Annotated in this window: 221 protein-coding genes, 1 pseudogene and 1 riboswitch (2 of these 223 running past the window's edge); of the genes and pseudogenes, 102 read left to right on the forward strand and 120 right to left on the reverse strand. The window is 72.2% G+C overall.

Going from position 1 to position 224101, the window contains the following annotated elements; translation table 11 throughout:
- Together BA062_RS12810 and BA062_RS12815 are read right to left on the reverse strand one after the other, a co-directional pair.
- On the reverse strand, positions 1 to 389 hold the 5' end (the start) of the coding sequence (locus BA062_RS12810) for an aldehyde dehydrogenase family protein (protein ID WP_210406828.1). 1027 nt of this gene lie to the left of the window's left edge; 389 of the gene's 1416 nt are visible here — the first part of the coding sequence; it begins with the start codon at positions 387 to 389; its stop codon lies beyond the left edge, outside the window.
- 35 nt (positions 390 to 424) lie between these two features.
- Entirely contained in the window at positions 425 to 1996 is a 1572-nt protein-coding gene (locus BA062_RS12815) for a GMC family oxidoreductase (RefSeq protein WP_110336266.1), read from the reverse strand.
- A 121-nt stretch (positions 1997 to 2117) separates the two neighbouring features.
- Here BA062_RS12815 and BA062_RS12820 point away from each other — a divergent pair, with 121 nt between their 5' ends.
- Positions 2118 to 2588 carry a GbsR/MarR family transcriptional regulator gene (locus tag BA062_RS12820; protein ID WP_110336267.1) on the forward strand — a complete coding sequence of 157 codons (471 nt, stop codon included), beginning with the start codon at positions 2118 to 2120 and terminating at the stop codon, positions 2586 to 2588.
- 10 nt (positions 2589 to 2598) lie between these two features.
- Here BA062_RS12820 and BA062_RS12825 read toward each other — a convergent pair whose 3' ends face one another.
- From BA062_RS12825 to pdhA, 3 genes are read right to left on the reverse strand one after another with little or no spacing between them, the layout of a single operon-like run.
- Entirely contained in the window at positions 2599 to 3828 is a 1230-nt protein-coding gene (locus BA062_RS12825; RefSeq protein WP_110336268.1) for a dihydrolipoamide acetyltransferase family protein, read from the reverse strand.
- On the reverse strand, positions 3821 to 4822 hold the full coding sequence (locus BA062_RS12830; RefSeq protein ID WP_110337299.1) for an alpha-ketoacid dehydrogenase subunit beta: 1002 nt from the start codon (positions 4820 to 4822) through the stop codon (positions 3821 to 3823). The genes BA062_RS12825 and BA062_RS12830 overlap by 8 nt, the downstream gene beginning before the upstream one ends.
- A 16-nt stretch (positions 4823 to 4838) precedes the next feature.
- Positions 4839 to 5939, reverse strand: coding sequence for a pyruvate dehydrogenase (acetyl-transferring) E1 component subunit alpha (pdhA, locus tag BA062_RS12835; RefSeq protein ID WP_110336269.1), 1101 nt, complete (start codon positions 5937 to 5939; stop codon positions 4839 to 4841).
- 118 nt (positions 5940 to 6057) lie between these two features.
- Between pdhA and BA062_RS12840 the strand changes: the two genes are divergently transcribed.
- The gene (locus BA062_RS12840; RefSeq protein WP_110336270.1) at positions 6058 to 6555 is read left to right on the forward strand and encodes an Lrp/AsnC family transcriptional regulator; all 498 of its coding nucleotides are present in this window, start codon (positions 6058 to 6060) and stop codon (positions 6553 to 6555) included.
- On the opposite strand, the gene BA062_RS12845 is transcribed toward BA062_RS12840, so the two are convergent.
- Together BA062_RS12845 and BA062_RS12850 are read right to left on the reverse strand one after the other, a co-directional pair.
- Complete coding sequence (locus BA062_RS12845) at positions 6552 to 7094, reverse strand: MOSC domain-containing protein (RefSeq protein ID WP_110336271.1); 543 nt, start codon at positions 7092 to 7094, stop codon at positions 6552 to 6554. The genes BA062_RS12840 and BA062_RS12845 overlap by 4 nt on opposite strands.
- Positions 7095 to 7118: 24 nt before the next feature.
- Entirely contained in the window at positions 7119 to 7613 is a 495-nt protein-coding gene (locus tag BA062_RS12850) for a pyridoxamine 5'-phosphate oxidase family protein (protein ID WP_110336272.1), read from the reverse strand.
- A 209-nt stretch (positions 7614 to 7822) separates the two neighbouring features.
- Here BA062_RS12850 and bla point away from each other — a divergent pair, with 209 nt between their 5' ends.
- Entirely contained in the window at positions 7823 to 8746 is a 924-nt protein-coding gene (bla, locus tag BA062_RS12855) for a class A beta-lactamase (protein WP_110336273.1), read from the forward strand.
- Here the strand turns inward: bla and BA062_RS12860 are convergent.
- Positions 8743 to 9252 (reverse strand): nuclear transport factor 2 family protein, encoded by a 510-nt coding sequence (locus BA062_RS12860; protein ID WP_110336274.1) that lies wholly within the window; start codon positions 9250 to 9252, stop codon positions 8743 to 8745. The genes bla and BA062_RS12860 overlap by 4 nt on opposite strands.
- A 91-nt stretch (positions 9253 to 9343) precedes the next feature.
- On the opposite strand from BA062_RS12860, the gene BA062_RS12865 reads away from it, so the two are divergent.
- Positions 9344 to 10102, forward strand: a complete 759-nt coding sequence (locus tag BA062_RS12865; RefSeq protein ID WP_168213932.1) for an SDR family NAD(P)-dependent oxidoreductase — start codon at positions 9344 to 9346, stop codon at positions 10100 to 10102.
- Entirely contained in the window at positions 10099 to 10833 is a 735-nt protein-coding gene (locus BA062_RS12870) for an SDR family NAD(P)-dependent oxidoreductase (RefSeq protein WP_110336276.1), read from the forward strand. Before BA062_RS12865 ends, BA062_RS12870 begins: the two co-directional genes overlap by 4 nt.
- A 22-nt stretch (positions 10834 to 10855) precedes the next feature.
- On the opposite strand, the gene BA062_RS12875 is transcribed toward BA062_RS12870, so the two are convergent.
- Genes BA062_RS12875 through BA062_RS12890 form a run of 4 tightly spaced genes read right to left on the reverse strand, consistent with a single transcriptional unit; the run spans position 10856 to position 15321 of the window.
- Complete coding sequence (locus tag BA062_RS12875) at positions 10856 to 12874, reverse strand: acetate--CoA ligase family protein (protein WP_110336277.1); 2019 nt, start codon at positions 12872 to 12874, stop codon at positions 10856 to 10858.
- A 28-nt stretch (positions 12875 to 12902) separates the two neighbouring features.
- Positions 12903 to 13721 (reverse strand): enoyl-CoA hydratase/isomerase family protein, encoded by an 819-nt coding sequence (locus BA062_RS12880; protein ID WP_110336278.1) that lies wholly within the window; start codon positions 13719 to 13721, stop codon positions 12903 to 12905.
- Between the two features lie 11 nt (positions 13722 to 13732).
- On the reverse strand, positions 13733 to 14353 hold the full coding sequence (locus BA062_RS12885; protein WP_110336279.1) for a 3,4-dihydroxy-2-butanone-4-phosphate synthase: 621 nt from the start codon (positions 14351 to 14353) through the stop codon (positions 13733 to 13735).
- Complete coding sequence (locus BA062_RS12890; protein WP_110336280.1) at positions 14350 to 15321, reverse strand: phosphotriesterase family protein; 972 nt, start codon at positions 15319 to 15321, stop codon at positions 14350 to 14352. Before BA062_RS12890 ends, BA062_RS12885 begins: the two co-directional genes overlap by 4 nt.
- A 163-nt stretch (positions 15322 to 15484) precedes the next feature.
- On the opposite strand from BA062_RS12890, the gene BA062_RS12895 reads away from it, so the two are divergent.
- The 6 genes from BA062_RS12895 to BA062_RS12920 all read left to right on the forward strand — a co-directional run bounded on the left by BA062_RS12895 (position 15485) and on the right by BA062_RS12920 (position 21379).
- Positions 15485 to 16537 carry an LLM class flavin-dependent oxidoreductase gene (locus BA062_RS12895; protein WP_110336281.1) on the forward strand — a complete coding sequence of 351 codons (1053 nt, stop codon included), beginning with the start codon at positions 15485 to 15487 and terminating at the stop codon, positions 16535 to 16537.
- Positions 16538 to 16583: 46 nt separating this feature from the next.
- Positions 16584 to 17300: a TetR/AcrR family transcriptional regulator gene (locus tag BA062_RS12900; protein WP_245959847.1), complete on the forward strand. Its 717-nt coding sequence runs from the start codon at positions 16584 to 16586 to the stop codon at positions 17298 to 17300.
- A gap of 5 nt (positions 17301 to 17305) precedes the next feature.
- Entirely contained in the window at positions 17306 to 18538 is a 1233-nt protein-coding gene (locus tag BA062_RS12905) for an acyl-CoA dehydrogenase family protein (protein ID WP_110336283.1), read from the forward strand.
- 7 nt (positions 18539 to 18545) lie between these two features.
- A complete protein-coding gene (locus BA062_RS12910) occupies positions 18546 to 19478 on the forward strand; it encodes a cyclase family protein (protein WP_110337301.1) in 933 nt (310 codons plus the stop codon).
- Between the two features lie 14 nt (positions 19479 to 19492).
- A complete protein-coding gene (locus BA062_RS12915; protein ID WP_210406829.1) occupies positions 19493 to 19960 on the forward strand; it encodes a flavin reductase family protein in 468 nt (155 codons plus the stop codon).
- A gap of 108 nt (positions 19961 to 20068) precedes the next feature.
- A complete protein-coding gene (locus tag BA062_RS12920; RefSeq protein ID WP_110336285.1) occupies positions 20069 to 21379 on the forward strand; it encodes an MFS transporter in 1311 nt (436 codons plus the stop codon).
- A gap of 45 nt (positions 21380 to 21424) precedes the next feature.
- Here the strand turns inward: BA062_RS12920 and BA062_RS12925 are convergent, their stop codons facing one another.
- The gene (locus tag BA062_RS12925; RefSeq protein WP_110336286.1) at positions 21425 to 22969 is read right to left on the reverse strand and encodes a PucR family transcriptional regulator; all 1545 of its coding nucleotides are present in this window, start codon (positions 22967 to 22969) and stop codon (positions 21425 to 21427) included.
- A gap of 159 nt (positions 22970 to 23128) precedes the next feature.
- Here BA062_RS12925 and BA062_RS12930 point away from each other — a divergent pair, with 159 nt between their 5' ends.
- Both BA062_RS12930 and BA062_RS12935 read left to right on the forward strand, forming a co-directional pair.
- Positions 23129 to 24385 (forward strand): NAD(P)/FAD-dependent oxidoreductase, encoded by a 1257-nt coding sequence (locus BA062_RS12930; protein ID WP_110336287.1) that lies wholly within the window; start codon positions 23129 to 23131, stop codon positions 24383 to 24385.
- 17 nt (positions 24386 to 24402) lie between these two features.
- The gene (locus BA062_RS12935; protein WP_342768902.1) at positions 24403 to 24993 is read left to right on the forward strand and encodes a GreA/GreB family elongation factor; all 591 of its coding nucleotides are present in this window, start codon (positions 24403 to 24405) and stop codon (positions 24991 to 24993) included.
- A 42-nt stretch (positions 24994 to 25035) separates the two neighbouring features.
- Here BA062_RS12935 and aztD read toward each other — a convergent pair whose 3' ends face one another.
- From aztD to aztB, 4 genes are read right to left on the reverse strand one after another with little or no spacing between them, the layout of a single operon-like run.
- Entirely contained in the window at positions 25036 to 26238 is a 1203-nt protein-coding gene (gene aztD / locus BA062_RS12940) for a zinc metallochaperone AztD (RefSeq protein WP_110336288.1), read from the reverse strand.
- Positions 26239 to 26272: 34 nt separating this feature from the next.
- Positions 26273 to 27172, reverse strand: a complete 900-nt coding sequence (aztC, locus tag BA062_RS12945) for a zinc ABC transporter substrate-binding protein AztC (RefSeq protein ID WP_425452915.1) — start codon at positions 27170 to 27172, stop codon at positions 26273 to 26275.
- 8 nt (positions 27173 to 27180) lie between these two features.
- Positions 27181 to 28344, reverse strand: a complete 1164-nt coding sequence (locus BA062_RS12950) for a WD40 repeat domain-containing protein (protein WP_110336290.1) — start codon at positions 28342 to 28344, stop codon at positions 27181 to 27183.
- The gene (gene aztB, locus BA062_RS12955; protein ID WP_110336291.1) at positions 28341 to 29198 is read right to left on the reverse strand and encodes a zinc ABC transporter permease AztB; all 858 of its coding nucleotides are present in this window, start codon (positions 29196 to 29198) and stop codon (positions 28341 to 28343) included. Before aztB ends, BA062_RS12950 begins: the two co-directional genes overlap by 4 nt.
- Positions 29199 to 29247: 49 nt before the next feature.
- On the opposite strand from aztB, the gene aztA reads away from it, so the two are divergent.
- The 3 genes from aztA (at position 29248) to BA062_RS12970 (ending at position 33991) form a co-directional block, all read left to right on the forward strand.
- Positions 29248 to 29997: a zinc ABC transporter ATP-binding protein AztA gene (aztA, locus tag BA062_RS12960; RefSeq protein ID WP_110336292.1), complete on the forward strand. Its 750-nt coding sequence runs from the start codon at positions 29248 to 29250 to the stop codon at positions 29995 to 29997.
- 60 nt (positions 29998 to 30057) lie between these two features.
- Positions 30058 to 31476 carry a hypothetical protein gene (locus tag BA062_RS12965; RefSeq protein WP_210406830.1) on the forward strand — a complete coding sequence of 473 codons (1419 nt, stop codon included), beginning with the start codon at positions 30058 to 30060 and terminating at the stop codon, positions 31474 to 31476.
- Between the two features lie 292 nt (positions 31477 to 31768).
- Entirely contained in the window at positions 31769 to 33991 is a 2223-nt protein-coding gene (locus BA062_RS12970; RefSeq protein ID WP_110336294.1) for a hypothetical protein, read from the forward strand.
- Here the strand turns inward: BA062_RS12970 and BA062_RS12975 are convergent.
- The 4 genes from BA062_RS12975 to BA062_RS12990 all read right to left on the reverse strand — a co-directional run bounded on the left by BA062_RS12975 (position 33988) and on the right by BA062_RS12990 (position 36534).
- Positions 33988 to 34476, reverse strand: coding sequence for a hypothetical protein (locus tag BA062_RS12975; RefSeq protein ID WP_110336295.1), 489 nt, complete (start codon positions 34474 to 34476; stop codon positions 33988 to 33990). The two genes, BA062_RS12970 and BA062_RS12975, sit on opposite strands and share 4 nt — an antisense overlap.
- Positions 34477 to 34514: 38 nt before the next feature.
- On the reverse strand, positions 34515 to 35240 hold the full coding sequence (locus BA062_RS12980) for a sulfite exporter TauE/SafE family protein (protein ID WP_110336296.1): 726 nt from the start codon (positions 35238 to 35240) through the stop codon (positions 34515 to 34517).
- Between the two features lie 134 nt (positions 35241 to 35374).
- The gene (locus tag BA062_RS12985) at positions 35375 to 36022 is read right to left on the reverse strand and encodes an alpha/beta hydrolase (RefSeq protein WP_245959796.1); all 648 of its coding nucleotides are present in this window, start codon (positions 36020 to 36022) and stop codon (positions 35375 to 35377) included.
- The gene (locus tag BA062_RS12990; protein ID WP_110336298.1) at positions 36019 to 36534 is read right to left on the reverse strand and encodes a VOC family protein; all 516 of its coding nucleotides are present in this window, start codon (positions 36532 to 36534) and stop codon (positions 36019 to 36021) included. Before BA062_RS12990 ends, BA062_RS12985 begins: the two co-directional genes overlap by 4 nt.
- A 187-nt stretch (positions 36535 to 36721) precedes the next feature.
- On the opposite strand from BA062_RS12990, the gene BA062_RS12995 reads away from it, so the two are divergent.
- Together BA062_RS12995 and BA062_RS13000 are read left to right on the forward strand one after the other, a co-directional pair.
- Positions 36722 to 37141: a YciI family protein gene (locus tag BA062_RS12995; RefSeq protein WP_110336299.1), complete on the forward strand. Its 420-nt coding sequence runs from the start codon at positions 36722 to 36724 to the stop codon at positions 37139 to 37141.
- 1 nt (position 37142) lies between these two features.
- A complete protein-coding gene (locus tag BA062_RS13000; protein ID WP_110336300.1) occupies positions 37143 to 38408 on the forward strand; it encodes an RNA polymerase sigma factor in 1266 nt (421 codons plus the stop codon).
- Positions 38409 to 38446: 38 nt separating this feature from the next.
- Here the strand turns inward: BA062_RS13000 and BA062_RS13005 are convergent, their stop codons facing one another.
- The 3 genes from BA062_RS13005 to BA062_RS13015 all read right to left on the reverse strand — a co-directional run bounded on the left by BA062_RS13005 (position 38447) and on the right by BA062_RS13015 (position 40602).
- Positions 38447 to 39817 carry an FAD-binding oxidoreductase gene (locus BA062_RS13005; RefSeq protein WP_110336301.1) on the reverse strand — a complete coding sequence of 457 codons (1371 nt, stop codon included), beginning with the start codon at positions 39815 to 39817 and terminating at the stop codon, positions 38447 to 38449.
- Between the two features lie 123 nt (positions 39818 to 39940).
- Complete coding sequence (locus tag BA062_RS13010) at positions 39941 to 40276, reverse strand: cupin domain-containing protein (RefSeq protein ID WP_110336302.1); 336 nt, start codon at positions 40274 to 40276, stop codon at positions 39941 to 39943.
- Entirely contained in the window at positions 40273 to 40602 is a 330-nt protein-coding gene (locus tag BA062_RS13015) for a respiratory nitrate reductase subunit gamma (protein WP_168213993.1), read from the reverse strand. The genes BA062_RS13010 and BA062_RS13015 overlap by 4 nt, the downstream gene beginning before the upstream one ends.
- A 268-nt stretch (positions 40603 to 40870) precedes the next feature.
- Between BA062_RS13015 and BA062_RS13020 the strand changes: the two genes are divergently transcribed.
- Complete coding sequence (locus tag BA062_RS13020) at positions 40871 to 42313, forward strand: DHA2 family efflux MFS transporter permease subunit (protein WP_245959797.1); 1443 nt, start codon at positions 40871 to 40873, stop codon at positions 42311 to 42313.
- Positions 42314 to 42318: 5 nt separating this feature from the next.
- Here BA062_RS13020 and BA062_RS39800 read toward each other — a convergent pair whose 3' ends face one another.
- Genes BA062_RS39800 through BA062_RS13040 form a run of 5 tightly spaced genes read right to left on the reverse strand, consistent with a single transcriptional unit; the run spans position 42319 to position 47228 of the window.
- Positions 42319 to 42465 carry a hypothetical protein gene (locus tag BA062_RS39800; protein WP_168213933.1) on the reverse strand — a complete coding sequence of 49 codons (147 nt, stop codon included), beginning with the start codon at positions 42463 to 42465 and terminating at the stop codon, positions 42319 to 42321.
- 5 nt (positions 42466 to 42470) lie between these two features.
- The gene (locus BA062_RS13025) at positions 42471 to 43967 is read right to left on the reverse strand and encodes an FGGY-family carbohydrate kinase (RefSeq protein ID WP_110336304.1); all 1497 of its coding nucleotides are present in this window, start codon (positions 43965 to 43967) and stop codon (positions 42471 to 42473) included.
- On the reverse strand, positions 43964 to 45598 hold the full coding sequence (locus tag BA062_RS13030) for a fucose isomerase (RefSeq protein ID WP_110336305.1): 1635 nt from the start codon (positions 45596 to 45598) through the stop codon (positions 43964 to 43966). The genes BA062_RS13025 and BA062_RS13030 overlap by 4 nt, the downstream gene beginning before the upstream one ends.
- 23 nt (positions 45599 to 45621) lie before the next feature.
- Entirely contained in the window at positions 45622 to 46503 is an 882-nt protein-coding gene (locus BA062_RS13035) for a dihydrodipicolinate synthase family protein (RefSeq protein ID WP_110336306.1), read from the reverse strand.
- 50 nt (positions 46504 to 46553) lie between these two features.
- On the reverse strand, positions 46554 to 47228 hold the full coding sequence (locus BA062_RS13040) for a GntR family transcriptional regulator (RefSeq protein WP_110336307.1): 675 nt from the start codon (positions 47226 to 47228) through the stop codon (positions 46554 to 46556).
- Between the two features lie 199 nt (positions 47229 to 47427).
- Here BA062_RS13040 and BA062_RS13045 point away from each other — a divergent pair, with 199 nt between their 5' ends.
- Together BA062_RS13045 and BA062_RS13050 are read left to right on the forward strand one after the other, a co-directional pair.
- The gene (locus BA062_RS13045) at positions 47428 to 48909 is read left to right on the forward strand and encodes a peptide MFS transporter (protein ID WP_168213934.1); all 1482 of its coding nucleotides are present in this window, start codon (positions 47428 to 47430) and stop codon (positions 48907 to 48909) included.
- On the forward strand, positions 48906 to 51575 hold the full coding sequence (locus BA062_RS13050; RefSeq protein WP_110336309.1) for an alpha-L-rhamnosidase: 2670 nt from the start codon (positions 48906 to 48908) through the stop codon (positions 51573 to 51575). Before BA062_RS13045 ends, BA062_RS13050 begins: the two co-directional genes overlap by 4 nt.
- Positions 51576 to 51929: 354 nt before the next feature.
- On the opposite strand, the gene BA062_RS13055 is transcribed toward BA062_RS13050, so the two are convergent.
- The 3 genes from BA062_RS13055 to BA062_RS13065 all read right to left on the reverse strand — a co-directional run bounded on the left by BA062_RS13055 (position 51930) and on the right by BA062_RS13065 (position 54393).
- Positions 51930 to 52550: an antibiotic biosynthesis monooxygenase gene (locus tag BA062_RS13055; RefSeq protein WP_110336310.1), complete on the reverse strand. Its 621-nt coding sequence runs from the start codon at positions 52548 to 52550 to the stop codon at positions 51930 to 51932.
- 125 nt (positions 52551 to 52675) lie between these two features.
- Positions 52676 to 53431 (reverse strand): ABC transporter permease, encoded by a 756-nt coding sequence (locus BA062_RS13060; RefSeq protein ID WP_110336311.1) that lies wholly within the window; start codon positions 53429 to 53431, stop codon positions 52676 to 52678.
- The gene (locus BA062_RS13065; RefSeq protein ID WP_168213935.1) at positions 53428 to 54393 is read right to left on the reverse strand and encodes an ABC transporter ATP-binding protein; all 966 of its coding nucleotides are present in this window, start codon (positions 54391 to 54393) and stop codon (positions 53428 to 53430) included. The genes BA062_RS13060 and BA062_RS13065 overlap by 4 nt, the downstream gene beginning before the upstream one ends.
- 145 nt (positions 54394 to 54538) lie before the next feature.
- Here BA062_RS13065 and BA062_RS13070 point away from each other — a divergent pair, with 145 nt between their 5' ends.
- From BA062_RS13070 to BA062_RS13085, 4 genes are all read left to right on the forward strand, one after another.
- Positions 54539 to 55732 carry a sensor histidine kinase gene (locus tag BA062_RS13070; RefSeq protein ID WP_168213936.1) on the forward strand — a complete coding sequence of 398 codons (1194 nt, stop codon included), beginning with the start codon at positions 54539 to 54541 and terminating at the stop codon, positions 55730 to 55732.
- The gene (locus BA062_RS13075; protein ID WP_110336313.1) at positions 55729 to 56331 is read left to right on the forward strand and encodes a response regulator transcription factor; all 603 of its coding nucleotides are present in this window, start codon (positions 55729 to 55731) and stop codon (positions 56329 to 56331) included. Before BA062_RS13070 ends, BA062_RS13075 begins: the two co-directional genes overlap by 4 nt.
- Positions 56332 to 56411: 80 nt before the next feature.
- Positions 56412 to 56861 (forward strand): sugar 3,4-ketoisomerase, encoded by a 450-nt coding sequence (locus tag BA062_RS13080; RefSeq protein WP_110336314.1) that lies wholly within the window; start codon positions 56412 to 56414, stop codon positions 56859 to 56861.
- Positions 56858 to 57955: a DegT/DnrJ/EryC1/StrS family aminotransferase gene (locus BA062_RS13085; protein WP_110336315.1), complete on the forward strand. Its 1098-nt coding sequence runs from the start codon at positions 56858 to 56860 to the stop codon at positions 57953 to 57955. Before BA062_RS13080 ends, BA062_RS13085 begins: the two co-directional genes overlap by 4 nt.
- On the opposite strand, the gene BA062_RS13090 is transcribed toward BA062_RS13085, so the two are convergent.
- Genes BA062_RS13090 through BA062_RS13100 form a run of 3 tightly spaced genes read right to left on the reverse strand, consistent with a single transcriptional unit; the run spans position 57936 to position 60927 of the window.
- Positions 57936 to 58634 carry a class I SAM-dependent methyltransferase gene (locus BA062_RS13090; RefSeq protein WP_110336316.1) on the reverse strand — a complete coding sequence of 233 codons (699 nt, stop codon included), beginning with the start codon at positions 58632 to 58634 and terminating at the stop codon, positions 57936 to 57938. The two genes, BA062_RS13085 and BA062_RS13090, sit on opposite strands and share 20 nt — an antisense overlap.
- 2 nt (positions 58635 to 58636) lie before the next feature.
- The gene (locus tag BA062_RS13095) at positions 58637 to 59914 is read right to left on the reverse strand and encodes an activator-dependent family glycosyltransferase (protein ID WP_281271637.1); all 1278 of its coding nucleotides are present in this window, start codon (positions 59912 to 59914) and stop codon (positions 58637 to 58639) included.
- A complete protein-coding gene (locus tag BA062_RS13100) occupies positions 59911 to 60927 on the reverse strand; it encodes a cytochrome P450 family protein (protein ID WP_110336317.1) in 1017 nt (338 codons plus the stop codon). Before BA062_RS13100 ends, BA062_RS13095 begins: the two co-directional genes overlap by 4 nt.
- A gap of 151 nt (positions 60928 to 61078) precedes the next feature.
- Here BA062_RS13100 and BA062_RS13105 point away from each other — a divergent pair, with 151 nt between their 5' ends.
- On the forward strand, positions 61079 to 62236 hold the full coding sequence (locus BA062_RS13105) for a class I SAM-dependent methyltransferase (protein WP_110336318.1): 1158 nt from the start codon (positions 61079 to 61081) through the stop codon (positions 62234 to 62236).
- Here the strand turns inward: BA062_RS13105 and BA062_RS13110 are convergent.
- Genes BA062_RS13110 through BA062_RS13130 form a run of 5 tightly spaced genes read right to left on the reverse strand, consistent with a single transcriptional unit; the run spans position 62205 to position 66664 of the window.
- Positions 62205 to 63479, reverse strand: a complete 1275-nt coding sequence (locus BA062_RS13110; protein ID WP_110336319.1) for a glycosyltransferase — start codon at positions 63477 to 63479, stop codon at positions 62205 to 62207. The genes BA062_RS13105 and BA062_RS13110 overlap by 32 nt on opposite strands.
- Complete coding sequence (locus BA062_RS13115) at positions 63476 to 64222, reverse strand: class I SAM-dependent methyltransferase (protein WP_110336320.1); 747 nt, start codon at positions 64220 to 64222, stop codon at positions 63476 to 63478. Before BA062_RS13115 ends, BA062_RS13110 begins: the two co-directional genes overlap by 4 nt.
- Positions 64207 to 64809: a hypothetical protein gene (locus tag BA062_RS13120; RefSeq protein WP_110336321.1), complete on the reverse strand. Its 603-nt coding sequence runs from the start codon at positions 64807 to 64809 to the stop codon at positions 64207 to 64209. Before BA062_RS13120 ends, BA062_RS13115 begins: the two co-directional genes overlap by 16 nt.
- A complete protein-coding gene (locus tag BA062_RS13125) occupies positions 64809 to 65774 on the reverse strand; it encodes an alpha/beta hydrolase (RefSeq protein WP_110336322.1) in 966 nt (321 codons plus the stop codon). The genes BA062_RS13120 and BA062_RS13125 overlap by 1 nt, the downstream gene beginning before the upstream one ends.
- A complete protein-coding gene (locus tag BA062_RS13130) occupies positions 65771 to 66664 on the reverse strand; it encodes a hypothetical protein (RefSeq protein WP_110336323.1) in 894 nt (297 codons plus the stop codon). The genes BA062_RS13125 and BA062_RS13130 overlap by 4 nt, the downstream gene beginning before the upstream one ends.
- Before the next feature lie 457 nt (positions 66665 to 67121).
- Here BA062_RS13130 and BA062_RS13135 point away from each other — a divergent pair, with 457 nt between their 5' ends.
- Both BA062_RS13135 and BA062_RS13140 read left to right on the forward strand, forming a co-directional pair.
- Entirely contained in the window at positions 67122 to 67847 is a 726-nt protein-coding gene (locus tag BA062_RS13135) for a response regulator transcription factor (protein WP_110336324.1), read from the forward strand.
- Positions 67840 to 68214, forward strand: coding sequence for a thiol-disulfide oxidoreductase DCC family protein (locus tag BA062_RS13140; protein WP_110336325.1), 375 nt, complete (start codon positions 67840 to 67842; stop codon positions 68212 to 68214). Before BA062_RS13135 ends, BA062_RS13140 begins: the two co-directional genes overlap by 8 nt.
- A gap of 17 nt (positions 68215 to 68231) precedes the next feature.
- Here BA062_RS13140 and BA062_RS13145 read toward each other — a convergent pair whose 3' ends face one another.
- Entirely contained in the window at positions 68232 to 68900 is a 669-nt protein-coding gene (locus BA062_RS13145; RefSeq protein ID WP_110336326.1) for a GOLPH3/VPS74 family protein, read from the reverse strand.
- Between the two features lie 238 nt (positions 68901 to 69138).
- Here BA062_RS13145 and BA062_RS13150 point away from each other — a divergent pair, with 238 nt between their 5' ends.
- Positions 69139 to 69405 carry a hypothetical protein gene (locus tag BA062_RS13150; protein ID WP_110336327.1) on the forward strand — a complete coding sequence of 89 codons (267 nt, stop codon included), beginning with the start codon at positions 69139 to 69141 and terminating at the stop codon, positions 69403 to 69405.
- 47 nt (positions 69406 to 69452) lie between these two features.
- On the opposite strand, the gene BA062_RS13155 is transcribed toward BA062_RS13150, so the two are convergent.
- The 11 genes from BA062_RS13155 to BA062_RS13200 form a co-directional block, all read right to left on the reverse strand.
- Positions 69453 to 70589, reverse strand: coding sequence for an NAD(P)/FAD-dependent oxidoreductase (locus BA062_RS13155; RefSeq protein ID WP_110336328.1), 1137 nt, complete (start codon positions 70587 to 70589; stop codon positions 69453 to 69455).
- Positions 70586 to 71158, reverse strand: a complete 573-nt coding sequence (locus tag BA062_RS13160) for a hypothetical protein (RefSeq protein ID WP_245959798.1) — start codon at positions 71156 to 71158, stop codon at positions 70586 to 70588. The genes BA062_RS13155 and BA062_RS13160 overlap by 4 nt, the downstream gene beginning before the upstream one ends.
- Positions 71148 to 72041 carry an alpha/beta fold hydrolase gene (locus BA062_RS13165; protein WP_110336329.1) on the reverse strand — a complete coding sequence of 298 codons (894 nt, stop codon included), beginning with the start codon at positions 72039 to 72041 and terminating at the stop codon, positions 71148 to 71150. Before BA062_RS13165 ends, BA062_RS13160 begins: the two co-directional genes overlap by 11 nt.
- Before the next feature lies 1 nt (position 72042).
- Positions 72043 to 73884 (reverse strand): ABC transporter ATP-binding protein, encoded by a 1842-nt coding sequence (locus tag BA062_RS13170; protein WP_210406831.1) that lies wholly within the window; start codon positions 73882 to 73884, stop codon positions 72043 to 72045.
- Positions 73885 to 73886: 2 nt separating this feature from the next.
- On the reverse strand, positions 73887 to 74741 hold the full coding sequence (locus BA062_RS40195; protein WP_210406832.1) for a hypothetical protein: 855 nt from the start codon (positions 74739 to 74741) through the stop codon (positions 73887 to 73889).
- 83 nt (positions 74742 to 74824) lie between these two features.
- Positions 74825 to 75085, reverse strand: coding sequence for a hypothetical protein (locus tag BA062_RS13175; protein ID WP_110336331.1), 261 nt, complete (start codon positions 75083 to 75085; stop codon positions 74825 to 74827).
- A 102-nt stretch (positions 75086 to 75187) separates the two neighbouring features.
- Complete coding sequence (locus BA062_RS13180; RefSeq protein WP_110336332.1) at positions 75188 to 76189, reverse strand: acyl-CoA dehydrogenase family protein; 1002 nt, start codon at positions 76187 to 76189, stop codon at positions 75188 to 75190.
- The gene (locus BA062_RS13185; RefSeq protein WP_110336333.1) at positions 76186 to 77670 is read right to left on the reverse strand and encodes an acyl-CoA dehydrogenase family protein; all 1485 of its coding nucleotides are present in this window, start codon (positions 77668 to 77670) and stop codon (positions 76186 to 76188) included. Before BA062_RS13185 ends, BA062_RS13180 begins: the two co-directional genes overlap by 4 nt.
- A gap of 88 nt (positions 77671 to 77758) precedes the next feature.
- Positions 77759 to 79279, reverse strand: coding sequence for a tripartite tricarboxylate transporter permease (locus tag BA062_RS13190; RefSeq protein WP_110336334.1), 1521 nt, complete (start codon positions 79277 to 79279; stop codon positions 77759 to 77761).
- Between the two features lie 21 nt (positions 79280 to 79300).
- Positions 79301 to 79795 (reverse strand): tripartite tricarboxylate transporter TctB family protein, encoded by a 495-nt coding sequence (locus tag BA062_RS13195; protein WP_110336335.1) that lies wholly within the window; start codon positions 79793 to 79795, stop codon positions 79301 to 79303.
- Between the two features lies 1 nt (position 79796).
- Positions 79797 to 80765 carry a Bug family tripartite tricarboxylate transporter substrate binding protein gene (locus BA062_RS13200; protein WP_110336336.1) on the reverse strand — a complete coding sequence of 323 codons (969 nt, stop codon included), beginning with the start codon at positions 80763 to 80765 and terminating at the stop codon, positions 79797 to 79799.
- Between the two features lie 167 nt (positions 80766 to 80932).
- On the opposite strand from BA062_RS13200, the gene BA062_RS13205 reads away from it, so the two are divergent.
- From BA062_RS13205 to BA062_RS13215, 3 genes are all read left to right on the forward strand, one after another.
- Positions 80933 to 82495, forward strand: a complete 1563-nt coding sequence (locus BA062_RS13205; protein WP_110336337.1) for an AMP-binding protein — start codon at positions 80933 to 80935, stop codon at positions 82493 to 82495.
- Positions 82496 to 82505: 10 nt separating this feature from the next.
- Entirely contained in the window at positions 82506 to 83681 is a 1176-nt protein-coding gene (locus tag BA062_RS13210) for an acyl-CoA dehydrogenase family protein (RefSeq protein WP_245959799.1), read from the forward strand.
- 87 nt (positions 83682 to 83768) lie between these two features.
- Entirely contained in the window at positions 83769 to 84395 is a 627-nt protein-coding gene (locus BA062_RS13215) for a TetR/AcrR family transcriptional regulator (protein WP_110336339.1), read from the forward strand.
- Here BA062_RS13215 and BA062_RS13220 read toward each other — a convergent pair.
- Positions 84370 to 84849, reverse strand: a complete 480-nt coding sequence (locus tag BA062_RS13220) for a nitroreductase/quinone reductase family protein (protein ID WP_110336340.1) — start codon at positions 84847 to 84849, stop codon at positions 84370 to 84372. The genes BA062_RS13215 and BA062_RS13220 overlap by 26 nt on opposite strands.
- 70 nt (positions 84850 to 84919) lie before the next feature.
- Here BA062_RS13220 and BA062_RS13225 point away from each other — a divergent pair, with 70 nt between their 5' ends.
- Positions 84920 to 85600, forward strand: a complete 681-nt coding sequence (locus BA062_RS13225; RefSeq protein WP_110336341.1) for a TetR/AcrR family transcriptional regulator — start codon at positions 84920 to 84922, stop codon at positions 85598 to 85600.
- Between the two features lie 9 nt (positions 85601 to 85609).
- Here the strand turns inward: BA062_RS13225 and lnt are convergent, their stop codons facing one another.
- Complete coding sequence (lnt, locus tag BA062_RS13230) at positions 85610 to 87103, reverse strand: apolipoprotein N-acyltransferase (protein ID WP_110336342.1); 1494 nt, start codon at positions 87101 to 87103, stop codon at positions 85610 to 85612.
- Positions 87104 to 87171: 68 nt separating this feature from the next.
- On the opposite strand from lnt, the gene BA062_RS13235 reads away from it, so the two are divergent.
- On the forward strand, positions 87172 to 87516 hold the full coding sequence (locus BA062_RS13235) for a TfoX/Sxy family protein (RefSeq protein WP_110336343.1): 345 nt from the start codon (positions 87172 to 87174) through the stop codon (positions 87514 to 87516).
- Between the two features lie 13 nt (positions 87517 to 87529).
- Here the strand turns inward: BA062_RS13235 and BA062_RS13240 are convergent, their stop codons facing one another.
- Both BA062_RS13240 and BA062_RS13245 read right to left on the reverse strand, forming a co-directional pair.
- Entirely contained in the window at positions 87530 to 87883 is a 354-nt protein-coding gene (locus tag BA062_RS13240; RefSeq protein WP_245959800.1) for a VOC family protein, read from the reverse strand.
- Between the two features lie 71 nt (positions 87884 to 87954).
- Positions 87955 to 88461, reverse strand: a complete 507-nt coding sequence (locus tag BA062_RS13245; protein WP_110336345.1) for a hypothetical protein — start codon at positions 88459 to 88461, stop codon at positions 87955 to 87957.
- A gap of 201 nt (positions 88462 to 88662) precedes the next feature.
- On the opposite strand from BA062_RS13245, the gene BA062_RS13250 reads away from it, so the two are divergent.
- Positions 88663 to 88917: an LLM class flavin-dependent oxidoreductase gene (locus tag BA062_RS13250; RefSeq protein ID WP_110336346.1), complete on the forward strand. Its 255-nt coding sequence runs from the start codon at positions 88663 to 88665 to the stop codon at positions 88915 to 88917.
- A 116-nt stretch (positions 88918 to 89033) separates the two neighbouring features.
- Here BA062_RS13250 and BA062_RS13255 read toward each other — a convergent pair whose 3' ends face one another.
- From BA062_RS13255 to BA062_RS13265, 3 genes are all read right to left on the reverse strand, one after another.
- Positions 89034 to 89744, reverse strand: coding sequence for a GntR family transcriptional regulator (locus BA062_RS13255; protein ID WP_245959801.1), 711 nt, complete (start codon positions 89742 to 89744; stop codon positions 89034 to 89036).
- Between the two features lie 83 nt (positions 89745 to 89827).
- Entirely contained in the window at positions 89828 to 90604 is a 777-nt protein-coding gene (locus tag BA062_RS13260) for an SDR family NAD(P)-dependent oxidoreductase (RefSeq protein ID WP_110336348.1), read from the reverse strand.
- Between the two features lie 24 nt (positions 90605 to 90628).
- Positions 90629 to 91450, reverse strand: a complete 822-nt coding sequence (locus tag BA062_RS13265) for a sugar phosphate isomerase/epimerase family protein (protein ID WP_110336349.1) — start codon at positions 91448 to 91450, stop codon at positions 90629 to 90631.
- 192 nt (positions 91451 to 91642) lie between these two features.
- Between BA062_RS13265 and BA062_RS13270 the strand changes: the two genes are divergently transcribed.
- A complete protein-coding gene (locus BA062_RS13270; protein WP_110336350.1) occupies positions 91643 to 92989 on the forward strand; it encodes an MFS transporter in 1347 nt (448 codons plus the stop codon).
- Between the two features lie 47 nt (positions 92990 to 93036).
- Here BA062_RS13270 and BA062_RS13275 read toward each other — a convergent pair whose 3' ends face one another.
- Entirely contained in the window at positions 93037 to 93246 is a 210-nt protein-coding gene (locus tag BA062_RS13275; RefSeq protein ID WP_110336351.1) for a hypothetical protein, read from the reverse strand.
- Between the two features lie 116 nt (positions 93247 to 93362).
- Between BA062_RS13275 and BA062_RS13280 the strand changes: the two genes are divergently transcribed.
- The 10 genes from BA062_RS13280 to BA062_RS13325 all read left to right on the forward strand — a co-directional run bounded on the left by BA062_RS13280 (position 93363) and on the right by BA062_RS13325 (position 103520).
- Positions 93363 to 95741, forward strand: coding sequence for a helix-turn-helix domain-containing protein (locus BA062_RS13280; RefSeq protein ID WP_110336352.1), 2379 nt, complete (start codon positions 93363 to 93365; stop codon positions 95739 to 95741).
- Positions 95742 to 95867: 126 nt separating this feature from the next.
- Positions 95868 to 97127, forward strand: a complete 1260-nt coding sequence (locus BA062_RS13285; protein WP_168213937.1) for a hypothetical protein — start codon at positions 95868 to 95870, stop codon at positions 97125 to 97127.
- The gene (locus BA062_RS13290) at positions 97124 to 97483 is read left to right on the forward strand and encodes a hypothetical protein (protein WP_110336354.1); all 360 of its coding nucleotides are present in this window, start codon (positions 97124 to 97126) and stop codon (positions 97481 to 97483) included. The genes BA062_RS13285 and BA062_RS13290 overlap by 4 nt, the downstream gene beginning before the upstream one ends.
- Positions 97480 to 98304 carry an ESX secretion-associated protein EspG gene (locus BA062_RS13295; RefSeq protein WP_245959802.1) on the forward strand — a complete coding sequence of 275 codons (825 nt, stop codon included), beginning with the start codon at positions 97480 to 97482 and terminating at the stop codon, positions 98302 to 98304. The genes BA062_RS13290 and BA062_RS13295 overlap by 4 nt, the downstream gene beginning before the upstream one ends.
- Before the next feature lie 15 nt (positions 98305 to 98319).
- On the forward strand, positions 98320 to 98667 hold the full coding sequence (locus BA062_RS13300; RefSeq protein ID WP_110336355.1) for a YbaB/EbfC family nucleoid-associated protein: 348 nt from the start codon (positions 98320 to 98322) through the stop codon (positions 98665 to 98667).
- Positions 98664 to 98996, forward strand: a complete 333-nt coding sequence (locus BA062_RS13305) for a WXG100 family type VII secretion target (protein ID WP_110336356.1) — start codon at positions 98664 to 98666, stop codon at positions 98994 to 98996. The genes BA062_RS13300 and BA062_RS13305 overlap by 4 nt, the downstream gene beginning before the upstream one ends.
- Complete coding sequence (locus tag BA062_RS13310; RefSeq protein ID WP_245959803.1) at positions 98993 to 99961, forward strand: WXG100 family type VII secretion target; 969 nt, start codon at positions 98993 to 98995, stop codon at positions 99959 to 99961. Before BA062_RS13305 ends, BA062_RS13310 begins: the two co-directional genes overlap by 4 nt.
- 37 nt (positions 99962 to 99998) lie before the next feature.
- Complete coding sequence (locus tag BA062_RS13315; protein WP_110336357.1) at positions 99999 to 101126, forward strand: serine hydrolase domain-containing protein; 1128 nt, start codon at positions 99999 to 100001, stop codon at positions 101124 to 101126.
- A complete protein-coding gene (locus BA062_RS13320; protein WP_110336358.1) occupies positions 101123 to 102211 on the forward strand; it encodes an alpha/beta hydrolase in 1089 nt (362 codons plus the stop codon). Before BA062_RS13315 ends, BA062_RS13320 begins: the two co-directional genes overlap by 4 nt.
- Before the next feature lie 124 nt (positions 102212 to 102335).
- Complete coding sequence (locus BA062_RS13325) at positions 102336 to 103520, forward strand: 4-hydroxybenzoate 3-monooxygenase (protein WP_245959804.1); 1185 nt, start codon at positions 102336 to 102338, stop codon at positions 103518 to 103520.
- A gap of 83 nt (positions 103521 to 103603) precedes the next feature.
- On the opposite strand, the gene BA062_RS13330 is transcribed toward BA062_RS13325, so the two are convergent.
- From BA062_RS13330 to BA062_RS13340, 3 genes are all read right to left on the reverse strand, one after another.
- Positions 103604 to 104659 (reverse strand): ribonucleotide-diphosphate reductase subunit beta, encoded by a 1056-nt coding sequence (locus BA062_RS13330; RefSeq protein ID WP_110336360.1) that lies wholly within the window; start codon positions 104657 to 104659, stop codon positions 103604 to 103606.
- A 13-nt stretch (positions 104660 to 104672) separates the two neighbouring features.
- A complete protein-coding gene (locus tag BA062_RS13335; RefSeq protein ID WP_110337315.1) occupies positions 104673 to 107495 on the reverse strand; it encodes a ribonucleoside-diphosphate reductase subunit alpha in 2823 nt (940 codons plus the stop codon).
- A 135-nt stretch (positions 107496 to 107630) separates the two neighbouring features.
- A riboswitch (cobalamin riboswitch) is annotated at positions 107631 to 107875 on the reverse strand.
- A gap of 57 nt (positions 107876 to 107932) precedes the next feature.
- Positions 107933 to 108358 (reverse strand): pyridoxamine 5'-phosphate oxidase family protein, encoded by a 426-nt coding sequence (locus tag BA062_RS13340; RefSeq protein WP_168213938.1) that lies wholly within the window; start codon positions 108356 to 108358, stop codon positions 107933 to 107935.
- A 106-nt stretch (positions 108359 to 108464) separates the two neighbouring features.
- On the opposite strand from BA062_RS13340, the gene BA062_RS13345 reads away from it, so the two are divergent.
- Positions 108465 to 109097, forward strand: coding sequence for a class I SAM-dependent methyltransferase (locus tag BA062_RS13345; protein WP_110336361.1), 633 nt, complete (start codon positions 108465 to 108467; stop codon positions 109095 to 109097).
- A 47-nt stretch (positions 109098 to 109144) separates the two neighbouring features.
- On the opposite strand, the gene BA062_RS13350 is transcribed toward BA062_RS13345, so the two are convergent.
- From BA062_RS13350 to BA062_RS13365, 4 genes are all read right to left on the reverse strand, one after another.
- Positions 109145 to 109957, reverse strand: coding sequence for a class I SAM-dependent methyltransferase (locus BA062_RS13350; RefSeq protein ID WP_110336362.1), 813 nt, complete (start codon positions 109955 to 109957; stop codon positions 109145 to 109147).
- A 6-nt stretch (positions 109958 to 109963) separates the two neighbouring features.
- On the reverse strand, positions 109964 to 111880 hold the full coding sequence (locus tag BA062_RS13355; protein ID WP_110336363.1) for an FAD-dependent monooxygenase: 1917 nt from the start codon (positions 111878 to 111880) through the stop codon (positions 109964 to 109966).
- Positions 111877 to 113082 carry an MFS transporter gene (locus BA062_RS13360; RefSeq protein ID WP_168213939.1) on the reverse strand — a complete coding sequence of 402 codons (1206 nt, stop codon included), beginning with the start codon at positions 113080 to 113082 and terminating at the stop codon, positions 111877 to 111879. The genes BA062_RS13355 and BA062_RS13360 overlap by 4 nt, the downstream gene beginning before the upstream one ends.
- A 104-nt stretch (positions 113083 to 113186) precedes the next feature.
- Positions 113187 to 116630 (reverse strand): ATP-binding protein, encoded by a 3444-nt coding sequence (locus BA062_RS13365; protein ID WP_110336365.1) that lies wholly within the window; start codon positions 116628 to 116630, stop codon positions 113187 to 113189.
- A 159-nt stretch (positions 116631 to 116789) separates the two neighbouring features.
- On the opposite strand from BA062_RS13365, the gene BA062_RS13370 reads away from it, so the two are divergent.
- The 5 genes from BA062_RS13370 to BA062_RS13390 all read left to right on the forward strand — a co-directional run bounded on the left by BA062_RS13370 (position 116790) and on the right by BA062_RS13390 (position 119624).
- The gene (locus BA062_RS13370) at positions 116790 to 117305 is read left to right on the forward strand and encodes a hypothetical protein (RefSeq protein WP_110336366.1); all 516 of its coding nucleotides are present in this window, start codon (positions 116790 to 116792) and stop codon (positions 117303 to 117305) included.
- 106 nt (positions 117306 to 117411) lie between these two features.
- The gene (locus BA062_RS13375; protein ID WP_110336367.1) at positions 117412 to 117909 is read left to right on the forward strand and encodes a DUF2975 domain-containing protein; all 498 of its coding nucleotides are present in this window, start codon (positions 117412 to 117414) and stop codon (positions 117907 to 117909) included.
- Positions 117909 to 118160 carry a helix-turn-helix domain-containing protein gene (locus tag BA062_RS13380; protein ID WP_110336368.1) on the forward strand — a complete coding sequence of 84 codons (252 nt, stop codon included), beginning with the start codon at positions 117909 to 117911 and terminating at the stop codon, positions 118158 to 118160. The genes BA062_RS13375 and BA062_RS13380 overlap by 1 nt, the downstream gene beginning before the upstream one ends.
- Before the next feature lie 86 nt (positions 118161 to 118246).
- Positions 118247 to 118798 carry a hypothetical protein gene (locus tag BA062_RS13385; RefSeq protein WP_110336369.1) on the forward strand — a complete coding sequence of 184 codons (552 nt, stop codon included), beginning with the start codon at positions 118247 to 118249 and terminating at the stop codon, positions 118796 to 118798.
- A 55-nt stretch (positions 118799 to 118853) separates the two neighbouring features.
- On the forward strand, positions 118854 to 119624 hold the full coding sequence (locus tag BA062_RS13390; RefSeq protein WP_110336370.1) for an endonuclease I family protein: 771 nt from the start codon (positions 118854 to 118856) through the stop codon (positions 119622 to 119624).
- On the opposite strand, the gene BA062_RS13395 is transcribed toward BA062_RS13390, so the two are convergent.
- Positions 119587 to 120573 carry a DMT family transporter gene (locus BA062_RS13395; protein WP_110336371.1) on the reverse strand — a complete coding sequence of 329 codons (987 nt, stop codon included), beginning with the start codon at positions 120571 to 120573 and terminating at the stop codon, positions 119587 to 119589. The genes BA062_RS13390 and BA062_RS13395 overlap by 38 nt on opposite strands.
- Here BA062_RS13395 and BA062_RS13400 point away from each other — a divergent pair.
- On the forward strand, positions 120572 to 121990 hold the full coding sequence (locus BA062_RS13400; RefSeq protein ID WP_110336372.1) for an aminotransferase-like domain-containing protein: 1419 nt from the start codon (positions 120572 to 120574) through the stop codon (positions 121988 to 121990). The genes BA062_RS13395 and BA062_RS13400 overlap by 2 nt on opposite strands.
- Positions 121987 to 122385: an NUDIX hydrolase gene (locus BA062_RS13405; protein WP_110336373.1), complete on the forward strand. Its 399-nt coding sequence runs from the start codon at positions 121987 to 121989 to the stop codon at positions 122383 to 122385. The genes BA062_RS13400 and BA062_RS13405 overlap by 4 nt, the downstream gene beginning before the upstream one ends.
- A 10-nt stretch (positions 122386 to 122395) precedes the next feature.
- On the opposite strand, the gene BA062_RS13410 is transcribed toward BA062_RS13405, so the two are convergent.
- Positions 122396 to 123007, reverse strand: a complete 612-nt coding sequence (locus BA062_RS13410) for a TetR/AcrR family transcriptional regulator (RefSeq protein WP_168213940.1) — start codon at positions 123005 to 123007, stop codon at positions 122396 to 122398.
- A gap of 75 nt (positions 123008 to 123082) precedes the next feature.
- Between BA062_RS13410 and BA062_RS13415 the strand changes: the two genes are divergently transcribed.
- From BA062_RS13415 to BA062_RS13425, 3 genes are all read left to right on the forward strand, one after another.
- Entirely contained in the window at positions 123083 to 124684 is a 1602-nt protein-coding gene (locus BA062_RS13415) for an AMP-binding protein (protein WP_110336375.1), read from the forward strand.
- Positions 124681 to 127866, forward strand: a complete 3186-nt coding sequence (locus BA062_RS13420) for an acetyl-CoA carboxylase family protein (RefSeq protein WP_110336376.1) — start codon at positions 124681 to 124683, stop codon at positions 127864 to 127866. The genes BA062_RS13415 and BA062_RS13420 overlap by 4 nt, the downstream gene beginning before the upstream one ends.
- Before the next feature lie 188 nt (positions 127867 to 128054).
- Entirely contained in the window at positions 128055 to 128339 is a 285-nt protein-coding gene (locus tag BA062_RS13425; RefSeq protein WP_110336377.1) for a hypothetical protein, read from the forward strand.
- 44 nt (positions 128340 to 128383) lie between these two features.
- On the opposite strand, the gene BA062_RS13430 is transcribed toward BA062_RS13425, so the two are convergent.
- From BA062_RS13430 to BA062_RS13440, 3 genes are read right to left on the reverse strand one after another with little or no spacing between them, the layout of a single operon-like run.
- Positions 128384 to 129658 (reverse strand): MFS transporter, encoded by a 1275-nt coding sequence (locus tag BA062_RS13430; protein WP_110336378.1) that lies wholly within the window; start codon positions 129656 to 129658, stop codon positions 128384 to 128386.
- Positions 129659 to 129678: 20 nt separating this feature from the next.
- Positions 129679 to 130653 carry an alpha-ketoacid dehydrogenase subunit beta gene (locus tag BA062_RS13435; protein ID WP_110336379.1) on the reverse strand — a complete coding sequence of 325 codons (975 nt, stop codon included), beginning with the start codon at positions 130651 to 130653 and terminating at the stop codon, positions 129679 to 129681.
- Entirely contained in the window at positions 130646 to 131587 is a 942-nt protein-coding gene (locus BA062_RS13440; RefSeq protein ID WP_110337317.1) for a thiamine pyrophosphate-dependent dehydrogenase E1 component subunit alpha, read from the reverse strand. The genes BA062_RS13435 and BA062_RS13440 overlap by 8 nt, the downstream gene beginning before the upstream one ends.
- Positions 131588 to 131691: 104 nt before the next feature.
- On the opposite strand from BA062_RS13440, the gene BA062_RS13445 reads away from it, so the two are divergent.
- Genes BA062_RS13445 through BA062_RS13460 form a run of 4 tightly spaced genes read left to right on the forward strand, consistent with a single transcriptional unit; the run spans position 131692 to position 135392 of the window.
- The gene (locus BA062_RS13445; protein ID WP_110336380.1) at positions 131692 to 133020 is read left to right on the forward strand and encodes a lyase family protein; all 1329 of its coding nucleotides are present in this window, start codon (positions 131692 to 131694) and stop codon (positions 133018 to 133020) included.
- 12 nt (positions 133021 to 133032) lie between these two features.
- Positions 133033 to 133812 carry an SDR family NAD(P)-dependent oxidoreductase gene (locus BA062_RS13450; RefSeq protein ID WP_110336381.1) on the forward strand — a complete coding sequence of 260 codons (780 nt, stop codon included), beginning with the start codon at positions 133033 to 133035 and terminating at the stop codon, positions 133810 to 133812.
- Between the two features lie 8 nt (positions 133813 to 133820).
- Complete coding sequence (locus BA062_RS13455) at positions 133821 to 134306, forward strand: VOC family protein (RefSeq protein WP_110336382.1); 486 nt, start codon at positions 133821 to 133823, stop codon at positions 134304 to 134306.
- 51 nt (positions 134307 to 134357) lie between these two features.
- Positions 134358 to 135392, forward strand: a complete 1035-nt coding sequence (locus tag BA062_RS13460) for a LacI family DNA-binding transcriptional regulator (RefSeq protein WP_110336383.1) — start codon at positions 134358 to 134360, stop codon at positions 135390 to 135392.
- 69 nt (positions 135393 to 135461) lie between these two features.
- On the opposite strand, the gene BA062_RS13465 is transcribed toward BA062_RS13460, so the two are convergent.
- Together BA062_RS13465 and BA062_RS13470 are read right to left on the reverse strand one after the other, a co-directional pair.
- Entirely contained in the window at positions 135462 to 135869 is a 408-nt protein-coding gene (locus BA062_RS13465; protein WP_245959805.1) for a VOC family protein, read from the reverse strand.
- A gap of 9 nt (positions 135870 to 135878) precedes the next feature.
- Positions 135879 to 136247: a winged helix-turn-helix transcriptional regulator gene (locus BA062_RS13470; RefSeq protein WP_110336384.1), complete on the reverse strand. Its 369-nt coding sequence runs from the start codon at positions 136245 to 136247 to the stop codon at positions 135879 to 135881.
- 90 nt (positions 136248 to 136337) lie between these two features.
- On the opposite strand from BA062_RS13470, the gene BA062_RS13475 reads away from it, so the two are divergent.
- On the forward strand, positions 136338 to 136976 hold the full coding sequence (locus BA062_RS13475) for an NAD(P)-dependent oxidoreductase (RefSeq protein WP_110336385.1): 639 nt from the start codon (positions 136338 to 136340) through the stop codon (positions 136974 to 136976).
- 12 nt (positions 136977 to 136988) lie between these two features.
- On the opposite strand, the gene BA062_RS13480 is transcribed toward BA062_RS13475, so the two are convergent.
- Together BA062_RS13480 and BA062_RS13485 are read right to left on the reverse strand one after the other, a co-directional pair.
- A complete protein-coding gene (locus BA062_RS13480) occupies positions 136989 to 137960 on the reverse strand; it encodes an SMP-30/gluconolactonase/LRE family protein (protein ID WP_110336386.1) in 972 nt (323 codons plus the stop codon).
- A gap of 250 nt (positions 137961 to 138210) precedes the next feature.
- Positions 138211 to 139416, reverse strand: coding sequence for an MFS transporter (locus tag BA062_RS13485; protein WP_110336387.1), 1206 nt, complete (start codon positions 139414 to 139416; stop codon positions 138211 to 138213).
- A gap of 44 nt (positions 139417 to 139460) precedes the next feature.
- Between BA062_RS13485 and BA062_RS13490 the strand changes: the two genes are divergently transcribed.
- On the forward strand, positions 139461 to 140018 hold the full coding sequence (locus tag BA062_RS13490; RefSeq protein WP_110336388.1) for a TetR/AcrR family transcriptional regulator: 558 nt from the start codon (positions 139461 to 139463) through the stop codon (positions 140016 to 140018).
- A gap of 3 nt (positions 140019 to 140021) precedes the next feature.
- Here BA062_RS13490 and BA062_RS13495 read toward each other — a convergent pair whose 3' ends face one another.
- Positions 140022 to 141221: a bile acid:sodium symporter family protein gene (locus BA062_RS13495; protein WP_168213941.1), complete on the reverse strand. Its 1200-nt coding sequence runs from the start codon at positions 141219 to 141221 to the stop codon at positions 140022 to 140024.
- Positions 141222 to 141470: 249 nt separating this feature from the next.
- Here BA062_RS13495 and BA062_RS13500 point away from each other — a divergent pair, with 249 nt between their 5' ends.
- The gene (locus tag BA062_RS13500) at positions 141471 to 142649 is read left to right on the forward strand and encodes an FAD-dependent monooxygenase (RefSeq protein ID WP_168213942.1); all 1179 of its coding nucleotides are present in this window, start codon (positions 141471 to 141473) and stop codon (positions 142647 to 142649) included.
- Positions 142650 to 142680: 31 nt separating this feature from the next.
- Positions 142681 to 143478, forward strand: coding sequence for an IclR family transcriptional regulator domain-containing protein (locus BA062_RS13505; protein WP_245959806.1), 798 nt, complete (start codon positions 142681 to 142683; stop codon positions 143476 to 143478).
- Positions 143479 to 143575: 97 nt separating this feature from the next.
- Here the strand turns inward: BA062_RS13505 and BA062_RS13510 are convergent, their stop codons facing one another.
- The 4 genes from BA062_RS13510 to BA062_RS13525 form a co-directional block, all read right to left on the reverse strand.
- Positions 143576 to 143881 carry a hypothetical protein gene (locus BA062_RS13510; RefSeq protein WP_110336391.1) on the reverse strand — a complete coding sequence of 102 codons (306 nt, stop codon included), beginning with the start codon at positions 143879 to 143881 and terminating at the stop codon, positions 143576 to 143578.
- A 77-nt stretch (positions 143882 to 143958) separates the two neighbouring features.
- The gene (locus BA062_RS13515) at positions 143959 to 144537 is read right to left on the reverse strand and encodes a dihydrofolate reductase family protein (RefSeq protein WP_110336392.1); all 579 of its coding nucleotides are present in this window, start codon (positions 144535 to 144537) and stop codon (positions 143959 to 143961) included.
- Positions 144538 to 144658: 121 nt separating this feature from the next.
- Entirely contained in the window at positions 144659 to 145777 is a 1119-nt protein-coding gene (locus BA062_RS13520; RefSeq protein ID WP_110336393.1) for a serine hydrolase domain-containing protein, read from the reverse strand.
- A 133-nt stretch (positions 145778 to 145910) separates the two neighbouring features.
- Positions 145911 to 146564, reverse strand: coding sequence for a maleylpyruvate isomerase N-terminal domain-containing protein (locus tag BA062_RS13525; protein WP_110336394.1), 654 nt, complete (start codon positions 146562 to 146564; stop codon positions 145911 to 145913).
- Between the two features lie 175 nt (positions 146565 to 146739).
- Here BA062_RS13525 and BA062_RS13530 point away from each other — a divergent pair, with 175 nt between their 5' ends.
- Genes BA062_RS13530 through BA062_RS13540 form a run of 3 tightly spaced genes read left to right on the forward strand, consistent with a single transcriptional unit; the run spans position 146740 to position 149268 of the window.
- A complete protein-coding gene (locus BA062_RS13530; RefSeq protein WP_110336395.1) occupies positions 146740 to 147429 on the forward strand; it encodes a GntR family transcriptional regulator in 690 nt (229 codons plus the stop codon).
- Between the two features lie 37 nt (positions 147430 to 147466).
- Positions 147467 to 147748 carry a hypothetical protein gene (locus BA062_RS13535; RefSeq protein WP_110336396.1) on the forward strand — a complete coding sequence of 94 codons (282 nt, stop codon included), beginning with the start codon at positions 147467 to 147469 and terminating at the stop codon, positions 147746 to 147748.
- Entirely contained in the window at positions 147745 to 149268 is a 1524-nt protein-coding gene (locus BA062_RS13540; protein WP_110336397.1) for a sodium:solute symporter family protein, read from the forward strand. The genes BA062_RS13535 and BA062_RS13540 overlap by 4 nt, the downstream gene beginning before the upstream one ends.
- 124 nt (positions 149269 to 149392) lie before the next feature.
- On the opposite strand, the gene BA062_RS13545 is transcribed toward BA062_RS13540, so the two are convergent.
- The 3 genes from BA062_RS13545 to BA062_RS13555 are packed head-to-tail and all read right to left on the reverse strand — an operon-like array spanning position 149393 to position 153109.
- Positions 149393 to 151600 carry a xanthine dehydrogenase family protein molybdopterin-binding subunit gene (locus tag BA062_RS13545; protein ID WP_110336398.1) on the reverse strand — a complete coding sequence of 736 codons (2208 nt, stop codon included), beginning with the start codon at positions 151598 to 151600 and terminating at the stop codon, positions 149393 to 149395.
- On the reverse strand, positions 151597 to 152586 hold the full coding sequence (locus tag BA062_RS13550; RefSeq protein ID WP_110336399.1) for an FAD binding domain-containing protein: 990 nt from the start codon (positions 152584 to 152586) through the stop codon (positions 151597 to 151599). The genes BA062_RS13545 and BA062_RS13550 overlap by 4 nt, the downstream gene beginning before the upstream one ends.
- Positions 152573 to 153109 carry a (2Fe-2S)-binding protein gene (locus BA062_RS13555; RefSeq protein ID WP_110336400.1) on the reverse strand — a complete coding sequence of 179 codons (537 nt, stop codon included), beginning with the start codon at positions 153107 to 153109 and terminating at the stop codon, positions 152573 to 152575. The genes BA062_RS13550 and BA062_RS13555 overlap by 14 nt, the downstream gene beginning before the upstream one ends.
- A 147-nt stretch (positions 153110 to 153256) precedes the next feature.
- Here BA062_RS13555 and BA062_RS13560 point away from each other — a divergent pair, with 147 nt between their 5' ends.
- Both BA062_RS13560 and BA062_RS13565 read left to right on the forward strand, forming a co-directional pair.
- Positions 153257 to 154957: an NAD(P)/FAD-dependent oxidoreductase gene (locus tag BA062_RS13560; RefSeq protein WP_110336401.1), complete on the forward strand. Its 1701-nt coding sequence runs from the start codon at positions 153257 to 153259 to the stop codon at positions 154955 to 154957.
- Between the two features lie 76 nt (positions 154958 to 155033).
- On the forward strand, positions 155034 to 155762 hold the full coding sequence (locus tag BA062_RS13565) for a hypothetical protein (RefSeq protein WP_245959807.1): 729 nt from the start codon (positions 155034 to 155036) through the stop codon (positions 155760 to 155762).
- Here the strand turns inward: BA062_RS13565 and BA062_RS40980 are convergent.
- From BA062_RS40980 to BA062_RS13580, 3 genes are all read right to left on the reverse strand, one after another.
- A complete protein-coding gene (locus BA062_RS40980) occupies positions 155701 to 156072 on the reverse strand; it encodes a CoA transferase (RefSeq protein WP_281271638.1) in 372 nt (123 codons plus the stop codon). The genes BA062_RS13565 and BA062_RS40980 overlap by 62 nt on opposite strands.
- A 93-nt stretch (positions 156073 to 156165) precedes the next feature.
- Entirely contained in the window at positions 156166 to 157053 is an 888-nt protein-coding gene (locus BA062_RS13575) for a DUF2268 domain-containing putative Zn-dependent protease (protein WP_110336402.1), read from the reverse strand.
- Positions 157050 to 159314 carry an ATP-binding cassette domain-containing protein gene (locus BA062_RS13580; RefSeq protein ID WP_110336403.1) on the reverse strand — a complete coding sequence of 755 codons (2265 nt, stop codon included), beginning with the start codon at positions 159312 to 159314 and terminating at the stop codon, positions 157050 to 157052. The genes BA062_RS13575 and BA062_RS13580 overlap by 4 nt, the downstream gene beginning before the upstream one ends.
- Positions 159315 to 159376: 62 nt before the next feature.
- On the opposite strand from BA062_RS13580, the gene BA062_RS13585 reads away from it, so the two are divergent.
- Entirely contained in the window at positions 159377 to 160324 is a 948-nt protein-coding gene (locus tag BA062_RS13585) for a helix-turn-helix transcriptional regulator (protein ID WP_110336404.1), read from the forward strand.
- 72 nt (positions 160325 to 160396) lie between these two features.
- The gene (locus BA062_RS13590) at positions 160397 to 161359 is read left to right on the forward strand and encodes a zinc-binding dehydrogenase (RefSeq protein ID WP_110336405.1); all 963 of its coding nucleotides are present in this window, start codon (positions 160397 to 160399) and stop codon (positions 161357 to 161359) included.
- A gap of 14 nt (positions 161360 to 161373) precedes the next feature.
- Here BA062_RS13590 and BA062_RS13595 read toward each other — a convergent pair whose 3' ends face one another.
- Entirely contained in the window at positions 161374 to 161730 is a 357-nt protein-coding gene (locus BA062_RS13595; protein ID WP_110336406.1) for an ArsC/Spx/MgsR family protein, read from the reverse strand.
- Between the two features lie 163 nt (positions 161731 to 161893).
- On the opposite strand from BA062_RS13595, the gene BA062_RS13600 reads away from it, so the two are divergent.
- The 4 genes from BA062_RS13600 to BA062_RS13615 are packed head-to-tail and all read left to right on the forward strand — an operon-like array spanning position 161894 to position 166656.
- On the forward strand, positions 161894 to 163696 hold the full coding sequence (locus BA062_RS13600; protein ID WP_110336407.1) for an ABC transporter ATP-binding protein: 1803 nt from the start codon (positions 161894 to 161896) through the stop codon (positions 163694 to 163696).
- Positions 163693 to 163947 (forward strand): hypothetical protein, encoded by a 255-nt coding sequence (locus BA062_RS13605; RefSeq protein ID WP_110336408.1) that lies wholly within the window; start codon positions 163693 to 163695, stop codon positions 163945 to 163947. The genes BA062_RS13600 and BA062_RS13605 overlap by 4 nt, the downstream gene beginning before the upstream one ends.
- A complete protein-coding gene (locus tag BA062_RS13610) occupies positions 163944 to 165686 on the forward strand; it encodes an ABC transporter ATP-binding protein (protein WP_110336409.1) in 1743 nt (580 codons plus the stop codon). Before BA062_RS13605 ends, BA062_RS13610 begins: the two co-directional genes overlap by 4 nt.
- Position 165687: 1 nt before the next feature.
- On the forward strand, positions 165688 to 166656 hold the full coding sequence (locus BA062_RS13615) for an ABC transporter substrate-binding protein (RefSeq protein WP_110336410.1): 969 nt from the start codon (positions 165688 to 165690) through the stop codon (positions 166654 to 166656).
- On the opposite strand, the gene BA062_RS13620 is transcribed toward BA062_RS13615, so the two are convergent.
- Genes BA062_RS13620 through BA062_RS13630 form a run of 3 tightly spaced genes read right to left on the reverse strand, consistent with a single transcriptional unit; the run spans position 166657 to position 169383 of the window.
- Positions 166657 to 167943, reverse strand: a complete 1287-nt coding sequence (locus tag BA062_RS13620; protein ID WP_110336411.1) for an ArsB/NhaD family transporter — start codon at positions 167941 to 167943, stop codon at positions 166657 to 166659. It abuts the gene before it with no gap.
- Positions 167944 to 167983: 40 nt separating this feature from the next.
- Positions 167984 to 168442, reverse strand: coding sequence for a CBS domain-containing protein (locus BA062_RS13625; RefSeq protein ID WP_110336412.1), 459 nt, complete (start codon positions 168440 to 168442; stop codon positions 167984 to 167986).
- A gap of 44 nt (positions 168443 to 168486) precedes the next feature.
- Complete coding sequence (locus BA062_RS13630) at positions 168487 to 169383, reverse strand: SPFH domain-containing protein (protein WP_110336413.1); 897 nt, start codon at positions 169381 to 169383, stop codon at positions 168487 to 168489.
- 176 nt (positions 169384 to 169559) lie between these two features.
- On the opposite strand from BA062_RS13630, the gene BA062_RS13635 reads away from it, so the two are divergent.
- The 5 genes from BA062_RS13635 to BA062_RS39810 all read left to right on the forward strand — a co-directional run bounded on the left by BA062_RS13635 (position 169560) and on the right by BA062_RS39810 (position 173151).
- Complete coding sequence (locus BA062_RS13635) at positions 169560 to 170546, forward strand: sensor histidine kinase (protein ID WP_110336414.1); 987 nt, start codon at positions 169560 to 169562, stop codon at positions 170544 to 170546.
- Positions 170547 to 170551: 5 nt separating this feature from the next.
- On the forward strand, positions 170552 to 171202 hold the full coding sequence (locus tag BA062_RS13640) for a response regulator (protein ID WP_245959808.1): 651 nt from the start codon (positions 170552 to 170554) through the stop codon (positions 171200 to 171202).
- A gap of 17 nt (positions 171203 to 171219) precedes the next feature.
- Positions 171220 to 172224, forward strand: coding sequence for a zinc-dependent alcohol dehydrogenase (locus tag BA062_RS13645; protein WP_110336416.1), 1005 nt, complete (start codon positions 171220 to 171222; stop codon positions 172222 to 172224).
- A 205-nt stretch (positions 172225 to 172429) separates the two neighbouring features.
- The gene (locus BA062_RS39805; protein WP_168213943.1) at positions 172430 to 172597 is read left to right on the forward strand and encodes a hypothetical protein; all 168 of its coding nucleotides are present in this window, start codon (positions 172430 to 172432) and stop codon (positions 172595 to 172597) included.
- A 389-nt stretch (positions 172598 to 172986) separates the two neighbouring features.
- Positions 172987 to 173151, forward strand: a complete 165-nt coding sequence (locus BA062_RS39810; protein WP_168213944.1) for a hypothetical protein — start codon at positions 172987 to 172989, stop codon at positions 173149 to 173151.
- A gap of 12 nt (positions 173152 to 173163) precedes the next feature.
- Here BA062_RS39810 and BA062_RS13650 read toward each other — a convergent pair whose 3' ends face one another.
- Complete coding sequence (locus BA062_RS13650; protein ID WP_245959810.1) at positions 173164 to 173778, reverse strand: TetR/AcrR family transcriptional regulator; 615 nt, start codon at positions 173776 to 173778, stop codon at positions 173164 to 173166.
- Between the two features lie 29 nt (positions 173779 to 173807).
- Here BA062_RS13650 and BA062_RS13655 point away from each other — a divergent pair, with 29 nt between their 5' ends.
- A complete protein-coding gene (locus BA062_RS13655) occupies positions 173808 to 174710 on the forward strand; it encodes an alpha/beta hydrolase (protein WP_110336418.1) in 903 nt (300 codons plus the stop codon).
- 59 nt (positions 174711 to 174769) lie between these two features.
- On the forward strand, positions 174770 to 177499 hold the full coding sequence (locus BA062_RS13660) for an ATP-binding protein (protein WP_342768905.1): 2730 nt from the start codon (positions 174770 to 174772) through the stop codon (positions 177497 to 177499).
- On the opposite strand, the gene BA062_RS13665 is transcribed toward BA062_RS13660, so the two are convergent.
- Positions 177494 to 177973: a MarR family winged helix-turn-helix transcriptional regulator gene (locus BA062_RS13665; RefSeq protein ID WP_110336420.1), complete on the reverse strand. Its 480-nt coding sequence runs from the start codon at positions 177971 to 177973 to the stop codon at positions 177494 to 177496. The genes BA062_RS13660 and BA062_RS13665 overlap by 6 nt on opposite strands.
- Before the next feature lie 80 nt (positions 177974 to 178053).
- On the opposite strand from BA062_RS13665, the gene BA062_RS13670 reads away from it, so the two are divergent.
- From BA062_RS13670 to BA062_RS13685, 4 genes are read left to right on the forward strand one after another with little or no spacing between them, the layout of a single operon-like run.
- Positions 178054 to 180312 carry an LLM class flavin-dependent oxidoreductase gene (locus BA062_RS13670; protein ID WP_110336421.1) on the forward strand — a complete coding sequence of 753 codons (2259 nt, stop codon included), beginning with the start codon at positions 178054 to 178056 and terminating at the stop codon, positions 180310 to 180312.
- Positions 180305 to 181204, forward strand: a complete 900-nt coding sequence (locus tag BA062_RS13675; protein WP_110336422.1) for an LLM class flavin-dependent oxidoreductase — start codon at positions 180305 to 180307, stop codon at positions 181202 to 181204. The genes BA062_RS13670 and BA062_RS13675 overlap by 8 nt, the downstream gene beginning before the upstream one ends.
- Positions 181205 to 181240: 36 nt before the next feature.
- Positions 181241 to 182923 carry an FUSC family protein gene (locus BA062_RS13680; protein ID WP_210406833.1) on the forward strand — a complete coding sequence of 561 codons (1683 nt, stop codon included), beginning with the start codon at positions 181241 to 181243 and terminating at the stop codon, positions 182921 to 182923.
- The gene (locus tag BA062_RS13685; RefSeq protein WP_110336423.1) at positions 182920 to 183423 is read left to right on the forward strand and encodes a MarR family winged helix-turn-helix transcriptional regulator; all 504 of its coding nucleotides are present in this window, start codon (positions 182920 to 182922) and stop codon (positions 183421 to 183423) included. The genes BA062_RS13680 and BA062_RS13685 overlap by 4 nt, the downstream gene beginning before the upstream one ends.
- Here BA062_RS13685 and BA062_RS13690 read toward each other — a convergent pair.
- The 6 genes from BA062_RS13690 to BA062_RS13715 all read right to left on the reverse strand — a co-directional run bounded on the left by BA062_RS13690 (position 183406) and on the right by BA062_RS13715 (position 189152).
- A complete protein-coding gene (locus BA062_RS13690) occupies positions 183406 to 184023 on the reverse strand; it encodes an alpha/beta fold hydrolase (protein WP_168213945.1) in 618 nt (205 codons plus the stop codon). The two genes, BA062_RS13685 and BA062_RS13690, sit on opposite strands and share 18 nt — an antisense overlap.
- A complete protein-coding gene (biuH, locus tag BA062_RS13695; protein WP_110336424.1) occupies positions 184020 to 184724 on the reverse strand; it encodes a biuret amidohydrolase in 705 nt (234 codons plus the stop codon). The genes BA062_RS13690 and biuH overlap by 4 nt, the downstream gene beginning before the upstream one ends.
- Complete coding sequence (locus BA062_RS13700; RefSeq protein ID WP_110336425.1) at positions 184721 to 186025, reverse strand: purine-cytosine permease family protein; 1305 nt, start codon at positions 186023 to 186025, stop codon at positions 184721 to 184723. Before BA062_RS13700 ends, biuH begins: the two co-directional genes overlap by 4 nt.
- Entirely contained in the window at positions 186022 to 187077 is a 1056-nt protein-coding gene (gene atzD, locus BA062_RS13705) for a cyanuric acid amidohydrolase (protein ID WP_110336426.1), read from the reverse strand. The genes BA062_RS13700 and atzD overlap by 4 nt, the downstream gene beginning before the upstream one ends.
- Complete coding sequence (locus BA062_RS13710; protein ID WP_110336427.1) at positions 187074 to 188405, reverse strand: nucleobase:cation symporter-2 family protein; 1332 nt, start codon at positions 188403 to 188405, stop codon at positions 187074 to 187076. The genes atzD and BA062_RS13710 overlap by 4 nt, the downstream gene beginning before the upstream one ends.
- A gap of 93 nt (positions 188406 to 188498) precedes the next feature.
- Positions 188499 to 189152 (reverse strand): GntR family transcriptional regulator, encoded by a 654-nt coding sequence (locus BA062_RS13715; RefSeq protein WP_110336428.1) that lies wholly within the window; start codon positions 189150 to 189152, stop codon positions 188499 to 188501.
- Between the two features lie 47 nt (positions 189153 to 189199).
- Here BA062_RS13715 and atzF point away from each other — a divergent pair, with 47 nt between their 5' ends.
- The gene (atzF, locus tag BA062_RS13720; protein WP_110336429.1) at positions 189200 to 190885 is read left to right on the forward strand and encodes an allophanate hydrolase; all 1686 of its coding nucleotides are present in this window, start codon (positions 189200 to 189202) and stop codon (positions 190883 to 190885) included.
- Here the strand turns inward: atzF and BA062_RS13725 are convergent, their stop codons facing one another.
- Entirely contained in the window at positions 190886 to 191374 is a 489-nt protein-coding gene (locus BA062_RS13725; RefSeq protein WP_110336430.1) for a MarR family winged helix-turn-helix transcriptional regulator, read from the reverse strand.
- Between the two features lie 83 nt (positions 191375 to 191457).
- On the opposite strand from BA062_RS13725, the gene BA062_RS13730 reads away from it, so the two are divergent.
- Genes BA062_RS13730 through BA062_RS13740 form a run of 3 tightly spaced genes read left to right on the forward strand, consistent with a single transcriptional unit; the run spans position 191458 to position 193356 of the window.
- On the forward strand, positions 191458 to 192396 hold the full coding sequence (locus BA062_RS13730; protein WP_110336431.1) for an NADP-dependent oxidoreductase: 939 nt from the start codon (positions 191458 to 191460) through the stop codon (positions 192394 to 192396).
- 17 nt (positions 192397 to 192413) lie between these two features.
- Positions 192414 to 192836 (forward strand): nitroreductase family deazaflavin-dependent oxidoreductase, encoded by a 423-nt coding sequence (locus BA062_RS13735; RefSeq protein WP_110336432.1) that lies wholly within the window; start codon positions 192414 to 192416, stop codon positions 192834 to 192836.
- A 52-nt stretch (positions 192837 to 192888) separates the two neighbouring features.
- Positions 192889 to 193356 carry a nitroreductase family deazaflavin-dependent oxidoreductase gene (locus tag BA062_RS13740; RefSeq protein WP_110336433.1) on the forward strand — a complete coding sequence of 156 codons (468 nt, stop codon included), beginning with the start codon at positions 192889 to 192891 and terminating at the stop codon, positions 193354 to 193356.
- A 51-nt stretch (positions 193357 to 193407) separates the two neighbouring features.
- Here BA062_RS13740 and helR read toward each other — a convergent pair whose 3' ends face one another.
- From helR to BA062_RS13750, 3 genes are all read right to left on the reverse strand, one after another.
- On the reverse strand, positions 193408 to 195615 hold the full coding sequence (gene helR, locus BA062_RS13745) for an RNA polymerase recycling motor ATPase HelR (RefSeq protein WP_210406834.1): 2208 nt from the start codon (positions 195613 to 195615) through the stop codon (positions 193408 to 193410).
- 142 nt (positions 195616 to 195757) lie between these two features.
- A complete protein-coding gene (locus BA062_RS40200; RefSeq protein ID WP_210406835.1) occupies positions 195758 to 196018 on the reverse strand; it encodes an alpha/beta fold hydrolase family protein in 261 nt (86 codons plus the stop codon).
- Complete coding sequence (locus BA062_RS13750) at positions 195946 to 196710, reverse strand: alpha/beta fold hydrolase (RefSeq protein ID WP_210406836.1); 765 nt, start codon at positions 196708 to 196710, stop codon at positions 195946 to 195948. The genes BA062_RS40200 and BA062_RS13750 overlap by 73 nt, the downstream gene beginning before the upstream one ends.
- Before the next feature lie 778 nt (positions 196711 to 197488).
- Between BA062_RS13750 and BA062_RS13755 the strand changes: the two genes are divergently transcribed.
- Positions 197489 to 199057, forward strand: a complete 1569-nt coding sequence (locus tag BA062_RS13755) for an MFS transporter (protein ID WP_110336434.1) — start codon at positions 197489 to 197491, stop codon at positions 199055 to 199057.
- Complete coding sequence (locus BA062_RS13760) at positions 199032 to 199601, forward strand: TetR/AcrR family transcriptional regulator (RefSeq protein WP_110336435.1); 570 nt, start codon at positions 199032 to 199034, stop codon at positions 199599 to 199601. Before BA062_RS13755 ends, BA062_RS13760 begins: the two co-directional genes overlap by 26 nt.
- A 57-nt stretch (positions 199602 to 199658) precedes the next feature.
- On the opposite strand, the gene BA062_RS13765 is transcribed toward BA062_RS13760, so the two are convergent.
- From BA062_RS13765 to BA062_RS39815, 4 genes are all read right to left on the reverse strand, one after another.
- Entirely contained in the window at positions 199659 to 201986 is a 2328-nt protein-coding gene (locus BA062_RS13765) for an FtsX-like permease family protein (RefSeq protein WP_110336436.1), read from the reverse strand.
- Positions 201983 to 202663, reverse strand: coding sequence for an ABC transporter ATP-binding protein (locus BA062_RS13770; RefSeq protein WP_110336437.1), 681 nt, complete (start codon positions 202661 to 202663; stop codon positions 201983 to 201985). The genes BA062_RS13765 and BA062_RS13770 overlap by 4 nt, the downstream gene beginning before the upstream one ends.
- On the reverse strand, positions 202660 to 203184 hold the full coding sequence (locus BA062_RS13775) for a PadR family transcriptional regulator (protein ID WP_110336438.1): 525 nt from the start codon (positions 203182 to 203184) through the stop codon (positions 202660 to 202662). The genes BA062_RS13770 and BA062_RS13775 overlap by 4 nt, the downstream gene beginning before the upstream one ends.
- Before the next feature lie 170 nt (positions 203185 to 203354).
- Positions 203355 to 203522: a hypothetical protein gene (locus BA062_RS39815; protein WP_168213946.1), complete on the reverse strand. Its 168-nt coding sequence runs from the start codon at positions 203520 to 203522 to the stop codon at positions 203355 to 203357.
- 26 nt (positions 203523 to 203548) lie between these two features.
- Here BA062_RS39815 and BA062_RS13780 point away from each other — a divergent pair, with 26 nt between their 5' ends.
- Positions 203549 to 203773 (forward strand): hypothetical protein, encoded by a 225-nt coding sequence (locus BA062_RS13780; RefSeq protein ID WP_110336439.1) that lies wholly within the window; start codon positions 203549 to 203551, stop codon positions 203771 to 203773.
- A gap of 85 nt (positions 203774 to 203858) precedes the next feature.
- Here the strand turns inward: BA062_RS13780 and BA062_RS13785 are convergent, their stop codons facing one another.
- The 3 genes from BA062_RS13785 to BA062_RS13795 all read right to left on the reverse strand — a co-directional run bounded on the left by BA062_RS13785 (position 203859) and on the right by BA062_RS13795 (position 207037).
- Positions 203859 to 204887, reverse strand: coding sequence for a sodium:calcium antiporter (locus BA062_RS13785; RefSeq protein ID WP_110336440.1), 1029 nt, complete (start codon positions 204885 to 204887; stop codon positions 203859 to 203861).
- Positions 204888 to 204976: 89 nt separating this feature from the next.
- Entirely contained in the window at positions 204977 to 206350 is a 1374-nt protein-coding gene (locus tag BA062_RS13790) for an MFS transporter (RefSeq protein ID WP_245959811.1), read from the reverse strand.
- A 198-nt stretch (positions 206351 to 206548) separates the two neighbouring features.
- Positions 206549 to 207037 carry a GntR family transcriptional regulator gene (locus tag BA062_RS13795; RefSeq protein ID WP_245959812.1) on the reverse strand — a complete coding sequence of 163 codons (489 nt, stop codon included), beginning with the start codon at positions 207035 to 207037 and terminating at the stop codon, positions 206549 to 206551.
- Between the two features lie 333 nt (positions 207038 to 207370).
- Between BA062_RS13795 and BA062_RS13800 the strand changes: the two genes are divergently transcribed.
- Together BA062_RS13800 and BA062_RS13805 are read left to right on the forward strand one after the other, a co-directional pair.
- A complete protein-coding gene (locus tag BA062_RS13800; protein WP_110336441.1) occupies positions 207371 to 207628 on the forward strand; it encodes a hypothetical protein in 258 nt (85 codons plus the stop codon).
- 58 nt (positions 207629 to 207686) lie between these two features.
- Positions 207687 to 208286 carry a hypothetical protein gene (locus tag BA062_RS13805; RefSeq protein WP_110336442.1) on the forward strand — a complete coding sequence of 200 codons (600 nt, stop codon included), beginning with the start codon at positions 207687 to 207689 and terminating at the stop codon, positions 208284 to 208286.
- Between the two features lie 43 nt (positions 208287 to 208329).
- Here the strand turns inward: BA062_RS13805 and BA062_RS13810 are convergent.
- Positions 208330 to 209033: pseudogene (locus BA062_RS13810) on the reverse strand (haloacid dehalogenase type II).
- A 76-nt stretch (positions 209034 to 209109) separates the two neighbouring features.
- Between BA062_RS13810 and BA062_RS13815 the strand changes: the two are divergent.
- Positions 209110 to 209667: a CGNR zinc finger domain-containing protein gene (locus BA062_RS13815; RefSeq protein WP_110336443.1), complete on the forward strand. Its 558-nt coding sequence runs from the start codon at positions 209110 to 209112 to the stop codon at positions 209665 to 209667.
- On the opposite strand, the gene BA062_RS13820 is transcribed toward BA062_RS13815, so the two are convergent.
- Positions 209649 to 210575 (reverse strand): TauD/TfdA dioxygenase family protein, encoded by a 927-nt coding sequence (locus tag BA062_RS13820; RefSeq protein WP_110336444.1) that lies wholly within the window; start codon positions 210573 to 210575, stop codon positions 209649 to 209651. The two genes, BA062_RS13815 and BA062_RS13820, sit on opposite strands and share 19 nt — an antisense overlap.
- Positions 210576 to 210820: 245 nt before the next feature.
- Here BA062_RS13820 and BA062_RS13825 point away from each other — a divergent pair, with 245 nt between their 5' ends.
- Genes BA062_RS13825 through BA062_RS13845 form a run of 5 tightly spaced genes read left to right on the forward strand, consistent with a single transcriptional unit; the run spans position 210821 to position 214670 of the window.
- Entirely contained in the window at positions 210821 to 211843 is a 1023-nt protein-coding gene (locus BA062_RS13825; RefSeq protein WP_110336445.1) for an ABC transporter substrate-binding protein, read from the forward strand.
- Positions 211840 to 212646, forward strand: a complete 807-nt coding sequence (locus BA062_RS13830) for an ABC transporter ATP-binding protein (protein ID WP_110336446.1) — start codon at positions 211840 to 211842, stop codon at positions 212644 to 212646. Before BA062_RS13825 ends, BA062_RS13830 begins: the two co-directional genes overlap by 4 nt.
- Positions 212643 to 213473 (forward strand): ABC transporter permease, encoded by an 831-nt coding sequence (locus BA062_RS13835; RefSeq protein ID WP_110336447.1) that lies wholly within the window; start codon positions 212643 to 212645, stop codon positions 213471 to 213473. Before BA062_RS13830 ends, BA062_RS13835 begins: the two co-directional genes overlap by 4 nt.
- Before the next feature lie 43 nt (positions 213474 to 213516).
- Positions 213517 to 213912: a DoxX family protein gene (locus BA062_RS13840; RefSeq protein WP_110336448.1), complete on the forward strand. Its 396-nt coding sequence runs from the start codon at positions 213517 to 213519 to the stop codon at positions 213910 to 213912.
- An 11-nt stretch (positions 213913 to 213923) separates the two neighbouring features.
- Positions 213924 to 214670, forward strand: a complete 747-nt coding sequence (locus BA062_RS13845) for a haloacid dehalogenase type II (protein WP_110336449.1) — start codon at positions 213924 to 213926, stop codon at positions 214668 to 214670.
- A 161-nt stretch (positions 214671 to 214831) separates the two neighbouring features.
- On the opposite strand, the gene BA062_RS13850 is transcribed toward BA062_RS13845, so the two are convergent.
- The 8 genes from BA062_RS13850 to BA062_RS13885 form a co-directional block, all read right to left on the reverse strand.
- Positions 214832 to 216271, reverse strand: coding sequence for an NAD-dependent succinate-semialdehyde dehydrogenase (locus BA062_RS13850; RefSeq protein WP_110336450.1), 1440 nt, complete (start codon positions 216269 to 216271; stop codon positions 214832 to 214834).
- A gap of 90 nt (positions 216272 to 216361) precedes the next feature.
- A complete protein-coding gene (locus BA062_RS13855; RefSeq protein ID WP_110336451.1) occupies positions 216362 to 217777 on the reverse strand; it encodes an Nramp family divalent metal transporter in 1416 nt (471 codons plus the stop codon).
- Between the two features lie 47 nt (positions 217778 to 217824).
- Positions 217825 to 218442 (reverse strand): bifunctional 4-hydroxy-2-oxoglutarate aldolase/2-dehydro-3-deoxy-phosphogluconate aldolase, encoded by a 618-nt coding sequence (locus tag BA062_RS13860; protein WP_110336452.1) that lies wholly within the window; start codon positions 218440 to 218442, stop codon positions 217825 to 217827.
- Between the two features lie 20 nt (positions 218443 to 218462).
- A complete protein-coding gene (locus BA062_RS13865) occupies positions 218463 to 220196 on the reverse strand; it encodes an IlvD/Edd family dehydratase (protein ID WP_245959813.1) in 1734 nt (577 codons plus the stop codon).
- A gap of 110 nt (positions 220197 to 220306) precedes the next feature.
- Positions 220307 to 221449: a mandelate racemase/muconate lactonizing enzyme family protein gene (locus BA062_RS13870; RefSeq protein ID WP_110336453.1), complete on the reverse strand. Its 1143-nt coding sequence runs from the start codon at positions 221447 to 221449 to the stop codon at positions 220307 to 220309.
- Positions 221446 to 222114, reverse strand: a complete 669-nt coding sequence (locus BA062_RS13875; RefSeq protein WP_110336454.1) for a GntR family transcriptional regulator — start codon at positions 222112 to 222114, stop codon at positions 221446 to 221448. Before BA062_RS13875 ends, BA062_RS13870 begins: the two co-directional genes overlap by 4 nt.
- Before the next feature lie 30 nt (positions 222115 to 222144).
- Positions 222145 to 223671, reverse strand: coding sequence for an amidohydrolase family protein (locus BA062_RS13880; RefSeq protein WP_110336455.1), 1527 nt, complete (start codon positions 223669 to 223671; stop codon positions 222145 to 222147).
- 9 nt (positions 223672 to 223680) lie between these two features.
- A protein-coding gene (locus BA062_RS13885) for a cytosine permease (protein WP_210406837.1) crosses the window boundary here: on the reverse strand, positions 223681 to 224101 show its end. Its footprint extends 878 nt past the window's final position; 421 of the gene's 1299 nt are visible here — the last part of the coding sequence; its start codon lies beyond the right edge, outside the window; its stop codon occupies positions 223681 to 223683.

A 224101-nucleotide genomic window follows, 5' to 3' on the forward strand; every position in this document is an offset into this window, starting at 1 on the left:
CCGTCGTCGTGTTCGGTGGTGACGTCGAAGGAGTACGTCCGCGCCTCCGCGCAGGCGCCGCGGAGCGCGGCGACCCCGGACTCGATGAAGGTCCGGCCGAGGGCCACCGGCTTGCCCATCTCGCGGCACTGCAGCTCGGCGAGCTCCCCGGCGTGCTCGGCGATCGTGGCCGCCGCGCTTTCCAGGTGGCCGAGCCGCTCATCGAGCGTGAGGGCGGCCCAGGACCGCTGCGCGGCCGTGGCCGCCGCCACGGCGCGGTCGACATCGGCGGCGCAGCCTGCCGGCCAGTGCGCGATCACCTCGCCGGTCGCGGGGTTCACCAGCCCGCCGACCGTGTCGGTGGCGGAGGGCTCCCACCGGCCGCCGATGTGGTTGCGCAGGATCGTCACGGGCTTGTCTCCTTGGCAGCTGGGGGTTGTGGTGGTCATGCGCGCGCGATCCGGTCGGCCATCAGCTCGCCCGCCATGATCGCGGTGAGGTTGGTGTTGGCGCGGGGAACGGACGGGAGGATCGAGGCGTCGACCACCCGGAGCCCGTCCACACCGAGGACGCGGCACTCCGGATCCACCACGGTCCTGGCGTCGCCCGGGTCGCCCATGCGGCACGTGCTGGTGGCGTGCTGCGCGTCGGCGGCGGTGGCGAGCAGGTGATCGTCGAGCCGCGCGTCGTCGTCCAGCACCGACAGCAGCGTGGTGTTGACGCGGTCGACCGGCCCGTCCGCGATCGCGGCCACCGCGTCGCCGCGGGCCAGCTCCACCAGTGCCCGGATCCCGGCGCGCAGCCGGGCGAGGTCGCGTTCGTCGGAGAGCATCGCCTCGCGCACCTCGGGCTGGGCTGTGGGGTCCGGCGACGTCAGGCTCACCGTTCCGCGCGAGAACGCCTGGTTGACCCACACTCCGAACGCACCGGCCCCGAAGCGCAGGTCGGCGGTCTCCATGGACAGCACGTTCTGGTTGAGGGACACGAACATCATGTCCAGCGGTTGCGCGTCCGGACCGTCGCTCGTGTAGCGGACGCAGACGTTGGTGTGCCGGTCGTCCGGGGTGCGGATGGCCGCCTCCTCGTTGAGCGGGATCGCGACGCCCACCATGGGGTGGTCCTGCAGCCCCTGTCCCACGGGAAGGTCCGCGACCACGTCGATGCCCAGTGCGCGCAGCGGGCCCGCGGGACCGATCCCGGAGCGGAGCAGCACGGCCGGGGAGTGCACGGCGCCCGCGCTGAGCACCACGAGGTCCGCCCGTTCCTCCGCCGGGCCGTCCTCGGTCAGGTACCGCACTCCCACCACCCGGCCACCGCTGATCAGCACGCGGTCGACGAGGGCATCACCGCGGACGGTCAGGTTCGCCAGGTCGCGCGCGGGCTCGAGGTAGCCGTCGTTGACGGTGACCCGCCTGCCCTCTCGCGAGTTGATCGGGTACGGGGAGACACCGGTCGCGCCGGGCGCGTTGACGTCCTCCGCCCAGGCGTGACCGGCTCCGAGCGCGGCCGCGCGCAACGCGGTGTCGACGGAACCCCAGGCGTCCCTTGGCATCCGGTGGATCGGCGTCGGACCACCCCGGCCGTGGTAGGGGGCGTCGCCGAACTGCTCGTCGTCCTCTGAGCGGCTGAAGTACGGCAGCACGTCCTCCGGCGACCAGCCGTCACAACCCCAGGCGACCCAGTCGGCGAAGTCCTCCATCGGCGGGCGGATCGCGATCTGACCGTTGATCGACGAGCTGCCACCGGTCCCCCGGCCCCGCCAGTACAGAGCGGCGTCCTGCTTGTCGGTCCTGGTCGCCAGCAGGTCGGGCCACACCAGCTTCCCGGTCGCCGCGGGGTCGAGCAGCGCGCGCACAGGGTTCGGCGAGCGCCACACCTCGGGCAGTTCGGCCGAACGCCAGTCCGGCCCTGCCTCCAGCAACAGCACCCGCCGTCCGCTCGCCGCGAGCCTGCTGGCGAGCGGTGCTCCGGCGGAGCCCGCCCCCACCACGATCACGTCCCAGCCGTTCTTCGTCATGCCGGACCTCCGGGAATCCTCAGCGGCAGCCAGAATTCGGCCGCTGGTGTCCGGTACTATGACCCCGGCAACAACTCTCAGTCAATAGTGAATTCTCAATTTGGAGTGAAACGAGGCTCGCGTGTCCGACACCAGCACCCGCTCCGATGTCGCCGAGCTCCTGTCCGACGACTTCGCCACCGTCATCGGACAGACCATGGGCTGGCCTCCGATGGCTGGGAGGACGGCGGCCGTCCTGCTGCTCAGCGCGGAGCCGATGACCGTCCAGCAACTGCAGGACGAGCTCGGCGCCAGCGCGGGATCGGTGTCGGAGATGACCCGGCTGCTGATCACCAATGGGGTCGTCCGCCGGTTCAAGGCACCGGGAACGCGGCACTTCGTCCATGAATGGCGCCCGGACGCATGGGCGGGCTGCCTGCAGCACCAGCTCCGCCAGACCGAACAGCTGCGGGAGCTCGCCCACCGCACCGAGCGCCAGGGCCGGGCACTGGCCGAACAGCAACAACGCAGGCTGCGCGACATGGCCGCCTACTACGACTTCATGGTCGCGCGGCTCGGCGCACTACTCGAGGACTACCGCTCCGGGCTCTGAGCGCCGCTGCTCACAGCTCCCCGAGTGCGGTCAGGGGCGACTCGACACAGTCGGCGACGAACCGCAGGAACCCGCCCGCCGTGCCGCCGTCGCACACGCGGTGGTCGAAGGCCAGGGTCAGCTGGCACACCTTGCGCGGCACCACTTCGCCACCGACCACCCACGGGCGCTCGACGATCCGGCCCATGCCGAGTATCGCGGCCTCGGGGTGGTTGATGATCGCGGCCGAACCGTCCACACCGAACACCCCGTAGTTGTTCACGGTGAAGGTGCCGCCGGTCAGCTCCGCCGGGCTCAGCGTGCCCTCCCTGGCGGCCGCGGTGCGCGCGCCGATCGCCTCCGCGAGCTCGCGGGTGCTCAGGCGATGGGCGTCGGGCACGACGGGCACCACGAGACCGCGTTCTGTCTGTGCCGCCAGCCCCAGGTGCACCGCGCCGAGCACGACGATCTCCTCGCCCTCGACACGCGAGTTCAGTTCCGGGTAGCGGCGCAGGCCCGCGACCGTGAACCGGGCCAGCAGTGCCAGCACGCTCACCGGCCGCGCGGGGTCCTTCGCGTTGAGCGCCGCCCGCGCGGCGAGCAGCTCGGTCGCGTCGGCGTCCACCCACACCGTCGCCTCGGGAATCTCCCTGCGCGAGGTACTGAGCTTGTCGGCGACGGCCTTGCGCAGTCCCCGCAACGGGATCCGCCGCTCGTCACCGTTCTCGCGCGGCGCGAGCACCTCGGCCGTTCGCGCGGTGAGCACCGCCTCGACGTCGGTCCTGCGGATGACGCCCGCGGGTCCGGTGCCGGTCACGGAGGCCAGGTCGATCCCGTTCTCGCGCGCGAGCTTCCGCACGAGCGGGGAGATCACGGCGGGCCGCCGCGGGGCGGGGCGGTCCGGCACCGCCGCGCCCCGCCCGCTACGCCGCCGCCGGGGCGCGGCGCTGGGTGTGCCGTAGCCGATCAGCACGTTCCCGCTGCCCTGCTTCTCCGTCACCACGCCGGGTTCGGTGAGCCCACCGCCCTGTGGCTCGACGGTGATGAGCGGTGAGCCCACCGTCAGCGTCTGGCCTTCCTCGCCGTGCCGCGTCGTGACCACACCCGCGAACGGCGCCGGCACCTCCACGGCCGCCTTGGCGGTCTCCACCTCCACCACGGGCTGGTCGACGACGATCTCCTCGCCGACCTCCACGAGCCAGCGCACGATCTCCGCCTCGGTCAGGCCCTCGCCGAGGTCCGGCAACAGGAAGTCAGGCATCGCGCACGCTCCCCCCTGCCGCGAGCACGACCTCGTCGTCCCACTGCAGGCGGTCGATGGTGTCCAGGATCCGGTCCACGCTCGGCAACTGACCGGACTCGAGTTTCGGAGGCGGATAGGGGACGTCGAACCCGGTCACCCGCAGCACCGGCGCCGCCAGGTGGTGGAAGCACTGCTCGCTCACCCGCGCGGCGATCTCGGCGCCGTAGCCGCAGAACCCGGCCGCCTCGTGCACCACCACGGCGCGGCCGGTGCGGCGCACCGACTCGACGATCGTCTCGTCGTCCACAGGGGACAGTGTGCGGAGGTCCACCACCTCGATGTCCCTGCCCTCCTCCGCCGCGGCCTCGGCGGTCTCCAGCGCCGTGGCCACCATCGGGCCGTAGGCGATCAGCGTGACGTCCGTGCCGCGCCGCCGGATCGCCGCCCTGTCGAACGGGGTTCCGGTGCGGCCGAACGACACCGGTTCCCTGGCCCAGTACCGGCACTTCGGTTCGAGGAACACCACGGGATCCGGCGACTCGATCGCGTCGCGCAGCAGGTCGTAGGCGTCCTGGGGCGTACCCGGCGTCACGACCTTCAGGCCGGGCGTGTGGGTGTAGTAGACCTCACTGGAGTCGCAGTGGTGCTCCACCCCGCCGATCCCGCCCGCGTAGGGAATGCGGATCACCAAAGGCAGCTCGACCCGGCCACGGGTACGGTTGCGCAGCTTCACCACGTGCGACGTGATCTGCTCGAACGCCGGGTAGGCGAACGCGTCGAACTGCATCTCCACCACCGGCCGGAACCCGCCCAGCGCGAGCCCGATCGCATGCCCGACGATCCCGGACTCCGCGAGCGGTGTGTCGAAGCACCGGTCCTCGCCGAAGTCACGCGTGAGCCCGTCGGTCACCCGGAACACACCGCCGAGCGGGCCGACGTCCTCACCGGACACCAGCACCCGGTCGTCCTGCTTGAGTGCGTCCCTCAGCGCGGCGTTGAGCGCCTGCGCCATCGTGAGCTGCTCCACGTCATCCCTCCTGTGCGGCGAGTTCGGCGCGCAGCGTCTCGCGCTGCGCGGCCAGCTGACGGGTCGGTTCGGCGTAGACGTGCGCGAACAACTCAAGCGGATCCACCTCGGGCTCGGCGTTCATGCGGGCACGGAACCCGGCCGCGAACTCCTCGGCCTCCGCCGCGTCGGCGGCCACGTCCTCCTCGGTCAGGACCCCGCGCTCACGCAGGTGTTTCTCCAGGCGCCGCACCGGATCCGCGGCCCGCCAGCGCTCGACCTCGGCCGCATCGCGGTAGCGGGTCGCGTCGTCGGCGTTGGTGTGCGCGTCCATCCGGTAGGTGTGCGCCTCGACGAGGAACGGCCCGCCGCCGCGCCGGGCGTGCGCGACCGCGTGGTCGAGCACCGACAGCACCGCGACGAGGTCGTTGCCGTCGACCTGTTCCGAGGCGATGCCGTACCCGACGCCCTTGTAGGCGAGCGCGGGCGCCCTGGTCTGCTTGGCCAGCGGCACCGAGATCGCGAATCCGTTGTTCTGCACGAAGAACACCACCGGGGCGTCGAACACGGCGGCGAAGTTCAGTGCCTCGTGGAAGTCGCCCTCGCTCGTGCCGCCGTCGCCGATGAGCGCCAGCACCACCCGCTCCTCCCTGCGCCGCCGGAGCGCGTCGGCGAGCCCGGCCGCGTGCAGCGTCTGCGTGGCGAGCGGGGTGCACTGCGGTGCGGTGAAGGTGGCGTGCGGGTCGTAGCCGCAGTGCCAGGTGCCGCGCAGCAGTTCCATTAGCTGCACGGGGTCCAGGCCGCGGGCGACGAGCGCCATCGAGTCGCGGTAGGTCGGGAACAGCCAGTCGTCCTCGCGCACGGCGAGGGCCGCGGCGATCTGGCACGCCTCCTGCCCCGCCGCCGACGGGTACACGGCCAGTCTGCCCTGCTTCGTCAGTGCCGTGGCCTGCGTGTCGAAGCGCCTGCCCAGCACCATCCGCCGGTAGGCCTCCCGCAACCGCTCCGCCGACGGCTCGGCGTAGCCGGCCGGAGGCGGGCCCGCGGTACCGTCCTCGGCCACGAACCGGACCGGCTCCCCAGCGGGCAGCAGACCGGTGACGTTCTGGGGCTGAGCAGCCATCCCACACCGCCTTCCGTCGTTCTCGGTGTCGAGAATGCTGCCCAGTGACACACCGGATGTTCAATGACCTGGCAGAATCAGCAACAAACGGTCGACATGGAAGGCACGAGGCGACAACATGTCCAGATCCGATCGGCCAACGGCCCTGCCCGCTGGACGAACGGCGGCGGCACTCGACGCCGTCGACCGCGCCATGCTGGACGTGCTCGCCGACGACGCCCGGATCTCCGTCCGCGCACTGGCCGAGCGGCTGTCCATCTCGCGCGCCAACGCCTATTCGCGGCTGGACCGGCTACTGCGCGACGGCGTGGTCACCGGCTTCGCCGCGCGGATCGATCCACAGCGAGCCGGACTGGGCACCAGCGCCTACGTGCTGGTCACCGTCGAGCAGACGGCGTGGCGGGCGCTGAAGGACGCGCTGGGGGCGATCCCCCACGTCGAGCACATCGCGCTGGTCGGCGGCGACGTCGACGTGCTGCTGCTGGTCCGCACCCCCGACAACGCGACCCTGCGCGACGTGGTGCTGGGCCGGATCCAGGCCGTGGACGGCGTGCGGGCGACCCGGACGTGGCTCGTGTTCGACGAGTTCCCCGGCGCGGGCTCCCCGCTGAGCTAGGAGTCCTCGGGCAGGAGGGTGAGGGTGGCTTCGCCGCGGCGGAGGGCGCCGTCGTCGAGGGGTACGCAGCGCACGCCGCCCCGGCCGCGCAGCGCACGGAACGCGCCCGGCGCCAGCACGACGTCCATCCACGCGCACGGGTTCGCGGGCCGGTGCGCCCGGAACCGCACCGGCCCGTCCCCCGAGTCCAGGCTGAACACGGCGCCGCGCCGGCCGCGGCGAGCGGCGAGCCCGTCGACGGGGAACCCGCGCAGCACGATGTTGCGCCGGACGAACGAGGGATCGAGCCGGCTCGCGAGCGCGAGTTCGCGTTCGACGTCGTCGAGCGACTCGGCCGCGAACACGCTGACCGCGGCCTGCCGGTGTGCCCGGTGGTTGAAGTAGCGGTCACCGACCAGGCCGAGCCCGGCACGCACCTCCACGCGCTCGCGGCTCACCGGCCCGGGATCGGGCCGTGGGCCTTCCGAAGGGCGGCCCTCGTAGGCGTGCACGGGCGAGATCACCAGCGTCACGATCTCCACCGCCGCCCGCTCGCTCATGGCAGCCACGGTACCCACGCCGGCTCAGCCCGCCCCGCGACCGTTGCCCTCGATCCGGCGCGAGTCGTGGCTCGCGGCCACCGCCACGGGCCGCACCTCGAAGACCACGCGGTTCGGACTGTCGAGCACCCGCGTGAACGCCTCCCGTGCGTCCGGCTGATGCCGCGCGGTGAACCGCTCGAAGAACCAGCGTTTCGTCTCCGCGTCGCGATGGACGGTCGCCACACCGCGGATGGCCAGCATCCGCCTGCCCTCGAGCCCGGTTCCGGCGTTCGACACCACCAGCGTGACCCGGGGATCGCGGGCGAGCGCCTTCGTGTGCGCGCGTCCCTCCACGGCGGTGAGCCAGAACGTTCCCTCCACTTCGACGTAGCTCATCACGACGCCGCCGGGCCATCCGTGCTCCCCCGCGAACACGAACGTGCACTCGGTCTGCGCGTCCAGCAGTTCCGCCTGCCCGCCCCTGGCCAGCCGCGCGCCCTGCATCGCCTCGAGATCGTCCACGCCGAGTCGTCCCATGACACCACCGATATCTCTGATGATGATTACGTTCCATTGCACCTTATCTGGATTGTGCCCGCGATGGCGGAACGTGCGCCGGACGAGAGCAGGGCGGCACCTGGCTCTATACCCGCACGGTATGGGTACGGCCGGGATCCGCCTTGGACGCGATCACCGCAGGTCGGGAGACTGGCGTGGCACGACCCGCAAGATCGAGAGGACCACTAGTGCCCATCCAGTCCACCCGTCGCCTCGCGGCCGCCGCCGTCGCGTTGCTGGCGCTCACCGCCTGTACCGCCAGTGGCGAACCACCGGTTCGCGAGTCGGCGGCGTCGTCCGCCCCGGCGGCGAGCACGGCGGCGGCAGCCACGGCCCACCGCGAGTTCGGCGAGCTGGAACAGCGGTTCGACGCGCGGCTCGGCGTCTATGCGATCGACACCGGCACCGGCCGGGAGATCGCGCACCGAGCCGGCGAGCGCTTCGCCTACTGCTCGACGTTCAAGGCGCTCGCCACCGCGGCCCTGCTCAGCGAGCGCACGGTCGCCGAGCTCGACGTGGTGGTGCCCTACACCGAGGCCGACCTGGTGACCTACTCCCCCGTCACCGAGAAGCACGCCGGGGCGGGCCTTCCCCTGCGCGAGGTGATGGACGCCGCGGTGCGCTACAGCGACAACACGGCGGGCAACCTGCTGCTGCGCGAACTGGGCGGCCCGAAGGGCCTGCAGGCCGCGCTGCGCGAGGTCGGCGACGAGACCACGCACGTCGACCGCTACGAGCCCGAGCTCAACGAGGCCACACCCGGCGACATCCGTGACACCAGCACGCCCAGGGCGATGGCGGGCACCCTGCGCGCCTACGCACTCGCCGACGCGCTGACCGCCGAGAAGCGGGCGATCTTCGTCGACATGCTGCGCCGCAACCTCACCGGCGACGAGCTGATCCGTGCCGGGGTGCCGGACGGCTGGGTGGTCGGCGACAAGACCGGCAACGGCGACTACGCGACGCGCAACGACATCGCCGTCGTGTGGCCGCCGGACCGCGCCCCGATCGTGCTCGCGCTCATGTCGAGCCGCTCCGAGAAGGAGGCCGAGCACGACAACGCTCTCCTCGCCGAGGCCACGAAAACCGTGGTGGAGGCACTGCAGCCCTAGCCGGCGGCGAGAGCGCGCGTGAGCGACGCGGCCGGGTCCGCCTCGCCGCGGGCGCCCCGCTTCCAGCTCGCCGGGCTCGGCGTGGCCGGGCCCGGCGGGGCCGCGTGTTCCCAGTCGAGGATCACCGTGCGCCGGGCGATCAGCCAGCGGCTCGTCCTGCGCTCGAACACGTCGAAATAGCGCAGACCCTGGAACACCGCTTCGGCGCCGGGGTCCTTGAATTCCCTGCGGTAGAGGCAGTACGTCTCCACCTCGGCCCGGTCCCCGGCCAGCGCGATCGTGGGCACGCCGAGGAAGTGGTAGGTGCTCGCGAGCGTCGCACCGTAGGACTCGAAGAACGCGAACAGCTCGTCCACGGTGCCGCTGAACCGGCCGTGGTCGTCGGTGGCGTCGGCGTGGTAGCACGTGCGGGCGAGGGCCCGGTCGCCCCGGTCGATCGCGTGCGCGTACCGGCACAGCACGTCGGTGATCTCGGCGCGGGCGAGCAGGTCGTCGAGCGCGGTCATAGCATTGACAATGACGCACGCGTCATGTTTGAGTCAAGAGGCTTTCGCTGCTGTTCCTCCACTGTGGACGATGGACGGAGAGGTCGTTGTCATGAAGGGAGAAGACCGGCGGGTCGCCGTTGTCACCGGTGCCGCATCGGGGATCGGCGCCGCCATCGCCCGGCAGTTCAGCGGCGAGGGGCTGGACGTCGCCCTCCTCGACCGCGACGACGCCGGGCCGGTGCGCGACTGCCGCCCCGGCGAGACCCTCGCGCTCCGGTGCGACGTGCGCGACGACGCGGAGGTCGAGGCCGCGGTGGCCGAGACCGCGCGGTGGCGCGGCCGCATCGACGTCGTCGTCAACGCCGCCGGCGTGCTCGCCCGCGCGGGAATCCGGGACACCAGCTGGGAAACCTGGCAGTCGGTGCTCGACATCAACCTCACCGGCACGTTCCGCGTGGTGCGTGCGGCGCTGCCGTACCTCACAGACCCGGCCACGGCGGGCGCGAAACGCGTGGTCAACATCGGCTCCGGCGCGGCCGACCGCGGCTACGCCTACCCCGCCTACACCGCGTCCAAGGGCGGCGTCGTGGCTCTGACCAGGGAGCTCGCCGCGGAGCTCGCTCCGGAGAACGTCACCGTCAACGCCGTCAACCCCGGATTCGTCCGCACGGCGATCAACGACGACGCGTGGTCCGACGATACCGCGCGGCACCGCTGGGAGCGAACCATGCCCCTTGGCCGCATGGGCCTGCCGGAGGAGGTGGCCGCGGTCGCGTGTTTCCTGGCCTCCCCCGCCGCGAGCTATCTCACGGGGCAGGTGATCCGGGTGGACGGTGGCCGCTCGGCGATCTCGGCGCGGCCGGCATGAGCGGCGGCGAGCGGGTCGCGGGCAAGGTCTGCGTGGTCACCGGTGCCGCGGCGGGACTCGGTGCCGCGATCCGGAGGCTGCTGGCCGAGCACGGCGGCACCGTGATCGGGCTGGACGTCACCCCGGCAGGCGACGACGGGCTGTGGCAGGTGGACATCCGCGACGAGACCGAGGTGGCCGGGGCGATGCGGCGCGTCGTGGCCGCACACGGCCGCATCGACGTGCTCGTGAACAACGCCGGGATCGCGGGCCCGCGCAAGCCCGCCCACGAGGTGACCGCCGAGGAGTTCGACGACGTCTTCGCCGTCAACGTCCGCGGCACCTGGCTGTGCACCAAGCACGCGGTCCCGCACATGCCCGAGGGCGGCAGCATCGTCAACATGTCGTCGATGTACGGGCTCGTGGGCAACTCGATGCTGCCGGTCTACCACGCCAGCAAGGGTGCCGTTCGGCTGATGTCCAAAGCGGACGCGGCGACCTACGCGTCACGCGGCATCCGCGTCAACTCGGTGCATCCCGGCTCGATCGAGACCGGTTCGACCGCCTCCGTGCGCGCCGACGTCACCGAGGCCGCGCGCCGGTACAACGAGCGCACGCTGGCGGCCATCCCGCTGGGTCACCGCGGTGAGCCGCTCGACGTCGCCTACGGCGTGCTGTACCTGACGTCCGACGAGTCGCGTTACGTCACGGGTACCGAGCTGGTCATCGACGGCGGCTACACGGCACTGTGAGCCGCCGCCGGTGACCGCCCGGTCAGCCGAACCTGGTCGCGACAGCGTCGGCGGCCCAGCACTCCGTCGGCGTGACGATCAGCGGGTTGATCTCCACCGTCTCGTACTCCCCCAGGGCGGGGCCGGTGAACGCCTCGCACACGCGGGTCAGCGCGTCGACGGCGGCGGCGTGCCCGGTGACGCCGACCTCCGCCAGCAGGTGCTCGGCCTCCTCGGGGCGCAGGGGCAGCCTGCGGGTGAGCGAGCGGTTGGCCAGCTCGGTCGCCGTGCCGCCGAGCCCGACCACGACGTAGCGGCCCAGCACCGGATCGGTGTTGAGGCCGACGAGCACCTCCCGGCCGAACACCATCTCCTCGACCAGATAGCCCTCGATGTCCTCGGGAGAAAGCCCGGCGGCGACCACATTGGACTCGATCTCCTTGGCCGTCGCCGGCAGGTCGCCGGTCTGCGCGATGCCGAGGGCGACCCCGCCGATCCGGGATTTGTGGCTGATCGGGGCGAGCACCTTCACCGCGAACGGCGGCCGCAGCCCAGCGGCCGCGGAGGCCAGCTCGTCCGCGGCGGCGCGGACGCCGCGGACGACCGGCACGCCCGCGGCGGCGACCAGGTCGCGGGACGCCGCCTCGCTCAGCACCCTGGCGTCGGTGCCGACGTCGTGCGCCTTCGCCTCCTTCTCGCCCGCCGGGAACAGCTTGGCCAGCGCGGAGAACGTGAGCCGGAGGTTGTGCAGCACGGCCACGTGCGGGTGCCGTTCGCGGTAGCCTCGGACGAACTCCGTGTCGGGCACCGGGGCCATCGAGTTGATAATCAAGGGCATCTCGTTGTCCGTGGACAGCCGGGCGAGATCGCCCCAGTTCCACGTGTGCACCGACTCGTGGTCCGTCTCCGAGGGGAACTGCACGCTCCACGGCAGCAGGACCAGACCGGTGTTCGGGTCCTTGAACACGGTGCCGTTGATGCTCTCGTCGCCCTCGCGGCGCTTCACGCCGATCACGTCGAGTGGGTTGTCGATGAAGGAGCCCGGCCCGGCCAGCTCACGGATCTTCTCCACGGTGGCGTCGGCGAACACGGTGAGGTTGACGCCGTGCTTGTCGGCCAGGTCGCTGCAGAGCGCGGCGGCGCCACCGGAACCGCCGAGCACCGACACCGCGCGCTCGCGGCCGGACTTGACGCCGAGCAGGCACAACGTCGCCAGGCGCAGCAGTTCGTCGACGCCGTCGGCCCGCAGCACTCCGTGCTCACGCAGCAGCTCGGAGAACACCGAATCGGTGCCCGCGATGCTCGCGGTGTGGGACAGCACCGCGCGCTGGCCGCGCTCGGACACGCCCGACTTGAGCACGATGATCTGTTTGCCCACCTCCCGGGCGTAGTCGAACGCGGAGACGAACGCGGGCAGCTGCTGCTCGGAGACGCCCTCCAGGTACACGCAGACGACCTTCGTGGTGTCGCGGCGCAGCGCCAGCTCCAGCGCCTGCGGGACGCCGAGCACCGCGCCGTTCCCGGTGGAGGCACAGAAGTCCACGCCGAGGTTCTCCTGCGCTGCGGCGGCGAGGAACGCAGAGAGCAGCGCCCCGCTCTGCGACACGATCGACACCGGTCCCGGCCTCGCCTCCAGCCACGCGGGCTCGGCCACCGCGCACACGCGCTCGGCGAAGTCGGCGAACCCGACGCAGTTCGGGCCCCACAACCGTGTCGGCGTGCCGGAGACGATCTCCACCAGCTCGGCCTGCAGCGCCCTGCCGACGTCGTCGCGTTCACCGAAGCCGTCGGTGACGAGCACGATGTCGCGGGTGCCCGCGGCGGTGAGCGCGCGGACCGCCTCGACGGCGGCCTCCCGCCGGATCGCGACGATCGCGGCGCGCGGGGTGACCGGCAGAGCGGCGACGTCGGGGACGGTGGCCAGGCCGGCGATGGTCTCGTGGTTGGGCGTCACCGGGACGACGTCGAGGTCCGGGTTGAGCGTGCGGAGGTTGTGCAGGGCACAGGTGGTCCAGAAGTTGCGGGGCGAGGCGCCGACGACGGCGACGAGGGGTCGGGACACGGCGATCGGGTCTCCTTCGAAGTGGGGGTCAGCGGGTGAGCGAGCCGCCCTCGGCGTACCAGGCGCGGGCCGCGCGGATGCCCAGCTCGGCGAGCTTGCCGGACATCCAGCGGTTGCCCTCGGAAGTGTGGATCAGGGCGTCCCAGCCGGCACAGCTGTCCAGGGTCTCGCGGAAGCCCTGCCGGATCAGCACGTCGTTGGCCGCGCGCTTCTTGATCTCCAGCATGTCCAGCGGCGTCTTGGCGATCTCGGTGGCGACCTCCCTGGCCTTGGCGAGCACCTGATCCTCCGGCACGGAGTAGTTGGCCCAGCCGCGCCGCTCCGCCTCGGGTCCCATCATGTGGCTGCCCGCGGTGTAGGACAGCTCCTTGCCCTTCTTCGACCCGACCGCGTACGTCGCCACCGGGCCGAGCATGCCGCCGCCGATCGGGAGCACCGGCCACGCGATCTTGGTGTCGTCGCCGACCACGGCCAGGTCCGCGCAGGCGGGGATCAGCGTCGCGCCGCCCATGCAGTAGCCGTGCACGCTCGCGACCACGGGCTTCGGCACGTCGAACACCGCCGAGAACGCGCGGATGTGGCCGCGCAGGCGCAGCCAGTCCTCGTGCGCGGCGCGGTGCACGTACCCGTTGCCCTCGGACTTCGGCCTGCTCACGTCCCAGCCGACGCTGAACGCACGGCCCTCGCCGCGCACGATGATCACCGACACGCTCGCGTCGGCCCCCAGCTCGGCCAGCGCCTTCTCGTAGGTGGTGAACAGCTCGTCGTTGAACGCGTTGAGCTTCTCCGGGCGGTTCAGGACCACCTCGGCGATCTTCCCGTTCCGCTCGGTGCGGACGACACTCATGAAGGTTCCTTTCAGTGGGCGAGACGGTGGGCGAGGACGCCGGACGCGGTGACCACCGGGACGCCGAAGGACAGCGCCCAGTCGCGAGCCTCGTCGGGGCCGGCCTCCTGGAGCGGGTCCCGTTCCGACATCAGGCAGGCCCCGGCGGCGGCGAACCCGGCTCCGGCGAGCCGGACCAGATCGAAGGCGGCTTCGCGGGCCGTGGCGCGGCCGAGCACGCCGTCGGGGTGGGCGCGGTAGGTGACCACGTGGCCGGGGCGCCGCAGCACCTCCGGGTCGGTGCCAGGGGTACCGAGCAGCGCGATCGTGCGGGCGCGGGCGTCGGACGAGATCCCGGTGCCGGTGCCCTCGGCATCGACGGCGACCCCGAACGCGGGCGCGCCGCGGTCGGCGGGCCCCTGCGCGGACAACCGCAGCCGGTCGGCCTCCGGTTCCGGCAGCGCCACGACGAGGAAGCCCGAGGTGTAGCGCACCGCGAGCGCGACCAGCTCCGTGGTGGCGTGCCGGGCGGCGAACACCAGCTCACAGTCCGGCCTCGCTCCGAGGTCGTCGATCACGACCACCGGCTTTCCTTGCCTCAGTGCGGAGAACGCGTGCTCGGTGTCCGTTATGGACTCGTGCAGGATCGTCATGCCGCGCTCCGGGAGAAGATCGCGCGCGGGTTGTCCACCAGCATGACGTCGATGTCGCGCTGGGACACCCCGGCCGCGAGGAGCGCGGGCACGACGTCCTCGGTGAGGTGTGTGAACCGCCAGTTGGGCAGGTGCTTCGCGCGGAAGTCGCCGGGGAAGTTGTGGCTGTGGCAGGACGCGTCGTGCGAGAGCACCATGCGCGAGGCGTACCCCCGTTCGGCGAGCGCGGCGACCGTCGCGACGCGCATGTCGAAGGCGAGCTTGGTGTCCAGCCCGAACCGGTCCATGCCCAGGTAGGAGCCGTTGTCCAGCAGGCGCTGGAGGTAGTCCAGATCGTCCGAGTCGCCGCTGTGCCCGACGATCACGGCGCCCAGGTCGACGCCCTCCTCGGCGAAGATCTTCTGTTGGTCGAGGCCGCGCTGAGTGGAGACGTCGGTATGGGTGGAGATCGGCACACCGGTCTCCAGGTGCGCCCTGGCCACCGACCGCAGCACGCGCTCGACGTCGGGCGTGACGCCGGGCACGTCGGTCGCGCACTTGAGGATCCCGGCTCGAATCCCGGTGCCCGCGATGCCCTCGGTGATATCGCGGACGAACATCCCGGTCATCGGCTCGTCACCGCCGATCAGGCGGCCGGGGCCGTGGAACTTCAGGTAGTTGGGCAGCTCGGTGAACGTGTAGAAGCCGGTCGCGGCGATGATCCGTACCGGTGACCGTTCGGCCACGGCGCGTACCTTCCGGATGTCCCGGCCCAGGCCGAGCACGGTGAGGTCGACGATCGTGTCGATGCCGGCTTCCTTCAGCGCGACGAGCTTCGCGACCGCGTCGGCGGTGCGTTCCTCGTCGTCCCACGTCTCGGGATAGTTGACCGCGTACTCGTGGTTGATCACGAACACGTGCTCGTGCATGAGCACGCGTCCCAGCTGGTCGGTGCCGAGTGCGCCGGTCACGGTCTGGACGGTGGCCATCGATGTGGTTCTCCCTCGGGGCGACGGCGGTGTCGGGGGCTCGCGCCGTTGACAATGACGCGCGTGTCATGTTTAGTCAAGTGCGTCTTCACCCTGCGCTGCAAGGGTTTTCGTCAGCGCAGTGATCTGTCACCGATCTGTCACCGGGTCGCATTGGAGTGCCATGAGCAACGTCGCCACACCGCACTACGGGATCTTCAGCCTGTCCAACGTTCCGCCGTGGAACACGCACAACGAGGTCGTCAACAAGGCGCTCGAGCAGATCGTCCACGCGGACAAGCTCGGCTTCGAGGAGGCCTGGGTCGCCGAGCACAACGGACGCCGCTACGGCATCGTCGCCTCCGCCCAGCTGCTGCTCGCCGCCGCCGCGGCCGCGACCGAGCGGATCCGCCTCGGCTCCGGCGTGTCCCGCCTGCCCATGCACCACCCGATGCGACTGGCCGAGGACTACGCCTACGTCGACCAGCTCTCGGGCGGACGCCTCAACTTCGGCATCGGCAAGGCCTACGACCGACTGGAGTTCCAGGCGTACGGCATCCCGGAGTCCGAACGCGACGAACGCTACGAAGAAGTCTTCGAGATCGTCACGCAGGCGTGGAAGACCGGGAAGGTCAAGTTCAACGGCAAGCACTACCAGGTCCCCGCCGAGGGTGAGGTGGCCGACGAGATCGAGCTGTTCCCTGAGGTCTTCCAGAAGCCGGCGCCGCCGGTGTTCGTCATGGTCTCCTCCAGCGAGGAGTCGCTGCGCTCCGCCGCCCGCCGCGGCTTCTCCTTCGTCCTCGGCCAGCGCCCGACCCGCGACGACGTGCGGCGGCTCGTCGGCGTCTACCGCGAGGAGGCCCGCGCGGCGGGGCACTCGTTCGACACGATCGACGAGAACATCGCCCGCGCCTCGCAGCTCAAGGCCATCCACGTCGCCGACAGCCACGAGGAGGCCAGGAAGGAGTACGAGCACGGCTACATGTGGTATGTCAACATCCTGAGCAACCGCGCCAAGGTGGGCCTCGGCATCGACGAGCTGACCTACGACGAGTACATCGACCGCAAGACCCTGATCCTCGGCAGCGCCGACCAGGTCGCGGAGGAGCTCGCCTCGTTCCACAGCCACACCGGCCTCGGCGGGCTGGTGGCGTGGTTCGACGCCGGGAGCCAGCCGCAGGAGCAGGTTCTCCGTTCCATGACGATGTTCGCGGAGAAGGTGCGCCCGCAGCTGTGAATCGCGAGAATGGCGCCGAACTGTCGGCGAGCGAGTTGAGGTGACGATGGCGACCGGCGAGGCAACGGGTGGTCGGCGGACCGGGTCGAGGGTGGCCCGCGAGCGCGCGGAGACACAGCCGCGCACGGCACGGGGGCAGAAGACCCGGGAACGGCTGCTCACGGCCGCCCGCACGGTGTTCGAGACCAAGGGGTTCCTGGATACCCGGGTCTCCGACATCTGCGACGAGGCCGGCCTGGCGCACGGCACGTTCTACATCTACTTCCCGGACAAGGAAGAGATCTTCTACACCCTGGTCGACTCGGTGGTCGCCGATCGCTACCTGCTCACGGCCGTCCCCGAGGACTTCGAGGGCGACGTCGCCGACCGTTTCGCCTACACGCTCCGGCAGTACTTCGAGGAGATGAAGCGCGCCCGGCACTTCAGCCGCATCGTCGAACAGGTCGCTACCTTCGACGAGCACATGCGCGACCACCGCATGCGGATCCGGCGCAAGTTCCGCGAGCGCATCCAGCACGGCATCGAACGACTGCAGCAGCGGGGCGCCGCCGATCCGGACATCTCGGCCGAGCTCACGGCCGAGGCCCTCGTCGCGATGATCAACAACTTCGCCTACATCAACTTCATCCTCGGCGAACGCGACGACCTCGACATCGAGCAGGTCGTCGCCACACTGACCAGCATCTGGGCGCGCGCGGTGGCGCTGGACCTCGACAAGGCCAACGCCAACGACACCAAGCGCCCACCGAAACGAAAGACTTGAACCGTATGGATTTCACCGTCCCCGACGACGCGAAGGAGACCGCCCAGGCTGTCCTCAGCTTCGTCGAGCGCTACGTGGAGCCGATCGAGCGCGAGTACGCGGATCTGCTGCAGGATGAGCGCAAGAGCCACGACGAGCGCGGCCTGCTCCAGCCTGAGGTGCTCAAGCTCAAGAAGCAGGTCCGCATGGCCTCCGCCGAGGCGGGCTTCTACACCATGTTCGGCGACGAGTCGCTCGGCGGCGGCGGGCTCGGCGAGGTCGCGCTCGTCCACATCCAGGAAGAGCTCAACCGGGCATGGGGACCGCGGCGCACGCTCGTGCACGAGAACGTCGTGCCCTCGGTGTTCACCAACGGCCTGAGCCCGATCCTCACCGAGCTTCGGCCCGCCGTCCGCGAGGCCCACGTCCCCGGGATCGCGTCCGGGGAGAAGACGCTGTGCTTCGGCCTGTCCGAACCGGGCGCCGGCTCCGACGTCCAGCGCATCCGGACCCGCGCGGTACGCGACGGCGACGAGTGGGTCATCAACGGCTCCAAGCAGTGGATCACCAACGCGCCCTACGCGGACTACTGCATCCTGTTCGCGGTTACCGACCCCGAGGCCAACGCGGCGCGCCGTGGCGGCATCACCGCGTTCTTCGTCGACACCAGCAGCGACGGGTTCGAGTGCACCAGCACGATTCCGATCCTGGGCAACATCGGCTCGCACATCGGGATCGTCTCGGTGGACGACCTCAGGGTCCCGGACGAGCACGTCATCGGAACCGTCCACAAGGGACTCGCACTCGCGCTGCTCGGGATCAGCAAGGGCAGGCTGTCGATGTCCGCGATGTGCGTCGGCCTCGCCCGCTGGTCGCTGGAGAAGGCACTCGACTACGCGCGGCAGCGGGAGACCTTCGACAGCGTCATCGGCGACCACCAGGCCATCCAGATCAAGCTCGCCGAGATGGCGATGGACATCTACGCGGCCAAGTCCGTGGTCGGCCGCACCGCGGCGCTCGTCGAGAGCAAACAGCGCGCCATCAAGGAAACTTCCATCACGAAGGCCCTGTGCACCGAGATGCTCGGCCGGGTCGCCGACGCCGCGATGCAGGTGCACGGCGCGATGGGGCTGACCAATGAGCTGCGGCTGCAGGACGTGTGGCGGCACGCGCGCACCCTGCGCATCCCAGACGGCACGTCCGAGATCCAGCGCCGGACCATCGCCGGCAGGCTACTCGCCGGCGACAGCGACCTGTGAGGTGGCGATGTCCCCCGACCTCCCCAAGTACTCGGAACTTCCGCGCCTCGACGACTACGGCAACCACTCGTGGGGCGTCTTCGGCGCGGACGACGAGCTCGGCACCCTCAACCTGATCGACGCGGACGGGGTGCGGGAGGCCACGAGCCTCGTCCGCACCGGCGAACGGGCCGGGCTCAGCCTGCCGCTCGACCAGCCGGATCCGCCGCTGTTCCGGCGGGAGCGGTTCCAGCACACCATGAGACGCGCCGGCAGCATGTGGGACGACCGGCTCGACTCGTTCTTCCCGCAGGGCTCGACCCAGTGGGACGGTTTCCGCCACCACCGCGTGCGCCAGCACGGCTTCTACGGCGGCGTCACCGACGATCCGGCGCCGGGCAACCCGAGGCTGAGCATCCACCACTGGGCGAGCTCGGGAATCATCAGCCGAGGGGTGCTGCTCGATGTCGCGCGGCACCTCGGCGACCTGGACGCGCTGGCCGGGCGGTCGATCACCGCCGACGACCTGTGCGCCGTGGCCGAAGCGCAGCGCGCCGAGATCCGGCCCGGCGACATCCTGTGCGTGCGCACGGGCTGGCTGGCCGCCTACCGCGGGCTCGGCCCCGACGGCCGGGCGGCGATCTCCGCGCAGAAGTCGTCGTTCACCTCCGCCGGTCTGGCCGCCGACGAGGCGACCGCGGAACTGTTGTGGGACTGGCACATCGCGGCCGTCACCGCGGACAACCCGGCCGTCGAGGTGACACCAGGCGACGCCGCGGTCGGCAGCCTGCACCGGCGGCTGCTGGGCATGCTCGGCATCCCGCTCGGCGAGTTGTTCGACTTCGAGACCCTCGCGGCAAGGCTGCACGAGGAGGGACGGACGGACTTCCTGTTCGTCTCTGTCCCACTGTCCCTCGTGGGCGGGCTCGGCTCGCCCGGCAACGCGGTCGCCGTGCTCTGACCCAGGAGAACCTCATGACTGTCCCCGGTCACGTCATGCGGGACGTGCTCGGCTCCTTCTGCTCGGGAGTCGTGGTCGTCACCGCCGCCACCCCCGAGCCCGTCGGGTTCACCTGCCAGTCGTTCGCCTCCCTGTCACTCGACCCGCCGCTCGTGACGTTCGCGCCCGGCCGCGGGTCGCGCACCTGGCCGCGCATCAGGCAGGCAGGCGGGTTCTGCGTCAACATCCTCGCCGCCGGCCAGCGGCACCTGAGCGACCAGTTCGCGCGGTCCGGCACCGACAAGTTCGCCGGGGTCGGCTGGTCGCCAGGTGAGTCCGGGTCCCCCGTGCTCGACGGCGTGCTCGCATGGGTCGACTGCACCCTGTGGGCCGAGTACGACGGCGGCGACCACACGATCGTCATCGGCGAGGTCCGGGCGCTGGCGAGCGATCCACGCCGTGACCCGCTGCTGTTCCACCGCGGCGCGTACCTCGCGTCCTGACCAGCTGACTGACCCAACACCGTGATCCGGGCCGGGACCTCCCGGCCGTACCTCCGCCTGCCCGGAGTCCGGGCTCGTCCGTGTCCGCTCTCAACGAAGAGAGAGATCATGTCGCGACTTCAGCCGAAGCGCGCCGCAGCCGCGAGCGTCATCGGCACCACCATCGAGTACTACGACTTCTTCATCTACGCCACCGCCGCGGCGCTGGTGTTCAACAAGGTCTTCTTCCCCTCGCTGACCGGGTTGACGGGAACGCTGGTGTCCCTGTCGACCTTCGCCGTGGCGTTCCTGGTGCGCCCGCTCGGCGGTGTCATCATCGGGCACCTCGGCGACAAGGTCGGGCGCCGCCCGATGCTCGTGCTCACGCTGACCCTCATGGGCGGCGCGACCCTCCTCATCGGACTGTTGCCGGGCTACGCTTCGATCGGCGTCACCGCGCCGGTGCTGCTGATCCTCCTCCGCATCGTCCAGGGTTTCGCGATGGGCGGGGAGCTCGGCGGCGCCGTGCTGCTGACGATGGAGCACAGCCAGCCGGAGCGCCGCGGGTTCTACGGCAGCTGGGTCCAGATCGGCGGCCCGCTCGGGCTCGTCGTGGCGACCCTCGTCTTCCTGCCGCTCAACCTGCTGCCCCAGGACGACTTCCTGGCGTGGGGCTGGCGCATTCCGTTCCTGCTCAGCGCCATCCTGGTCGTCGTGGGCTACGTCCTGCGCCGCACCATCGACGAGAGCCCCACGTTCACCGAGATCAAGCGCAAGGGCGCCGTCGACAAGGCACCGGCGCTGACCATCCTGCGCAGGTACCCGGCACGGACGTTGCTCGTGGCCGCGACGACGCTGAGCGGCGGCGTGGCGTTCTACATGATGTCGGTGTTCGGACTGTCCTACGCGACCGAGGAACTCGGCCTCACCCGGCAGACGATCCTGCTCATCGTGCTGGTCTCGATGGTGCTGGACTGCCTGATGGTGCTGGCCTCGGGCATCATCTCCGACCGGATCGGCAGGCCGAAGATGATCATGTTCGGCATGGTCGGCAAGGCTGCGCTGGCGTTCCCGTGGATCTGGCTGCTCGACAGCGGCAACCCCTGGATCGTCTTCCTCGGGTACGTGCTGTTCTGCATTCCGCACGCCGCGGGCCAGGGGGTGGCAGGCGTCTTCTACGCGGAGACGTTCCCCGCCAAGGTCCGCTACTCGGGCCTCTCGATCGGCTACACCCTCGGCATGATCGGCGGCAGCGCGATCGCCCCGATGGTCGCGACGAGCCTGGTCGCGGCGTGGGGTACCGGGGCGCTCGGCTGGTACATGCTGACGATGAGCCTGATCTCGACGATCTCGACGACGATCATCCTGCGCTCGCCGAAGATCACCGGACGCGATGTCGAGGAGGAGACACCGGTGGCGAAACCGGAATTGGCGGGCTGAGTCCTTCCCGGCGCCCGGGGTGTCCGTGCCCGGGCACCGGGGTCGTCAGGTGCCGCCCTCGTGGTCGCCGATGGCCAGCGTGATCAGCATGGCCAGCCGTTTGCCGGGGTCCTCGAGTTCCAGGTTCGCGATCTCGGCCATCTTGCGCATCCGGTATCGCACCGTGTTCGCGTGCACGCCGAGGCGCGCCGCGGCGATGTTGAGGTCCCCCTGCGCCTCCAGCCATCCGCGCAGGGTGGCCAGGAAGCGCGTCCCGTGGGCGTCGTCGTGCCGGGCCAGCTCCATGATCGGCCCGCGCGACGGCACCCGGCCCGCCGAGGCCGCCGTGCGGAGGCGCTGAAGCAGGATCTCGTCCCACGCCTCGTCGTAGCACACCGGCGGGGTGCCGGGCCGGGTCGTGTGCAGGGCCAGGCTCTCGTCGGCCTCCTGCCTGCTCGCCGGGATCTCGCCGGGCTCGGCGGGCGCACCGATGCCCGCGGCGGGCGTGACGTGGGCGGGCAGGCCGTCAACGAGCGCGCGGAGCCAGTCGCGGGCGGCGGCCGGATCCTCGTCGCACGGCAGCAGCGTGTAGACGGTGTTGCCGAACAGCGTCGTGCGCCCCGGGCGCGACCAGCCGAAGCCGGTGGTGGCGCGCTCGAAGGCGAGCAGGATGGCGGCGTGCCGCTCGCCGCGGGTGTGCGCCTGCAGCGCGATCACGCGCAGCGGCCGGGGCGGCAGGCCGAGCTTGCCGATGACGGCGGTGGCGTCCGGCGTGCCCTCCAGCAGCTGGATCACCAGCTCAGACTCGACCTGCCGTTCGAGGTCGGCGCTCACCCTCGACCGGAGCAGATGCAGTGCGACGGTGTGGGCTCCGTCGGCGAGCGCGCGGGACCGCGCCGGGTCGAGCGGGCCGTCGCAGGTGACCCACAGTGAGCCCAGCAGCTCCCTTCCCGCGCGGACGGCCACGACCGTACGCCCGCGCATGCCGTGCTCCGGCGCCGCTTCGACGTAGCGGGGCTCGTCGGAACCGGCGAGGTGGGTGAACACGCCGCGCCGTTCGAACAGGGCCCGCACCGGCTCCGGCACCCGCCTGCCGAGGATCGTGTCGAGCCGCGCCGGGTCGGCGTCGTTCTGCACGCTGGAGTACGCCATCACCCGGGACAGCTGGTCCTCGATGGTCACCGGCCCGCCCACGGCGGCCGCGATGGTGTCGGCGAGGGCGAACAGGTCGCTCGGGCCCCTGCCGGACTCGGTCTCGCGACCCTCCAGCACGAGGCCGTAGACGACCCCGGCCACCTGGCTCCAGGACACGCGCGGGTCCACGAGCAGCAGGCAGAGCTCGCAGGCCGTCGCCGTGGCGAGCACCTCGGCGGAGGGCTGCTCGTCGGTGCGCACCAGCACCACCCTCGCCTGCCCGCCGACGGCGAGCTCGACGGCGCGGGCGGCGTCCGGGATCCCCACGGCCAGGAGGGCGTCGCCGACCGCAGGGTCGGCCGCGGTGGGGTCGTGCATGACGACGCTGTGCAGCTCGGTGTCGCGGCCGCGCCCGTGACCCGCCACGCGAATGCCGTAACCGCCCAGCACGTTGATCAGGTGATCCAGTCTGACCATCCACCGACCCGTCTCACCACGAAGAAGTCCCCGCTGAGGATACCGCTGGCCGATCCCCACAACGACGGTCGGCCATTTTGTTTGTTCCCGACAACCGGCCGGACGCTGCGTTCGCCCATGCTCGCGATGTGGGGTTCACACGGACACGGGAAGGTGCTCATGGGTGAGGTCGGTCGGAGCGGGCCGGGCACGGCACTGGTCGTCGGTGCCGGTGTGGTCGGGCTCTCCACCGCGTGGTTCCTGCAGGAGCGCGGGGTCACGGTCACGGTGGTGGACCGCGCCGGGCCCGCGGCGGGTGCGTCCTGGGGCAACGCGGGCTGGCTGGCGCCGGGCCTCGCGCTGCCGCTGAACGAGCCGGGCGTCCTGCGGTTCGGTCTGCGGTCCCTGTTCGACCGCACGGCCCCGCTGCACGTGCCGGCCTCGCCCGATCCGGGTCTCTGGCGGTTCCTGCTGCGGTTCGCCGCGCGCTGCAACTGGCGGGCCTGGGAACGGGTGGCGCAGGCGAACCTCGCGCTCAACGCCGACTGCCTCGCCGCCTTCGACGCGCTCGTCGCGGGCGGCGTGCGGGTACAGCCGATGCCGGCGCCGGTCACGGCCGTGTTCGAGTCGGCGGGGCACGCCGCCGGACTGCTGGCCGAGCTGGCGCGGCTGCGCGACGCCGGCCAGGAGGTGGCGTACCGGGGACTCACCGGTACGGAGCTCGAGCAGTGGCTTCCCCAGGCGTCGGAGGCGATGGGCAGCGGCGTCCGGGTGGACGGGCAGCGCTACGTCGACCCCGGCGAGTTCGTCGCCGCGCTGGCGGAGTCGGTCCGGGCCAGGGGCGGCAGCATCCGCAGCGGCTTCGACGTCGTCGAGGTGCGGCCCCAGCGCCACGCCGCCACGGTGCGGTCGGCCTCGGCCGGCTCGCTGTCCGCGCAGGTCGTGGTGCTCGCCACCGGGGCGTGGCTCGGCAGGCTGGGGCGCCGTCTCGGGGTCCGGGTTCCCGTGCGGGCGGGCCGCGGCTACTCGTTCACCGTCGACACGGACGAGCCCGTGCCCGGGCCCGTGTACCTGCCCGGCGCAAGGGTGGCGTGCACGCCGTACCAGGGCGCGCTCCGCGTCGCCGGAACGATGGAGTTCCGCGCTCCGGACGCCCCGCTCGACCGCGCCCGGATCGACGCGATCGTCGCCTCGGCGAGGCCGTACCTCACCGGGGTCCACTGGGAGGACCGACGCGACGAGTGGGTCGGTCCGCGCCCCGTGACTCACGACGGCATCCCGCTGATCGGCGCGACGGCGGCGCCGGGGGTCTACGTCGCCGCCGGGCACGGTATGTGGGGACTCACGCAGGGACCGGTGACGGGCCGCCTGCTCGCCGAGCAGATCACCACGGGCAAACAGCCGGACGCGCTGCGCGAGTTCGACCCGCTGCGCTGAACGGGAGGAGCCACGTGATGGACGACGACGAGCGCGCCGAACTCGAGTGGCTGCGGGCGGAGAACGCACTGCTGCGCACGCAACGCGACGTGCTGGAGCGCGTCGCCACCGGCTTCGCCGAGGATGCCAACGCCACTCTGCTCAAGCGGCGCACGATACGAGGGAACACGATGACCGGACAACAACGCACCTGGCTCACCGCCGACGCCTTCGAGCGGCTGCGGGAGGAGCTGACCGTCCTGCGCCGCCAGGACCGCGGGGCCGAGCAGGACGACGCCGTCGGCGAACAGCGCAGGCAGGCGCGCATCCGGCGGCTGGAGGAGATCCTGCACAGCGCCGTGGTCGGCGAGGCACCGCCCGACGACGGCATCGCCGAACCCGGCATGGTCCTGACCGTCCGGTTCGACGACGACCCCGGCACGGAGACGTTCCTGCTGGGCGTGCGCGACGGCGGCGATGCCGACGGGCTGGAGGTGTACTCCCCCGAGTCCCCGCTGGGCCGCGCGCTGGCGGGAGCCCGGCAGGGCGAGTCGCGCACCTACCAGGTGCCCAGCGGGGCCACGGTGCGGGTGACCCTGGTGCGCGCGGTCCCCTATGGACAGCACTGAGGTCCCGGTGGGCACTGTCCCACCGGGACCCCCGGCCGGCCGTCAGTGAGCCTGGGCCAGCACGCCGCTCAGCTCGTTCGGCGCCTGCTCCAGCTCCACCGTGGCCGTCTTCTCACCGGTGGCGAGATCGACGGCGTGCAGCTTCCGCTCGCCCGGATCGGACACGTACGCCGTGCCGCCGCGCACGAAGATCGCCGGCCGCGGCTGCTGCCACTCCAGCGGCTCCTGCCACTCGCCGATCACCGGGATGGTCCGCACCACCTCGGCGCGCACCGGGTCGAGGACGTGGATCGCGCCGTCGGTCCCGAGCACCAGCGCCTCACCCTCCGGGCCCCTGGCGAGCGAACGGAAGGTGTAGCTCGTGCCGAGGTCGACCAGGCGCAGGCTCCCGGTCTCGGTGTCGATGAGTGACACCTGCGTCGGGCGTTCCAGTTCGGCGTCCTTGTCCTGCTTGTAGTCGCCGAGCACCACCGGGGAGACGTCGGTGCCCGCCTGGTTGCCGATGCGGCCGTACTCGGTGGGGCTGTCGACCTTGGTGATGGTGCCGTCGCGGTACACGAGCACGCCGTCCTCGCAGCCGATCACCACGGCCTCGCCCTGCGCGGTAGCCTCACCGTGCACGCCGGGGCACTGCTCGCTCCGGGTGATCTCCTTGCGCTGCGCGTCAAGGACCATGATGCCCGTGCGCTCCTCCTCGTTGCCGAGGGTCACCACGAGCTCGCCGTTCTCCAGCTCGATCGCGACGCCGTGGTGGGGCTCCGCGGTCGTGTACGACTCGGTCTCCGGCTTGCCCTCGCCGAGCTGCGCCGGGTCGAAGCTGAGCACCTCCCCGGTGCCGTCGGAGAACAGCACCGTCCGCCCCGCGTGCCGGACGACGTGCCCTGGCTCCGGGCCGGGGAACGTCACGTCGGTCAGCTCGGCGCCCGCGGCGTCCAGCACCTGGAAACCGTCCGAGGTGGACACCATCACGTGCCGGTCGTCGCCGGCCGGGTTGAGCCGGTTGAAGCCCTCCAGCTGGAGATCGGCCTTCACCTCGAGCGTGGTGCCGTCGAGCACGTAGATGCCGCCGTCGTAGGTCGTCACCACCGGTTCGGCGACCGTGGTCGCGGGCTGCCCCTGCTGCCCGCCTCCGCCCTCCTGCCCGGCCTGCTGCTCGGTCCCGGTGCCGCACGCACCGAGCGCCAGCATCGCGGCGGCCACTGTGGACAATCCGGCGGCGCGCCGATATCGCGGGCTGTTTCTCATTCTCACTCCATATCCTCTTCTCTTGTGCGACTGCTCAGTTCCGGCCGAGGCCGTCGACGATCGTGTTCGTGTTGGCGCGCATCATGTCCAGATAGGTCGGTGCTCCCCCGCCGGGCTCGCTGAGCGACTCCGAGAACAGCGGCAGCACGCGCACGTGCACCCCGGCCTGGTCGGCGAGCACGCGAGCGAGGCGGTCGGGCTGGGAGGAGTCGGCGAAGATCGCGCCGACCCCCGCGGCGCGGATGGTGGACGCGAGGTCGCTGAGGTCGGACGCGCTCGGCGAGGCCAGCGTGGTGCCGCTGGGCACCACGGCGCCCACCACCTCGAAGTCGTAGCGCTCGGCGAGGTAGCCGAAGACGTGGTGGTTGGTGACGAGCTTGCGCCGCTCGGCGGGAATCGCCGCGAATCGCTCCGTCATCCAGCGGCCGAGCTCGTCCACCCGCTCCAGGTACGCGGCGGCGTTGGCCCTCACCGCGGCCTCGTCGACGCCGTCGACGTGCTCGACGAGCCGGTCGGTGATCACCTCCACCGCGGTGTGCACCCGCCGGGGATCGGTCCAGAAGTGCGGGTCGGGCTCGCCGTCCTGCTCCGCGCCGCGGTAGCGGATCGGATCGACCTGTTCGCCGACCGCCACCGCGGGCACCCCGGCGTCCACGGCGGCGCCGACGTTGCGCGCCACGCCCTCTTCCAGGCCGAGTCCGTTGTGGATGATCAGGTCGGCCCGTTCCAGGCGGGCGGCCTCCTGCGCGGAGATCGCGAAGGAGTGCGGGTCGGCGTTGGGTCGCATGAGGACGGTCACCGGCACGGCGTCGCCCGCGACGGCACGGGTGAGGTCGCCGAGGATGTTGGTGGTCACCACCACGCCGCCGTTACCGTCCCCGGCGGCCGAGCAACCCGTGAGCACGAGCAGCAGTGCCGCGGCGGCAGCGCGCAGCCCGGCCCTCACCGGCCCGTCTCCACCAGGTGCGACGGCGTGATGTCGAGGTCGAAGGTGCGGGCGACGCGCAGGTCGTCGTTGTAGTCCACCTCGTACACGCGGCGGCCCGCCGGATCGTTGACGTAGGCGCGGCTGGTGTCGACCTGGATCACCGGCGTCGTCCCTGCCTCGACCGGGGCGCTCAGCAGCGGCCTGCTCGCCAGCCGCTCCCCGGTGGCGGAGTCGTAGGCGTGCAGCACCCCGTCGGCCGTGAGGGTCAGCAGCGGGCCGCCCTCGCCGACGGCGTTGACGGCCACCACGGGTCCCGTCTCGACGCGGCTCCACGACCGCTGCGACACGTCGAGCGACCACACCCCGCGCTCCCCCGCGGTCGCCGCGAGTGTCGCGCTGCCGGGCCGGTGGGTGAACCCGGCCGCCCGCTCGGTGTCCGGAACGGGGCCGGGGTACGGGATCTTCTCGCCCGTGAACGTGCCGTCGTCCTCGCTCACCAGCAGCGCGCCGTCGGCGCAGCCGAACACGACCCCGCGCCGCGTCACCGCGGTGCCCTCCGGGTCGGGACACGGCTCGCCGATCGCGCGCCCGCCCTCGCCGTCGCGCTCGCGCACGGCGATCCCGTCGCCGGTGGCGACGAGCAGCCGCTGCCCGTAGGGCACGGCGACACCGTTCACCGGCTGCCGGGCGCGAGTGTCGCCGTCCTCCAGTGCCGGGCGGTCCAGCAGCGCCGACGTGCCGTCCTCCAGCACCACGGCGGTGACGGCCGAGTCGCTGTGCGCCGCGACGGCGTTGCCGTCGATCCGGCCTGCGCCCCGGATGTCGGCGCGGTAGTAGTGCACGTGGTCGCCGTGGTCGACCATCCACGATCCACTGTCGACGACGTGGGTCGACCGCCCCGCCGCCAGGTAGGCGAACCGGCCGTCGGTGCTGATGCCCTCGACCCCGGGCACGTCGTCGAGGCGCGTGACCTCCTCGGTGATCAGGTCGAGGACCCTGACCGCCCCGCTCGGGTCGGCGAGGACGAGGCGGGACTGCGCCTCCGCGGTCTCCTCGGCACCCTCCACGTAGCCGTGCGGCGTGGGCTCGGACTGTTCGGGCCGGGTTTCACCGCCGCACGCGGTGAGCAGCAGCCCGGCGGACACCACCAGCACGGCGGCCTTGGTGTGTGCTCTCACGATGACTGTGGGATCCCCTCTTCAGTGGTGGTGCGGCTCGCGTGCTCGCGCACGCGAGCGGCCAGTGCGGACAGAAAGAACAGGGCCACGGCGACGGCGGCGATCGTGGCTCCGGCGGCGGTGCCCCAGTACCACGAGACGAGCAGTCCGGTGCCCGTCGCGACGCAGCCGAGCACGGCGGCGCCGAGCATGATCAGCGGGATGCGGCTCGCCCAGAGCATCGCCGCGGCGGGCGGTGCGATGAGCAGCCCGAACACCAGCAGCGTGCCGACGACGTGGAATGAGGCGACGATCGCGAGGGTGAGCAGCCCCAGCAGCGCGGCGTGGGCGAGGCGCGGGCGCAACCCCAGGGTGTGTGCCCTCCGCGCGTCGAAGGTGAGGGCCACGAACGCGCGGTAGCCCAGCAGGGACACCACCACGGCGACGGCCAGCGCGGCGGCGAGGAAGCCGAGGTCCCGCTCGCGCACCGCGAGCACGTCGCCGAACAGGAAGCCGGTGAGGTCCACGGCGAAGGACCGCGAATGCGACACGATGATCACGCCGATCGCGAGCATGCCCACGAACAGCAGGCCGATCGCCGTGTCCTGCGAGAACCGGCGCGAGCGGCCGAGCGCCGTCACCCCGAGTGCCATCACCCCGGCGCTGAGCGCGGCGCCCAGCAGCAGGTTGCCGCCCGCGAGCGAACCGAGCGCGACCCCGGGCAGCATCCCGTGCGACATCGCGTCACCGAGGAAGGCCATGCCGCGTAGCACGACCCAGGTGCCGACGAGCGCGCAGATGAGCGATACGAGAACCCCGCCCCACAACGCCCGCTGCACGAAGGACACGTCGAACGGGGCGATCAACCACTCCACGGCGAGTGACCCTATAGTGAAAACGATTGTCGTTTCAATTTGAGGTGTCATGACACACAGTGATGGGTCGAGCGGTATCGAACTCGATGGGGTGGCCGCCGGGTACGCGGGAAGGACGGTGCTGCACGCGATCACCGCGCGCCTTCCGCGCGCGGGCGTGACGGCGATCGTGGGCCCGAACGGCTCGGGCAAGTCAACGCTGCTGTCCGTCGTCGCGGGCGTCCTCCGCGCGGACGCGGGCTCGGTGACGCTGCCGGCAGGCGTACGGCCGGCCTTCGTGGTGCAGCGCAGCGCCGTGTCCGACAGCCTGCCGATCACCGTGCACGAGACCGTCGCGATGGGCCGGTGGGCCCACCGGGGACCGTGGCGCCGGCTGTCCGAAGAGGACCGTGAGATCGTCGCCGAGGAACTGCACCGCCTCGAGATCACCGGCCTCTCCCGCCGACGGCTGGGTTCCTTGTCCGGCGGGCAGCGGCAGCGGGCGTTGGTCGCGCAGGGTCTCGCCCAACGGTCGCGGGTGCTGCTGCTCGACGAGCCCACCACGGGTCTCGACATACCTGCCCGGAGGACGATCGCCGCAGCGCTCGCCGACGCGGCCGCGGCGGGAACGGCCGTCGTCCACGTGACGCACGACCTCGCGGAGGCCGACCGTGCCGACCACTGCCTGCTGCTGCGGGACGGCCGCCTGCTCGCCGAGGGTCCGCCCACGGCCGTGCTCACCCAGGACGCGCTCGACACCGCGTGGGGGCTGCGACGCCCGACCGCGACCGTTATGAACGAAACCTCCGGCGGGCGGTGACCCGCGCCTAGCATCTCAGGGCCCGGCGCAAGGGTGCGCCGGAGACCGAAGGAGGTCGTCGTGCACCGGAGCCAGTCACCACGCCGCCGAGCGCTGGCGAGCGGACTCGCCGTCGCCGCCCTGGCGGGCAGCCTGCTCGCCGGCGGCCCTCCGCGGGCGGCCGCCGCGGAATGCCCGGCCGAGCTCGCCGAGGTGGCGACCTGCCACACCGGGCAGGACTCGAACGGGGCCTACTACGCGATCGCCATCCCGCACGACTGGAACGGCTCGCTGGTGCTGCACGCCCACGGCGGACCCGACCTCGGCGAAGGCTCCGACCCGGACCGCAGCGTGGAGGACCTCGCCCGCTGGTCGGTGATGGTGCGTGAAGGCTATGCCTGGGCGGGCTCGTCCTACCGGCGCGGCGGCTACGGAGCACGCATGGCCGCCGCGGACACCGAGAACCTGCGGCGGCTGTTCGTGACCGAATTCGGACGGCCGCGGTACACGTTCGTGCACGGCCAGTCCTGGGGCGGCGACGTCGCCGCGAAGGTGGCCGAGGTCTACGGGGCAGGCCCGCGCGGGCCCTACGACGGCGCGCTGCTCACCAACGGGGTGCTCGCCGGCGGCTCCCGCGGCTACGACTACCGCGTCGATCTGCGCGTGGTGTACCAGTACTACTGCGGTAACCACCCGCGCCCCGAAGAACCGCAGTATCCACTGTGGATGGGGCTGCCCGAGGACTCCACGATGACCTCGGCCGACCTGCGCTCCCGCTTGCAGGAATGCACCGGCTACCAGTCCGCACCAGCAGAGCGCACGGCTGAGCAACGGCGGAACCTCGACGACATCCTCGCGGTGACCCGGATCCCGGAGCGCACGCTCGAGTCGCACCTGCGCTTCGCGACGTTCACCTTCCGCGACATCGTCCACCACCGGCTCGGCGGGCGGAACCCGTTCGGCAACAAGCTCGTGCGCTACACCGGCTCGCACGACGACGCGGCACTCAACGCCGGGGTCCAGCGGTTCTCCCCGGACCCGTCCGCGGTGCGCGACCTGTCCTTCGACAGCGACCCGACCGGCGCCGTGTCGATCCCCGTGCTCACGCTGCACGCCATCGACGATCCCACCGCGTTCGTCGAGCACGAGTCGGCCTATCGCGCAAGCCTCAAAGGCGCCGGGGCCGGGCGGTGGCTGGTGCAGACCTTCACCACCGAGGCCGACCACAGCTCGCTGAGCGACGCCGGGTACGCCACGGCGTTGTCGGCACTGTCGGAGTGGGCGCGGACCGGCCGCGCGCCGAACCCGGAGTCGGTCGCGCGAGCGTGCCCGGCGTTCGACGCCCGCTACGGCACGGGCTGCTTCTTCGCACCCGCCTACCAGCCCGCCGATTATGAGTCGCGCGTGTACCCGCGGCGTGCCGGTCAGCGCTGGCCCGCCCTCAGCACGGCGGAGGAGCGGGCCCTGCGCCACGTCCCGGGCGTGGGCATCGCCCCGTGAGTACCCGCCCCCAAGGCCACCTTGGGTGCGCTCAACGCAACAAAGGTGGCCTTGGGGGCGGTCTCGGCGTGCGGTGAAGGCTCCTTACGAGCCACAGCCCGGGAATCAGGATGACGTTCATGGCCCGGGACAGTAGGGCACGGCACCGACATCCGTGGCCGGAACCGGTCACCGTGGTGCGGCCGCCCCGCTGGAGGCTTGCCGCATGATCGGCCGCTGGGTACCGTCACGGCACCCGTTCGAATGAAACGTTTCATCGAACGTCACACCCGATCCAAGGAGGGACCGGTACGTGACCGAGCAGCGCAGGCTTTCCCGCAGAACCGTCGTCAAGGGAGCCGCCGCGGTGGCCTCCGCGACCCTGATGTCCCGCGTACTCCAGGCGGAGGCCGCCGCGGCTCCTCGCGGCGAGAGCCGGCCCGGCACCCGCATCGACCGCTTCGCGCTGGTGTCCCGGCACCGGGTGGTGCGCCACCACAGTGATCTCGAACTGCCGATCCAGGTGGGCAACGGCCGCTTCGCCTTCGGCGCCGACGTCACCGGCCTGCAGACCTTCGTGCCGTTCAACACCCTCTCCGACTGGGGCTGGCACGTGGACGCATTGCCCCCGGGCAAGCAGATCTCCGACTACCGGGGCACGATCTGGGACACCTACGGCCGCGACGTCTACTACTGGACCGACGACGACAACGAGCCGGAGCTGCACAACTGGCTGCGCGAGAACCCGCACCGGGCCAACCTCGGCCGGCTCGGCCTGCGACTGCTCAAAGAGGACGGCGGCGAGGCGGTCGAGGCCGACCTCACCGACGTCGTCCAGGAACTGGACCCGTGGACGGGCGTGCTCCGAAGCTCCTTCCGGCTGGAGGGCCACCGCGTCACTGTCGAAACCGCGTGCCACCCCGGCGAGGACGTGGTGGCCGCGCGGATCAGCTCCGCTCTCGTCCGGCTCGGCCGCCTGACGGCGTTCCTGGAGTTCCCCTACGCCACGGCGGCGGGCCGCAACAAGTTCGAGGCGCCCTACGTCGGCTTCTACGACCGCCCCGAGCTGCACGCCACCAGCCTGCGCAGGCGCGGCCGCACCGTGATCGTCACGCACACGATGGACGCCACGCGCTACCAGGTCGGCCTCAACCTCTCGGCGGGCGCGCAGCTGCGCCGCACCGATCCGGCCCGGCACCGCTACGAGATCACCGGCAGCGGCGACCACCTCGACGTGGCCGCCCTCTTCGCCCCCGAGGTCAGCGGTGCCGTGCCGGCCGCGGCCGAGGTGGTGCGACAGAGCGAGCACTGGTGGCCCCGGCACTGGCGCACCGGCGGTGCGGTCGATCTCTCAGGCAGCAGCGATCCGCGCTGGCGCGAGCTGGAGCGCCGGATCGTGCTGAGCCAGTACCACCTGGCGGTCAACGACGCCGGCAACGACCCCGCGCAGGAGTCCGGGCTGGTCAACAACGGCTGGTACGGCAAGTTCCACATGGAGATGTACTGGTGGCACGCCTTCCAGTACGCGCTATGGAACCGCTGGCCCCTGCTCGACCGCAGCACCGACGTCTACGAGCGATTCCTGCCGAACGCGCGCAGGCTGGCGAAGTCGCAGGGCTTCAGGGGCGCGCGGTGGCCGAAGATGACGACGACGCATGGCGACGCCATCGGCCGCGAGTCGCCGGGAACCCCGACGTGCCTGCTGATCTGGCAGCAGCCGCATCCGATCTTCCTCGCCGAGCTCGACTACCAGGCCCATCCGGGCAGGCGCACGCTGCTGAAGTGGCGTGAGGTCGTCCACGAGAGCGCCGAGTTCATCGCCTCGTTCGCCAACCGCGAGGAGAGCGGGCGGTTCGTGATCGGCCCGCCGATCATGTGCTGCAACGAGCGCAACCCGTCCGCGGAGACGTTGAATCCGGCCTTCGAGCTGTCGTACTGGCGGTTCGGCCTGCGCATCGCCCAGGCCTGGCGCGAACGGCTCGGCACTGGCCGCGAGCCGTACTGGGACGAGGTGCTCGACGGCCTCGCGCCGCTGCCCGTCGAGGACGGCGTCTATGTGCTCTACGAGGGCGTGCCGAACATGTGGACCGAGCGCAACACCAACCATCCGGACCCGATCGCGCCGTTCGGGATGCTGCCGGGCGACGGCGTCGACGTGGAGACCATGCGGGCCACGACGCGCAAGGTGTACGAGACGTGGCCGGTGACCGACCTCTACAGCTGGGACTTCCCGCTGCTGGCCATGAACGCGGCGCGCCTGGGCGATCCGGCGACCGCCGTGGACTACCTGCTGCACGAACGGCTCGGCTTCACCGGCACCGGCCTGCCCGCCAGCGGCAAGAGCGGCGTGCCCTCGCCGTACTTCCCCTCCGCGGGCGGGCTGCTCTACGCCGTCGCGATGATGTGCGCGGGCTGGGGCGAATCCCCTGGCGGTCCCTCCGGCGTGTCCGGCAGGCCGGGGCCGGACGGCACGGCGCCCGGGTTCCCGGACCAGGGCTGGGTGGTGCGGTGGGAGGATCTCGCGCCCGCGCTCTAGGTGAGCACGTTCCTCCTGCGCATCCGGTGACAGTAGCCCCAGACGAGGAAGGTCAGCAGCAGAACACCGAGGTCCTGGAGCGACAGCCGCGGCCCGAGCACGCTCCAGCGGTCCATGAACCCGAAGGTGATGATCTGCAGGCACAGCTGCGCGAGCGCGGCGGTCGCGACCGCGGCGAGCGACCACCGCGAGCGCAGCAGCAACAGCACGGCCGCAGCCAGACCGGCCACGATGTTCACGGTCCAGAACACCAGCGGCACGACGGGATAGTCCGTGAAGTAGTCGCGTTGCTCGGGTCCGTATCCCTGCGACTGGAAGTACGCGGCGTCCTGGGCCTGGGTCAGCACGTAGTCGTACGCGCCGATGGCGTACAACAGCAGCAACACCACGCCCACGACCCACAGGTGCCACGGAGCCGCCGTGCGAACGGAAGAGGAACTCGCCTTCACGATCGTCAGCATCGCGCGCACGCCGTCATCGCGCATCCGACCAGGGTCGCACCAAAGGAGGAAAACCGGCCTCGTCAGTCCCCCGCGGTGAGCAGGCCGCGCACGATGGCGGCCAGCCCGCCGAGAAGCGCGACCACGACCACCAGCCGGTGCGCCACCCTGCGGTCGATCCGGTTCGCGACCCGCTCCCCCAGCACGGCGCCGAGCAGCAGAATCACCACGGCCGCCGCGAGCGTCCAGAGCGGAATGGCCGGCAGCCCCTTCGCGGCCAGCGACGCACAGTTGACCACCAGCAGGTACGCCTGGGCGGTCGCCACGAACCGGGCGGGCTCCCAGCGCTCCGACAGCGCGTGCACCGTGATCATCGGACCGCCCAGCCCGGCGGTGACGTTCATGAAGCCCGACAAGGCGCCCGCGACGACCGCGCCCACCCGGCCGCGCAGGACCGCCGCCCGCTCGCTGCCAGCCACGAGCAGCATCGCCACCACGGCGAGACCGCCCACCAGCACCAGCAGCATCGACTGCGGCAGGGTGCGGACCACGTACGCGCCGAACGGGATCACCACGAGCGCGGGCACGGCCAGCAGCGCCGCGCGGCGCACGTCGAGGTGCCGCCACGTGCGGGTGAGCACCAGCGCGCACAACGACGCCGAGAGCAGGTTCCCCAGCGTCACGCCGGTCTGCGGACCGAGCACGAGCACCAGGAAGGGCGTGGCCACGAGCGCGAAGCCGAGTCCGGTGGTGCGCTGGGTGGCGGCGCCGAAGAGCACTCCGGCGGAGGCGAGGAGTAGCTGCAGCACGCGCTACCCGCCCGCGCGGGAAACCAGGCTCGGCACGCCTCTCGTTGTACACCCCCGCCGCCGACCACCGCGCGAGTCGTGCGCTCCCGACCGCGAGTCGTGCGCTCCGGACGCCGAGTCGTGCGCTCGCGGCGTCAGCCCGCGGCGGGCAGGGTGACCCGTTGGCTCAGCCACTCCCCGAGCTGTTCGAGTGCGGCCTGGCCGATGCCGTGCCCCACCGCGTCGCGGCGGGCGGTGCACAGCGCGCCGGACTCGGCGTTCAGGTACGTCCAGGTGCGGTCGAGCAGCTCGCGCGGGATCACCGTGTCCTCGGTGCCCTGCGCGACGAACACCGGCAGCCCGGCCAGCCGCCCGTGGCCTGCCGGCACCCCGGCGTCCCACGGCAGCGTGCCGTAGAGCACGGCGGCACCGGCGAAGCGCGCGGGGTCGTCCAGGATCAGCCCGCCCGCGAAAGCGGCCCCGCCGCTGAACCCGATCAGCACCACGGGGCGGCCGTCCGGGGCGGCGGCGTCGAGCCAGGTCCGGAACCAGTCCATCGTCGCGCGCAGGGACTCGGCGACGGGGCGCCCGATCCCCCGGTTGGCGAACCACGCGTACCCGCCGCCCTCGGCGATCGGCGCGCGGACCGCTGCGTACTCCGGCCCCTGCGGCAACGCGCGGGCGAGGCCGACGATGCTGTTCTCGTCGGCACCGCGGCCGTGCAGCAGCACCACCAGCGGGGCACGCGGATCGGCGCTGCCCGCCGTCACCACCACCGGCTCGGCGAACGTGCCCGCGCTCACCGGCCTTTCTCCCCGGTCACGATCCGGCCGGCCGTGGGGACGCCGCCCCACCGGCGCAGCTCCGCGGCGAGGTCCAGCCGGTCGACGGGAGCCGCGTTCTCGTAGGCGCCCCATTCCGACCTCGGGAGCATCCACATCACCTCGAACTCGTTGCCGTCGGGATCGGCGCCGTAGATGCTCTTCGTGGCGCCGTGGCTGGACTCGCCCGTGTAGGCGCCGAGGTTCGCGAGCGTCGTCCGCGCCTGCTCGAGCTCCTCGATGGTGTCGACCTGCCAGGCGAGGTGGTACAGCCCCACCGAGCCGCGTGGCCGCGCGGGCGCGGCGGCACCGAGCCCGAACAGGCCGAGGTCGTGGTGGTTGCCCGAACGGCGCAGGCGCAGGAACGCCGCGTTCGCCCTCGGCTCCCTCGTCACCACCTCCATGTCGAAGGCCCGGGTCCAGAAGGTCACGGCGCGTTCGAGGTCGCTGACGAACAGCACCGCGTGGTTGAGGCGGACGGCCGCGATCGTCATGGTGCGTTCTCCTCGCTGTACGACTGACCGGCTGATGCCGACCGTACGCCGATATAGATGAAAGTTCAACTAAATCATGTCTTGGTAGAAAAAACCTCGAGGCCGTGTCGATCCGCGCTCTGTCCCGTTCGACCTGTGCGGTGAAAGGGTCCGGACAGGGCCCACCGATCCGAGGAGACGAGGAACCATGAAGTACATGCTGATCATGCGCGCCACCGACGAGGGCCTCGCGCAGATGCAGAACGCCGACTTCACCGAGATGCTCGAGACCGTCGGCAGGTTCAACGACGAGCTGATCCGCGCCGGGGTGCTGCTGGCGGCCGAGGGACTCGAGGACGCCGCCGAGAGCGTTGTGGTCGACCACTCCTCCGAGCCTCCCGTGGTCACCGACGGCCCCTACGGCGAAACCAAGGAGCTGTTCGGCGGCTTCTACCTCCTCAACGTGGCGTCGAAGGAGGAGGCGATCGAGTGGGCCAAGCGGCTGCCCGCCGCCGGCCCCGGCTTCAAGACCGAGATCCGCCGGGTCCCCACGATCGACGAGTTCCCGCAGGACAACGAGTGGATCAAGAAGGAGCGGGCGTGGCGTGAGTCCACGGGTCAGCTCTGACATGGGTGGCCGGGAGGCCGTCGCCGCCGTCTGGCGGATCGAGTCCGCGCGGATCGTCGGGGCACTCGCGCGCTACACCGGCGACTTCGCGCTGGCCGAGGACCTCGCCCAGGAGGCGCTGGCGGAGGCGCTCGTGAACTGGCCGCGTGAGGGCGTGCCCCGCAACCCCGCGGGGTGGCTGCTCACCGTCGGCAGGCGCCGCGCGATCGACACGTTCCGCAGGCGGTCCGCGCTCGACGAGCGGTACGCCGTCCTCGCCCAGGAGCTGGGCGAGGGCGGCGCCGCCTCGGGCCGCCCGCAGGCCGACGACGGGGACGTGCCGTGGGACCCGGACCAGATCGACGACGACGTGCTCGCGCTGATGTTCGTCTCGTGCCATCCCGTGCTCTCGCGGGAGGCGCGGGTGGCGCTCACCCTCCGGGTGGTCGGCGGCCTGACGAGCGACGAGATCGCCAGGGCGTTCCTCGTCCCGACCGCCACCGTGCAGGCCCGGATCACGAGGGCGAAGAAGACGCTGGGCGCGGCGAAGGTGCCGTTCGCGGTGCCGCCCGCGAGCGAACGGGCCGAGCGGCTCGGCTCCGTGCTCAGCGTGCTCTACCTGATCTTCACCGAGGGTTCCTCGGCCAGCTCCGGTGACGAGCTGATCCGGTTCGACCTCGCGGGCGAGGCCCAGCGCCTTGCCAGGGTGCTGACCCGGCTGGTCCCCGACGAGCCCGAGGTGCACAGCCTGCTGGCACTGCTGGAGCTCACTGCCGCGCGCTTCCCCGCCCGCACCGGGCCGGACGGCGAGCCGGTGCTGCTGGAACACCAGGACCGCCGCCGCTGGGATCAGGCGGCGATCCGCCGGGGCCGGGCGGCACTGGCGCGCGCGGAACGGGCGGGCCGGGGCCTCGGCGCCTACGGCCTGCAGGCCGCGATCGCGGAATGCCACGCCGTGGCCCCTTCGGTCGAGGAGACCGACTGGGATCGCGTCGTGCTGCTCTACGAGGCACTCGGCAGGCTCGCGCCGTCACCGGTGGTGGATCTCAACCGGGCGGTGGCCGTCGCGATGGCCAGTGGCCCGGCCGCGGCGTTGTCGATCGTCGACGAACTCGCGGCCTCGGGCGCGCTCGCCGGGTCGCAGCTGCTGCCGACGGTACGGGGCGAGCTGCTGACCCGCCTCGGGCGTACGGACGAAGCCCGCGCCGAGCTGGAGCTCGCCGCGAGCCTGTGCGGCAACGAGCGCGAGCGCGCGGTGCTGGAACGCAAGCTCGCCGATCTCGGTTAGGTCCGGTGCGGACGGAGCCCCTCCGCACCGGTGGTTCGTCACGGCCGGATGTTCTGGTTCAGGTGGAACAGGTTGTCCGGGTCGTAGCGGCGCTTGACGCTCACCAGCCGGTCGTAGTTGCCGCCGTAGTTGGCGCGGATGCGGCCCTGGTCGTCGCCGGCCATGAAGTTGATGTACCCGCCCTCCTCCGAGTGCGGCGCCGTGGCCTCGTAGTAGTCCCGCACCCACCGGATGTTGGCCTCGTTGTCCGCCGGGTCCGGCCACATGCCCGCGATCACCGTCGCGAAGTTGGCGTCGCGGTAGGCGAACGCGGTCTCGTCCGAGGCGACGCGGTGGCAGGCGCCGTTGATCGGATAGATGTGCATCGTCGAGTTGACGGCCGGTACCTTCGGGCCGTGCTCCAGGTGCGCCGCGATCGCGTCGTCGGTGAGCTCGGTGACGAAGTTGGCCTTCCAGTAGTGCTGCAGCCCCGGCGGCACGAGCGCGTCGAACGCGCTGTTCAGCGCCGGGTACGGCATCGGTCCGACGTGCTCGGCCACGGTCGGCGCGACGTCCCGGATGGGCGCCAGCGCGCGCTCGGCCTCGTCCATCGGTCCCGTCCAGCACGCCACGAACGCGATGAACGGCTCGCCGTGCCGCTCCTCCGGGATGAACGGCAGCGGTGGTGCGATCTGGAACGCGGGGAAGCCACCGAGCTGTTCCGGCGCGGTGGCGATGTACTCGCGGTACGTGCGCAGCAGGTCTCCTGCCGCGTCGAGCTCGAAGAACATCGGGCCGCCGTAGATGTCGGCCACCGGGTGCAGCCGGAACTCGAACGACACCACCACGCCGAAGTTGCCGCCCCCGCCCCGCAGCGCCCAGTACAGGTCCGCGTTCTCCTCGGCGCTGGCCACCTGGAACCGGCCGTCCGCGGTGACGACGCCCGCCGACAGGAGGTTGTCGCAGGACAGCCCGAACCCGCGGTCGAGGTAGCCGATGCCGCCGCCGAGGGTGAGCCCGCCGACGCCGGTGGTGGAGATGATGCCGCCCGTCGTCGCCAGGCCGAAGGCGTTGGTCGCGGCGTTGAAGTCGCCCCAGGTGGCGCCGCCCTCCGCGCGGGCAGTTCGCGCGGAGGGATCGACCCACACGCTGTGCATGCCGGACAGGTCGAGCACCACGCCGTCGTCGCACGTACCGAAGCCGGGGACGCTGTGCCCGCCGCCACGGACCGAGAGGGCGAGCGAGTTCTCGCGCGCGAAGTCGACCGCCGCCATCACGTCGCCGACGTTGGCGGCCCGCACGATCGCCCGAGGGCGCCGGTCGATCATCGCGTTGTGGACCTTGCGAGCCTCGTCGTACCCCTCGTCATCGGCGGTGATCACCGGACCGCGTACTCGATCATGCAGGGTCGCGATGGTGGGAGCGGCCATGATGCCTCCTCACGAGCAGTCGACGTCATCATGGACGCCCGTAGCTCACTCCCCCCGGCCCGCGCGCCGATAGGGTCGCAAGACCCACGGTGCCGCGGGTTTTGTGGCCGGGGTGGCCCGCCGTCAGCGCAGGGCGACGGTCAGCAGCACCACCGTGTCGGTGACCGCGTGCAGCCCGTGCCGCTCCGGCGGGATCGGCAGCAGGTCGCCGGAGCCGAGCTCCCACGCCTGGTCGGCGGTTTCCAGGCGGGCCTTGCCGGAAAGCACCTGGAGCGTGGCGGCCGGGGGCGCGTCGTGTTTGCCCAGGTCCGCACCCTCGGCCAGTGCGATCACCGTCGCGCGTTGCGACGAGCGGGAGGCGACCGTCCGCGCGGCGCGGCGCGAGTCCTGCCGCCGCGCCTCCGCGAGCAGCTCCGCGGCCAGGCCGGGCAGCGCGACGGGGTCGTGGTGGCCGGTCATTGCACCGGCTCCCAGCCTCGGCGGGGTTCGCGGCTGCCGAGCCGTTCGTCCCGGCTGCGGTAGACGATGTAGGGCCTGGTCAGGTAGCCCAGTGGCACGGAGAACACGTGCACGAGCCTGCTGAACGGCCAGAACGCGAACAGCAGCCACGCCCCGAGCGCGTGCGCGCGGAAGCCCCACGGCGCGGCGGCCATCAGCTCCGGCTTCGGCTGCAGGGAGAAGATCGAGCGGAACCACGGCGACACCGTCTGACGGTAGCCGAGCGGGCTCAACAGCGCCCACGCCCAGAAGTTCACGGCGAAGCCGATCGTCGCCAGCACCAGCATCAGCACGGGATGGCCGGGCGGCGCGGTTCTTCCCTCGGGGTCCTGCCTCGGCTCGTTCACGTCCACCGTCCCCTCAGTCGGTGTGTGCTCTGGCCCTTCTCGTCATCTTTCGGCGGACCACCGGGTTTCGCTACCGGTGCTCGTCTGATCAGGTGAGAGCGCGCTCGCCGAAAACCGTTTGCCGGGGCGGGTGGTGACTATGACATTCTTGATCGAGGGCGTCCGACGTCGCGGCCCATCGACCGTTCCTTTCTCCCGAGGTGCTTCCTTGATCGACACTGCCCACACCACGGCAGCGGCGTCCGACAATCGGCCCGCCGCGCCGCGCGCCACCCTCCTGATCGGCGTGCTGGTGGTCTCGGCCTTCGTGATGATCCTCAACGAGACGATCCTGAGCGTCGCGCTACGGGACCTCACCGTCGATCTCGGGGTCTCCACCACCACCGTCCAGTGGCTGACGAGCGGGTTCCTGCTCACCATGGCGGTGGTCATCCCGACCACGGGATTCCTGCTCGAACGGTTCACGCCGCGGCAGGTGTTCCTGGCCTCGCTGACGATGTTCAGCGTCGGCACACTCGTCAGCGGTCTGGCTCCCGGCTTCGGTGTGCTGCTGGCGGGCCGGGTCGTGCAGGCGTGCGGCACCGCCGTGATGCTGCCGCTGCTGATGACCACGGTGATGCGCCTCGTTCCGCCGCAGCGGCGGGGCGCGACGATGGGCACGATCACCATCGTCATCGCCGTGGCCCCGGCGCTCGGGCCGACCATCGGCGGCGCGGTGCTGTCGTCGCTCGGCTGGCGCTGGATGTTCTGGATCGTCCTGCCGCTGTCGGTGGCCGCGCTCGTGATCGGCGCCATCTGGCTGCGGCTGGACAGCGAGACCAGGTCCGTGCCGCTCGACGTGCCCTCGGTGCTGCTGTCCGCGCTCGGCTTCGGTGGCGTGCTCTACGGCCTGTCCTCCATCGGCGAGTCCGGTGCTGGTGAGCATCCGGTGCCGCCGTGGGCGCCGATCGTTGTCGGGCTCGCCGCGCTCGCGGCGTTCGTGTGGCGGCAGACGCGACTCCAGCGCGCCGACCGGGCACTGCTCGACCTGCGCCCGTTCACGCACCGCACGTTCGTGGTCTCGCTGATCCTGACCGCGCTGCTGTTCATGTGCCTGCTGGGCGTCGCGGCGATCCTGCTGCCGCTCTACCTGCAGACCGTCCTGAACACCACCACTTTCGTCAGCGGGCTCGCGGTGCTGCCCGGCGGCCTCGTCCTCGGCCTGCTCGGCCGCCCCGTGGGGGCACTGTTCGACCGGTTCGGGGCCCGGCCCCTCGTGCTGCCGGGAACGGTGGCGATGGCGGGCTCGCTCTGGCTGTTCACCACGCTCGGCCCGGGTTCGCCGCTGGCCGCGGCCATCGCGTTCCACGTGCTGTTCATGGCGGGCCTCGGGCTGATGATGACGCCGCTCATGACCGAGTCGCTCGGCGTGCTGCCCGACCACCTCTACTCCCACGGCAGCGCGATCCTCTCGACGTTGCAGCAGGTGGCCGGGGCGTTCGGCACCGCCGTGTTCGTCACCGTCGCGGCGGTCGGCAGCGCCGCCGGTTCCGGCGCCCCGGACGCCGACGGCCTGCGCACCGCGTTCGTCGCCGCCGGCTGCATCGGGCTGCTCGCACTGGTCGCCGCGCCGTTCGTCCGCGGGCGCACCACCGCAGCCGAGGAGGGCTGACCGGGTCAGAGCAGGGCGGCGAACACGCCTCCGCCCAGAACCGCGCCTGCGATCGTTCCGGCGGCGACGCCCATGTGCATGGAGAGCGGCCACGGTCGGACTGCAGTGAAGGCCACCTTCACTGCGTTGAACGCAGTGAAGGTGGCCTTCACTGCAGTCAGGTGTCTCGCTGCCAGGCGGCCAGGTCGTGGATCACCGGCCGGGTCGCCGGGTAGAGGTCCAGGTAGAGGCGGTGCAGCCGGTCGTACCGTTCCCGCACGGCCGGATCGGGCGTGCGGACCTCGCTGACCGGGTTCCACCGCTCCGCGTCGGCGTCGCCGATGGCCTGCGCGGCGAACAGCGCCGCACCGTAGCTCGCGCCCAGTGTCACCGACGGAATCTCCTGCTCCATCCCGGTGATGTCGCTGACGATCTGGGTCCACAGCCCGCCCTGCGTACCCCCGCCGACGGCGACGATCCGGCGCAGGTCGGCACCCGCCTCGCGCAGCGCCGCGATGTTGTGCCGCACCCCGTGCGCGGTCGCCTCCAGCGCCGCGCGGTGCAGGTCGCCGCGCGTGTGCTCCAGCGTCAGTCCGGCGATGACGCCGCGGGCATCCGGGTCGGCGATCGGCGTCCGCTCCCCCGCGAAGTACGGCAGCATCAGCAGGCCGCGCGCGCCGGGGCCGGAGCGCCGCGCCTCCGCCAGCAGTTCGCCGTGATCGGGCGCACCGGCGATGCCGCGCAGCCATTCGGTGACCGCCCCCGACGTGGCCATGCCACCGGCCAGGCTGCGGGTGCCGGGGTAGGCACCGAGCGTGCCCCACAGGTTCGGCACCGTCAGCCGCTCCCCGGTGGTGGCGACGAGGAACATCGTCGTGCCGTACATGATCATCAGGTCGCCGGGACGTTGCGCGCCCACGCTGGCCGCCTCCGACCAGGCGTCGACCGTGCCCGTGATCACCGGCACGCCCTCGGGCAGCCCGGTCTCGCCGGCCGCCCGCGCCGTGACGGCGCCCGCGATCTCACCCGGCCAGCGCAGGGGCGGCAGCTCCAGCCGCGGCGCGATGTGCCGCGCCCAGGGTTCGTACCACTCCAGGGCCCGCGAGTCGTAGAGCGGCACCGACTGGCTCGCCGAGTGGTGGTCGAGCACGTACTCGCCGGTGAGCCGCGAGGCGAGCCACGAGCTCGGCATGTACAGCCTGCGGGCCCGGTCCGCGACGGCGGGCTCGTGCTCGGCCACCCACGCCAGCTTCGGGCCCACGGCCTGCGTCGACAGCAGCGACCCGCAGCGCTCCAGGACGGCATCGGCGCCGAGCTCGTCGCTCAGCCGCGCGATCTGCTCGGTGGCGCGCGTGTCGACGCCGTACAGGATCGCCGGGCGCAACGGTTCCTCCGCGCCCGCGGGGCCGTCGCCGGTGAGCACGACGCACGGGCCCATGCCGCTGACGCCGACCGCCTCGACGCGTCCGTCGGCGCCGTTCAGCAGCTCGGCGGCGATCTCCCGGAACTCCGCCCACCACACGCGCGGGTCCATCTCGACGTGCCCCTGCCGCGGCCGCGACACCTCGTGTGCCCGCACCGCCGTGCGCAGCACAATCCCGCTCGCCCGCTCGACGAGCACGCCCTTCGTGCTGGAGGTGCCGACGTCGACGCCGAGCACCAGTGAACCGGTCACAGCGCCACGTCACCACAGAGGTGGACGTTCACGCCCAGCCGCTCGAACAGCGCGGCCTTCGCGGTGAGCGCGGCGTCGGCGGTGGCCCCGTCGGGGGCGTAGGCGAGCTGGGCGTGGTTGGCCTTGTGCCGCGCCATGAACTGGTCACGGCCGATGCCGTGCAGGACGACGTGCGCGATCGGCCACTCCGGGTTGGTGGCGGCGGAGCGCCGCGCGGTCTCCTCGGCCGGCAGTTCCACGACCGTGGCCCTGCCCAGGTCGAGGTGCAGCTCGCCGTCGGCGAGGTAGAGCCGGGACCAGACGATCTCCCCGGGTTTGCTCACGCCCTGGATCGTGCCGCCGCCGGCCGGGAAGTACACCGGGTCCTGGCGCATGCTCACGGCGCCCGCATAGCCGCCGGTGAGGTGCGAGGGCGGCACCGAGCCGCTGATCTCCCACACCCACACGAAGTCGTCGCCGTAGCGCTCGCCCCAGCGCACGTCGTGCAGGGTGGTGGCCGGGTCGAGGCCCATCGCCGACCAGATCCGGTTGGTCACCAGCGCGTCGACCGCGACGCCCTCGTCGGCCTCGTTGAAGTGCGGCAGCGGCGCGCCGTCGTAGAGGACGCGGGCGCCGTCGCGGCTTGTCACCGGTGGACGGTCGACGTTGTTGAGTAGTCCCTCGGCGAGGTCCGAGGCGGGAGCGAGGTCCTTGAGCCCCTGCTGGTACTGGATTCCCACGGCGTCGAGGCCGAAGTCGTCGGCGATCCGCAGCGCGGCGACGTACATCTTCAGCTGCTCCCGGACCTGGCGGTCGGTGAGTTCGGTGGCCTCGTCGGTGCCGGTCTCGAAGCGCATGCCCGCCGACTCCAGCCACGCGCGCGCGGCGTCGGCCTCGTCGTCCGGCACGCGCAGCATCTCGGCGTAGAGCGCGCTCTGCGACAACCGTTCCTTGTAGATGCCGAGCGGGTTGAGCAGCTCGTCGTCGATGATCGCGTTGTACATGCCCATGCAGCCCTCGTCGAACACGCCGACGATCGCCTTGTCGGCGAGCAGCTGTTCGGCCAGCGCGACGCCGAGGTCCCGTTCCTCGCTCGGCGGCAGGTCTGGCAGCGCGCGCACGTGGCTCGCGTCGTGCGTGATGCGGCCGGTGCCGGTCCACTCGCGCAGCCCGTCGAGGAAGAAGTCGTCGGTGAAGTCGACCGACCACAGGGTCGAGTAGTCCCGGCCCATCTTGGTCAGCCCGGCGTTGAGGCCGAGCAGGCCGACCAGCCCGGGCCAGCTGCCGTCGAAGTTCGCCACCGTGAGGATCGGGCCGCGATGGGTGCGTAGCCCGGCGAGCACGTGGTGGCTGTACTGCCAGACCGCCTCGGCGACGACGAGCGGCGCTTCCGGCGGGATGGTGCGGAAGGCCTCTAGTCCCCGGCGCTGGCTGTCGATGAACCCATGCCCCTTCTCCGGCTCGGGTTCGTGGGCGCGGACAACGGTCCAGCCGAGGTCGCCGAGCGCGGCGGTGACGGCCTTCTCGAGCTGCTGCTGCAGCGGCCAGCCCGCGACGTTCGCGGCGGGGCGCAGGTCGCCGCTGGCGACGAGGTAAGCGGTGCGCGGTGGGGCTTTCGGCTCGGTGCGGGGTTCGGGGAAGCGGTAGGGCAACGGTGCTCCTCAGGCTGTCGGGCTCAGGGCCGCTCGGCGGCGACGAGGCGGGCGATGGCGGCGTCGGTGCCGGGTCCGGTCAGCGGTGCGGGCATGCGCATGGTGTCCGCGCCGATCTCCTGCTGGCGCAGGGCGTTCTTGATGCCTTCGGGGGAGCCGCCGAGGGCGGCCAGTACGGCGTCGGCCCGGGCCTGCGCGGCGCGTTCGGCGTCCGCGTCACCGTCGGCGACGGCGTCGGCGAGCGCGGCGAACGGTTCGGCGAAGGCCGCCGAGAGCCCGGAGACGATCCCGGTCCCGCCCGCGCGCACGACGCCTGCGAGAGCGGTGTCGGCGCCCGACCACAGGCGGACGTGCTCGGGCAGCGCCCGGCGGAAGTCGGAGAAGCGGTCCGCGGCGGCGCCGCTGAGCTTTGCTCCGGCGAGCCCGGTGGTCTCGCTCAACCGCGCGTAGTCGGCCGGTTCGACGACGACTCCGGTGCGTTCGGGAAACAGGTAACCGTAGACATGCGCGTCCCCGGCCGCCGTGGTGATGGCGGCGAAATGCCGTTCCACGGCGCCGAGGTCCACCGGCAGGTAGTAGGGCGTCAGGGCGGCGAGCCGCCGTACGCCGAGCGCGAGGGCGTCCTCGGTGAGGCGCACCGAGTCGCGGGTGCTCGCCGCGCCGACGTGGAACACCACCCGGTTCGCACCGGCCGTGTCGACGGCCGCGCGGGCGAGCGCGATCCGCTCGCCGTGGTCGAGCGCGGGGAACTCACCGGTCGTGCCCGCGACGAACAGGCCGTCGACACGGTCGCCGAGTGCTCGGTACAGCCGGATGTTGGCCGCGAGGTCCAGTTCGCCCCGCTCGTCGAACAAGGTGGGAACCGCGGCCAGGATCTCGGCGCGCGGAAAGGAAGACTCCGGCATCTGCTGCTCTCTGTGTGGGTCGCGCGGTGTGTCGCGGGGCGCGGGTGGGGTCAGGACGCCGGGCGCTCGGCGAGCTCGGCCAGGGAGGCGCGCATGCGGTCGCGTGAGCCGTCGAGGTGCTCGGTGAGCTGCGCGAGCGCGTCCCGCTCGGTGCCGTCCTTGACGGTGCCGGCCAGCTCCGCGTGATCGTCGGCGATCGGACGCAGGTCGCGGTCGCGGGTGTTGGTGACGTCGAGCATGGCGGCGAAGATCGGCCGGTGCATCGCCCACGTGGCCGCGAGCCTGCGGTTGCCCGCGAGCTCGAAGAACGCGCTGTGGAAATCGAGGTCGGCGGCGGCGAACCGGGCCGGATCGCCCTGCTCGGCGTGTTCGCGCATCCTGGCGAGCACGTCGTCGACGACCGACCAGTCCACTGTGGACCTGTTGGCGCGCACGGTCCGGATGGCGAGCCCTTCCAGTGCGCCGCGCAGGGAGTACAGCTCGACGAGGTCGGTGTCGGTGAGTCCGCGCACGAACACGCCGCGCCGCCGGGTCTCCACGAGCCCCTCCAGCTCGAGCTGGCGCAGCGCATCGCGGACCGGGCCGCGGCTCACGCCGAAGTTCTCGGCGACCCAGCCTTCGACCAGGTGCGTTCCCGCCGCCAGCTCTCCGCGAACGATGAGCGCCCTGAGCTGATCGAGCAGCTGTTCCCCCAGCGGCGAGTGGCGGACCGGGCTGACCAACATCGTGTCGTTCCCCCACAGAGTTCGGTGTCAGGACAGGCTGCCGCGACCGGCGGCCACGGGCAACTCTAGGCCCCGCTCGGTTAACCGTCAACATCAACCGTTGACGGTTAACCGTAAACGGGTCATAGTGCTTTCCAGCCTCGTCAGGCCCGGGCTCACCGGACGCGCAGAATGCGCACGTCGTTGCAATGGAGGAACCGTGCAGGTCAACGCCGCCCCAGCGGCAGGGGGATCCACCGCTGCCCAGCTTCGCCAGCCCCCTGGGTTCGGCACGCTCTTCTTCACCGAACTGTGGGAGCGGTTCAGCTTCGCCGGGATGCGGGCGATCCTCGTGCTGTTCATGGCCGCGCCCATCGCGGAGGGCGGGCTCGGGCTCGGCGCGGTCACCGCGGCCAGCCTCTACGCCGTGTACAACTCGATGGTCTACATGCTGTCACTGCCCGGCGGCTGGATCGCCGACCGGCTCTGGGGCTCCCAGAAGGCCGTGTTCGTCGGCGGCTGCACGATCGCGGCGGGCCATCTGGTGCTCACCATCCCGGCGGTGCCCACCTCCTACGCCGCGCTCGTGCTGATCGCCATCGGCACCGGCACGCTCAAGGCCAGCGTGCCGACCATTCTCGGCGGCCTCTACGCGCCGGACGACCCGCGCCGGGACCCCGGCTTCACGCTCTACTACCTGTCCATCCAGATCGGCGGCTTCACCGCGCCGTTCGTCACCGGTGCCCTCGCCGTGGCGTTCAACTGGCACGTCGCCTTCGCCGCCGCCGGGATCGGGATGCTGCTCGGTCTCGCCGTCTATACCGTCGGCCGCAAGAAGTTCGGCGACGTCGGCGCCACCGCACCGCAGCCGGCCACGCCCGAGGAACGGCGCAAGGTCGGCCGCAAGGCGCTGCTCTGGGGCGGGGCCGCCGCGGCGCTGCTCGCGATCGACATCCTGCTCGGCTGGTTCAGCCTGGGCCAGCTGATCAACATCATGAGCATCGTCGGGCTCGTCGTGCCGGTCGTGTACTTCGCCGCGATGTTCCGCACGCCCGAGGTGACGGCGGCGGAGAAGTCCCGGCTGTGGGCGTTCGTCTGGTTCTTCGTCGCCGCGGCCCTGTTCTGGCTCGTCTACGACCAGGCGGGCTCCACGGTCAGCCTGTTCATCAAGGACAGCACCGATCGCACGATGTTCGGCTGGGAGGTTCCGGTCGGCTTCTTCCAGTCCGCGCACGCCGCGTTCATGATCACGCTCGGCAGCGCGTTCGTGCTCATCTGGGCAAAGATGGGTCGCCGCCAGCCGAAAACGCCGGCGAAGTTCGGTATCAGCCTGACCTTCATCGGCGCGTCCTTCCTGCTGCTCGGCCTCGCCGCGACCACGGCGACCGACGGCGACAAGGCGCTCGTCTGGTGGATCGTCGGGTTCTTCTTCCTGCAGGGCGTCGCTGAGACCCACCTCGGACCGGTCGGCCTGAGCGCGTCGAGCAAGCTCGCGCCCGCGCGGTTCGCCACGCAGACCATCGGCCTGTGGTACCTCTCCACGGCCACCGGCGGCGCGATCCAGGGCCAGGTCGTGAAGCTGCAGAACGTGCTGAGCCCGCCGGTGTACTTCGCGTCGCAGGGCCTGTTGCTCGTGCTCGCGGGCGTGATCCTCTTCCTGGCGGCGCGCCGGATCAAGGGCCTCATGGGTGAGGCCGCGTGACCCCGCTGCACGCCGTCGACCTCCGCTGCGAGCACCTCGCCGGAGTGCCCTGTGTGGACACTCCCGCACCGCGGCTGCGCTGGGCACTGCGCGCCGAGGGCCGGGGGCGGGCGCAGAGCGCGTACCGGGTCCTCGTCTCCACCGATCCCGCGGACCTCGCCGCCGAGCGCGGCACCGTGTGGGACTCGGGCACGGTCCCGTCCGCCGACCACATCGAGGTGCCCTACGGGGGCCCGCCGCTCACACCGGGCGGCACGTACCACTGGACGGTGCGGGTGCACGACGAGTACGGCATCCCCGGCCCCTGGAGCACGCCCGCCTCGTGGCGGACCGGCATCACGTGGTCCGCGCCGTGGATCGCCCACGACCGGCGCCACGACCCCGGTGTTGTCGACCCGGCGTTCCGCTACGGGCCCACCAACCGGCGTGGTATGCCACCCGCTCCCCTGCTCCGCCGGGAGTTCGCCGTCGACGGTCGACCGCGCTCGGCAACCCTGTACGTGACGGCGCGCGGCCTCGCCGTGGTGGAGCTGAACGGGGCCGCCGTGGACGACGCCGAGCTGGTGCCCGGCTGGACCGACTACACGAAGCGCCAGCCGTATCACGCCGTCGACGTCACCGCGCTGCTGAAGCCGGGCGCGAACGTGCTCGGCGCGACGCTCGCCGACGGCTGGTTCTCGGGTTTCGTCGGCAGCGACCCCCGCAGGCCGGGCAACCTCTACGGCCGCAGGCCGTGGCTGCGCTGCGAACTGCACGTCGTCGGCGCCGACGGCGAGCGCACCGTCATCGGCACCGACGAGCGGTGGCGCAGCGCGTACGGGCCCGTGCGCGGGGCGGACCTGTTGCGCGGCGAGTCCTACGACGCCCGCCTGGAGCGGCCCGGCTGGTCGGCGCCCGGTCCCGCCTGTGAGGACTGGCGGCCGGTGCTCGTCGAGCCGCACGACGGCGTGCCCATGGTGGCCGACCGCGGCGAGCCGGTGCGCGTCGTCGAGGAGCTGCCCGCGCTGCGGTGCGAGCGGCTCGCCGACGGCAGGCACATCGTCGACTTCGGACAGAACCTCGTCGGCCGCCTGCGCCTGCGGGTCCGCGCGGCCGAGGGCACCGTGGTGCGGCTGCGGCACGCCGAAGCGCTCGACACCGGCGGCGAGCTGTACCGGGAGAACCTGCGCACCGCCGACGCCGAGGACGTCTACGTCGCCGCGGGCAGACCGGAGGAGACCTACGAGCCACGGTTTACCGTCCACGGTTTCCGCTACGCCGAGATCACCGGACCGCCCGAGCTGTCCACCACGGACGTGGTGGCCCGGGTGCTGCACACCGACATGCCGTCGGCGGGCCGGTTCCGCTGCTCGGACGAGCTGGTGAACCGGTTGTGGAGCAACATCGTCTGGGGCCTGCGCGGCAACGTCGTGGGGCTGCCCACCGACTGCCCGCAGCGCGACGAGCGGATGGGCTGGCTCGCCGACGCGCAGGTGTTCGCGCCCACCGCGGCGCTGATCATGGACACCTCGGCGTTCTTCACCCGGTGGCTCGCCGACGTCGCCGACGCCCAGTCCGAGGAGGGCGTGTACGCGGACGTGGCGCCCAAGGTGCCCACCACCCGCGACGGCGCCCCGGCCTGGGCCGACGCGGGAGTGATCCTGCCGTGGCTGCTGTACCGCACCTACGGCGACACCGCGATCCTGCGTGAGCACTGGACGGCGATGCACCGCTACCTCACGTTCCTGCGGCGCACCAACCCGGATCTGCGCTGGCGGCACCGCAGGCACAACGACTACGGGGACTGGCTCTCGGCTGGGGAGGAGACCTCCCGCGAGCTGGTGGCGGCGGCGTACTGGGCCCACGACGCGCGGCTGATGGCCGAGATCGCGGGGGTGCTCGGGCTCGCCGAGGAGGCGGCCGACTACGCCGAGCTGCGGACCCGCCTGGTCGAGGCGTTCCGCGCCGATCATCTGGACGCCGAGGGAAAGGTCACCGGCGACACCCAGACCGGCTACGCGCTGGCGCTCGGCATGGATCTCGTGCCAGGTCACCTGCGTGAGCGTTGCGTGGCGCACCTCGTCGCCAACGTCGAGCGCCACGGCTGGCACCTCACCACCGGTTTTCTCGGCGTCGCCCTGCTGTGCCCCGTGCTCGCGGACACCGGGCACGCCGACGTCGCCCACCGGCTGCTGACCCAGCGCGGCTACCCCTCGTGGGGCTACACGATCGACCGCGGCGCCACCACCATCTGGGAACGCTGGAACGGCTGGACCGACGAGGACGGGTTCGCCTCGGCGCGGATGAACTCGCTCAACCACTACTCGCTCGGCTCGGTCGGCGCCTGGCTCGTCGAGGGCGTTGCCGGCCTTGCCGCGGCCGAGCCCGGGTACGCGCGGCTGCGGATCGCTCCCCGGCCGGGACCGCTGCGGTGGGCCGAGGCCGAGTACCGCTCGGTGCGCGGCACGGTCCGCTGCGGGTGGCAGCGCACGGATGACCGTATTCGGTTGGCGTTGACGGTGCCGCCCGGAGTGACCGCGACCGTGTGTCTGCCGGGCACCGGTGCCGTGTTCGAGGACGGCCGTCCGGCCGGGGGCGCCGACGGGGTCCTCGCTGCGGAGCCGGACGGGAGCGCACTGACCGTCAGCAGCGGGACCTACGTCCTCGAGCGAGTCCTCCCCGGGTGACCGTCATTGGTTGACGATCGCTCCAGCGCCCCGGTCTCGACGGGCCAGGTCGCGCCGGCCCGGCCGACATCGGGGATTCCGCGTGGGAGACGGCTCTCGACGGGCTCCGCTTCCGTGAGCGCGCCGAGCGCACCCCGCCGCCGTCCGCGGTCACCGCCTCGAAGGAGAGCGCACCGGGAACCGCGTGCCTGCTCGGGGCGGCGACCGAGGCGGTGTCCGCGTTCGTGGAACTGATCGACCGGCCCGCGCCCCACGGCATTGCCGTCGAACCCGGTGGTGTGCCGCCGGCGCCGCTCTGCCAGCAAGCCGGTCACGCCACCGGCTGAGCAGCGTGGCACGCACCCTGCCCCGGCCTCACACCAGCTCGGGCACCCTCAGGTGCGCGATGGCCAGCTCGAACTCCGAGACGTCGAGGCGCTCCGCGCCCGACTCTCGGATCACGCCCGCCCTGACCTCGTCGGCGCGTTCGCGGCTGCGCCGCATGGCGTCGACGCTGTCGTAGGCGACCGAGCCCACGCAGCGGCCGGAGCTCCGGTCGGTCAGCAGGCTCGCGCTGCAGAACCCCTCGAACGACTCGAGCGAGGGCAGGACGGTGTCGGTGAAGACGCCGGTCATCCGGTCGATCTGGCCGGGGTCCACGCGCAGCCAGGTGACCCGCGCGCAGGCACCGTCGCCGGCACGGTGGTCGCGGTGCAGCACCGCGATCTCCCACTCGTCGACCGTCATGTCGCCGCCCATCAGGTCGTGGGCGCGCTCACGGAGCGCGGCGGCCGCCTCGGCGCTGGCGCGCATGGCCTCCGCCGTTTGCCAGGCGGTCGTGACGATACAGCGGCCGTCCTCCCGGTTGACGAGCATCGACAGGCCGATGCAGCCGTCCATGTCCAGTACCGCGGGCATCGCCGTGTCGCGGATGTTCGCCACCCCGTCGTCGACCGACGCCGTCCTCGCCCAGATCGTCGTGGACCGTGCGTACACGATGCACCTCCTGCCGTCCGGGGGCGGCGTCCCGGTGACGCCACCGACAGGCCAACGCTCCTCCCCCCGCCCCGGCGCGGACAAGACCGCGCCGGAACGGAGTTTTGCATCGGGACCCTGGCCGGTCAGACCCGCTTCTCCCAGCGGAAGAGCCGCTTCGCCGCGAAGGCGCCGAGCAGCGTCCACGCCACCAGAACACCGACGGCGGGAGCCGCGTCCGCGAACTGCGAGCCGACGCCGAGCGAGGAGTCGTAGGCCAGGCGGGTGAGGTCGAGCAGCGCGCCACCGGGCAGCAGCAGCTGTACCACGTCCGGCCCCTCCACCCCGCCGGTCGCGGCCCAGATGACCGTCCCGATCAGAAACAAGAAGAACGGCATCGCCGCCATGTCCGCCTGCTGCGTGGTGGACACGAGGCCCGTGGTGGCGATCGCGAGCACGGTGCACATGCCGACGGCGAGCAGGATTCCCAGCAGCAGCAACGGCACGTTCGAGGGCGCGGCCGGACCGAACGCCCACACGATCGCCACCACCACGAGGCACTGCACGAGGCCGAGCAGGAACGGCGGCGAGCTGAGCCCCGCGAGGATCGTCGCGTCCGAGCACTCGCTCGTGCGCAGCCGCTTCAGATAGAGGTCCTCCCGGCGCGTCGTCAGGGTCAGCGTGGTGGTGATGTAGACGGTCATCCCGCACATCAACGCGAGCTGCATCGCCACCGGCAGCGCCCAGCCCAGCCCGCCCAGCGTGTCCCTGCTGAACAGCACGAGCAACACGGCCATGCCGACCGGGAACAGTGTCGCGGTGCCGGCGACCGTCGCGTTGCGTCCGACGAGTTTCACCTCGGTGCGCAGCAGTGCCAGCAGTTGACGGCTGACGAGGTTCATCGGGCCTCTCCTCCGTGCGACTCGGTGAGCGCGAAGGGCTCCGCGAGCTCGACGCGGTTGCGGTCGACCACGCCGTGGAAGACGTCGTCGAGCGACGCGTGCTGGGCGCGGAACCGCAGCAGCGGCACCTGGCGAGCGCTGCGCCACTGCACGACGGCGGTCAGGTCGTGGTCGAGGTCGGTGGTCTGCAACTCCACTCGCCCCTGAGCGAGCCGGTCGCGGTCCAGCTCGCCGACAAAGTCCGGCAGCGTGCTGACCGGCGTCTCCCTCGGCAGGTCGAAGCCGATGCGGGCGCGTTCGGCGGCGAGGACGTCCACGAGGCTGCCCGAGACGGCGATCCGCCCCTCGTGCATGATCGCCAGCCGGTGAGCGAGGCTCTCCGCCTCGTCCAGGTAGTGCGTGGTCAGCACCATCGTCACGCCCTCGGCGAGCAGGGTCCTGATGACGTCCCAGGCCGCCTTGCGCGACTCCGGGTCCAGCCCGGTGGTCGGCTCGTCGAGGAACAGCAGCTCCGGTTTACCGAGTACGGCCAACAGCAGGTCCAGCCGCCGGCGTTCCCCGCCGGAGAGCTGCTTGACGCGCACATCGCGGCGGTGGGCCAGGTCGAGCAGCTGCATGGCCTCGTCGGCGTCGGAGCGTTTGCTGCTGAGGTCCTGCCACAGCGCGACGGTCTCGGTGACGGTGAGGTCGCCCGCGAAGCCGCTCTCCTGCAGCATCATGCCGACCCTGCTCGACAGCCTGCGCCGCTCGGCGTAGGGCTCCATGCCCAGCACGCGCACCGTTCCCGACGTGGGTCTGCGCAGGCCCTCCAGTGTCTCCAGCGTCGTCGTCTTCCCGGCCCCGTTGGTGCCGAGCAGCGCGAACAACTCGCCCCGCCGGACCTCGAAGTCGATCCCGCGCACGGCCTCGAACGAACCGTAGGAGCAGCGCAGTCCCGCTGCCTCGATCACTGGTGTGAGCACGCTGCCACGGTAGGAAGCGCGGGGCGTGCACCACCAGTGCCGCCGATCACCGGTCGGCTCCCCGATTCGCAGGCAGAACCCATGACAAATGTCATCGCCCACCCCGTGGTGCGCGCCGGTCACCCGCGCACGGCATCCTGTAGCCATGAGTGACGCCCCGCCGGTCGCCGCCCCCAACCCGGCGGGCATGCGCTGGCTGCGCCGCTACATCTGGTTCTCGCTCGCACTGGTCGGGCTGTTCCCGCTCGCGGTCATGCCCGACCTGTTCACCGCCGATTTCGGCACGGTCAACCGCATACTGCTGACCGCGCTGGTGGTGCTCGCCGTCGTGCAGCGGACCCGTTTCATCGGCTACGCCGCGCGGGCCGTCGAGTTCACGCGGCGCCGCCCGGTCGAGCAGATCCTCACCACGAGCGTCGCGGTGGTCGCGTGGGCGCACGCCGCGCGGTACACCTCGAATCCGGCGCTGTGGGCGCTGCTGCCCGCGGTCGTGGGCGGGGCCGGGGTGATCAGCGCGCCGCCCGAGTACCGGCGCAGGCTCTCGGGCGGGCTGGTGCTGGCGACGGCGGTGACGGGCGCGCTCGCGCTCTCGTGGCGCCGGGTCGACGGTGTGCTCGTGCCGAACAGCGTGGTGGCCGCGGTGCTCATCGTGCTGGGGCTGGTGCTGGTGGACGTCACGTCGGCCCGCTTCTGGGAGCTGGTGCTCGAGCTGGACCGGGCCCGCGAGCTGGCCGGTGAGCTGGCGACGGCGCGGGAGCGGCTGCGGTTCGCCGCGGACCTGCACGACATCCAGGGGCACTCGCTGCAGGCGATCGTCCTCAAAGGCCAGTTGGCGGAGCGGCTGGTCGGCAAGGACGACGACGCGGCCCGCAGGCACGCGGCGGAGCTGACGGAGCTGGCGCGCTCGGCGCTGGCCGACACGCGCAAGCTCGCGCACGGCTACCGGGAGATCGGGCTGGTGACCGAGGCTGGCAACGCCGCCGAGCTGATGCGCGCGGCCGGTATCGACGTCGAGGTCCGGGGCGACCCCGCCGCGATCGCGCCGCCGTTGCAGCAGCCGTTCAGCGCGCTCGTGCGCGAGGGCACGACGAACGTGCTGCGGCACAGCAGGGCGCAGCGGTGCGTGCTGGCGATCGAGGTGACGGACGGGGAGGTGACGGTGCGCATCGGCAACGACGGCGTGCGCCATCTCGGCGAGCCGGACGGTACGGGCACCGGCGTGCACGGCCTGCGTGAACGGTTCGCCGTCGTCGGCGGCGCGGTGACGGCCGGGCGGGCCGGCGAGGACTGGTTCGAGCTCGCGGGCACGGCCAGGGAACCGGGAGGTGGACCGCGATGATCAGGGTCGTCCTTGCCGACGACGAGGACCTGGTGCGGGGAGCGCTGGCGAGCCTGCTGGAGCTGGAGGCGGACATCGAGGTGGTCGCGCAGGCCGGTGACGGCGCCACGGCGGTGGAGCTCGTGCGCGAGCACGAGCCGGATCTCGTGGTGCTGGACCTGGAGATGGCGGGCATGGACGGGCTCGCCGCCGCCGAGGCCATCCGCGGCGAGACGGACGTGCCGATCGTGATGGTCACCCGGCACGCCCGGCACGGGGTGCTCAAGCGCGCGCTGACGATCGGCGTCCGCGCGTTCGTGCCGAAGGTGACGCCCGCGCCGAAGCTCTCGGCGATACTGCGGGACGTGCACGCCGGAGGCCGCTACGTCGACCCTGAGCTGGCCGCGTCGGCACTGTCGGCGCGGGAGTGCCCGCTGAGCGAGCGCGAGCTGGAACTGTTGCGGCACAGCCACAACGGCGAGACGATCGCGGCCATCGCCGCGGCCACGCACCTCGCGCAGGGCACCGTGCGCAACTACCTCTCCTCGGCGATGGCGAAGCTGGGCGCCGAGACGCGCTACGCCGCCGCGCGCAGGGCGTGGGAGGAAGGCTGGCTCTGAGCCCGATGATGGATACCGGCGCCCACAGATACACCATGTGACTGAGGCACATCGGACGAACGACGCATAACGTCGCGGCAATGACAGCGCAGCCGTCGCACCTCGACACCGGGCTCGACCGGGTCGCGCCGGGTACGCTCATCGAGCTCGACGAGCACGCCGATCCCCGGGGCAGCCTCGCCGTCGTCGAGACGGGCAAGGACATCGACTTCGAGATCAAACGCGTCTACTACCTCTACGACCTTCCGGTGGCGACGGTGCGGGGCGCGCACGGCCACCGGTGCCTGCGCCAGCTGGTCATCGCGGTGCACGGGCAGTTCGAGATCACCGTCGACGACGGGTTCCGGCGCGCCCGCTACCTGCTGGACAACCCGCGAAGGGGCCTGCTCATCGGCCCGATGACGTGGCGCAACCTGATCAACTTCTCGCCGGGCGCGGTCGGGTTGGTGCTCGCGTCGGAGCACTACGACGAGTCGGACTACTTCCGCGACTACGACGAGTTCCTCGCGGCCGCGCGGAGCGCCGCGTGACGGTGCCGTTTCTCGACCTCCACGCCGGGTACACCGAGCTGCGTGCCGAGCTCGACGCCGCCGTCACCGGCGTGCTGGGCTCGGGCCGGTACCTGGCGGGCGCCGAGGTGGAGGCGTTCGAGGCCGAGTTCGCGCGCTACTGCGGCGCCGCGCACTGCGTGACGGTCGGCAGCGGCTTCGCCGCGCTGGAGCTCACCCTGCGCGCACTGGGCATCGGCGCGGGCGACGAGGTGGTAGTGCCCTCGCACACGTTCATCGCGACGTGGCTCGCGGTGTCGGCGACCGGGGCCACGCCGGTGCCCGCGGAGCCGGACGCGCGCACGGCCACCCTCGATCCGGCGAGCGTGGCCGCCGCGATCACGCCGCGCACGGCCGCGATCGTGCCGGTGCACCTCTACGGCCACCCGGCGGATCTCGACGCGCTGCACGACCTCGCCCGCAGGCACGGGCTGACCGTGCTCGAGGACGCCGCGCAGGCCCACGGCGCGGGGTACCGGGGGCGGCGGATCGGCTCGGGCACCGCGGCGTTCTCCTTCTACCCCGGCAAGAACCTCGGCGCGTTCGGTGACGGCGGGGCTGTCACCACCGGCGACACGGACCTCGCACAGCGGCTGCGCCTGCTGCGCAACTACGGCTCGAAGGTCAAGTACCGGCACGAGATCCAGGGCACCAACTCGCGGCTCGATGAGCTGCAGGCGGCGGCGCTGCGGGTGAAGCTGCGGCGGCTCGACGACTGGAACGCGCGCAGGGCCGGCGTCGCGAAGGCCTACGCCGACGGACTGGCGGGCGCACCCGGGCTGGTCCTGCCGTCCGTGGCGCCGTGGGCCGAGCCGGCGTGGCACCTCTACGCCGTCCGCCACCCCGAACGGGACCGGTTACAGGCCGCGCTGCGGCAGGCCGGCGTCGAGACGCTCATCCACTACCCGGTGCCGCCGCACCGCGCACCCGCCTACGCCGGACATCCGCACGCCCGCACGCGCCTGCCCGTCGCGGAACGCTTCGCCGCGGAGGTGCTCAGCCTGCCGCTCGGGCCGCACCTCTCCGGTAAGCACGTGGCGTGCGTGGTCGACGCGGTCAACGCCGCCGTGCGATGAACAGCCCCCGCCCGCTCGGTCCGCCCTCGACGTAGTCCACCGCGCAGCCCGCCGTGGCGAACGCGGCCTCGTACTGGGCCCGCTCGAACAGCGTGATGTGGTGGACGTCGAGGAACGACCGGATACCCCACGGCTCGGCGACCACGTAGTGCACCTCGACCCGGCTGTACCGTCCGTCCAGAGTGGAGTGCGAGACGCGCGAGATCGTCCGCTGCCCGGCCTTGACGATGTCGGCCGCGACGTAGCCGGGCAGGAAGTTCTCCGGGAACCACCACGGCTCCACCACGAGTGTCCCGCCTGGCGCCAGGTGCCCGGCCATCGCCGTGAGCGCGGCCGAGAGCTCGGCCTCGTCGCTCAGGTGGCCGATCGAGCTGAACAGGCACGTGACGACGTCGAACCGGCCGGGCAGTTCGAAGCCGCGCATGTCGCCGTGGTGCAGCGGTACCCCCGGCAGGCGTTCCCGTGCGACCGCGAGCATGTCCTCGGACAGCTCCAGCCCCTGGACGTGTGCGCACAACCGCGCGAACTCGGCCAGGTGCGCCCCGGTTCCGCAGGCCACGTCCAGCAGGGAGCCACGCGAGCCCGCCAGCTCCACGACGGACGCCGCCTCCGCGGCGTAGTCCTTGCCCCGGCCCCGGTAGCACTCGTCGTAGACCTGCGCCGCATCCGCTCCGTACACCCTCAGCCCCGTTCCCGCCGGTACTTGCTCGTGAGCCGTTCCAGTTCGCCGACCACGGCGGCGGGTGCGGGCTGGGCCTGCTGCTCGTCCCGCAACCGCCGGGCCGCCTCGGCGAACGACGGCTCCCCCAGCACCCTGCTCACCTTCGCCCGCAGCGATCCGGGGGTCAGCTCACCGGCCCGCTGCACCAGCCCGGCGCCGGTGTCGGCCAGCATCGCGGCCTTGAGCGGCGCGTCCCAGATCTCCGGCACGACGACCTGCGGTACCGCGTAGCGCATCGCGGTGCCCCACGTGCCCGCGCCGCCGTGGTGCACGATCGCCGAGCAACTCGGCAGCAACGCGTGCAAGGGCACGAACTCCACCAGCCGTACGTTGCCGGGCACCGACGTCAGTCCTGCTCGCTGCCCTGCGTTCAGCGTGGCGACCACCTCGGCGTCCAGATCGGACAGTCCGTCGAGCAGGTCGCCCAGCGACACGGTCGAGGTGCCCATGCCGTTGCGCGCCGACACGCCCAGCGACACGCACACGCGGGGCCTGGCGGGCGGCGTCCGCACCCAGCCGGGCACCACGGCGGGGCCGTTGTAGGGGACGTAACGCATCGGCACCGTGTGCTGTCCGACGGCGATGCGCACGCTCGGCGGGTCCTGTTCGATCGCCCAGTCGCCGCGAGTCACCGACTCGTCGAAGTCGAGGCCGTGCCGCCGCAGCGTCCAGCCGAGCCATTCGCCGAGCGGGTCGTCCCTGTGCTCGGGCGGCAGGCGGTCGAGTGCACGCACGAAGTGCTCGCGGGTGCGGCCGAGCACGTCCGGGCCCCACAGCAGGCGCGCGTGCGCCGCGCCGCTCGCGAGGGCGGCGACGCCGCCCGCCCACGTCAGGGGCTCCCACACCACGAGGTCGGGCTCCCATTCGCGGGCGAGGGTCACGAGGTCGTCGACCATCGACTCGTTGTTGACGGCGGCGAAGAACGTCGGCACGAGCATCGTGTAGAAGCCGAGCAACCAGTCGAAGTCCGGCTCCCCGCTACGGAGCGCACCGAAGTCGATCGTGGGCGCCGAGCCCTCGGCCTTCGCGGCGAGCACCCGCTCGAGGCCGTGGTCCTCCCCCACCGGAACCGCCGTGAGCCCGGCGCCGGTGATCGTGTCGGCCAGCGCGCCCTGGCTGGCCACGCGCACCTCGTGCCCCGCGGCGCGCAGCGCCCACGCGAGGGGAACCATGCTCTGGAAGTGCGTGGGGTGGGCGATGCAGGCGAAGAGCACGCGCAGTGGACGGTCGACGGTCAACCGGTCACCTCCAGCCGGGCCAGCCGCGCGGTGACGGGCGAGCGCGCGTGCCAATGGGTGGTGTGCACGAGCGGACGGGGACACCGCTCGTGCAGGGCCGCCAGCCCGGCCGTGACGGTCGACCGCAGCAAGGGCAGCATCATCGCGTAGCGCCGGTCGGCCTCGGGGAGATCCGCACCGTCGGGGACGGTCACCCGCACCACGATCTCGCTGCCTTCCTCCAGCAACACGTCACCGAGCACGACGTCGCGGTGCGCGACCCTCGGCAGCAACCTCAGCGGCGGGTAGTGCCGGAGCGCTTGGTCAACGGCATACGGTTCACCGGAACGCACGGCGTTGCCCAGGAGGGTCGGTGCGGTCGCCAGGAACAGCACCGACCCGGCGACCTTCCCGGCGAGCACGTCGTCCTCGCCGGCGCGGGTGGGCGTGCCGCGAAGCCGCCTGCACGCGGCGGTCAGCGCGAGCGCCTGGTCGAGCGTGGGCGGGGTCAGCATCGCGTCGGGGACCAACGCCAGCGGAGCCAATGCCGCCGGGTCGGCGTCCCAGCCGAGCACCTCGGCGAGCACGCGCCGGGCGAGTGGCTCGGCGTAGCCGGTGATGACGTCGAACGCGGAGCCCAGTCCGTCGAGCAGCGCCTCGGCGTGCTCGCGCACCCTGGTCTCACGCGAGAACAGCGGCTCCATCACCCGCGCGATCCGCCGCTGGTCGGCGGCCTCCAGCCCGAGCCCTGCCTCGTCAACGGGCAGGATCTGCAGGTGTGGCTTGGTCCCGTCGGCGCGGCGGACACCGAACCGCTCGTCGGTGAGCACGTGCCTGCCGAGGTCCGCGTCGGCGCACACCCACGCGCCCGTGGTGCTGCGCCACAGCCCGGCGGCACCCGGCCGTCCCGGCTTGGCGGGCAGCCCGCGCAGGAGGTCGGCGTAGGCGTCGCCCGACGTCGCGGCCTCCTGCCAGATCGCACCGCGCACGAGCTGGAGCCGCCAGCCGAGCTCGGAGGGGCTCAACGTGCCCATCGACTCACCTCCGTCGCGTCCAGTTCACCAGACAAATCGGACCGATCGCCTCAGCAGTTGTACTGATCTCTGGCCGAGTGCGTAGCCGAAGCACGGAGAACGGCACCGTCCACGTGAGACGATCGCGGCACCCGACCGCCAGGAGTGCGCCATGACCGTGAGCCCACCTCGTTCCGGCGACGTCCGCGCGCTGCTGACCGTGACGGAGCCCGGTCACGTGGCCGACGAGGAGCTGCTCGCGCTCGGTACCGGCCGCGTGGCCCGCACGGCGCTCGGCGAGCTCCTGCACCGGGCCCGGCTGAGCGACCTGGCGGGCACCCGGGTCACCGTCGAGTTCCGGTGGGGCTGCGGGACCGAGGAGGTCGTGCTGTGCCTGGTCGTCGAGTCCGGGAAGGCCGAGATCGCCGAGCACCCGCGCGAGGCCCCCGGCGCGATCGTGACCCAGCGGCTGGCCGAGGTCGTGCTCGCGCTGTACGGGCCCGCCGACCCGGTGCCGGCCGCGACCCGCGAGCTGCACTGGCCCGGCGCGGAGCTGTTACGGCCCGGCGCGGCCCGCGGCACGGAGTTCGCGATCGTGCACCGGCTGCTGGCCGCACTCGACAGGCGCGACCGGCCCGGTCTCGCGGAGCTCGCGGTGCGGCACGGCTCCGACAAATGGGGTCCGCACCAGTACACGCGGCACTACGAACGGCACTTCGCACCGCTGCGCGACCGCAGGCTCACGGTGCTGGAGGTCGGGATCGGCGGCTACGGCGACCCCGCCGAGGGCGGGGCGTCGCTGCGGATGTGGCGCGACTACTTCCCGCGCGCCGAGGTCTACGGCGTCGACCTGTGGGACAAGAGCGCGCTCGACGGGCCGCGGCTCACCACGGTGCGCGCCGACCAGTCCGACCGCGCGTCGCTGAGTGCGGTGGCGGAGCGCCACGGCCCTTTCGACATCGTCATCGACGACGGAAGCCACGTCAGCGCGCTGACGCTGGCCACGTTCGAGGCGCTGTTCCCGCACGTCCGCGCGGGCGGGCTGTACGCGATCGAGGACGTCCAGACCTCGTACTGGCCGGTCTTCGGCGGCAACGGTACCGACCTCGCCGACCCGGGCACGACGATGGGTTTCGCCAAGGACCTTCTCGATGGGCTCAACCACACCGAGCTGCTCGACTCACACGGCCGCGCGCCCCGGCCCACCGACGCGGAGCTTGCGGGAATCCACTTCTACCGCAACCTGATCGTGCTGGAGAAAGGCGTGAACACCGGGCAGAGCCCGATCGCCGACGAGCTCAACGCGCGGCTGCGACGTTCCGGGAGCTGACCCCGGCCCACCGCTCCAGCTCCTCGCACGCGGCGTCGAGGCCGCGGTCCGCGCGCACGTACCGGCCGAGGTCGGCCGCCCGTTCCCGCAGGCGGCGGTCGCCGAGTGCCCGCCGGACCGCCCGCTCGACGCGCCGCGGCTCCAGTTTCGCCGCGGGGACCGGCTTCGGCGCCACCCCGAGCGCCGCCATCCGGGCGGCCCAGAAGGGGTGGTCGATGAAGATCGGCACCACCACCTGCGGCACCCCGGCGCGCAACGCGGCGGCCCCGGTGCCGAACCCGCCGTGGTGCACGACCGCGGCGGCGCGCGGGAACAGCCACGTGTAGTCGGCGTCGTGCAGCCGCACCACGCCGGCGGGCAGCTCGTCCTGCCGGGGGCCGTCGATCACGACGAGCCTGCGGCCCGCGCGGCGTACGGCGTCGGCGACCATCGTGAGGCTGCCCTCGGGGAAGGCCGGCCACAGGCTGCCGAACGACAGCACCACCGGCGCCGGGCCGTCCTCGACCGCGGCCACCAGCTCGGGAGAGGGCGACCAGTCGCGGTCCCAGAACCAGTACCCGGACATCCGCACGCCGGAGGGCCAGTCCGCCGGTGGCCGGATCACCGCGGGACTGTGCAGGCAGAACGTGAGCCCGTCGCGCTCGAGGCGCGCGAACGGCGTGCGGTGCCCGAGCGGGGTCCTGCCGAGCCGCGCGCGGTAGGCGTTGACGATGGGACGGCACATGCGCCACTCGACCGCCCGCGATACGTGGTGGCTGAGCCGGTTGTAGGCGCCGCCGAGGGGCAGCGCCGGTGCGCCCATCGCGGGGAACGCCGAGGTCGGCGTGTTCGGGTACCAGGTGACCATCGCCCACGGCACGTCCGGCGGAGCCGCGACGTAGCTGTTGCGGTTGAACACCGAGCTGACGATCAGCTCGGCGCCGTCGAACGCGGGCTTGAGGTACGCGTCGAGCTGGGCGAGCGCGTGCCCCGCCGCCTCCGCTCCCTCGCGGGGCATCGTGCGCGCGAGCCGCAGGACCGATGGGCCCTTCCGCAGCGACTTCACCAGCTCCGGCGAGGAGAAGTAGTGCCGGGGGCTGCCGGGAACCGGGTAGAACTCCAGCCCGGCCTCCGCCGCGAGGTCGCGGAAGTCACCGTGGGTGGCCAGGCGCACCTGGTGGCCCCGCGCGCGCAGCGCGGCGCCGAGCGCGAGGAACGGCTGCACGTCGCCGCGCGAGCCGACCACCACCAGGCTGACCCTCATGCCGGCTCCGCCCTCCGGTAGAGGGTGACGTGCCGCTGGGAGCCGGGGGTGAACGGCCCGCGCTCCCAGTCACCGAACCTGTCCACTGTGGTCAGACCGGCGAGCCGCGCCATGAGGTCCAGCTCCGAGGGCCACGCGTAGCGGCTCACCTCGGCGTAGGTCGACACCGAGCCGCCGCCGATCACGGTGTGGATCTCCATCAGGACCTGGTTGGCCTGGTCGACGCTGATCGTGTCGAACATGACCCGGTCGGCCGCGAGGTGGCGGATCTGCAGCTCGGGCCTGGTGAGCTGGTGGAACGGCGCCGGGTCGTACACCTCAACCACGAGCGTGCCACCGGGTGCGAGGTGCTCCCCGGCGCGGCGCAGCGTCTCGATCTGCCGCTCCGGGTCGGGCACCATGAACAGCGTGTTGCACACGATGTAGCACAGGTCGAAGTTGCCGTCGACGACGTGCTCGGTGAAGTCGGCGCGGACGGTCTTGACCGTCCCCTGTGGATCGCGCTCGCGCAGCTTCTCCAGCATCTGCCCGGACACCTCGACCGCGTGCACCGACAGCCCCTTCGCGGCCAGCGGCACGGCGAGGCGGCCCGTGCCCGCGCCCAGCTCGACCACGCGGGCGCCGGGCTCCACCAGCGAGGCGAGAAACTCCACCGTCGCGGGCGTCTCGGTGTCGGGGTACATCTGGTCGTACACGTCGGCGAGCGCCTCGCCGTAGGCCTCGGGCCTCACGCGGTAGGGCACAGTTCCTCGCTCTCCACCGGCGCCGCCACCCGCCGGTGGCCCACGGCATGGAAGTCGGAGAGAAACAGCATGCGGGGCTCGATGCTCTCCTCGTGGCCGGTCGACTGGGCGATGAGGAACTGCACCTGCACCGCGTCGGGGTGGTGGGTGACCTCGTTGGTGACGAAGTTCAGCAGCGCCAGGTAGCTGACGGTGAGCTGCACGCGTTCCGGCGCGCCGACGTCCTCGCTCACCTTCAGCAGCTCCGACGCCACGTCGAAGAGCGCCTTCTCCATGCGCCGCACCGGGTGCCACACCATCTGCCACAGGGTGCGTTCCTTGACGATCACCTGCTCGCGCCACGACGTGAGCGTGCCGTCGGCCAGCTTGTCCCGGTACAGGACGTTGAAGTCGTGCCGCGCCGGCGTGGGCGCGAAGAAGCGCCAGTTCGGGATCGCCATCGCCGTGGGGTCGATGCGCTTCGCGATCGGCAGCGGCCGATCGGCCTGCTGGCACACGCTGAGCGCGTACCAGCTCGCCAGCACACCGAACAGGCCCCACCGGCGCGCCCTCGCCAGCACCGCCGGCGCCCGCTTCGCTGCCACCATCACGCCACCTCCCGCTCCCGGTGGGCGGCCAGCGCCCACCGCACGACCTCCGCGACGCTCCGCGCGAGCTGCCCGTCCATCACGAGCGAGTCGTGCTCGGCGCCCTTGACCACCTCGTGCCTGCTCACGTCCGACAGTCCGGCGAGCTCAGCCTGCATCCGGCCGTGGGCCAGATCGGTGGTGGCCTGCCTGCCCGCGGTCACCACGCCCACCGGCAGCCCCCGCCGGATCTTCGCCTGCCTCGCGGCGCCCGCCCACCGCGTGTTCCACAGCGCGAACTCGTGGCGCGCGGCGAGCCACGGCTCCGGCCTGCGCATCACCCCGGTGCTCGCCTTCGCCACGTCCACGGGCAGGCCGTTGAGCGCGCCGAACCCGGCGTCGTCCTCGGCCAGCAGCCGGAACCTCGTGCGCAGGCACATGCCGTTGATGCCCTGCTGGACCAGCGACACGCCCTCGCGCTGCAGGCTGGAGCGCTCCAGCTGCTCGGGATGGGAGGAGTCGACGAACACGAGCCCGGCCGTGTCGGCGGGATACCGGTCCGCGAACGCGCGGATGAGCAGGCCACCCACCGAGTGACCCACGAACAGGTACGGCCCCGGCAGGTCCAGTGCCTCCAGCAGCTCCCGCGTCAGGCCGGCGTACTCGGCCGCGTCGACGCGGGAGGTGTTGCGGCTGCTCCAGCCGTTGCCGGGCCGGTCGTAGGCCACGGAGGGCGTGGCGCCGTCCAGCGCGCGCAGCACCCACGCCCATTCGGTACAGGGGCAGGACAACGCGCTCTCGAACACCACCGTCGGCCCGCTGCCCTCGCGGCGCACGAGCGCGTGCAGCGCCTCGCCGCCGGCCTCCACCAGCTCGCCGGGCGCCGACGGCCACGGTTCGGGCTGCCTGCGCAGGGCGCTCGTCACGGCCGCGCCGAGCACGGCGGCGGACCCGGCGACGGCGTAGCCCAGCGTCCGCGCTCTCATCGGGACCCCTCCTCCGCGATGCGCGCGCGGTCGGCGACGCCGAGGCTCTTCGAGAAGTACGCGACCGCTGGGTAGGTCGCCACGAACGACCAGAAGAACCGGTTGAGCCCCATGAAACGCGCGTTGCCGACGTGGAAGGCCATGCCTCCGGCGAGGATCGCCTTCGCGATCGGCCGCGGCGCCACCAGCACGAGCGGGAACAGCACCTCGGCGATCATCGTGCCCCAGGCGATGGCCTGCGCGAGCGGCTTGTTGTTCTTGGTGAGGTCGTAGACGAACTTGTCACCGTAGGTCTTGGTACGGAAGACGCCGGTGATCGCGTCGCCGCTGCGCCACACCGGCGACGTCATCTTGACGGCGCCGGAGGTGAAGTAGGCGAGGCAGCTCTGCGCCGCGATGAAGGCCAGCGCCGCCTCTCGCGCCCTGCGGTCGTTCGGGTAGAGCTTCTCCAGCAGCGCGACGGTGAAGTTGATGAACGCGAAGTGGTCCGAGCCGTCGAGGCCGTAGTTGCTGCGCAGGTTCAGCGCCGCGCCGCTGCCCGCCATGCCCGCGAGGGCGGCCGCACGCCCACGCCGTCCCGTGCCCGGGGCCAGCAGGCCGAGCCCGGACAGCAACCGGGTCTGGACCACGGCGACGACCTGCGGGTACCGCAGCAGTTTCTCCAGGTGCCTGCCGATTCCCCGGTTGAGGCCGAACATGCGGGTGCGGTTGATCGGCCAGCCGAAGAGGCCGTCGTCGTTCAGCGAGCGGGCGGTGGTCAGCAGCTCGGCGGCGCTGATGGTCGCGCCGACGGCGGTGAGGCGCTCGACGCGCCGGAACGCGGTGTCGATGTCGTCACCGGGCGAGGCGTGCCGGCGTCGTGTCCGGACGCCGCGAGTACGCGACAGCAATGTTTCCTCCGAAGACCGCGTCAGAGCCCGGCCGATGCCGGAGCCACCCGGTTGCGCGGCCCGCAGGCCGCTCCACGTCGGCTGACCCTACGGCGGGTGACGGTCCCCCAGCGTCCGTTATCCGGCGGTATTAGCGGGCGCCGCCGTCATGCAGATGCATGAGCCTCCGGCACCCGACGAAAGTCGGGTGCTCGAATAGTTGCCGCTTGACCAGCTAGAACGGCTGTTGGTGATTGTCTCGTTTCCGTGTTTGCATAGCCGACCAATCGGACTTCGTGCTACACATCGTGTCGATGACCCGGCTCATCAGAGTGACGGACGTGCCGCTGGGGGCAGCAGCGAGTACGACGGTCATCACTGTGTGCCACACAAGGCCGCCTTCGGCCTTACCTCTTCGGGCCGCGGCGCGGCGGCCGGGAGCGGTCGCGCACACCCGAACACGAGAACTGGGGGCCCCATGATCGCTTTGGGCATGATCGACGACGGCGGGGACACCGCCGTCGAACCCTTCTTCGCGTGGATGCACGCGATGGACCTCGGTCGCTTCAACATCACGGTGAACCAGGTCTCGCCGACCGTCGAGCACGCGGTGCGCAAGGTCACGCACGGCAGGCCGGACGTCTGGCTCCTGCGTGCGCGCAGAGCGCTCACGTCGCGGGCGCTGCTGGACCTGTGCGGCGACGGAGCTCCACAGGAGCGGCTGCGGCCGGTGGTCGTCGTGTGCGACGACGACATCGGCGAGATCGGTGACGTGCTCAGCAGGCGGGCGTCCGCGGTGGTGCTCGTCAACGACTCGCCGTGGCAGATCACCAGCGCCATCCACGCCGCGGCGGCGCGGAAGCTCTTCCTCTCCTCGCAGGTGCTCGACCAGTACCGCGATCAGATCGTGGAGCTGATCACCTCGCCGCCCTCGCGCAGGCTCGGCGTGCTCACCAACCGGGAGCACGACGTGCTGGTGTGCCTGGCCGAGGGCAAGTCGAACGCGCAGATCGCGCGTTGCCTCTACATCAGCAGGGCCACCGTCGGCTCGCACGTGCTCAGCATCCTGCGCAAGCTCGAGGTGTCCAACCGCACCGAGGCCGCGGCGCTGGCCTACCAGTACGGGCTGATGGACAACCGCCCCGGCGGCACGGCCACGGAGCTGGAGGCCCAGCCCGCCATGAAGGAGCTGCGGCATGCGTGAGGCTCCCGAGCCCCGGCTGCTGTTCGACGGCGACTGCGGCTTCTGCACCAGGTCGGTCACCTGGCTCGACCGCAGGGGCATGCTGGGCTATCCCTTCCTGCCGTGGCAGACCGTCGCCGACGACGAGCTGCCGGTTCCGGTCGAGCGGCTGATGACCGAGGTGGTGCTGGAACTTCCGGACGGCACGACGCTCGGTGGCGCCGACGCCCTCGCGGCCACCGTGGGGGCGTCGGCGTCACCGTGGCGCGTCGCCGGTCACCTGCTGCGGCTTCCCGGCGTGCGGCACGTGGCGAGAGCGGTCTACCGCGTCATCGCCCGCAACCGCTACCGGATGCCGGGCGCGTCGGCGGCCTGCAAGATCGGCTGACCGGCGCGCCCGGGGCCTCACTCCCCGGTACCGGGCAGCGTCGTCACCATCACCATCGTGGTGGCGATCAGCTCGACCGCCTCCTTCACGGTGGATTCCACCAGGCCGCCCAGGTTCTCGCCCTTGGCGAGCGCGTCGAGGCGGTCGCGCTCGGCGTCGGTGAAGCCCAGCGATTTGTCCAGTCCACTCGCGTGCGCGATCGAGCCCAGCAGCGCCGTGCGGTTGTCGGGCTCGCGTTGCCCGCGCGCGAGCGCGGTCAGCTCGGTCAGTGCCGCCTCGCGCGCGACCTCGTCAGGGTAGAAGTGGCTGCTCTTGAGCAGGCCGAGGAACTTCTTGGTCTCCTTGCGCAGCAAGCCGTTCTCCACCAGCACGTCCCGGTGGTCGCTGAACGTGCCGAGCTCGAACGAGAGCCACCAGCTCAGGTCCACCGGCTTTCCCTCGTCGCCGGAACGCTTCGCGAACTCGGCGAGCAGCGCGTCGGCCCAGGCGAGGCCCGTCGGGGACTGGTCAGTGACGCGCAGCTTGCGGCCCTCCAGCGCGACGCGGGAACGCAGCACCAGCTCGCCGACGCGCGCGGCGCCGGTGGCCACCGTGACCGAGGGACCCGGGTAGTGGGCACCGTCTTCCTTGTGCAGCAACAAAACCAGCTCGTCCGGAAGCGTGAGTGTCGGGTTCGTGCCTGTCACGTCGCGTGACCCCCATCCTGTTCGTCCGGTTTAGTCGGATCGAACCTATCGCAGGTCGTATCGGCCGCGCACGTTACGGCAGCCGGGCCAGCGAAGCATCAGCCGAACTGCCCATCCGGCCCAGCCACGGACCACAGCCACGGCGACAAATCGTTCACTTCGTTGATGTCGCGGCGATTGCGCCTCACTACGCTCGGAAACGCCGATTTCCGGCGAACACAAGGATGGGAGTGATCTCATGAATTCGGTGGAGAAGGCCGCCGACGCGGCGATGTCCAGGGAGGACTGGCTTCAGCCGCTGGAGCGGGCGGACAAGGTCGCGCCGGTGCTGGGCACGCCGGGCATCGCGGCCGTGGTCGCCTGTGGCACCGCGCTTTTCGCCGCGGGCAACATGGTGACCGACCTCGTCGGGCACGAGTCGCGTTTGGACCTTCCCGGTGAAGGGGTCAGCGGCAAGTCCGGCACGGAGCTGCTCGCGCTGCGGCGCGAGGGCCTGCGCGGCTGAGTGCACAGGTGAACGCGGTGGGGCTCGCCGGCACGTCGCGGTGAGCCCTACCGTTCCGGCATCGCCAGCGACGCCACGAGAGGTCCGAGCGGGTACTCGACGTCGAACAGCGGCCGGTGTCCCGCCAGCGCCGCCCTGATCCGGGCCAGCGCGCCACCGTGCTCCCCGGCCGCGAACGCCGTGAACCCGCGCAGCAGCGTCTCGGTGTTCTCCCCGTGCCGTGCCGGGTCGAGGCAGAACGCCGCGAACGCTCTCGCGCACTCGACGACCGGCGCGTAGCAGTCCATGTAGCCGCGCGCCGCCTCCTCGGCCTCGTCGCCGCACAGCACGGGTACCGCGCTCGCCGCGGCCTGCGCCGCGAGCAGCGCGACCGTCGCCGGATCGAGGAACGCCGGATCGGCGAGGCCCGCCGCGTCACCGACACTCAACCACCCCGCGCCCGCCAGCCGGGCGCAGCGGTAGCCCCGCCACCGCTCGCCGTCGTCCCCACCGGCGTCCCCGCCACCGCCCGGCACAAGTCTGCCGAGCCCGACGACTCCACCGGCAAGGGGGATCCGCCAGTGCCACTCCCCCGGCGCGCCCTCGAGCACGAACGCGCCCTGCTCCGTGGTCGCGTCGGCGGGCGCGACGGCGCGGAAGACCCGGTGGCTCAGCGGATCCGGCTCCGCGGCGCAGAACCGGCCCGCGACGACGCGCGCGGTGCCGGTGGCGTCCGCCACGAGCCTCGCCGGCAGGGTCTCGGTCTGCCCGGCGGTGTGGACCACCACGCCGGTCACCCGGCCGCCGTCGGTGACCGGCTCGATCACCTCGGCACCACGGACCACGCGGGCACCGCACTCGCCCGCCCGTTGCAGCAACAGCTCCACCAGCGCGCCGAGGCACACGTGGTAGCCGTGGTCGATGCCGCCGGTTTCGGCGAACGCGCTGCGCCACGGCTCCTCGCCGTTGCCCCAGCCGAGCACGGAGACCTCCCCCCGCGCGAACCCGGCCTCGTGCACCCGGCCGGACAGGCCGAGACCGGACAGCACGGCGTGCACTCCGGGCGCCAGCGCCTCGGCCTCCCCGGCCCCGGGCACGGCCGTGCGTTCCAGCACCGTCACCGGGGTACCCCGCACGGCGAGACACGCGGCGAACGCGGCTCCCGCGAGTCCCCCGCCCGCCACGACCACCGGCGGCCGCGTCACGACGCGCGTCCCTTCGCCGCGGCGCCCACGGCGTGCAGCTCGGAGAGGAACACCATCGTCGGCTCGTCCTCCTCCTCGTACCCGCCCGACACCGCGATGAGGAACTGGGTGCGCACGGCGTCCGGGTGGTGCTCCCGGGAGGTGACGTAGGACAGCAGCGTCAGGTACGGCACCGACAGCTGCAGGCTCGGGTCGGGCCCGTTCAGGCCCTCGCCGTGCTGGCCGACGTAGCGCAGCAGCTCGGCCACGCTGTCGAACACGGTCTTCTCGGCCCTGCGGTGCGGATGCCACACCGCGTGCAACAGGGTGCGCTCCTGCACACCGCCGATCTCGCGGAACGCGGTGAGCGAGCCGTCGGCGAGCTGGTCGCGCATCAGCAGGTGGTGATCGTGGATTCCGGGGTTCGGCGCGAAGAACCGCCAATCCGGGATCACGAGGTACAGCTTGTCCCAGATGGTCTGCTTGCGCTGGTCGCGGTAGAGCTTCTGCCCGACCACCGTGAGCCCGAACCAGGCACCCAGCACCCCGTACAGCGCACCGCGCCCCGGCGCGGTTCCCTTACCGGACAATGCGATCGCCCTCCTTCGCGGTGGCCTTCGCCAGCACCGCCCCGATCGTCTCCACCACCACCTGGCTGTGGCCACGGTCGAGCACCAGCCCGAAGTGGGTGGCGTTCTTGGCCAGCGCGGACACCGGGTCCGCCGACAGCGCCAGCAGTTCCTCCTGCAGCTTGCGGTGGGCGACGTCGTTGCGCAGCGACATCCCCGACACCACCACGCCGACGGGCGCGTGCGCGGGGAACCCACCGGCCATCACCGCGCGCGGGTCGGCGTTCTTCCACGACACCAGCTCCGCGGCCGCGGTCCACCAGACGGCGGGCACGGGCAGCCTCGCGCGCGCGTGCGTCGCGGCGGCCTCGGGCAGCTCGGTGAACTGTTCCTCGATCTCCTTGCGGCCCAGGCGCAGCAACGCGCGCAGCGCCGACACCCGCAACGACTGCTCCAGCCAGGCCATGCCGCGGCGTTGTGTCGCCGAGCGGCGCATCTCCTCGGGATGCAGTGCGTCGGCGAACACGACCCCGGCCACGCGCTCCGGGTACCGGCCCGCGTAGCAGCGCGCCACGAGCCCGCCGAAGGAGTGGCCCACCAGCACCACGGGCCCGGTCACGTCGAGCGCCCGCAGCGTGGCGTCCAGCTCGGCGGCCAGCACCGGCACGCTGCGCGGCCCGGGAGCCTTCTCGCTCCAGCCGGTGCCCGCGCGCTCGTAGCTCACGGTGCGGGTGTGTGCCGCGACGGCGTCCTGCACCCACGTCCACGTCTGCAGCGGCGAGGCCAGCCCGCTCTCGAACACCACGGTCGGCGTGGCGTCGCGTGGCCCGCGCTCCAGCACGTGCACCTGCCGTCCGCCGACCCGCACGAGGCGTCCGGCGGGACCCGGAGAATCGAAGGACATCTCACTCACCGGCCTTCCCGGTCGCGGGCAGCGCCCGCCGCCCGTTGTCCTGGAACTGGATCGACGTCAGCCGCTGGTACAGCGCGCTGGTGGTCAGCAGCTGCTGGTGCGTGCCGACGTCCCGGACCGTCCCCTGGTCCAGCACGATGATCTGGTCGGCGTCCACGACGGTCGACAGCCGGTGCGCGACGCTGATCACCGTGCACTCCCCCGCGATGTTGCGGATGCTCTGGCGCAGCTTCAGCTCCGACTCCGAGTCCAGATTGGACGTCGCCTCGTCCAGCAGCAGCACCGAGGGCCTGCGGACCAGCATCCGCGCGATGGCCAGCCGCTGCCGCTGCCCTCCGGAGAGACCGAGCCCGGCGTCGCCGAGTTCAGTGTGCAGGCCCCGTGGCAGCGAGCTGACCAGCTCGTCGAGGCCGGACAGCCACAGCGCGCGCTCGACCTCGCCGGGGCCCACGTGCGCCTCGCCGTAGACGAGGTTCTCGCCGATCGTGCCGCGCAGGGTGGTGCTCTCCTGCTGCACGTAACCGACGAGCCCGCGCAGCACGCCCAGCGGGATCAGCTCGATGTTCTCGCCGTTGAGCAGGATCCGGCCGCCGCGCACGGGGTGGAACCGCATCAGCAGCTGCAGCAGCGTCGTCTTGCCCGCACCGGACGGGCCGACGATGGCGGTCAGCCCGCGGGCGGGCACCGAGAACGACACGCCGCGCAAGGTCGGCTCGTCGGGCTGGTAGGAGAAGCGGACCCGCTGGAAGTCCACGCCGAAATGCCGGTACACCACCGTGTCCCGGCTGGCGACGACGTCGTCGGGGCTCTGCGCCACCACGCCCTGCGGTGACCTCGGCAGCAGCACGTCCTGCTCCTGCTCGATCGCGGCGAGCTCGTTGATCCGCCCGATCGCGGCGCGGCCCTGCTGGAGCTGGCCGATCCCCATGAACAACGTCACGAGCGGGGTGACGAGATAGAAGAGGTACATGATGAACGCGGTCAGGCTCGCCGGGTTCATCGAGCCGTTCGCGACCCGGCCCATGCCCGTGACGATGACGGCCGCGAGCGACGCCTGGAGGCCGATGCTCATCGACGGCGAGAGCAGGGCGTTCAGCGCGCTCACCTTGACTCCGGACCGGCGGGCGCTCAGGGCCAGCCCGCCGATCCGGCTGCCTTCGAGCCGCTCGGCGCGGCACGCCTTGACGGTGCTCAGCGCCGAGAGGGCACGCTGCAGGTCGGCTCCGAAGTCGCCCATGATGGCGCGGCTCTCCTGCGCGGCCTTGCGCAGCCGCCGCGCGACGACGAACGCCACCAGGCTGGCCACGGTCATGCAGCCTGCGGTGACGGCGAGCAGCAGCGGGTCGATCAGCAGCATGAGCACCACGCCGCCGAGCACCATCGCGGCGTCCACGATGATGCCGGCCACGCTCTGCGAGAGCGCCACCTTGAGCATCGACGTGTCGGTGACGATCCGGGCGAAGACGTCGCCCTGGCGCATGGCGCCGAACGCCCGCAGGTCGGCGGAGAGCACGCGGCCGAGCAGCGCGGAGCGGACGTCGTAGACGATGCGCTCGCCGATCCGTCCCATGACGTACGCCTGCGTCGACGTGAGCGCGGCCTCGACGAGGAACAGCACCACGACGAGCACGATCGGCAGCACCAGGCTCGCGTCGGTGCCGATGGCGCCGATCAGCCTGCCGATCAGGGCGGGCTGCGCCAGCCCCGCCGCGGCGGCGACCAGGCCCAGCACGACGGCACCGGCGACCTTCGGCAGGTGGCGACGGGTGATCGCGCCGACCCAGTCGGCGTTGCCGTTCCCGTCGAGCCGGGGCGCCCGGTGCCCGCCGCGCACGGTCACCCGCGCCCGGAGCCGCGGCCCAGTGCCCGCGAGCAGTACACGATGGCCGGGTAGGTGCCGAGGAAGGCCCAGACGAAGCGGTTGAGCCCCATGAAGACCGCGTTGCCCGCGTGGAAGCTCGCGCCGACGCCGAGCAACGCGCGCGCGACCGGCTTCGGCGCGACGAGCACGAGCGGGAACAGCATCTCCCCCGCGATCGTGGCCTGGCCGAGCGCACGGGCGACGCGGGGCCGGTCCCGCAGCGCCGAGAACGCCAGGCGGTGCCCGAACATGCGGGTGCGGAAGATGTCGCGCACCGCGCTGCCGTCGCGCCACACCGGGGAGATCAGCTTCGCCACGCCCGCGATGCCGTAGGACAGGCAGGACTGGGCGGCGATGAACCACAGGCATGCCTGCCGTGCCTTCGGGTCGTTCGCGAAGAGCTTCGACAGCGTGAGCGTGGTCAGCGAGATGGTGAGCACGGTTTCCGAGCCGTCGGAGCCGTACGGGCTGCGCGCGTGCACGGCGAAGTTCGTGCCAGCGAGGTAGGTGGCGGCCGCGGTCTTGGCGCGCTCGGTGGCGGCCGAGTTCATCAGTGTCGCCGCGGCGAGCACCCGCGCGCCGAACAGCACCTGCACGCCCGGCTTGTCGAACACGGTGCCGAGAGCCTTCTCCAGGCGGCCCGTCATCCACCGGTAGCGGGTCCTCGCGGTGTCCCAGCTCAGCAGCTCACCGCGGTCGAAGTCCTTCGAGGACGCCAGGTACTCCAAAGAGGACACCGCAGCGCCGAGCCCGGTGAGCGCCTCGACGCGGCGCAGCGCGCGGTCCTGCTCGGCCCGGTCGATCACGGTCCTCGTGCGCGTCAACGCCACGGCAGATCCCTTCCGTCCTCGAGAGGAGACTTGCGAAGTGGCGCCGCGGACACGTGCGCTCCGCAGCGCCACGACGGCCAACGTCAGCTGATGCTGGCGACCCGCATGCCGAGCAGCTGGTCCACGGAGCCGTAGCTCGGAACCGGGCCGGTCGGCGTGACCTCGGCGGCGTGGTGGCTCTCGATCGCGTCCGAGATGAGGCCAAGGGTGAACACCGCGCCCGCGCCGGCCGCGTAGCCCGCGTAGGCGGGGGTGGCGAGAACCGGACCCACGGCGGTGGTCACCTCCAGCGGGCTGAGGACGCCGTCCACGTGCTCGTTGGCGAACGCCTCGACATTGCTCATGGTTTCTCCTCTGGTGCAGAGTTGAACTTGCGCGAGCCACGCTATAGAGGTGAGTTCGCCGCTCTCATCCATCAGAGTAAGGATTTGTCCCGTCATGCGGGCCTACAACCACACCGGCGAGACGTGGTCGCCGAACTGCGCACTCGCGATCTCGCGCTCGGCGCGCTCACTGAACAGGTGGTGACAGGCGAGCTCCTCGGCGTCCCGCCAGTGGCCTTCCATCGAATGTCCACTGTAGAGGGACGAGCCACCGGACTTGCCGAACGCGAATCGCACCGCGTCGATGGCGACCCCGTGCGCGTGCAGCAGGGCCGCGGCGAGCCCGGTCCGCAGGGCGACGGGCACGGCCTCCTGGCCGTCGCCGTCGGGCGGGAGCCCCTCCAGTTCGGTGAGCACGAGCCTGCGGGCCGCGCGGAAGGAGAGCACCACGCGGTTGAGTTCCGTGCGCAGCACGGGTTGCTCCGACATCCTGGTGACCTCGCCGAGCCGCGACCGTTGCCTCGCGGTTTCGGCGAACTCGGACAGCGCCCTGCGGGCCAGCCCGAGCGCGACCCCGGTGACGGCACAGCGCACGGCGACGACGGGCGGCAGCGGCGCCGGACCCGGCACGGGACCGAACGCGGGCAGCACGTGCTCGGCCGGCACGGCGACGTCGCGGGCGGCGAGGTGCCGGGCGTCGGCCCCGTCGAGGCCGGTGCCCGTGCGGGGGCTGACGCCGGCGACGCCCGCGGGCAGCAGGACGAGCACCGGCTCCGGTGGCCCGCCGTCGTCCCGCTCGGCCCCCAGCGCGAACCAGTCGGCGGACGTCGCGGCCGGCACCGCGACCCAGCAGCCGGACAGGACGTAGCCCTCCCCGCCCGTGCGCCGCAGCTGCCCGCCGGGATGCGCCGAACCGGTCAGCAGGTCGCCCTCGGCGATCCTGGCGCGCACCTCCGGCGGCGCCGAGTGCAGGGCGCCGGCGAGCCCGCCGGTCGCCAGCAGCAGGCCGAGCGAGGCGTCGGCGTGCCCGAGCGACTCGGCGGCGCGGAACAACGCCCTCGGCCGGAAAGACAGGTCGGGCCCCGCTTCGCGCAGGGCCTCGGCCAGTGCGGCTCGGGTTGTCATGTCGCCCCCTCCGGGTACAGCCGGGCGGCGTTGCGCGCGACGATGTCGTCGCTCACCGCCAGGTGCTGACCGGTCGCGAAGGCGTCCCGCAGGCAGCGCCGCAACGCCGCGTGCCCTGGGCCCGTGACCTCCGGCCCGGCGAGCCGTACCGCCGCCGAGGTGACGCGCTTGGCCGTGTCGGCGGCGTGCCGCAGCACGAGCGCGAGCCGCGCCCCCGACGACGCGGGCAGCGTCTCGGCGCCCGCGAGCTCGGACCAGTAGCCGTCCACGGTCTCCAGCACGAGTGCGCGGGCCGCGGCCAGTTCGGTCTCCAGCCTGGCGAGCGGCACCGTGGTGCCGTCGGCGGGCGGCACCTCGTCCAGCGCCCGCCGGGCGATGCCGAGCGGCAGGCCGGCCATGAGCACGGCCTGGATGTTGTAGGGGCTCAGTTTGTGCAGGGTCTCGCCGATCGCGGCGGGTGCGGTGAACAAAGGGGCGAGCCGTCGCCTCGGTACCTCGACGCGGTCGAGCACGAGGTCGTGGCTGCCGGTGCCGGACAGGCCCGCGACGTGCCAGGTGTCCAGTATCGTCACGGCGTCCCACGGCAGGAACGCGAGCATCGGCACGGCGCCCTCGGCGGTCGGCACCGACACGCCCGCCATGAGCCAGTCGGCGTGCAGACAGCCGCTGTTGAACCGCCAGCGCCCGTTCACCTCGACGGTGCCGTTCCCGCGCGGCTCCGCCGTGCCCGAGACGGCCGTCGACCCGGCGAGGATCAGCCCGCCGTCGGGTCCGGCGAGCTCGGTGGCGACGTCCTCCTCCAGCCACGCGCTGTAGGCGGACTGGTTGCCGATGAACGTGCACCAGCCCGCGGCGGCGTCGGCGCGGCTCAGCTCGGCGATCGCGGAGACGATGACGCCGGGCCGCGCGTCCAGGCCGCCGAGCGGCTTCGGCGGGCCGAGGCGGAACAGCCCGGCCGCCCGCAGGGCCGCCACGCTGCTCGCGTCGAGTGTGCGCGCCGCCTCCGAGTCGGCCGCCCGCTCCCGCAGCATCGGTGCGAGCGCCCTGGCGGCGCCGAGCGGGTCGTGGTGCTCGCACGCGCGGTCGATGTCGCGCGACCACGCGCCGAGCGCGCCACCGAGGTCGGCAGCGTCCCACGCCTCGCCGAGCAGTGCCGGTTCCTCGCCGTGCGTGGTCAGGACCACCTCGCTCGTGCCGTCCGGCAGTTCCCCGACCGTCCACGTGAGCGCGGCGTCCCCGGGCGCGCCGTCCTCGCCGGTGAGCGACAGCGTGACCGACCGTGCCGCGCGCTCCACGGCGAAGGGCACCGACACCCCGCCCCGCTCGGCGCGGTAGCGGCCGATCGCGCCGTCCCGGCGCTCGAACTCCACCGACATCCCGGAACCCGTGAGCCACGGCCACGACAGCGGTGCGCACACCACCGCCCGTACCCGCTCTGCGGGCGCCGGGATCCGGTATCTCCGCGTCACTGGCTCGTCCATCGTCGCTCGGTTGTCTGGTGGTCCTCCCACGCTAGGTGGGCCGGACGGACGAGTCCTCAGTCATTCGACGGAGATGGCCCCCATGCCGTCAGCTCATCACCGCAGTGCGCTCGGCGCGGGCACGGGTGCGCCGCCAGCCGGCGTGGGCCAGCAGTGCCACGACGGCCACGACGATGGTGGTCAGCAGGATCACCGTCACCGGGCTGGACCAGAAGACCGACCAGTCGCCCCGCGAGACGAGCAGCGCCCTGCGGAAGTTGTCCTCCAGCATCGGGCCGAGCACCACGCCGAGCAGCAGGCTCGTGAGGGGGTAGCCCGAGCGGCGCATGAGATAGCCGATCAGTCCGAACGCGACCATCAGCAGGACGTCGAAGAAGTTGCTGCGCAACGAGTAGACGCCCACGAAGCACAGGCTCGCGATGAAGACGGTGAGGTACGGCGAGATCACGCGCAGCGCGGTGGCGAAGAACGGCACGAGCACCGTGTTGAGGACGAGCAGGAGCACGTTGGCCACCAGCACGGCGGCGATCACCGCCCACACGATGTCGGCGGACTTGGTGAACAGCTCGGGTCCCGGCTGCAGGCCGACCATCACGAGCCCGCCGAGGATCATCGCGCCGCTGGCCGAGCCGGGGATGCCGAGCGACAGGGTGGGGATCAGCGCCCCGCCGACCGAGGCGTTGTCGGCGGCCTCAGGCGCGGCGAGCCCGCGCGGGTTGCCCTTGCCGAAGCTCTCGCGGTCTTTGCCGAAGGTCTTCTCGGCGGCGTAGGCGATGAACGTCGCCATCGACGCGCCCGCGCCGGGGAAGATCCCGATGAGGAAGCCGATCAGGCCACCGCGTGCCATGCTCGGCGTGTACCGGGCGACGCTGCGGGCCGGAGGGAACAGCGAGCGCAGGGGCAGCTTGTCGGTGGACTCGATCTTGCCCCCGTCACGGATGCGGACGATCACCTCGGACAGGCCGAAGATGCCGATCGCCACCACGACGAGGTCTGCGCCGTCCCACAGGTCGACGATGCCCCACGTGAACCGCTCGTCGCCGGTGATGCGGTCGAGCCCCACCGTCGAGACGAGCACGCCGAGGCCCACGGCGGCGATCGCCTTCGGGCGCGTGGAGTTCGAGATGCCGGAGGTCAGCAGCAGTACGAGGCAGACGAGCAGGAAATACTCGGCGGGTCCGAAGAGGATCGCCGCCTTCGCGAGCACCGCGGCGAGCAGCGCGAGGCCGGCGAACCCGACCAGGCCGCCGACGAACGACGCCACGGCGCTCAGCGTCAGCGCGTACCCGACACGGCCCTGCCGGGCGAGGGGGTAGCCGTCGAACGTCGAGACGACGCTCGACGCGTCGCCGGGGATGTTGAGCAGGATCGAGCTGATCCGCCCGCCGAACATGCCTCCCATGTAGATGGCGACGAGCAGTACCAGCGCGCTCACCGGGGACAGCCCGAACGTCAGCGGCAGCAGCACCGCCATCGTCGTCACCGTGCCGATTCCGGGCAGGGCTCCGACGACGGTGCCGATCGTGACGCCGAGTGCGCACCAGGCGAGTGTGGCGGGGTCGGACAGGATGGCGGTCAGCCCGCCGCTGAGCAGGGTCAAGGTTTCCACCGCGGCAGATCCTTTTCGTCGTCAGTAGGCGGGGAGAAGGTCGATGGGGACTTGCAGGAGCACCACGAAGACCACGTACAGGGCGGCGACGAGCACGACGGTGGTCACGATGGTCTGCGTCCAGGTGCGCCGCTCGACGTAGCGCAGGCAGCCGGCGATCAGCACGATCATGGCCGCGGCGAGACCGATCCACGGGCCGAGTGCGGCCGCGGCCGCGGCCAGGACGGCGAACCTCCGCAGCGGCGGCTCGAACCACCGGCGCAGTCCGCCGGCCGTCGCGTCCTGGGGTTCGGGGGGTTCCGTGCGCGGCGCCCGGGCCTGCCGGACGAGGTCGGCGGTCAGCAGCACGAGCACGAGGGCACCGAGCGCGAGCGGCAGGAACGCGGGGCCGAGGTCGGCGCTGGTGTCGGTGTGCCGCGCCGCGAGCTCGACGGCTTGCCACACGACCGTGCCGAGCCACAGGCAGGCGAGGACGGGGAACGCGGAGACACGTCCGCGACGGGTGCGCCCGGCCATCTCAGTCACGCTCCCTCAGGTAGCGGCCGAACGTGGCGCCCTCGGTACGCAGCCACTCCGCGTACTCCTCGGGCCCCTTGTACTGGACCAGCAGTCCGTTCTTCTCCGCGTACTGCTCCCATTCCTCGCTGCGGCTGACCTCCCGCAGTGCCTCGGCCCAGTAGTCCACCGCCTGGTCGGACGCGTCGGCGGACATGATCACGCCCTGCGCTCGGTAGTACGAAGTGGACACTCCCTGCTCGCGCAGGGTCGGTACGTCCGGCAGGGACCCGAGCCGCTCGTCCGCCGTGATCGCGAGAGCGCGCAGCTCGCCCTTGTTGAGGTAGCTGCGGGCCAGGGTCGGCACCACGAGGGCGACGTCGATGCGCTCGCTGACCACGTCCGGGATGACCTGGGACACGCCTTCGCTCGGCACGAAGTTCAGCCCGGCCGGGTCGATGCCGCGCGCCTCGGCGACCTCCTTCCACTTGGACGGTTCCTTGGACTGCAGCGTGCTCGACAGGCCGAAGGTGACCTCGCCCGCGGCCATGCCGTCGAGCAGGTCCCGGAACGTCCGGAGCCGGGAGTCGGCGCCCGTGACGACCACCATCGGGCTGGTGGCCAGCTGCGCCACCGGCCGCAGGTCGTCCAGGCCGACCGGTGCGCCTTCGCGGTACAGCGGCGCGAGCACGTCCACCCACTGCATGAGCGTGTTGTCGTCGCCCTGCCGGGTCAGGGTCTGGATACCGACCAGGCCGCCCGCTCCGGGGAGGTTCTCGACATAGATGTCGCCGCGGGCGATCCCGGCCTCGGTGAGCGTGCGGGCGGTCTCCCTCGCGGCGGTGTCGGTGCCGCCGCCGGAGCTGAACGGGACGATGTAGCGGATCTGGCTGCCCGGCGCGTCCGGGCCCTCGCCCGCCGCGGTCCCGCATCCGGCGAGAGCCACGATCGCCAGCACGGCGAGCAGGCTCCTGCCCTTCCTCGATGCCATGCGCAGTCCTCTCTGACTGACGGCTTCTGGTCTGCGACATCTTGTATATAAGTAAACTTGATGTCAACCTTTGGACATCGCGCCGCCGAACTGATAGACAGTGTGTCCATATTCGTTCATCGTGAACGTATTCAGTCTTGGTGATTAGTCTGCTGGATGGGGACAACATGCTGACCAACCTCGGGCGTCTCGTCGCGCGCAGCGCGTCGTACTGGCCCACTCGCGACGCGCTCGTCTGCGGCGAGCAGCGGTGGACCTACGCCGATCTCGACCGTCGCTCCAACCGGCTCGCGTCCGCGCTGGCGAGCCGGGGAATCGGCGCCGGGGCCGCGGTCGCGACGTTCGCGTCCAACCGCGCCGAGCTCGTGGAGGTGGAGGTCGCGCTGTACAAGGGCGGGCTCCTGCGCGTCCCGGTCAACCACCGGCTCGGGCTCGAGGAGGCCCGTCACATCCTCGTCGACGCCGGCGTGCGGATGCTGCTCACCGACGCCGCCCACGCCGAGACCGGCCGCGAGGCCATCCGAGGGAGCGGCCGCGACATCCCCCTCGTCGTGTTCGACGGCGGGCAGCCCGGGGCCCAGACCTACGCGGACCTGCTCGCCGAGGGCACCGACGAGCCCGTCGCCGTGGACGTGGACCTCGACGAGCCCTGCGTCCTGCACTTCACGTCCGGCTCCACCGGCAAGCTCAAGGCCGCGGTGCAGACCACCGGCAACCGGCTGGCCAACGTCCGCAAGCGGCTCATGGATCCCGACGTGGCCGCGTCCCCCGGCGACTCGTACCTCGTCGCGGGACCGATCACGCACGCCTCCGGCATGGGCGTGCTCGCCGCGCTGAGCAGGGGAACCGCCATCGTCGTGCTGCCGTCGTTCACGCCACAGGACTTCCTCGACGTCATCGCCAAGGAGAAGGTCACCTCGACGTTCCTGGTGCCGACCATGCTCAACATGGTGCTCGCGCATCCGGGCCGCGACACCGCCGACCTGTCCTCGCTCAAGGCCGTCCGGATCGGCGGCGCGCCGGTGTCACCGCAGCGCCTGCGTGAGGCGGTCGAGCTGTTCGGGCCCATCGTGATGCAGGGCTACGGCCAGGCGGAGACCACCAGCGGGGTCACGGTGCTCACCACCGACGACGTCGTACGCGGCATCGAGAGCGATCCCGACATCCTGCTCTCCTGCGGGCGCGCGCTCTTCGACACCGAGGTCCAGGTGGTGGACGAGCGGTTCGAGCCCGTGCCCGCGGGCGCGATGGGCGAGCTCGTGGTCCGCGGCCCTGACTGCGTCCGCGCGTACTGGAACGAGCCGGAGCTGTCGGCGCAGACCTTCCGCGACGGCTGGGTGCTGACGGGCGACATCGGTTACCTGCGCGAGGACGGTTACCTGTTCATCGTCGACCGCAAGAAGGACATGATCATCTCCGGCGGGTTCAACATCTACTGCAGCGAGGTCGAGGCCGCGATCTACGAGCACCCGTCCGTCGCCGAGGCGTGCGTGGTGGGCGTTCCCGACGAGAAGTGGGGCGAGGCGGTCAAGGCCGTCGTGGTCGCCAAGCCCGGCGCGGAGATCGATCCGGCGGAGCTGATCGCGTTCTGCGCCGAACGACTCGACCGCTTCAAGAAGCCGCGGACCGTCGACGTCGTCGGTGCCCTGCCCGTCAACCGCAACGGCAAGATCGACCGCCGCGCCGTGCGTGCGCCGTACTGGGCCGGCGCCGACCGGGCCGTGAACTGACAGGGAGACCATGATGATCTTCGACCTCACCCCCGGCTACGACGAGCTGCCGGGCATCAAGCCCGTTGTGGAGAAGCTGCGCGACTACCTGCGAGGCGAGCTCGCCGACTACGAACGCGCACACGACCTCGGCCCGGAGACCGTCTTCGACCGCTCCGTGCTCCAGCCCGTGTGGAAACGCAGCCGGGAGCTGGGTTTCTACGGGATCCACCTGCCTCCGGAACACGGCGGACGCGGGCTCAGCCACACCGAGCTCGCCGCGTTGAAGGAGGAGGTCGGCGCGTCCGGGCGCACGCTCTACCACAGTGTGCTCGGCGACATGGGCGGGCCGCTGCGCGCCGGGGCGATCTTCGCCTACGCCACGCCCGAACAGCTCGACCGCTACCTGGTGCCCGTCGTCGAGGGCGACCGCGCGTGCTGCTTCTCGCTCACCGAGACCGACGCGGGCTCGGACGTGCGCGCGATGCGCACCACCGCCACCCCGGACGGCGACGGCTGGCGGATCACCGGGCGGAAGGTGTTCAGCTCGGCGGGCCCCTTCGCGGACTTCTCGATCCTGGTCGCCCGCATGGCGGGCACCGAGGAGACCTACTCGGCGTTCCTCGTCGACCTCGACTCCCCCGGCTGCACCGTGCTGCCGGGCGAGGTGCCCCTTTCCGGCCAGCACATCGAGTCCGACATCGTGCTCGACGACTGCTATGTCGGCCCCGGACAGCTGCTCGGCGAGATCGGCGACGGCCTCCGGATCGGGCTGGGACGCGTCACCACCAACCGGCTGCTGCACTGCCCCACCGTCCTCGGGCACGCCCGCCGCGTTCTCGAGCTCACCATCGCCCACGCGAAGAACCGCGCCGTCTTCGGTGGCACGCTCGCCGACCTCCAGTCCATCCAGCACAAGATCGCCGACATGGCCACGGCGTTCTACGCGGCCAGGTCGATGACCTACGCCGCGCTCACCGCGCTCGACGAGGGCAGGCGGCCGAGCACCGAGGCGTTCATGTGCAAGCTGTTCGTGGCCGAGAACGCCTTCACCATCGCCGACGCGGGGATGCAGATCCACGGCAAGGCCGGGATGGTGAAGGGGTCGGAGATCGAGTGGCTGTTCCGCCGCCTGCGGATGTTCCGCATCCTCACCGGCTCCTCGGAGATCCAGAAGAACGGCATCGCCAAGGCGCTGCTCCGCTGAGCGGCTCAAACGCGGTGTCCAATATGCTGCATCGTGTAGCGAGTTGTAAGCTTCGTCGCCTGGAGACTCCGCCGACCTGGAGGGCAGATGGCCGAGGACCGCCGGACCAGGCGCACCAAGCGCCTGCTGAGGAACGCGATGGTGGAGCTGGTTCTCCAGAACGGTTTCGACAACGTCACCGTCGAGGACATCACCGAGCACGCCGACATCAGCCGGGCCACGTTCTACAAGTACTACCGGGACAAGCAGGCGCTGCTCGACCAGGTCGTCAGCGACGTCCACGCGGAGCTGCAGGCCCGGCTGGTACCGCTGGCCCCGGAGTCGTCAAGGGGGTTCACCGGCAAGCCCGCGCTCGAGCTGTTCCGGCACGCGCGGGAGGAGCGCGACGCGTACCGGGTGATCCTGCGCGGCGAGGGCCACGGCACCGCACTGCGGAAGTTCGTCGACATCCGCACCGCCAGCGCGGCGCGGATCTTCGCCGAGCGGGCCGCGAATCTCGGTGTGACGATGCGGATCCAGCCCGAGCTGCTCGCCCGCGCCTGGGTCGGCGAGCAGGTGGCGATCCTGCAGTGGTGGCTGGAACAGGACGAGCCCGCGATGACTGCGGAGGAGATCACGCAGATGCTCCTCACGCTGTCGCTGCGCGGCCGGTACTGGGCCAACGGGTTCGACGGCCCACCCGACGACGTCACGCTGGCCCCGGTCCCGGAGTAGCCGCCGGACCGACCCGGAACACCGGCAAGCCCGGCGCGACGCGCTCGAACTCCGCGAGCGGCGCGTCCCTGTCCACGGGCACATGTGCCCTGGCGTTGGGTGCCCGCCGGAGGTACTCCCGGAGGATCGGGGCACGCCGCTCCGGCGGCACCTCCCGCAGGCACACGCGCTCGCGGTGGCCGTGCCGGAGGGTGACCTCGCCGGCGGCCGCCCGCGCGTTGCGCACCCAGTTGGCCTGCTCCCCCAGCATGGACACGAGGTACCGCTCGCCGCCGACGACCACCATCACCAAGGGCACGGTGACGGTCCGGCCGGAGCGCCGTCCCGGCACCTCCAGCGTCACGAGGTAGTCCGGGGCGACGCCGCGGGCGTAGAGCACGGCCGTGCCCCGGTCGAGTACGCGCGCCACCCGGTTCGGCCTGCCACCGCGGTAGAGCCACTGCTTCAGGTTCATCGCCCGCACCTTCCTGTACGCCGTACATGTACGTTGTACAGTGCGCCTGTACGCTGTACATTGTCAAGCGATGAGCCAACCGAAACGCCGAGGCACGGCGGATGACGAACGCACGGCCCTCACCCGTCGCTCCGTGGCCGGTGCCGCGGTCGCGCTCGCGGACGCCGAAGGGCTCGCGGCGGTGACCATCCGCAGGCTCGCAAAGGACCTCGGCGTCACGCCTATGGCGCTGTACTGGCATTTCCGGAACAAGGACGAGCTCATGGACGGCATCGTCGAACTGCTCTACGAGGAGATCGACGTTCCCGCCGTGCAGCCGTCCGCCCCGTGGCCGCGGCAGCTGAGGACACTGCTGGAGTCGATCGTCGCCGTGCTGCGCGCACACCCCGCGACGGCGCCGCTGCTCGCGACCCGCAACGTCACCTCCGAGAGCAGCCTGCGCACCATCGAGACCGCGCTCGACATCCTGGGCCGCGCCGGTTTCACCCCCGCCGAGGCGACCCAGATCGTCCGCCACGCGCTGAGTACCGTCACCAACCTCGTGAGCGGCCTGCCCGGAGCCACCGGCAGGCTCGCGGACCCCCGCAGCGCCCGCAACTTCCTGGAGTCCCTGCCCGCCGGTACGTATCCCCGGCTGGTGGAGGCGGCGGGACCGCTGAGCGCCTGCGAGGACCAGGACGCCTACCTCGCGTTCGGTCTCGAACTCCTCCTCGCCGGAATCGAGGCCACCGCTCGCACCCGTTCGCAGTGAAGGTGGCCTTCACCGCGGGCGGATCCGGAGCAGCGCGCGCGAGCCGAGGAGGACGAGCGTCGCCACGGTGATCACGAACGCCGTGGCGGGAACCCAGTCGCCCCATCGGACATAGGGCGTGGATCCCTCGTGGATCGGCACCTCGACCACGAAGATCCCCCGCGCGTCGGGCGGCAGCCACGCCAGGCGCCTGCCCCGCGCGTCGAACGCGGCCGACGTCCCGTCCAGCTCCACCAGTACGGCGGAGCGTCCGGACTCCACGGCACGGATGGCCTCGGCGCTCGCCTGTACCGGATGCGCCCAGGTGCCGTGGAACGACGTCAGCGAACCCTGCACCACCGTCACGTCCGCACCCCGCCGCACGAGTTCCCTGCGCAGGTCCGGAAAGACCGACTCGTAGGAGATCAGCGGGCCCAGCCGGACCGCGCCGACCCGCAGGATCGACGGCTCGACGCCCGGTGCCCTGTCCTCGTCGGCGATCCCGGTGTCCCGCAGCAGACCACCGAGCAGCGACCGCAACGGCACGTACTCGCCGAACGGAACCAGCCGCCGCTTCTCGTAGGTGCCGACCAGTCCCCCGGCCCCGTACTGCTGGGCTGTCTTCCTGATGCGGCCGTCGGTCCCACGGGCGTCGACGTTCACGAGCACGTCGCTGCCGACGGCCGCCGCCGTCTCCCGCAACAGGGTCACCGTATCGGGCCGCCGCGCCGGGTCGAACGCCATGCTGCTCTGCCCCCACACGACCACGTCCTGCCCGCGTCCCCGAACGGTGCGGGTGAGCTCCACATGCCTGGCGAACCGCTGCCCGGGATCGTGAATCACCCCCGCCTGCACCCCGGCCACCCGGATCGTGCCGGTCATCGCCGGATCCGCCCGCAGCAACCCGTACCCGAGGGCCGACGCGGCGACCACGACGGCGAGTCCCGCACCGGAGAACCGCACCGCGCGACTCACGCCGGGAAGGGCCGCGGCCGCGAGCCCGACGTTGACGGCCACCAGCACGGCACTAAGCAACCACATGCCCCCGAGCGCCGCCACATCGAGCACAGGCGGCACCTGCCACTGGGTCAGCCCGAGGATTCCCCACGGGCCGCCCAGCCGCTCCCACGACCGCACCACCTCGACGCTCACCCACACCGAGGGCAGCACGACGCCCGCCAACGCGACCCGCCCCGGGGACGGCTCCCGCAGCAACTGGTACGTCAGCAGCCCGAACGGCACCCACACCACGGCTGCGACCACGGCCACGGCGAGCGCCAGCAACCCCACCTGAGGCAGCACCCAGTGGAAGAACGTCAGGAAAAACCCCGCCGACGCCAGGCAACTCCGCCACCCGGCCTCGCGGTACGACCCGGCACGCGCGAACAACACCACGAGCGGGGCGAGCCCCACCCACGCCAGCCACCACAGAGCGGGAGCCGGGAACGCGAGCACCAGCAGGCAACCGAGCAACAGCGCGACCCCGCGCGCCACCCACCGGCGGACCCGCCCGGCAGCACCCATACCGGCACGCTACCGATCCGGCGGCACGGGCCGTGGCAATCCGCGAGTCCGGCGGGGATACTCCCGGCATGGCCTACGACCACGACCTGGCCGACCGCGTCCGTGAACTGGTCGCCGGGGAGAAGCACCTCAGCGAACGCACGATGTTCGGCGGCCTGGCGTTCCTGCTGGACGGCAACATGGCGGTGGCGGCCAGCGGGCAGGGCGGGCTGATGGTGCGCGTCGCCCCGGAGGACACCGACGTGCTGACCGGTGAGCCCGGCGTCGAGCCGATGGTGATGCGCGGGCGCGAGCTGCGGGGCTGGCTCCGGGTGGACTCCTCCGCCGTCGGTGCGCGGGACCAGCTCGAACGGTGGGTCGGCCTCGGCGTCGCCTACGCGCGGTCGCTCCCGGCCAAGACCGCCCGCCGCTGAACGACGCCTCGGGCTACGGCGCCTCGGCGAGCGAGAGGCGGTTGCCGTCCGGATCCACGACGACGACGTGGCGCACGCCGTTGCCGTAGGTTTCCACCGGCTCGTGCTCGGCGCCGTGGGCGACGAGGCGGGCCAGTATCGCGTCGAGCCCGGTGACGCCGAGGGTGAGCAGCGCGTGGCCCGCGCGCCCGGGATGCTCGTCGACGACGATCCACGCGGTGTCGCTGACCCGCCAGAGCGCCTCACTCCCCACCCGCTCGTCCGCGGGGCGCCCGAAGAACGCCGCGAACCAGCGGAGTGCGGCGGCCAGGTCCCTCACCGGTACGACGCTGTAGAGGTGCGTCATCGTTGGCGTGCTCGTCGGCATGACCTCTGTTCCTTCCCGCTCCGGCTCTCCTGTACACGGACTCGCCGGGGCGGCGGAACTCATCGCCGCGCTCACCACGGCCCTTCCTGGCCCGGGATCGGGACGTCGATGCCGCTGCAGTAGCGCTCCCACAGCTCGCGCACCCGCCGCCGTGGCCAGCCGCACTCGGTGATCGCGGCGACCAGGAGGATCCGTCCCGCCCCGGAAGCGGTGTCCAGGCTGACCATGCCGAGCCGTGCCCGCGCGCCCTGCGGCCCGGCGCGGATGAAGTCGTGCAGTACCCACGCCATCGCCCGTTCCGACGGAGTACTGCCCCGCGCGGTCTCCATCAGGCGCGCGGCGACGGACTCCTGGCCCGCCACCTGCCGCCGCGAGACGAGCACGTTCATGCAGTGCAGCGCCAGCTCACGCCACGCGGTGTGGCCGAGCTCGTCGACGTGGTCCACGAGCCAGTCCGCGCAGACCACGCTGCCCGTCTTGACCATGTCCGTGATGGTGGCCTGCAACAGGATCGGCAGCGGCACTCCCGGCCGTTCGGCAACTCCGCGAAGCCACGCCTCGAACGGATCGCGCGTCATCGTTCTCCCTCGTCAGGCGCCGCCGCACGCGCCCACAGGGCATGCGGCGGCCGGCTACGGCCGGGTGGGTGTCGCACCCGGCCTCAGGCGAGGGGGCCGCGCCCACTCTAGTCCACAGCGCGGCGCCGATGTCCGCTGTGTTCAAGACAAAGCGGTCCGGTGAGCCGATGCTCGCACCGAGGTTCCCCACAAAGAGGAGAGATGAGGATCGGTATCGGGCTGCCCGCCGCCATACCGGGCGCTGAGCCCACCTCGATCGGGCGGTGGGCCGCCGAGAGCGAGCGGTGCGGGTTCCCCGCGCCGGGCGTGATCGACCGGCTCGTGTACGACAACCTCGATCGGCTCGCCGCGGCGGCCGCGAGCACCCGCCGCGCCGAGCTGCTGACCACGGTGCTCAACATCGGCTACCGGCGGAATCCCGTCGTGATCTGCCGCGGATCATGCCGGACGTGCTGACCGAGGAGGAGCGGATCGGCGACGAGCTCGCGAGACTCGCCGACGCGCTCGAACGGGCTCCCTGCGCGTTGCCAGGCAAGGCAGTGCGCGCGAGCTGATCGTCCACTGAGGACGGGTCAGTCGGCGTCGGGCGCGTCCGCCGTCAGGTCGATGCGGGGCCGCGTGCGCACGGTGCCGAACAGCAGCGCCTGCGCGGTGGCGACCATGTGGTCCGAGATCGCGGTCTGTGTCTTCACCGGGTCGCCCGACTCGATCGCGGTGACGATCTCCAGGTGCCTGCCTGGGCTCATGTTGGACAGGGCCCGGTCGAGCCCCCGGTACATGATGCACATCCGCATCGGGCCTTCGAGCAGCTTCCACGACCGCACCAGCGCGTCGTTGTCGGTGAGCTCGCACAGCAGCTCGTGGAAGGCGAGGTCGGCCTCGATCTGGGCTTCGAGCGACACCCTGGCCGCGCGCGCCATGTCGTCCACCGCGGCCCGCAGCCTGCGGCAGTGCTCCTCGCGGTAGAAGCTCGACGCCAGCGTCTCACCGGCCAGCGACTCCAGCGCGGCCCGGACGGTGAAGGTGTTGATGATGTCCTTCTCGCTGATCGACCGCACCGTGACGCGCCCACGGTCGCCGTAGTCGACCAGGCCCTCCTGCTGCAGCTGCCGGAACGCCTCGCGCAGTGTGCCCCTGCTGATGCCCAGCTGTTCGGAGACCTGCACCTCGCCGAGGTGGCTGCCGGGAGGGAAGTCGCCGGTGGTGATCGCCCTGCGCAGCGTGTCGACCGCCATCTGGCGCAGGTTGCGGCTGGGCTCCCTGCTCGAAGCCGGCCGGCTCACCACGCGCAACCTCCCCGGACCTCTCGTCAGCACCGTGCGTACCCGCCCGTCAACTGTACCGTCCCTCCCGGCCTGCCCCGTCCTCAGTGGAGGAACGCGCCGCCGTTGATGTCGATCGTCGTGCCCTGCAGGTAGCCCGCGTCCTCCGTGGTGAGCCAGGCGATCACGCCCGCGATGTCGTCCGCGGTCGCCTGCCTGCCCAGCGGGACGCTGCGCGTGATCGCGGCCTCCAGCTCGTCGGTGGTGGCGGCGGCGCGGATGTCCGTGTCCACGGCGCCGGGTGCGACGGCGTTGACCGTGACCCCAGCGGAGCCGAGCTCACGGGCCAGCGACTTGGTGAACCCGAGGATCGCCGCCTTCGCCGAGCTGTACGGGGTCCGGCCGAACACGCCACCGCCCTGCTGGGCCGACACCGACGACATGTTCACGATCCGGCCCCAGCCCGCGTCGATCAGGTCGGGCAGGAACGCCTTGGTGACGAGGTAGGTGCCGGTCGCGTTGACGGCGAGCACCTTGTTCCACAGCTCCAGGGTGGTCTCCAGGAACGGCACCGGAGAGGTGATGCCGGCGATGTTGACCACCGCGCCGACCGCGGGCAGCCGCCCGGCGTCGACCTCGTCGCGCACCGCCCGGTACGCGGCGAGCACCGAGCCCTCGTCGGCCACGTCGACGCCGTGGGCGAACACGGGTGCGCCCGTGGCCGAGGCGATGTCGTCGGCGACCTGCTTCGCGGCGGGCTCGTCGAGGTCGAGCACGGCCACGGCCCAGCCGTCGCGGGCGAGCCGGGCGGCGGTGGCCTTGCCGATGCCGCGCGGCGCGCCCGCGCCGGTGATGACAGCGGTGCGCTGCGTCTCGGGCATGTGTTCTCTCCTTGCGTCGTGGGTCTAGAGGCCGGCGATGAACTCGGCGGCCCTGATGGCGGCGGCGGGCCGTTCCTCGTCGGTGACGTCCCTGGTCTCCAGCTCCAGTGAGCTGTGGCCGCGGTAGCCGGTGGCGCGCAGCGCCTCGAAGGTCGCCGCGAAGTCGACGACCCCGTTGCCGATGCTGTGGTTGATGTGGCCCGGTGTGGCGTCGCGGAGATGCACGTGGGTGATCCGCTCCGCGAAGCGCCGCGCGAAGGCGGCGGGGTCGCCGCCGGAGGCGACGAGGTGACTGGTGTCGAGCACGAGTCCCACGGCGGGGTCGAGCCGGGCGACGAGTGCCGCGGCGAGCTCGGTGTTCCAGCACAGCCGGTAGAGGTGCGGGGCCTCGACCCAGATCGCGAGTCCGCGCCCGGCCGCGGCGGCGGACGCCCTGCCCAGCTGCCGTGCGACGAGGTCGAGGTCCGCGTCGAGGCTCGCGAGCGGTTCGTGCGACAGGGCCCCGCACGGGAGCACCAGTGCAGGCGCGCCGCACGCCTCGGTCAGGTCGAGCAGCCGTCGCAGGTGGGTGTCCCGCTCGCGCTGTCCCGCGTCGTCGACGGGCCGGTTCAGGTCGCCGACGTCGCCGTTGACCGAGCGCACCGTCAGGCCCGAGGCCCGCACGCGGGCGGCGACCTCGCGCACCGCCTCGTCGGTCAGGTCGTAGGGCACGTGGTCGCACACCCCGGGCAGTGCGCCGAGGTCGATCTCACCGAACCCGCACTCGGCGATGACATCGAGCGCGGCCGTCAGTGGCAGGTGCCGGAAGCTGATCGTCGAGCAGCCCGGCCATCCGGTTCGCCTCATGGGCACCGATGTTAACAGGAATGTGTCAACAGACAAGATGCTCGGCTTCTTTCGCTCAATTGCAGGTCATACGTTCGTCATTCACTGTTGACATCGATCCTTCAAGCCCGCACGATGTGCTCCACTGTCAACAGGAGGGCGCTCTCCCTGCTCTAGGGTCGAGCCGGCCCCTGAACCAGAGAGGCGATCGACATGCGCAGCGAAGCGCTCACCATGCGCGGCCCGGTGCACGGCACGTCCGATGCGCGCCGGGTCGCCTGGGGCTCCACCGCGGGAGCCGTGATCGAGAGCTACGACTTCATCGGCTTCGGCACGGCCGCGGCACTCTACTTCGGCTCCGCGTTCTTCCCGAACGCGTCGCCGGTCATGGGCACGCTGTCGGCCTTCGCCACGCTCGGCGTCGGCTTCGTCGCCCGCCCCATCGGCGGCATCCTCGGCGGTCATCTCGGCGACCGCATCGGCCGCAAGCCGGTGCTCGTCGCGTCCCTCATCGTGATGGGGCTGGCGACCTTCGCCATCGGCCTGCTGCCCACCTACGCAACGGCGGGCCTGCTGGCGCCGGCCCTGCTCGTGACCGTGCGGATCATCCAGGGCGTCGCCTACGGCGCCGAATGGGGCGGCGCGATCCTGATGACCTACGAGCACGCGCCGTGGCGGCGCAAGGGCGCGTTCACGGGCATCGTGCAGTCCGGGTTCCCCATCGGGCTGCTGCTCGCCAACCTCGTCTTCCTGGTGTCGGTGAACCTACCGGGTGACTGGGCGTGGCGCGTGCCGTTCCTCGCCAGCGCCATCCTCGTGATCGTCGGCCTCATCGTGCGCGCGAAGGTGCCCGAGTCGCCGGTGTTCGAGGACGTCCGCGAGAGCGGCGACATCGTCAAGGCGCCGATCGTGCAGGTGCTGCGCGACGACTGGCGCAACGTGCTGCGCGGCATCGGGCTGCGAATCGCGGAGACGGCAGGCTACGCCGTCGCCATCACGTACATGATCTCCTACCTGAAGTCCGAGGAGCTCGCGACCAGCGGCCAGACGATCCTCGCGCTGTGCATCGCCTCGGCCGTCGGCATCGGCGCGACCATCGCGTGGGGCGGCCTCACCGATCGTGTCGGACGCCGCCCGGTCTACGTGTGGGTCACCTTGTTCGGCGCGCTCTGGGCGATCCCGATGTTCCTGCTCGTCAACACCGCCTCGGTGGTCGCCATCATCATCACGGTGGTGATCTCCTACGCGATCTGCCAGAACGCGCTCGCCGGCGCGCAGGGTGCCTGGTTCCCCGAGCTGTTCCAGGCCAAGACGCGTTCCTCCGGTGCGTCGCTGGCCTACCAGATCTCGGCGATGATCTCGGGCGTCACCCCGTTCGTCACCACGCTGCTCTTCCTCTGGCTCGGCTGGCTGGGCCCGGCGCTGCTGTTCCTCGCCTACTCGGTGCTCGGCCTCATCAGCGCGCTGGTCACCAGCGAGACGTGGGGCCCGCAGGAACGGGCCGCCGCGCTGCGCGCCACCGAGCAGGCCCCGAACCCGGAGCCCGCTCCGGCCCGCTGAGCTCCCCGGAGGTCCACACCATGCCTGGTGTGGACCTCCGGCCACCGTCAGCCGAGCAGCCACAGGAACATCCTCGCCACCCCTCCGAGGCAACCGCCGGGCTGCGCATCACTCCGGATCTCGAAGTCGCCGCCCGGCTCCACACCGGGATGCCGCCGGCGATAGTGCTCCGCGAGCCGTTCGGCGCCCTCGCCCTCATCGAGCCACGGCGTCTTGTGGGCGCATTCTCCACACCAGTAGCGGAACTTCGCTGACATCAGCGCAGTCTCGCCGCTGTCGCAGGTCAGAGACCAGGTCGACCACCTGCCATTCATGGCCGGTCGCTGCTCACTAAGATCATCGCGACCCGCCGCCTGCATGGAGGAACACCGACGTGGCCAACCGTTTCGGCGTCCTCCTCCGCGATGCGCGGCGGCGCGCCGGCCTGACGCAGGACGAACTGGCCGCGCGCTCCGGGGTCGGGGTCCGGACCATTCGCCGGCTCGAGACCGGCAGTGGCACCGACCCGCGCATCGGCACCGTCACGTTGCTCGCCGACGCGCTGGACGTCACCCCGGAGGAGCGCCGCGGTCTGCTGGCCGCCGCCGACGGCAAGCACCCGCAGCCGCCGGAACCGGAACCCGCGCCGCCCGCCACGGCCAGGCCGGCCGAGGCGGCGCCACTCAACCCCGTCCCCAGCGCGCTGCCTGCCGTGCCGACGGAGGTGGCGGACGCCGCCGACAACCTGGCCAGGGTCATCGCGGCGCGCCTTCGGCGCGAGGAGGAACTGCGCCGTGTGCACGACCCCTTCCCGCTGCCCGTGCGCTGGCGGCAGGCACCCGAGCGCCTCGCCGACCACCTGGACAACATCTGCCGCGTCCCGGCGGGCGTCACCGCCGAGCCGCTGGACCTCGCGGGCGAGGTGGGCGACATCGCGGGCGCCTACCGGCGCGTGCCGTCGCGACGGCTGGTGGTGCTCGGCCGCGCAGGCTCGGGCAAGACCGTGCTCACCCTGCGGTTCGTGCTCGACACGCTCGCCGCGCGCACACCGGGCTCCGCGGTGCCGGTGATCTTCAACATCGGCTCGTGGGACCCGACGAAGACGCCGCTGCGCACGTGGCTGGTCGAGATGCTGCAACGCGACCACCCCGGTCTCGCCGCCGCCGCACCGGGCGGGGCGACGCTCGCGGCCGTCCTGGTCGACACCGGGCGGATCCTGCCCGTGCTCGACGGGTTCGACGAGATCGCCGAGGGCCTGCACCGCCCGGCACTGGAGACGCTCAACTCCGTGTCGATGCCGCTGCTGTTGACCAGCCGCTTCGACGAGTACGAGCGGGCCGTGACGATGGTCGACGTGCTGACCTCGGCCGCCGTCGTGGAGCTGACCGACCTCACGCCCGACGACCTCGCCGCGTATCTGCCCCGCACCGCCCGCCGCGTCACCACCGCCGACGGCGGCGGCACCGCGTGGGACCCGGTCATCGGCGCGCTGCGCGACGACGCAGGGTCCGGCGCGTCCGCCAACCTGACGGCGGTGCTCACAACGCCCCTCATGGTCGGGCTCGCCCGCACCGTCTACAGCGACTCGCGCGACCGCGACCCGTCCGACCTGCTCGACACCACGCGGTTTCCCACGCAGGAAGCCATCGAGGAGCACCTGCTCGACATGTTCGTCCCCACCGTCTACGGCGCGCAGCCGGCCTCCCCGCACGGCGAAGGCCCCGGCTGGGACGTCGGCCGCGTGCGGCGGTGGCTGGGTTTCCTCGCCGACGACCTCGACCGGCGCGGCACGGGCGACCTCGAATGGTGGCGGATGGGTGGGCCCGTCAGCCGGTCCTCGCGCGTCCTCCTGGTGACAGGCCTGATCGTCCTGGTCACGGCAGTGGTCCAGTGGCTCTTCTTCACCCCGCTGGCGAGGGTCGTCATCGGAATGCCGTTGTACTGGGACGTCGTGCTCGCCGACGGGTTGCTCACGGGGCTGGTCATCGGACTGCCGTTCGCCCTGCTGTACACGCTGATGGTGGTACGCAAGGACAAGGTACTCGAGCCGACGCGGGTCCGGGTGCGGCTGCTCGACCGGTCGAGCCGGCAGCCGGGGCTCCGGCGCAAGATCGCCACCCGGTTCGCGGCGGGCGCGCTGGGCGGCGCCCTCGGGGGCGTCGTCTACACCTTCACCAGCCTGCTCGTGAGGGCGCTGGCGCCCTATCTGCAGATCACCTCCGACCCGGACGTCCTCGTGCTGGCGATCGTCGGTGACGCCCTGTCCTACGCCACCGTCTTCGGACTGGGGTGCGGCGTGACGCTGGCGCTCGCGGCCGCGCTGGAGGCACCGGCCAACCTCACCACGGCCACCAGCCCCGGCGATCTCCTCGCCGCCAACCGCACGACACTGCTGCGCCTGATCGTTCCCCTCGTACTGGTCCTGGCACTCACGATCACCTTCGCCGGCTTCCCCGTCGCCGTCGCGGTGCAGGCCGTACTGGGGTCCCTGCCGTTCGACCTCAACTGGGAACTGCCGGCCGGCCTGACGGTGGGACTCACGGGCGGGCTGAGCGCGGCGCTCGGGTACCTCGTCGCCTTCACGGCGTGGGGTCACTGGCTGCTGTTCACCCGCCTCCGGCTGCCGCTCACCGGCAAGCTGCCCTGGGCGGTCGGCAGGTTGCTCGACGACGCCTACCGGCGGGGCGTGCTGCGGCAATCGGGTGCGGTCTACCAGTTCCGCCACGCGCGGCTTCAGGAACACCTCGCGAAGGCCTACCGCGCCGGCCGTTAAGGCGTTTGCGCTGGTCAATCCCACCGGCCAGAAATGGCCGCTCCGCGACCTTCCACACTGTGCCCGCTTCCCGTGAACATTTCCCCACGCCGACGAGAGCTCGGCGACCGGAAAGGGGATTCTGGGGTGGCAAGCGAGACGTCATCGGCGGGGACACAGCCGGAGCCGGTGTCCTCGGCCGGGGAGCAGGCGACGACGGGCGTCGCCGGCGTATGGGATGTGTACTTCGGTCAGCCCGCTCCGCCGCAGGGCGGCGTCAACTGGGACGCGTACAGCCACGAGGAGCTGTACCAGATGCTGTGGCAGGACGCCGACGTCGCCGACGTCAGCACCGTCGCCGCGGAGTGGGCCGAGCACCGGGCCGCGCTCGTCAACCACGCCGAGGTGCTGCGCGAGCAGCGGGCCGCGCTGCTGGAAAGCTGGCGGGGAACGGGTGCCGAGGAGGCGGCCCGCAGGCTCGACGTGCTCGCCGACCGGGTGGAGAAGATCGCCGCACTCGCCCACGCGGGCGAGCAGGCGGCGGAGCAGGCGGCCGACGCGCTGGCGAGGGCACGGGCCATGATGCCCCCGCCGCCGGGTGACCCGGCCGCGCCGATGACCGACCCCGCCGCGAACTGGGCCGGCCTCGGCACCGCTCCGACGACGAGCGCACCGGCCACGGCCGCACCGGCACCAGCCGACTGGGCCGCGCTCGGGTCGCAGTTCCAGCCCGCACCGTTCCGGCCGAGCACCACCACCTCGGACGCGGGCAGCGCCTTCGGGGCCGTGGGCGGCGCCGGGTTCAGCTTCTACACCGGCGCGGGCACCGCGGACATGCAGAAGCAGCAGGCCGTGCGCGCGATGCAGGGCTACGAGACCAGCCTGACGAGCTCGAGCGAGCTGATCGGCCAGGCCAGGGGCACGATCCCGGCGGCGGCGAGCACGCCGACCAGCGCCACCTCGCCGTCGTCCACGACGAGCGCGAGCGCCTCGCCCTCGTGGCAGAGCCTGGTCGGCTCCGGCGGTGGGGCCAGGGGGCTCGCGCCGGGTGCCACCACGGGAACGCTCACCGGCGGCGGGGTCACGGCCGGGCTGGGCCAGGCCGCGGGCCTTGGCGGGATCGCCGGACTCGGGCAGGCCGGCAACGCGCTCGCACAGGGCATGCGGGTCGGCTCGATGGCGCTGCACGGCGGGCCGGCCTCCGCGGCGCAGCTCGCCGCGGAGGCGGCCGCGTCACGCCCCGGCGCGATGGGCGGCATGGTGCCGCCCGGCGCCGCGGGCGCGCGCCCCAGCTCCGACGACGAGGAACACGAGAACCAGCTGCCGACGATCGACCACGAGCTGTTTCCCCTGGAGGAGCCCGGCAGCGAGGCGGTCATCGGCCTTGCGGAGGAGGTCGACCAGTGAGTGACGGCAAGGGAATCGAGCTTGAACTGGACCTGCTCGACCAGCGGATCACGACGCTGGCCGAGCTGGGCGACCTGACCGGGGACCTGGTGGCAACCGCCAGCCGCCTCGCGGAGCGGCTGCCGATGCTCGGCACCGCGCCGCCCGCCGTGCACCTCGCGATGCGGCTGCGCGAGGCGGCCGGCAGCTCCGGTCTCGCCGGCGAGGTCAAGGCCACCGAACGCGAGGTGCGGGAGTACAAGCAGATGCTCTCCGAGGCCAAACGGAAGTACCAGGAGCACGAGGACTCCGCGGGCGAGGAGCTGCGCGCGGCGGAGAGGTCCGCCGACGCGGACGGGGCGGGGCGAGCCTCGTGACGGCCACGATCGCACCGGCCACCGACGACGCCGCCGAGCTCACGCTGGCCGAGCTGGACCTGCTCGGCACGTTCGCGGGCGCGCGGTTCCCGTTTCCCCTGCGGGTGCCGTCGTTCGGGCGGATCGAGGGCGAGCGCACGGCGCTGCTCGCCGCGGCGGGCCGCACACTGGCCGGGCGGCGGCTCGCGACCGGCCGCGGCCCGGCGGGTCTCGCCGCGGAACTGGCCGCCGCCCTGCGAGGACACCGGAACGCGGTCGACCTGGTGATCGTCGACGGTGCCACGGTGACCGGCGTGGTCGCCATGATCGCGGGCCCCCACGCGGTGGTGTGCCGTCAGTCCCTCGGCCGCACCCCTGGCCCGGTCACCGTCACGCGGGTCCCGGCCGCCACGCTGACCGACGCGTTCACCAGGCACATCCCGAAGGTCGCGGCCGCACCGGCCCTGCCGATCACGTTGCCTCCCGGCGTCATCGGCGACGCGTTGCGGCTGCTGGAGAACACGGCCGGCCTCGCCGCTCCCCGCAAGCGGGTGCGCACCCTCGTCCGGGAGCGCGGGGGTGACGAGTCCGCCGTCGACGCGCTCGCCGCGCTCGTGCCGTCGGTGGTGGGCCGCGGCCAGCTCGGGGTGGTGCTCCGCCCGGGCACCGGCGCCGTCGACCGACCGCTCGAACTGTCCTGGCTGGACAGTCCGAGAGGGAGGGTCAGGGTGGACGGTGACACCCGTGGCTGGGTCAGCATCAACCCGTTGCGGCACAGCGAACTGATCAAGGCTTTGGGCGAAGCGGCGACCGTGGCCCGCGGCGGACACATCCACGTGTAAGGAAAGGACATCGTCATGGAACCAGCGCAGTGGCTGGCCGAGTACCGCGACCGCCTCGAGCGCGCGGCGTTCGGAGCACGGCAGGCGAGCGAGAGCCTGCAGCAGACCGGGGCGACCGCGACGTCGCCCCGCGGGGAGGTCACCGTGTCGGTGAACGCCACCGGCGCGCTCCAGGACGTCAAGCTGACGCCCCCGGCGCGCAGGCTCGAGGCCGAGGCCCTCGCGGCGCTCATCGTCAGCACCTCCCGCGAGGCACAGCGCATCGCCGCCGGCCGGATGGCCGAGGTGATGGCGGGCTACCTCGGCGACAACGCCGCGCTCACCCAGATCACGCAGCACCTCCCCGCGGAGGTCGTGCGATGAGCCCGCAACCCTCCTACACCGTCGACCCCGAGCAGCTGCGCGCGCACGCGAGCAGGCTCGCCGCGCACGCCGACCAGCTGTCGTCGATCGGGTCGGCACTGCCCGGCGAGATGGGAGCCCAGTCACTGGGCGCCTTCGCCCAGTTCATCACCGCCGGGATCGGCGCGGCGATGACCGAGACGACGGGCGCGTTCATGCACGCGGCGTCCACCTTGGACAAGGTGGGCGAAGGCATGCGCCGGGCCGGGGACCAGTACCAGAACGCCGACTCCGAGCACGCGGGCGGCCTCACCGGCATCGCGTCGGGCATCGAGGAGGGCACGCGGTGAACGCGACGACGACGCACCCCCGGCACCGTTCCGAGGAGGGCACCGAGGGCTCGCCCGAGGAGCCCTCCGCGGTGGAGATCAGCACCGCGCTCGCCGACCTGCGGCTCGCGGGCGACTCCGTGAACAGCAAGGAATGGCTCTCGGTCGAGATCGCGGGCGAACCCGTGGTTTCGCTCGGCATGCTCGGTTCGACGGCGAGCCCGCTGTCCGCGCTCGCCAGCGCGGGCTGCGACTTCCTCACCCCCATGATCTCGTTCCTGGAGGAGCCGCTCGGGCAGCTGCGCGGCGAGCCGGACTCGGTGTCAGGACCCGCGGGGGAACACGACGGCGCGGCGCAGGGCGCGAGCTCGGTCGCCGAGGACTACGGCTCCACAGTGGACAAAGAGACCAGCGAGTGGTCCGGCGACGCCAAGACGAACTACACGGAGACGGCGACCAAGCTGGTCGACGGCATCACCTCGATCGCCGAGGCCGCCGCCACGAACTCGAAGGCGATGATCGCCGCGGGCGAGGTGGTGGCGCAGGTCGTCGACATCGTCACCCGGCTCATCACCGAGGCCGTGGGCAAGATCGTGCCGATCATGACCGAGGCGATCGCCGCGGCACCCGCGACGTTCGGGGCGAGCATCGCGCAGGCGATCCCGCAGTGTGTCGCGATCGCCGTCGACTACGGCGGCCAGATCGCGGCCAAGCTGGGCGCGCTGCTCGCCAGCGGCGAGAACCTCGTGAAGCTCATCGAGGGCGCGGTCGGCGTGCTCAACGTCGTCAAGGAGGGACTCACGGTCATCGGCGAACTCGCGGGCGGCGGCGACTCCTCGGGCGCGTCCAGCACGGGCACCGAGACGCCCGGCACCGACTCCCCCGCTGCGGCTGAGTCCGAATCAGACAGTGAGACGGAGACGGAGGAGGAACCGGCGGTGGAGAACCCGCTGGACGGCGAATGGACGCCCACCACCCGCGCGTGACCTGCCCTGCCCTCACCACGCACCGAACTGGGGAGACATGACGAGAACGACCAACCGGTGGCTGGCCGGGGTGGCGAGCGGTGTCGCACTCGCCGTCACCGCCCCGATCGTGCCGGCGGCGGCACAGGAGAACGAGCACGCCGACACCCAGGCCATCCTCGAGCGGTACCAGGCGAAGGCGGGCCCCGGCGCCGCCGTTCACGCGGGCCGGGGAGCCGGCTGGTGGACGCTCGCCAGCGGTACCGCCGACGTCAGCGGGGACCGGCCCATCACGGCGACCGACCACTTCCGGGCCGCCAGCCAGACCAAGACGCTCACCGCGGCCGTGGTGCTCCAGCTGTTCGACGAGGGCCTTGTCGACCTCGACGCGCCCGTCGAGCGATACCTTCCGGGCGTGGTGACGGGCAACTTCGACGGCACCACCATCACGGTGCGGCAGCTGCTCAACCACACCGCCGGGCTGCCGAACGACGCGAGCGGCGCGACGGCGAACCCGGACGGCATGTACGAGCTGGCCGCGCTGGTGAGCGCGGCGATGGACGACACACCGCGGTCCGCACCGGGCGGCCGGTACCAGTACTCCAACGTCGGTTACCTGGTGCTCGGCATGCTGATCGAAAAGCTCACCGGCCAGTATGTCGGCGACGCGATCACCGAGCGGATCATCGAGCCGCTCGGGCTCACCGGCACCTCGTTCCCCGCGCCAGGGGAGCGCGCACTCGCCGAACCGTCCGTGTCCGGCTACCAGGGCCTGCGGATCGGCGGGCTCTTCTTCTGGGTCGAGGCGACGACCAGGGTCGAGCCGTCCCGCTGGAGCACCGCCGGCGCGATGGCGTCCACGCTGCGTGACCTGGCGACGTTCTACCGCGCGCTCCTCGCCGGTGAGGTCGTGTCGCGGCGGGCGCTCACCGAGATGCGCACCACGGTGCCGTTCTCGCCGGACTACCCGGACGGCTACGGCCTCGGCCTGCGCAGCCTGTACCTGTCGTGCGGCGTCGTGGCGTGGGGGCACGACGGCGCCTCGCCGACCGGGCACGCGTCGCTGACGATGGCCACCGACGACGGCCGGTTCGCGGCGGTGACGACCAACTCCAACATGGTCCCCCAGAACCCGTCGGCGCTCGACGTCGCCGACGCCGCGCTGTGCGAGGGAGAACCATCATGAAACGACGTGCGACGCTGGCGGCACTGGGTGTCGCGTTCGCGCTGGTGAGCGTGCTCGGCCTCACCGGGGCCGCCCCGGCCGCGCGCGCGGCCGTCGCGCCGCCGGTCTTCACCGACGGCCACGGGCTCACGGTCGTCAAGCAGCCGTGGTGGGTGGACGACCGGCAGCGCACGTTCAAGTTCGTCGTGCGCACCGACGAGGTGCCGCGCTACTCGACGCTGCCGGGACAGACCTCCGGTGAGCACGTGATCATGGTGACGCTGCCGGAGGGCTACGACTCCTCCGGCGACACCCGCTACCCGGTGCAGTACCACCTGCACGGCCACCCCGACTACCCGGACACCCTGCTGAACAGGCAGATGTTCGAGGAGTCCACGGCCGGTGGCGTCCCGCTGATCACGGTGGCCCCCAACGGTTCCGGCCGCGGCTGGTACACGAACTGGACGAACCCGCCCGCCTCGCTGGGCAGGCAGAACTGGCAGACCTTCCACCTCGACCAGGTCATCCCGTTCCTCGACGCCAACCTGCGCACGATCGCGAGCCGGGACGGCAGGGCCATCTCGGGGCACTCGATGGGCGGCTTCGGCGCGTTCCACTACGCGGAGCGGCGGCCGGAGCTGTTCGGCTACGTCGGCAGCTTCTCCGGTGGTCTCGACCTGCTCAACCAGGCCCAGCGCGCGGCGGTGGTCGCCACCACCCAGCTGGCGGCCAGCGGCACGCCGACCGTGCCCCCGGACGCCATCTTCGGCATCCCGGTGTGGCCCCTCGACAGAGTGTGGAACGAGACGAGCCCCGCACAGCACGTGGAGTCGCTGCGCGGCATGGGCGTGGCCATGTACACCGGAAACGGCGGGAACCTCGCCGACAACCTCCCGCAGGCGCTCACCGAGAGCATCGCGCGCGACACCAACCTGGTCACGCGCGACCACCTCGTCGCGGCCGGGATCCCGCACACGTTCGTCGACTACGGCGACGGCAGCACCTGGGGAGAGGGCTGCAACGGCAAGCACGCGCACGCTCCCTGCCTGAAGGCCGACATGCACCACTTCGTCGGGCTGCTCATGGAGAGCCTGACGCACCCGTAGTAGCCCGGGAGCGCGCCGGCCGGTCCTGGGGGTGGGCCGGCGCGCTCAACTTGCCGCGACCGCGTTGCCTTCCGTTGCGCGAGCCGGGAAAATGGGCGCGCACGCAGCTCCTGGGGAGGTCGTCGTGGCCGCTGCAACCCGCGTCGTCATCATCGGTGCCGGCCCGGCGGGGCTGGCGCTCGCGAACATCCTGCACGACAACGGCATCGACTGCGTGCTGCTGGAGGCGCGCACACGTGCCTTCATCGAGCAGCGTCCCCGCGCCGGGTTCATCGAGGAGTGGGCGGTGCGCGGTCTCGACGCGCACGGCCTCGCCGACGGGCTCCTGCGGTCCGCGCCCACCCACTCCGGGTTCGAGTTCCGGTTCGAGGGGGCACGGCACCCGTTCGACTACACCCGATGGGCCGGGCAACGGCATTTCGTCTACCCGCAGCAGGTGCTGATCACCGATCTCGTCGCGCGCTACGTCGAGCGCGGCGGGCGGGTTCTGTTCGAGGTCACCGACGCCGTGCCGCGCGCCATCGAGTCGGGTACCCCGGCCGTCACCTACACCGACCCCGAGACCGACGCGCCCACAAGGCTGGACTGCGATTTCGTGGCGGGCTGCGACGGCGCGCAGGGCGTCACGCGCGGCCTCGTCGGCGGGCGGACGCTGAGCCACGACTACGGAGTCGGCTGGCTCGCGCTGCTCGCCGAGGCGCCGCCCAGCTCGGACGGTGTCATGTTCGGCATCCACCCGCGAGGCTTCGCCGCGCACATGGCCCGCACCCCGCAGGTCACCCGTTTCTACTTGCAGTGCCCTCCCGGTGACGCCGTCGAGAACTGGCCCGACGTGCGTGTCTGGGAGGAGCTGCACGCCCGGCTCGGTGTGCCCGGCGGCCCGATCACCGGTGGCCCGCTGATCGAGAAACGGGTGCTGAGCATGCACAACTACGTCACCGAGCCGATGGCGCGCGGCAGGCTGTTCCTCGCGGGAGAGTCGGCCCACCTCGTCGCGCCGATCGCGGCGAAGGGCCTCAACCTCGCCCTGCACGACGCGTTCCACCTTGCGTCGGCACTGCTCACGCACTACCTCGGCGGCGAAGACGGGCCGCTGGCGCGCTACTCGGAGACGTGCCTGGCGCGCGTGTGGCAGTACCAGGAGTTCTCGCAGTGGCTGTCGGACATCTTCCACAGCTCGACGCTCGACCCGCCGCCTGACCCGTTCCGCGCGCGCCTGGCGCAGGCGCGGCTGCGCCGCCTGCTCGCCTCCCCTGCCGCCGCCGCCTCGTTCTCGGAGATCTACATCGGCAAGGCGGCGGACTTCTGAGCGACGCCCGACCTCCGCAGTGAAGGCCACCTTCACTGCGTTGAACGCAGGCAAGGTGGCCTTCACTGCGGCCAGGGCACAGGTCAGTCCCAGTCCAGCGCGCCTCCGCTCTGGTACTCGATCACCCGGGTTTCGAAGAAGTTCTTCTCCTTCTTCAGGTCCATCGCCTCCGACATCCACGGGAACGGGTTCTCGTCCTCACCGAAGATCGGGGCGAGGCCGAGCTGCTGTGCCCTGCGGTCGGTGATGAAGTGCATGTACTGCTCGCACGACGCCGCCGAGAGCCCGAGCAGGCCGCGCGGCATCGTGTCGCGGGCGTAGGCGACCTCCAGCTCGCACGCCTCGGTGAGCATCGCGCGCACCTCGGCCTGGAACTCCGGGGTCCACAAGTGCGGGTTCTCGATCTTGATCTGGTTGATGCAGTCGATGCCGAAGTTCAGGTGGATCGACTCGTCACGCAGGATGTACTGGTACTGCTCGGCGATGCCCACCATCTTGTTGCGCCGACCCAGCGACAGAACCTGCGCGAACCCGGTATAGAACCACATGCCCTCGAACACCACGTAGAAGGCCACGAGGTCCCGCAGGAAGTTCTGGTCGGCCTCGGCGCCGCCGGTGGCGAAGCCGGGGTTCTCCAGGTTCCTGGTGTAGCGCAGCGCCCAGGCGTCCTTGTCGGCGATCGAGGGCACCTCCCGGTACATGTTGAACAGCTCGCCCTCGTCGAGGCCGAGGCTCTCGCAGATGTACTGGAACGTGTGCGTGTGCACGGCCTCCTCGAACGCCTGCCGCAGCAGGTACTGGCGGCACTCGGGGTTGGTGATGTGCTTGTACACGGCGAGCACGATGTTGTTGGCCACCAGCGACTCCGCCGTCGCGAAGAAGCCGAGGTTGCGCTTGAGCATCAGCCGCTCGTCCTCGGTGAGCCCGCCGGCCGACTTCCACAGCGCGATGTCGGCCTGCATCGCCACCTCGGTGGGCATCCAGTGGTTGTTGCAGCCGGCGAGGTACTTCTCCCACGCCCAGCCGTATTTGAGCGGCAGCAGCTGGTTGACGTCGGCGCGCGCGTTGATCATCGCCTTGTCGTCGACGCTGAGGCGCTCGGCGCCGCGGTCGACGGTGAAGGATTCCACAGTGGTCACAGGTCGGTGTCCTTTACTGGCAGGCTTCGCAGCCGGGGTCGTCGATCCGGCACGCCGCCGGCTCGGGTGGGGCGGTGGGCACCGTGGGCACGGCGGGGGCGACGGCGTTGAGCTTGCCGTCGGTGCCGCGCAGCGTGGACTTCTCCACGTGGGTCGCCGACTGCGCCCGCAGGTAGTAGGTGGTCTTCAGGCCCTTGTGCCACGCGTAGCGGTACAGTTCGTCGAGCTTGCGCCCGCTGGGGGCCGCGAGGTAGAGGTTCAGCGACTGCGCCTGGTCGATCCACTTCTGCCTGCGCGACGCCGCGTCCACCAGCCAGCGGCTGTCCACTTCGAACGCCGTGGCGTAGAGCGCCTTCAGCTCGTCCGGCACGCGGTCGATCGCGCCGAGGCTGCCGTCGAAGTACTTGAGGTCCGAGACCATGACCTCGTCCCACAGGCCCCGCGCCTTGAGGTCGCGCACCAGGTGGGGATTCACCACGGTGAAGTCGCCGGACATGTTGGACTTGACGAACAGGTTGCGAAACTGCGGCTCGATGGACTGGCCGACGCCGCAGATGTTGGAGATCGTGGCCGTCGGCGCGATCGCCAGCACGTTGGAGTTGCGCATCCCGCTGGTGCGCACCCGCTGGCGCAGCGTGTTCCAGTCCAGAGTGGACGAGTAGTCGACGTCGAGGGCGTCGCCGGTGCGGTGCTCGGCGAGCAGCCGCAGCGAGTCGATCGGCAGGATTCCCCTGCTCCACAGCGAGCCCTCGTAGCTCTGGTACGAGCCGCGTTCCTCCGCGAGCGTCGAGGACGCCGCGATCGCGTAGTAGCTGAGGTGCTCCATGCTGCGGTCGGCGAACTCCACCGCGGCGTCGGAGGCCAGCGCGATGCCCTGCTCGAACAACGCTTCCTGGTAGCCCATCAGGCCCAGCCCCACCGGGCGGTGCCGCAGGTTGGCTCTGCGCGCCTCGGGGATCGTGTAGAAGTTGATGTCGATGACGTTGTCGAGCATCCGCACGGCGGTGGTCACGGTGCGCTCCAGCCGCTCGGCGTCGAGCCCGTCGCGCGTGACGTGCCGGGCGAGGTTCACGGAGCCGAGGTTGCAGACGGCCACCTCGTCGACGCTGGTGTTGAGCGTGATCTCGGTGCACAGGTTCGACGAGTGCACCACGCCCGCGTGCTGCTGCGGCGAGCGCAGGTTGCACGGGTCCTTGAACGTGATCCACGGGTGGCCGGTCTCGAACAGCATCGTCAGCATCCGCCGCCAGAGCTCCACCGCACGCACCCGGCGGAACACGCGGATCTCGCCGCGGTCGGCGGCGGCCTCGTACTCCCGGTAGCGCTCGGCGAAGGCGTTGCCGTAGGCGTCGTGCAGGTCCGGTACCTCGTCCGGGGAGAACAGGGTCCACGTCGTGTCGGCCTCGACGCGGCGCAGGAACTCGTCGGGCACCCAGTTGGCGGTGTTCATGTCGTGGGTGCGCCTGCGCTCGTCACCGGTGTTCTTGCGCAGGTCGAGGAACTCCTCGATGTCCACGTGCCACGTCTCCAGGTACGCGCACGCGGCGCCCTTGCGCTTGCCGCCCTGGTTCACGGCCACCGCGGTGTCGTTGGCGATCTTGAGGAACGGCACCACGCCCTGTGACTGCCCGTTGGTGCCCTTGATGTGCGCGCCGAGCCCGCGCACCGGCGTCCAGTCGTTGCCGAGGCCGCCGGAGTACTTCGCCAGCAGCGCGTTGTTCTGGTAGCTCTGGAAGATCGCGTCCAGGTCGTCGTCCACCGTGGTGAGGAAGCAGGACGACAGCTGCGGGCGTGTGGTGCCCGCGTTGAACAGTGTCGGAGTGGACGCCATGAAGTGGAACGTCGAGAGCAGCTCGTAGAACTCCACAGCCCTCGCCTCGCGGTCGTCCTCGCGCAGCGCGAGCCCCATCGCCACGCGCATGAAGAACGCCTGCGGCAGCTCGAACCGGGTCCCGCGCTCGTGCAGGAAGTACCGGTCGTACAGCGTCTGCAGGCCCAGGAAGCCGAAGTCCAGGTCGCGCTCGGGGTGGATCGCCTCCGCGATGCGGTCGAGGTCGAACGTCCGCAGTTCCGGCGTGAGCAGTTCGAGCTCCACGCCACGCCGCACGTAGTCGCGGAAGTAGTCGCCGTAGCGCTCCGCCAGCTGCCGCTGGCCTGCCTGGCGCTGCTCCCCCGCCAGGTGGGTCAGTGCCTCGCCGCGCAGCTTGTCCAGCAGCAGCCGCGCGCTCACGTACGAGTAGTTCGGCTCCTGCTCCACCAGCGTGCGGGCGGCCATGATCTGCGCGAGCGCCAGTTCCTCGGCGCTGATGCCGTCGTAGAGATTGCGGCGGGTCTCGGCGAGCACCGGCTCCGCGGCCGTGCCCTCCAGCCCGGCGACCGCTTCCTCCACGACCTCGGTCACCCGCCGCCAGTCCAGCGGCGACACCGTGCCGTCGGCGGAGCGGACCGTCAGCCCGTTCTCCTCCCGCTTCGGGGTGCGCTGCTCGCGTGCCCTGGCGCGGTCCTCCCGGTACAGCACGTAGGCGCGGGCGACCTTGTGGTGTCCGCCGCGCATGAGCGCCAGCTCGACGATGTCCTGGATGTGCTCGATGTGCAGCGCCGTCTCCGGGCCGGTGTGCCGCAGCAGCGACGCCTCCACCTGCCCGGTCAGCGCGGCGACCACGTGGTGGACCCGTGACGACGCCGCTGCGTCGTCCCCCTCCACCGCCAGGAACGCCTTCGTCAGCGCCACCGAGATCTTGCCCGCGTCGAACGGGGACACACTCCCATCCCTGCGGATCACCCGCACCCCCGGCGATGTCCCGGTGGGTGCGTTCCGTTCGGGCGTTTCCGCCACGCTCTGGGTCACAGCTCTCTCCTCGCGAGCTCGACTGCCGATGCCGGGGGCGCGAAGCGCGACGAGAGCACAGTGCTGCGGCGACGACGCCGACCCGTGCGAGCCCTCCCTCGGAGCCCCCGGACACGCGCACCGGCGGTGCGCGTACCGGTGGCAGGTCTTCGGACTCGCGGGCGGGCGCGGTCGGGGGTGACCGCGCCGGACCTACTGACCGTCGCTTCCCAGGCCCGTCGGCCCAGTGCACTACCGCGCCGTCCGTCGACGGCGCGGTGACGGCGTTCGTTCCCGCTCACCGCTGCGGGGCAGTCCCGGACTCACACCGGGTTCCCTCTTGCCTCACCCCCGCGCGAACGGGGTGAACCACCAGCGGAAGAGACACTACATCTTGTGGCTCGCGATTCCAGCACCCCTAGGGAGTGTGGCGTGTCGGAAGTCGATCAGTGGAATCGCACGCGGGTGGGCCGCACCCGGACCACCGAGGAGAACTCAGCGAACAGCTCCTCCTCCGTCAGCCCCGCCCCCTGGATCACGTCCCGGTACTTGTCCACGTAGGCGGCCGACTCGTCCGTACCGAGCGGCTCGGCGTCGAGCAGGGCGACGCCCTCCAGCGTCAGGACGCTGCCATCCTCGCTCTCGCGGTCGAGATCCAGGTGCAGGGCGACCTTCGCGTTGTCGGTCAGATTGCGGACCTTCGGCGTGCCCGGCCGGCTCAGCACCAGGAACGCGGCGCCGTCCCACAGGAAACCGACCGGCGAGGCCTGGGGCTGCCCGTCCGCGCGCACGGTCGTGATCCAGATTTCGTGCTCGTCCCGCAGTCGTCGCTCCGCACGTTCGCTCGTCGCCTCGTCGAGTCCGGGAAGCATGGTTTTCTCCTTGTCGTCCGGTATGCACCACGCTAGGAGTTCGACCAAGGTCCAGGTCAAGCGTGCGACGATGAGTGGCGGAGCGACCGGCGGGAAAGGGACCGGCATGGGCGATCCGTTCGGCGGCAGGCAGCCGACCAGCCACGAGCGCAGGGCGGGTGCGCCGTGGGACGCGTCGTACCGGGACGGCCCTGCGCCGTGGGACATCGGCGAGCCGCAACCCGCCGTCGTGCGGCTGGCGGCCGAGGGCGGGTTCACCGGCACGGTCCTCGACGCGGGCTGCGGCACCGGGGACAACGCGCTCCACGTCGCCGCACTCGGGCTGCCGGTGCTCGGGGTGGACGTGGCCGAGACGGCGCTGGAGCTGGCGCGCGCGAAGGCCGAGGCGCGCGGTGTGGCCGCCGAGTTCGCGGTGGCCGACGCGCTGCACCTGGAGCGGCTGGGGCGCACGTTCGACACCGTGCTGGACTGCGGCCTGTTCCATGCCCTCGACGGCGACGAGCGCCGACGGTACGTGGCGAGCCTGGCGGCGGTCACCGAACGCGACACGACGCTGTACGTGCTGTGCTTCGGCGACACGGGACCCGAGACCGGCCCGCATCCCGTCGGCGAGGGCGAGCTGCGGGCCTCGTTCGACACCGACGGCTGGGGGCTCACGGCCGTCGAGCCACGCACGATCCTGACGAGGTTCGCCGAAGCCGGCCTGCCCGCGTGGTTGGCGACCATCAGGCGGGCCTGACCGCAGTGAAGGCCACCTTCACTGCGGTCGGGGCGCACCGAGGCCGCTCACGCCTTGGTCGCGACCGCCACGCGGTACTCCCAGTCGGTGGCCAGCGTGCCGTCGGCCGCGACGTTGGCGCGGTTGCCGAGGTCGACGAGGTCCGCGCGGAACGTGGCGCGACCCTGCTCGTCGAGGCGCTGCGCCGCCGCGTAGGTCGGGCCGTAGTGGGTGATGAAGAAGTCCGCGAAGAACTCGGCGCTGGGGAACCGCTGCCGCGCGGTGGCCGTGGTGAAGGTCAGGCCGGTGACCCGGCCGCCCAGCAGCTCCGTCACCGTCTCCTCCGTGCCCCACCGGGTGGGTGGCAGCGCGCCCGGCGGCGGTGGCACATGCCGCGTCACCGTCTTGAGCAGCTCGCCGACGAAACCGGTGGGTGTCCAGTTGGCGAGGCCGATCCGGCCGCCGGGCCTGCACACCCGTACCAGCTCGTCGGCCGCCAGCTGGTGGTCGGCCGTGAACATCACGCCGATCGCGGAGAGCACGTAGTCGAACGAGTTCTCCGCGAACGGCAGGTTCTCGGCGTCCGCCTCCCGGAAGTCGATGTCGAGATCCTCCGCCTGCGCCCGGCGTCTCGCCGCCGCGATCAGCGCCGGTACGTAGTCGATGCCGGTGACGTCGCAGAAGCGGCGGGCCGCCGTGATCGCCACGTGGCCGGTGCCGGTGGCGACGTCCAGCACCTTCGCACCGGGTCGCGGGTCGACGATCCCGCACAGCGTCTCGGCCAGCGGCACGGTCAGCCAGGCGATCCTGCCGTAGTCACCACTGCTCCAGACCTTCTGCTGTTTCGTCTTGATGTCCGCGAACGGGGTTGTGGTGGTCATGTCTGGTCATCCCTTCATCGAGCCGGTCACCGGTGTGACCGGACGTTCGTCGGCTGGCAGTGGGTAGGGCGAGAGAATCGGCAGGAACGGCTCGGGGTCGCCGGTCCACGCGAGGCCCCGGATCCGCGTGGCACCACGCCTGCCCGTGATCGCGCGGAACAGCTCGTGCCGCGGCGCGGTCACTCCGGCGGCCGGTTCGCCGTCACCGAGCACCCACTGCTCGACCCCGTCGGAAAGCCACAGCGCAGGCAGTCCGGCTCGCACGATGCGGGCACGCAGCCAGCCCCGGTACACGGCGAAGCCGAGCCTCGACACCGCCGTGTCGTCGTCCACGGGCACGCCGAGCGCCTCGCACAGGTCGTCGAGGTGCACCGCGAGGTCGGCGACCGGAGCCGTCAGCAGCCAGGCGGGTCCACGGGCGACGGGACCGGTCCCGCGCCGCAGGCCGGTGAGGAACCGGCGCGTGGCCTCGTCGAAGTCACCGAGCACCGACGGGACGTCCTGACCGGCTCGCCGCCGGACGTGGCCCTCGGTCCACCGCTCCCGCTCCCCGGCGATCGCGGGATCCTGCCACGCGTCTGCGGCGGCGGAGAAGTACGCGCCCCGCTCGCTGTCCTCCACCACGCCCGTCAGGTGGGCCAGCAGGTCCCGCACCGTCCACTCGGGACAGGCCGGGACCTGTTTCGTGAGCGCCCGTGGCTCGGCGCCCTCGATGAGCGTGCGCACCCGGTGCTGGCCGTCCTCGTAGGCCCAGGCGGCCTTCCAGCGGGCGAGCCGCTCGGGGGTGTAAACCTCGGACGGGCGCCGCCGCTTGGTGAAGGTGTCGAGGAAGTCCCGGCCCGCCACCGGATCGGCGGCGAGACCCGAGTAGTGCGCCGCGGCCCGTGGTGAGCCGAAACGGGCGAGGTCGAAGGAGAAGTCGTAGTGCTCCCGCGCGCGCTCGTCGCGCCACCGCTCGTACCCCGTGAGGTCCCCTCCCCCGGTCAGCTGCGCGGCGATGTGGAACGCCTGCTGCACCGCGTCGCCGATGCCCTGCGCGGTGGTGGGGTGTTTGAAATGACCGGCGTCGCCCAGCAGCGCCCAGCCCGGTCCGGCCGCCTGCCGGTAGTGCCCGCGCATCATCGTCTCGGGCACCACCACCAGCGGTGACACCCGCCGTGCGCGGTCCAGCAGGCGCGGGTTGAGCACGGCGGGGAACTGCCGCAGGCCGTCCCGGTAGGCGCTCTCCCGCCGCTCGGCCGAGCCGCGCGTCAGCTCGGGAGGTCCGGCCAGTGACAGCAGGTGGATGCCGTCCTCGCAGGGCACCGACATCAGCGCCGCCCGCTCGTGGATGTCGAGGTGACACCACTCGGAAGCGGGGAGCCCCCGCCAGTAGGCCAGCAGGAACGCCATCTCCCCGCGCCGCGCCCGCACCGAGGGCACCCCCAGCCGCCTCGCAACGGTGGAGACGCGCCCGTCGGCGCCGAACACCCAGCGCGACCGGATCCGCTCGCCCGAATCGAGCACGACACCCTCGACGGGATCGGCGCCCAGCAGCCCGGTGACGGCGTGCCCGGTCCTCAGTTCCGCTCCGGCATCCTCGGCCAGCCCGGTCAGCGCGGTGTCCAGCACGATCCGCCGGACGGCCGCGCCGCGGTCGTGGCCGCCGACGGGAGTGAAGTCGCCCGCGACCTGGTGGCCGAGCACCCGCCAGCCGAAGTGGACCAGCGGGATGTCGTGTTCGGACCGGAGCCGGGCCAGGAGGCCGAGTTCGTCGAACCGCTGCAGCGTGTCGGGGAACATCATGTGCGTGGACACGGTGTCGCTCGGGAACCGGTCGCGGTCGAGCAGCAGCACCCGCCAGCCGGCCCTGGCCAGCAGCGTCGCCAGCGTCGACCCGGCGACCCGCGCGCCCACCACGATCGCGTCGTAGCCGTCGTTCATCGCGCACTCCCCTCCGCGAACGCCGGGGCGCACCGGCCTCGTGCGGCCGGGAACGTCACCACGGCGGCGGGCACGGTGAGCAGCAGCGAGGTGGCGAGGACGGCGCCCAGCCCCGGCCAGCCGGCCACGCTGAGGCCGATCCCGCCGAGCACGGCGCCACCGAGATAGCCGGACTGCATGGCCGCGGCGCGCACGCTCATCGCCTGCAACGGGCCGACCCCGTCGAGGTCGAGGCCGAGCGCGCTGCCCGCGATCATGCGGGCCCCGGCGAAGAACGCGATCAGCGCGAACAGGCCCACCGAGAACAGGAAGGACGGGCGGACGGTGCCCAGCAGCAGCGTCGACACCGCCAGCACCGGCCCGGTGACGAGCAGGAGCCGCCGCGCCGAGCCGGTCACCCAGTGGCGGCCCACGAAGATGCCGAGCACGAAACCCGCGGCGCCGATCCCGAGTGCCGTGCCCGCGGCCGAGACCGACGCGCCGTGCGCCTCGGTGAGGAGGCTTCCGGAATAGACGAGCACACCCGCCCAGCCCGCGTAGGCCAGGAACTCGCCGACCGCCCAGCGGACCGTTCCGGGGCGCCGCAGGAGCGAGCGCACGGAGAGGCCTCCGGGTTCGGGCGCGCCGTGCCGGCGCCGCGACACGGCCACGAGCGCGACGACGCTTGCCGCGAAGGGCAGTGCCCAGACCAGCCGCCAGCTGTGCGTTCCCAGCGCGCCCACCACCGGCATGCCGACGATCCAGGCGGAAGGCTGCCCCACGAGTGCCCACGACAGTGCCGTGGCGCGCCGCTCGGGCGGCACCCAGCTTGCCGCTGCGGCCAGGCCCGCCGCCAGCACCAGTGCGATCCCGCCGCCCAGCACCGCCTGGGCGCCCGCCAGCACCCAGAAGGACGGTGCAGCCGCGCTGGCGACCGCGGCGACGCCGATCGCCGACAGTCCGGCGGTGAGCAGCCGCCGCAGGTCGCGGCCGCGCGCCGCGACGAGGACACCGGCCGCGGCGACGACCGCCGCCAGGCCGGACACCGCCCGCAGCTGACCTGCGGTCGCGGGAGAGACGTCGAACTCGGCCGCGACACTGGCCAGTACGGGCGTCAGCGCCAGCAGCCCCGACTGGGCCGCCAGCAGGCACGCGAACAACGTCGCGCTCGCCGCCGCGGTCGCCCCGCGCGCCGAACGCATCGTGGCCTCGCGCTCGTTCATGATGGTCTCGCTTTCCGTGGTGTCCGTGGTTGTCGAACCCACGGTCCAGCGCCACGGTGGAAGCGCCGTGGAACGAGCGTGGAAGCACGCGCCTTGCCTGCCGGTCACGGCGGGGCCAGCGGTCTGCGCCAGCGTGGCGCGGCGCCGATCTCGTCGTACAGTGCCCAGGACTCGCGGTGCCTGGCCTCGGCCTCTGCCGGCCGCCCGGCGGCCAGCAGCAGACCGGCCCACGCGTGCAGGGCGTCCGCGCGGTGCCACGGGAGGCGGTACTCCGCGAAGATCCGTACCGCGTTCTCGTGCGCGGCCTCCCCTTCGCGCCACTGTCCACATGCGCCGGTGACGGCTCCCCTCGCCAGCTCCACCACTCCGGCGAGACCGCGCCAGTCCTCGCCACCGCCGACGATCTCGTCGCAACGGGCCAGGTGCCGCTCCGCTTTCCCGGCATCGGTCGCCGCGTGGATGCGGGCCAGCTCGGCCCGCGCGCTCAGCTCGGTGGGCACCTGCGGTCCCTCGACACCCAGTGCGAGCGCGCGGTCCAGCGCGGACACGGCACCGTCCGCTGCGCCGAGCAGCAGACGGGCACCGGCCAGCCAGCGCGCGTGCACGGCGGCGTCGTTCAGGTCACCGGCGGCCTCGTCGGCGGCGAGGACCTTCGCGAGCGTGGCCTCGGCCCGCTCCCACTCGCCGTCGAGAATGAGCAGCAGCCGCAGGCTGACGGCGTCCGCGGACAGCGCGCTCGCGGTGGCCCGGGCCGCGGCCAGCTCGCCCGCGCGGGCGAGGGCCAGGGTCAGCTGGTCGAGGACGGTCTGGTGCGGATGCGCGAAGGTGTCCAGCCGGGACTGCCCGAGGCCGCGGCGGCACCACTCCCGCCCCGCCGTGGGATCGAGCAGGTACTCGGTCGCGTGCAACGCCGCCGCGTTCACCGTCATCCAGCCGAGGTAGGCGTCGCCGCAGTCGCGGGCCGTCGCCCACATTCCCTCGAACGTCGCCTCGGCGGCCTGCGGTTCCCCGCGGTTGAACCGGAACCACGCCTGTCCCCACGACGCGGGCACCGTCAGCTCACGCGGCCCCAGTCCGGCGGCCAGCTCCACCGCGCGCTGCGAGGACGTGCCGAGCAGCTCCGTCCGCAGCCCGTACATGGCCGCGAGCGCGAGACCGCGCTGCACGTGGAAGGCCGCCCGGCCCTCGCCGTGTCCGGCCTCCGCGGCGGCGAAGTGCTCGATCGCCCTGGGAACGTCCAGCACGGAGTGGTGGGCGCACAGCGCGGCCCCGAGTCTGCTGTGGACGGCCGCGACCGCGGCGTCGTCACCGGCCACGCGGTAGGCCTCGAGCGCGTACTCGAGGTGCCGCACGGCGAGCGGGTAGCCGATGCTGGACTTCAGCCGCAGCATCGCCGCCCGCACGTTCGCCTCCGCGAGCCGGCCTGGGGGCGCGCCCGCGTCGCCGAGGATCGTGACGGCCGTCTCGGCGTGGCCGACCGCCTCGTCCCAGGCGTAGAGCCGGGCCGCCTCGTCCGAAGCCCTCAGCGCGACATCGGCGGCTTCCAGCGGGTCGGCCGCCGCGCCGGCGCGCCGCAGATGTGCCGCCGCGGCGATGACATCTTGTGCGCGTCCGGGCCGGCGCGCCAGCAGGGCCCGCGCGGCCCGCACGTGGATCCGCTGCCGCCGGGGCACGGCCAGATCTGCGTAGACGGCGTCCCGCATGAGGTCGTGCGGGAACGCGTAGCTCGCCTTCCAGGAGCTGCCCGCCTCCACCAGCAGACCCGCGCCCACCGCCAGGTCCAGCGCGTCGATCAACGACTCCTCGTCGTCGTCCACGATGCGGGCGAGCACGTCGAAGTCCACCTCGCGGCCGAGTACCGCGGCGCAGCGGACGACCTGGCGCACGCGTTCGGGCAGCACGTGCACCCGGTGCCGCAGCACGTCCCGCACCCCGGCGGGCACCTCCCACCGGCCGTCGGCCCTCAGCGCTCCGCGGGCGGACAGGTCGCGGACGACCTCAGTGGCGTAGAAGGGGTTCCCTCCGGTGTGGCGCCACAGCGCCCCGACGAAATTCCCGGGCGTCCCGGAGCCGGCCAGTCCCTCCACGAGCGTGCCGAGGTCGCTCTCCGTGAGCGGGTGCACCACGAACCGGTCGGCGAGTCCCTCCAGATCGCCGAGCAGCTCCAGCAGCGCCGGATGCCTTCCGCCGGGCGGATCCCGGAAGCAGACGACGACCAGCACCCGCTTCGGGAGGTGGCCGACGAGATGCCGCAGCAGCAGCGAGCTGGCGCGGTCGATGTGCTCGCCCTCCTCGACCGTGAGCACCACCGGCCGTTCGGCCGCGAGGCGGTCCAGCAGCCAGACCACGGCGTCGAACAACGCGAACCGCTCGTCGGCGGCGTCCTCGGTACGAAGCTCGCGCGGGCCGGCCGAACCGTCCAGCAGCGACGCCAGCCGCTCGCGCACCGCCACGGGCGCACCGGCGGCGACGGGACCGGCCGCCGCGCTCGCGCGCAACGCACCCGCGACCGGACCGTATGGCACCGGCGACGCCGGGTCGCACCGGCCGACGAGGAGGACGGCGTCGTCGCCGACGCCATGCGCGAACTCGGCGACGAGCCGGGTCTTGCCCACCCCGGCCTCACCCGAGACCAACACGACCCGCCTGGCGCCGTCGCGCACCGCGGCCCAGTGCTCCCGAAGCCGGTGCAACTCGGCGGCGCGACCCACGATCGGGACCCGGCGAACGACCGCGAACAACGCGTCGGGCGGCGGCAGCACCTCCCGGTCGTGGCCGGGAGGCACGCGCACCGGAAGGGACAGGGCCGGATCGTGCCTCAGGATCGCGGTCTCCAGCTCGGCCAGCGCCGGACCGGGGTCCAGGCCCAGTTCGGTGCTGAGCCGCTTGCGGGCCGACGCGTAGGTGTCGAGTGCGTCGGCCTGCCTGCCCGAGCGGTAGAGCGCGAGCATCAGCTGCCCGGCGAGCCCTTCCCGGAACGGGTGGGCGGCCACGAGCCGCTCCAGCTCCGCGGTCACCTCCTGGTGCCGGTGCAGGGCCAGGTCCGCCGCGATCCGGTTCTCGATCGCGACCAGGCGGAGCTCCTCGAGCCGCGCGGTCGCGGCCTGCGCGAACGCGGGCTGGCCGAGGTCGTCGAGCACGGGTCCCCGCCACAGCGCGAGGGCCTCGCGAAGCAGGCCGGCCGCCCGCTCCGGGTCGCCCTCGTCGAGCGCGTGCTGCCCCTCCCGGGCGAGTCGCTCGAACCGGTGGGAGTCCACCTCGCCGGGATCCGCCCGCAGCTCGTAGCCGGGCCGCCGGGTGAGCAGCACGTCGGCGCCGCCGGACGCGGCGAGCCGCTGCCGTAGATGCAGCACGTGACTGCGCAGGGTCACCTCCGCCCGGGCCGGCGGCTCCGCGCCCCACAGCGCCTCGACCAGCCGCCCCGCGGGCACGACCTGGTTCACGTGCAGCACCAGCATCGCCAGCAGTTCCCGCTGCTTCGGCCCGCCCAGTACCACCCGATGCCCGTCACCCACGACATCGAGCGGACCGAGGACGCCGAAGTGCATTCGTGCACGGTACGTCGCGTTTCAGCAGCTGAGCTGCGTTCGAACGGCCCGAACTATTCAACGCGGGCCGTGGCAGCCAGAGGCCACGGCCCGCCTGGCTGCCCGCGCTCGTGCGAAGCTCGGCCGCTGCGGACTCAGTGCCACGACGAGGAGGCCGGCATGGCACCGGAAACCAACCTGGGCACGGTCACGGCGACCTATCCCACCGACAACGCGCGCCGTGGCAGGCTCGCGGCCGTCCTGCTCCTCGCCGGCGTCGCGGTGTCCGCGGCCGGGGTGGCGTTCTGGGTGGTCGTCGACGACCGCGGTGGCCGGATGGCGGGCACGGCGGGTGATCCACTGCTCCTGCCGAGCGCCGTGCTCGGGCTCGGCTTCGGCCTGCTGCTCCTGGGTGTGGCCCTTGGCAGCTGGTTCCTCATCCGCCGCGGCGAGGTCTTCGAGCTGCATGAGAACGGCGTACGCTGCTCGCGCGCCGGCCGGTCCGTGAGCATCACGTGGGCGGACGTGGAGCGCGTGGACGTCAGACGGGGCAAGGACACCGCCCTCGCCCGGTGGGCGGGCGGCGACCTCGGCTACACGATCCACTGCGCCGACGGCCGGAAGATCACGGTCACCGGACTGACCCGGGACGCCAGGGGGCTGCTGCGGCACGTCGAGGCCGCGACCCGTCGCTGACGCGCGCGGCGGTCACAACTCCGTAGCGAGGTAGCCCCCGGCCCCACCTCTCCGCTACTATCGACTTTCGATAGATTCCTATCGCGGCTCGATCGAGGGAGAGACGATGGGACAGTTGACGGTGCTCGCTCTGCGCGCCGTGCTCGCGGTGTTGCTCGCCGGCTCGGTGTTCGTGCAGACGGTGATGGTGACCCTGCTGGCGAGGGACCTGGAATCGCTCGATCCCGGCTACGCCTACCTGCGCACCCCGATCCTTGTGATCGTCGTGCTGGGCATCGTGACCATCCAGGTCGTCCTGGTTTGTGTGTGGCGGCTGGTGACGATGGTGCGCCGCGGCACCGTGTTCTCGCACGCCTCGTTCCGGTACGTGCACATCGTGATCGGCGCGATCGTGGCCGGGGCGCTGCTGGTGTTCGCGCTCGCGGTGGTGCTGGCGCCCGGCGAGGCCGTCGCTCCCGGCATCGTTCTGCTGCTGTGCGGGGCGGTCGTCGCGATCCTTGGCGTCGCCCTCACCGTGCTCGTGCTGCGGATGCTGCTGGCACAGGCCGTCGCGCGCGACGCCGAGGCCACGCAGTTGCGAGCCGAACTGGGGGAGGTGATCTGATGCCGATCGTCGTCGACATCGACGTGATGCTGGCCAAGCGCAAGATGTCCGTGGGCGAGCTGGCCGACCGCGTCGGCATCACCCCCGCCAACCTGGCGGTGCTGAAGAACGGCCGCGCCAAGGCCGTCCGCTTCACGACGCTCGCCGCGCTCTGCGAGGCGCTCGACTGCCAGCCCGGGGACCTGCTCCGCTGGGAACCGGACGGGACCGAGGACGACGTAGTGGTGTCCGCCCGGCACGGCGCCGGATAGCGCGTGGTGGCAGGCTCCGGCCAGCACGCACCCCCGGGCCACGCGGATCCGTACGGTCGCCTTCACCGGCACGGGGAAGGCGAATCATGGCAACGGAACACGAGCTGGGCGCGGTGCTCGGACGGTACCCGACCGACACCCGGCGCAGGCGCAGGATCGCCCTCGTGGCCACACCTCTCGGTGCGGTCACCGCAACCGCGGGCCTGCTGATGATGCTGCTGGTCGCCGGCAACGACCCGGCCGCAGCCATGATCTTTCCCGCCTTCGCCACGGGGTTCGGGTTGAGCGCGCTGTGCGTGGGCCTGTGGCAGGCTCGGCTCGCCGCCACCCGTACAGGCGAGGTTTTCACGCTGTACCAAGGCGGTCTCGGCCAGTCCTACGCCGGAACGTCCTGGGCAGTGGGCTGGGGCGACATCGCCCGCGTCAAGGACAACGGCAGGGACACCGCCTTCCAGCGAGCGCTGGGTCTCGACGTCCACTACCGCATCGCCCTGCGCTCCCCCGTCGACGGGCGGCGGAGCGTCACGATCACCGGCCTGACCCACGATGCCGTCGGCCTCGCCGAGGCCGTGCGTCAGGCCGCGTCAGCGTACCCGTCACCGGAAGTTCATGGGGTTCACGACGATCGTCGGTACTGACCCCGCGCTGCGGCGTGCGAGCGTGATCGGGCGAAGACGATCACGAGGAGAAGACATGCGCACTCGAATCGTACGCACGCTGGCGGGCACGCTGTCCTTGCTCGCGCTGAGCGGGACCGTGCTGGCACCCTCGGCCACCGCACAGGACGACTACTACTCCGGTACCGAAGGGCTGACAGGCGACGCGCTCAAAACCAAGCTGCACGAGATCATCAGCGAGAGCGAGCAGCTGACCTACGACCAGGTGTGGGAGGGTTTGCAGGCCACCGACCAGGATCCGGCCAACCCGGACAACGTGATCCTGCTCTACAGCGGGGAATCCCGCGCCAAGGACGCCAACGGGGGCGACGTCGGCGACTGGAACCGCGAGCACGTCTGGGCCAAATCCCACGGCGACTTCGGCACCGCGCCCGGACCCGGCACCGATCTGCACCATTTGCGGCCGACGGACGTGCAGGTCAACAGCACCCGTGACAGCAAGGACTTCGACAACGGCGGCAGCGAGGTCGACGGGGCGCCCGGCAACTACACCGACGACGACTCCTTCGAGCCGCGTGACGAGGTCAAAGGCGACGTGGCGCGCATGATCCTCTACATGGCGGTGCGGTACGAGGGCACCGACGGTTTCGCCGACCTGGAGCCGAACGACCAGGTCGGCAACGGTTCCGCACCGTACCTTGGCCGGATCTCGGTGCTGCTGGAATGGCACGCCTCCGACCCGCCGGACGCTGTCGAGCAGAACCGCAACACCGTGATCTACGAACGGTTCCAGCACAACCGCAACCCGTTCATCGACCACCCGGAGTGGGCCGGCGAGATCTGGTGACCTCACCGGCCACAGTGGACGAAGCGGCCGGCGCGAGACGGGCACGCACGGCGGTTCCGGCGCAGGCGATCACGGCGACGCCCCCGAGGATCGTCGGCCAGGTGAGCTGCTCGCGCAGCAACAGCGCGGCCCAGCAGATGCTCAGCACGGGCTGCACGAGCTGCACCTGGCTGACCCGCGTCATCGGGCCGATCGCCAGTCCGCGGTACCAGGCGAAGAAGCCGAGGAACATGCTCACCACGGCCAGGTAGGCGAACGCCGCCCACCCGGCCGGGGTGGCGCTCGGCGGTTCCTGCGCCATCGAGAGTCCGGTGAGGACGATCATCAGCGGCGCGGCGAGCACGAGCGCCCACGACACGGTCTGCCACGCACCGAGTTCACGGGCGAGCAGCCCGCCCTCGGCGTAGCCGATCGCGGCCGCGACGACCGCGCCGAACAGGAGCAGGTCGTACCAGTGCAGGCCGCCGAACCCGCCCCCCTGCAGCGCCGCGAATGCGACGGCGGCGAAGGCACCAACGGCCGCCATGATCCAGAACGATCTCCGCGGCCGCTCGTGCCCCCTGAGCACGGCCAGCACGGCGGTCGCCGCGGGCAGCAACGCGATCACGACGGCGCCGTGGCTCGCGGGCGCTCCGCTGAGCGCGAAGGACGTGAGCACCGGGAAGCCCACCACCACTCCCCCGGCGACGACCGCGACGCGGACCCACTGCCTGCCGCGGGGCGGTCGCTGCCCGGTGAGGACCAGCGCGGCGGCCGCGAGCAGCGCGGCGACCACGGCCCGGCCGGAACCGATGAACAGCGGTGACAGGCCCCCGTCCTCCACGGCGAAACGTGTGAACGGGACGGTGCAGGAGAACGCCGCGACCCCGAGCACACCCCACCAGAGGCCTGCCCGGCCGCGCGATAGCGCCGAGCCATCTGTCCGAGTAGCGCTACTATTCGATGACATGTCCGACGATAGCAGCGCCCGGATCGTCGCGGGGCTTCGCGACTGGATCGCCACGGCCGCACCCGGTGCGAAACTGCCGTCCACCCGCACGCTGGCCGCGCGGTACGGCGCAGGCCCGGTGACGGTGCAGAAGGCACTGCGGGTGCTCTCCGCGCAGGGCGTGATCGAGAGCCGTCCCGGTGTCGGTACCTTCGTCCGCGTGGTGCGGGCCGTCCGCCCGCACGACTACGGCTGGCAGACCGCCGCACTCGGGTCGCCGGCGAACCGCTTCCCCGCGCTGTCCACACCGCTGCGCACCGTGACGAACGACGTGATCGCGTTGCACTCGGGCTTCCCCGACCGGGAGCTGCTACCCGAACGGCTCGTGCGGACCGCGTTCACCCGCGCCGCCCGCGGTGCGGCGGCCATCAGCAGACCACCCGCGGCCGGACTGCCGGAGTTGCAGACGTGGTTCGCCACCGAGCTCGGCGCGGCCTGCCCGGCCGGGATCACGCCGCCCGCGCCCAGCGACGCGATCGTGATCCCGGGCAGCCAGAGCGGGCTGAGCACCGCGTTCCGCACGCTGGCCGGGGCGGGCAGGCCGCTGCTGCTGGAGTCGCCGACCTACTGGGGCGCGATCCTCGCCGCCACGCAGGCCGGCGTCCAGATCGTGCCGGTGCCCAGCGGCGGCGAAGGGCCGGACCCGGACGAGCTGGCCCGCGCGTTCCAGCGCACCGGCGCCCGCGCGTGCTACGTCCAGCCGAACTTCGCCAACCCCACCGGTGCGCGCTGGCCGCCCGACGTGGCCGAGGCGGTGCTCGACACCGTGCGCAGGCACGGGGCCTTCCTGATCGAGGACGACTGGGCGCACGACTTCGGGATCACCGCCGACCCCGTGCCGCTCGCCGCGCGCGACGACGGCGGGCACGTCGTGTACCTGCGGTCGCTGACGAAGAGCGTGTCGTCCGCCGTCCGTGTTGCCGGGATCATCGCGCGGGGCCCCGCGCGTGAGCGCATCCTCGGCGACATCCAGGCCGAGGCGATGTACGTGAGCGGCCTCCTGCAGGCAGCCGCGCTCGACGTGGTGACCCAGCCGGCCTGGCGCACGCACCTGCGCGGGCTCCGGCACCAGCTCGCCGCCCGGCGGGACCTCCTCACCGCGGCACTGGCCGAGCACGTCCCCGCCGCGCATCTCGACACCGTGCCCGCGGGCGGGCTGAACCTCTGGGTGCGGCTGCCGGACACCACCGACCTGCCCGGGCTGGTCCGGGACTGTGAAGCCGTGGGGCTGATCGTCGCGCCGGGAACCGAGTGGTTCCCCGCCGAGCCGACGGGGCCGTACCTGCGGCTCAACTACGCGGGCCCGAACCCCGGCGCGTTCCCCGAGGGGATGCGCCTGCTCGGCGAGGCGCTGGAGCGGGGTAGGAAGGGACCATGACGACGATCGACAAGATCGCCTGGCTCCGGATCGAGGACGGCAGGCTCCTCGGTGCGCGGTCGCGCGGCAAGGACGTGTACTACCTCCCCGGCGGCAAACGTGAGCCCGGCGAGACCGACCTGGAGACCCTCACCAGGGAGATCGGCGAGGAACTCACCGTCGGTCTCGATCCCGCGACCGCGGTGCACGCCGGCACCTTCGAGGCACCGGCACACGGCCGCGCCGGCGGAACGGTGGTGCGCATGACCTGTTACACCGCCGACTACCGCGGAACCCTCGCTCCGGCCAGTGAGATCGAGGAGCTGCGCTGGCTGACCTGCGCCGACCGCGACCGCGTGTCTCCCGTGAACCAGCTGATCCTCGACCACCTCCACGAGGCAGGCCACCTCCGCTGAGGCGACGATGTCACCCGTTCGGGGGCTCGGTCATCCCGGCCAGGGTCAGGTACATGTCGGCGACCTCGTCGCCCAGCGACGGCAGCTCGTCCGGCTCGGCGGCGGCCAGCTCGGCGAAGCGGGCGACCAGCCCGGTCACCGCGGCCGAGATCATCACCGGGGGGACCACCGGCCGGGCCCTGCCCTGCACGGCGAGCCGCTCCAGGAACCGGGTGTTGCGGCGCTCGACGCGGGCGAAGACCTCCTCCCTGACCTTGCGGAACTCGCCGTCGCTCAGCGCCTGGTGCGCCAGCACGGTGAGCAGCCCCTGGTGGCGCACGTACGCGGCGAGGTAGTCGGCGACGATCTGCCGGACCATGTCCGAGGGCGACTCGGCGTCCGGCTTCTCCTGCAGGCTCAGGAATTCCCGGCGCACCCGGTCGGCCAGCGCCCGGAACACCTCGTCCTTCGAGCTGAAGTACGCGTACACGGTCGGCCGCGTGACTCCGGCCGCCTTGGCGAGCTCAGCCATCGTCGTGCCCGCGTAGCCGAGCGTGCGGAACACCTCCTCGGCGGCGTCGAGCAACAGCTCCCGCTTGTCGCCGGCGGCGACAGCTCTTCCGCCCAGCCCTGCATTTGACACCTTTGTAAAGTAGCGCATTCTGCAGTAGGGTTCTGCTTGACACGCGTGTAAAGCACGGGCTGAATGCGAGGTTCGATGACGAACTTGCCGGAGGTGCCTGCGCGGACCCTGCGGGCCGCCTACGACCGCGCGCTCACCGAGTCGCCCGACACCGTCGCCCAGCTGGGACGGGACGGGCGGTACACCTTCGCGGAGAGCCACGACCGTTCCCTGCGGATCGTCGCGGGGCTCGCCGGGCTCGGCACCGCCCGCCAGGAGCCGGTCGCGCTGCTGCTCGACAACTCCCTCGACGGCGTGCACGCGTGGTCGGGCACGGGGCTCGGCGGGATGGTCGAGGTACCTGTCAACACCGCCTACAAGGGCGCCTTTCTCACCCACATCCTCAACGACTCGGGCGCGCGGACGCTGATCTGCGAGGACGCCTACGTCGAGCGGATCGCCCGCGTGGCCGGGGACCTCGGTTCGCTGCGCACCCTCGTCGTGCACGGTGAGGTCGCCGCGGCGGACGGCCTGCGCGACCGGTTCCGGGTCGTCGAGTTCGGCGAGCTGACCACGCCCGAACCGGCGGCTCCGCTGAGCCTGGACCCGGCCGAGCTGATGGCCTACATGTACACCTCGGGCACCACCGGACTGTCCAAAGGCGTCCTGATCTCCCACGCGCACGCCTACACCTACGCGTCCAGGGAGGACCAGGCCCGCCCGGTCGCGGGCGACCGCATTCTCGTCACGCTCCCGCTGTTCCATCTCGCGGGGCAGTGGTACGGCGTGTACCAGGCGCTGATCCACCGCGCCCTGTGCGTGCTCGAACCGTCGTTCTCGGTGAGCCGGTTCTGGCCGACGGTGCGCGAGCACGGCATCACGGTGACGGTGATGCTCGGGGCGATGGCGGAGCTGCTGCAGCAGGCCGAGCCCACCCCGGAGGACGCCGACAACCCGCTGGAGCTGGCGATCATGGCTCCGCTGGCGAGCGACGTGGACGGGTTCCGGAACCGGTTCGGCCTCGACCTCGCCGCGGTGTACGGGATGAGCGAGATCGGCGCCGTCCTCAATGGACCGCCGGAGACCGTCGTCGGCGGCGAGTGCGGCTTTCCGCGCGACGGCTACGAGCTGAAGCTCGTGGACGAGGCCGGGCAGGAGGTTGCCCCGGGCACCATCGGCGAGCTGTGGGTGCGGCCGGAGGATCCGCTGCTGGTCATGCGCGGCTACCACAACCTGCCGGACAAGACCGCGGAGACGCTGGTGGACGGCTGGGTCCACACCGGCGACGCGTTCCGCACCGACGCCGACGGCCGCTTCTACTTCTCCGACCGGATGAAGGACGCGCTGCGCAGGCGCGGCGAGAACATCTCGAGCTTCGAGGTCGAGCGGGTGATCAACGAGCATCCGGACGTCTACGAGAGCGCGGTGGTCGCCGTCGCCTCCGAGCTGACCGAGGACGAGATCAAGGCGGTGGTCGTCCCCCGGGAAGGCCGCGTGCTCGATCCCGTTGAGCTCACCCGGTTCCTCATCGACCGGCTGCCGTACTTCATGGTGCCCAGGTATCTGGAGTTCGCAGGCGAGCTGCCGAAGACGCCCACGCAGAAGGTCCACAAGCACGTCCTGCGCGACAGCGGTGTCGGCGCTGACGTGTGGGACCGCGAGGCCGAGGGGATCGTCCTGCGCCGGAGCGGCCGATGACGGCCAAGCTGCTGGTGGCCAACCGCGGTGAGATCGCCGTCCGGATCATGGGCACGGCCGCCGCGCTCGGGATCAGGACCGTGGCCGTGCATCCCGAGGACGACGCCGCGTGCGCCCACCGCGTGCGTGCCGACGAGGCGGTGCCGCTTCCGGGCACCGGGGCGGCGGCCTACCTCGACGTCGAGCAGATCGTCGCCGCCGCAGTGCGCACCGGATGCGACATCCTCCATCCCGGCTACGGGTTCCTCTCCGAGAACCCGGCGCTCGCCCGCGCGTGCGCCGAGCACGGGATCGTGTTCGCGGGCCCGTCGCCGGACTCGCTCGCGCTGTTCGGCGACAAAAGCGCGGCACGCCGCCGCGCGCGGGAGCTGGACATCCCCGTGCTGACGGCCACCGAGGGCCCCACGGACTCCGCGCGGGCGCACGCTTTCCTCGCCGAGCTGGGTTCCGGTGGAGCCGTCATGGTCAAGGCCGTCGCCGGTGGCGGCGGGCGCGGCATGCACCCGGTGACGCGGCGCGAGGATCTCGACGACACCCTGCGGCGCTGTGCTTCGGAGGCGCGCGCCGCCTTCGGCAACGACGCCGTGTACGTCGAGCGGCTCCTCCCCCGGGCCCGGCACATCGAGGTGCAGGTGCTCGGCGACGGCCGGGACACCGTGGTGCTGGGCGACCGGGACTGCTCGGCGCAGCGGCGGCGGCAGAAGCTCGTCGAGATCGCGCCCGCTCCCGCCCTGTCCGGGGCCGTGAGGGAACGCCTCCACGCCGCGGCCCTGCGGCTGGTCACCGACTACGCGGGGCTGGCCACCGTGGAGTTCCTGGTCGCGGGCGAGGAGATCGCGTTCCTGGAGGTCAACCCCCGCATCCAGGTGGAGCACACGGTCACCGAGGAGACCACCGGCCTCGACCTGGTCGAGCTCGGGCTGCGGATCGCGGGTGGCGCAGGGCTCGCCGAGCTGGGTCTCACGGCACCGCCCGCCCCTCGTGGCACGGCCGTGCAGGTGCGCGTCAACACCGAGACCGTCGGCACGGACGGAACCGTGACATCCGGCAGCGGCACGCTCACCCGGTTCCAGCCGCCCGCCGGGCGCGGCATCCGGGTCGACACGCACGGCTACACCGGCTACGCGATCGGCCCGCGCTACGACTCGCTACTGGCCAAGGTGATCGCCACGGGACCCGATCCGGCGGGCGCGGCGGCGCTGGCCCGCCGGGCGCTCGCCCAGTTCGACCTCGCCGGGGTGCCGGTCAACGTGGGGCTGCTGCAGGCCGTGCTCGTCCGCCCGGAGCTGACCGACGGCACGCTGCACACCACGTTCGTCGACGATCACCTCGGCGTGCTCGCGGCGGCACCGAGGGCGTCGGCGCTGCCTGCCGCCTCCGGGGAACCAGCCGAGCAGGTGTCCACTGTGGATACTCCGGAAGGGACGGACGCGGTCGTCAGCCCGCAGCAGGGCGTGGTGGTGGCCGTGCCCGCCGAGGAGGGCCGCACGGTCGCGGCCGGAGCCGAGCTCGTGGTGCTCGAGGCGATGAAGATGGAGCACGTGATCAGGGCGGGGCGGCCCGGCCGGGTCCACACGGTCGCCGTGAAGGTCGGCGACACGGTCGGCGCCGGGTCCCCGCTGGCCTTCCTCGCCGAGGCCGGTGCCGCGGACGCGGCGGACGCCAGGGACGAGACCGTGGACCTCGACCGGATCCGGCCCGACCTCGCCGAGGTCGTGGAACGGCACCGGGCGGGTCTGGACGAGGGCAGGCCCGAGGCGACCGGACGGAGGAAGGCGTCGGGCAGGCGCACCGCGCGGGAGAACATCGCGGACCTGCTCGACCCCGACAGCTTCGTCGAGTACGGGGCGCTGACCATCGCCGCGCAGCGTCGCAGGCGCAGCCTGGATGATCTGCTCGCCCGCACGCCCGCCGACGGGCTCATCACCGGCACCGGCACGGTCGGGGGGCTGCCCGTCGCGGTGATGTCCTACGACTACACCGTTCTGGCCGGCACCCAGGGCGTGCACAACCACAACAAGACCGACCGGCTGTTCCGGCTCGCGGCCAGGGAGAACCTGCCCGTGGTGGTCTTCGCCGAAGGCGGCGGCGGCCGGCCGGGCGACACCGACACCTCGGCGGTCGCCCAGCTCGACGTGCCCACGTTCCGCCTGTTCGCCCAGCTGCGCGGCCGGGTCCCCACCGTCGCCGTGGTCGCCGGCTACTGCTTCGCGGGCAACGCCGCGCTCGCCGGAAGCTGCGACACGATCATCGCCACGGAGGGCAGCAGCCTGGGCATGGGCGGCCCGGCGATGATCGAGGGCGGCGGCCTCGGCGTGGTCGCGCCGATGGACGTCGGGCCGATGGACGTCCAGTGGGCCAACGGCGTGGTCGACCGGCTGGTCGCCGACGACGCCGCAGCCGTGGCCGAGGCCCGCCGTTACCTGTCCTACTTCGGCGGCGGGCGCACCGAGGGCGAGCACGGCGACCAGCGGCTCCTGCGGCACCTGGTCCCGGAGAACCGGCTCCGCACCTACCCGGTCCGGCCCGTGCTCGACGCCCTGTTCGACACCGGCAGCGTGCTGGAGCTGCGCGGCGGGTTCGGCGCCGGGATCGTCACGGCGCTGGCCCGACTCGACGGTCACCCCGTTGGCGTGCTCGCGAACAACCCCGAGCACCTCGGCGGCGCCATCGACGGCGACGCCGCCGACAAGGCCACCGCGTTCCTGGAGCTGTGCGAGGCCCACCGCCTGCCGGTGGTGTCCCTGTGCGACACCCCGGGGTTCATGGTCGGGCCGGAGGCGGAGCGCACGGCCACGGTGCGCCGGTTCAGCGCGATGTTCGTCGCCGGTGCCCGCCTCACGGTTCCACTGTGCACGGTGGTGCTGCGCAAGGGGTACGGCCTCGGCGCGATGGCGATGGCGGGCGGCGACCTGCACGCACCCGTCGTCACGCTGTCCTGGCCCACCGGCGAGTTCGGCGGCATGGGCCTCGAGGGCGCGGTGCGGCTCGGTTTCCGCGCCGAGCTGGAGGCCATCGCGGACCCGGAGGCCCGGCAGGCCCGCTACGACGAGCTGCTGGCCGACCTGTACGAACGCGGGAAGGCACTCAGCGTGGCGACGGTGTTCGAGATCGACGACGTGATCGACCCCGCCGACACCCGCGAGCTGCTGTCCCGCGCCTTCCGCAACAGCAGGCGGTGACGCGGGCCGAGGTCGTCTGTTACCCTGCCCGTCATGCAGCTGCCTCTGACGTCGAAGCGAGACGTAGTAGTGAGGCGCGCCGGCTGAACCCAGGTCGCCGGCGCGCGGCGCTGCCGACCGCGGACGAGCGGCACTTCCTTCTCGGGGCCTGGCCCGGATCCTGTCAGTCCTCGAACTGGAGATCCACCATGTCTCTCGCCATCGGCCCGGCCACCCATCGCATCCCCTCGGCCCGCGCGGCGTTCCCGATGCGCCGCCGCATCGCCACCTACTTCACCGGCGGTGTCGAAGGGCTGCTCACGCTGTCCTCGGCCCTGCACCGGGGCGGCTACCAGGTGCACGACCTGGCCGTGGACATCCGCGACGGCGTCGCCGAGAGCAGCGTCGTCGGCACGATCATGACCACGGACGTCGAGCAGCTGCTGGACAGCCTCCGCGAACTGCCCACCGTGGTCTCGGCCGAGCTGCTGTAAGCACGAGCGGGGAGCCGGTCGCACCCGGCTCCCCGCCTCGTCACCTAGCCGACCGGCACCTCCGCCGGGGTCCGGCCACGCTCCCGCACGAGGACGAGCACGGCGAGAGCGCCGCCGAGCGTCAGCACCCCCGCGAAGACGAACGCCGACGTGTAGCTGCCGGTGGCCTGCACCACGGCGCCGGTGACGATCGGCGCGAGGATCCCCGCCAGCGTGGAGCACATCTGGATCACGCCGGCCAGCCGCCCGGTGTAGCGGGACGGAACCAGCGCCACGACGAGCGCCTGGTACTGGTAGCTGGCGAGCAGGAAGAACGTCGCCACGCACACCAGCACCATGCCCAGCGTCGGCGAACTCACCAGCGGCGACGGACCGAAGCACACCGCCACCGCCACCAGACAGCCCACGATCATCCACTTGCGCGGCGTGACGAAGCTGCCGGTCCGCCGGATCAGCCGGTCGGCCACCAGGCCGCCGACCACGAGCCCCGCCGTCGCCGCGACCCACGGGATCGTCCCGATACCGCCGAGGTCGCCCTTGTCCACGCCGCGCGCGTCCACCAGGTACTGGGGATACCAGGTCATGAACATGAACAGCACCCAGGAGTAGGCGAAGAACGCGATCGCCAGCGCCACGATCCGCCGGTCCCGTAGCAGCTCCCAGAAGCCCGCGGTCCGTGGCGCGGCCGACTGCTCGGCCGCGGACTCGTGGTCCGCCGTGATGAACGCGCGCTCCGCGTCGTCGACCTTCGGGTGGTCGGCGGGCCGGTCCCTCGCCACGAACCACCACACCGCACACCAGACCACGCCGAACGAGGCGAGCAGGACGAACGTGGGACGCCAGCCGATCGACGTGCAGGCCCAGATGATCAGCGGCGTCGCGATGATCGGGCCGATCGTCGTGCCCGCCTGCGCGAGGTTGAGCATCGTCGAGGTCTGCCTGCGGGGGAACCAGTTGGCGGTCAACTTGGTGCTGATCGGCGCCTGCGGTCCCTCCCCCGCTCCGAACAACAGCCGCGCGATGATGAACGACACCGCGTTCCAGGCACTCGCGGTGAGCGGAATGGTCAGCGACCAGACGAGCATGCACACGGTGTACGCACGCCGAACGCCGATCCGGTCCACCATCAGCCCGCCCACGAGCGCGAAGGGCGAGTACGTCCAGAAGAACGCGCTCAGGATCACGCCCCACACGGCGGGCGAGAAGTCGAACTCGGCGAGGATGAAGGGCGCGGCCACCGACAGCGCCACCCGGTCCCCGTAGTTGATCAGGCAGGCCAGGAAGTTCATCGCGAACACCCGGTAGCGGATCTTGGTCATCGTTGACTCTCCGTCGGTCCTCAGGCGCGGGTGAACTTCCGCAGCTCGGTCAGGATCTGCTCGGTGTCAGGGATCAGCGCACCGGCCAGCCGGGGCGCCGCCGGGATGCGGGTGTCCGCCGCACCGATGCGCAACGGCCGCCCGGACAGCACGCCGGCTTCCAGCGCCCGCACCACGACCTCGCCACCGAACCCGCCGGTGACGTTGGCCTCGTGCACCACCGCGAGCCGGCCGCCGGTGGCCGCGACGGACCGGTGCACGGCCTCGTGGTCGAACGGGTTGAGCCACGGCGTCTCCAGCACCGTGACCTCGGTGCCCTCCTCGGCGAGCCGGTCGGCGGCGGCGAGCACGCGGTGCGTCATCGCTCCCCACGTGACGACCGTGGCGGCCGCGCCGGTGCGGCGCACGGTGCCGCCGCCGATCGGCTTCACCGCGCCGCCGGTCTCCACCTGTTGCTTCTCACCCAGGTAGAGGGTGCGGTTGTCGAACACCACCACCGGGTCGTCGGAGTACACCGCCGAGACCATGGAGTCGTAGGCGTTCTGCGGGGTGGACGGCACGACCACGCGCAGCCCGGGCACGTGAGTGAACATCGCCTCGAGGTTCTGGGAGTGCTGGGCGCAGGCGGCGGGTGAGTTGCCCTGCTGGGTGCGCACCGTCAACGGCGCCGTCAGCCGACCCTGTGACACGTAGCGGATGTTCGCCGCCTGGTTCACCAGCTGGTCGAGCGCGACGAGGAAGAAGTCGGCCCACATGATCTCGACGATCGGCCGCCTGCCCATCATCGCGGCCCCCACGGCGGTACCCAGAATCGCCGACTCGCTGATCGGCGTGTCGAACACCCGGTCGCCGAAGTCCTTCCACAGCCTGCGCGTCACCCCGTGCACCCCGCCCGGCTTGGCGACGTCCTCGCCGTACAGCAGCGTTTCGGGCAGTTCCTCCAGGCACCGGCGCAACGCGGCGTTGACCGCGCCGGCGTAGTTCAGCTCAGGCATACAGGTGCTCCTTCGCGGTCGTCGGGTCAGCGGGCGGATCGGCCAGCGCGGCGGCCGCGGCCGCGCCGACCTCTTCCCGGGCGGCGCGCTCGACCGCATCGGTGTCCACTCCGGACTCGGCGAGCGCGGCCCTGGCCCGCGCGATGGGCTCCGCCCGCCCGTCCTCCTCCAGCTCGGCGCGGGTGCGGTACTGCTGCACATCGCCGATGTAGTGGCCGACGAGCCGCTGCGTGGTCAGCTCGACGAACGCCGGCCCGTGGCCGTCCCGCGCCGCGTCGGCGTACCGGGCGACGGTGGAACGCACCAGCTCTGGGTCGTTGCCGTCGATGCGGGTCGCGCTGATACCCAGTGCGGTCGCCCGGTCGGTGAGTGCCTCGTTGCGCACCATGTCCCGGATGGGCGTCAGCTCGGAGTACCGGTTGTTCTCACACAGGAACAGCACGGGCAGGCCGAACGCGGCCGCGAAGTTCATCGCCTCCGGCACCGCGCCCTGGTTCATCGCGCCGTCGCCGAACACCGCCATCGCGATCCGGCCGCTGCCGTCGTGCCTGCCGGCCAGCGCGGCACCGACCGCGTGCGGGACACCACCGCCGACGATCGAGTTCTCACCGTAGAAGCCGTGGTCGGCCGCGCTGAAGTAGGCCGAGCCGCCTCGCCCGCCGTTGACCCCGGTCGCCCTGCCGAGCAGCTCGGCGAACAGCGGCCGCAGCGGCACCCCTCTGGCGATCGCCCAGCCGTGCCCCCGGTAGGTCGCGAACAGCGCGTCCTGCTCGCTCAGTGCGGTGCACGCGCCGACCGGCCCGGCCTCCTGCCCGATGCACAGGTGCACCGAGCCGAGCAGGTCACCGGCCTTGTGCAGCTCCTGCAGCTTCTCCTCGAAGGCACGGATCCGCCACATCGCGAGCAGATCGGCCTCGGGCCCTTCCCGTGTCATCGACACCTCCATCCTCTAGTCAAACGATTGTTCTCATGTTCATTGCCTTAGTGCGGGTGCCACAGTACGGTAAGACAAACGATTGACTAAGACAAGGGAGGACGATGGGGCCGCAACACTTCGAGATGCTGCTCGGGTTGTACGGCGACGAGAAGATGGCGCAGATCCTGTCGGAGGACGCCGTGATCAGCTCGTGGCTGCGGGTCGAAGCCGCGCTGGCCACGGCGCAGGGTGAGCTCGGCCGACTGGACCCGGCCGACGCCGCCGCCATCGCGGCCGCATCGACACCGGCGAACATCGACCGGTCCCGGCTGTGGAAGGAAACCCGTACCGTCGGCTACCCGATCCTGTCGCTGGTCCGGCAGATCGATGCCGCACTGCCCGAGGAACGACGAGGACGAGTCCACTACGGAGCGACCACGCAGGACATCATGGACTCCGGCCTGGCGATCCAGCTGACGGAGGCAGCTGAACGCCTGGCCGGGCTGCTCGGCAGGCTCGGTGACGCGCTGGCCGACCTGGCCCGCGAGCACACCTCGACGGTGATCGCCGCGCGCACCCACGCGCTGCAGGCCGTACCCACAACGTTCGGCGCCAAGCTCGCCACGTACGTCGCCGAGCTGGCCCGCCACCGCGACCGACTGAGGGCGGCGCGGGATCGGGTCGGCGTCGTCTCCCTGTTCGGCGCGGGCGGCACCTCGGCCGCCTACGGCGCGGATGCCGCGACGCTGCGCGCACGCGTGGCCGAGCTGCTCGGCCTGCGCACCACCGACGTGCCGTGGCACGTCGCCAGGGACGGGCTCGCCGAGTTCGGGCTCACCTGCTCACTGCTCACGGCCACCTGCGCACGGCTCGCCCGCGAGGTGGTCGACCTCTCCCGCACCGAGATCGCCGAGCTGAGCGAGGCGGCCGGGCATCATCGCGGCGCCTCGTCGACCATGCCGCAGAAGGCGAATCCCATCGAGTCGGAGGCCGTCATCGGCCTGTCGGCCACGGCCGGCGCACTTGCCTCCTCACTGTTCCGCGTCATGGAGGCAGGCCACGAGCGTGCCGCGGGCGAGTGGCAGGCCGAATGGCAGGTGCTGCCCCAGCTCGTGAGCCTGTGCGCCGCGGCACTGCGCACCTCGGCGTCCATTGTGGAAGGATTGCAGGTCTTTCCCGGCGCCATGCGCGCCAACCTCGACGCGGACGGCGGGCTGGTGCTGGCCGAGGCGTACATGATGCTGCTCGCGCCGCGCCTCGGCCGAGAGCGCGCGCACGACATCGTGTACGAGGCGGTGGGCCGCTGCCGGGAGAGCGGCGAGTCGCTCGCCGGCGCACTGCGCGACGTGTTGCCGGACGACTTCGAGCCGGTGTCTCCCGAGCAGTACGTCGGCGACCCGGAGCTGACCGTGAACGCGGCGCTCGCCCAGTGGCGCGCCGGAAAGCCCTGAAGGAGGAGCCAAATGGGACGTTTCGAAGGCAGGACCGCGGTCGTCAGCGGCGCGGCGGGCGGTATCGGCAGAGCCTGCGCGGTGTTGCTGGCCGACGAGGGAGCGCGCGTGGCGGTGACCGACATCGCCGCCGAGGGTGTCCGGGAGACGATGGAGCTGATCACCGCGCGGGGCGGCCGCGCGGCGGCTTATCCCGCGGACATTACCTCCGGCAGCGCGGTCCGAGACGTGGTGGCCGCCGCGGAACACGAGCTGGGCCCGGTGACACTGACGGTGGCGGCGGCCGGGATCATGCGCAACGGCCCGTTCCTCGAACTGTCCGAGGACGGCTGGGACAGCACGATGGCCGTGAACCTCAAGGGGGTCTTCCTGCTCTTTCAGGAAGTGGCCCGCCGGGCGAGCGCACACGGTGGCGGGGCGCTGACCGCGATCTCCTCGGTGGCGGGCCGGGGCGCCCGGCCCACCTCGGCCGACTACGCGGCCAGCAAGGCGGGGGTGATCAGCCTCGTGCGCTCGGCCGCGCAGGCACTGGCCGCCGACCAGGTGAGGGTGAACGCCGTCTGTCCCGGCGTGGTGGACACCGAGATGACGCAGGCCATCCACCGCGAGCGGGCCGTGCTCGACGGCATCACCCCGGAGGAGTCCTACGCCCGGCAGGTGGCGAAGATCCCGCTGGGCCGCACCGTGTCCCCGGCGGAGGTCGCCGAGACGGTCGCGTTCCTGCTCTCCCCCGCGGCGTCGTACATCACCGCACAGGCGGTCAACGTCTGTGGCGGACTGGAAATGGATTGAGGAGCGACATGCTGCACGGTGTCTGGCACTTCAGCTTCACAGTGTCCGATCTGGACGCCTCGGTGGCGTTCTACCGCGACCGGCTGGGTTTCGAGCTGGTACACACCCAGGAACAACGCAACGCCTACACCAGCGCGCTCGTCGGCTATCCCGACGCGCACCTGCGCGTGGCGCAGCTCGCGGTACCGGGCCAGCCGCGGAACCTCTCGAGCCATGACCTGGAACTCGTCCAGTACCTGAACCCGGTGGGCAGGCGGATGGAGACCGAGATCCGCGATCCGGGCGCCGCGCACCTGGCCCTGACCGTCGACGACATCCACGAGCGGCACGCGGCGCTCTCCGCGGCGGGGGTGAAGTTCTACTCACCTCCCAACGCCATCACCGCCGGTGTCAACGAGGGCGGCTTCACGTGCTACTTCGAGGACCCCGACGGCGCGGTGCTGGAAATGGTGCAACCGCCGGCGCACCGCATGACGCGGCCGGGTCCGGCATGACGGCTAGACTCCGGGCGAAGTCGTAGTCACAGCGCGGAAGGCGAGGGCGTGATGCCGGGCAGGCCGAAGCAGGCACACAGCGGCAAGGTCACGCTCGCCGACGTGGCGACGGTCGCGGGCGTCGACCGCTCGGTGGTGTCCAGGGTCCTCAACGACGACCCGAGGCTCAACGTGCGGCAGGAGACCCGCCAGCGGGTGCTGGACACCATCGAGCGGCTGGGCTACCGGCCCAACGCGGCGGCCCGGAGTCTGCGTACCGCGCGCGCCTACATGTTCGGGCTCTTCATCCCGGACTTCGCCAACCCGGTGTACGCCGAGATCATCAAGGGCGCGGAGCAAGCCGCGAACCAGCTGGGCTACGGGCTCATGACCGCGAGTTCCGGCGGTGTCCGGCTGGGGCTCCAGCACTATCTCGACCTGCTCGGCCAGAGCCGGGTCGACGGGTTGCTCTTCGCGGGTGAGGAATCCGGGCACGAGCTGGAGCGGCTGCGTTCGGCGTCGGTGCCGTGGCTGCTGGTCAACCGTCGCATCGAAGGCTCACGACGGTACGTGGTGCTGGACGACGAGCGCGGCAGCGGCCTGGCCGTGGAGCACCTCGCGGCACTCGGCCACCGCCGGATCGCGCATCTGGCCGGTCCGGAAAGCGCGGACACGGCCCGCCGCAGGCGCGCCGGTTACATCGCGGCGATGGCGGCCGCCGGGCTGCGTGCCGGAGCTCGCTACACGGCACACGCCGACTACACCCCGGAGGGTGGGGCGGGGGCGATGCGGGAACTCCTCGCGGTCCGGCCCCGGCCCACGGCGGTGTTCGTCGCCAACGTCGCCTCCGCCGTCGGTGCGCTCCGCACCCTGCACGAAGCGGGCCTCTCGGTACCCGGCGACGTGTCCGTCATCGCCATGCACGACATGTCGCTGGCCGGCCACCTCGTTCCCGCGCTCACCACCGTCCGCATGCCGTTGGAAGGTCTCGGCCGACGGTCGCTCGAACTGCTGGCCACCACCCGCCCTCAGGACGACATCACCGAGGTCGTCGCCGAGCCCGTCGAGGTGGTCGTCCGCGCCTCGACCGGCCCGCCCTCCGCCTGAGCTCGCCCGGGTGCTGCAGCCCTGGAGGTCGACGCGCCCGAACCGGCCGAGGAACGTCTGCGGCGGCGGTCAATGCCCGAGCGCGGACTCCAGCAGCTCCGGCGGCGGTGCGAGGGTGGTGATGCAGAACGGGTGGCCCGCCGGGTCGAGCAGCACCCGCCAGCGCGGGTCGGGCTGGTGCTCCGCCCTCGTCGCGCCGAGCGCGAGCGCCCGCCGCTCGGGCTCGGCGAGCCGGTCCCCCGCGCTCAGGTCGAGGTGGACGATCGACGTTCCCGGCCAGACCGGTGGCTCGTAGTCGGGCACCCGCTGCAGCACCAGCAGCAGGCCGGGCACCTCCACGGCCGCGCTGCCGTCCTTGCTCCACAACAGCCTGCCGCCGAGCAGGGCGACGTAGAACGCGGCCAGCCCGCCGGGATCGGCGCAGTCCAGCGACACGCCCACGAAACGCAGCTGATCGGACGGTGAGGTCTCCGGCACGGCGCCAGCCTACGGGTGCCGCTCCCGCGCATCGAGGATCTCGTCCCAGTTCTCCGCCGCCCACGCGCAGGCGGCCGCCAGCGGCTCCAGCAGGCCGCGCCCCAGTGGCGTCAGCGCGTACTCGACGCGCGGTGCCGGGCCGGGCCGCACCGTGCGCGACACGAGCCCGGCACGCTCCAGGCCGCGCAGCGACTGGGTCAGCACCTTCGGGGTCACGCGGTGCAGCGGCACGCGCAGCTCGGAGAACCGGCGCGGGCCGTCCTCAAGGCAGCGCAGCACCAGCGCCGACCACTTGTTGTCGCCGAAGCGGAACGGCACCAACCGGGACGGGCAGACCTCCTCGAACATGTCGCGGGGAAGCGGCCGCCGGTCGGTCATGGGTGCTCTCCTGCCTGTCTCGGTATCCAGGTGGTAACCGCCCCACTGGATACCTTCCAGAGCACCTACTCGACGGGAGGTATTCCGAGGATGAGCAAGATCGTCGTTTTCGGCGCGGGTGGCCGGGCCGGCAGGCAGGCCGTCGCCGAGGCACGCCGACGTGGCCACGCTGTCACCGCGGTGGTGCGGGACCCCGGGCGGCACCAGGGCCTCGCGGCCGGGGGCGCGCGGGTCGAGGCCGGTGACGTCACGGACGTCGCGACCGTGACCGCGCTGGCGGCAGGGCACGACGCGGCCATCCACGCGGCGGCCGTGTACGGCGACGGCTCCGATCCGGACGCCTTCTTCCCCGGTGCGGCACGGTCGCTCGTGACCGGACTGCCCCGGGCCGGAGTGCGCAGACTCGTCGCGATCGGACTGTCGGCGCTGCTGCCCGGCGCCGACGGCACGCGCGTGGTGGACGCGCCCGGCTTCCCCGCCGGGTTCCGCGCGTTCTGCCTTGCCCACGAAGCCGGTTTCACGGTCGTCCGCGACGAGGGCGACGCGCTGGACTGGGTCTACGTCAGCCCGGCCGGCGACTTCGACCACGAGGGCGGGCGCACGGGCGGGTACGAGGTCCGTACCCGTACCGACCCGGCGGCCCGCATCTCCTACGCCGACTTCGCGCTGAGCCTGCTCGACGAGGCGGTGACACCACGGCACCACCGCGAGCATCTCATCGTGACGTAGGGTCCTGGCCCGTCACGGCAGGGGGCGTCCCGGCACCCCGGCATCGAGGGTCAGCACACCCGGGGTCGGTGCCGGCGAGAACAACGAGAAGTTCGCGACGTAGAGCGTCCGCCGGTCGCCGCGCGCCGTTCCGAACGCCGCCGTGCTGGGCTGGTTCAGCCCGTCGGCGGCCGTCGCGAGGGTCTCGATCGTACCGCCGGCGCCGAGCCGCAGGACCAGGTTCTGCCCGGTAACGACGTAGATCCCGCCGTGAACGTCGAGTGCGATGCCGTCGGCGCCGACCAGCCGCGGCGACCGGGCAAGGACCTGAGGAGTTCCCGCGCTGCCGTCCCGCCGCACCGGAATCCGCGCCAGCAGGCCCTGTTCGGTGTTGGCGACGATGACCTGGTTCCCGGCGACGGCGATGCCGTTGGCGCCGATGGGGAAGCCGAACCCGCCCGCGCCCGTGCCGTCGAGCAGTGGGTGGTCGGCCCACAGCTGCGCCCGCCCGTGCTTCGGGATCCGCCACACCGAACCGCCGACGGAGTCGGTCGCGTAGAGGTTTCCACGCTTGTCGAACCTCAGGTCGTTGGGGAAGATCATGGCCCCGGTTCCCGGAATGCGCGTGATCGTGCCGTCCTGGGTGACCCGGTACACGCCGCGGACCGCGGGGTCGGTCTGCGTCGTCTGCAGGTTCACCGCCGGGTGAGCGGCGTAGATGGTCCCGTCCGGCTGGACGGCGAGCCCTGCGGGCCCGCCCCCGCCCGCGGGGAACCGGGCCACCACGGACTGCGTACCGTCCGGCTCGATCCTGCGGATCTCGTTGCGGGGAATCAAACTCACGTACAGGTCGCCGGTCTTGTCGAAGGCCACCCCTTCGGGGAACTCCCCCGCCGCCGGGTCGAAGGTGACGAACGTCCGCACGCCGCTGTCGGCCGCCGCCACGGTTCCGGGCAGGACGAGCGCGGTGACGATGGCTGCCACGAGCAGCCGCCCTTTGCGCATGTCGCCCACCTCCTGTCTGCTCGCGCTGGGAAACGTTCAGGACCGGGGCACAACGGAGAAGTCCGCCCGGCGCGCGTGAGCGTTACAACCGGACAGGGATCGCTTTTTTCGCGCAGGCAACTGCGCGCGCGACCGGTCCACGACACGTTCCGGCACCGTCCACTCGGTACGCACAAAGGCAGCGTGATCGACGGCTGGACCATCGTCGGCGGCAACGTCTGCTCACTCGCGACCGCGCCGCGCCACCGGTTCAGGAGACGGTGACCCGGCGACGCGGCCGGAGCACGCTCGCGAGTACGACGACCGCGATCCCGGCGAGCGGCACCACGAGCAGTCCGAGGCGCAGGCCCGCGGCGTCGGCGACGATCCCGACCAGCGGCGGGGACAGCAGGAAGCCCAGGCGCATCAGCCAGGACACCACCGTCAGTCCGGTTCCCGGCCGCAGCCCGGGCAGTTCGTCGGCCTCGTGCATCGCGGCGGGCACGAGCGTGGCGACGCCCAGCCCGGCGGCGGCGAACCCCAGGATCGTGCCGGGGACCGTGGGAACCGCCAGCGCCAGCGCCATTCCGGAGGCGGCCACGAGCCCGCCCGCCCTCGCCACGGCGCGCTGACCGAACCGGTCGACCAGCCGGTCTCCGGCCAGGCGGCCGGCGAACTGCGCGCCGACCAGCGCGATGTAGCCGAACGCGGCGAGCGCGGCCGGCGCGTGCAACGAACCGGACAGGTACACGGCGGCCCAGGAGTTGCCCGCGTCCTCCACCACGACGCCCGCAATGGCGATCGCCACCAGCGCCGCGAGCACGAGCGCGGTCCGCGCCGGGATCCGCCGCCTCGCCTCCCCCGCGCGCGGTGTGGCCTCCCCTGGGTCGCCGTCGGGACCGGGCAGGCAGTGGCGCAGCGCCACGAGTGCCACCGCGGCGAACACGATGCCGGAACCGGCGAGGTGGATCCCTCGCGGCAGGCCGAACGTGATCGCACCCGCCGCCATCGCCCCGCCGAGCACGGCGCCGACCGACCACACGGCGTGGAAGGAGTTGATGATGGAACGCCCGTAGCGGCGCTGTACCCGCAGCCCGTGCGCGTTCTGCGCGACGTCGGTGATCGCGTCCATCGCTCCCGTGAGGAACAACGCCGCGGCGAACACCGCGACGGACGGTGCCACGCCGGCGGCGAGCGTGCCCGCACCGGTGAGCACGGTGCCCGCCACCGCGACGCGTCCCGAGCCGAACCGGCGCACCAGCACAGCCGCCGCCAGCCCGGCCACGATCGCCCCCGCCGGGAACGCCGCGATCGCCAGGCCGTATGCGGTGTTGCCGATCCCGAGCTCGGCCTTGATCTCCGGGTACCGCGGCAGGAGGTTGGCGAACAGCGCGCCGTTGGTGAGGAACAGCGCGGCGACGGCGGCCCTCGCGCGCCGCTCCACGGGTGACGGGGAGAGGAGTACCCGGGAGCCCATACGTACGATCGTACACATCGCGCCCCGGAGGTACGCTCGTCCGCATGAGCGAGGCCGTCGGCTCACGTCAGCGCCGGTACGACCCCGGCAGGCGGGACAAGATCATCGACGCGTGCCTCGACGTCGTCGCCGAGTCCGGTGTCGCGGGCGTGTCCCACCGCAAGGTCGCCGCCGCGGCCGACGTCCCGCTCGGCTCGATGACCTACCACTTCTCCGGCATGGACGAGCTCCTGCGCGAGGCGTTCACGCGGTTCGCCCTCGGCGTCAGCGACCGGTTCGACCAACGCCTCGCCACCGCCGGCGACCTCACCGCGGCACGGCGGGCGGTGGTGGAGCTCATCACCCGCGACGTCTTCGCCGACCAGCGCGACCTCGTCCTGACCCACGAGCTGTACGTCCTCGCCGCCCGCGACCCGGCGTACCGGGCGATCACCAACGCCTGGATGGCCCGCAGCAGGCAGGCGCTCCAGCGGCACTTCGACCCGCTGACCGCACGCCTGATCGACGCGTTGATCGAAGGGCTCACGATCCACCGCGCGCTCGACACCGAGCCCCACGACCCCGCCACCGTCGCCACGGCCGTCGAGCGCATCACCGGCTGATCGTCACTTCGGCGCGAGCTCGCGCTCCCGTTGTTCGTTCTCCCGCTGGAACTTCCGCACGAAGATGGTGACGGCGAGGATGTTCTGCGTCTTGCCGTAGACGATCGCCGGCACGATCGCCAGCGGGTTGAAGTACGTCGCGGCCAGCGCGGGCGCGATCGCCGCGTTCTCCACGCCGACCTCGAAGCTCGACGCGATCCGCTGCTCGCGGTTGAAGCCGAGGTACTTCGGCACCCAGTAGCCGAGCGTGAGCCCGGCGAGCCCTTGGACGACACACGCGATGAGCACGTACGGTAGCACGTTCAGGTTCTGGAGGATCGTCTCGGCGCCCTTGGAGATCGTGCCCATCAGCACGCACGCGAGCGACAGCACCGCGATCGGCCCGAGCACGGGCTTGATCCTCGTGACCAGCCGGGGAAGGAACGCCCCGACGAGGCTCGCGAGCACCACCGGCGCGAGCACGAACTGCACCAGGTCGACGAACATGCCCATCGTGTCGACGCTCGCCGTGCCGCCCACGAACAGCTTGATCAGCAGCGGCTGCAGGAACGGCGCGATGAGCACGTTGATCGTGGTGGCCGAGACAGACAGCGCGAGGTCGCCCTTGCCGAGCAGCGTCAGGCTGTTCGACGCCGCACCCGGTGGCGAGGTGCACAGCAGCATCATCCCGATGGCGAGGCTGTCGGCGATCGCCGGCTCCAGGAACAGCCGGAACACCACGAACGCGACGCAGTAGCCGGTCAGCGGCATGATGAGCCAGCGGATGAGCACGACGAGGGACACCACGCGCCCGTCCTTCGCCACCGCCTTCCAGTCCGCCGGCGTGATCTGCACGCCCATGACGGCCAGAGTGATCATCAGCACCACGGTGAAGTCGGTGCCGAAGAACGAGGTGCCGATCGTCGGGTGGTAGACGAACCCGAACGTCATCCCCAGCATGAGCAGCGTCGCCGAGCCGGCGGTGACGAAACCGCAGAGCCGCAACCACGTGGGATGACCGGGCGGAAGTTCCTTCTCCCGCACGTAGCCGAGGTACGCGAGGACGAGGCCGGTGACCCACAGCGCGACGTTGCCGATCAGCACGGCGGGCTGTTCGGCCAACGGCATCCCCACGAAGCCGGAGTGGACCAGCGGGACCAGGGCCCCGAGGACCAGGGCCACGTACGACGCGATCTTCATCGTCCGGCGGGTCGTCATCGCCATCGCATCCTCCTCGCGGCCGGCGCTGGCCGCCATCAAGCTCGTAATTTTCGAATAACGAAACTACGGTCGTTATCCGAATACATCATGCAGGCTCGCACGGACCTGTCAAGCGTCCCACCCCCTCGCGACGCTTGAGTAAGGACCGCTCGGGTGCTGTGACGTGCCCCGACGTTGACACTCATCGACGACCCGGCTTAGATTTGGAATCATCGAACATCATTCGTTATTCGAAACAACGGAGAGGGCTTCATGCAGAACGACCGGTTGCGGGTGGCGATCGTCGGCGGGGGCATCGGTGGCCTGGCGGCCGCGAACGCGCTGGTGCGACGCGACATCGACGTCACCGTCTACGAGCAGGCCCCCGCGCTCGGCGAGGTCGGCGCGGGCGTGCTGATCACGCCGAACAGCGTCCGGCAGCTGGCGAGGATGGGCCTCGGCGACGCGGTCGAGGAGCTCGGCGGCCGGATCGGCGACGGCTCCCGCTACTGCCGCCCCGACGGCACCAAGGTCGGCGCCATCCGCACCGCGGACTCGGAGGGCGCCCACGGCGTGTACGGGATGCACCGGGCGGACCTGCTCGGGGCCCTCGCGGACAGCCTGCCCGCCGGCGTGGTGCGCACCGGCCACCGCTGCGCCGGGTTCGATCAGGACGAGAAGTCCGCGCGGCTGCGGTTCGACAACGGCGCCACCGCCGAGGCCGATGTCGTCGTGGCGGCCGACGGCATCCACTCGGTGTTGCAGCGATACGTGGTCGAGCCCGCGTCGCCGGTCTACTCCGGACACGTCGCCTACCGGGGGCTGATCGCGTCCGAGGCGGTGCCGGGCTGGCCGACCGACGTGCACCTGGTGTGGATGGGCAGGCAGCAGCACTTCATGGTCTACCCGGTGCGCGGCGGAAGCCTGCTCAACTACGTCGGCTTCCTGCCCAGCGGGAACGCCGCCGAGGAGACGTGGTCGGGCAAGGGCGACCCGGACGCCCTGCGAACGGCCTTCGCGGGATGGGACCCGCTCATCGAGAACCTCCTGGCCAAGGTCGAGACCACCTACTGGTGGGGCCTGTTCGACCGGGAGCCGCTCCCGACCTGGACGGCGGGCAGGCTTACGCTGCTCGGCGACGCCGCGCACCCGATGCTGCCGCACCTCGGGCAGGGGGCCAACCAGTCCATCGAGGACGGAGTGGCGCTGGCCGTGTTGCTGGCGGGCAGCACCCGGGAGGACGCGCCACGCGCGCTGCGGTCCTACGAGGAGTTCCGTCGGCCCCGCACCGCGAAGGTGCAGGAGGGTGCCCGCGCGAACGGGCGCCGGTACGACTCGCAGTACACCGACCTGCGCCAGCGGGATGCGGAGATCGCGGCGTCGGGCGAGCTGCGCGCCTGGCTCTACGACCACGATGTCGAGCTCCGTGCACGGGAGTTCGCCGGCGCTTGAACAATTCGCCGGGTTTTCGTATAACGAAACCGTGGCGCGAACACGAGACAGCGAGGCAGCGGCGGAGACCGGGAGCACGCGGCAGCCGGAGGGCATGGCGGGACTGGCCAAGGGGCTGGCCATCGTCGAGGCCTTCACGGCGCAGCGGCCGCAGCTGACCGTCACGGACGCGGCGCGCGCGACCGGCATCACCCCCGCCGCCGCCCGCCGCTGCCTGCTGACGCTGCGCGAACTCGGCTACCTGCAGCAGGACGGAGGGTACTTCCGCCCCACACCGCGGATGATGCGGCTGGGCGCGGCGTACCTCGAAGCGGCGAGCCTGCCCACGCTGGCGCAGCCGTTCGTGCTCGCCGCCCGCGACGAGCTCGGCGAGTCGGTGTCGGTCGCGGTGTACGAGGACGGCGCGGCGCTGATCGTCGCGCGCGCGGAGGTCCAGCGCATCGTCAACACCGGAGTCCGGATGGGCGCGCAGCTGCCCGCCTACGCCTCGGCCTCGGGCCGCGTGCTGCTCGCCGGGCTGCCGGAGGCGGAGCTGGCGGCCTACCTCGAGTCGTGCACGCCGGTGCGGACCACGCCCAACACCCTGATGACCATCCCGGAGATCCGCAGCAGAATCGAGCTCGCCAAGACCGAGGGCGTGGCGTTCACCAACGAGGAACTGGAGCTGGGGGTGCGGTCGATGGCGGTGCCGGTGACCGACTCGGCGGGCACCATCCGCGCCGCGATGACCGCGAGCACCTTCACCGCCCGCGCCTCGATCGAGGAGATGCGGATCAAGTTCCTGCCGGTGCTCCGGGAGCAGGCCGAGGGGCTGGGCCGGATGCTCTGAACCAGCGAGAGAACGATCCGAGGGCCGGTCAGCGGGTGTCTCAGCCGCGGTGCCGGTGCGGGCGCGTCGTCCGGCGAACCACCCGACCTCCTCGAGGTCAGCACCGGCGACAGCCCGGAGCCCTCCCCCACGCCCAGCCCGCTGCGACCACGGCCACGCACCGACGACGCCCGCACAGGCGACCGGAACTCCACGCCGTCGGGCCCAGCGCCTTGGCACAACGACGGACCAGCGCCAGCTGACCAGCCACAGTGGACGTTGCCGAGGCGAAGGCGCACAGGCCCATGCCCATCAGCGGATAGACGTCGGCCAGATCGAGCGCGAGCGGCGCGAGAACGGCGAGCACGGCGAGGAGCACGACCACGCCGTAACGCCGCGCCAGCAGGCCGGAGTGCGGGCGCACGACGCGATCGCCACCCGATCCGTCCGCGGGGTACGGCGCCGCGCCGCCCCAGTATCGGCGACGGCCGGCGCGCGGCGTCACCCGCCGGTCTTGACCACGCGGAACCGCAGGTGCGTCGCGGAGGGGCCGACGATGGCGTCTGACCGTTCCAGCGTGACCGCCGAGCCGAGGGAGCCGAACAGCGGGGTTCCGGCGCCGAGCAGCAGCGGGACAATGTGGACGAAGACCTCGTCCACCAGTCCGAGCGGAAGTGCCTGCTGCATCACGGTCGCGCCGTGCAGGCCGACCACCTTGTCCCCGGCGGCCTCCTTGGCCAGCTCGATCGCTCTGGCCACGCCGTCGGTGACGAACGTGTACGCCGACGGGTACCGCTCGGCCGGCTCGTGGTGGGTGACCACGAAGATCGGGACGCCGGCCACCGGGCCGTTCTCGCCCCACATGTCCACGCACTTGTCGAACGACGTGCGGCCCATGATCACCGCACCGGTGTTGTCGAGGGCCTCCTGCATGATGGCCCGTTCGGCCTCGTCCGGGTTGCCGAAGATCCAGTCGTGCAGCGTGCCCGCGCCGTCGCCGAACGGGTTCTCGCGGCTGTCGTTGGGGCCGGTGACGTAGCCGTCGAGCGAGATCGACATGTCGGAGATCACGAGTGCCATGAGAGGTTCCTTTCCGCGTTTTCGGTGTCCGTCACCAACGCGTCGAACACCGGCACCGCCGATCGACACTCCCGGGGAAAGGACTCGAGGGGCCGGCCGGGGCCGGCCCCTCGGCACGCGGTCAGTCGCAGAGCGCGGCGTCCAGCACCTCGAAGGACCGCACCGCCGCCGCGTCGTAGAAGGTGTTGGTGACCACCGACGCGAAACGGCCGTCGTCGGTGACCGCCGTCGTCGACGTGTGCCCCGATTCCACGGCGCCGTTCTTGGCCCAGTACGTGCCGCCACACGACAACGGCACCTCGTTGATCCCGAGACCCATCGTGCCCATGCCTCCGTTCTGGGGCACGGTCCTGCGCAGCTCCGCGAGCGCGGCGTCCGACACGACCTCGCCGTCGAACAGCGCACGGAAGAACGTGGCCGAGTCCTCCAGGGTGGACTGCATCGCACCGGCAGCCGAGTACAGCGACGGCTCCAAGGCGGTGGTCGTGTCCACCCACAGGAAGAACGGCGGGATCCGGCCGCCCCGGTAGCCCGGCACGAACGGTTCGGCCAGCGCTCGCTCCCCCGGTGCGGGGAACGACGTGCCCTCCAGGCCGAGTGGCTCGATGATCCGTTCGGTGATCGCGTCGCCGACGTACTGCCCGGTGATCTCCTCGATCAGCATGCCGAGCACGTGGTAGCCGGCGTTCGAGTAGTGGACCGCCTCACCGGGCGCACCCACCGGGGGCTCGTCCATCGTGGCGCGGACCAGTTCCGCGAGCGCGTAGGTGCCGTCCGCATTGGCCCTGGCACCGTTGCCGAAACGCGCCAGCCCGCTGGTGTGCTGCAGCAGCTGACGGACGGTGATCGCGTTGCCGTCGTAGTTGCCGGTGACGACGCCAGGTAGGTACCGCTCGATCGGGGTGTCCAGTCCGACCAGTCCCTCGTCGACGAGCTGCAGCACCACCGCGGCCGTGAACGTCTTGGTCTGGCTTCCGTTGCGGAAGTGGTCCGTCGACGTGATCGGCCGGTCCGTGAAGATCCTCGCGGTCCCGGCCGTCAGCGTCCACGACCCGTCGGCGTCGCCGGCGTAGACCGCCGCGCCCGGGCCGCCGACCGTCGACTGGTACCGGTCGAGCACATCCTGTGTGGCCGCGTGCTCGTCGTGCGCCGCCGCCGCGGGCGTGACCGTCGCCGTGGCGGCCAGCGCGACGCCGCCCGCGAGTCCTGCGAGCCACCGACGGTTGGTTACCGTTGCCACGCGTCATCCTCCTCGGATCCACCGTCCGGCACCGCGCCGGACATGATCAACACGGTGGTCGTGGCGGGAGGGTCAGCGGAAGGGCGCGGGGCGGCCATCCCTGGCCGGTCGGTCTGACCAGCGCAAAAAGGGTTCAGCCGAGGGCCAGCAGGAGCCTCGCGCCCAGCTCGCCCAGCTCGCCCAGCTCGGCGGCGCTCGGCGCCCGCCGCCCGGTGCCCACCAGCAGCGCGTCCTCGTCCGGCCACGACCGTGGGAACGCGGCCCCGGCGATGCTCTCCAGCAGCTCGCGGGAGCGGGCGAGCCCCTCCGAGGGCGGGCCGGCCGCGTCCGGAAGGTGCGCGACGAGGTCGAGGTGGTGCAGCGTCCACTCCAGGACGTAGGCGCCGAGGTAGTCGCGCACGGTGAGCACCCCGTCCCGGGTGCCGACCCGCAGCTCCGGGTCGGCGAGTCCCGCCGCCCGCCCGGCGGCGGAGCCGACGTCGTCCAGGTGGAACTTGAGCAGCCACGGCTGCTCGTACGCGGCGGCGAGCCGCACGATCAGCGCGTCGAGCGGGTCCTCACCGGTCGGCGTTTCGACGACGTTCCAGTAGGTCACGGCGTCCCGCGTCGGTTCCGCGTCCTCGGGGGTGGCGAGGGTGATGAGGACGTCCTGGGCGTCGATGACGAGGTGGCACACCAGGTCGCGCACGAGCCAGCCGGCGCAGCCGGAGGGCCGGGCGAAGTCCTCGTCGGCGAGCCCCGCGACCGCCGCGCGCAGCGCCGCCCACGAGCGCGAGAAGAGATCCACGGCCGCAAGTTAGCAGCGCCTGGCGCGGGGCGGCGACCGGTTTCCCCGACTCGGCGTGATCCCGCGATGTACACAATCTCGTCGCTATCCACCGTAAGGCGCCAGGTATCCGCAGGACAAGGGTTGCCATGAGTCCGTTTCGCTCCTACTTTGTACACAACTTCGGAGGTGACCGATGACGCAAACCTCGGACCGGGTGTACGCGGACCTGCACCGCGAGATCCTCACCGGCGGTCGCGTGCCCGGCTCCCGGCTGAGGGAGGAGGAGATCGCCGAGACGTTCGGGGTGAGCCGCACACCGGTCCGGGAGGCGCTGCGCCGCCTGTCGGCCGACGGGCTGATCGAGCTGATCCCCCACCGAGGGGCGGAGGTCGTGCGCTGGGCCGCGGACGACATCGAGGAGCTGTTCGACCTGCGCTGCCTGCTGGAAGGCCACGCGGCCCGGCGAGCGGCCCAGCGCGGCGAGGTGGACCTGGAGCGGTTGCGCGAGCTCTGCGCACGCATGGAAGCGCATCTCGACGACACGGATCCGCGGGCCGCCGATGAGATCACGCGGCTGAACATGGAGTTCCACCGGACGATCCACCGCGCGGGCGGTCGGGCCCTGCCCGACCTGCTCACCCGCGTGATCGAGGTGCCGGTGGTGCGGCGCACCTTCGACGAGTACAGCGCCGAGGAGCTGCGGCGCAGCTTCGGCCAGCACCGCGAGCTCGTCAACGCGCTCGCGGCGGGCGACGGCGACTGGGCGGAAGCCGTGATGCGGTCCCACCTGCGGGCCGCACGCGCATCGTGGCGCACTCACCGGCGGCAGGCCGAACTTCCCACGGGACAGGAGCCGCGCACCCCCGAGACCGACAAGGACTGACCCGAGAACACCCGAGAACACCGCGACAGGAGCCGTGATGGACCGACGACGTTCCGAATCACCCTCGAGCACCGCCCTCCGGGAACCCATTCGCTCGCCGTGGCTGTGGGTCTCCCTCGTACTCGTGGTCCTGGCCGGAGTCCCGTTCTACCTGCCCACCGGCACGGTGGAACCGCTCATCGGCGGGGTGCCCTACTGGCTCGTCGTCTCGCTGGGAGCGACCCTCGCCTTCTCCGCGATCACGTGCTGGGCGTGCCTGCGCGCGTGGAACCTCGCCGAGCCCGAGGAGGAGGCCGCGGCCGGAGGGAGTGACTCGTGAACGGGCTGACCTTCGCGGGGACGGGCGGCGTTCTCGTCCTCATCGCGTACGCCGTCATCATGCTGGTGATCGGCTACTTCGCCGGGCGAGGCAAGTCGGACGAGGGCAAGACGAACCGGGGCTACTACCTCACGGGCGGCGGGCTCGGCTTCGTCGCTCTGCTGTTCACCCTGTACGCCACGCAGTACAGCGGCAACGCGATCGTCGGGTACGCGCCGACGGCCTACCGGGACGGATTCTCGTGGTGGCAGTCGGTACCGTTCATGATCGCGGTGATCGCGGTCTACCTGCTGTTCGCGCCACGCCTGTACGTCATCGCGAAGAAGCAGGGCTTCGTCACCCCCACCGACTGGATCCGCTACCGCTTCGGTTCGACGAAGCTCGCGGTGCTCGTCGCCGTGCTCATGCTGTGGGGGCTCGCCAACTACCTGCTCGAACAGCTCGTGGCGATGGGCCAGGGGATCGCCGGGCTCACCGGCGACACCGTGCCGTACCAGATCGGCGTGATCGCGTTCGTGCTCGTCATGCTGGCCTACTCGTGGACCGGTGGGATGCGGGCGGTCGCGCTGACCGACGTCATGCAGGGCATCGCCCTGCTGCTCGGAATCGGCGCCATGCTGTTCGGGGCGCTCTACCTGGTGGAAGGTGACCTCGCGGGCGTCACCCAGCACATCGCCCAGACCGAGCCGGAGAAGGCCGGGGTGCCGACGACGGAGGACTCGATCAACTGGTTCTCGATGATCCTGCTCATCGGGTTCGGCGCCGCGGTGTACCCGCACGCCATCCAGCGGATCTACGCCGCGCGCAGCGAGCGCACCCTCAAGCGCTCGCTCGCGATCATGGCGTGGATGCCGCTGGCGACCACCGGCGTGGTCTTCGTGGTCGGCATCATCGGCATCCAGCTGTTCCCGGGGCTGTCGACGGCCGACTCCGAGCAGCTCGTCGGCATGATCGCCAACGAGGTCGCCGGCGTCAACGTCGTCTTCTACGTGCTGATGATCCTGCTGTTCGGCGGCGTGGTCGCGGCCATCGTCTCCACGGCGGACTCGGCGCTGCTCGCCTTCTCCTCGATCGTGTCGAGGGACGTGTACGGCCGGTCGTTCGGCCGCACCGCCTCCGAGGGGAAACAGGTCCGGGTCGGGAAGGTCGCGGGCGTGGTGGCCGTCGGCGTGCTGCTGCTCATCGCGTGGAACCCGCCGGGGACACTGCTGAGCATCTTCGTGCTCAAGTTCGAGCTCATCGTGCAGCTCGCCCCGGTCTTCGTGCTCGGCCTGTACTGGAGGCGGATGACCGCGAACGCCGCCTTCTGGGGAATGCTGACCGGAGCGCTGACAGCGGGCTTCCTGTCCGTCGCGGACCTCGGCCCGTTCTACGGCGTACCCGGTGGCCTGGCGGGGCTGCTGCTGAACGTCGCGATCTGCGTGCTCGGCTCGCTCGCGTCGCGGCCGAGGGACCGCGCCGGGACGACGGACCCGTCCGTCCCTGCTGATTTTCGGGCGACGAGCGCCGATCCCGCGTGACCGCCCGGCCGGCCAAGGCCGAGCCGTATAGGTCGTTATACACGCCGCACCCCGGAGAGGCCCCCAAGGCCACCTTTGTTGCGCTCAACGCAACAAAGGTGGCCTTGGGGAACGCGTTCCCTTGTCACAGCAGGGCGTCGAGGGTGATCGGCAGGGAGCGAACACGGATACCCGTGGCGTGGTGCACGGCGTTGGCGATCGCCGCGGCCACACCCACCAGGCCGACCTCGCCGACTCCCTTCGTGCCCAGCGGCGAGGCCCGATCGGGTTCGCCGACGAACGTCACGTCCATCGCCGGGATGTCGGCGTGCACCGGCACCAGGTAGTCGCCGAAGGTCGCGTTGGCGATCCGCCCGCTGACGGGGTCGGTGATGGTGTCCTCGAACAGCGCCATGCCGATGCCGCCGATCGCACCGCCGATGATCTGGCTGCGGGCCGTTTTCTCGTTGAGGATCCGGCCCCCGTCGATCACCGTGGTCAGGCGGCTGACCCGCACCAGGCCGAGGTCCTCGTCGACCTTGACCTCCACGAAGTGCGCGCCGAACGCACCGGCGGGCGCCATGCCCAGTTCGGCCGGGCGAGCCGGCGTGCTGCTGCCGTCGGCGCTCAGCTCCCGCCTGCCGTGCCGCGCGAGGATCGCGTCGTAGGTCTCGCTCCGGTCCGCGTCGTCGCGCCTGCGGATCCCGCCGTCGGCGGCGAGTACGTCCTCGGGCGCGCTGCCGCGCAGCGGTGACGCGGGGTCGTCACGCACGAGGTCGAGGAACGCGTCGAGCAGCTTCGTGCACGCGTCGTGTACCGCGGAGCCGAGCGCGCCGGTGAGCCCGGAACCGCCCGCCTGCGGCGCCTTCGGCAGGTCCGAGTCGCCGAGTTCGAGACGCACCCGCTCCGGCGGAAGACCGAGCAGCCGGGCCGACAGCTGGGTCAGCACCGTGTACGTGCCGGTGCCGATGTCCATGCCCGAGCCGCCCACGACCGCGTGGCCGTCCGCCGTCACCGTCGCCCGCGCGAGGCTCGGCGCCTGGTACCAGGGGTAGCTGACGCCGGCCATCGCCTGCCCGACGAGCCAGTGACCGTCCCGCTGGGACCGGGGGCGCGCCGGACGCCGGGACCACCCGAACCGCTCGGCACCGACCGCGTAGCACTCGCGCAACGCGTTGCTCGTCCACGGCAGGCCCAGCGCCGGATGAACGTCGGCGACATTGCGCAGCCGCAGCTCCAGCGGATCGAGCTCAAGCGCCTGCGCGAGCTCGTCCATCGCCGACTCCAGCGCGAAACCGCCCTGCGCGTGGGCCGGCGCCCGCATCGACACGGGGGCCGGGACGTTCGCGCGCACCTGCTGGTCCCTGGTCAGCACGTTGGGGCAGGCGTAGGCCACGGCCGACCCGGCGGCGAACGGCTCGTAGTCGTCGTCCTCCGCGGCGAGCAGTGAGCGCCCGCGATGCTCGATCGCGAGGAGCCTGCCGTCGGCGGAGGCCCCGAGCCGCACGTGCTGGACGCCCTTGGGCCGGTGACCGACCGAGGTGAACATCTGCGGCCTGGTCAGCACGAGCTTGACGGGCCGCCGCAGCTCGCGGGCCGCGTGCACGGCCAGGATCACATGCGGCCAGGCGCGCAGGCCCGCGCCGAACCCGCCCCCGAGGTAGGGGCTGAGCACCCGCACCGACGTCTCCGGAACACCGAAGACGTGCGCGAGGGTCTCCCTCACCATCGACGGCCACTGGGTCGCGTCGTGCACGGTGAGCCGGTCGCCGTCCCATGCGGCCAGCGTGGAGAACAGACCGAGCGGGTTGTTGGTGTTGTCGGGTGTCGTGTAGGTCGCCTCGACCCGCACCGCGGACGCGGCGAGCCCGGCCTCGACGTCGCCCCGTTCGCTGTCGAGCCCCCACGGATCGTCGACCGTCGTCGCGCGCGGGTCGTCGAGGTCCAGCACCGGCTCGACGCTCGCGTACCCGACCCGGACCAGCCGTGCCGCCGCGGTCGCCTGCTCGCGGGTCTCGGCGACGACGAGCGCGACGTGCTGGCCGTGGTGCAGGATCCGGTCGTCGCGCAGCGGCGCGGGCGGCGACACCCCGAGGCCGGTCATCGGGCCCCTCGGCAGCGGCGGGACGTTGAGGTGGGTGAACACCGCCAGCACACCCGGGGCCGCCTCGGCCGCGCTCGTGTCGATGCCGGTGATCCGGCCCGCGGCGATCGTGCTCTGGACGAGCGCGCCGTGTGCCTGGCCGGGTGCGTCGAAGTCCGACGGATAACGCGCCTGCCCCGCGGTCTTGGCGGGGCCGTCCACCCGGTCCAGCGCCGGGCCGACGACCGGAAGCTCCCGGGCCGTGCTCATGGGGCCACCTCCGAGACGGTCGTCAGTTGCCGGACCAAGGTCCGTTTCGCCAGCTCGACCTTGAACTCGGTGCCCGGCACCGTCCACGCGCCCGTGACGGCCGCCTCGGCCGCCTCCCGGAAGACGGCGGGGCCCGGCGGGGCGTCGCGGAGCACCTCCTCGGCGGCCGCCGCGCGCCACGGTTTCGAGCCGACGCCGCCGAGCCCGATGCGCGCGTCGCGGATCATGCCGTTCTCGATGTCCAGCGCGACCGCGGCCGAGGTCAGGGCGAACTCGTAGGACACCCGGTCGCGCACCTTGAGGTAGCCGGAGCGCGTGGTCTCCGGCAGCCGCGGGATCTCGACCGCGGTGATCAGTTCGCCGTGGCCGAGGGTGTGCTCGACCTCGGGCCGGGTCCCCGCCTCGACGTAGAACTCCGTCAGCGGGACACTCCGGTCCCCCTCCGGGCCCTCGACGTGCACGACGGCATCGAGTGCGACCAGCGCCACCGCCACGTCGGAGGCGTGCAGGGCGATGCAGCGCTCGCTGACGCCGAGGATGGCGTGCATGCGCGCGGGTCCGGTGACGGCGGCGCAGCCGCTGCCCGGTGCGCGCTTGTTGCACGCGGCGACCCCGGGGTCGCGGAAGTAGCGGCAGCGCGTGCGCTGCAGGAGGTTCCCGCCGATGGTGGCCATGTTCCGCAGCTGCACGGAGGCACCGAGGAGCAACGCCTCCCGCACCAGCGGCAGCCTGCGCTCCACCGTCGGGTCGGCAGCCAGCTCCTCCATCGTCGTCAGCGCCCCGACGCGCAGCGCCGTGCCCTCGGTGAAAATGCCGCGCATCGGCAGGCGGGTGATGTCGACCAGCCGGGCGGGTTCGAGGACGCCGTCCTTCATCAGGTCCAGCTGGGTCGTGCCGCCCGCGAGGTACGCGGTCGCGGTGTCGCCCGCGTGCGCGGCCAGCGCGTCGGGGACGTCGAGCGGCCGGACGTACTCAAAGGTCCGCATCGACGCCTCCCCGCTGGGCGACGTCCCTGATCGCGGCCACGATGTTCGGGTAGGCGGCACACCGGCAGAGGTTGCCGCTCATGAACTCGCGGATGTCCTTGTCGGTCCGCGCGCGGTCCTCCCGCAGCAGCGCCACCGCGGACATGATCTGACCGGGTGTGCAGTAACCGCACTGGAAACCGTCGTGCCGGACGAACGCCTCCTGCATCGGATGCGGCCTGCCGTCGCGGGACAGGCCCTCGATCGTGGTCACCTCGCGGCCCTCGCACTGCGCGAGCAGGGTCAGGCACGCCAGCACGCGACGTCCGTCGACATGCACGGTGCACGCCCCGCACGCGCCCTGGTCGCAGCCTTTCTTGGTTCCGGTCAGCGCCAGGAGATCGCGCAGGGCGTCCAGCAACGTGACGCGGGTGTCGGCGGCGACCGACCGGGGTGTGCCGTTGACGGTGAACGCGGTGGTGGTTCCGGCGACGCCCGGATGCGAGTCCGGGGCCGCCGGGGGAACTTCCGGCGTGAAGGTCATGATTTTACTGTCGGATGCCGTCACCGGGCCCGACCCCGGGACGGTCCCTGGTCCGCCCCCGGGGTTCCCGGGCACGCGCGACGTCGACGCAAGATCCTTGTAAAACCGGCACTCCGCGTTCCGGCGCGCCGCCGTTAGGGTCGAGACATGTCCAGCGCCGTGCTCCTCGTCGTCCACGAGAACGCCGAGGTCCTGAGCGACGTCGAGCACGAGCTGCGCGAGCGCTACGCGCGCCACTACCGCATCGACACCGCGGCCTCGGCGCGGGAGGCGCGGGGCCGCCTCGACGAGCTCGCCGCGAACGGCGATGAGGTGGCTCTGGTCCTTTCCGGACAGTGGTTGTCCGGGATGACCGGTGGCGAGTTACTCGCTCACGCGCGTCGCCTCCATCCACACGCGAAACGCGGCCTGCTGATCGAATGGGGGCAGTGGGGCGACCGGGAGACGGGCGAGGCGATCTTCGACGCGATCGCGCGGGGCTGGATCGACCACTACCTGCTCCGGCCGATGGCGTCACCGGACGAGGTGTTCCACCAGGCGGTGTCGGGGCTGCTGCTGGAATGGTCGGAGGCGCGGCTGAGCTCGCCCTACACGATCCACGTGGTCGGCGAGTCCTGGTCCGGGCGGGCCTACGAGCTGCGTCAGGTGCTCGGCCGCTGCGCCATCCCGCACGCGTTCTGCCTCGCCGACTCCAGCGAGGGGCGCGCCCGCATCGCCGCCGCGGGCGGGCCCACCGAGCTGCCGATCGTCGTCTTCCCGAACGGCACGGTGCTGCGGAATCCCAGCGACGCAGACATCGCGCTGGCGGCGGGCTCGCCCGTGAACCCGGAACGCACGGAGTTCGACCTCGTGATCGTCGGGGCAGGGCCCGCGGGCCTGTCGGCGGCCATGTACGGCGCGTCGGAAGGCTTCAGCACCCTGGTGGTCGACGAAGGTGGGCTCGGTGGGCAGGCGACGTCGAGCTCGCTGATCCGCAACTACCTCGGCTTCCCCCGCGGCGTCAGCGGCCGCCGCCTCGCTCAGCGGGCCTACGACCAGGCGTGGGTGTTCGGGGCGAAGTTCGCGTTCATGCAGAAGGTGACCGGGTTGCGACGCGACGACGGCGAGCTGTCCGTCACCCTCTCCACCGGCGCCCGCGTACGGTCCCGCGCGGTGCTGCTCGCGACGGGCGCCAGCTACCACCGGCTCGGCATGCCGGCGCTGGAGGCGCTCAACGGCGCCGGGGTCTTCTACGGCGGGCCGACATCCGAGGCGCCCGCGATGTGCGGCCGGGACGTCTACGTACTCGGCGGAGGCAACTCGGCCGGGCAGGCCGCGCTGTACCTCGCGCGCTTCGCCCCGAGCGTCACGCTCGTGGTCCGCGGCCGGTCGCTGGGCGACGGGATGTCGCACTACCTCGTGCGCGAGGCGGAAGCGACACCGGGAGTGCGGATCCGGACGGGAACCGAGATCGTCGGCGGCGGAGGCAACGGCAGGCTGGAGCACCTCGTGCTCCGCGACCGGGGCACCGGCGGCGAGGAAACGGTCCACGCGGACGGTCTCTTCGTGCTCATCGGCGCACGCCCGCACACCGCATGGCTGCCGCCCGAGGTCGGCACCGACGCGCAGGGTTTCGTCCTCACGGGAAGCGACCTCGGTGACGGCACCTGGCCGCTGGACCGCGATCCGCTGCCGCTCGAGACGAGCCTGCCCGGTGTCTTCGCGGCCGGCGACGCGCGGCACGGTTCCGTCAAGCGGGTGGCCTCCGCGGTGGGCGAGGGTTCGGTGGCGATCCAGCTGCTGCACCGGATGTTCGCGGCCCACGAGCTACTCCCCCGCGGTCACGTCAGGGAGCCCGTCGCGCGGTGACGGCACGAGATCACCGATCTTCCTGACACACCGCGCCGCGTCCAGTAGCGTCCACTCGCGACGACGAGGGGGACACGTGACGTACCAGCAGGGCTGGGCACCGCAGCCGCGACCGCCGCAGTATCCGTACCCGCAACAGTGGCCTCCGCAGCCACCGGCACCGAAGGTCGCGCCCGCCGTGCTCGCCGGGGTGAGCGCGTGGCGCCTGCTCATCGTGGTCTTCGCGTTCACCGGCTTCGGCGCCGCGGTCGCCGAGGCGGGTCTCGACGGCGCCATGCCGGGCCTGTCCCAGCAGGCCAGCCTGCTCACCGGCGTGGCCTACCTCGGCCTGCTGGCGTACCCGCTGTTCACCGGCGGGCGCACGCACGAGCCGCGCTCACCGTGGCTGCGTGGCGCGCTCGCCGTGCTGCTGCTCCTCGTCGGGGTCACGTTCCTGACGCTCATGGAGGGCGACCTCGACGAGACGTGGTCGCTGTTCGAGCACCTGCTCACGCCGCTGGCCGTGCTCGCCGACTGGCTGTTCGCCGGGCGCAACCAGGCCGCGGTGCGCTGGTGGCACCCGCTGACGTGGGTGGCCTTCCCGCTGGCGTACCTGCTGTACTTTCTCGCCGCCGACGTCGGGCTGTACGGCGGCTTCCTCGACCCGCACGACAGCGACTTCCCGCTGACGGTCCTCGGGTTCCTCGGCGCCGTCGTCGCGGCGGGCTACCTGCTCTACGGCGCCGCCAAGCTGAAGGCCGCGGTCACGACCACGCCGCAGGGACCACCGCCGTACCCGCAACCCCCTGGCTATCCGCCGCGCTGAGCGCCACGGCCGGCGGCCGATCCCTCGGCGCGGCGAGGTGGTCCTCACCGAAGCCGAGCTTGACGGGGACACCGACGCCCCGGTAGCCGTCGACCCGCTGACCGCGGCCCGACCGCTGCCGCTCCTGCAGAGCCAGGAGGATGCCCGAGAACGACAGGGTCCCCGTCACCATGTCCACAATGGGCACTCCGACCCTGGACTTCGGAGTCAAGACGCCGACCTGCGCAGCTGCGCTCGGCGCGGTGGGCGGGTTCGCGCTGCTCGTCCCGCGCAAGCGGGCGTGCTGGGCGGCCGGCAAGCACGCGATCATCGGGACGATCAGCTCCAGCGTGCTGATCGTTCATCGCGTTCCCCGAGATCGTCCTCTGGATCCCGGACACGATGACCGCCGAGTGACCGGGGCTTACGGGATGCGGGTGAGCGCGGTGTCGATCACCTCCCGGCTGCTCACCAGCAGGGCCTGCGCCGCGGTGCGGCCGGTCGCGGCCAGGTAGGCGTCGACGAGCCGGTTGCCCGCGGCGTAACCGGCCCCGGTCGGCAACCCGACCGGGGTCCCGCCGTAGCGGACGGCCGTGGCGTCGCCGTGCACCCAGGCGGCGAAGTTCTCCATGCCGGTGACGCCGAGGCCGGAGACGACCTTGGCGAACACCGCGTCGTCGTGCAGCAGCGGCACCCCCATACGGGCATAGCCGAGCTCGTCGCCGTACAGCTGCCGCGCGAACGCGTCGGCCAGGCCCTCGGACACGATCTGCTCCCCCACCGTGACCGTGGCCGGGTTCCATTCCACGCCGCCGGGGGCGTAGCGCAGGTTGTGGTTCAGCTCGTGCACGGCCGTCGCCTCCAGCCGGGCCAGGTTCTCCGGGTACGGCCAGAAGTTCAGGAACAGGTAGCCGGACACGCTGCCGTTGGCCGTCATGCCCAGGGCGGGGCCCATGAAGTGGGCGTCACCGGGGTCGCCGAGCACGATCAACACGGTGAGGTCCGGCACCGTGATCCCGGGCGTCGCGGCGAGCTGCACGGCGATGGCGTCGCCGAGGGCCCGCTCGATCCGGCCCCAGGCATCGGCCTCGTGCAGTACCTCCAGGGCCTCCCGGCACCGGGCTTCGTCGCGGTCCAGCGGGAACCCCGAACCCGCCCGGTGCATCGCGACGAGGTCCACCTCGCCGGGGAAGTACCGGTACATCCCGGCCGCGGGCTCCAGCATGGCTCGCAGCAGCCCGGGCCGCTCGGGCGCGGGTGCCCGCAGGATGTCGCGCATGGCCCGGTAGGTCTCGAGGACTGTGATCGTCATGCCGTCGACGCTACGGTCTCCCCTCGCTGGAGACTCAAGCCGAGCGCGTGCGCGGTCGCCGTGCCGGTGAGACCCGCGACGGGACCCTCGTACAGGATCCGGCCGCCGTGCCTGCCCGGCCCCGGCCCGAGGTCGACGAGCCAGTCGGCGTGCCGGATGACGTCGAGGTTGTGCTCGATCACCACCACCGTGTGCCGGTGGTCCACGAGGTCGTCGAGCACGCCCAGCAGCGTGTCGACGTCGCTCAGGTGCAGCCCGGTGGTGGGCTCGTCGAGCACGTAGAGCGCCGGGCCGCCGGCGTCGCGCAGCTCCTTCGCGATCTTGACGCGCTGGCACTCGCCGCCGGACAGCGTGGTCAGGGGCTGGCCGAGCCGCAGGTACCTGAGGCCGACGCCGTCGAGGTGCCGCAGCGCCCTGGTGATCGCACGGTCGGAGAACCGGTGGATGGCCTCGGTGATCGTGAGGTCGTCGACGTCCGCGATGGACAGTCCGTCGACCCGGTACCGCAGCACCTCCTCCGTGAACCGACGCCCTCCGCACGTCTGGCACACCGTCTCCTGCCCGTCCAGGAACGCGAGGTCGGTGTAGATCACGCCGAGCCCGTCGCAGTCGGGGCAGGCACCCTCGGAGTTGGCGCTGAACAGCGCGGCGGGCACACCGTTGTGGCGGGCGAACAGCTTCCGGACGGCCGCGGCGATGCCGGTGTAGGTGACCGTTGTCGAGCGGCGGTTGGTGCTCACCGGTTTCTGGTCGATCACCACGGCGTCGTGCTGGGCGACGAGCTCGCCCGCGAGGCTGGACTTTCCCGACCCCGCGACGCCGGTGAGCACGGTCAGCACCCCGGCGGGGAGTTCGACGGACACGTTCCGCAGGTTGTTGCGCGTGGCCTCCCGGACCGTGATGCGCCCGCGGGGCGTGCGGGGCCGGTCCTTGACGGGCCTGCGGCGCGCCAGCGCGGCCGCGGTGGGCGTACCCGCCTCGCGCAGCCGCGCGAAGCTGCCCTGGAAGACGAGCCTGCCGCCTTCCTCCCCCGCGCCCGGGCCGATCTCCACGATCTGGTCGGCGATGGCCATCACGGCGGGGTCGTGCTCGACCACCAGCACGGTGTTTCCCTTGTCCCGCAACTGTTCCAGCAGCGTCGTCATGGCGGCGACGTCATGCGGGTGGAGGCCGACGGTGGGTTCGTCGAACACGTAGAGCATCTCGATCAGGCTGCTGCCGAGGTGCTTGACGGTCTTGATGCGCTGCGACTCGCCCCCGGACAGGCTCGTGGTGGCGCGGCCGAGGTGGAGGTAGCCGAGGCCGATGGTGACCATCGCGTCCAGCCGGTCCTTCAGCGCGGCGGCGACCGGGGCCACGCTCGGGTCGGTCACGTCCGGCACGAGCTCCGCGAGCTCGCCGACTTCCATGCGGGACAGCTCGCCGATCGTGCGGCCAAGCACCGTGGCGTTGCGGCTGGCCTCATTGAGCCGGTCGCCGCCGCAGGCGGGGCACACGGCGGAGCGGGTGAACCGGGCGAGCGTCTCCTTCTTGCGGTCGGACGGGTGGTCGGAGGTGTGCAGGTAGATCCGCTCGAAGCGCTCGACCACGCCCTCGTAGTCCTTCGGCGGCTTGGTGCCCAGGCGCGCGGCGTGCTCACCGCCGTACAGCAGCGCGTCCCGCTCGGCGGGTGTCCAGTCGCGCAGCGGCGTGCTCACGTCGAACGCGCCGATGTCGGCGTACTGCGAGTACCAGTAGCCGCCGTTTCCGAAGCCCGGCAACAGGATCGCACCGTCCTCGAGGGACCTGTCCAGGTCCACGAAGCGGTCGACCGCGCTGGTGACGACCTCGCCGAGGCCGGAGCACGTGGGGCACATGCCGGCCGGGTCGTTGAACGAGAAGTGGTTCGACTCGCCGACATGCGGCGTGCTCACGCGGGAGAACAGCAGCCGCAGGTACGTCCACGTGTCGGTGATGGTGCCGACGGTGGAGCGGGCGTTCCCGCCGAGCCGCCGCTGGTCGATCACCACCACCGGGGAGAGGCCGTCGATGTGGCCGACGTCGGGTCTGGTCCACTTCGGCAGCCGGTTGCGGGTGAATGGCGGGAAGGTCTCGGTGAGCTGGAAGCCGGCCTCGGCCGCGATCGTGTCGAACACCAGTGACGACTTGCCCGAACCGGACAGCCCCACGAACACCACCACCCGCCCGCGGGGCACGTCGATGTCGAGTGACCTCAGGTTGTTGGTCCGGGCTCCCCGGATCCGGAGGTAACGCTGCGCCATGCCCGCGACCGTACGACGAGATGTGGCCAGAAAATGTCCGCGATCAGGCCGACAATGGAGGCATGGCCGATGTGCTGCGACGCGTCCTCGCCCTGCTGGCGGTGCTGCAGACGGGCCGGGAGTTCCCGGGCGACGAGCTCGCGGCCCGGCTCGACGTCACCCCGCGCACGCTGCGGCGCGACGTCGACCGGCTCCGGGGCTACGGGTACCCGGTCGAGACGCGGCCGGGCCCTGGCGGCTACTACCGCCTCGCCGCGGGCCGTGCCATGCCGCCGCTGCTGCTGGACGACGACGAGGCCATCGCCACCCTCCTCGGCCTGGCGACGCTGGCCGCGATCGGCGACGCCGGCGAGGGCGGCATCGACGACGCGGCGACCCGCGCCTACGGCAAGGTCGACCAGTACCTGCCCAAGCGGCTCCGCCCCCGCGCGGCGGCCCTGCGCGCGAGCCTGGAGACCACGCCGATGCGCGCCCCGAGTACGAGCGCCGGGACGCTGAGCACGCTCGCCGGCGCGATCCACCACGAGCACGTCGTCACGTTCGACTACACCGCGGCGACGGGAGCCACCAGCACGCGCCGGGTCGAGCCGCACCGCCAGCTCCACCTGAACCTGCGGTGGTACCTGCTGGCGTGGGACACCGGCAGGGGCGACTGGCGGGTCTTCCGCACCGACCGCATCACGGACCTGCGCGAGCAGAGCGCGCGCTTCGCCCGCCGCCCGCTGCCCGCCGGAACCGGGATCGACTACCTCAGGCAGGGGCTCGCGAAAGACCGGCGCCGGGTGGTCCTGACCATCGACGCTCCGGTGACGGCGGTGGCCGACGCGTTCACGTACCAGGACGCCGAGCTCACCTCCGTCGACGGGGACCGCACGCGCGCCGAACTGCTGCTCGACTCCTGGCACTGGCTGCTGCCCGCCCTCGCGTCGCTCGACGCCGACTTCACCATCCACGAACCCGCCGAGTTCGCCGAGGCAGGCCGGCGCTTCGGTGCGCGGCTCCGGCAGTGAGCGCTTGACCTCCACCAAGGTCGAGGGTGAAGGCTGGGGCGCGGTTCGGCGATCGAGACGAGGGGTTGGCGCATGCGCGTGGTGCGGCTGCACGCCTACGGGGAAGCCGAGGAGCTGCGACTCGAGCACGCGCCCGACCCCGCGCCGGGCGAAGGACAGGTGCTGATCGACGTCGAGGCCGCGGGGGTGCACGTCATCGAGACCCGGCTGCGCCGGGGCGGCGCAGTCGGCCCGCACGAGCCGCCGCGGCTGCCGGTGGTGCTGGGCGGCGAGGTGGCCGGTGTCGTGGCCGCCGTCGGAGACGGCGTGGCGGGCGACTGGGTGGGCCGGCGGGTGCTGGCCGACGTCAACGGCGGCTACGCGGAGCGGGCCGTCGCCGACGTGGGCTCCCTGCGCGCGGTACCGGACGGCGTCGGTTCCGCGGTCGCCGTGGCGATGGACTCGACCGGCGCGACCACGCTGGGACTGCTCGACCAGGCCGCGCTCACGCCCGGCGACGTGCTCCTGGTGCTCTCGGCGGCGGGCGGCATCGGCGGGCTCGCGGTGCAGGCCGCCGTCCGCGCCGGCGTCACCGTCGTGGGTGCGGCCGGCGGGCCGGAGAAGGCCGCCCGCGTCAGCGCGCTCGGCGCCGCGTTCGCGGTGGACTACCGCGATCCGGGGTGGACCGACCGGGTCCGGGCCGCGCTCGGCGGCAGGCGGGTGAGCGTGGTGTTCGACGGCGTCGGCGGCACCACGGGCAGGCAGGCACTGGAGTTGCTCGGCCCCGGCGGGCGCATCCTGCTGTACGGCTGGTCGTCCGGGGAACCGACCCGGCTCGACACGGCCGACCTCATCGAGCGGCAGCTCGGCGCCACGTGGGCCCTCAACCCGCGCATGCTGGGGAACTGGGCCGAGCTGCGGGCGCGGGCGCTGCGGGAGGCCGCCGCCGACCGGCTGGTGCCGCTGATCAGCCGGTTCCCCCTCGAACAGGCGGCCAGGGCGCACGCCGCGCTGGAGGAGCGCACCGTCCAGGGCAAGGTGGTCCTGCTGCCGTGACGGCGGGACCCCGGCTACGGCAGGATGGAGCGCACGGCGTCTTCCGTGCGCGCCACCACCGTCGTCCCGTCGTCCGCGGTGATGATGGGCCGCTGGATGAGACCGGGGTTCGCCGCCAGCGCCTCCAGCCACCGGCCGCGCTGATCCGCGTCACGCGCCCACGAGGCGAGGCCCAGCTCCGCGGCGACGGGCTCGCCGAGGCGGGCGATGTCCCACGGCTCCAAGCCCAGGCGCGTCAGCACGGCGGCCAGCTCGTCCACTGTGGGCGGATCCTCCAGGTAGTGCCGCACCGTGTAGTCGGCTCCCTCGGCGTCCAGCAGCGACAGCGCGGAACGGCACTTGGAGCAGGCCGGGTTGATCCAGATTTCCATCGACGCGGATCCTTCGTGCGGGTTCGGTGCGGGGTCAAGGGATCCTAGCCGCGACCCGTCGTGCCGCGCGCCGCCCCCGTTCCCGCTCTTGCCTAGGTGAGCCTTACCTCATACAGTGAACTGACTGACGGTCAGTCGTACCGTCGTCGACCTGCGGAGGACCATGACCATCACCGAGGCCCGGCCGGCCACGCCACGGCCGGAACCCGCCAAGCAACCCTCGGCCGCCGACGCCGGGCTGGCCCGCACGGGCGCGCTGGCCCGGCTGCTCGCACCCGTGCGGGCGCACCTGCTGGGGTGCGCCGCGCTGTCCGCGCTCGCGACCGCATCCGGGTTCGTGCCCTACGCCGCGGTCGCCGAGATCGCCCGCCTCGCCCTCGCAGGCGGGTACTCCGCGACGGCGATCTGGACCTGGGTCGCCGTCGGCGCCGCCGGGGCGGGACTGCGCCTGCTGCTCGTCTTCGCGTCCTCCCGGCTCGGGCACTACGCCGACGCCCGGAGCCTGCACCATCTGCGCGTGCGGATGGTGCGACACCTCGGCTCGCTCCCGCTGGGCTGGTTCCGCGCCAACGGCTCGGCGTCGGTCAAGAAGCGGATGACCAACGACCTCGAGGAGATGCACCAGCTGATCGCGCACACGCTGGGCGAACTGGTGGGCGCCACGACCGCCGTGGTGGTCGGGCTGACCTACCTGGCCTTCGTGAACGTGCCGATGACGCTGGTCACCGCGGGGGCCCTGGCGCTGCTCGGGATCTGCTACCGGATCGCCATGCGCTCGATGACGCTGCACATGACCCGGCTCATCGCGGCCGAGTCGCGGATCAGCGCGGCGAGCGTCGAGTACGCCGACGGCATCGGCGTGGTCAAGGCGTTCGGCACCGGCGGGCGGGTGCTGGAGCGCTTCGGCGAGGCCGTCCGCGAGCAGGCCGCGGCGCTCGCGGCGTGGGCGGCCGAAACCCGGTACAGCACCGCCGCGGCGCGCGTGCTGGCCTCCGAGATGGCGCTGCTCGGCATCCTCGGCGCGACCGGCCTCGTGTTCGTCCACACCGGAGCACTGACCATGCCGGAGCTGCTGCCGTTCCTCATCGTCGGCGTGGGCCTGCCGACGTCGATCAATCCCGCCATCCACGGCACGCAGGCCCTGCGCAAGGGAAGGGTGTGCGCACAGCACATCGAGGCTCTGCTCGGCAGGGAGCCGCTGCCCGAGCCCGCCCGGCCGCTCAGCCCGCAGGGCTCGCGGCTGGAACTGGACCGGGTGACGTTCTCCTACGACGGCCGCACCGACGCCGTCAGCGACCTCAGCGCGGTATGCGAGCCGGGCACCATCACCGCGCTCGTGGGCCCCTCCGGCGCGGGCAAGTCCACAGTGGCCTCCCTGCTCCCACGGTTCTACGACGTCACCGGTGGCGCCATCCGCATCGGCGGGGTCGACGTTCGGGACATGTCCGCCGAAGCCCTGCTGTCGTCGATGTCGCTGGTGTTCCAGGACGTCATGCTCCTGCGCGACACGGTGACCGAGAACATCCGCATCGGCAGGCCCGGCGCCACGGACGACGAGGTGCGCGTGGCCGCGCGCGCCGCACACGTCCACGAGGTGATCGACCGGCTGCCGAACGGGTACGACACCGTGCTCGGTGACGGCGGCGGGCTCTCCGGCGGCGAACGTCAGCGGCTCACGATCGCGCGGGCGATCCTCTCCCGGGCACCGATCGTGGTGCTCGACGAGGCGACCGCGTCACTCGACCCGGACAGCGAGACGGCCGTCCACAGTGCACTGTCCCGGCTGATCGCGGGCAAAACCGTGATCGTCATCGCTCATCGCCTGCACACCATCGCCGGGGCCGACCAGATCCTCGTCCTCGAAAACGGGCGGCTGGCCGAGCGCGGCACCCACCACGAACTGATCGCCACCGGCGGCCGCTACGCCCGGATGTGGGCCGCCCAGCAGAACGGAGCACCGGCATGACCTACCACCGTCCCTTCGCGATACTGCCGCGCCTCCCCGGCGCCTCGCTCGCCGTGGTCGCCGGCACGAGGCCGGAATCGGTGCTGGACCGGCTCGCCTGCGGGCTCACCGTCGCCATCGCCGGGCCCGGCGACACGATCGTCGTCCTGCGCGACGGAAGCGTGGTGGAGGCAGGCCCGGCCGCCGACCTGATCGCCGCGGACGGCGTCTACGCGCGGCTCCGGCGCGCCTGGGCGGGGGCGGCCGCGTGATCCGGCACCTCTACCGGCTGGTCCCGCAGCCGCGCCTGCTGCTGCGACTGGGCGGGCTGAACGCCGTGCAGGCCGTACTGCAGGGACTGCTGCTCGGCTCCCTGATCCCGATCCTGGGTTCGCTGCTGCGGCCGGAGCCCGACTTCGCCGCCGCGGCACCGTGGCTGATCGCCGCCGCGGCCGGGCTCGCCGCCCACAGCGCGCTCACCGTCGCCGCCACGCCGGTCGGGTTCGCCGCCAGCTCCGACCTCGCCGGGCAGCTGCGGCAACGGCTGATCGACCACACCGCGACGCTGCCGCTGGGCTGGTTCACCCCCGAGAACAGGGCCCGCCTCGCGCGCGCCACCACCGCCGACGCCGCCAACATCGGCAACCTCGCCGTGAGTATCGGCGGGCCCGCGATCACCGCGACACTCACCCCGCTCACGATCATCGGCGTCACGACCGCGGTCGACTGGCGCGTCGCGCTGCTGTTCGCCGCGATCATGCCCTTCGCCCTGCTCGCGTTGCGCCGCGCGGGGCGGATCGCGTCCATCGCGGACGTCGAGCTGGAGCGGGCGGCCGCGGACATCGCGGGCCGCGCGATCGAGCTCGGGCAGGCCCAGCCGGTGCTCAGGGCCGCGGGCCAGGGCGCCACCGGCACGGTGCGGCTGCGCGCCGCGCTCGACGAGCACCGCACCGTGTACCGGCAGGGGCTGCGGCGCTCCACGGTTCCCGACCTCACCTACACCGCCGTGGTCATGGCGGGCTTCGTCGCGATCCTCGTCCTCAGCGCGCTCCTCCTGCTCGATGGCACGCTCGGCGTCGCCGACGTGGTCGCCGTCCTGGTGCTCGCCGTCCGGTTCCTCGAACCGCTCGGCAACCTGGTCGAGCTGATCGGCGCCCTGCACGCCATGGACAACGCCGTCGGCAGGGTCGGGGCGCTGCTCGCCACTCCCCCGCTGCCCGAGCCCGCCGAGCCGGTGACCACGGCGCCCGGCACGTCGGTCGAGCTGGCCGGCGTCACGTTCACCTACCCCGGCGGCACCAGGCCCGCGCTCAGCGGTGTGTCGTTCACGTGCCCGCCGGGCAGCACCACGGCGCTCATCGGCCCTTCCGGCTCGGGCAAGACCACGGTGACCCGGCTGATCGCCCGGTTCTTCGACACCGGCGAGGGCGCGATCCGCATCGGCGGCGTCGACGTGCGCGAGCTCGACCAGCGGACGCTGCTGGACTCGATCGCCGTGGTGTTCCAGGACGTCTACCTCTTCGACGACACCATCGAGGAGAACCTGCGAATCGCCAGGCCCGGCGCCACCGAAGAGGAGCTCGTCGAGGCGGCACGTGCCGCGCGCCTCGACGAGGTGATCGACCGCCTGCCCGAGGGCTGGCACACCAGGGTCGGGGAAGGCGGGTCGCGCCTCTCCGGCGGCGAGCGCCAGCGCGTGTCGATCGCCCGCGCGTTCCTGAAGCGGGCCGGCATCGTGCTCATCGACGAAGCCGGGTCCGCGCTCGACCCCGAGAACGAGCGAGCCGTCAGCCAGGCCATCGCGCGGCTCGCCGCCGACCGCACCCGCACCGTGCTCGTCATCGCCCACCGGCCCGCAACCCTCGACGCGGCCGACCACGTTGTCGCGCTCGACGACGGGCACGTCGCCGAGGCGGGCCCGCCCGCGCGGCTGCGGACCACCGGAGGGCTGTTCGCCCGCCTCTACCGGCAGTACGACCACGCTCGCTCCTGGCGGCTGGAGGTGAGCTGAGGTGCGGCGCGTTCTCGCCGCGGCGGCGACGCTGCTGGCCGTCGCGGCGTGTGGCCCGGGCGAGGCCGGCAACGGGCGGGCGGCCGGACCGGAGGTCACCGTGCGCTCGGCGGCGGGCGAGGTGACGGTGCCGGTCACGGCCGAGGCGATCTGGGCGCTCGACGAGGCCAGCGCGGTGCACCTGCTCTCCCTCGGCGTCACCCCGACCCACGCCGCGCGCACCGCCTACGCCGGGGACGAGATCGTCACCGCCTCACGCACGCTGCTGGAGGACGCGGGCGTGGAACTCGTGCCGCCCCGGCGCCCCGAACTGGTCGCCGAGGCGGCGCCCGCGCTGATCGTGGGCACCGACTTCCCCGCGCACCACGAGCAACGCGCGCAGCTCGAGCAACTCGCTCCGGTGCTGTTGACCGACGACAACCTGCCGTGGCAGGACCAGCTGGCCCTGCTGGGCAGGGTCACCGGGCGCGGGGAACGCGCCGGGGCGCTCACCCGGCGGCTGACCGCCGAGGTCCGTGCGCTGGCGGGCCGCGTCGCCGCGTCCGAGCACGCGGGGGCGTCGGTGTCCGTGCTGTCCGGCTGCGGCGAGCAGGCCTGCGCATACGGCAGCGGGCGTGCGCTGGGCAGCCTGCTGGCGCAGCTTGGGTTCACCCGGCCCGCCCCGCAGCGGGACGGTGGCGACGAGTGGGGCTACGAACTCGTCTCCCGTGAGCGGCTGGCCGAGCACCGCGCGGACATCGTGCTCTCGCTCGTCGGTTCCATCGGGCGCGACCCGCTGACCTCGGGTGGCGCGCCACTGCTGGACACCGGCGGCGCGATCACCGCCCCGGTGGACTTCGGCGCCTGGTACGGCTCGGGCACGCTGAATCTCGCGTGGATGCTCCACGACCTCGACGCCGTCCTGTTCGGGGACGGGAGAACCGCCACCGCGGCCGACACCGGGCGCCTGTGGTCGCGGATCAGCGGGTAGTCACACGAAGTAGCGCAGCCACACGTACACCCACGCCAGGATGGTGCTGAGCACGGTGACGACGATGCCGTACTTGGTGAACTGCCAGAAGCTGATGGGGTGCCCGGTCCTGGCGGCGATGCCGATGGCGACCACGTTGGCGCTCGCGGCCACGGCCGTGCCGTTGCCGCCGAAGTCGGCGCCGAGCGCGAAGGCCCACCACAGCGCTTGGCCCGTCTGCGGGTCCGGGGCCTGCGCGACGACACCCTCCACGATGGGCGCCATCGTGGCGACGTAGGGGATGTTGTCGAAGAAGGCGCCGAGCACGGCCGAGCCGAAGATCAGGCTCGTGGCCGCGGCGAAGTAGTTGTCCCCCAGCACGTCCACCGCCCACGTGCCGATGTCGGCGATGACTCCGGTGTGGACGAGCCCGGCGACCATGACGAACAGCCCCATGAAGAACGTGAGCGTGGGCCATTCCACCTCGCGCAGCACGTCGCCGAGGTCCACATCGGCCACGAGTACCATCACGCCCGCGCCGACGAGCGCCACGATCGACGGTTCGATGTGGACCACCGCGTGCAGCGCGAAGGCCGTGATCACGCCACCGAGCACCACCAGGCAGCGCACGAGCAGCTTCGGGTCGGTGATCGCCCGCTTCTCCTGCAGGGCCATGACCTCGTCGAGGTGCCCGGACTCGTGCTGGAACGACCTGCGGAACAGGAACCGGGTGAACAGCACGAAGAACGCGAAGATCACCACCACGATCGGCGCCATGTGGACGAGGAAGTCGGTGAAGGTCAGCCCGGCGCGGCTGCCGATGATGATGTTCGGCGGGTCGCCGATGAGCGTCGCGGCACCACCGATGTTGGACGCGAGGATCTCGGCGATCAGGTAGGGCTGGGCGGGGATCCGGAGCCGGTTGCACACCACCACCGTCACCGGCGCCACGAGCATGATCGTGGTGACGTTGTCGAGGAACGGCGAGGCGATGGCGGTGATGAGCATCAGCATCACCATCAGCCGGTACGGCTTGCCGCGGGACCGTTTCGCGGCCCAGATGCCGAGGTAGTCGAACAGCCCGGTCTGCTTGACGATGCCGACAATGATCATCATCCCGAGCAGCAGGAAGATGACGTTCCAGTCGATCCCCTCGTGCTCGGAGAAGAACACCTCCGACCCGGGGATGAGGCCGGTGACGGCCATCGCGCCCGCGGCGATGAGCACCACCGCGACCTTGTTGGCCTTCTCCGTGGCGATGAAGAAGAACGCGACGACGAAGATCGCGAGGGCGAGGACGGCACTCAACGGTCACACCCCGGGGTTCGGTGTCCGGGCGGGATGACGCTCAGTCCTCCAGTCCGGACAGGGCGAGGCTCGTGACGAGCCGGTCGAGCGTGACCGCGCCCGCGAGGGTGCCGCCGGCGCCGGTGACGGCCACCAGCGGGCTGTGGGTGCGCGCCATCAGCGCCGCCACCTCCAGGAGTGTGGCCTCCTGGGACACCGTCACGAGCCGGGGCGGCTGGCGCGGCAGGCAGTCACCGACCGTGAGCCCGGCCAGCTCACGCCAGAACTCGTCGGCGTGGGCCTCGTCGATGGTGCGGGTCAGCGCCGCGTCCTCCTGGTAGCTCGCGGGAACCAGCAGGCGCAGCACCTGCGTGCCAGGCAGCACGATCCGGGGCCGGATGAACTCGTCCACGATGATCAGCCCGGGCAGCCTGCCCACGGCCATCACGCGCACGGCCTTGGCGACCGGGTCGTCGACGGTCACGGTCGGGACGTTGACCGCGATCTCGTGTGCTTGCATGGCACCATTCCTCAGCGCACGACGGCTCAGTGTTCCCAGCGTGGTCATCTCGCCTCCCTGGTGAGCTCGAGGACACGGCGTTCGAGGTCCGCGAGACGGTCGGAGACGGACCGGGTGTGGAGCAGGTCGGCGAGCCGGTCGGCCTCGCCGGGTTCGAGCACGATCGTCTGCGCGGGCACGTCGGGGTCCTCGCCGGCGTAGACGGCCACGTGGCTGCGGCCGTCCTCGTCGACGAGCAGCCCGAGGCGCTGGCCGCCGTGCGTGACGATCTGGTGCAGGGTGCCGATCCCGTGGAACCGGTTGCTGGTGGCGTCCACTGTGGACTTTCCTCCGTTCCGCTCGGGGCCGGGCCGGCGCGCGGCCCAGCCGATCAGCTCGTCGCCGAGCCGGACCTCCACCCGGGAGAGCTCGAGCCCGTCCACCTCGACGCCCCACCCGCGCACGCGGTCGCCGATGCGCCCGGTCACGGCGTCGAGCGCGTCCCGCGACGGTCCGGCGAGCGCCGCGAGCTCGCGGCGCCGGACGAAGGCGCGCACCTGGTCGGCGGCGACGGCCTCGATCGCGCCGGGTGAGCGGGGCGCGGCGATGTAGGTGGCGGGGTCGGTGACGGTGGCGAGCAGCGAGCCGTTCACGGTCACCGGAACCCCGTCGGCGGTGACGGCGTCGATCCACAGCAGGTCGACGCGGGTCGCGCCCAGCGGGACCCGCACCCCGCGGCGCAGCACGGGCAGGACCAGGACGAGCCCGGGGCCGCGGACGGCGACGACCTTGCCGAAGCGCAGCAGCACCATCCGCTGTCCCTCGCCGACCACCCGCAGCAGCGACAGGCACAGTCCCAGCGTCACCAGCACGGCGCCGAGAACCCAGCCACCGGAGGTGCCCTCGGTGATCGAGGTCTGGGCCGTGGCGGGGTTCTGCCGGGGCTCCGCCGGCGTGGTCATGCGTTCGCCTCCCGGATGCCGTGGCGCTGCGGTCCTCCCGACTCTCCGCGACCGCGGGGCCCGGCACCATCGGGTCCAGCACCCATCTCGGGAGGGGTCCGCTGTGTACGCCGGCGCGGCCACGTGCGAGGCACCCCGGATGGACGCCGCCGGCGCCGGCGGCGACCCTGGGAGTCATGCGAGACCGCGACACGCCGCGATCGGCGCCAAGGGGGCTGTTCCGTCGGCTGGTGACGATCAACGGGCTGGTGTTCGCGGTAGGCACCCTCGTGCTCGCCCTGTCGCCGGCGACCGTGTCCTCCCCGGTGCTGATCACCGAGGTGCCGGTGCTCATCCTGGGGCTCGCGGTGATCCTCACCGCGAACGCGCTGCTGGTGCGGTCGAGCCTCGCGCCGCTGGACGCGCTCACCTCCGTGATGCAGCGCGTCGACCTGCTGCGCACCGGGAACCGCCTGCCGCGCAACAACAACGGCGACCTGGCACACGTGATCGACACGTTCAACGCGATGCTCGACCGGCTGGAGGCCGAGCGCAGCGAGAGCAGCGCGCACGCGCTCGCCGCGCAGGAGGGCGAGCGGGAACGCATCGCGCGCGAACTGCACGACGAGATCGGGCAGAGCCTCACCGTCGTGCTGCTGGGGCTCAAGCGCACGGTCGACCGCGCGCCCGAGGACCTGCGGGAGGAGCTGCACCAGACGCAGGAGTCGGTGCGGGCGTGCCTCGACGAGGTGCGAGTGGTGGCGAGGCGGCTGCGTCCCGGTGTGCTGACCGATCTGGGTCTCGCCAGCGCGCTCACGGCGCTGAGCAGTGAGTTCTCCCAGGCGAGCGGGGTGCCCGTGACGCGGAGGGTCGACGGCGCGCTGGCCGGGCTCAGCCAGGAGGCCGAGCTCGTCGTCTACCGGATCGCGCAGGAGGGACTGACCAACGTCGCCCGGCACGCCGGCGCGAGCAGGGTGGTGTTGTCGTTGCGGCGCGAGCGGGGCAGGCTGACGCTGACGATCGCCGACGACGGTCGCGGCGCCGAGATCAAGGAGGGAGCGGGGATCCGGGGTATGCGCGAGCGGGCACTGCTCATCAACGCCCGGCTGACCGTCGACTCGGCGCCCGGCGACGGCACGCGGGTGACGCTGGCACTGCCGCAGGCGACGGCGGAGGCGAGGTGACCGCCGTGGCACCGACCCGGATCCTGCTGGCCGACGACCACGCCCTCGTCCGCAGGGGGCTGCGGCTGATCCTCGACGCGGAACCGGACCTGACGGTGGTCGCCGAGGCACCCGACGGCGCCGAGGCCATCGAGGCGGCGGACCCCGACGGCGTCGACCTGGCCGTGCTGGACATCGCGATGCCGAGGATGACGGGGATCCAGGCCGCCAGGGAGATCTCCCGGCGGGCGCCGAAGGTGCGCATCCTGATGCTGTCCATGTACGACAACGAGCAGTACTTCTTCGAGTCGCTCAAGGCGGGCGCGTCCGGCTACGTCCTCAAGTCGGTGGCCGACCGGGACCTCATCGAGGCGTGCCGCGCCGCGATGCGGGGCGAGCCGTTCCTGTACCCGGGCGCGATCACGTCGCTCATCCGCGAATACCTGCAGCGCAACCGGGACGGCGGGCGCCTGCCGGAGACGATCCTCACGCCGAGGGAGGAGGAGATCGTCAAGCTCATCGCGGAGGGCAACTCCACCAAGGAGATCGCCGACATCCTCGTGATCAGCGCCAAGACGGTGGACCGCCACCGCGCCAACGTGCTGCAGAAGCTGGGCATGCGCGACCGGCTGGAGCTGACCCGCTACGCGATCAGAGTCGGGCTCGTCGAACCGTGACGAGCCCGGGACCGACGATGCGGGCGTTCGTGGTCACCGCCCCGGGAGCGGCTGCCGTCCACGACGTGCCCGCGCCCGTGCCCGCGTCCGGCGAGGTGGTGGTGGACGTCGAGCGCGCCGGGGTGTGCGGCACCGACGTCGAGTTCTTCACCGGCGAGATGCAGTATCTGCACGACGGGCACGCGCGCTTCCCGATGCGGCTGGGGCACGAATGGGCGGGCACGGTGACCGCGCTCGGCGAGGGCACCGACCCGGCGTGGCTCGGCCGCAGGGTCACCGGCGACACGATGCTCGGCTGCGGCCGGTGCCCGCGCTGCCGCGACGGACGCGGGCACGTGTGCGAGTTCCGCGCCGAGATCGGCATCCGCGGCGGCAGGCCCGGCGCGCTCGCCGAGCGGCTGGCCGTGCCCGCGACCGCGCTGCACGCGCTGCCCCCTGCCGTCGACCCGGCACTGGGCGCGCTGGTGGAGCCGGGCGGCAACGCGCTGCGCGCCGTCGAGGCCGCGCGGCTGCGGCCGGGCGACCGCGTGCTCGTCCTCGGCCCCGGCACGATCGGGCTGCTGGCGGCGATGTTCGCGCGCGCCGCCGGCGCGGAGGTGCACCTGCTGGGCCGCACGGAGGAGTCGCTCGCCTTCGCGCGTTCGCTCGGCTTCGAGGCGGGCGACACGGTGCCCGGGCGGGCGTTCGACGCGGTGATCGACGCCTCGAACGCCCCGGCGCTGCCCGCCCGCGCGGTGGAGCTGGTGGAGCCGGGCAGGCGCGTGGTGTACGTGGGGATCGCGGGCAGCCCGAGCACGCTCGACACGCGGGCGCTGGTGCTGAAGGACGTCACCGCGGTAGGGGTGCTGAGCGCGTCGCCCGCATTGGCCCGGACCATCGAGCACTACGCCGGCGGCACGGTGGACCCACGCCCGCTCGTGGCGGCCACCGTCGGGCTCGGCGACGTCGCGGCGGTGCTCGCGGGGCACCGGCCCGCCGGAGCCGGGCCGGGGCCGAAGATCCACGTGGACCCGCGCCGCTGACGTCCACGTCACAGCGGATTGGCACCCTCACCGCGGCTGCCCGACGATCATGGACGACAACCTTCGTGCACGCGGGCTGGAACTACGGCTTCCGCGAGGACACCGGGCTCACGCCCCGGCACCTCGGCGACCTGGGCATACCGTCCTATGTGCTCAGTGAGTCCTGCCACAACGGCGGCGAACAGCTGATCGCCGGGTACGGCAGGTGGTGCGGGACGCCGAGGCGGCGGTGCCGAACGACCGGCCTCACCCCACCGCGTTCCTCGACGACTCGGGCACCGACCAGCCGTTCACCGGCGGCCGCTACGCCGCCTCGCCGACAGCTGGACCGCCACGCAGCGGGAGACGGTCGTGCAGCGCGACCCCGACGTGATCGTCATCAACGACTACGCCCCAGCCAGCGCCGCGGACAAGCACGCGTTCCTGGAGAGCTTCCCGCCGCTGCGGCACGTCTGCGCGGTCGAGCACGGGGGTCCTCGTGCTCGACTACGCCGAGCTGGTGCAGGGGCCGCGCAACCCCGCCGCCGTGCGCAAGGTCGCGGACCACCTCAACGAGCTGGGCGGGGCGTGACCCGTGAGACCCGATCGGGTGATCAGCGACTAGGATGGCGGAATCGGCGCCCGGTCGCGGGCGCCCGAGCCGTCGGCCCTCCGGCCGGGGCGCTCCTGCCGCTGGTGACAGGTCCCATGCGTTCCTGTCCGCGGCGACCGATCGGCGGCGTGCGGACCGGCCGGGCCGGTCCCCGACGAGCAGGAGGTTGAATGGAGCACACGGACACCGCCGCGCAGTTCCGGCAGATCGCGAACCCCTACCGGGTCCGGGTCGAGAAGGACCGGATCATCCGGGGCACGTCCTCGCAGCCGTGGCCTTCCGCCGTGACGGCGGACGGTTCCGCCGAGCAGTCCGACGGCGAGCAGCCGTCGTGACGGCACTGGCGCTCAGTCCCCGGCGGGGCTGAGCGCCAGCATCGTGCGGGCCAGATCGTCGGCCGCCGACGCGGCCCCGAGCAGCACCCGGTGCAGCTGGGCGTCCACGGCGTGCACCAGCAGCGCGGCCATGTGCTCCGGGTCGGCGCCGCCGCGGCCGCACCGGCGGAGCTGCGCGGCCAGCTCCACGGCGAGCGCCTCGTGCAGCGCCCGCACCCGCTCCACGCCGTCCGGCGTGCGTGGCGTGTGCTCGTAGAGCACCGCGTGCAGCCGGGGCCGATCCCGGTGCAGCCCGGTCACCGCGTCCGCGATCAGCCGCACGGTCGCCGCCCAGTCGGGGCGCGCGGCGGCGAGCTCCGCCCGCAGCGCCTCGAGCCGCTCCCCCGCCTCGTCGAGATGGCGCTCCGCCAGCGCGTGCAGCAGCGCCCGCTTGTTCGGGAAGTACTGGTAGAGCGTGCCGATCGAGACACCACCGCGTTCGGCGATCCGGTTGGTGGTGGCGGAGATGCCCTCGCGCTCGAAAACCTGAGCAGCCGCCTCCAGCACCACCTCCACGGTCTCGCGGGACCGCTGCTGGCGCGGCCTTTTCCGGGGCGTGTCGATGATCGTCCTAACGCGAGTTGTCACGGGCCCGCGCACCCGCTGGGATCGAGGTCATGCACGAAGCCTACCTCGCCCGGCTGCCCGAGGACCTGCGCGCGAACCCGTTGCCGCACAGGGAGTCCACGTGGTGGCGGTGGCGCGATGCCGACGTCCATCTCGAGCGCGTGGGCGATCCCGCGGCACCCGTCCGGGTGCTCCTGCTGCACGGCGCGGGCGGGCACGCGGGCGCCCTGTGGCCCTACGCCGCCTACGCCGCGCGGCACGGACTGCACGTCGTGGTCCCCGACCTGCCCGGCTACGGGCACACGCGCGTTCCACGGCGCGCCGCCGTGCGCTACCCCGACTGGGTCGCGCTCGTCTGCGACCTCCTGCGCGCCGAGCGGGAGAACCACGCCGGGCGGCTCGTCGTCGTCGGCGCCAGCATGGGCGGGCTGCTGGCATACGACGCCGCGACGCGGACCGGGCTCGCCGACCGCGTGCTGGTGACCTGCCTGTTCGACCCGAGGGACCCGGTGGCGCGCAAGCACATCTCGCGGTTCGCCTGGCTCGGCTCCGCCGCCCGCGCGGCGCTGCGCGTGCTCGCCGGGCCGCTCGGCTACCTGCGGGTGCCCCTGCGCTGGGTCACCAACATGGGGGCGATCAGCAACGATCCAGCGCTGACGAGCCTGGTGCTGCGCGACCGGCTCGGCGGCGGCAACCGGGTGCCGCTGGGCTTCCTGCGCAGCTTCCTCGACTCGGCGCCCGGCGTGGAGCCCGAACACGCGACGGGTCCGGCGTTCGTGCTCGCCCATCCCGGCGAGGACCGGTGGACGCCCACGGAGGTCAGCCTGCGCTTCTTCGACCGCCTCGCCGCACCGAAGGAGCTGGTGCTGCTGGAGGGGGCCGGGCATTACCCCGTGGAGGCTCCCGGCGCCCACCGCCTGGCCGAGCTGATCGTCGCATTCGGCCGCGAGTGAAACCTTCGGCCAGGCGCCTGCGATAACAAACCGGTACAGGCGCCAGGAACGGGGGCTCGTTGACCGCCAGCGACGGTATGAAGGCACCGCGGTACCGCCGCGCGGAACGCGAGACGCTGGAGCGGTTGCTGGCCGACGTGCGCGCGGGCCGCAGCCGGACGCTCGTGGTGCGCGGCGAACCGGGGATCGGCAAGACCGCCCTGCTGGACCACCTCGCCGGGCACACGTCCGGCTGCCAGGTGACCCGGGCCGCCGGGGTGCAGGCCGAGCGGGAGCTGTCGTTCGCCGGTCTGCACCAGTTGTGCCTGCCGCTGCTCGGCGGGCTGGACCGCCTGCCGGATCCCCAGCGGGAGGCACTCGGCACCGTCTTCGGGCTCAGCGCGGGCAGGCGGCCGGACCCGTTCCTGGTGGGGCTGGCCGTCCTGGGCCTGTTCGCCGACGCCGCCGGGGAAAGCCCGCTCGTGTGCCTCGTCGACGACGTCCAGTGGCTGGACCACGCGTCGGCGCGGACGCTGGCGTTCGTGGCCCGCCGTCTGCTCGCCGAGTCGGTGGCCCTCGTGTTCGCCACGCGGGAGACGGCCGAGGGCGCGGGGCTCGCCGGGCTGGCCGAGCTGCCGGTGGAGGGACTGCCGCCCGCGCAGGCGCGGGCGTTGCTGCTGTCGGCCTTGCGCGCACCGGTGGACGAGCGCGTCGTCGACCAGATCGTCGCGGAGACCGGCGGCAACCCGCTGGCGTTGCTGGAGCTGCCGAAGGCCATGTCGCCCGCGGAGCTGGCCGGCGGGTTCGGCTTGCCGGGACGCACGCTGCCGAGCCGGATCGAGGAGAGCTTCCAGCGGCGACTGGGCGCGCTCGGTGCCCGGACGCGCCGGCTGCTGCTGGTCGCGGCGGCGGACCCGCTCGGTGATCCGGTGCTGCTCTGGCGCGCGGCGGGGCGGCTCGGCCTCGGTATGGACGAGGCGGAGCCGGCGGTGGCTGACGGTCTCGTGGAGTTCGGCGCCAGGGTGCGGTTCCGGCATCCGCTGGTGCGCTCGGCGGTGTACCGGGGCGCGTCGGCGGCGCACCGGCGGCGCGCCCACGCCGCCCTCGCGCAGGCGACCGACCCCGCGGCCGACCCGGACCGGCTGGCCTGGCACCGGGCGCAGGCCGTCGCCTGGCCGGACGAGGCCGTGGCCGCGGCGCTGGAACGCGGTGCCGCGCGGGCGCGGGCCCGTGGCGGGCTGGCGGCGGCCGCGGCGTTCCTGGAACGCGCCGTCGAGCTGACGGAGGTACCGGAGGACCGGTCCCGGCGTGCGCTTGCGGCGGCGCGCACCGCGCTGGACGCCGGCGCACCGGACACGGCGTCGGGGCTGCTGGCCGTCGCGCAGTCGGGGCACCTGGACGAGCTGCACCACGCCAGGGTGGACCTGCTGCGGGCCCAGATCGCGTTCTCGGTGCGGAAGAGCGGCGACGCGCCCGGCCTGCTGCTCAAGGCGGCGCACCGGCTCGAGTCGCTCGACACCGCCCTGGCTCGCGAGACGTGCCTGGAGGCGCTCGACGCCGCGTTGTTCGCGGGCCCGCTCGCCAACGGCGTGGGCGTGCGGGAAGCGGCGCAGGCGGCCCTCGACGCACCGCCCGCGCCCAGCTCGCGCCCGGTTGACCTGCTCCTCGACGGACTGGCGGTCCGCTTCACCGAGGGGTTCGCCGAGGGCAGCGCCCCGTTGCGGCGCGCCCTCGACTCCTTCCGCGCCCACGGCGGGGAGGACGACCTGCGGTGGTTCTGGCTGTTCTGTCGCGTGGCGAGGGACCTGTGGCGGTTCGAGACGTGGGATGAGCTGTCAGCGACACACATCCGGGTCGCCAGGGACACCGGTGCGCTCACGGTGCTGCCGTTCGCGCTCAGCTCACGGCTGCTGATCCACCTGTTCGCGGGCGAGCTCACCGAGGCGGCGGCCCTGCAGGACGAGGTCGAGGCGGTCACCGAGGCGGCGGGGACCCAGCTCGCGCCGTACGGGGCGATGCTGCTGGCCGCGTGGCGCGGCGACCGGGAGGAGACGGGACGGCTCGCCGGGCGCGCGCGCGAGGAGGCGCTGTCGCGCGGCGAGGGCATCGCGCTGAGCACGGCGTGGTGGGCGAGCGCGCTCGTCGACAACGCCCGCGGCCACTACAGCGAGGCGCTGGCCGGGGCCGAGCGCGCGAGCGAGCCGCCCGAGGAGTCGTGGTTCTCCACCTGGGCGTCGGTGGAGCTGATCGAGGCTGCGACGCGATGCGGCACACCCGAGCGCGCCGAGGAGAGCTTCCGCTGGCTCACCGCCGCCACGCAGGCCGGCGGCACCGAGTGGGGGCTGGGGATCCAGGCCCGCTCCCGTGCGTTGCTGTCCCGCGGAACCGCGGCGGAAGAGGCGTATCGCGAAGCCATCGAGCGGCTCGGCCGCACGCGGGTCCGCAGCGAGCTGGCGCGGGCGCACCTGGTCTACGGCGAGTGGCTGCGCAGGGAGAGCCGTCGCCTCGACGCCCGCGAGCAGCTGCGGAGGGCGCACGAGTTGTTCGCGGCGATGGGGATGGCCGGCTTCGCCGACCGCGCCGCCCGTGAGCTGCGGGCCACCGGCGCGGCGGCCCGGCAGCACCCCGGTGAGCCGGGCACGGCGCTGACCGCGCAGGAGGCACAGGTTGTCCGGCTGGTCAGGGAAGGCTTGTCGAACGCGGAGATCGGCGCCCGGCTCTTCATCAGCCCGCGCACCGTCGAATGGCACCTGAGCAGGATCTTCGGCAAGCTCGGCGTGCGATCCCGGCGGCAGCTCGGGTCGTCATGACCGTCCCGGCCCGTCCGGCTCGTGGCGGGGCAGCCCGCCGAGCACGGCATCCGCGATGTCGCCGAGTGCGTCGAGTTGGTCCCTGGTGAGCGCGTCGACGACGTGCCTGCGCACCGCCTGCTCGTAGTGCGCCGTCGCCTCCTCGGCCAGTTCACGCCCGAGTTCGGTGATCTGCACGACGGTGCCGCGGTTGTCCTCGGCGCAGTCGAACCGCGTGACGAGCCCGCGCTGCTCCATGCGCCGCAGCTGGTGGGACAGCCTGCTTTTCTCCCAGCCGAGGCCACAGCGCAGGGCGAGTGCCCGCACGGCTTCACCGGGGGTGTCGAGCAGCGCGGTGAGGATCTCGAAGTCGGCCTCCGACAGGCCCGAGCACGCGGCGAGCTCCCGGTTGAGCTGACCGGCCAGCCGCACCCGCATCGACTGGTAGCGCGCCCACACGTCGGCCTGGCGCGCGGAGAGCCCGGAAGTAGCCATGCCCCCAGCGTAACCCGGCAGGTTGATGCGTCAACCTGACCGCGCTAACATGGTTGACGCATCAACCTAAGGAGCGAGAGATGCACTACGGTCATGCGCTGACCTTCGGCACGTTCCTCACCCCCTCGGCCAGAGACCCCGGACAGGTGGTGTCGCTCGCGACGCGCGCCGAGGAGCTCGGGTTCGACCTCGTCACCATCCAGGATCACCCGTACCAGCCCGCCCACCTCGACGCCTGGACGCTCTTGACCTGGCTCGCCGGCCGCACCCGGCGCGTGACGCTCGCGCCGGGCGTGCTCAACCTTCCGCTGCGCGCCCCCGCCGTACTGGCCGGGGCCGCGGCGAGCCTGGACCGGCTGTCCGGCGGCCGCCTCGCGCTCGCACTGGGCGCGGGCGCGTTCTGGAAGGCGATCGGCGCGATGGGCGGGCGCACGCTCTCCCCCGGCGAGTCGGTCGCCGCGCTCAGCGAGGCCATCGACCTCATCCGGGCGAGGTGGGACGTCACGGGCGAGGGCCCGGTCCGGCTGCACGGCGAGCACTACCACGTCGACGGCGCCGCGCGCGGACCCGCACCGGCCCACGACGTGCCACTGTGGCTCGGTGCGGCCAAACCGCGCATGCTGCGGCTGCTGGGTGAGAAGGCCGACGGCTGGGTGGTCACACACCAGCTGCTGCGGCCGGGACAGCTCGCCCAGGGCAACAGGCGCATCGACGAGGCCGCCGTGGCCGCGGGCCGGGACCCGAGGGAGATCCGGCGCCTGCTGAACGTCTCCGGCGACTTCCTCGGCGGCCCCGGCGAGAAGTGGGTCGAGGAGCTGCTGCCGCTCGTCGTGGACGACGGCGTGGGCACGTTCATTCTCATGACCGACGACGCGGAGACCCTCGAACGGTTCGCGGGCGAGGTCGCCCCCGCGCTGCGGGAGGCTGTCGAGCGGGAGCTGCCGGGCGCCTTCCGGCGGCCGCTCCGGCGCGCCGCGGTCCGGGCGAGGCGCCGGGAGGGCATCGCCTACGACGACCTGCCCGAGACGCTGGCGGACACCACGATCGAGCCGGGCGACGTCGGCTACGCCGAGGTGAGGTCGACCTACCTGCGGGGCGGCGCGCCCGGGCTGGTGCTGCGGCCGGGCACCGAGGAGGAGGTCGCCGAGGCGCTGGCCTTCGCGCGGGCGCACCCGCACCTGCCGCTGTCGCTGCGCAGCGGCGGGCACGGCATCAGCGGGCGCTCGACCAACGACGGTGGGATCGTGCTCGACGTGTCCCGGCTCGACTCGATCGACGTGGTCGATCCCGCCCGCCGCCGTGTCCACATCGGACCCGGCGCGCGGTGGATGGATGTGGCCGCGGCGCTCGCGCCGCACGGGCTGGCGCTGACCTCCGGCGACTACGGCGGCGTCGGCGTCGGCGGGCTCGCCACGGCGGGCGGGCTCGGGTTCCTCGCCCGCAAGCACGGGCTGACGATCGACCACCTGCGCGCGGTGCGGATGGTGCTCGCCGACGGCTCCGTGGTCCGCGCGAGCGACCACGAGAACCCGGACCTGTTCTGGGCCGTTCGCGGCGCGGGGGCGAACTTCGGCATCGTCACCTCGTTCGAGTTCGAGGCCGACGAGGTCGGTGACGTCGGCTGGGCCCAGCTCGTGTTCGACGCGAGCGACACGGCCGGGCTGCTGCACCGCTGGGGCGCCGCGCAGGAGGCCGCGCCGCGGGACGTGACGAGCTTCCTGCTCGTCAGCCCGCCCCGGCGTGGCAGGCCGCCGATGGCGCACCTGATGGCGATGGTCGACACCGCCGACCCGGAGACGATCCTCGACCGGCTACGTCCGCTCGCGGAGATCGGCCCGCTCTACGACCAGTCGGTGGTGCTCACCTCCTACGCCTCCGTCATGGCGAACGCGAGCCCCGACGCGCACGACGGCCGCGGAGAGCCGGTCACGAGGTCCGCCTTCGCCGAGCACATCACGCCGGAGTTCGCCGCCGACGCCGAACGGCTCATCCGCGGCGGCGCCGTCTACTTCTTCCAGATCAGGTCCGTCGGCGGCGCGGTGGCCGACGTGCCCCCGGACGCGACCGCGTACGCCCACCGGTCGGCCAACTTCTCCGTCACCACCTTCGGCGTGGACCGCCGGCGGGTCGACGCCGCGTGGGACCGGCTCGCCGAGCACGTCGACGGGCTGTACCTCAGCTTCGAGACCGATACCCGGCCGGAGCGGCTCGCCGACGCCTTCCCGCCCGCGACGCTGCGACGGCTGCGCGAGCTCAAGGCCGCCTACGACCCGGACAACGTCTTCCGCGACAACTTCAACATCACCCCGAGCACGACCAAGGAGCCAACCCATGCCTGACTACGGACACGACCTGCTGTTCGGCACCTTCGTCACCCCGTCGGTCTCGCCTGCCCACCACGCGGTGGACCTCGCGGTGACGGCCGACCGGGCCGGCCTCGACCTCGTGACGTTCCAGGACCATCCCTACCAGCCGCGCTTCCACGACACGTGGACGTTGCTGTCCTATGTGGCCTCGCGGACCGAGCGGATCCACCTCAGTGGCAACGTGCTCAGCCTGCCGCTGCGGCAGCCCGCCGTACTGGCCCGCAGCGCAGCGAGCCTCGACCTCCTCAGCGGAGGGCGAGTCGAGCTGGGCCTCGGCGCGGGCGCGTTCTGGGACGCCATCGACGCGATGGGCGGCCGCAGGCTCTCCCCCGCGCAGGCGGTGGCCGCCCTGGAGGAGGCCATCGCCATCATGCGGCAGCTCTGGGCCGCCGACCGGCCCGGCGGCGTGCACGTGAAGGGCGACTACTACACCGCCGACGGCGCGAAGCGCGGCCCGGCCCCGGCACACGACATCGGGATCTGGGTCGGTGCCTACAAGCCCCGGATGCTGGCGCTGACCGGCCGCGCCGCCGACGGGTGGCTGCCCTCGCTGCCGTACCTGCCCGGCGGCCCCTCGGACCTCGCCGACCTGAACGCACGCATCGACGAGGCGGCGACCTCGGCCGGGCGCTCGCCGTCGGACGTGCGGCGTCTGCTCAACCTCAACGGGCGGTTCAGCGACACGAGCACGTCGCTGCTCAACGGCCCGCCGGACCAGTGGGCCGAGGAGCTCGCCGGGCTGACGTTGGAGCACGGCATCACGGGCTTCGTGCTGGCCACCGACGACGAGTACGCCACCGAGCTGTTCGCGTCGGAGGTCGCGCCCGCCACGAGGGAGCTGGTCGCCGCCGAACGACGAGGGTAGATACTTTACGAGTAAATTACCTGTTAAGCTCTCCGGGTGCATGTCGCCGGCCAGCCCCTCGCCCGCAGGTTCCCGCTGTCCGGGGTGCTCCGGATCAATCGTCCCTCCGACATCTGGTTCAAGCCGGCCACGAGCGTCGCGGTGGCCGCCACGCTCGTGCTGGTACCGCTGCTGATCGCCGGGCGGAGCGAGCTGGCGATGTACGTCATGGCGGGCGCCTTCTGCGCGCTGTACGGGCATCACCTGCCGTACGCCGCGCGGGTCCGGGCGAGCGCCTGGGTGGTGCTGGGCATGACCGCGGGCATGGCCGTCGCGCTCGTGTGCGCCGCCCTCGTCGACGACGTCGTCGCGCTCATCGCGATCGCGTCGATGCTCGCCGGCCTGCAGAAGGCGGTGTGCGACGCCACCCGGATCGGCCCGCCCGGGCACGTGCTCTTCGTGTTCGTCACCTCGGGCACCCTGTTCACCGCACAGGAACCGCGTGAGGTGCCCTTCCACGTCGCGCTGACCTTCGGCGCGGGGATCGTGGGCGCGCTGGTGGCGCTGGCCCCGGCGCTCGTCCGGCGCGACGGTCCCGAGCGCCGTGCCACGGCACGGGCACTCGACGCCGCGGCCGGCTACCTGGACGCCACGGGCGACGCCCGGCGGCGCCGGGCCCACCACGCCGCGGCCGCGGCGGTACAGGGCGCCTGGCAGACCCTGCTTGCCACCGGCACCCGCACCCCGGCACGCCGCACGCTGGCACACCTCGTGCTGCGCGCGGAAGCCACCCTCGCCGGCGAACCCGGCGCGGCAGGCTCCGCGCGCCTGCGCGACGATGCCCGCCGGGTTCGGGGCCGCGGCCCGCTGCCCGGCGTGCCCTTGCCGCCCGGGTCCGGTGACGAACTGCTGGGCCTCGGCGCCGAGCGCGAGGGCCGCCGCGGGCACGGCCGCGACCGGCTCGTGCGGCTGCTGCTGCGGCCCGGCTCGCCACTGCTGCCCATCGCCGTGCGCTGCGCCGTCGGCTGCGCGCTGGCCGGCTACACCGGCCTGGCCCTCGGCGTCGGCCACCCCTACTGGGCGGTGGTCTCGGCGTGCGCGATCTACCAGGCGAACGTGACGCTCACCTGGCACCGGGTGCTGCAACGGCTGGTGGGCAACCTGTGTGGCGTCGCGGTGTTCGCCGCCGTCGTCCCGCTGGCCAGGACCAGCGTCGTCGTGCTCGCGGTCCTCTGCATCGTCTTCAGCTTCGGCAACGAGATGCTGATCAGCCGCAACTACTGGCTCGGCTCCGTCTCGGTCACACCGATGGCACTGCTGATCACGCAGTTCACCGACGTGCGGCCCGCCGGGGAGCTCATCACCGACCGCGTGCTGGACACTCTCACGGGCGTCGTGACCGGGATGATCGTGGCCATCCTCATCACCAACCGCCGCACTGGCGGCAGGCTGGAGCAGGCACTCGCCGCCGCCGAGACCGCCACGGCCACCGCCGAGCGGGTGCTGGCCGCCTCCGCGAGCTCCGCGGCCGAGCTGGCCACCGCCCGCCGCGGGCTCACCGCGAGCGTCGTGGAGCTGCGCGACGCGGCCGACACCGCCGCAGGCGAGTGGTGGCAGCGGGCGCTGCCCGAGGAGAGGCTGCTGCGTGCCGAGCGGGACGCGCACCGTACGCTCGCGGCGACGATACGACGGCAGGGACTGGCACGACCGGCGTCCCTCGGCGCGGAGCGGAGAGCGTGACCGACGACACCGTGGCCGCCGTGGTGCGGCAGTGGCAGACCGTCCATCCCGGACTGGACACGAGCCCGATGGAGCTCATCGGCCGCATCAACCGCTGTGCCGCACTGCTCCAGCAGGCAGTGAGCGCGCCGCTGCGCGAGGCCGGGCTCTCCCGCGCCGAGTTCGACCTCCTGGGTGCCCTGCGCCGCAGCGGACGGGACCTGACCCCGAGCGAGCTGGCCAGGGAGACCTTCGCCTCCGGCGCCGCGGTCACCAAGCGGCTGCGGCAGCTGATCGAACGCGGCCTGGTGGAGCGCATCGCCGACGACCGCGACCGCCGCGTGGCGCACGTGCGCCTGACCGGGCGGGGCCGCGAGACCATCGACACCGTGCTGCCCGCGCAGCTGGAGTTCGAGCGCGCCGCGCTGGCCGGGCTCGGCGAGCAACAGCGCGACGCGCTCGGCGAGCAGCTCGCCGAACTGCTCATCCAGCTGGAGGGCCGGTTAGGGACGCTGCGCTAGCTCCGCCAGCGCGGCGCCGTTCTCCAGGTGCGCGGCGTGGCCCACGCCCGGCAGCACCCGCTGCCGCGTGCCGAGGTGCTCGCACAGGGCCCGCACCGAACGATGCCGCGACGGTGGCGAGTGCTCGCCGACGGTCAGCGTCACGCGCGCGGCGGCGTCGCCGAGCGGTGCGGGCTCGAACGCGCCGAACATCGCGAACTCCCCCGCCACCGTCTCCAGTGTCGCCGTGGTGAGCGAGGGGTTCCAGGCGGGCCCGTAGAGCGCCGTGCCGAAGCCCCTGACGCCGCCGGTGGCCAGCCCCTCGGCGACGTGGTCGAGCAGGCCCGGGGCGAGCGAGCCGGCGGCGGGCTCGTGCAGCACGGCCCCCTCGATCGGCACGCCGCGCGCCGCCAGCTCCAGGCCCAGGGTGGCCCCGCCGCTGACGCCGATCACGAACGCCCCGTCGCACAGCGGCGCGAGGAACGCGATCTCGGCGCCGAGGTCGCCGGACTGCGGGCGGTCGGGGCACAGCACCTCGACCGTTCCGCGCAGCGCGGCCGCCGTCGTAGCCCACACCCCCGGGCCGGTCGCGGCACCGTGGACGAGGACGATCCGCCTCACGCCGGGGCCGGGACCGCGCCGAGGGCCGCCAGCAGCTGATCGGAGGTCGCCACGGCACCGAAAATGCCGCCCTGCATGGTGACCATGCTCAGCGCGGCCTCGTGGTGCCTGCGCTCCGTGGCGCCGGTGCAGTCCGACAGCACCAGGCACTCGTAGCCGCGGTCGTTCGCCTCGCGCATCGTGGTGTGCACGCACACGTCGGTGGTGATGCCGGTGAGGATGAGGTGCGTGATGCCCTTCGACCGCAGCAGCAGGTCGAGGTCGGTGGCGTAGAACGCGCCCTTGCCCGGCTTGTCGATCACGGCCTCGCCCGGCTGCGGCGCCACCTCGGGCACGATCTCCCAGCCGGGCTCGCCGCGCACGAGGATCCGCCCGCACGGCCCCTCGCTGCCGATCTCGGCGCCCACCCTGGCCGAGCGCCAGCGCTTGTTGGCGGGCAGGTCCGCGAGGTCGGGGCGGTGGCCCTCGCGGGTGTGGAACACGGCGAGGCCCCGCTCGCGTGCCACGGCGAGCACGCGCGCCGTGGGTTCCAGCCCGGCGCGGGTGAGCGCGAGGTCGTAGCCCATCTGGTCGACGTAGCCGCCCTTGCCGCAGAAGTCAGTCTGCCAGTCGATCAGCAGCAGCGCGGTGCGGGCCGGGTCGATGGCCCCGTCGAACGGCCAGGCGTACGGGTTGGCGTCCACAGTGGAGAACGTGGTCACGCGGGAATCTCCTTGTCCTTGCGGGAATCGATGACGGATGCGAGGGTGACGACGAGCGCGGCGATGGCGAAGCCCACCACGGCGTCGGAGAGCCAGGGCGCGAAGGCGTGGGTCAGCAGCGCCGCGACGGCACCGGCGAGCCAGCCCGCGAACGGCGGCCAGCGCACGGCCCTCACCGCGCCGCGCGAGCCGAGGCCGAAGCGCGGCAGGACGAGCTGATCGAGGATCACGACCGCGCCGATCGGCGGCACGATCACGCCGAGGAGGTTGAGCCACTGCTCGAAGTAGGACCAGATCCCGGCCACCGCGAGCACGACACCGAGCGCGCCGAGCACGAGCGTGAGCCTGCGCATCCGGCCGCGGGTGAGCTGGCTCCAGCCGACCGCGCCGTTGTAGAGGCAGTGCGCGCAGACCGACCCGAGGTTGACGAACACGAACACCACCGCGAGCGGCACCAGCAGCCCGCCGTGACCGATCAGCAGGCCGAGAAAGTCACCCCCGTCGGTGGCCGGGTCGGCGGCGCCGCCGAGCGCCACGATCAGCCCGCCGATCACGAGCGCGATCACCTGGCTCACCGGGAACGCCGAGGCCGCGGCGAGGAAGCCCTCACGGCCGTTGCGGGACCAGCGGGTGAAGTCGGCCGTCATGGTGCCCGAGTCGATGAACGACGCGATCACCAGTGTCACGGCGGCGCCAAAGCTGAGCGCGCCGCCTCCGCCCTGGTACGCGGTCGGGGACGCGTCGCTGTCGCCCGCGGCGAGGAACACCGCGACCAGGCCGAGCACCACGTAGAACGGCGCGGCGATCATGCCGATCACCGACAGCGCGCGGATGCCGAGCAGCGTCACCGCCACGAAGGCCAGCCCGGCCACGAGCGTGGTCAGCCGTTCGTTCCAGCCCAGGCTGCCGTGCAGGATCGAGCCCGCCATCCCGGTCTGGAAGGCGAACCAGCCGATCACGATCGTGGCGAGGAAGCCGGACGGGACCGCCGCCGCGCGGGTGCCGAAGGTCTCGGCCGCGCTCAGCGCGAAGTTCTTGCCGGTGCGCCCCGCCAGCACGCTCAGCGAGCCGACGTAGAGCATCAGGCACAGGCCGCCCGTCGCGATCGCGAGCATGCCGGTCCAGAAGCCCAGCGAGTACACGATGAGGCCGCCGAAGATGGCGCAGGTCAGCACCATCGGGAAGCCGAACCAGACGGCGGAGACCGACCAGAGGCCGCGCCGCCGGTCCGGCGGGACGGGGACGTCCTCGAACTCCTCGATGCCCGTGGCGTGGGTGGTGTCGCGGGCCGTGGTCGTCACGCGCCACCCCCGTCCGGGCCGGGCAGCTCGTAGATCACCGTGACGCTGCCCCCGCCGGGGCGGCCCTGGTGCTCGGCGCCGCCGGAGACGTACACGGCGCCGTCGCCCTTGAGCGCCGCGAGCAGTCCGCCCACCGCGGCGCGGGCGTGCCGCGTGGAGTTCACGTCGGAGTCGGTGAGCATCGTGTGCCGCAGGCCGCGCACCGAGCCGGACGGGTCGGCCTCGGCCTTGGCGAAGATCTGCCGCACCCGGCCGCCCCGCCGCTCCACCTCGTCGAGCAGCGCGGTGACGGCGGCGAGGTCGAGGGCGTCCTTCATCTCGCCGTGCATCGCGCGCAGGGGGTTCGCGGCCGCGGTGCTTTCGGCGACCACGAGCACGTGGCAGTCCTCCAGCTCCGCACCGGCGCTCGCCGACGCCCTCGCCGAGGACACCTCCGCCTCGCCGGCCAGGGCCGCGAGCGCCGCGGTGCGGTCGCACTCCCCCAGCGCCACGGCGATCCCGAGCGAGCTCGCCGCCCTCGAGTGACCCATCGACTCGTAGGTGTCGCCCGACACCGGCTCCTCCCCGACCGCGCGCAGGGCCGCGATCTTGTCCGAGGTGAGCAGCGGGCACTTCACGAGTACGAAGTGGACGTCCGCCGTGGACACCCCGAGCTCGGCGACGAGCTTGCCGACGGTCTCGGTGACGGCGTCCACCTGTGCCGCCCTGCCCAGCTCACCCGGCGCCAGCACGCGGGTGCGCCCGGCGGCGGCGACCAGGCCGCGGTCGAAGCCCTCGTGCCGTTTCCCGTCGCGCACGAACAGGTTCACGTGCGGGCTCAGCACCCCCTCCGTACCGCCGGAGAACACCGTGACGGCCGAGCCGGGCAGGCGCGGCTCCCACGCGACGGCGGCCAGGGTGCGGCTGAAGTCGTTGACGCAGCCGTTGCCCTCGGTCTTGCCGATCACCGCGACCACGTCGGACGCGGTGTGTCCGTGCCCGGCGAGCGCGCCGAGCGCGCCCGTGTCGTCGGGGCCGCTCGTGGGGACGGTGAGCAGGGTGACCGCGCTCATGCGGCAGCATCCTTCCTGGGCCCGCGGGGCAGCAGGTGGTTGAAGACGAGGTTCAGCACGAACGCGACGATGACCGTGCTGGTGATCGCGCCACCGAGGATGATCTTGACCGCGGAGGGCAGGCCGTCGTAGACGTCCGGTGCGACGATCGGGATCATGCCCACGCCCATCGCGAGCGAGACGATCAGCAGGTTGTCGTTGCCGGAGAAGTCGGCCTTCGCGATCGTGGCGATGCCGACCCCGGCGACGGTGGCGAACATGACGAGGCTGACCGCGCCGATCACGGGGCCGGGCAGGCTCGCCACCACCTCGCCCATCTTCGGCACGAGGCCGAGTGCGATGAGGATGCCACCCGCGACCACCACCACCCGGCGGCTGGTCACCCCGGTCATCCGCACCAGGCTGACGTTCTGCGCGAAGACGGTGTCCGGAAAGGACGTCAGGAACCCGGCGAGGACCGAGGACACGCCGTCGGCGGCGAGACCGCGGGACAGGCGCTTCGACTCCGCCGGGGTGCCGGTGGTCTCCGACACCGACAGCAGGTACGCGGTGGACTCGGTGTAGATCACCAGCATCACCAGGCACATCGACACGATCCCGGGAATCGGGAACGTGGGAGTGCCGAACAGGAACACCGACGGCAGGCCGAGCCAGTCGGCCGAGCCGACGGCGGAGAAGTCCGTCATGGACAGCAACGCCGCGGCGATCGTGCCGAACACGAGCGCGATCAGCACGGCGGACTGCGCGAGCAGGCCGCGGCCGTAGCGCATCAGCGCGACGATCGTCAGCACCACTCCGGCGGCCAGTGCCAACGGGGCACCGCCGGCGGGGGCGTCGCCGAAGATCATGCTGACGGCTTTGCCGATCAGTGAGAGGCCGATCATCGTCACGGCGGCGCCGCGCACGATCGGCGGGAAGAACCGGATCAGCTTGGCGAACGGGACGGCCACGAGCACGCCGAAGATCCCGGCGGCGATCATCGCGCCGTAGACGGCGGAGAGCCCGTACTCCTCGCCGATCAGGATCATCGGGGTGACCGCCGTGAAGGAAGCTCCCGCGACCACGGGCATCCGCGCGCCGAGCAGCTTGCCGATCCCGGCGGCCTGTATGACGGTGACGATGCCGGCGACGAGCAGGTCGGCGTTGACGAGGGTGGCGATCGTGGACTGCCGCAGGTCGAGGGCCTCGCCGAACACCAGTGGCACCGCGACGCAGCCGGTGTACATCACCAGCACGTGCTGGAGTCCGAACAGGAACGTGCGCCACGGGGACAGCCGCGGCGAGGCCGGGCCCGGCGGCGACTCGGCGCGGGTCGTTTCGGTCGACATGCCGAGTTTTGTATACGAACCTTGTTTCGCTGGCGTTACTGTTGGTTCACTCGACGTTACGGACCCCGCGAGCAGGAACGTTTCGTATACGATCTAGCCATGATCGAGCTCGGCGAGCAGCGCCTCGTCCCGCGCGATGTGCTCCCCCATCAGGTAACCGGCCTGCACCGGCGAGCCGCTGAGGATCGCCTGTGCGATGGCGGCGTGGTCGCTCCAGGACGTGCCGGTGCGGGACTCCAGGCGCTGGTCGAAGATCCACGACACCCGGCTGAGCACCTGCGTGAGCATGATCTGGAGCTGGTGGTTGCCGGACGCTTCGGCGACGAGGCTGTGGAACCGCAGGATCAGCGGCGGCAGCTCGTCGTGTGCGTGGCTGAGGCCGGCCGAGCGGCCCAGCTCCACCACACGCGCCAGCTCACCGGCGACCTCGCCGCCCGCCCGCTCGGCGGCGAGCTGCGCCGCGAGCACCTCCAGCCCGCGCCGCACCTGCAGCAGCTCCAGCGCCGCCGCTCCCGACGTCGCCGAGACGGTCGCGCCCCGGTAGCGCACGAGCGTGACGAAACCCTCGCTCTGCAACTGGGACAACGCCTCCCGGATCGGCACGCGGGACACGCCGAACCGCTCGGCCAGGTCGGCCTCGCGCAACCGGTCCCCCGGCGCGAGGCGGCCCGCCAGGATGTCCTCCCGCACCGCGTGCGCGATCGCCTCACGGGGCGCGGACTGGTTCGCATCCTCGGCAGCGGTCACGCCCCGAGCCTAGCTTTCTGACCCGGCACCCCAACGGAAAGGACCCGATGTCCCCCACCGAACGCGTCCGCGCCGCCTATCGCACGATCGCCGAGGCGGACCGGCCCGAAGTCTGGATCACCCTGCGCGAGGAGCAGGACGTGCTGCTGGAGGCCAAGGCGGTCGAACACCGGCTGGCCGAGGGCGCCGACCTTCCCTTGGCGGGACTCGTGTTCGCGGTCAAGGACAACATCGACGTCGCGGGCTTGCCCACCACCGCGGGCTGCCCTTCCTTCGCCTACACCCCCTCGGCGAGCGCGACCGCGGTGCGCAGGCTCGTCGACGCGGGCGCGCTCGTGCTCGGCAAGACCAACCTCGACCAGTTCGCTACCGGCCTGGTCGGCACGCGCAGCCCGTACGGCGCGGTGCGCCATGCCCAGCAGCCCGGGAAGATCTCCGGCGGCTCCAGCTCGGGCTCCGCGGTCGCCGTCGCGCTGGGCATCGCCGATTTCGCGCTGGGCACCGACACCGCGGGCTCCGGCCGGGTTCCCGCCGCGCTGCACGGCATCGTCGGTCTCAAGCCGACGCTCGGGCTCGTGCCGAACACGGGCGTCGTGCCCGCGGCCCGCTCGTACGACTGCGTCACCGTCTTCGCGCGGGAACTACCGCTCGCACACCGGGCGCTCGCGATCATGACCGGACCTGACAGCGCCGACCCGACCAGCCGCGACTGGCCGCCCGCCACCAGGTTCGCCGCGGCCGGCCCGCGGCTGGCGATCCCGGACGACGCGGGACTGGCGCCCCTCTCCCAGGAGGGCACCGCCGCGTTCCACGCCGCGGTCGCGCGCCTGCGCGACACGGGCGTGACCGTGGAACGGATCGACGTCACGCCGTTCCTCGACGCCGCGACGCTGCTCTACGACGGCGCACTGGTGGCGGAACGCTACGCCGCGGTCGGCGAGTTCCTGGCGGGTGAGCCCGAGGGCGCCGACCCGACCGTCGCGGGCATCGTGCTCGCCGCAGGGGACCTGCCCGCCCACCGGTTCGCCGCCGATCTCGAACGTCTCGACGCCTACCGGGCCGAGGCCGCCGCGCTGCTCGCCGGGTTCGACGCACTGCTGTTGCCGACCACCACGGGACATCCCACCATCGCCGAGGTCGAGGCCGACCCGGTGGCGGTGAACTCCCGGCTGGGCACCTACACCAACTTCGTCAACCTGCTCGACCTGGCGGCCGCGGCCGTGCCCGCGGGGACCGCGGACGGCGGTCCGTTCGGCGTCAGCGTGATCACGCGCGCCTTCGACGACCAGGTCGCGCTGGACATCGCCGCGGCGCTGACCGGCGACGAGCCGCCCGCTCCGTATCCCACGGGCGGGGTGGACCTCGTGGTGTTCGGCGCGCACCTGCGAGGCCAGCCGCTCAACCACCAGCTCACCGGCCTCGGTGCCCGGTTTTCCGGGGTGGTGCGCACGGCGCCGGAGTACCGCATGGTCGCGCTGCCCACCACGCCGCCGAAGCCCGGCGTCGTCCGCGACACCGCCGCGGGGGCGAGCCTCACCGGTGAACGCTGGACGCTCTCTCCCGCCGCACTGGGCACGTTCCTCGCGGGGCTGCCCGCGCCCATGTCACTCGGACCGGTCACTGTGGACGGTGGCGAACAGGTGCTCGGCTTCCACTGCGACCCCGACACCGCGCGCGGGGGCACCGACATCACGCGCTACGGCAGCTGGAGCGCCTACCTCGCGCGGAGCTGATCAGCCGCGGCGCCTGCGGGTGGTGACCGAGCGCGGCGGCTGGGCACGCATGTGGTCGCGGACCCTGGTCATGATGTCGCCGAGAGCGGGAAGGTCCTTGTCGGACAGCGGCGCGAACAGCAGGTCGCGAACCACCTCGACGTGGCCGGGCAGGATCGCGGCGACCCGGGCGAGGCCGTCCTCGGTGATGGTGACGAGGGTGGCCCGCTGGTCGTCGGGACTGGGCCCCCGGGTGACGAGGCCGGCCTTCTCCAGCAGCCCGGCCTGGTGGGTCAGGCCGCTGCGGCTGTAGACCACCCCGTCGGCCAGCTCGGTCATCGTCAGCCTGCGTTCGGGCGTGTCGGCGAGGCGGGCGAGGAGCTGGAACTGGACGTAGCTCAGGCCGCCCGCCGCCCGTACCTGCTGCTCGACGGCGTGGTGCAGCAGGCTGACGGACTCCATGAGCGCGAAATACGTCGCCAGCTGCTCGGGTTCCAACGGGTCGGCCACTCGCACAGTCTAGTTGCTTCGACCTCGAAGCATCATGTAGCCTGAAATCACTTCGACATCGAAGCACTTTTCAGGAGGCAGACATGAAGGCAGTGCGCTATCACCGGTACGGCGGTAGTGACGTCCTCGTCCACGAGGACGCCGAGCGGCCCGTGCCGGGCGAGGGCCAGGTGCTCGTCCGGGTGGCGGCCACCTCGTTCAACCCGGTCGACGCGGACATCCGCGGCGGCTTCCTCAGCGAGGTCTTCCCGCTGACTTTCCCGCACACGCCGGGGCTCGACGTCGCCGGGACCGTCGCGGAGCTCGGCACCGGCGTCGACGGCAGGCAGGTGGGCGACGCCGTGGTGGCGTTCCTGCCGATGAACGCCGACGGCGCCGCCGCCGAGTACGTGCTGGCACCCGCCGGGACACTGACCGCGGCGCCCGAGCGCGCCGAGCTCACCGACGCGGCAGCCCTGCCCGTCGGCGGCCTCACCGCCTGGCAGGCGCTGTTCGACGTAGCCGGGCTCGAAGCCGGGCAGAGCATCCTGGTCAACGGCGCGGCGGGCGCGGTCGGCGGCTACGCGGTCCAGCTCGCCGAGCAGGCCGGGGCCGTCGTCACCGCCACCGCGAGGGAGACCAGCGCGGACCGCCTCCGCGACTACGGAGCCCACCGGGTCATCGGCTACCTCGATCACTCGGCCGCTCCGCCGGCCGCCGAGGGCGCGCCGTTCGACGTCGTGCTGAACCTCGCGCCCACGTCCGCCGAGGAGACCGCGGCGCTGGCCGGGCTCGTCCGCGACGGCGGGGCACTGGTCAGCACCACCACGCCGCCCCCGGACGACCCGGGGCGGGGCATCCGCGGCGCCCGCGTGTTCGTCCAGAGCAACGCAGGCCAGCTGGCCGAGCTGGTCTCCCGCGTCGACGCCGGACGGCTGCGGATCCACGTCGCCGACCGCAGGCCGCTGACCGAGCTCGCCGCCGTGCACGACGAGGCCGCCGCGGGGAAGCTGACCGGCAAGACCGTCCTCATCCCCGGCTGAACGACGAGGAGAACACAGTGACCGACGTCGCGGGCTTCAACACCCGCATCATCGAGGAGTTCCGGCGCAACCACGGCAAGGTCGGCGGGCCGTTCGAGGGCGCGCCCCTGCTGTTGCTGCACACCATCGGCGCGCGCAGTGGCAGGCACCGGATCAACCCGATGATGTACCTGCCAGACGGGGGCGCCTACCTCGTTTTCGCCTCCAAGGCCGGGGCCGACACCAACCCCGACTGGTACTGGAACCTGCGGGCGCGGCCCGAGGCACGGATCGAGGTCGGAGACCGCGAGCTCGACGTGCGCGCGGCCGAGCTGCGGGGCGCCGAGCGCGACGAGAAGTACCGCGTCCAGGCCGAGCACTACCCGGGGTTCGCCGAGTACCAGCGCAAGACCGACCGGGTCATCCCGGTGATCGCACTCGTCCCGGCGATCTCCGGCTGACCGATCAGGAATCGAGAAACGCCGACCGTGCGGGCGTTCCTACCGTAGTCGCATGACCTCGAATCAGCAGACAGGCAACCGGAAGAAGCCCGGCCCGCTCACCCGGGCATCGCTCTGGTTCCAGCGGCGGACGAACGTCAAGACGAACGAGAAGATCCGCCGGAAGGGCGGCAAGATCATGGGCATGGATCTGCTGATCCTGCACACCGTGGGCCGCCGCAGCGGGCAGCGGCGGGAGTCGCCGGTGACGTGGTTCGACGGCGGCGACGGCACCCGGCTGATCGTCGCCTCTGGCGGCGGCAGCAGGCACCCCGACTGGTACTTCAACCTCGTGGCGCACCCGGACAAGACGGCCATCGAGATCCCCGGCGAGTCCGCGGTCCCGGCGACGCCGCAGGCGCTCGAGGGCGCCGAGCGGGAACAGGCCTGGCAGCGCATCACCGAGGCCCAGCCCCGCTACGCCAAGTACCAGAAGAAGTCCGACCGGCGGTATCCCGTCATCCGGCTGACGCCGCGGTGACCGCGGACGCGGTGTGGCCGGCCCGCCCGGAGGCCGGCCACACTCGGACCGTCAGGCCGACCCGACGGGCACCGTGATCTCGACGAGCCCGCTCAGCACCCCCGGCAGCGGTGCCTGGTGCAGCACGCCGAGGCGCTGGGTCGCGCGGGTGAGCGCGACGTAGAGCTCGGCCGCGCCGCGCGGGCCGTCGGCGAGGATCCGGTCCGGATCCACGACCAGGACGGCGTCGAACTCCAGGCCCTTCGTCTCCGCCGGCACCACCGCACCGGGCACGTCCGGTGGTCCGATCACGACACTCGTGCCCTCGCGGCCCGCCTCGTCCCTGACGAACTCCTCGATGGCGGCGGGCAGCTCGTCGCCGGTGACCCGCCTCGACCACGGCTGGACCCCGCTCGCCCGCACCGAGTCGGGCGCCTGCACGTCAGGGGCGAACTCGGCGAGCAGCGCGGCCGCCACGGCCATGATCTCCGCGGGGGTGCGGTAGTTCACGGTCAGCGACCGGTAGACCCAGCGGCCGGGCACGTACCGCTCCAGCATCGCGGACCACGATGTCGCCCCGGACTCCGACCGGCGCTGCGCCAGGTCGCCGACCACGGTGAACGACCGGTTCGGGCAGCGCCGCATCAGCACGCGCCAGTCCATCTCGGACAGTTCCTGTGCCTCGTCGACAACCACATGCCGGTAGGTCCAGTCCCGGTCGGCGGCGGCACGCTCGGCGAGCTCACGGGTGTCGGCCTCCACGAACCGCCCGGCCAGGTCCTCGGCGTAGAGCAGGTTCTCGGCCGCCAGCTGGATGTCCTCGTCCAGTTCCTCCCGGTCCAGCTTCATCACCTCCATCACCCCGGCGGCGTACTCGGCCTCGGCCCTGCGCTTCCGTTGCTCGGCCAGCTCCGCGGCCCGGTCGGCCTCCGTGTCCCTTCCCAGCAGGTCCACCAGCTCGTCGAGCAGCGGCACGTCCGGCACCGTCCAATCCGCACCGTCGGCGCGCCACAGCGCCGGATCGGCGCCCGCGGCCCGCAGCCGCTCCGGCGAGGAATACAGCTCCGCCAGCAGCGTTTCCGGCGTCAGGATCGGCCACAGCTCGTCGAGCGCGGCGCTGAACGCCTCGTCTCCCGCCAGCTCGCCGAGCAGGTTCCGCCTCAGGTCCTCCCATTCCTCGCGGTCGTCCCGGGTCAGCCAGCCCCGGCCGATCCGCGCGATCGCCCGCTCGGTGAGCACGTACGTGACGATCTCGGTGAACACCGAGCGCGCCTCGTTGTGCGGCAGGCCGCTCGCGCGCGCCTCCTCCCTCGCCCACTCCGCGGTCGCGGCGTCGATCCGCACCGTGACGTCCTTCAGCTCGATCGGCACCGGCTCCTCCGGCAGGCGCTGCCGGTCGGCGACCGCCGCCGCGAGCACGTCGAGCATCGCGAGCGAGCCCTTGAGCCGGGTGGCCTCGGGCGTGTCCTCGGCGGTGACGCGCAGCCCTGGCACGAGGTCGCCCGTGGTCGTGAAGACCACATCGGACTCCCCCAGCGACGGCAGCACCCGGCTGATGTGATGCAGGAACGCCGGGTTGGGCCCGACCACGAGCACACCGTGGCGCTCCATCCGCTCCCGCTGGGTGTAGAGCAGGTAGGCGACGCGGTGCAGTGCCACCACGGTCTTCCCGGTGCCGGGCCCGCCCTCGATCACCAGCACGCCGGGGTGGTCGAGCCGGATGATCTCGTCCTGTTCGGCCTGGATGGTCGCCACGATGTCGCGCATCCCGTCACCGCGGGGCGCGTTGACCGCCGCGAGCAGTGCCGCGTCTCCCCTGGCGTCCCCCTCCTCGGCGCCCGGACGGCCGAGCACCTCGTCGGTGAAGCCGGCGACGTGCCTGCCCCGGGTGTGGAACTGGCGCCGCCGCCGCATGTTCTCCGGGTTCGCGCCGGTCGCCGTGTAGAACGGGCGCGCGGCCGGTGCCCGCCAGTCGAGCAGCACCGGTTCGTAGGAGTTCTCGTCGTCGAACAGCCCGATCCGGCCGACGTAGGAACGCTCGCCCGCGTCGCTGTCCAGCCTGCCGAAACACAGCCCGTTGTCCACGGCCTCCAGGCGCCTCACCTGTCTCGCCAGCGACCGCACCTCCACGTCCCGTTCCATCGGTGCCGCGCCATTTCCCCACAACGCCGCTTCGTACTCCCCCTTCACCCGCGCGCGCTCGGCGTCGAGCCGCGCGTACAGACCGGCCACGTAGTTCCGCTCGGATCGCAGTTCCTCGTCGTACCCCTGTGTTGACACATGCCCCTCGCTGTGGCTAGACTGGCGTTAGGTTCGGCGGGTTTTCCTTTGTTTTTCCGGAAAGCACGCCGATTTTTTATTGTCCTCTTCGTGTCAAGTCCTCTCGGGATTCACGAAGGACGAGACGCCAGCCTGCGAGGGATCAGGGCGTCGCGAGGAAGTCCCGCACCTCCGCCAGGAACTGTCCGCGCCCGCGCTCCGCGCGATCGAGGTGCGCGTAGTGCGCCGCGCCGCCAGTTCGACGGAGCGCACCGACCGCGCGCACCAGGTGCTCGGTGAGCAGCTCGGCATCACCCGGCCTGCTCCAGAAGTCGTACTCGCTGCGCAGGATCAGCGTCCGCGCGGTGACGAGGCTGGCATCCCACAGCTGCCGTCCAGCGGCGAGGTAGAAGCTGTCCTCCACGGCTCCGGACGGGGCACGGAAGCTCGCCGGAGTGCGCGAACCGCTCGTGGGGTCCAAGGCGAGCGCGCCCCGCACGTAGGCGTCGACGACGCGGGATCGCGCCACACCGACTTGTCCCCGACAGGAATGCTGTTGTCCCACGACGGAAGCAGGCTCTCGCCGGTGCTCAGCCGGTAGGCGCCATAACGGGCGGCGTTGAACCGGCCGGGGTGGTCGGGGTCCTCGTTGTCCGTGCCCCGTCCCAGCGTCGGGTGCCCGTCGAGCGGACCGTAGAGGGAGTTGTAGACCACGAGGTGGCTGACGCGATGCGGATGCGCGGCGGCGTACTGGCCGAGCCAGTGCCCGCCGGTGGCCCAGCCGGGCAGCGCGACCCGCTCGCTGCGCGCGCGGTGCGTGATCGCCTCCACGACCGCGGTCACGTCGCGCACCACGGCGGCGGAGCGGACGGCGGGCGGGTCCGACTCCGGAGGCCGGGACAGTGCGGCCGGGCGGGTGGAAGCGCCGTAGCCGCGGGCGTCCATCACGTAGACCCGGTGCCCGGCCCTGGCCAGGTCGACGGCGAGCGAGCCGCCGCGGACGGGCAGATCGAAGCTCGCCACGCCGGGCACGCGCGCGCCGTGCGGGAGCAACACCGGCGGTCGGGGCGGTCCCTGGCGCGCGGCAGGACGGACCTCCCGGACCGCGATCCGCACGCCGGGCTCGCTGGCGACGCGGAACTCCGAGCGGACCAGCTCGCGCCCGGCTCGGCCGGCGGTGCGAGGGCGGTCAGGGTCGCGGCGGCCGCGGCGATCGCCGCCGCGGTGCCGGACAGGACGGTGAGAAGACTGCGCCCCCGCCATCGCCCAGGAGGCGGTGCAGATGCAGACCATCGTCGCGCTCGTCGCGAGTGAGCTCGGGGTGTCGGTCGTGCCTCGTCGGTCGCGCGCACGCGCAGGCAGGACGCCGTGCTCCGGCCGGTGCGCCCCTCGGCCAGGGTCGTGCACCTCGCCGTGGCCAGACGGCACGGCGAGGAGAACCCGGTGGTGCGCAACTTCGTCGCGGCCGTCAGGCGCGCGGCCTCGTGAGGAGGACGCCGATCCGGATCGTCTGCCCCGCTCGGTCACCGACCGTCTCCCGGCCGCGGCGGGCCGGATCTAGAAGCGAGCGCGGACGGGCGAGTCCAGCCAGGCGAGCAACCGCCTCCACACGTTTCCCGCTCCCGTGGCGATCCTGCTGAACCGAGTCATGTCGCGGCGCTCCTTCCCGTGAGTGTCCGGCACGGCGCGGTCGTTGCGTCCGTGGCGCCCGGTTGATCGTCGGCGGAGGCCTCCGTGTTTCACCCCTGGGGCAACGAATTTCCGGACGGGGGTCGGCTGAGATCCAGCTTCTCCCGCGCATCGGTGCCCTGCACCGGGAAACGCCCCCTCGACACAAAAAGTTGAACGATAGTAAAACTAGTACATCAGTTCAACTTTGCGCTGGAGGGGTCGGATGGAGCAGCAGGACACCGGGCGCGCCGGCTGGCGGGAGTGGAGCGGCCTCGCGCTACTGGCGTTGCCGACCGTGCTGCTGGGGCTCGACGTCACGGCGCTGTACCTCGTGCTGCCCAGCCTGGTCCACGACCTGGGCGCGAGCGCGACGCAGACGTTGTGGATCATGGACGCCTACGGCTTCCTCATCGCCGGGTTCCTGATCACCATGGGGACGCTGGGCGACCGCATCGGCAGGCGGCGCCTGCTCATGGCCGGCATGGTCGCGTTCGGCGCCGGGTCGGCGTTCGCCGCCTTCGCTCCCGGCGCCGCGTGGCTCGTCGTGGCCAGGGCCGTGCTCGGCATCGCCGGGGCGACGCTCATGCCGTCGACGCTGTCGCTGATCAGCAACATGTTCCGCGACGCCCGCCAGCGTGCCGTGGCGATCGGGCTGTGGGCGACGATGTTCGCGCTCGGCATGGCGGCGGGGCCGGTGGTGGGCGGAGCGCTGGCCTCGGCCTTCTGGTGGGGCGCGGTGTTCCTGCTCGCGGTGCCGATCGCGCTCGTGGTGCTGGTGGGCGCGCCCCTGCTGCTGCCGGAGTTCCGCTCGGCCCGCACGGGGCGGCTCGACGCGCTGAGCGTGGCCCTGTCGCTGACGGCGATCCTGCCGGTGACCTACGCGATCAAGCAGGCCACCGAAGGCTTCGGCGCCGACCTGCCGATCGCCGCACTGCTCGGCGTGGGCTCGGCGGTCGTGTTCGTCCGGCGTCAGCTACGGCTGCGGGACCCGCTGCTGGAACTCCGGCTCTTCGCGAACCGGGCGTTCTCGTCGGCGCTGGCGGTGCTGTTGATCGGCCTGGTCGGGGTCGGCGGCGTGATGATCCTCGTGACCCAGTACCTGCAGCTCGTCGAGGGCCGGTCGCCCATGGCGGCCGGGCTCCTGATGGGCCCGCCCGCGCTGGCGATGCTGGTCGCCGCCATCGGCGCTCCCCTGCTGGCCCGCCGCGTCTCCCCCGGCGTCGTCATGTCCGCGACACTCGGAGTGTCCCTGCTCGGCTACGCGCTCCTCGCCGTCGCCGGGACCGGCAGCGCGCTGAGCGTGGTCACCGGGTTCGCCTTCGTCTACCTCGGGCTCGGGGCCATCGCCGCGCTCGGCACCGACATCGTCGTGGGCGCCGCGCCCGCGGAGAAGTCCGGCTCGGCCGCGGCGCTGTCGGAAACGGTGCAGGAACTCGGCATCGCGGCCGGGGTGGCGCTGCTCGGCAGCCTCACCACGGCCGTCTACCGGGCCACCGCCGAGGCGCCGCCCGGCGTGCCGCCCGCCACCGCGGCCACGGTCACCGACAGCCTGTCGGGAGCCCTGTCCGTGGCGGACCGGCTGCCCGCCGACGCCGTCGACCGGGCGAGGACCGCGTTCACCACCGGCCTCAACGTCTCCGCGCTCGCCGCCGGGATCGCGATCGCCGTGGCTGCGCTCGCGGCGTTCAGGACGCTCCGGCACCTCCGCCCGATCGGCGCCGCCGCGGTTGAGGCAGACTCGGCACTCTCGACGCACGGGAGGGACGATGGCGGACGGGGACCAGGAGGTTGACGGGCGCAAGGTGCGCGGGCGGCGCCGCAGGGCCGAGATCATCGAGGCGACGCTGACCGTCGTGCTGCGCGACGGAGCGTCCGGCGTGACTCACCGGACCGTCGCGAAGGAGGCGGGGATCCCCGCCAGCCTCACCCTCTACTACTTCGCCACCCTCGACGACCTCCTGGTCGGCGCCCTCAGCAGCGTCGCGGACGCCTACACCGAGCGCATCCGGGCGCTCATCGAGTCCGCTGAGGACAAGCTCGGCGGGCTCGCCGAGCTCATCGCCGAGTCGTCCGGCCCGGGGCGCAAGCGCGCGCTGGCCGAGCGGGAGCTGTCCACGCTGGCCGCGCGCCGCCCCGCTCTCCGCCCGGTGGCGCGGCGCTGGCGCGAGAACGTCGCCGAGCTCGCCGGGACGCTCACTGACGACCCCGACGCCGTCGAGTCCGTGGTCGCGCTGGCCGACGGTTTGTGCGCCGCGATCCTGCTCGACGACCGCGACGCCGATCCGGCGCACCTTCGCAAGCTGCTGAACGACGCGCTGACCACCCCGCGCCGGTGACGCTCACTCCGGGGCAACGGCGGTGCGATGGCCCCGGCGCCACCGCACCGCCTGCCGCTACTCGGCCCGCAGACCGTCCAACTTGGTCACCTGACGCAGCAACGGCAGCGTCAGCGCCGTGGCCACGAGCACGGCGAGCACAGCCGCCGCGCACACCATCCCGATGAGCCCGGCGTCCAGGCTCAGGCCCAGGCCCGCGTAGCGCAGGGTCGGCAACGTGATCCCGATCCCCGCCACGACGGCGAGCACGACCCCGATGCCGACGGGAATGGCGTTCTGCCACAACGATCCCCTGGCGAGCACCGACATCGGCACCCCGGCCGCCGACAGGGCCGCCAGTGGGCGGCGGCGCTCGACGATCTGCTCGATCGAGAGCATCAGCAGGGACAACGCGGCCACCGCCAGCACGAAGATCGACGCGACCAGCAGCAGGCCGCGCATCGTGCGCGTCGCCTCGTCGAGACGGCTCGACTCGGACGCCCCCAGCGTGGGCCGGACGTCGACCTCCCAGCTCAGTGGACCGACCGCCAGCGTGGCCGCCTCGAAGACCGCCGCGGGCTCCCCGGTGCCCGACACGTACAGCAGGCGCTCGGCGTCGGACGGGCTCACGCCGCCCAGCGCGCCTCGCGTGACGAGCAAAGTGGAGGAGACCTCACGCATCGCCTTGTCCGCGGGGATCCGCCGCACGTCCGCCGGGAGTGTCCACTGCGGACCGTCGGCCTGCTCACCGTCGCCGCCGTAGGAATAGAACCGCACCGGCATGCCCGGTGCGGGCTCGGCGGACTGGGCGACGTGCTCCTGGCCGCGCAGCCCGCCGACCAGGAACACGTCGCCGTCCGCGCAGGTGCCGAGCTCGGCCTGTGCGGCCAGTGCCGCGCAGTCGCCGATCACGGCCTGCCAGTGCAAGCCCGCCTCGTCACCTGCCGCGCGCAGCGGGGCCCGGACGACCTCGTGCACCGCCGTGATCCCGTCCGTTCCGGCCAGCAGCCTCGCCGCCTCCCCGAGCCGCTCGTCGCCGCCCGCGATCTGCGCGGAGATCGGGGTCGCGGCCTGCCAGCGGCTGTCCTCGGGTTCCGTCGAGCTGACCGCGCCCACGAGCGTCTGGATCAGGATCGCGCCCGCGAGCACGACGACGAGGCCGGAGACCACCCGGCTCGCGGTGCCGCTCTCCAGTTGCAGCCTGCGCACCGCGAACTGCCACGCGGGCGTGCCGCCCCGCAGGCCGGCCACGAACTTCTCCACCGCCCACGGCAGCAGCGCGGCGACGCCGATCAGCAGCAGCGAGCTGCCCGCGGCCAGCGCCAGGCCGACGGTTTCGGCGTTCGAGCGTTCCTCGGCCAGCAGCGTGCTCGCCATCAGCAGGCCACCGACCACCGCGACGGCCCAGCGCCACCACATCCGCCTGCGGGCGGGTTTGCCCTGCCGCACCACCCCGAGCGGTTCGACGATCGTGCGGCGCAGGCCGAAGATCGCCGCACCGACGGCCAGACCCGGCACCAGCACGGCGATGAGCACGACCAGCTGCCACGCTGGCACGAAATCCTCGGGGAAGAACCGCATCCCGAACAGGTCGAGGTCGCCGATCAACGGCCGCAGGAGCAGGAACAGCGCACCGCCGAGCAACAGTCCCGCCACGGCGCCGACCAGCGACTCGGCCGCCGCGATACGGCGGACCTGGCGCCCGCTGACGCCCAGCAGGCGCAGCGCCGCCAGCCGGCGTTCCCGTTGCGCGGCGCCCATGCGCGAGGCCGTGGTCACGAAGATCAGCAGTGGCAGCAGGAGGATCACCGCGACGGGCGCCACGAGGGCCGCCGTGGTGACGTTGACGGCGAAGCCGTCCGGCTCGGTGCCGAACCCGTACACCGCGTCGGCGTACTCCTCCCCCTTCAGCCGTTCCGCCGTGTCCCCGACGTAGACCACGCGGTCGCCCGCCATGCCCAGGCCCGCCTTGCCGACCTCGCCGACGACGGTGCCGCCGATCCGGGCCCGCGCCAGCTCACCGGCCGGGGTGGCGAGGTAGTCGGCCGCCGCCGGCGACACCACGACCTCGCCCGGAGCGGGCACGCGCTCCAGCCCCGGCGGCACCGGAGCGTCCGGCCCTTCCGGCGCGACCACGACAGCGTGCAGGTAGTCGTCGCCCGAGTCGATGAACCAGTCCATCCGGTACAGCGGGTCGACGCCGGGTCGCGTTTCGGTCTGCGGGACCTGGCCGGCCTGCCTGGCGTCCTGCTCGGACACCAGGGTGTTGATCGACGCGGCGGGCAGCAGAACGGCGACGACCAGCGCGACGCCGAGCGTGGTCATCGCCAGCCGCAGCAGCGCCTGCCCGGAGATCCGGCCGCCCCCGACGGCCAACCGGAGCCCCAGCAGGAGATCGCGGATCATGCCGCCAGCTCCAGATCGTTCACGCGGCCGTCCCTGACCACGATCTCGCGGTCGGAGTGCGCCGCCACGCGCGGCTCGTGGGTCACCAGGACCACGGCGGCGCCGGAGCCACGCGCGGCCTCGGTGAGCAACCGCATCACCTTCTCGCCGTTGAGCGAGTCCAGCGCGCCGGTGGGCTCGTCCGCGAAGATCACCTTGGGATCGGCGACCAGAGCCCTCGCCACCGCCACGCGCTGTCCCTGCCCGCCGGAGACGTCACCGGGCCTGCGGGCGCCGAGGTCTCCGACCTCGAGCCGCTCCAGCCAGCGCTGCGCCCTGGCCTCCGCAGGCTTGCGCTTGGCGCCGCCGAGCCGCAGCGGCAGCGCCACGTTCTCCAGGCACGTCAGCTCGGGGACCAGCTGGCCGAACTGGAAGACGAACCCGAAGTCCGTGCGCCGCAGCGCGCTGCGCTCGCCGTCGGACATCGCGGCCAGGTCCCTGCCCTGGTAGGAGATCGAGCCCGAGTCGGGGCGCACGATGCCCGCGAGGCAGTGCAGCAGCGTGGACTTGCCGGAGCCCGAGGGGCCCATGACGGCGAGCACTTCACCGGCGCGCACGGCGACGTCCGCGCCGCGCAGCGCCTCGGTCGGCCCGAACGCCTTGTGCAGGCCACGTCCGGCGAGCAACGGTTCGGTCATGAGCGCACCACCTCCGCGAGTGCGTCGAGCCGCGCCGCGGTGAGTTCCAGCCACCGCAGGTCGGCCTCCAAATGGAACAGGGCGTGATCGCAGATGAGCTGGTCGGCCAGGTCGCCGTCCGCCTTGCGCCGCGTCAGGTCGCGCATGACGGCGAGGTGGGCCGAGCGCTGGGTGTCCAGCACGTCCTGGGCGCTGCGCCCGGACAGCAGGGCCAGCACCACCTTGGTGTAGAGCGTGTTCTGCAGATACGGCTCCGGGCTCTCCGCCGTGCCGAGCCACGTCTCGATGTCCGTGACCCCGGCGTCGGTGATCGTGTAGCGCTTGCGGTCCGGGCCCGCCCCGTGCTCGACCCCCGCCTCCTCGACGAGCCCGTTGCGCAGCAACCGGGACAACGTTGAGTACACCTGGCCGTACGCGAGCTGCTTGCCCTGGGCGAACTGCTCGTCGTAGGCGCGTTTGAGGTCGTAGCCGTGTCGTGGCCCCGGTTCGAGCAGCGCCAGCAGCGTGCGTGAGACCGACATCGGCCCCTCCTTTCCCTGTGGTTGAGCACCTGTCCCGAGCACTATACACACGGTGTATTCACCACGTGTATACCCCCGTAATCCAGTCGCGAGATCGTCCGGACGGAGCGTTGCCGGTCACGATCGTTACCGAGTCACAGCCACTGGACCGGCATCGCGGCCGACAAGTACTACACGGTCGCCTTGGACCAGCCCGGCTCGATCGCGGGGCTCGTGACGATGGTGGACGAGCTGCGGGCCACATTGGACGAGATCGTGACGGCCATGAGGGTGTACTGGGCGGCGATGCTCGGCGCGCTCCTCGTCCTCGCGGGTGCGATCGTCGTCGCGGTCATCACCGTGGAGACCGTCGTCGGGACGATCCGTGTCCATTCTCGCGGGAGTCGCCGCCTTCTCCGCGGCCGTGGCTCAGGCCACCACGATGTTCACCGACACGATGAACTCCAAGAAGAACGACCTGAACTCGGCGGCCACGGACGGAACACATTTCTCGGGCGAGCAGTGGCCCTCGACCACCGGTGCCGACCGCGAGACGTTGGCGGATGCCAGCGTCCGGGACGGTGACGGCAGTGAGTGGGCACCGGTCTGACCGCGGTGTCCCGTGCTGATCCACGGTCCGCGGAGTTGCCGTGGCCGTCCTCGATGGACGCACCGAGGACGGCCACGTGCCCAGGTCACACCGCCAGCGTCAGCACCGTGGCCGCGTAGATGACCACGAGCACGACGCCGTCGAATCCGAGCCGCCACCAGCCCCTCCGCTGGCGCACGAGGAGCCCGCCGAGCAGCACCGCCGTCATGAGCAGGGACGCGGTGGTGAGGAACAGCTGGTCCGGGCTGGCGGCGTGGTAGAGCGACCCGCCGCGGTAGAGGACGTCGCCGACCACCAGGTTGAGCGCGTCCAGGCTGTTGCCGCCGACCACGGCCGCGATGGCGAGTGTCACCGCGCCCCGGCGGACCGCCGCCAGGGCCGTGACCGTTTCCGGCAGGGCGTTGACGAGGCCCATGAACACGGCACCGACGACGCCCGCGTTCAGCCCCGTCGCCGTGACGAGACTGTCCGCGGCGTGCGCGACCGCCCAGCCACCGACGACGACCACGCCGGCGATCAGCACGAACTCCGTCCACAGTGCACCGAGGCCGCGGTTGCCGAGCCGCCCGTGATCCTCCGGTTCGTCGTGCCGCGTCTCGCTCGTGGCGATCGCCCGCCACATCGGCTGCCGCTGGTTCCGGATGAGGGAGATCCCGCCGAGATAGCAGGCGATCAGGACCGCCGAGGCCGGATGCACGCCGGCCACGGTGACGTCCGGGCTGAACGAGGCCAGCAGCGCCGTGCTCAGCAGCACGATCAGCAGGCAGCCGAAGAGGAGGTTGCCGGGCGAGGCCGCCGCGTGCTCGAGGTTCACCCGCCGGTAGGCGGCGTCGGCCACGACGATCGCCAGCGTCTGGGCTGCGACCCCGCCGACGGCGTTGCCGTAGGCCAGCTCCGGCTGGTCGCCTGCCGCGCTCACGCCCGTCATCACGATGCCCGACAGCGAGGTCGCCAGCCCGAAGAAGACCGCTCCGAACAACGCCTCGCCCCAGCCGGTGCGGTCGGCCAGGGCGTCGCCGAGGGCGGCGAGCCGGACGCTGCACAACACCGTCACGACTGCGGCGGCCGCGAACACGGCGACGGACCAGCCGACCGGCCATTGTTGGGTCAACACCGCGGGCGCCCAGCCCCCTTCGATCCCGCATCCGTGATCACGTGGGCTCCGGCTACCCCCTCGCCCGCTGTCTCATGCCTCGACCGCGGTCAAACGGCTCTGCTGCGCCAGGCGAGGACGCCGGCCGCGCCGAGTCCCGCTGTCGCCAGCGCACAGCTGACGACGAAGGGATCGACACCGGTGAGCGCGGGCGCGAACCCGATGCCGACGTAGAGCGTGACCCCCGAGGAGCCGCCGAGCTGGTCGGCGGCGCGCTGGACGCCGGACGCGACACCGGCGTCGTCGCCGGTCACCCCGCTCACCGCCGCGTATTGCAGGCCGACGAGCCCGAAGGCCATTCCCCCGGCGATCAGCACCATCGCGGGCACCGACTCCCACGCTCCCGCGCCGGCAACGGCGCCGACGGCGATCGCCCCCATCCCGGCCGCGGTCAGCACGACGCCGACGAGTGCGCAGGCCCGTGCTCCCCACCGGCCGACGACCCGGGGCACGAGGCTCGCTGCCACCACCAGCGTCACCGCGAGCGGCAGCAGCGCCACGCCCGCCGCGAGGGGACCGAGAGCCGCCCGTTGCTGGAGCTGAAAGGTCAACAGCAGGAAGGAGGTGGACAGGGCTCCGCTGAGCAACGCGGTGGCGACGTTGGCGCGCACCCGGGCCCGGTTGCGGAAGAACGCGGGCGGGAGCAGCGGTTCGGCCGCCCGGCGTTCCACGACGACGAGCAGGCCGCCCGCCACCGCCGCGCCCGCCAGTGCGGCAGCCGCGACCCATTGGTGCCCGCCGCCTTCGCCCGCCTCGGCGATCCCGAACACCAACAGCAGCGGTGCGAGGGTGAGCAGCACCGACCCGGGCAGGTCGAGTGGAGTGCGCTCGCCCGGCGGATCAGCGGGCACGAGAGCCGCGGCCGCGACGATCACGAACAGGACGAACGGCACGCTGACGAGGAAGACCCACCGCCAGCCGAGCAGTTCCGTGATGACGCCCGAGAGCACGAAACCCAGCACCAGTCCGGTGCTGGCGACGGCGGCCCACACACTCAGCGCGCGAGTCCGGCGTGGCCCTTCGGGGAAGGTCAGCACGATCACCGCCATCGCCGAGGGCAGGGCGAGAGCCTCGCCGACGCCCTGCAGCATCCGTGCCCCGACCAGCAGGGGATACGACGGCGCCACGCCCGCCAGCAACGAGGCGCCACCGAAGACCGTCACGCCGGTGAGCAGGACCCGCCGCCTGCCGAGCACGTCGCTGAGCCGGCCGCCGAACATGAGCAGACCACCGCCCGCGACGGTGTAGCCGACCACGACCCACGTCAGCTCGCGCGTGGTGACGCCGAAGTCCACGCCGATCGACGGCAACGCGATGTTGACCACGGTGACGTCGACCGCGATCAGGAACTGCAGCAGGGAAAGGGAACCGAGGACGACCCAGGGCCGCAGCCGGGACGTCGCCAGGTGAGTGTCCGTACGCACGAAAGATGCTCCGTTGCTCGAGAAGATTCCGAGCAGCACAAGAAAGGCCGCTCCGGTCGACCAGCGAAGCGACGGAGAATGTTGCGCGAGAACCGCTCCGCCGCTAGTGGCGGAGCGTCCTCGTCACGGCGGCGGCCGCCGCGGCAGAAGCGCCAGACATGGCGCGCAGCCTAGCAGGGCACCAGGGCGCGGGCGCGGTCAGTCGCGGGGTTTCCTCAGGCGCCACGCGGCCTTCGCGCCGAGGCTCGTGTCGATGTGGTCGCGCATCACGGCCGCCGCCGCGTCGCTGTCGCCCACGATCACGCTGTCCGCCAGCATGCGGTGCTCCGCGTCCTTCCGCTCCCGTTCCTCCGGCGCGCGCTCCACCTCGAGCGCCAGCCTGCGGTAGCGGTCGGCCTTGTCCCACAGCCCTTCCAGGGTCTCGATCAGCAGCTCGTTGTGCGAGGCGCGGTAGATCGCCGCGTGGAAGCGGCGGTGGTGCAGCAGCTCCTCGTAGCCGGGATTGCTGCGCAACGCGACGAGGCCCTTCGCGGCCTCGCGGATGTCGGCGATGTCAGCCTTCGTGCGCCGCTGCGCGGCGAGGGACGCGGCGAGCGGATCCAGCGAGCGGCGGAGCTCGTACAGGTCGCGGGCCTCCTCGGCCTTGAGCTCGGTGACCCGCGCGTCGCGATGGGCGTCCAGCTCCACCAGCCCTCGGCCTTGAGCCGCCGGAGCGCCTCCCGCAGCGGCGTGGTGCTGATCCCGATGGTGCGCGCCAGCGTCGCCTGGATCGGTGCGTCCGGGCCGCTCGTCGAGCCCGTCGCGGCGGCGGGCTCGACGCGGGGTTGTCGGTCGCCACGGGACCGCTGGGCACCGGCGCCGACGGCGAGCGGTGTTCCTCCGCGACATCTGGCCCTCGGCCCGCGACGTCACCGGCGTCACCGAGTCCACAGTGGATCCGACGATGTTCGAGCACGCCTGCGCGGACGTGTTCGGCGGCGACGGCCGCTGGCGGGTGCTCGACGCCCCGGACGGGCAGGCGTGGGACGCCGCGTCCCCGGTGAGAACGCCGGCACGCTCGGCCTCACCGGCGCCGAACCGTTCACCGTCACCGGCCTCACCGCGCTCGCCGAGGGCCGCGTCCCGGAGCACGTGACGGTACGCGCCGGTGACGTCGAGTTCCGGGTGCGCGTGCGGCTCGACACCGCCCGCGAAGCCGACTACTACCGGCACGGCGGCATCATGAACTACGTCCTGCGCGAGATCGTCGAGATCGCGTCCGCCGACCGCGCCTGGTAGAACCGATCACCGCCGGGGTACCGTCGACCGCTCGTAGCCGACTGACAACGGGGGTGTCGTGAGCCGACGCACGATCTGGGTCAACCTGGGCGCGCTCGCCGTCGTGGGTGTGCTGGCCGGCGGGTTCTGGGTGGGTTACCAGCAGTCCGCCGAGGACGACCGCGCCAACCTGGTCGTCGAAGCGGGCGGGGAACCCGTCGACGACCAGGCCAAGGGCGGCCCGACCCCACCGAGCCCGAGCGCCGCCGGGGCGCCGCGGGCCGAGGACGTCGCCGGGCAGTGGCTGACCGGGCAGCACACGCTGTACGCCAACGACGCGCGGCCGGACGCCTGGATCAGCCGCGTGGAACACCTGTCCACGAAACGGATGCGGGCCGGGCTGGCGCAGTTCCGCGACGGCAACGGGGGCCTCGTGTGGGAGGACTTCCAGCGCAAGCAGTGCAGCCGTACCGTGCACGACCTGCGCACCCAGCCCGCGCCGTCCTCACCCGGCGCGCACGAGAGCCAGTGGGTCCTCGTGCAGGCCGTGGCCGTCACCAGCTGCCGCCGGGACGGCGACCCGCCGTTCCCGCCCCAGGTGCCCGTGACGGCGACCTTCGAGCTGACCAGGGAGTCCTCGGGCAAGTGGCTGGTGAACTCCCGCACCGAGCTGGCCTGACGACGGCGGGGACCGGACGCCCCGTTGCCCGCGCTCCCGGTGGCTACGCGCCCCCGTGCCGAGCCCGCAGGGCGGTGACCAGATCGCCGAGCCCGTCGAACCGCGCGTCGAAGGCATCGGTGCTCGCGGGCGGGTCGCCGACGGGCCGCCGGACGTAGGCGGTGCGCATTCCCTGTGCCTGGGCGCCGCGGAGGTCCCACGCGTGCGCGGCGACCATGAGCACCCGCTCCGGCGGGCATCCGGCGGCGTCGAGTGCGAGCCGGTAGACCTCCGGCGCCGGTTTGTAGGCGGCGACCGTCTCGGCGGACAGCGCCTGGTGCCAGCGCAGCCCGGCATGGACGTTGAGCCGCAGCAGCGCGGTGCGGCTCGCGTTGGACAGCCCCACCACCGGCAGCTGCTCCGCGAGCCGGTCGAGGCCGGCGACGGAGTCCGCCCAGGGCGGCAGGCGCTGCCCCGCGGTGGCCAGCCGGGCGACGGCCGCCGGATCGGCGACCCCCGCCCGGTCGGCGACCAGCCGCGCGGCCTCCGCGTCGAGGACGTCGGAGCCCGCGTACGCGCGCTCGCCGCGCACGATGCGGTCCTGCTCGCGTTCGACGTGCCGCCGCCACCCGGCGAGCAGGTCCCCGACCAGCGCCTCGTCCCGCCCGGGCACCGCGTCGCGATCGCCGCGCCGAGGCCGCCGGGCTCGTCGACCAGCGTGCCGAGCACGTCGAGCACGACGACCTCGATGCCACGGACCCCACTCATGCGCCCTCCCATCCGTCACCGGTCGGACCGGTGACGGATCTTGCCGCAAGGCCGCGTCACCGGTCAAGATGGTGACGTGGAGTTCGCGTTCGTGAGCGGCAACCCGGCCCTCGACCTGGCCGCGACCGTGGAAGCACGCCGGGACGAGCCCGCCGACCTGCTCGGCACGCCGTCGGACCTCGAACGCTGGGTGGCCGCGTGCGATGGGCTCCCCGACGAGGTCACCGCCGACACCGCGACGTTCGAGGCCGCGCTGGCGCTGCGCGAAGCGCTCTACCGGCTCGCCCTCGACCGCGTGCTCGGCACGCCCTTCGACCGCGACTGCCTCGCGATCGTCAACGCCGCGGCCGCGGGACCCGTGCCCGCGATGGAGCTGAGCGACACGGGGCTGCGGCTGTCGGGCGACCTCCGCGCCGCCCTGTCCCAGGTGGCCCGGCGCGGCATCGCGGTGCTCGCCGATCCCGGTGCGCGGCTCAAGGAATGCGGGCGCGCCGGCTGCACCCGCATCTACCTCGACCGCTCGCGCGGCGCCCGGCGCACGTGGTGCGGCATGGACGAGTGCGGCAACCGCGTCAAAGCCGCGGCGTACCGCGCACGCAGGCGGGCGGCGGCCCCTCAGTCCACTGTGGAGTAGTGAGAGGCGTCGCCTGCCCTCGCCGTGCTGCGCACACCGTCGACGCTCTCGGGGATCGTGCCCGCCACCGTGATCCGGTGCAGCCTGCGCGCCTGGTCGTCGTAGTCGGCGACGCCGTAGTGCTGGGTGGCCCGGTTGTCCCAGATCGCCAGGTCACCGGGTTGCCACGGCCAGCGCACGGTGTTCTCCAGCCGCGTGACGCGTGCCTGCAGCAGGCCGAAGATCGCGCTCGACTCCGCGGAGGACAGCCCGACGAGCTGCTTGACGAAATGGCCGAGCAGCAGCACCCGTTCCCCGGTCTCGGGATGCACCCGCACCACGGGGTGCTCGGTCTCGTACACGTCGGAGCGGAACTCGTCGCGGTACGCCTGCTCCTTCACGTCCACCCCGCCGACCCGGCGCTCGTCGACGTGCCGGGTGTAGTCGTAGAGGTTCGTGTGCACGGCCCACAGCTTCTCGGCCAGCGCCTTGAGCGACTCCGGCAGGCCGGCGTACGCCGCGGCGGTGTTGGCCCACACGGTCGTGCCGCCGTAGGCCGGGATCGTGATGGCCCGCAACAGGCTGAAGGCCGGAATGCGGTCGACGAACGTGACGTCGGAGTGCCAGCTGTTGGCGCGGCCGTACTCGGCGTCGATGGGCAGGATGTTGTCCAGTCCCACACTGCGCACGGTGGGGTGCGGCTGGGTCAGCTCGCCGAGCAGGCGCCCGAACGCCTGCTGCCCGGCGTCGTCCAGGTGATGCTGCCCGCGGAAGAAGACCACCTTGTTCTCCAGCAGCGCCGCCCGGATCCGCGCGACGGTGTCCGCGTCGAGGTCGCCGCCGAGCCGGACCCCGTCGATGCGCGCGCCGATGCGCCCGCCGATCCTGGTCACCGAAATTCCGGTGCTTCGTGCCACGTCCACACTCATTGCTCACTCCTTGATCCGTACCGGTCCGCATCAGACTGCTGCTTTCCCCGCGAATCGGGCAATATTTCTGCGGCATGAAAACAATGCTTCCCAGGACGTGAGAACGTGACACGGGAACCATTGCCGCACCGAGGATTTCCGTGCCAGCCTGACAAACGGGAGCCAACCTCCCCGACCGGGAGGTTAATTTCCCCGGTTCTCGAAATCCGCTTTTCCACTATTCCCCGCCGCAAAGGACAATCGCTGTGACGACCACCAATCGACGACAATTCCTGGGGCTCACCGCGCTCGGGCTCACTGCCGCCGCGGGTGCGCTCACCGGCTGCGGCACGGCGAGCGGGGTGAACACCAGGACCATCCGCTACCAGGGCTGGGCGGGGCAGGTCATCCCTTCCGAACTGGCCGCCGATCTCGGCTACCTCGGCGACGTGAAGCTGGAATGGGTCGGCAACACCATCAGCGGACCGCAGGACATCCAGTCCGCCGCGACCGGCCAGGTCGACTACGGCGGCGCCTTCAACGGCGCGGTGATCAAGCTGGCCGCGCGGAAGGCGCCGATCACGTCGGTCATCGGCTACTACGGCGTCGACAGGGACGAGGCCAGCGGCTACTACGTGCTGGAGGACAGCCCGCTGCGGGGCCCGAGGGACCTGCTGGGCGCCAAGGTCGGCATGAACACGCTCGGCGCGCACAGCGAGGCCATGCTCGACATCTACCTGGAGCGCAACGGGCTGACCCCCGCTGAGCGCGAGCAGGTGGAGCCCACCGTGGTGCCGCCCGTCAACACCGAGCAGGCTCTGCGGCAGGGCCAGATCGAGGTCGCGGTGCTCGGCGGGATCCTGCGGGAGAAGGCACTGGAGCGCGGCGGGATCCGCAAGCTGTTCAGCGACTACGAGCTGCTCGGCGACTTCACCGCGGGCACCTACGTGTTCCGCAGGGACTTCCTCGAGGCCAACGCCGACACCGTGCGCACCTTCGTCTCCGGCGTCGCCAAGGCCATCGAATGGAGCAAGAGCACACCGCACGAGGAGGTCGTCGAACGCTTCACCCGCATCGTCACCGACCGCAGGCGCAACGAGGACACCGATCCCCTGAAGTACTGGCGTTCCTACGGCGTCGCCGGCGCGGGTGGCGTGATCAAGGACGAGGAGCTGCGCCTGTGGGTCGACTGGCTGGGCCAGCGCGGCGACATCGAACCGGACGCGGTCACCGTGCGCGACGCCTACACCAACGAGTTCAACTCCTACGCGAAGGGCACCGGGGCATGACGACGAAGATCCGTTTCGAAGGGGTCGGGCGCACGTTCCCGGTCCGGGGCGGCCGGGAGCGGCTGACGGCATTGGAGAGCATCGACCTGGACATCGCCGAGGGCGAGTTCACGGTCGTGGTCGGACCGAGCGGCTGCGGCAAATCCACGCTGCTGGACCTGCTGGCGGGACTGGGAACCCCGTCGTCGGGCCGGGTCCTGCTCGACGGCCGACCGGTGACCGGGCCCGGGGTGGACCGCGGCATCGTCTTCCAGCAGTACGCGCTGCTGCCGTGGCGCACCGCGCAGGGCAACGTCGAGTTCGGTCTCGAGGCGACCGGGGTCCCGAAGCGGGAACGTGCCGAGCGGGCGCGGGAGTACCTCGAGCTGGTGGACCTCGCCGCGTTCGCCGACCGGCACCCGCACGAGCTCTCCGGCGGCATGAAGCAGCGCGTGGCGATCGCGCGCAGCCTCGCCTACGACCCGGACGTGCTGCTGATGGACGAGCCGTTCGCCGCGCTCGACGCCCAGACCCGCGAGTCGCTGCAGGACGAGCTGCGGCGCATCTGGCGGCGCACCGGCAAGACGATCGTGTTCATCACCCACGGAATCGACGAGGCCGTGTACCTCGGGCAGCGAGTCGCGGTGCTGACCTCGCGCCCCGGCCGCATCAAGTCCGTTGTGGACATCCAACTCGACCGGAGCGCGGCCGAGGACATCCGCTCGGCGCCGGAGTTCGCCCGGTACCGGCACGAGATCTGGACCCTGCTGCACGACGAGGTCGTGCGCGCCCAGCAGCTGGAAAAGGAGGCGGTGCCGGCATGAGCGCCCCCACGATCGCCAAGCGGGACACGAGCGGGCCGGCGGGCTCCCGGCCTCGCACCGGCGCGGCCCGCAGGGCGGGGTCGGCGTTCTCGGGCATCGCCACCAGGTCGGCCGCCGTCCTCCTGCTGCTCGCGGTGTGGGAGCTCGCGCCGAGGACGGGACTGATCGACGCCACGTTCCTCACACCGTTCTCCGAGGTCGTGCTCGCACTGGGCGAGCTGGCGGCCAACGGGCAGCTCGCCGAGCACGTCCAGGCCAGCCTGACCCGTTCGCTGTCCGGGTTCGGCATCGCGGTGCTGCTCGCCGTGCCGCTCGGGATCCTCATCGGCTGGTACCGGACCGTCTCCGACGTGCTCACGCCGCTGGTGCAGGTGTTTCTCAACACCGCGGCCCTCGCCCTGCTCCCGGTGTTCGTCCTGGTGCTCGGCATCGGTGAGACGTCGAAGATCGCGATCGTGGTCTACGCGTGCACGTGGCCGATCCTGCTGAACACGATCACCGCGGTGCGCAACGTGGACCCGACGTTGCTGAAGCTCGCGAGGTCGCTGGACCTGCCGCCGCTCGCCCTCTTCCGCAAGGTGATACTCCCCGCGTCGATCCCGACGATCTTCACGGGCCTGCGGCTCGCGGGTGCGGCCGCGATCGTCGTGGTGATCGCCGCGGAGATGGTGGGAGCGAAGGCCGGGCTGGGCTTCCTCATCAACGATTCCCAGTACAACTTCGCCATCCCGTCGATGTACGCGGGCATCGTGGCCATCTCGGTCATCGGCGTGGGCTTCAACCAGCTGCTGGTGGTGTTCGAGCGACGCCTGACGAGCTGGAGGTGAGCGCGGCCGGGCGAGATCGGCGGTGAGTGCCTATCGTACGGGCATGCCGAAGATTCGCGGCCGTCGCCGCGCACGCCGGATCGCCGCACACGCCCTCGGCGCCACACTGGCGTTCGCGGGCACGGCGCACCTGACGTTCGCCCGCGAGGAGTTCCAGGCTCAGGTGCCCTCGTGGGTGCCGCTGGACGCCGACGACGTGGTCCTGCCGTCCGGGGCCGCCGAGATAGCGCTCGGCGCGGGCCTGCTCGCGCTGCCGAGGCAACGCCGCAGGCTGGGTGTGCTCACAGCGGCGTTCTTCGCCGCGGTGTTCCCCGGCAACATCGCGCAGTACCGGAACAGGGTCGACGCCTTCGGCCTGGACACCGACCGCAAACGCGCGGTGCGCCTCGCGGGCCAGCCACTCCTGGTGGCGTGGGCGCTGTGGTCGACACGGGACTAGGGAGCCGGAGTATGTCCACAGTGGATATCGAGGTCGTGCTCTTCGACACCTTCGGCACGGTCGTCGACTGGCGCACCGGCGTGGCCGCGGCGGTCGGCGAGTTCGCGGCCAGGCACGGGCTCGACCTGGACGGCGAGGAGTTCGCGGACCGGTGGCGTGCCCGCTACCAGCCGAGCATGGAGCCGGTGCGTACCGGTGAGCGGGACTTCGTGTCCCTCGACGTGCTCCACGAGGAGAACCTCCGCGCGGTGCTCGGCGAGTACGGCGTCGACCCTGGGACGATCGCGCCCCGGGAGCTGACGTGGCTCAACGAGGCGTGGCACCGGCTCCCGCCGTGGCCGGACAGCGTCCCCGGCCTGCGGCGGCTGCGCGAGCACGTGCTGATCGGGCCGCTGTCCAACGGCAACCTCGTCCTGCTGGCGCGCATGGCCAAGCACGCGGGGCTGCCGTGGGACATCGTGCTGGGCTCGGACGTCACCAGGGCCTACAAGCCGCGGCCGGAGGCGTACCTGCGCGCCGCGGCGCTACTGGGGCTCGCACCGGGCCGGATCATGCTCGCCGCCGCGCACAACGGCGACCTGCACGCGGCCCGGTCGGCCGGCCTGCGGACCGCGTTCATCCCGAGGCCGGCCGAGTTCGGTCCCGGCCAGACCCGCGACCTGGAGCCCGAGAGCGACTGGGACCTCGTGGCCTCCGACATCGGCGAGCTCGCCACGCACTTCACCGGCCGCACCTGGACCGCCGACGGGCACCTGTGAGCCACCGCAGTGAAGGCCACCTTGCCTGCGTTCAACGCAGTGAAGGTGGCCTTGCCTGCGTTGAATCAACACAGCGGCGCGTCAGCGTCTCCGTCTGGGTGGTGGTGGGAGACGGGTGGGCGCAGTGAAGGTGGCCTTCACTGCGGATCGGGGCTACCGGGTCACTGGTGCGCGATGCTGACCGCGCGGGTGTTGAGGTAGGCCTCCATCGCCTCGGGGCCGCCCTCCGAGCCGTAGCCCGAGTCCTTGACGCCGCCGAAGGGCAGCTCGGCCGAGGGCATGGCGGGCATGTTGACCCACAGCATGCCGACCTCGACCCTGCGGGTGAGCCGGTCGGCCGTGGCCAGGGAGCGGGTGAAAGCGTACCCGGCGAGCCCGTAGGAAAGGCGGTTGGCCTCGGTGATCGCCTCGTCCAGATCCTGGAAGCCGCGGATCGCCGCCACGGGGCCGAAGGGCTCCTCGTTGAACAGCTTGGCCTCGGCCGGGACGTCGTCGAGCACGGTGGGCGCCCAGAAGTTGCCCTCGTCGCCGATGCGCTTGCCGCCCGAGAGGACCGTGGCTCCCCGCTCGACGGCGTCGGCGTACAGCGCCGACATGGCGTCGACCCGCCGGGTGTTGGCGAGCGGCCCCATCTCGGTGCCCTCGGCGAGGCCGTCGCCGACGTTGAGGCCGGTGGCGACCTCGGCGAACGCCTTGGCGAAGTCCTGGCGAACCGACTCGTGCACGAGGAACCGCGTCGGGGAGATGCACACCTGGCCCGCGTTGCGGAACTTCGCCCTGCTCATGGTCTTGACGGCCAGCTCGATGTCGGCGTCCTCGCAGACGATCACCGGGGCGTGGCCGCCCAGCTCCATCGACACCCGCTTCATGTGCCGGCCCGCGAGCGCGGCGAGCTGCTTGCCGACCGCGGTCGACCCGGTGAAGGTGATCTTGCGGATCACCGGGTGGGCGATCAGGTACTCCGAGATCTCGGCCGGGTTGCCGTACACCAGCGCGAGCACCCCGGCGGGCAGGCCGGCGTCCTGGAACGCGCGCACCAGCGCGGCCGGGCTGGCCGGAGTCTCCTCGGGCGCCTTCACGATCATCGAGCAGCCCGCGGCCAGCCCGGCACCGAGCTTGCGCACGACCTGGTTGATCGGGAAGTTCCACGGCGTGAACGCCGCCACCGGGCCCACCGGGTCCTTGATCACCAGCTGCTGGATCGCGGGGTTGGCGCGGTGCGGGACGAGGCGGCCGTACACGCGCAGGCCCTCGTCGGCGAACCAGTCGATGATGTCCGCGCCCGCCAGGATCTCGCCCTTGGCCTCCACCAGCGGCTTGCCCTGCTCCTGCGTCATCAGCGCCGCGATCTCGTCGACGCGGGACCGCACCAGCTCGGCCGCCTTGCGCATGATCTTGCTCCGCTGCGCGGGCGTGTAGTCGCGCCACACCTCGAAGCCGCGGCGCACCGAGTCGGCCGCGCGGTCGAGGTCCTGCGTGGTCGCGTGCGCGACCCGCCCGATGACCTGGCCGGTCGCCGGGTTCTGCACGTCGATCGTGCGCCCTTCCGCGGCATCCAGCCACTGGTCGTCGATGAAGAGCTGGGTGTCCGGATAGGTCATCGAGAAGCCTCCCTCGTGAATGTGCGCTCCCCCGACCGTATCTTGCGGCCCCGGTCACGCACGTCATGTGATGGATCACGCTCGGCCCGGTCACGCTCCGGCGATCGTGACACCGAAGACCTCCAGCACCGTGTACACGGCGAGCAGGAAGATGCCGATGCTGCTGACGACGAACGCCGCGGTGAGCCACCGGTTGCGCCGGAAGCGAGGGTCGACCTCGAGGGTGCGCAGCCGCCACACGGCGACGAGCACCGCGAGCAGGAAGATGCCGGTCGCGATCGCGCCGATCTGCATCATCACCAGCGGCGACTGGACGAACAGGAACATGAGCAGCCAGAGCACCGGAAGGCAGACGGTGAGGATCCGCAGGATCCGCGCCCGGACCTTGACGTCGTGCCAGTCGATCACTCCCAGCAGGCCGAGGGTGTTGGTCCACAGCCGTGGAACCGCGGCCGCGGAGGCGATGTTGGTGGAGAACAGCACCACGATCGCCCCGAACAGGAACAGGGTCTCCGCCCACGGGCCCAGTGTGTCGGTGTAGATCCGGGACACCGTGGTGATCACGGCGTTACCCTCGGGCACGAGGTTCTGCGGATGCAGCACGCTGGCGCCGACCACGTAGAACGACAGGGTGGTGACCGTGCAGATGAGCCAGGACACGAACACGTCCAGCTGCATCACCTTGATCCAGCCCTCGGCGCGCCGGGCCCGCTCCTCGCTGCCGTCGTCGGGGCCGGTCCAGCGCGCGTAGCCCTTCTCGAGGCACCAGTACGTGTAGTTGGTCATGTCGTCGGCGCCGACCCCCGTCGAGCCGAACATCGCGACCGCGAGCCCGACGGTGCCCGCCGGGATCGCGAAGCTCAGCCCGTCGGCGAAGTCCCCGGGGCTGTAGGCGAACGGCGTGAACGGCAGCACCAGCACGATCGCCACGGTGCTGAGCGTGAAGATCGCGACCGACCACGTGGTGAGCGCCTCGACCACGCTGTAGCGGTTGCTGCGCAACAGCCCGATCGTCAGCGCCGTGATGACGACCGCCCACGTGGCGAGCGAGCCGCTGCTCAGCGGCTCTCCCACGATCGGCCACAGGATCGAGCACGCGGCGGCGGTGCCGCCGATGACGCCGCCGCGCTGGAAGTTCTTGGCGAGGTCGAGCCCGATCCACAGCCAGTTGATCCAGCCCATGCGGCCGATCCTCGGCGGGACGGTGCTGTAGCCGGCGAGCGCGGTCTTGCCGTTGAGGATGGCCCAGCGGGCGAGCTCCATCTGCACCCACACCTTGACGGTGGCGCCGACGATCACCATCCACAGCAGGACGAATCCCGCGCGGGCCCCGAGCGAGGTCGTGACGATCAGCTCGCCCGAGCCCACCACGGACGCGGTGAGGATGATGCCCGGCCCCAGGTAACGCAGCCTGCCGCGCAGCGTCGTCGGCGCCTCCTTGACGTCCTCGGCTCGCAGCCGGTAGGCGTCCTCGAGCTCCGCGCTGGGCACCTCTTGGGTTGACATGGGAAGTCTTCCTTTCGACTCGGCGTCGTTGCCGGTGTCCGCCGCCGTCAGCGGGTGGCGGCGAGGAGGCGGCGGGCCTCGGCCCTGAGCGCGTCCTGGTCGGCCGGATCGCCGAGCAGCTGAACGCCGACCCCGACGCCCGCGCACCCCTCGGCCAGGCACTCGCGCGCGAGGTCGGCCCCGACCCCGCCGGTGGCCAGCAGCGGCACCTCGGGCAGCGGGCCCTTGAGCTGCCGGATGTAGCCGGCCCCCACCGGGCCGATCGGGAAGACCTTCACCAGGTCGGCGCCGAGGCGCGTGGCGTGGACGATCTCCGTGGGCGTGAACGCGCCCGGCACCACGCCGAGGCCGAGCGCCTTGGCCCGTGCGATCACGGCCTCGTCCACGTGCGGGCAGACGATGAACGTCGCGCCCGCGTCGGCGGCCCGCGAGACGTCGTCGGCGGTCATCACGGTCCCCGCGCCGATGGGGGCCTCGTGGCCGTACTTCTCGGCCAGCGCCGTGATGGCGGCGAACGGCTCCCCACCGTTGAGGGTCACCTCGAACAGCCGGATGCCCTCCTCGCGGAGCAGTTCGGTCAGCTCGAGGCACTGCCCCGCGGACTGCCCCCGGTAGATCACCATCGCGCGGTGCTCCAGCACCCGGCTCAGCAGGTCGTTGGTCATGGTCGGTCCTCTCTCGAGAGTCAGAGGTGCCTGCGGGGCACGGCGTGTCCCCGCCTGCCCACCAGGAAGTCGAAGTCGGCGCCCGTGTCGGCCTGGCGGACGTGCTCGCGGTACAGCCACGCGTAGCCGGAACCGGTGTTCTCCGCCTGCGTCAGTTCGGCCGCGCGGCGGCGCAGCTCGTCCTCGGGCACGTCCATGTCGATGCGGCGGGCGGGGACGTCGAGCGTCACCCGGTCGCCGGTGCGCAGCAGCGCCAGCGGGCCGCCCGCGGCGGCCTCCGGCGCCACGTGCAGCACCACCGTCCCGTACGAGGTGCCGCTCATCCGGCCGTCCGTGATCCGGACCATGTCGCGGACACCGGCGTCGAGCAGCTTCTTCGGGATGGCCAGGTTGCCGATCTCGGGCATGCCGGGATATCCGGACGGGCCCGCGTTGCGCACCACGAGCACGGTCGAGGCGTCCACCGGCAGGTCGGGCGAGTCGGCCTGCGCGTGGTATTCCTCGATCGTGTCGAACACGAGCGCCGTCCCGGTGTGCCGCACCAGTTCCCCGGACGCCGCGGACACCTTGATCACCGCACCGTCGGGAGCGAGGTTGCCCCGCAGCACCGCGGTGTGGTTCCCGGCCTCGCGCAGCGGCTCCGCGCGGGTGTGGATCACGCCGGTGTTCCAGTTCTCGGCGTCGGCGCAGTTCTCGCCGATGCTGCGGCCCGTGACGGTGGCCGCGTCGGTGTGCAGCAGCTCGCCCAGCTCCTTGATCACGGCGGGCAGGCCGCCCGCGTAGGCGAAGTCCTCCATCAGGAACCGGCCGGACGGGAGCAGGTCCACCAGCAGCGGGACCGTCGCGGCGAGGGTGTCGAAGTCGTCGAGGGAGAGCTCCACCTCGGCGCGGCCCGCGATCGCGAGCAGGTGCACCACGGCGTTGGTGGAACCGCCGATGGCCGCGTTGACCCGGATGGCGTTCTCGAACGAACGGCGGTCCAGAATGGACGACGGCGTGAGCCCTTCCTCCACCATCGCCACGATCCGGCTGCCCGCCTCCTCGGCGATGCGGTGCCTGCGGGCGTCGACGGCGGGGATCGCGGCGCTCCCGGGCAGCGAGAGGCCGAGCGCCTCGGCGAGGCACGCCATCGTCGACGCGGTGCCCATCGTGGTGCAGTGCCCCGCGCTGCGGGAGAGACACGCCTCGGCCGTGGTGAAGTCGGCCTGGCTCATCCGGCCCGCGCGTACCTCTTCGCTGAACTGCCACACGTGGGTGCCCGAACCGGCGTCGCAGCCGCGGAACTTGCCGTTGAGCATCGGGCCGCCGGTCACCATCACCGCGGGCAGGTCGGCGCTCAGTGCACCCATCAGCTGTGCGGGCACGGTCTTGTCGCAGCCGCCGAGCAGCACGACCCCGTCGAGCGGGTTGGCGCGCAGGGTTTCCTCGACGTCCATCGCCATGAGGTTGCGGAACAGCATCGCCGAGGGCCGCATGAGCGTCTCGCCGAGCGAGATCGTCGGGAACTCCAGCGGGGTCCCGCCCGCCATCAGCACGCCGCGCTTGACCGCCTCGGCCACCTGGCGCAGATGCGCGTTGCAGGGCGCCAGGTCCGACCAGCTGTTGCAGATGCCGATCACCGGCCTGCCGTCGAACATCGACCCCGAGTAGCCCTGGTTGTACATCTTCGAGCGGTGGACGAAGCCGAGCTTGCCGTCGAGGCCGAACCACGCGGCGCTGCGCCGGGGAGAAACGTCGTTGTCTGGATGCATCATCGCTCCACAGTAAGGGCACATCTGCATGCAAAGCAGATCTGCAGCATAGATATTCTCGAAGTTACATGCAATGTGCGAGCAGAAGGAGCCCGCGGGGGAACCACCGCCGGTCAGGTGTGCGAGGGCGCGGCCACCTCGGTCTCGGTCACCGCGGCGACCGCCTGCTCGTCCAACCGCACGCCGAGGCCCGGCAGCCCGGGCAGGTCGAGCATGCCCCGCTCGGGCACGGGAGGACCGGCGAGCAGCGGGTCGCGCAGCGGGTTGTCCCTGACGTCGTATTCGATGCCGGCCACCGCCTCCGCCATCGCGGCGAGCTGCAGCGTCGCGGCGAAGGCCACCGCGCCGCCGTACAGGTGCGGCAGCACGGACTTGCCGTGTGCCTCGGCGAGCGCGCAGACCGCGAGCGCCTCGGTGAGCCCGCCGGTCTTGGCGAGATCCGGTTGCAGCACCGCGATCGCTGGCGACGCCGCGAAGTCGCGGAACTCCCCGGCGCCGTAGAGGTTCTCCCCCGTCGCGATGGGCAGGCCGGTGCGCCGGTGCAGCTCTTCGAGCCCGGCGAGCGGGTTGCCGCGCACGGGCTCCTCGATCCACTCCACGCCCGCGTCCCGCAGCAGCGGTGCCATCGCGACGGCCTCGGCCACGTCCCACGCCTGGTTGGCGTCGGCGTAGAGGGTCACGCCGGGCCCGACCGCCTCGCGCGCCTGCGCCAGGTTCCGCTCGTCCTTGGCCCTGCCGAAGCCGAGCTTGACCTTCACGGCCGTGTGCCCGGCCTCGACGCACTCGTGCGCCTTCTCGCCGACGTCCTCGGGTCCGAGGCTGCTGGCGTAGACGGGGATCCGGTCGCGGACGCGGCCGCCTGCGAGGGTGCTCACCGCGGCCCCGGCCCGCAGGCCCGCGAGGTCCCACAGCGCGAGGTCCGCGCCGCTGATCGCCTGCCGGATCGGCCCCGGGGCTCCCCACTGCCTGCCGAGCGGGTCCAGCCGCGCGCACAGCCGCCGGTGCAGCGCCGAGATCCTGGTGGCGTCCTCGCCGAGCAGCAGCGGGAACACGCCGTCGCGCAAGGTCGCGACGCGCTCCTCCGCGGCCCACGGCGGATAGTTGATCCAGCTCTCGCCCCGGCCGGTGAGACCGTCCTCCGTGGACACCTCCACCAGCACGATCGACCGGTCGCGCAGCGGCGAGAACGACATCGCGATCCCGTCGTTCACCGGTGCGCGCAGCACCCGCAGGCGGGCATCGACGATCCGCGTCACTCCCCGCCCTCCAGCTGCCGCGACAGCACGCTGCGCAGGCGGAAGATGTGCGCCCTGGCCGCCTGTTCCGCCGCGACGGCGTCGCCGGACTCGATGGCCGTGAGGATCGCGCGGTGGTCGTCGATGGCCTGCCTCGGGCCCGCCGTCACCGTGGTGGTGCGCATGGCCAGCCGGACCTGGGTCTGCACGTCGTCGAGCAGCCGGATGACCTCGGGGTTCCCGGCGGCCTCCCGGATGAGCCGGTGAAAGCGCAGGTCCGCCTCGGTACTCGCGGCGAGGTCGGCGGTGCGCATCGCGGCCTCGTGCTCGTCGAGCGCCTCCTTCAGCGCGCGCACGAGCTTGCGGCCGGCGTTCTCGACGGCCAGCCGTGCCGCGAGCCCTTCCAGCACCTCGCGGATCTCGTAGATCGAGACGAGCTCGGCGAGGCCGACGCTCGCGACCACTGCTCCCCGGCGCGGCTCCTCCCTGGCGAGCCGTTCCTGGACGAGCCGGAGCACCGCGTCCCGCACCGGGCTCCGGCTGACGTCGAGCGACTCGGCGAGCGCGGGCACACTGAGCCGCGCGCCCGGGGCCAGCTCGCCGGTGAAGATCATCTCGCGCAGGCGCTCGTAGACCGCGTCGGCGACCCTGGTCCGGGCCGCGGTCTTCTCGTTCACTCCGACCATGTCCGGCAGTTTACATGCAAACACCCACGATTACATTCCCGGTGCTACGGGCGCCGGTTCGCCGGACCAGCGGTGCACGCCGACGTCCTCGGCGGCGCAGGCCCGGTACATCCGCTCGAACGCCTCGTGGAAGACGGTGTTCTCCCGCTCCACACGGTCCTGTTCGGCCTGGATGCCGGGCAGCCGCTCCCGCAGCTCGGCCAGCAGCGCGTCCTCGTCGACGGTCGTGACCCGTCCGTCCTCCACCACGAGCTCGCCCCCGATCATGACCTGCCGCAGCGAGCTGCCGTTCTCCGAGTACACCAGCTGCAGGTCGAGCCTGTTGCGCGGCGTGAACGCGAGCGTGCTGAGGTCGTAGACGAGCAGGTCGGCCTTCTTGCCCACCTCCAGCGAGCCGACGTCGGGATGCAGCCGCGCGCTGCGGGCACCGCCGAGTGTCGCGGCGCGCAGTACCTCGTCCGCGGTCGGCCAGGTCTCGTGGCCGGGCCCGGTCACCTTGTGCAGCAACGCGGCGGCCTTGATCACCTCGGGCAGCCGAGGCGTGTCGCTGCTGGAGCAACCGTCCGAACCGAGACCGAGGGTCACCCCGGCGTCGTGGTAGCGGCGCCACGGCGCGATGCCGGAGCCCAGTTTCAGGTTGGACACCGGGTTGTGCGAGACGCACACGTCGTACTCGGCGAGGGTGTCGATGTCGGCGTCGGTGGCCCAGATTCCGTGCGCGAGCGTGGTGTTCGCGGACAGCGCGCCGATCCGGCGCAGGTGCTCGACCAGCGTCGTGCCGTAGAACTCGCGACCGGTCACCGCCTGCGTCTTGGTCTCCAGCACGTGGATGTGGCATTCGGCGTCGTGCTCCAGCGCGAGCTCGGTCGCCCCGGCGAGCAGGTCGTCGGTGCAGCGCTGCGGTCCGGACGGCGCGAGCATGTACCGCAGCCTGCCCCCGGCCCTGCCCGCGTACCGGCGGAACGCCTCCGCGCTGAAGTCCAGGTACTCCCCCGCGCTCAGCAGGGGCGCCGAACGGACTCGCTCCGCCACCTCGGACGGCAGCCACTGCGCGGCATACGGCACGGTGTCGATGAACGGCCGGTTGATGACGTGGCCGGAGATGTTGGCCCGGACGCCGACCGTGTCGTAGGCGTCGAACACGGCGTCCAGCTGGGCGAAGTCCTGGCTCGGCGTCTCCAGCACGTCGTCCACGAGCGTGGTGACGCCGGAGCGCACCGACTCCACGGCGAACAGCAGACTCCGCAGGCGCACCAGGTCCGGCGGCAGCGGTGCCGCGCCGAGGATCGGGTACGAGTACAGCATCCACAGCTCGAGCGGCAGGTTGTCGTAGCGGCCCTTCGCGAGATACTCCCACGAGTGCGTGTGAGCGTTGACGAAACCCGGGCACACCAGCCGATCGCGTCCATTGAGGACGGTGTCGGTGTCGCGGAGGGTCACGCTCGCGCCGATCTCGGCGATCAGCCCGTCCTCGATCCGGATGCTGCGCGTGACGGGCGTGCTTCCCGTCGCCGCGTCCATCGTGATGACCTCCGCGTCGCGGATGACGATGGCCATGACCGTCTCCTACCTGCCTTCCCGCGTGGGGCGCCCGGCCAGCCCCCGCAGAGCCGGGGCCAGCAGCATGGCGACGACGATTCCCTGTACGGCAGGGATTCCGGCGTCGAAGGTGGCACCCGCGATGGCGACCGCGGTGCCGCCGAGGTAGGCCAGCAGACCCGGCCAGCACACCAGCGGGACGGAGGCGAGGTCCGTGCCCGGGTCGCGCCGCCTCCACACGAACACGAACGTGCCGATGATGGCTCCGCCCAGCGGCGGGATGAGCACGCCGAGCACGGTGAGGAACGCCGTCAGCGCGTCGGCGATCCCGGTGATCGCCATGGCGATGCCGATCGCGACACCGCCGATGACGAAGGGCCGCTTGTCCGGCTTGCCGGTCAGCTCCGCGCCGGCGACCCCGAACGCGTACGCCGCGTTGTCGTTGGTG

Source organism: Prauserella flavalba, assembly GCF_003202235.1.
Taxonomy (GTDB): Bacteria; Actinomycetota; Actinomycetes; order Mycobacteriales; family Pseudonocardiaceae; genus Prauserella_A; species Prauserella_A flavalba.

Bases quoted from the DNA above. Each gene is read 5' to 3' on its own strand.
- BA062_RS13755 (WP_110336434.1), top strand. From the start codon at position 197,489: ATGGAGCAGCAGGACACCGGGCGCGCCGGCTGGCGGGAGTGGAGCGGC.
- BA062_RS13380 (WP_110336368.1), top strand. From the start codon at position 117,909: ATGCCGATCGTCGTCGACATCGACGTGATGCTGGCCAAGCGCAAGATG.
- BA062_RS13220 (WP_110336340.1), bottom strand. From the start codon at position 84,849: ATGAACCTGAAGCAGTGGCTCTACCGCGGTGGCAGGCCGAACCGGGTG.
- BA062_RS13480 (WP_110336386.1), bottom strand. From the start codon at position 137,960: ATGCGCAAAGGGCGGCTGCTCGTGGCAGCCATCGTCACCGCGCTCGTC.
- BA062_RS13395 (WP_110336371.1), bottom strand. From the start codon at position 120,573: ATGTCATCGAATAGTAGCGCTACTCGGACAGATGGCTCGGCGCTATCG.
- BA062_RS12995 (WP_110336299.1), top strand. From the start codon at position 36,722: ATGAAGTACATGCTGATCATGCGCGCCACCGACGAGGGCCTCGCGCAG.
- BA062_RS13015 (WP_168213993.1), bottom strand. From the start codon at position 40,602: ATGCTGGTGCTGGCGACGATCGGCTTCGCCGTGAACTTCTGGGCGTGG.
- BA062_RS13450 (WP_110336381.1), top strand. From the start codon at position 133,033: ATGGGACGTTTCGAAGGCAGGACCGCGGTCGTCAGCGGCGCGGCGGGC.
- BA062_RS13340 (WP_168213938.1), bottom strand. From the start codon at position 108,358: ATGCTTCCCGGACTCGACGAGGCGACGAGCGAACGTGCGGAGCGACGA.
- BA062_RS13150 (WP_110336327.1), top strand. From the start codon at position 69,139: ATGAATTCGGTGGAGAAGGCCGCCGACGCGGCGATGTCCAGGGAGGAC.
- BA062_RS13445 (WP_110336380.1), top strand. From the start codon at position 131,692: ATGGGGCCGCAACACTTCGAGATGCTGCTCGGGTTGTACGGCGACGAG.
- BA062_RS12925 (WP_110336286.1), bottom strand. From the start codon at position 22,969: ATGGTCAGACTGGATCACCTGATCAACGTGCTGGGCGGTTACGGCATT.
- BA062_RS13385 (WP_110336369.1), top strand. From the start codon at position 118,247: ATGGCAACGGAACACGAGCTGGGCGCGGTGCTCGGACGGTACCCGACC.
- BA062_RS13140 (WP_110336325.1), top strand. From the start codon at position 67,840: ATGCGTGAGGCTCCCGAGCCCCGGCTGCTGTTCGACGGCGACTGCGGC.
- BA062_RS13375 (WP_110336367.1), top strand. From the start codon at position 117,412: ATGGGACAGTTGACGGTGCTCGCTCTGCGCGCCGTGCTCGCGGTGTTG.
- BA062_RS13740 (WP_110336433.1), top strand. From the start codon at position 192,889: ATGACCTCGAATCAGCAGACAGGCAACCGGAAGAAGCCCGGCCCGCTC.
- BA062_RS13675 (WP_110336422.1), top strand. From the start codon at position 180,305: ATGCCTGACTACGGACACGACCTGCTGTTCGGCACCTTCGTCACCCCG.
- aztA (WP_110336292.1), top strand. From the start codon at position 29,248: ATGACACACAGTGATGGGTCGAGCGGTATCGAACTCGATGGGGTGGCC.
- BA062_RS12895 (WP_110336281.1), top strand. From the start codon at position 15,485: ATGAGCAACGTCGCCACACCGCACTACGGGATCTTCAGCCTGTCCAAC.
- BA062_RS13305 (WP_110336356.1), top strand. From the start codon at position 98,664: ATGAGCCCGCAACCCTCCTACACCGTCGACCCCGAGCAGCTGCGCGCG.
- BA062_RS12975 (WP_110336295.1), bottom strand. From the start codon at position 34,476: ATGCGCGATGACGGCGTGCGCGCGATGCTGACGATCGTGAAGGCGAGT.
- BA062_RS13125 (WP_110336322.1), bottom strand. From the start codon at position 65,774: ATGAGAGCGCGGACGCTGGGCTACGCCGTCGCCGGGTCCGCCGCCGTG.
- BA062_RS13555 (WP_110336400.1), bottom strand. From the start codon at position 153,109: ATGACCTTCACGCCGGAAGTTCCCCCGGCGGCCCCGGACTCGCATCCG.
- BA062_RS13840 (WP_110336448.1), top strand. From the start codon at position 213,517: ATGCCGAAGATTCGCGGCCGTCGCCGCGCACGCCGGATCGCCGCACAC.
- BA062_RS13590 (WP_110336405.1), top strand. From the start codon at position 160,397: ATGCGCGTGGTGCGGCTGCACGCCTACGGGGAAGCCGAGGAGCTGCGA.
- BA062_RS13455 (WP_110336382.1), top strand. From the start codon at position 133,821: ATGCTGCACGGTGTCTGGCACTTCAGCTTCACAGTGTCCGATCTGGAC.
- BA062_RS13365 (WP_110336365.1), bottom strand. From the start codon at position 116,630: ATGCACTTCGGCGTCCTCGGTCCGCTCGATGTCGTGGGTGACGGGCAT.
- BA062_RS13265 (WP_110336349.1), bottom strand. From the start codon at position 91,450: ATGAGGCGAACCGGATGGCCGGGCTGCTCGACGATCAGCTTCCGGCAC.
- BA062_RS13560 (WP_110336401.1), top strand. From the start codon at position 153,257: ATGTCCAGCGCCGTGCTCCTCGTCGTCCACGAGAACGCCGAGGTCCTG.
- BA062_RS13270 (WP_110336350.1), top strand. From the start codon at position 91,643: ATGCGCAGCGAAGCGCTCACCATGCGCGGCCCGGTGCACGGCACGTCC.
- BA062_RS13210 (WP_245959799.1), top strand. From the start codon at position 82,506: ATGATGATCTTCGACCTCACCCCCGGCTACGACGAGCTGCCGGGCATC.
- BA062_RS13420 (WP_110336376.1), top strand. From the start codon at position 124,681: ATGACGGCCAAGCTGCTGGTGGCCAACCGCGGTGAGATCGCCGTCCGG.
- BA062_RS13415 (WP_110336375.1), top strand. From the start codon at position 123,083: ATGACGAACTTGCCGGAGGTGCCTGCGCGGACCCTGCGGGCCGCCTAC.
- BA062_RS13105 (WP_110336318.1), top strand. From the start codon at position 61,079: ATGACCGTGAGCCCACCTCGTTCCGGCGACGTCCGCGCGCTGCTGACC.
- BA062_RS13165 (WP_110336329.1), bottom strand. From the start codon at position 72,041: ATGTCCTTCGATTCTCCGGGTCCCGCCGGACGCCTCGTGCGGGTCGGC.
- BA062_RS13535 (WP_110336396.1), top strand. From the start codon at position 147,467: ATGGACCGACGACGTTCCGAATCACCCTCGAGCACCGCCCTCCGGGAA.
- BA062_RS13000 (WP_110336300.1), top strand. From the start codon at position 37,143: ATGGGTGGCCGGGAGGCCGTCGCCGCCGTCTGGCGGATCGAGTCCGCG.
- BA062_RS13630 (WP_110336413.1), bottom strand. From the start codon at position 169,383: ATGACCACGCCGGCGGAGCCCCGGCAGAACCCCGCCACGGCCCAGACC.
- BA062_RS13110 (WP_110336319.1), bottom strand. From the start codon at position 63,479: ATGAGGGTCAGCCTGGTGGTGGTCGGCTCGCGCGGCGACGTGCAGCCG.
- BA062_RS12825 (WP_110336268.1), bottom strand. From the start codon at position 3,828: ATGCCTGACTTCCTGTTGCCGGACCTCGGCGAGGGCCTGACCGAGGCG.
- BA062_RS40980 (WP_281271638.1), bottom strand. From the start codon at position 156,072: ATGATCGCGTGCTTGCCGGCCGCCCAGCACGCCCGCTTGCGCGGGACG.
- BA062_RS13355 (WP_110336363.1), bottom strand. From the start codon at position 111,880: ATGAACGACGGCTACGACGCGATCGTGGTGGGCGCGCGGGTCGCCGGG.
- BA062_RS13765 (WP_110336436.1), bottom strand. From the start codon at position 201,986: ATGATCCGCGATCTCCTGCTGGGGCTCCGGTTGGCCGTCGGGGGCGGC.
- BA062_RS13500 (WP_168213942.1), top strand. From the start codon at position 141,471: ATGCAGAACGACCGGTTGCGGGTGGCGATCGTCGGCGGGGGCATCGGT.
- BA062_RS13135 (WP_110336324.1), top strand. From the start codon at position 67,122: ATGATCGCTTTGGGCATGATCGACGACGGCGGGGACACCGCCGTCGAA.
- BA062_RS13245 (WP_110336345.1), bottom strand. From the start codon at position 88,461: ATGACGCGCGATCCGTTCGAGGCGTGGCTTCGCGGAGTTGCCGAACGG.
- BA062_RS13475 (WP_110336385.1), top strand. From the start codon at position 136,338: ATGAGCAAGATCGTCGTTTTCGGCGCGGGTGGCCGGGCCGGCAGGCAG.
- BA062_RS13070 (WP_168213936.1), top strand. From the start codon at position 54,539: ATGAGTGACGCCCCGCCGGTCGCCGCCCCCAACCCGGCGGGCATGCGC.
- BA062_RS13075 (WP_110336313.1), top strand. From the start codon at position 55,729: ATGATCAGGGTCGTCCTTGCCGACGACGAGGACCTGGTGCGGGGAGCG.
- BA062_RS12910 (WP_110337301.1), top strand. From the start codon at position 18,546: ATGTCCCCCGACCTCCCCAAGTACTCGGAACTTCCGCGCCTCGACGAC.
- BA062_RS13240 (WP_245959800.1), bottom strand. From the start codon at position 87,883: ATGCCGACGAGCACGCCAACGATGACGCACCTCTACAGCGTCGTACCG.
- BA062_RS12915 (WP_210406829.1), top strand. From the start codon at position 19,493: ATGACTGTCCCCGGTCACGTCATGCGGGACGTGCTCGGCTCCTTCTGC.
- pdhA (WP_110336269.1), bottom strand. From the start codon at position 5,939: ATGGCTGCTCAGCCCCAGAACGTCACCGGTCTGCTGCCCGCTGGGGAG.
- BA062_RS13580 (WP_110336403.1), bottom strand. From the start codon at position 159,314: ATGGCGCAGCGTTACCTCCGGATCCGGGGAGCCCGGACCAACAACCTG.
- BA062_RS12930 (WP_110336287.1), top strand. From the start codon at position 23,129: ATGGGTGAGGTCGGTCGGAGCGGGCCGGGCACGGCACTGGTCGTCGGT.
- BA062_RS13835 (WP_110336447.1), top strand. From the start codon at position 212,643: ATGAGCGCCCCCACGATCGCCAAGCGGGACACGAGCGGGCCGGCGGGC.
- BA062_RS13830 (WP_110336446.1), top strand. From the start codon at position 211,840: ATGACGACGAAGATCCGTTTCGAAGGGGTCGGGCGCACGTTCCCGGTC.
- BA062_RS12905 (WP_110336283.1), top strand. From the start codon at position 17,306: ATGGATTTCACCGTCCCCGACGACGCGAAGGAGACCGCCCAGGCTGTC.
- BA062_RS13250 (WP_110336346.1), top strand. From the start codon at position 88,663: ATGAGGATCGGTATCGGGCTGCCCGCCGCCATACCGGGCGCTGAGCCC.
- BA062_RS13100 (WP_110336317.1), bottom strand. From the start codon at position 60,927: ATGGGCACGTTGAGCCCCTCCGAGCTCGGCTGGCGGCTCCAGCTCGTG.
- BA062_RS13405 (WP_110336373.1), top strand. From the start codon at position 121,987: ATGACGACGATCGACAAGATCGCCTGGCTCCGGATCGAGGACGGCAGG.
- BA062_RS13575 (WP_110336402.1), bottom strand. From the start codon at position 157,053: ATGACGATCACAGTCCTCGAGACCTACCGGGCCATGCGCGACATCCTG.
- BA062_RS13470 (WP_110336384.1), bottom strand. From the start codon at position 136,247: ATGACCGACCGGCGGCCGCTTCCCCGCGACATGTTCGAGGAGGTCTGC.
- BA062_RS13635 (WP_110336414.1), top strand. From the start codon at position 169,560: ATGCGAGACCGCGACACGCCGCGATCGGCGCCAAGGGGGCTGTTCCGT.
- BA062_RS13390 (WP_110336370.1), top strand. From the start codon at position 118,854: ATGCGCACTCGAATCGTACGCACGCTGGCGGGCACGCTGTCCTTGCTC.
- BA062_RS12845 (WP_110336271.1), bottom strand. From the start codon at position 7,094: ATGAGCGAGCGGGCGGCGGTGGAGATCGTGACGCTGGTGATCTCGCCC.
- BA062_RS13670 (WP_110336421.1), top strand. From the start codon at position 178,054: ATGCACTACGGTCATGCGCTGACCTTCGGCACGTTCCTCACCCCCTCG.
- BA062_RS13195 (WP_110336335.1), bottom strand. From the start codon at position 79,795: ATGGCCGGGCGCACCCGTCGCGGACGTGTCTCCGCGTTCCCCGTCCTC.
- BA062_RS13225 (WP_110336341.1), top strand. From the start codon at position 84,920: ATGAGCCAACCGAAACGCCGAGGCACGGCGGATGACGAACGCACGGCC.
- lnt (WP_110336342.1), bottom strand. From the start codon at position 87,103: ATGGGTGCTGCCGGGCGGGTCCGCCGGTGGGTGGCGCGCGGGGTCGCG.
- BA062_RS12865 (WP_168213932.1), top strand. From the start codon at position 9,344: ATGAAGGGAGAAGACCGGCGGGTCGCCGTTGTCACCGGTGCCGCATCG.
- BA062_RS13550 (WP_110336399.1), bottom strand. From the start codon at position 152,586: ATGCGGACCTTTGAGTACGTCCGGCCGCTCGACGTCCCCGACGCGCTG.
- BA062_RS13010 (WP_110336302.1), bottom strand. From the start codon at position 40,276: ATGACCGGCCACCACGACCCCGTCGCGCTGCCCGGCCTGGCCGCGGAG.
- BA062_RS13600 (WP_110336407.1), top strand. From the start codon at position 161,894: ATGACCATCACCGAGGCCCGGCCGGCCACGCCACGGCCGGAACCCGCC.
- BA062_RS13275 (WP_110336351.1), bottom strand. From the start codon at position 93,246: ATGTCAGCGAAGTTCCGCTACTGGTGTGGAGAATGCGCCCACAAGACG.
- BA062_RS13300 (WP_110336355.1), top strand. From the start codon at position 98,320: ATGGAACCAGCGCAGTGGCTGGCCGAGTACCGCGACCGCCTCGAGCGC.
- BA062_RS13370 (WP_110336366.1), top strand. From the start codon at position 116,790: ATGGCACCGGAAACCAACCTGGGCACGGTCACGGCGACCTATCCCACC.
- BA062_RS12830 (WP_110337299.1), bottom strand. From the start codon at position 4,822: ATGGCGCAGGCGCTCAACGCCGCGCTGAGGGACGCACTCAAGCAGGAC.
- BA062_RS13060 (WP_110336311.1), bottom strand. From the start codon at position 53,431: ATGAACCTCGTCAGCCGTCAACTGCTGGCACTGCTGCGCACCGAGGTG.
- BA062_RS13345 (WP_110336361.1), top strand. From the start codon at position 108,465: ATGGGCGATCCGTTCGGCGGCAGGCAGCCGACCAGCCACGAGCGCAGG.
- BA062_RS12900 (WP_245959847.1), top strand. From the start codon at position 16,584: ATGGCGACCGGCGAGGCAACGGGTGGTCGGCGGACCGGGTCGAGGGTG.
- BA062_RS13495 (WP_168213941.1), bottom strand. From the start codon at position 141,221: ATGGCGATGACGACCCGCCGGACGATGAAGATCGCGTCGTACGTGGCC.
- BA062_RS39810 (WP_168213944.1), top strand. From the start codon at position 172,987: ATGGAGCACACGGACACCGCCGCGCAGTTCCGGCAGATCGCGAACCCC.
- BA062_RS12920 (WP_110336285.1), top strand. From the start codon at position 20,069: ATGTCGCGACTTCAGCCGAAGCGCGCCGCAGCCGCGAGCGTCATCGGC.
- BA062_RS13595 (WP_110336406.1), bottom strand. From the start codon at position 161,730: ATGGAAATCTGGATCAACCCGGCCTGCTCCAAGTGCCGTTCCGCGCTG.
- BA062_RS13315 (WP_110336357.1), top strand. From the start codon at position 99,999: ATGACGAGAACGACCAACCGGTGGCTGGCCGGGGTGGCGAGCGGTGTC.
- BA062_RS13545 (WP_110336398.1), bottom strand. From the start codon at position 151,600: ATGAGCACGGCCCGGGAGCTTCCGGTCGTCGGCCCGGCGCTGGACCGG.
- BA062_RS13855 (WP_110336451.1), bottom strand. From the start codon at position 217,777: ATGTCAACCCAAGAGGTGCCCAGCGCGGAGCTCGAGGACGCCTACCGG.
- BA062_RS13430 (WP_110336378.1), bottom strand. From the start codon at position 129,658: ATGACCAAGATCCGCTACCGGGTGTTCGCGATGAACTTCCTGGCCTGC.
- BA062_RS13775 (WP_110336438.1), bottom strand. From the start codon at position 203,184: ATGTCGGTCTCACGCACGCTGCTGGCGCTGCTCGAACCGGGGCCACGA.
- BA062_RS13200 (WP_110336336.1), bottom strand. From the start codon at position 80,765: ATGGCATCGAGGAAGGGCAGGAGCCTGCTCGCCGTGCTGGCGATCGTG.
- BA062_RS13820 (WP_110336444.1), bottom strand. From the start codon at position 210,575: ATGAGTGTGGACGTGGCACGAAGCACCGGAATTTCGGTGACCAGGATC.
- BA062_RS13040 (WP_110336307.1), bottom strand. From the start codon at position 47,228: ATGTTGGTCAGCCCGGTCCGCCACTCGCCGCTGGGGGAACAGCTGCTC.
- BA062_RS13485 (WP_110336387.1), bottom strand. From the start codon at position 139,416: ATGGGCTCCCGGGTACTCCTCTCCCCGTCACCCGTGGAGCGGCGCGCG.
- BA062_RS13080 (WP_110336314.1), top strand. From the start codon at position 56,412: ATGACAGCGCAGCCGTCGCACCTCGACACCGGGCTCGACCGGGTCGCG.
- BA062_RS13425 (WP_110336377.1), top strand. From the start codon at position 128,055: ATGTCTCTCGCCATCGGCCCGGCCACCCATCGCATCCCCTCGGCCCGC.
- BA062_RS12890 (WP_110336280.1), bottom strand. From the start codon at position 15,321: ATGGCCACCGTCCAGACCGTGACCGGCGCACTCGGCACCGACCAGCTG.
- BA062_RS13205 (WP_110336337.1), top strand. From the start codon at position 80,933: ATGCTGACCAACCTCGGGCGTCTCGTCGCGCGCAGCGCGTCGTACTGG.
- BA062_RS13645 (WP_110336416.1), top strand. From the start codon at position 171,220: ATGCGGGCGTTCGTGGTCACCGCCCCGGGAGCGGCTGCCGTCCACGAC.
- BA062_RS12840 (WP_110336270.1), top strand. From the start codon at position 6,058: ATGTCCAGATCCGATCGGCCAACGGCCCTGCCCGCTGGACGAACGGCG.
- BA062_RS12850 (WP_110336272.1), bottom strand. From the start codon at position 7,613: ATGGGACGACTCGGCGTGGACGATCTCGAGGCGATGCAGGGCGCGCGG.
- BA062_RS13760 (WP_110336435.1), top strand. From the start codon at position 199,032: ATGGCGGACGGGGACCAGGAGGTTGACGGGCGCAAGGTGCGCGGGCGG.
- BA062_RS13860 (WP_110336452.1), bottom strand. From the start codon at position 218,442: ATGACCAACGACCTGCTGAGCCGGGTGCTGGAGCACCGCGCGATGGTG.
- BA062_RS13850 (WP_110336450.1), bottom strand. From the start codon at position 216,271: ATGACCTATCCGGACACCCAGCTCTTCATCGACGACCAGTGGCTGGAT.
- BA062_RS13035 (WP_110336306.1), bottom strand. From the start codon at position 46,503: ATGCCGGAGTCTTCCTTTCCGCGCGCCGAGATCCTGGCCGCGGTTCCC.
- atzF (WP_110336429.1), top strand. From the start codon at position 189,200: ATGTCCCCCACCGAACGCGTCCGCGCCGCCTATCGCACGATCGCCGAG.
- BA062_RS13530 (WP_110336395.1), top strand. From the start codon at position 146,740: ATGACGCAAACCTCGGACCGGGTGTACGCGGACCTGCACCGCGAGATC.
- BA062_RS13260 (WP_110336348.1), bottom strand. From the start codon at position 90,604: ATGCCCGAGACGCAGCGCACCGCTGTCATCACCGGCGCGGGCGCGCCG.
- BA062_RS12880 (WP_110336278.1), bottom strand. From the start codon at position 13,721: ATGAGTGTCGTCCGCACCGAGCGGAACGGGAAGATCGCCGAGGTGGTC.
- BA062_RS13350 (WP_110336362.1), bottom strand. From the start codon at position 109,957: ATGACCACCACAACCCCGTTCGCGGACATCAAGACGAAACAGCAGAAG.
- BA062_RS12860 (WP_110336274.1), bottom strand. From the start codon at position 9,252: ATGACCGCGCTCGACGACCTGCTCGCCCGCGCCGAGATCACCGACGTG.
- BA062_RS13185 (WP_110336333.1), bottom strand. From the start codon at position 77,670: ATGGACGAGCCAGTGACGCGGAGATACCGGATCCCGGCGCCCGCAGAG.
- BA062_RS13175 (WP_110336331.1), bottom strand. From the start codon at position 75,085: ATGAGCAATGTCGAGGCGTTCGCCAACGAGCACGTGGACGGCGTCCTC.
- BA062_RS12935 (WP_342768902.1), top strand. From the start codon at position 24,403: ATGGACGACGACGAGCGCGCCGAACTCGAGTGGCTGCGGGCGGAGAAC.
- BA062_RS13710 (WP_110336427.1), bottom strand. From the start codon at position 188,405: ATGTCGACCGAAACGACCCGCGCCGAGTCGCCGCCGGGCCCGGCCTCG.
- BA062_RS13880 (WP_110336455.1), bottom strand. From the start codon at position 223,671: ATGGCCATCGTCATCCGCGACGCGGAGGTCATCACGATGGACGCGGCG.
- BA062_RS13440 (WP_110337317.1), bottom strand. From the start codon at position 131,587: ATGACACGGGAAGGGCCCGAGGCCGATCTGCTCGCGATGTGGCGGATC.
- BA062_RS12990 (WP_110336298.1), bottom strand. From the start codon at position 36,534: ATGACGATCGCGGCCGTCCGCCTCAACCACGCGGTGCTGTTCGTCAGC.
- BA062_RS13875 (WP_110336454.1), bottom strand. From the start codon at position 222,114: ATGGTCGGAGTGAACGAGAAGACCGCGGCCCGGACCAGGGTCGCCGAC.
- BA062_RS13235 (WP_110336343.1), top strand. From the start codon at position 87,172: ATGGCCTACGACCACGACCTGGCCGACCGCGTCCGTGAACTGGTCGCC.
- BA062_RS13730 (WP_110336431.1), top strand. From the start codon at position 191,458: ATGAAGGCAGTGCGCTATCACCGGTACGGCGGTAGTGACGTCCTCGTC.
- BA062_RS13460 (WP_110336383.1), top strand. From the start codon at position 134,358: ATGCCGGGCAGGCCGAAGCAGGCACACAGCGGCAAGGTCACGCTCGCC.
- BA062_RS13585 (WP_110336404.1), top strand. From the start codon at position 159,377: ATGGCCGATGTGCTGCGACGCGTCCTCGCCCTGCTGGCGGTGCTGCAG.
- BA062_RS12815 (WP_110336266.1), bottom strand. From the start codon at position 1,996: ATGACGAAGAACGGCTGGGACGTGATCGTGGTGGGGGCGGGCTCCGCC.
- BA062_RS13180 (WP_110336332.1), bottom strand. From the start codon at position 76,189: ATGACAACCCGAGCCGCACTGGCCGAGGCCCTGCGCGAAGCGGGGCCC.
- BA062_RS13400 (WP_110336372.1), top strand. From the start codon at position 120,572: ATGTCCGACGATAGCAGCGCCCGGATCGTCGCGGGGCTTCGCGACTGG.
- aztD (WP_110336288.1), bottom strand. From the start codon at position 26,238: ATGAGAAACAGCCCGCGATATCGGCGCGCCGCCGGATTGTCCACAGTG.
- BA062_RS13490 (WP_110336388.1), top strand. From the start codon at position 139,461: ATGAGCGAGGCCGTCGGCTCACGTCAGCGCCGGTACGACCCCGGCAGG.
- BA062_RS13215 (WP_110336339.1), top strand. From the start codon at position 83,769: ATGGCCGAGGACCGCCGGACCAGGCGCACCAAGCGCCTGCTGAGGAAC.
- BA062_RS13605 (WP_110336408.1), top strand. From the start codon at position 163,693: ATGACCTACCACCGTCCCTTCGCGATACTGCCGCGCCTCCCCGGCGCC.
- BA062_RS12885 (WP_110336279.1), bottom strand. From the start codon at position 14,353: ATGACGATCCTGCACGAGTCCATAACGGACACCGAGCACGCGTTCTCC.
- BA062_RS12870 (WP_110336276.1), top strand. From the start codon at position 10,099: ATGAGCGGCGGCGAGCGGGTCGCGGGCAAGGTCTGCGTGGTCACCGGT.
- atzD (WP_110336426.1), bottom strand. From the start codon at position 187,077: ATGAGCGCGGTCACCCTGCTCACCGTCCCCACGAGCGGCCCCGACGAC.
- BA062_RS13435 (WP_110336379.1), bottom strand. From the start codon at position 130,653: ATGCCTGAGCTGAACTACGCCGGCGCGGTCAACGCCGCGTTGCGCCGG.
- BA062_RS13845 (WP_110336449.1), top strand. From the start codon at position 213,924: ATGTCCACAGTGGATATCGAGGTCGTGCTCTTCGACACCTTCGGCACG.
- BA062_RS13865 (WP_245959813.1), bottom strand. From the start codon at position 220,196: ATGATGCATCCAGACAACGACGTTTCTCCCCGGCGCAGCGCCGCGTGG.
- BA062_RS13625 (WP_110336412.1), bottom strand. From the start codon at position 168,442: ATGCAAGCACACGAGATCGCGGTCAACGTCCCGACCGTGACCGTCGAC.
- BA062_RS13005 (WP_110336301.1), bottom strand. From the start codon at position 39,817: ATGGCCGCTCCCACCATCGCGACCCTGCATGATCGAGTACGCGGTCCG.
- BA062_RS13360 (WP_168213939.1), bottom strand. From the start codon at position 113,082: ATGAACGAGCGCGAGGCCACGATGCGTTCGGCGCGCGGGGCGACCGCG.
- BA062_RS13665 (WP_110336420.1), bottom strand. From the start codon at position 177,973: ATGGCTACTTCCGGGCTCTCCGCGCGCCAGGCCGACGTGTGGGCGCGC.
- BA062_RS13655 (WP_110336418.1), top strand. From the start codon at position 173,808: ATGCACGAAGCCTACCTCGCCCGGCTGCCCGAGGACCTGCGCGCGAAC.
- BA062_RS13770 (WP_110336437.1), bottom strand. From the start codon at position 202,663: ATGACCGAACCGTTGCTCGCCGGACGTGGCCTGCACAAGGCGTTCGGG.
- BA062_RS13320 (WP_110336358.1), top strand. From the start codon at position 101,123: ATGAAACGACGTGCGACGCTGGCGGCACTGGGTGTCGCGTTCGCGCTG.
- BA062_RS13120 (WP_110336321.1), bottom strand. From the start codon at position 64,809: ATGGTGGCAGCGAAGCGGGCGCCGGCGGTGCTGGCGAGGGCGCGCCGG.
- BA062_RS13515 (WP_110336392.1), bottom strand. From the start codon at position 144,537: ATGGCACTCGTGATCTCCGACATGTCGATCTCGCTCGACGGCTACGTC.